Source organism: Roseicella aerolata (genome assembly GCF_020523605.1).
In the GTDB taxonomy this organism is placed as follows: Bacteria; Pseudomonadota; Alphaproteobacteria; order Acetobacterales; family Acetobacteraceae; genus Paracraurococcus; species Paracraurococcus aerolatus.
Genome location: NZ_JAJAQI010000004.1, coordinates 1 through 192,207, shown reverse-complemented (window position 1 = coordinate 192,207; position 192,207 = coordinate 1). Strand labels below are relative to the sequence as shown.

At 72.1% G+C, this 192,207-nt stretch carries 157 protein-coding genes and 1 tRNA gene; 72 read left to right on the top strand and 86 right to left on the bottom strand.

Going from position 1 to position 192,207, the window contains the following annotated elements; translation table 11 throughout:
- Positions 1 to 345 precede the first annotated feature (345 nt).
- Entirely contained in the window at positions 346 to 654 is a 309-nt protein-coding gene (locus LHA35_RS04500) for a hypothetical protein (RefSeq protein ID WP_226605044.1), read from the bottom strand.
- 220 nt (positions 655 to 874) lie between these two features.
- On the opposite strand from LHA35_RS04500, the gene LHA35_RS04495 reads away from it, so the two are divergent.
- Positions 875 to 1,957 (top strand): zinc-binding dehydrogenase, encoded by a 1,083-nt coding sequence (locus LHA35_RS04495; RefSeq protein ID WP_226605042.1) that lies wholly within the window; start codon positions 875 to 877, stop codon positions 1,955 to 1,957.
- Between the two features lie 50 nt (positions 1,958 to 2,007).
- Here LHA35_RS04495 and LHA35_RS04490 read toward each other — a convergent pair whose 3' ends face one another.
- Both LHA35_RS04490 and LHA35_RS04485 read right to left on the bottom strand, forming a co-directional pair.
- A complete protein-coding gene (locus LHA35_RS04490) occupies positions 2,008 to 2,991 on the bottom strand; it encodes a tripartite tricarboxylate transporter substrate-binding protein (protein ID WP_226605040.1) in 984 nt (327 codons plus the stop codon).
- A 110-nt stretch (positions 2,992 to 3,101) separates the two neighbouring features.
- On the bottom strand, positions 3,102 to 4,109 hold the full coding sequence (locus LHA35_RS04485; RefSeq protein ID WP_226605037.1) for an MBL fold metallo-hydrolase: 1,008 nt from the start codon (positions 4,107 to 4,109) through the stop codon (positions 3,102 to 3,104).
- Positions 4,110 to 4,803: 694 nt separating this feature from the next.
- On the opposite strand from LHA35_RS04485, the gene LHA35_RS04480 reads away from it, so the two are divergent.
- The 4 genes from LHA35_RS04480 (at position 4,804) to LHA35_RS04465 (ending at position 8,962) form a co-directional block, all read left to right on the top strand.
- The gene (locus LHA35_RS04480; RefSeq protein ID WP_226605033.1) at positions 4,804 to 6,852 is read left to right on the top strand and encodes an ATP-binding protein; all 2,049 of its coding nucleotides are present in this window, start codon (positions 4,804 to 4,806) and stop codon (positions 6,850 to 6,852) included.
- A gap of 195 nt (positions 6,853 to 7,047) precedes the next feature.
- The gene (locus LHA35_RS04475) at positions 7,048 to 7,287 is read left to right on the top strand and encodes a hypothetical protein (protein WP_226605031.1); all 240 of its coding nucleotides are present in this window, start codon (positions 7,048 to 7,050) and stop codon (positions 7,285 to 7,287) included.
- Entirely contained in the window at positions 7,287 to 7,538 is a 252-nt protein-coding gene (locus LHA35_RS04470; RefSeq protein ID WP_226605028.1) for a hypothetical protein, read from the top strand. The genes LHA35_RS04475 and LHA35_RS04470 overlap by 1 nt, the downstream gene beginning before the upstream one ends.
- Positions 7,535 to 8,962 carry an NAD(P)/FAD-dependent oxidoreductase gene (locus LHA35_RS04465; RefSeq protein WP_226605025.1) on the top strand — a complete coding sequence of 476 codons (1,428 nt, stop codon included), beginning with the start codon at positions 7,535 to 7,537 and terminating at the stop codon, positions 8,960 to 8,962. Before LHA35_RS04470 ends, LHA35_RS04465 begins: the two co-directional genes overlap by 4 nt.
- A 241-nt stretch (positions 8,963 to 9,203) precedes the next feature.
- Here LHA35_RS04465 and LHA35_RS04460 read toward each other — a convergent pair whose 3' ends face one another.
- Entirely contained in the window at positions 9,204 to 10,985 is a 1,782-nt protein-coding gene (locus LHA35_RS04460) for an SLC13 family permease (RefSeq protein WP_226605022.1), read from the bottom strand.
- Positions 10,986 to 11,190: 205 nt separating this feature from the next.
- On the bottom strand, positions 11,191 to 13,395 hold the full coding sequence (gene glgX / locus LHA35_RS04455) for a glycogen debranching protein GlgX (protein WP_226605021.1): 2,205 nt from the start codon (positions 13,393 to 13,395) through the stop codon (positions 11,191 to 11,193).
- Between the two features lie 190 nt (positions 13,396 to 13,585).
- Between glgX and LHA35_RS04450 the strand changes: the two genes are divergently transcribed.
- Positions 13,586 to 13,798: a dodecin gene (locus tag LHA35_RS04450; protein ID WP_226605019.1), complete on the top strand. Its 213-nt coding sequence runs from the start codon at positions 13,586 to 13,588 to the stop codon at positions 13,796 to 13,798.
- A gap of 6 nt (positions 13,799 to 13,804) precedes the next feature.
- A complete protein-coding gene (locus LHA35_RS04445) occupies positions 13,805 to 14,104 on the top strand; it encodes a hypothetical protein (RefSeq protein ID WP_226605017.1) in 300 nt (99 codons plus the stop codon).
- Positions 14,105 to 14,586: 482 nt separating this feature from the next.
- Here the strand turns inward: LHA35_RS04445 and LHA35_RS04440 are convergent, their stop codons facing one another.
- On the bottom strand, positions 14,587 to 16,371 hold the full coding sequence (locus tag LHA35_RS04440) for a DEAD/DEAH box helicase (protein ID WP_226605015.1): 1,785 nt from the start codon (positions 16,369 to 16,371) through the stop codon (positions 14,587 to 14,589).
- Between the two features lie 110 nt (positions 16,372 to 16,481).
- On the opposite strand from LHA35_RS04440, the gene LHA35_RS04435 reads away from it, so the two are divergent.
- From LHA35_RS04435 to LHA35_RS04405, 7 genes are all read left to right on the top strand, one after another.
- Entirely contained in the window at positions 16,482 to 17,534 is a 1,053-nt protein-coding gene (locus LHA35_RS04435) for an NAD(P)-dependent oxidoreductase (protein WP_226605014.1), read from the top strand.
- A 73-nt stretch (positions 17,535 to 17,607) separates the two neighbouring features.
- Positions 17,608 to 19,035 carry an amidohydrolase family protein gene (locus LHA35_RS04430; protein WP_226605011.1) on the top strand — a complete coding sequence of 476 codons (1,428 nt, stop codon included), beginning with the start codon at positions 17,608 to 17,610 and terminating at the stop codon, positions 19,033 to 19,035.
- Positions 19,036 to 19,265: 230 nt separating this feature from the next.
- The gene (locus LHA35_RS04425; protein ID WP_226605008.1) at positions 19,266 to 19,556 is read left to right on the top strand and encodes a hypothetical protein; all 291 of its coding nucleotides are present in this window, start codon (positions 19,266 to 19,268) and stop codon (positions 19,554 to 19,556) included.
- On the top strand, positions 19,553 to 20,509 hold the full coding sequence (locus LHA35_RS04420; protein WP_226605005.1) for a CobW family GTP-binding protein: 957 nt from the start codon (positions 19,553 to 19,555) through the stop codon (positions 20,507 to 20,509). Before LHA35_RS04425 ends, LHA35_RS04420 begins: the two co-directional genes overlap by 4 nt.
- A gap of 97 nt (positions 20,510 to 20,606) precedes the next feature.
- Positions 20,607 to 21,377: an SDR family NAD(P)-dependent oxidoreductase gene (locus LHA35_RS04415; protein ID WP_226605003.1), complete on the top strand. Its 771-nt coding sequence runs from the start codon at positions 20,607 to 20,609 to the stop codon at positions 21,375 to 21,377.
- 10 nt (positions 21,378 to 21,387) lie between these two features.
- Positions 21,388 to 22,593 carry an acyl-CoA dehydrogenase family protein gene (locus tag LHA35_RS04410; protein ID WP_226605002.1) on the top strand — a complete coding sequence of 402 codons (1,206 nt, stop codon included), beginning with the start codon at positions 21,388 to 21,390 and terminating at the stop codon, positions 22,591 to 22,593.
- Positions 22,586 to 24,211, top strand: coding sequence for an acyl-CoA synthetase (locus LHA35_RS04405; protein ID WP_226605000.1), 1,626 nt, complete (start codon positions 22,586 to 22,588; stop codon positions 24,209 to 24,211). Before LHA35_RS04410 ends, LHA35_RS04405 begins: the two co-directional genes overlap by 8 nt.
- Before the next feature lie 45 nt (positions 24,212 to 24,256).
- Here LHA35_RS04405 and LHA35_RS04400 read toward each other — a convergent pair whose 3' ends face one another.
- A complete protein-coding gene (locus LHA35_RS04400; protein WP_226604998.1) occupies positions 24,257 to 25,753 on the bottom strand; it encodes an amidohydrolase family protein in 1,497 nt (498 codons plus the stop codon).
- A 227-nt stretch (positions 25,754 to 25,980) separates the two neighbouring features.
- On the opposite strand from LHA35_RS04400, the gene LHA35_RS04395 reads away from it, so the two are divergent.
- Positions 25,981 to 26,751 carry a DUF169 domain-containing protein gene (locus tag LHA35_RS04395; RefSeq protein WP_226604997.1) on the top strand — a complete coding sequence of 257 codons (771 nt, stop codon included), beginning with the start codon at positions 25,981 to 25,983 and terminating at the stop codon, positions 26,749 to 26,751.
- Here the strand turns inward: LHA35_RS04395 and LHA35_RS04390 are convergent.
- Both LHA35_RS04390 and LHA35_RS04385 read right to left on the bottom strand, forming a co-directional pair.
- Complete coding sequence (locus LHA35_RS04390) at positions 26,748 to 29,885, bottom strand: adenylate/guanylate cyclase domain-containing protein (RefSeq protein ID WP_226604994.1); 3,138 nt, start codon at positions 29,883 to 29,885, stop codon at positions 26,748 to 26,750. The genes LHA35_RS04395 and LHA35_RS04390 overlap by 4 nt on opposite strands.
- Before the next feature lie 392 nt (positions 29,886 to 30,277).
- Positions 30,278 to 33,499, bottom strand: coding sequence for an ATP-binding protein (locus tag LHA35_RS04385; protein ID WP_226604992.1), 3,222 nt, complete (start codon positions 33,497 to 33,499; stop codon positions 30,278 to 30,280).
- Between the two features lie 444 nt (positions 33,500 to 33,943).
- Between LHA35_RS04385 and LHA35_RS04380 the strand changes: the two genes are divergently transcribed.
- From LHA35_RS04380 to LHA35_RS04360, 5 genes are all read left to right on the top strand, one after another.
- Positions 33,944 to 34,372 (top strand): con-10 family general stress protein, encoded by a 429-nt coding sequence (locus LHA35_RS04380; RefSeq protein WP_226604989.1) that lies wholly within the window; start codon positions 33,944 to 33,946, stop codon positions 34,370 to 34,372.
- Between the two features lie 61 nt (positions 34,373 to 34,433).
- Positions 34,434 to 35,561, top strand: a complete 1,128-nt coding sequence (locus LHA35_RS04375; RefSeq protein ID WP_226604986.1) for a CaiB/BaiF CoA transferase family protein — start codon at positions 34,434 to 34,436, stop codon at positions 35,559 to 35,561.
- Positions 35,562 to 35,584: 23 nt separating this feature from the next.
- On the top strand, positions 35,585 to 36,757 hold the full coding sequence (locus LHA35_RS04370; RefSeq protein WP_226604983.1) for an acyl-CoA dehydrogenase family protein: 1,173 nt from the start codon (positions 35,585 to 35,587) through the stop codon (positions 36,755 to 36,757).
- Between the two features lie 37 nt (positions 36,758 to 36,794).
- On the top strand, positions 36,795 to 37,760 hold the full coding sequence (locus tag LHA35_RS04365; protein WP_226604982.1) for a tripartite tricarboxylate transporter substrate binding protein: 966 nt from the start codon (positions 36,795 to 36,797) through the stop codon (positions 37,758 to 37,760).
- Between the two features lie 90 nt (positions 37,761 to 37,850).
- A complete protein-coding gene (locus LHA35_RS04360) occupies positions 37,851 to 37,988 on the top strand; it encodes a hypothetical protein (protein ID WP_226604980.1) in 138 nt (45 codons plus the stop codon).
- A gap of 31 nt (positions 37,989 to 38,019) precedes the next feature.
- Here the strand turns inward: LHA35_RS04360 and LHA35_RS04355 are convergent, their stop codons facing one another.
- A complete protein-coding gene (locus LHA35_RS04355; protein ID WP_226604978.1) occupies positions 38,020 to 39,558 on the bottom strand; it encodes an AMP-binding protein in 1,539 nt (512 codons plus the stop codon).
- A gap of 199 nt (positions 39,559 to 39,757) precedes the next feature.
- Between LHA35_RS04355 and LHA35_RS04350 the strand changes: the two genes are divergently transcribed.
- The 3 genes from LHA35_RS04350 to LHA35_RS04340 all read left to right on the top strand — a co-directional run bounded on the left by LHA35_RS04350 (position 39,758) and on the right by LHA35_RS04340 (position 42,993).
- Complete coding sequence (locus tag LHA35_RS04350) at positions 39,758 to 40,753, top strand: MBL fold metallo-hydrolase (RefSeq protein ID WP_226604976.1); 996 nt, start codon at positions 39,758 to 39,760, stop codon at positions 40,751 to 40,753.
- 37 nt (positions 40,754 to 40,790) lie between these two features.
- Positions 40,791 to 41,618, top strand: a complete 828-nt coding sequence (locus tag LHA35_RS04345; RefSeq protein ID WP_226604973.1) for a hypothetical protein — start codon at positions 40,791 to 40,793, stop codon at positions 41,616 to 41,618.
- 100 nt (positions 41,619 to 41,718) lie between these two features.
- Positions 41,719 to 42,993: a hypothetical protein gene (locus LHA35_RS04340; protein ID WP_226604970.1), complete on the top strand. Its 1,275-nt coding sequence runs from the start codon at positions 41,719 to 41,721 to the stop codon at positions 42,991 to 42,993.
- Positions 42,994 to 43,128: 135 nt separating this feature from the next.
- Here the strand turns inward: LHA35_RS04340 and era are convergent, their stop codons facing one another.
- From era to LHA35_RS04310, 6 genes are all read right to left on the bottom strand, one after another.
- Complete coding sequence (gene era / locus LHA35_RS04335; protein WP_226604968.1) at positions 43,129 to 44,076, bottom strand: GTPase Era; 948 nt, start codon at positions 44,074 to 44,076, stop codon at positions 43,129 to 43,131.
- Positions 44,073 to 44,756 (bottom strand): ribonuclease III, encoded by a 684-nt coding sequence (gene rnc, locus LHA35_RS04330; protein WP_226604965.1) that lies wholly within the window; start codon positions 44,754 to 44,756, stop codon positions 44,073 to 44,075. The genes era and rnc overlap by 4 nt, the downstream gene beginning before the upstream one ends.
- A 10-nt stretch (positions 44,757 to 44,766) precedes the next feature.
- The gene (gene lepB / locus LHA35_RS04325) at positions 44,767 to 45,507 is read right to left on the bottom strand and encodes a signal peptidase I (RefSeq protein WP_226604962.1); all 741 of its coding nucleotides are present in this window, start codon (positions 45,505 to 45,507) and stop codon (positions 44,767 to 44,769) included.
- 241 nt (positions 45,508 to 45,748) lie between these two features.
- A complete protein-coding gene (locus LHA35_RS04320; RefSeq protein ID WP_226604960.1) occupies positions 45,749 to 46,513 on the bottom strand; it encodes an SDR family oxidoreductase in 765 nt (254 codons plus the stop codon).
- Between the two features lie 170 nt (positions 46,514 to 46,683).
- Entirely contained in the window at positions 46,684 to 47,715 is a 1,032-nt protein-coding gene (locus LHA35_RS04315) for a zinc-dependent alcohol dehydrogenase (protein ID WP_226604958.1), read from the bottom strand.
- Positions 47,715 to 49,463, bottom strand: a complete 1,749-nt coding sequence (locus tag LHA35_RS04310) for an acetolactate synthase catalytic subunit (RefSeq protein WP_226604957.1) — start codon at positions 49,461 to 49,463, stop codon at positions 47,715 to 47,717. The genes LHA35_RS04315 and LHA35_RS04310 overlap by 1 nt, the downstream gene beginning before the upstream one ends.
- A 120-nt stretch (positions 49,464 to 49,583) precedes the next feature.
- Between LHA35_RS04310 and LHA35_RS04305 the strand changes: the two genes are divergently transcribed.
- Positions 49,584 to 49,751 carry a hypothetical protein gene (locus LHA35_RS04305; RefSeq protein WP_226604955.1) on the top strand — a complete coding sequence of 56 codons (168 nt, stop codon included), beginning with the start codon at positions 49,584 to 49,586 and terminating at the stop codon, positions 49,749 to 49,751.
- Positions 49,752 to 49,843: 92 nt separating this feature from the next.
- Positions 49,844 to 49,920, top strand: a tRNA-Asp gene (locus LHA35_RS04300).
- Positions 49,921 to 50,000: 80 nt separating this feature from the next.
- Here LHA35_RS04300 and LHA35_RS04295 read toward each other — a convergent pair.
- From LHA35_RS04295 to LHA35_RS04285, 3 genes are all read right to left on the bottom strand, one after another.
- Complete coding sequence (locus LHA35_RS04295) at positions 50,001 to 50,708, bottom strand: 2OG-Fe(II) oxygenase (protein ID WP_226604954.1); 708 nt, start codon at positions 50,706 to 50,708, stop codon at positions 50,001 to 50,003.
- 134 nt (positions 50,709 to 50,842) lie between these two features.
- Positions 50,843 to 52,234 carry an amidase gene (locus LHA35_RS04290; protein ID WP_226604952.1) on the bottom strand — a complete coding sequence of 464 codons (1,392 nt, stop codon included), beginning with the start codon at positions 52,232 to 52,234 and terminating at the stop codon, positions 50,843 to 50,845.
- Complete coding sequence (locus LHA35_RS04285) at positions 52,231 to 52,425, bottom strand: hypothetical protein (protein WP_226604950.1); 195 nt, start codon at positions 52,423 to 52,425, stop codon at positions 52,231 to 52,233. Before LHA35_RS04285 ends, LHA35_RS04290 begins: the two co-directional genes overlap by 4 nt.
- Before the next feature lie 280 nt (positions 52,426 to 52,705).
- On the opposite strand from LHA35_RS04285, the gene LHA35_RS04280 reads away from it, so the two are divergent.
- The 6 genes from LHA35_RS04280 to LHA35_RS04255 all read left to right on the top strand — a co-directional run bounded on the left by LHA35_RS04280 (position 52,706) and on the right by LHA35_RS04255 (position 59,379).
- Positions 52,706 to 54,337 (top strand): thiamine pyrophosphate-requiring protein, encoded by a 1,632-nt coding sequence (locus tag LHA35_RS04280; protein WP_264185354.1) that lies wholly within the window; start codon positions 52,706 to 52,708, stop codon positions 54,335 to 54,337.
- Between the two features lie 68 nt (positions 54,338 to 54,405).
- Positions 54,406 to 55,455, top strand: a complete 1,050-nt coding sequence (locus LHA35_RS04275; protein ID WP_226604946.1) for an ABC transporter ATP-binding protein — start codon at positions 54,406 to 54,408, stop codon at positions 55,453 to 55,455.
- A 36-nt stretch (positions 55,456 to 55,491) separates the two neighbouring features.
- Complete coding sequence (locus tag LHA35_RS04270) at positions 55,492 to 56,814, top strand: ABC transporter substrate-binding protein (protein ID WP_226604943.1); 1,323 nt, start codon at positions 55,492 to 55,494, stop codon at positions 56,812 to 56,814.
- Between the two features lie 57 nt (positions 56,815 to 56,871).
- Positions 56,872 to 57,828, top strand: a complete 957-nt coding sequence (locus LHA35_RS04265; protein ID WP_226604939.1) for a carbohydrate ABC transporter permease — start codon at positions 56,872 to 56,874, stop codon at positions 57,826 to 57,828.
- The gene (locus tag LHA35_RS04260) at positions 57,821 to 58,756 is read left to right on the top strand and encodes a carbohydrate ABC transporter permease (protein ID WP_226604935.1); all 936 of its coding nucleotides are present in this window, start codon (positions 57,821 to 57,823) and stop codon (positions 58,754 to 58,756) included. The genes LHA35_RS04265 and LHA35_RS04260 overlap by 8 nt, the downstream gene beginning before the upstream one ends.
- Before the next feature lie 137 nt (positions 58,757 to 58,893).
- Complete coding sequence (locus LHA35_RS04255) at positions 58,894 to 59,379, top strand: cupredoxin domain-containing protein (protein WP_226604933.1); 486 nt, start codon at positions 58,894 to 58,896, stop codon at positions 59,377 to 59,379.
- 140 nt (positions 59,380 to 59,519) lie between these two features.
- Here LHA35_RS04255 and LHA35_RS04250 read toward each other — a convergent pair whose 3' ends face one another.
- On the bottom strand, positions 59,520 to 60,281 hold the full coding sequence (locus tag LHA35_RS04250; protein WP_226604930.1) for an SDR family oxidoreductase: 762 nt from the start codon (positions 60,279 to 60,281) through the stop codon (positions 59,520 to 59,522).
- A 104-nt stretch (positions 60,282 to 60,385) separates the two neighbouring features.
- Between LHA35_RS04250 and LHA35_RS04245 the strand changes: the two genes are divergently transcribed.
- From LHA35_RS04245 to LHA35_RS04235, 3 genes are all read left to right on the top strand, one after another.
- Positions 60,386 to 61,558 carry a mandelate racemase/muconate lactonizing enzyme family protein gene (locus LHA35_RS04245; protein WP_226604927.1) on the top strand — a complete coding sequence of 391 codons (1,173 nt, stop codon included), beginning with the start codon at positions 60,386 to 60,388 and terminating at the stop codon, positions 61,556 to 61,558.
- A gap of 71 nt (positions 61,559 to 61,629) precedes the next feature.
- Entirely contained in the window at positions 61,630 to 62,673 is a 1,044-nt protein-coding gene (locus LHA35_RS04240; RefSeq protein WP_226604924.1) for a C-terminal binding protein, read from the top strand.
- 11 nt (positions 62,674 to 62,684) lie between these two features.
- Positions 62,685 to 63,437 carry an SDR family oxidoreductase gene (locus LHA35_RS04235; protein WP_226604921.1) on the top strand — a complete coding sequence of 251 codons (753 nt, stop codon included), beginning with the start codon at positions 62,685 to 62,687 and terminating at the stop codon, positions 63,435 to 63,437.
- 46 nt (positions 63,438 to 63,483) lie between these two features.
- Here the strand turns inward: LHA35_RS04235 and LHA35_RS04230 are convergent, their stop codons facing one another.
- From LHA35_RS04230 to LHA35_RS04205, 6 genes are all read right to left on the bottom strand, one after another.
- Positions 63,484 to 63,687, bottom strand: coding sequence for a hypothetical protein (locus LHA35_RS04230; protein WP_226604918.1), 204 nt, complete (start codon positions 63,685 to 63,687; stop codon positions 63,484 to 63,486).
- 125 nt (positions 63,688 to 63,812) lie between these two features.
- Positions 63,813 to 64,217 carry a four-helix bundle copper-binding protein gene (locus LHA35_RS04225; protein WP_226604915.1) on the bottom strand — a complete coding sequence of 135 codons (405 nt, stop codon included), beginning with the start codon at positions 64,215 to 64,217 and terminating at the stop codon, positions 63,813 to 63,815.
- A gap of 205 nt (positions 64,218 to 64,422) precedes the next feature.
- On the bottom strand, positions 64,423 to 65,601 hold the full coding sequence (locus LHA35_RS04220; RefSeq protein WP_226604912.1) for a pyridoxal phosphate-dependent aminotransferase: 1,179 nt from the start codon (positions 65,599 to 65,601) through the stop codon (positions 64,423 to 64,425).
- Positions 65,602 to 66,402 carry a crotonase/enoyl-CoA hydratase family protein gene (locus LHA35_RS04215; protein ID WP_226604910.1) on the bottom strand — a complete coding sequence of 267 codons (801 nt, stop codon included), beginning with the start codon at positions 66,400 to 66,402 and terminating at the stop codon, positions 65,602 to 65,604. It lies immediately after the preceding gene.
- 87 nt (positions 66,403 to 66,489) lie between these two features.
- Positions 66,490 to 67,485, bottom strand: coding sequence for an acyl-CoA dehydrogenase family protein (locus LHA35_RS04210; RefSeq protein WP_226604908.1), 996 nt, complete (start codon positions 67,483 to 67,485; stop codon positions 66,490 to 66,492).
- A 3-nt stretch (positions 67,486 to 67,488) separates the two neighbouring features.
- Complete coding sequence (locus tag LHA35_RS04205) at positions 67,489 to 68,628, bottom strand: acyl-CoA dehydrogenase family protein (RefSeq protein ID WP_226604906.1); 1,140 nt, start codon at positions 68,626 to 68,628, stop codon at positions 67,489 to 67,491.
- A 117-nt stretch (positions 68,629 to 68,745) separates the two neighbouring features.
- Here LHA35_RS04205 and LHA35_RS04200 point away from each other — a divergent pair, with 117 nt between their 5' ends.
- On the top strand, positions 68,746 to 71,067 hold the full coding sequence (locus LHA35_RS04200; RefSeq protein WP_226604904.1) for a xanthine dehydrogenase family protein molybdopterin-binding subunit: 2,322 nt from the start codon (positions 68,746 to 68,748) through the stop codon (positions 71,065 to 71,067).
- Positions 71,068 to 71,115: 48 nt separating this feature from the next.
- Positions 71,116 to 72,252: a 2-methylaconitate cis-trans isomerase PrpF family protein gene (locus tag LHA35_RS04195; RefSeq protein WP_226604902.1), complete on the top strand. Its 1,137-nt coding sequence runs from the start codon at positions 71,116 to 71,118 to the stop codon at positions 72,250 to 72,252.
- Positions 72,253 to 72,265: 13 nt separating this feature from the next.
- Here LHA35_RS04195 and LHA35_RS04190 read toward each other — a convergent pair whose 3' ends face one another.
- From LHA35_RS04190 to LHA35_RS04180, 3 genes are all read right to left on the bottom strand, one after another.
- On the bottom strand, positions 72,266 to 72,841 hold the full coding sequence (locus LHA35_RS04190) for a hypothetical protein (protein WP_226604901.1): 576 nt from the start codon (positions 72,839 to 72,841) through the stop codon (positions 72,266 to 72,268).
- Between the two features lie 237 nt (positions 72,842 to 73,078).
- Entirely contained in the window at positions 73,079 to 76,573 is a 3,495-nt protein-coding gene (gene metH / locus LHA35_RS04185) for a methionine synthase (RefSeq protein WP_226604899.1), read from the bottom strand.
- A 16-nt stretch (positions 76,574 to 76,589) separates the two neighbouring features.
- Positions 76,590 to 77,546: an ArsR/SmtB family transcription factor gene (locus tag LHA35_RS04180; protein ID WP_226604896.1), complete on the bottom strand. Its 957-nt coding sequence runs from the start codon at positions 77,544 to 77,546 to the stop codon at positions 76,590 to 76,592.
- Between the two features lie 60 nt (positions 77,547 to 77,606).
- Here LHA35_RS04180 and LHA35_RS04175 point away from each other — a divergent pair, with 60 nt between their 5' ends.
- Positions 77,607 to 77,987: a hypothetical protein gene (locus tag LHA35_RS04175; RefSeq protein ID WP_226604893.1), complete on the top strand. Its 381-nt coding sequence runs from the start codon at positions 77,607 to 77,609 to the stop codon at positions 77,985 to 77,987.
- Positions 77,988 to 77,990: 3 nt separating this feature from the next.
- On the opposite strand, the gene fghA is transcribed toward LHA35_RS04175, so the two are convergent.
- The 4 genes from fghA to LHA35_RS04155 all read right to left on the bottom strand — a co-directional run bounded on the left by fghA (position 77,991) and on the right by LHA35_RS04155 (position 81,663).
- Positions 77,991 to 78,842 (bottom strand): S-formylglutathione hydrolase, encoded by an 852-nt coding sequence (gene fghA / locus LHA35_RS04170; RefSeq protein WP_226604890.1) that lies wholly within the window; start codon positions 78,840 to 78,842, stop codon positions 77,991 to 77,993.
- A gap of 2 nt (positions 78,843 to 78,844) precedes the next feature.
- Positions 78,845 to 79,972, bottom strand: a complete 1,128-nt coding sequence (locus LHA35_RS04165) for an S-(hydroxymethyl)glutathione dehydrogenase/class III alcohol dehydrogenase (RefSeq protein WP_226604887.1) — start codon at positions 79,970 to 79,972, stop codon at positions 78,845 to 78,847.
- Positions 79,973 to 80,220: 248 nt separating this feature from the next.
- Complete coding sequence (locus LHA35_RS04160) at positions 80,221 to 80,994, bottom strand: SDR family oxidoreductase (RefSeq protein WP_226604884.1); 774 nt, start codon at positions 80,992 to 80,994, stop codon at positions 80,221 to 80,223.
- A 183-nt stretch (positions 80,995 to 81,177) separates the two neighbouring features.
- Complete coding sequence (locus tag LHA35_RS04155) at positions 81,178 to 81,663, bottom strand: flavodoxin family protein (protein ID WP_226604882.1); 486 nt, start codon at positions 81,661 to 81,663, stop codon at positions 81,178 to 81,180.
- A gap of 336 nt (positions 81,664 to 81,999) precedes the next feature.
- Here LHA35_RS04155 and LHA35_RS04150 point away from each other — a divergent pair, with 336 nt between their 5' ends.
- The 5 genes from LHA35_RS04150 (at position 82,000) to LHA35_RS04130 (ending at position 86,177) form a co-directional block, all read left to right on the top strand.
- Entirely contained in the window at positions 82,000 to 82,566 is a 567-nt protein-coding gene (locus tag LHA35_RS04150) for a nucleoside 2-deoxyribosyltransferase (RefSeq protein ID WP_226604881.1), read from the top strand.
- Positions 82,567 to 82,628: 62 nt separating this feature from the next.
- Positions 82,629 to 83,870, top strand: coding sequence for an Hsp70 family protein (locus LHA35_RS04145; RefSeq protein ID WP_226604879.1), 1,242 nt, complete (start codon positions 82,629 to 82,631; stop codon positions 83,868 to 83,870).
- 69 nt (positions 83,871 to 83,939) lie between these two features.
- The gene (locus tag LHA35_RS04140) at positions 83,940 to 84,224 is read left to right on the top strand and encodes a DUF2171 domain-containing protein (RefSeq protein ID WP_226604877.1); all 285 of its coding nucleotides are present in this window, start codon (positions 83,940 to 83,942) and stop codon (positions 84,222 to 84,224) included.
- Between the two features lie 437 nt (positions 84,225 to 84,661).
- Positions 84,662 to 85,300 (top strand): isochorismatase family protein, encoded by a 639-nt coding sequence (locus LHA35_RS04135; protein WP_226604875.1) that lies wholly within the window; start codon positions 84,662 to 84,664, stop codon positions 85,298 to 85,300.
- A 1-nt stretch (position 85,301) separates the two neighbouring features.
- Positions 85,302 to 86,177 (top strand): polysaccharide deacetylase family protein, encoded by an 876-nt coding sequence (locus tag LHA35_RS04130; protein WP_226604872.1) that lies wholly within the window; start codon positions 85,302 to 85,304, stop codon positions 86,175 to 86,177.
- Positions 86,178 to 86,374: 197 nt separating this feature from the next.
- Here LHA35_RS04130 and LHA35_RS04125 read toward each other — a convergent pair whose 3' ends face one another.
- The 7 genes from LHA35_RS04125 to mutM form a co-directional block, all read right to left on the bottom strand.
- Positions 86,375 to 88,678 carry a molybdopterin guanine dinucleotide-containing S/N-oxide reductase gene (locus LHA35_RS04125; RefSeq protein ID WP_226604868.1) on the bottom strand — a complete coding sequence of 768 codons (2,304 nt, stop codon included), beginning with the start codon at positions 88,676 to 88,678 and terminating at the stop codon, positions 86,375 to 86,377.
- A 434-nt stretch (positions 88,679 to 89,112) separates the two neighbouring features.
- On the bottom strand, positions 89,113 to 90,294 hold the full coding sequence (locus LHA35_RS04120) for a M24 family metallopeptidase (RefSeq protein ID WP_226604865.1): 1,182 nt from the start codon (positions 90,292 to 90,294) through the stop codon (positions 89,113 to 89,115).
- Between the two features lie 210 nt (positions 90,295 to 90,504).
- Positions 90,505 to 91,632: a DNA polymerase III subunit beta gene (dnaN, locus tag LHA35_RS04115; protein ID WP_226604862.1), complete on the bottom strand. Its 1,128-nt coding sequence runs from the start codon at positions 91,630 to 91,632 to the stop codon at positions 90,505 to 90,507.
- 308 nt (positions 91,633 to 91,940) lie between these two features.
- Positions 91,941 to 93,341: a chromosomal replication initiator protein DnaA gene (dnaA, locus tag LHA35_RS04110; protein WP_226604859.1), complete on the bottom strand. Its 1,401-nt coding sequence runs from the start codon at positions 93,339 to 93,341 to the stop codon at positions 91,941 to 91,943.
- Between the two features lie 369 nt (positions 93,342 to 93,710).
- Complete coding sequence (gene rpsT, locus LHA35_RS04105; protein ID WP_226604857.1) at positions 93,711 to 93,989, bottom strand: 30S ribosomal protein S20; 279 nt, start codon at positions 93,987 to 93,989, stop codon at positions 93,711 to 93,713.
- Between the two features lie 150 nt (positions 93,990 to 94,139).
- Positions 94,140 to 94,919, bottom strand: coding sequence for an enoyl-CoA hydratase (locus LHA35_RS04100; protein ID WP_226604855.1), 780 nt, complete (start codon positions 94,917 to 94,919; stop codon positions 94,140 to 94,142).
- A 31-nt stretch (positions 94,920 to 94,950) separates the two neighbouring features.
- Positions 94,951 to 95,823 (bottom strand): bifunctional DNA-formamidopyrimidine glycosylase/DNA-(apurinic or apyrimidinic site) lyase, encoded by an 873-nt coding sequence (mutM, locus tag LHA35_RS04095; protein WP_226604853.1) that lies wholly within the window; start codon positions 95,821 to 95,823, stop codon positions 94,951 to 94,953.
- 38 nt (positions 95,824 to 95,861) lie between these two features.
- Between mutM and LHA35_RS04090 the strand changes: the two genes are divergently transcribed.
- The 3 genes from LHA35_RS04090 to LHA35_RS04080 all read left to right on the top strand — a co-directional run bounded on the left by LHA35_RS04090 (position 95,862) and on the right by LHA35_RS04080 (position 99,018).
- Complete coding sequence (locus tag LHA35_RS04090; RefSeq protein WP_226604851.1) at positions 95,862 to 96,635, top strand: class I SAM-dependent methyltransferase; 774 nt, start codon at positions 95,862 to 95,864, stop codon at positions 96,633 to 96,635.
- A gap of 707 nt (positions 96,636 to 97,342) precedes the next feature.
- Positions 97,343 to 98,542: an SH3 domain-containing protein gene (locus LHA35_RS04085; protein WP_226604847.1), complete on the top strand. Its 1,200-nt coding sequence runs from the start codon at positions 97,343 to 97,345 to the stop codon at positions 98,540 to 98,542.
- A gap of 254 nt (positions 98,543 to 98,796) precedes the next feature.
- A complete protein-coding gene (locus LHA35_RS04080) occupies positions 98,797 to 99,018 on the top strand; it encodes a biotin/lipoyl-binding carrier protein (RefSeq protein WP_226604844.1) in 222 nt (73 codons plus the stop codon).
- 390 nt (positions 99,019 to 99,408) lie between these two features.
- Here LHA35_RS04080 and LHA35_RS04075 read toward each other — a convergent pair whose 3' ends face one another.
- Positions 99,409 to 99,633 carry a hypothetical protein gene (locus LHA35_RS04075; RefSeq protein ID WP_226604842.1) on the bottom strand — a complete coding sequence of 75 codons (225 nt, stop codon included), beginning with the start codon at positions 99,631 to 99,633 and terminating at the stop codon, positions 99,409 to 99,411.
- 97 nt (positions 99,634 to 99,730) lie between these two features.
- Between LHA35_RS04075 and LHA35_RS04070 the strand changes: the two genes are divergently transcribed.
- Positions 99,731 to 99,976 (top strand): DUF1272 domain-containing protein, encoded by a 246-nt coding sequence (locus LHA35_RS04070; RefSeq protein ID WP_226604839.1) that lies wholly within the window; start codon positions 99,731 to 99,733, stop codon positions 99,974 to 99,976.
- A gap of 170 nt (positions 99,977 to 100,146) precedes the next feature.
- Here the strand turns inward: LHA35_RS04070 and LHA35_RS04065 are convergent, their stop codons facing one another.
- From LHA35_RS04065 to LHA35_RS03980, 18 genes are all read right to left on the bottom strand, one after another.
- Positions 100,147 to 101,529, bottom strand: coding sequence for an aldehyde dehydrogenase family protein (locus tag LHA35_RS04065; protein ID WP_226604836.1), 1,383 nt, complete (start codon positions 101,527 to 101,529; stop codon positions 100,147 to 100,149).
- Positions 101,530 to 101,875: 346 nt separating this feature from the next.
- Entirely contained in the window at positions 101,876 to 103,090 is a 1,215-nt protein-coding gene (locus tag LHA35_RS04060) for a hydroxysqualene dehydroxylase (protein ID WP_226604834.1), read from the bottom strand.
- 358 nt (positions 103,091 to 103,448) lie between these two features.
- Positions 103,449 to 105,104: a squalene/phytoene synthase family protein gene (locus LHA35_RS04055; RefSeq protein WP_226604832.1), complete on the bottom strand. Its 1,656-nt coding sequence runs from the start codon at positions 105,102 to 105,104 to the stop codon at positions 103,449 to 103,451.
- A gap of 14 nt (positions 105,105 to 105,118) precedes the next feature.
- Positions 105,119 to 106,213 (bottom strand): glycosyltransferase, encoded by a 1,095-nt coding sequence (locus tag LHA35_RS04050; RefSeq protein ID WP_226604830.1) that lies wholly within the window; start codon positions 106,211 to 106,213, stop codon positions 105,119 to 105,121.
- Between the two features lie 73 nt (positions 106,214 to 106,286).
- Positions 106,287 to 107,108, bottom strand: coding sequence for a lysophospholipid acyltransferase family protein (locus LHA35_RS04045; protein WP_226604828.1), 822 nt, complete (start codon positions 107,106 to 107,108; stop codon positions 106,287 to 106,289).
- A 6-nt stretch (positions 107,109 to 107,114) separates the two neighbouring features.
- Positions 107,115 to 108,716: a phytoene desaturase family protein gene (locus LHA35_RS04040; protein WP_226604825.1), complete on the bottom strand. Its 1,602-nt coding sequence runs from the start codon at positions 108,714 to 108,716 to the stop codon at positions 107,115 to 107,117.
- Positions 108,717 to 108,901: 185 nt separating this feature from the next.
- Positions 108,902 to 110,491, bottom strand: coding sequence for a phytoene desaturase family protein (locus LHA35_RS04035; protein ID WP_226604822.1), 1,590 nt, complete (start codon positions 110,489 to 110,491; stop codon positions 108,902 to 108,904).
- A gap of 555 nt (positions 110,492 to 111,046) precedes the next feature.
- Positions 111,047 to 112,696 carry an acyl-CoA dehydrogenase family protein gene (locus LHA35_RS04030; RefSeq protein WP_226604819.1) on the bottom strand — a complete coding sequence of 550 codons (1,650 nt, stop codon included), beginning with the start codon at positions 112,694 to 112,696 and terminating at the stop codon, positions 111,047 to 111,049.
- A 363-nt stretch (positions 112,697 to 113,059) separates the two neighbouring features.
- The gene (locus LHA35_RS04025; RefSeq protein ID WP_226604816.1) at positions 113,060 to 114,973 is read right to left on the bottom strand and encodes a DUF3140 domain-containing protein; all 1,914 of its coding nucleotides are present in this window, start codon (positions 114,971 to 114,973) and stop codon (positions 113,060 to 113,062) included.
- 461 nt (positions 114,974 to 115,434) lie between these two features.
- Positions 115,435 to 116,322, bottom strand: a complete 888-nt coding sequence (locus tag LHA35_RS04020; RefSeq protein ID WP_226604813.1) for an aldose epimerase family protein — start codon at positions 116,320 to 116,322, stop codon at positions 115,435 to 115,437.
- On the bottom strand, positions 116,322 to 117,191 hold the full coding sequence (locus LHA35_RS04015) for an NAD-dependent epimerase/dehydratase family protein (RefSeq protein WP_226604811.1): 870 nt from the start codon (positions 117,189 to 117,191) through the stop codon (positions 116,322 to 116,324). The genes LHA35_RS04020 and LHA35_RS04015 overlap by 1 nt, the downstream gene beginning before the upstream one ends.
- A gap of 487 nt (positions 117,192 to 117,678) precedes the next feature.
- Positions 117,679 to 118,791, bottom strand: a complete 1,113-nt coding sequence (locus LHA35_RS04010) for an endo-1,4-beta-xylanase (protein ID WP_226604808.1) — start codon at positions 118,789 to 118,791, stop codon at positions 117,679 to 117,681.
- Positions 118,792 to 118,905: 114 nt separating this feature from the next.
- Entirely contained in the window at positions 118,906 to 119,760 is an 855-nt protein-coding gene (locus LHA35_RS04005) for a ferritin-like domain-containing protein (protein ID WP_226604805.1), read from the bottom strand.
- 224 nt (positions 119,761 to 119,984) lie between these two features.
- Positions 119,985 to 120,398, bottom strand: coding sequence for an ATP synthase F1 subunit epsilon (atpC, locus tag LHA35_RS04000; protein ID WP_226604803.1), 414 nt, complete (start codon positions 120,396 to 120,398; stop codon positions 119,985 to 119,987).
- A gap of 152 nt (positions 120,399 to 120,550) precedes the next feature.
- Positions 120,551 to 121,978 (bottom strand): F0F1 ATP synthase subunit beta, encoded by a 1,428-nt coding sequence (gene atpD, locus LHA35_RS03995; protein WP_226604800.1) that lies wholly within the window; start codon positions 121,976 to 121,978, stop codon positions 120,551 to 120,553.
- A gap of 13 nt (positions 121,979 to 121,991) precedes the next feature.
- A complete protein-coding gene (locus LHA35_RS03990; RefSeq protein WP_226604798.1) occupies positions 121,992 to 122,876 on the bottom strand; it encodes a F0F1 ATP synthase subunit gamma in 885 nt (294 codons plus the stop codon).
- Positions 122,877 to 122,913: 37 nt separating this feature from the next.
- Positions 122,914 to 124,449, bottom strand: a complete 1,536-nt coding sequence (gene atpA / locus LHA35_RS03985; RefSeq protein ID WP_226604795.1) for a F0F1 ATP synthase subunit alpha — start codon at positions 124,447 to 124,449, stop codon at positions 122,914 to 122,916.
- Positions 124,450 to 124,451: 2 nt separating this feature from the next.
- Positions 124,452 to 125,045: a F0F1 ATP synthase subunit delta gene (locus LHA35_RS03980; protein ID WP_226604792.1), complete on the bottom strand. Its 594-nt coding sequence runs from the start codon at positions 125,043 to 125,045 to the stop codon at positions 124,452 to 124,454.
- Positions 125,046 to 125,253: 208 nt separating this feature from the next.
- Between LHA35_RS03980 and LHA35_RS03975 the strand changes: the two genes are divergently transcribed.
- The gene (locus tag LHA35_RS03975; RefSeq protein ID WP_226604791.1) at positions 125,254 to 126,462 is read left to right on the top strand and encodes an MFS transporter; all 1,209 of its coding nucleotides are present in this window, start codon (positions 125,254 to 125,256) and stop codon (positions 126,460 to 126,462) included.
- Between the two features lie 135 nt (positions 126,463 to 126,597).
- On the opposite strand, the gene LHA35_RS03970 is transcribed toward LHA35_RS03975, so the two are convergent.
- Positions 126,598 to 128,805, bottom strand: coding sequence for a primosomal protein N' (locus tag LHA35_RS03970; protein WP_226604788.1), 2,208 nt, complete (start codon positions 128,803 to 128,805; stop codon positions 126,598 to 126,600).
- A 111-nt stretch (positions 128,806 to 128,916) separates the two neighbouring features.
- On the opposite strand from LHA35_RS03970, the gene fsa reads away from it, so the two are divergent.
- The 3 genes from fsa to LHA35_RS03955 all read left to right on the top strand — a co-directional run bounded on the left by fsa (position 128,917) and on the right by LHA35_RS03955 (position 131,259).
- Positions 128,917 to 129,573, top strand: coding sequence for a fructose-6-phosphate aldolase (gene fsa / locus LHA35_RS03965; RefSeq protein WP_226604786.1), 657 nt, complete (start codon positions 128,917 to 128,919; stop codon positions 129,571 to 129,573).
- A complete protein-coding gene (locus LHA35_RS03960) occupies positions 129,570 to 130,247 on the top strand; it encodes a DUF484 family protein (RefSeq protein WP_226604783.1) in 678 nt (225 codons plus the stop codon). Before fsa ends, LHA35_RS03960 begins: the two co-directional genes overlap by 4 nt.
- 79 nt (positions 130,248 to 130,326) lie before the next feature.
- Positions 130,327 to 131,259, top strand: a complete 933-nt coding sequence (locus tag LHA35_RS03955; RefSeq protein WP_226604780.1) for a tyrosine recombinase XerC — start codon at positions 130,327 to 130,329, stop codon at positions 131,257 to 131,259.
- Positions 131,260 to 131,442: 183 nt separating this feature from the next.
- Here the strand turns inward: LHA35_RS03955 and LHA35_RS03950 are convergent, their stop codons facing one another.
- Together LHA35_RS03950 and LHA35_RS03945 are read right to left on the bottom strand one after the other, a co-directional pair.
- Positions 131,443 to 131,856: a hypothetical protein gene (locus LHA35_RS03950; RefSeq protein ID WP_226604777.1), complete on the bottom strand. Its 414-nt coding sequence runs from the start codon at positions 131,854 to 131,856 to the stop codon at positions 131,443 to 131,445.
- A gap of 169 nt (positions 131,857 to 132,025) precedes the next feature.
- Positions 132,026 to 133,588, bottom strand: coding sequence for a M81 family metallopeptidase (locus tag LHA35_RS03945; RefSeq protein WP_226604775.1), 1,563 nt, complete (start codon positions 133,586 to 133,588; stop codon positions 132,026 to 132,028).
- A 66-nt stretch (positions 133,589 to 133,654) separates the two neighbouring features.
- Here LHA35_RS03945 and argE point away from each other — a divergent pair, with 66 nt between their 5' ends.
- The 3 genes from argE (at position 133,655) to LHA35_RS03930 (ending at position 137,333) form a co-directional block, all read left to right on the top strand.
- Positions 133,655 to 134,812 carry an acetylornithine deacetylase gene (gene argE, locus LHA35_RS03940; protein WP_226604772.1) on the top strand — a complete coding sequence of 386 codons (1,158 nt, stop codon included), beginning with the start codon at positions 133,655 to 133,657 and terminating at the stop codon, positions 134,810 to 134,812.
- The gene (locus LHA35_RS03935) at positions 134,812 to 135,861 is read left to right on the top strand and encodes a M14 family metallopeptidase (protein ID WP_226604770.1); all 1,050 of its coding nucleotides are present in this window, start codon (positions 134,812 to 134,814) and stop codon (positions 135,859 to 135,861) included. Before argE ends, LHA35_RS03935 begins: the two co-directional genes overlap by 1 nt.
- Positions 135,862 to 136,049: 188 nt before the next feature.
- A complete protein-coding gene (locus tag LHA35_RS03930; protein WP_226604769.1) occupies positions 136,050 to 137,333 on the top strand; it encodes an NAD(P)/FAD-dependent oxidoreductase in 1,284 nt (427 codons plus the stop codon).
- 69 nt (positions 137,334 to 137,402) lie between these two features.
- Here the strand turns inward: LHA35_RS03930 and LHA35_RS03925 are convergent, their stop codons facing one another.
- From LHA35_RS03925 to mutT, 5 genes are all read right to left on the bottom strand, one after another.
- The gene (locus LHA35_RS03925; RefSeq protein WP_226604767.1) at positions 137,403 to 138,311 is read right to left on the bottom strand and encodes an ornithine cyclodeaminase family protein; all 909 of its coding nucleotides are present in this window, start codon (positions 138,309 to 138,311) and stop codon (positions 137,403 to 137,405) included.
- A gap of 214 nt (positions 138,312 to 138,525) precedes the next feature.
- Positions 138,526 to 139,296 (bottom strand): competence/damage-inducible protein A, encoded by a 771-nt coding sequence (locus tag LHA35_RS03920; RefSeq protein ID WP_226604765.1) that lies wholly within the window; start codon positions 139,294 to 139,296, stop codon positions 138,526 to 138,528.
- Positions 139,293 to 139,721 carry a type II toxin-antitoxin system VapC family toxin gene (locus LHA35_RS03915; RefSeq protein ID WP_226604763.1) on the bottom strand — a complete coding sequence of 143 codons (429 nt, stop codon included), beginning with the start codon at positions 139,719 to 139,721 and terminating at the stop codon, positions 139,293 to 139,295. Before LHA35_RS03915 ends, LHA35_RS03920 begins: the two co-directional genes overlap by 4 nt.
- Complete coding sequence (locus LHA35_RS03910; RefSeq protein ID WP_226604761.1) at positions 139,718 to 140,011, bottom strand: FitA-like ribbon-helix-helix domain-containing protein; 294 nt, start codon at positions 140,009 to 140,011, stop codon at positions 139,718 to 139,720. Before LHA35_RS03910 ends, LHA35_RS03915 begins: the two co-directional genes overlap by 4 nt.
- Positions 140,012 to 140,059: 48 nt before the next feature.
- Complete coding sequence (mutT, locus tag LHA35_RS03905) at positions 140,060 to 141,067, bottom strand: 8-oxo-dGTP diphosphatase MutT (protein ID WP_226604757.1); 1,008 nt, start codon at positions 141,065 to 141,067, stop codon at positions 140,060 to 140,062.
- Between the two features lie 187 nt (positions 141,068 to 141,254).
- Between mutT and LHA35_RS03900 the strand changes: the two genes are divergently transcribed.
- Positions 141,255 to 142,574 (top strand): sensor histidine kinase, encoded by a 1,320-nt coding sequence (locus LHA35_RS03900; RefSeq protein WP_226604754.1) that lies wholly within the window; start codon positions 141,255 to 141,257, stop codon positions 142,572 to 142,574.
- Here the strand turns inward: LHA35_RS03900 and argJ are convergent.
- Both argJ and LHA35_RS03890 read right to left on the bottom strand, forming a co-directional pair.
- Complete coding sequence (argJ, locus tag LHA35_RS03895; protein ID WP_226604750.1) at positions 142,552 to 143,790, bottom strand: bifunctional glutamate N-acetyltransferase/amino-acid acetyltransferase ArgJ; 1,239 nt, start codon at positions 143,788 to 143,790, stop codon at positions 142,552 to 142,554. The two genes, LHA35_RS03900 and argJ, sit on opposite strands and share 23 nt — an antisense overlap.
- Before the next feature lie 61 nt (positions 143,791 to 143,851).
- Positions 143,852 to 144,802 carry a peptidylprolyl isomerase gene (locus LHA35_RS03890; RefSeq protein ID WP_226604747.1) on the bottom strand — a complete coding sequence of 317 codons (951 nt, stop codon included), beginning with the start codon at positions 144,800 to 144,802 and terminating at the stop codon, positions 143,852 to 143,854.
- A 288-nt stretch (positions 144,803 to 145,090) separates the two neighbouring features.
- Here LHA35_RS03890 and secA point away from each other — a divergent pair, with 288 nt between their 5' ends.
- The 5 genes from secA (at position 145,091) to LHA35_RS03865 (ending at position 150,292) form a co-directional block, all read left to right on the top strand.
- The gene (gene secA / locus LHA35_RS03885; RefSeq protein WP_226604744.1) at positions 145,091 to 147,823 is read left to right on the top strand and encodes a preprotein translocase subunit SecA; all 2,733 of its coding nucleotides are present in this window, start codon (positions 145,091 to 145,093) and stop codon (positions 147,821 to 147,823) included.
- Between the two features lie 85 nt (positions 147,824 to 147,908).
- Positions 147,909 to 148,469, top strand: a complete 561-nt coding sequence (locus tag LHA35_RS03880; RefSeq protein ID WP_226604742.1) for a hypothetical protein — start codon at positions 147,909 to 147,911, stop codon at positions 148,467 to 148,469.
- 179 nt (positions 148,470 to 148,648) lie between these two features.
- Positions 148,649 to 149,356 carry an RluA family pseudouridine synthase gene (locus LHA35_RS03875; protein ID WP_226604739.1) on the top strand — a complete coding sequence of 236 codons (708 nt, stop codon included), beginning with the start codon at positions 148,649 to 148,651 and terminating at the stop codon, positions 149,354 to 149,356.
- A complete protein-coding gene (locus tag LHA35_RS03870) occupies positions 149,353 to 149,721 on the top strand; it encodes a hypothetical protein (RefSeq protein ID WP_226604735.1) in 369 nt (122 codons plus the stop codon). Before LHA35_RS03875 ends, LHA35_RS03870 begins: the two co-directional genes overlap by 4 nt.
- Before the next feature lie 52 nt (positions 149,722 to 149,773).
- On the top strand, positions 149,774 to 150,292 hold the full coding sequence (locus tag LHA35_RS03865; protein ID WP_226604731.1) for a hypothetical protein: 519 nt from the start codon (positions 149,774 to 149,776) through the stop codon (positions 150,290 to 150,292).
- 290 nt (positions 150,293 to 150,582) lie between these two features.
- On the opposite strand, the gene LHA35_RS03860 is transcribed toward LHA35_RS03865, so the two are convergent.
- Both LHA35_RS03860 and LHA35_RS03855 read right to left on the bottom strand, forming a co-directional pair.
- Entirely contained in the window at positions 150,583 to 151,071 is a 489-nt protein-coding gene (locus tag LHA35_RS03860; protein ID WP_226605046.1) for a YaiI/YqxD family protein, read from the bottom strand.
- Positions 151,072 to 151,073: 2 nt separating this feature from the next.
- Positions 151,074 to 151,229, bottom strand: coding sequence for a hypothetical protein (locus LHA35_RS03855; RefSeq protein WP_226604727.1), 156 nt, complete (start codon positions 151,227 to 151,229; stop codon positions 151,074 to 151,076).
- Positions 151,230 to 151,649: 420 nt separating this feature from the next.
- Between LHA35_RS03855 and LHA35_RS03850 the strand changes: the two genes are divergently transcribed.
- The 3 genes from LHA35_RS03850 to LHA35_RS03840 all read left to right on the top strand — a co-directional run bounded on the left by LHA35_RS03850 (position 151,650) and on the right by LHA35_RS03840 (position 156,398).
- On the top strand, positions 151,650 to 152,777 hold the full coding sequence (locus LHA35_RS03850) for an efflux RND transporter periplasmic adaptor subunit (protein ID WP_226604723.1): 1,128 nt from the start codon (positions 151,650 to 151,652) through the stop codon (positions 152,775 to 152,777).
- 18 nt (positions 152,778 to 152,795) lie between these two features.
- Positions 152,796 to 155,903, top strand: coding sequence for an efflux RND transporter permease subunit (locus LHA35_RS03845; protein WP_226604721.1), 3,108 nt, complete (start codon positions 152,796 to 152,798; stop codon positions 155,901 to 155,903).
- 162 nt (positions 155,904 to 156,065) lie between these two features.
- Entirely contained in the window at positions 156,066 to 156,398 is a 333-nt protein-coding gene (locus LHA35_RS03840; protein ID WP_226604718.1) for a DHCW motif cupin fold protein, read from the top strand.
- Between the two features lie 45 nt (positions 156,399 to 156,443).
- Here the strand turns inward: LHA35_RS03840 and LHA35_RS03835 are convergent, their stop codons facing one another.
- From LHA35_RS03835 to LHA35_RS03825, 3 genes are all read right to left on the bottom strand, one after another.
- Entirely contained in the window at positions 156,444 to 157,907 is a 1,464-nt protein-coding gene (locus LHA35_RS03835) for an MDR family MFS transporter (protein WP_226604715.1), read from the bottom strand.
- 9 nt (positions 157,908 to 157,916) lie between these two features.
- The gene (locus tag LHA35_RS03830; protein ID WP_226604712.1) at positions 157,917 to 158,921 is read right to left on the bottom strand and encodes an NADPH:quinone oxidoreductase family protein; all 1,005 of its coding nucleotides are present in this window, start codon (positions 158,919 to 158,921) and stop codon (positions 157,917 to 157,919) included.
- A gap of 176 nt (positions 158,922 to 159,097) precedes the next feature.
- Entirely contained in the window at positions 159,098 to 160,099 is a 1,002-nt protein-coding gene (locus tag LHA35_RS03825; protein ID WP_226604709.1) for a tripartite tricarboxylate transporter substrate binding protein, read from the bottom strand.
- A gap of 59 nt (positions 160,100 to 160,158) precedes the next feature.
- Between LHA35_RS03825 and LHA35_RS03820 the strand changes: the two genes are divergently transcribed.
- The 3 genes from LHA35_RS03820 to LHA35_RS03810 all read left to right on the top strand — a co-directional run bounded on the left by LHA35_RS03820 (position 160,159) and on the right by LHA35_RS03810 (position 164,245).
- On the top strand, positions 160,159 to 161,289 hold the full coding sequence (locus LHA35_RS03820; RefSeq protein WP_226604707.1) for a CaiB/BaiF CoA transferase family protein: 1,131 nt from the start codon (positions 160,159 to 160,161) through the stop codon (positions 161,287 to 161,289).
- Positions 161,290 to 161,515: 226 nt separating this feature from the next.
- Complete coding sequence (locus LHA35_RS03815; RefSeq protein WP_226604704.1) at positions 161,516 to 162,793, top strand: hydantoinase/carbamoylase family amidase; 1,278 nt, start codon at positions 161,516 to 161,518, stop codon at positions 162,791 to 162,793.
- Between the two features lie 99 nt (positions 162,794 to 162,892).
- Positions 162,893 to 164,245 (top strand): tetratricopeptide repeat protein, encoded by a 1,353-nt coding sequence (locus LHA35_RS03810; protein WP_226604700.1) that lies wholly within the window; start codon positions 162,893 to 162,895, stop codon positions 164,243 to 164,245.
- Positions 164,246 to 164,495: 250 nt separating this feature from the next.
- On the opposite strand, the gene LHA35_RS03805 is transcribed toward LHA35_RS03810, so the two are convergent.
- The 3 genes from LHA35_RS03805 to LHA35_RS03795 form a co-directional block, all read right to left on the bottom strand.
- A complete protein-coding gene (locus LHA35_RS03805; protein ID WP_226604697.1) occupies positions 164,496 to 165,266 on the bottom strand; it encodes a fumarylacetoacetate hydrolase family protein in 771 nt (256 codons plus the stop codon).
- Between the two features lie 298 nt (positions 165,267 to 165,564).
- Positions 165,565 to 166,509: an SMP-30/gluconolactonase/LRE family protein gene (locus LHA35_RS03800; protein ID WP_226604694.1), complete on the bottom strand. Its 945-nt coding sequence runs from the start codon at positions 166,507 to 166,509 to the stop codon at positions 165,565 to 165,567.
- A 72-nt stretch (positions 166,510 to 166,581) separates the two neighbouring features.
- Positions 166,582 to 168,168, bottom strand: coding sequence for an ArnT family glycosyltransferase (locus LHA35_RS03795; protein ID WP_226604691.1), 1,587 nt, complete (start codon positions 168,166 to 168,168; stop codon positions 166,582 to 166,584).
- Between the two features lie 134 nt (positions 168,169 to 168,302).
- Between LHA35_RS03795 and LHA35_RS03790 the strand changes: the two genes are divergently transcribed.
- The gene (locus LHA35_RS03790) at positions 168,303 to 170,003 is read left to right on the top strand and encodes a hydantoinase B/oxoprolinase family protein (RefSeq protein WP_226604687.1); all 1,701 of its coding nucleotides are present in this window, start codon (positions 168,303 to 168,305) and stop codon (positions 170,001 to 170,003) included.
- Between the two features lie 127 nt (positions 170,004 to 170,130).
- Entirely contained in the window at positions 170,131 to 172,185 is a 2,055-nt protein-coding gene (locus LHA35_RS03785; RefSeq protein ID WP_226604684.1) for a hydantoinase/oxoprolinase family protein, read from the top strand.
- Positions 172,186 to 172,494: 309 nt separating this feature from the next.
- Here the strand turns inward: LHA35_RS03785 and bcsD are convergent, their stop codons facing one another.
- From bcsD to LHA35_RS03755, 6 genes are all read right to left on the bottom strand, one after another.
- Positions 172,495 to 172,968: a cellulose biosynthesis protein BcsD gene (gene bcsD / locus LHA35_RS03780; protein ID WP_226604682.1), complete on the bottom strand. Its 474-nt coding sequence runs from the start codon at positions 172,966 to 172,968 to the stop codon at positions 172,495 to 172,497.
- 152 nt (positions 172,969 to 173,120) lie between these two features.
- A complete protein-coding gene (locus LHA35_RS03775) occupies positions 173,121 to 176,906 on the bottom strand; it encodes a cellulose synthase subunit BcsC-related outer membrane protein (RefSeq protein ID WP_226604680.1) in 3,786 nt (1,261 codons plus the stop codon).
- 83 nt (positions 176,907 to 176,989) lie between these two features.
- Positions 176,990 to 181,510 (bottom strand): UDP-forming cellulose synthase catalytic subunit, encoded by a 4,521-nt coding sequence (gene bcsA / locus LHA35_RS03770; RefSeq protein WP_226604678.1) that lies wholly within the window; start codon positions 181,508 to 181,510, stop codon positions 176,990 to 176,992.
- The gene (bcsQ, locus tag LHA35_RS03765) at positions 181,507 to 182,313 is read right to left on the bottom strand and encodes a cellulose biosynthesis protein BcsQ (protein WP_226604677.1); all 807 of its coding nucleotides are present in this window, start codon (positions 182,311 to 182,313) and stop codon (positions 181,507 to 181,509) included. The genes bcsA and bcsQ overlap by 4 nt, the downstream gene beginning before the upstream one ends.
- A gap of 16 nt (positions 182,314 to 182,329) precedes the next feature.
- Complete coding sequence (locus LHA35_RS03760) at positions 182,330 to 182,950, bottom strand: hypothetical protein (RefSeq protein WP_226604675.1); 621 nt, start codon at positions 182,948 to 182,950, stop codon at positions 182,330 to 182,332.
- 87 nt (positions 182,951 to 183,037) lie between these two features.
- Entirely contained in the window at positions 183,038 to 184,114 is a 1,077-nt protein-coding gene (locus tag LHA35_RS03755; RefSeq protein WP_226604672.1) for a glycosyl hydrolase family 8, read from the bottom strand.
- Between the two features lie 176 nt (positions 184,115 to 184,290).
- Here LHA35_RS03755 and LHA35_RS03750 point away from each other — a divergent pair, with 176 nt between their 5' ends.
- Together LHA35_RS03750 and LHA35_RS03745 are read left to right on the top strand one after the other, a co-directional pair.
- Positions 184,291 to 185,196: a fumarylacetoacetate hydrolase family protein gene (locus tag LHA35_RS03750; protein ID WP_226604670.1), complete on the top strand. Its 906-nt coding sequence runs from the start codon at positions 184,291 to 184,293 to the stop codon at positions 185,194 to 185,196.
- Positions 185,197 to 185,269: 73 nt separating this feature from the next.
- Positions 185,270 to 186,856 (top strand): ABC transporter substrate-binding protein, encoded by a 1,587-nt coding sequence (locus tag LHA35_RS03745; RefSeq protein ID WP_226604668.1) that lies wholly within the window; start codon positions 185,270 to 185,272, stop codon positions 186,854 to 186,856.
- Positions 186,857 to 186,955: 99 nt separating this feature from the next.
- Here LHA35_RS03745 and LHA35_RS03740 read toward each other — a convergent pair whose 3' ends face one another.
- Positions 186,956 to 187,606 (bottom strand): acetyltransferase, encoded by a 651-nt coding sequence (locus tag LHA35_RS03740; protein ID WP_226604665.1) that lies wholly within the window; start codon positions 187,604 to 187,606, stop codon positions 186,956 to 186,958.
- Positions 187,607 to 187,717: 111 nt separating this feature from the next.
- On the opposite strand from LHA35_RS03740, the gene LHA35_RS03735 reads away from it, so the two are divergent.
- From LHA35_RS03735 to LHA35_RS03725, 3 genes are all read left to right on the top strand, one after another.
- Positions 187,718 to 188,692 (top strand): S1C family serine protease, encoded by a 975-nt coding sequence (locus tag LHA35_RS03735; protein WP_226604662.1) that lies wholly within the window; start codon positions 187,718 to 187,720, stop codon positions 188,690 to 188,692.
- 162 nt (positions 188,693 to 188,854) lie between these two features.
- On the top strand, positions 188,855 to 190,465 hold the full coding sequence (locus LHA35_RS03730; RefSeq protein ID WP_226604659.1) for a serine hydrolase domain-containing protein: 1,611 nt from the start codon (positions 188,855 to 188,857) through the stop codon (positions 190,463 to 190,465).
- Positions 190,466 to 190,580: 115 nt separating this feature from the next.
- Positions 190,581 to 191,297, top strand: coding sequence for a PIG-L deacetylase family protein (locus LHA35_RS03725; RefSeq protein ID WP_226604657.1), 717 nt, complete (start codon positions 190,581 to 190,583; stop codon positions 191,295 to 191,297).
- Between the two features lie 337 nt (positions 191,298 to 191,634).
- Here LHA35_RS03725 and LHA35_RS03720 read toward each other — a convergent pair whose 3' ends face one another.
- The gene (locus LHA35_RS03720) at positions 191,635 to 191,778 is read right to left on the bottom strand and encodes a transposase (RefSeq protein ID WP_338050838.1); all 144 of its coding nucleotides are present in this window, start codon (positions 191,776 to 191,778) and stop codon (positions 191,635 to 191,637) included.
- Positions 191,779 to 191,818: 40 nt separating this feature from the next.
- The coding region (locus LHA35_RS03715; protein ID WP_226604652.1) for an integrase core domain-containing protein at positions 191,819 to 192,207 on the bottom strand (389 nt) is incomplete at its 5' end.

Sequence of the window (192,207 nt, the reverse complement as noted above, 5' to 3'; positions counted from 1 at the left end):
CTCCGCCATCGCCGAGTGCCTGGACGCGGTCTTCCCCGCCATCCCCTATTGCATCGACCTCATCGGCGGGCCGCGGCTGGAGACCGACCCGGCCGCCTGCGCCGCCTTCCGGCCGAAGGTGGCCTGAGCGCCCGGCCGAGCCCCTTCCCTGTCGCAACGGGCGGGTTGCAGTGCCGGTGTGGCCGGCAACCGGAGCGAAGGGATCATCGGCGGGCAGCGAAATGGGTTGCCCGACGCGCTGAACCGCCCGGTCCAGGACACCCGGCCGGTGGCCCGGCCGGGTGTCCAGCAGATGTGATGCGCCAGCCGCCAGGCCCGGTGGCGGCCGTCTCTCCCGGCCGGCGGCTACACGCCACGGAAGGCGATCGCGTTCCGCAAGGCATGGATGATCAGCTCCATCCGCTGCTCGAAACCCGCTGCCGCAGCCTCCCGCCCCACCTGCTCGGCCCCGACCACGCCGCGCAGGACAGTGCCTTCGAGCTGCGCCGCCATCTCCTCCATGGCGCGCAGCGCCGCCGCGGTGCCGCCCCCCGTGACCGCGGCGCGCAGCACGGCGATCTCGCCGAAGGCCGCGGCCAGCGCCGTTTCGAGCGCAATGACCTCGCCGCGCAGCCTCTCCGCTTCCTCCGCGCCCATCGCGCGCTCCTTCCACAAGGGAGGCCGCAAGCTGGGCACGCGCCGGACGCGGCGCAAGCCGCACTCACCGCCCCCTGCCCCGTTGGCGCCCGTGCCGGTCCCGGCCTACAGCGGATTGGGTTCAGAATTGAACGTCAATCCGCTGTAGGCCATTGATTGTAGAGCAGATTCACGCTCCCGGGCGTTCACGCCCGTCCGCGATCTGGTCTAGGCTGCCGCAAAACGGGAGGAGACCAGCATGCGCGCCGCCATCTTCCATCAGGGCGAGTTCACCGTCGCCCCCATCCCCGACCCCGTCCTGGCCGAGGGCCAGGTGCTGGTCCGCACCCGTGCCTGCGGCATCTGCGGCTCCGACCTGCACGCCGCCAAGTACACCGACGCCTTCGTCGATGTGGCGAAGCGCTCGGGCGGCCGCTTCCAGATGGTAAAGGAACGCCCGGTCGTCTTCGGCCATGAATTCGTGGGCGAGGTGATGGAGAACGGCCCGGGGACCGAGGGCCGCTTCCGGCCCGGCACCCTCGTCACCTCCATGCCGCTGACCATCGCGGGCAACCAGGTGCTGGGCGTCGGCTACAACCCGGATGTCCCCGGCGGCTTCGCCGAGTACATGCCGCTCGCCGAGCGCATGCTGCTGCCGCTGCCGGAGGGCATGAACCCGGACCATGCTGCGCTGGTCGAGCCGATCGCGGTCGGCGTTCATGCCGTGGAGTTCGCCCGCACGACGCCGGAGGATGCCGCGCTCGTCATCGGCTGCGGGCCGATCGGCCTCGCGGTGATCGCGGCGCTGAAGCTGAAGGGCATCGCGCCGGTGATCGCCGCGGATTTCTCCCCGGCGCGGCGGGCGCTGGCGCAGCGCATGGGGGCCGATATCGTGCTCGATCCCGCCGCCGGCTCGCCCTATGCGGCGCTGGAACAGGCCATCACCCCCGCCGGCTATGATGGCAGCCGCTATGCCCAGCTCCTCGGCCTCTCGCCGAAGCGGCGCCCGGCGGTGCTGTTCGAATGCGTGGGCATGCCCGGCGTGATGCAGGAGATGTTCGTGGGCGCGCCGCCCGGCGCCCGCATCGTCATCGTCGGCGTCTGCATGGAACCCGACCGCTTCGAGCCCTTCTTCGGCATCGTCAAGCAGCTCAACGTACAGTTCGTCCTGGGCTACACGGCCGAGGAATTCGCCGCAACCCTCGGCCATATCGGCGCTGGCCGGATTGATGTCGCGCCCCTGATCACCGGCCGCGTCGGCCTCGAGGGCGTCGGCCAGGCCTTCACCGACCTGGCGAACCCCGAACAGCATGCGAAGGTGCTGGTCGAGCCCTGGCGGTAGCGTCCTGTACGGGGCCGTCCCGCCACCACACGGGCGGCCCCACAGCTGGCTCAATCCACCTTGAAGCCGCTCTTCTCCACCACCGGCCGCCAGCGCTCGATATCCTGCGCCAGGATCGTCCCGAGGGCCGCCGCGGTCGAGACCTCCGGCTCCAGCCCGATCGCCAGCAGTTGCGCCTTCACCTCTGGCTCCATCGTCGCCGCCGCCAGTTCCGCGTTCAGCGCGGCGATGACCGGCGCCGGCGTGCCGGCGGGCGCGTAGAAGCCGTAGAAGCCGAAGCTCGCCCGGTCCGGATGGCCGAGATCGGCGATGGTCGGCACATCCGGCGTGGTCACGCCGCGCCTCGGGCCCGAGGTGATGACGATGCGCAGCTTGCCGTCCTTGTGGTGGGTCAGGAAATCCGAGACGCCGCCGCAGCCCGCCGGGATATGTCCGGCCGCGAGGTCCGAGATCACCGGCGCCGCGCCCCGGTAGCCCACCGGCTCCAGCTCGATCCCGAAGGCCTCGCCCAGTTGCAGGCCGAAGAAATGCGTGGAGGAGCCGAGCGCGGTGCTGGCGAAGCTGCCGCGCCGCTGGTCCGCCTTCACCCAGGCGACGTAGTCCTGGAAGGTCTTCACCGGCAGGTGCGGCGCCAGCACGAAGCAGGTCTGCACCGTGCCGGTCATGGTGACGGGCGCGAAATCCGTGCGCGGGTCGAAGGGCAGGCGGCGGAAGGTCAGCATCGGCTGCACGGTGGAGGCGCTGGGCGCGAAGAGCAGCGTGGTGCCGTCCGGCACCGCGTATTTCAACGCCTCGCAGGCCAGCGTCCCGCTGGCGCCGGCGCGGTTCTCGATGACGACGTTCTTCAGGTGGCCACGCTTGCGCAGGGTCTCGGCGATGACGCGGCCCATCACATCGGTGCCGCCGCCCGGCGGGAAGCCGACCAGGATGCGGACCAGGCCCTGCGGCAGCGCGGCGCGCGCCTCCGGCGGCAGGGACAGCGCTGCGGCGCCCGCGCCGGCGGCTCGCAGCAGGCTTCGGCGTGGCAGGTGCATGTGGTCCTCCCCCGATGATCCGTTATGCGGCCTGTCCTGCGTGGGACAGCCGGCTTTCCTGGACAGGGGAAGGCTGCTGCGCGCGCGGCGGCGCTGTCAACGCCAGGCGGTCAGGGCGGCGGGCGGCCGGCCGCGGCATGAACCTCGGCCAGCAGCCGCGCCTCGGCATCCTCGTAGCGCGGGGAGAAGTGGAAGGGCTCGATCCGCCGCGCGCCCGCCGCGCGCGCGATCTCGCCCGCCGCCCGCGTCGTCAGGTGCCGCCGGTCGAAGGCATGCGCCGCATCCCCGACGGCGAAGGGCGCCTCGATGAACAGGATGTCGGCCTCGCGGGCGAGCGCAATGGCGGCAGCGCGGTTCGCCGGCGTGTCGGCGAAATCCGTCAGATAGGCCAGGCGCTGGCCCGGCGTGACCTCCACCAGGTCGCGCAGCGCGCCGAGCGGATGGGTCGCCGGCGCGGCACCGCGGATCTCGATCGTGATCGGCGTCTCCTCCGGCGCGCCCGCCGCCACCGCCGCCTTCAGCGCCGCCAGCCAGGGCCCGGTCGGCAGCCCGCGCGCCTCCAGCCGGGTGCGCCAGACATTCACATGCATCGCCTCCTCCACCGCGAAGCCGAGGCAGGGCGTGCCATGGTCCAGCACCGCCGCCCGCAGCCGGAGCGGCCCCTGGCGCAGCACCGTGCCGTCCGGCGCCGCCGGCACGGGCGCCAGTTCCTCCGGCCGGAAGCCGTCCTGCAGACGGAAGCGGGCGCGCGGCCAGGCCGCACCCTCGGTGACCTCCGTCACTTCGAAGGCGAGTTCGGCCGGGATGCGGTCCACCAGGTTCCAGGTATAGGCCTGCAGCCGGTGATACAGCCGTTCGGCGAAGCCCGAGGGCCCCACCACCTGCAGCCGCTTCTCCCGCCCGATCAGCAGGCGGAGCAACCGGTCGAACCCGGCCCAATGGTCCATATGGGCGTGGGAGACCGCGACCACCCCGACCCGCAGCAGGTGCCGCGGCCCGAGCGCCGAGAGGTCCCCGCAATCCAGCAGCAGGGCCTCGGCGTGGTGCAGCGCCTCCAGATAGACGCCCGGATCGCCTTGCCGTCCGTTCAGCAGCCGGGGATGCAGGGTCGCGCGCATCCGGCGGGAGGTGCCATGCCCGCGGCACGCGGTCGAGGCCACTCCCGATTCGCCTCCCTCCCGAGGCTGGTCCGGGACAGGATGCGCCCTGGTCGCAGGCAGCGGCCTCCTCGGCCCGGATGCCGGATGCTGATCCGCCCGCGGCCCCGATATCCGCGCGGCGCGCATTGCGCGGCCTGTCCGGCCGGACAGCATCCGCCGGCTCCGGGCACCACGCCGATGCCGCAGGCCCTCATCGCCACGGCGGCGGCCTGAAGGCCGCGCCGGCGGAGAGGCGGGCCGTTGGCCGGCCCAGTCCTCCTGCACGCCACGCAACCCGATGCAGTGCTGATGGCAACGACTCACAAATATCTGATCATCCGATCGGGCGATGCAGATGCAACCATGTTGGATGCGGCCACCATCCCCGGCATGGTCCGCCGGCAGCGCCTCGGCGCGGGACAGGATGACGGGCCGGGCATTGCGCACGGTCGGCGCGACCGCTGCGTCACCAGCACCGCCACCGCCCGAGGCCCCTGGCACGACGATGTCGCGGCCCGCCTTGCCTCCCCCGCCGCAGCGGTGCCGCGGCGCTGCCCACGGCCTGGGTCGGCGAAGAAGCCGGATGTATCGGAGCCACACCAAACGCGCGCCGGTATTCCCCGTTGACGTGCTGATTTCATGCAAAGCCTGATCAGGCACAGGAACCGGCACCATGCGTGATGAAGGGCCGGCCAGGATGGTGATGCCGGACCACGCACGGATCGAGGACGAATTGGAGCAGTTGCGCGCCGCCATAGAGGATGCGCAGGAAGAAGCGGCCGCCCTCGTCGCCGAGCGCAATGCGCTGCGGGCCGAGCTGGCGCGGCGCACCCTCCAGCTGCGGGAAGCCGAGGACCAGCCCCGGCAGGCCGAGGCCGAGAGGACGGCCGCGCGCGACGCGCCACTGCCCAACCACCACTCCGCCTTGAAGGAGAAGACGCAACACGACGCGACCGGGCAGGAACTGCGCGTCGCCATCGAGGAGCTGCAGGTCCTCGCCCAGGAGCTGGAGGAGAGCAATGCCGCGCTCTCCCATGCCAATGCCGCGCTCGAGGAGCGCGTGGCCGCCCGCACGGCCGAACTGGCCACGCTGAACCAGCGGCTGCGCGACAGCGAGGAGCGGCTGCGCCTTGCCCAGCGCTATGCCGGTGCCGGCACCTGGGACTGGGACATCAAGGGCGGCCATCTCAGCTGGTCGCGGGAGTATTTCGAGCTCTACGGCCTCGATCCCGATCGTGTGGTGCCGAGCTACGGGGCCTGGGTCGCCTCGGTGGCGCCGGAGGACCGGGCCGCGACGGAAGCCGCCCTGCAGGACTGCCTCCGCCGCCGGGACCCGGACTTCCGGGTGGAGTACCGCATCCGCCACCCGCAGCGCGGCGAGCGCTGGCTGGCGGGGCGCGGCCGGCTGTTCTGCGACGAGAGGGGCGACCCGGCGCGGCTGATCGGCCTCAACATCGACATCACCGAACGCAAGCAGGCCGAGCTGGCGATCGCCGAGGTGAATGCCGGCCTGCGACGCGAAGTGGAGCAGGAGGCGAAGGCGCGCGAGGCGGCGCAGGCCCGCCTGTTCCAGACCCTGAAGCTGGAGGCGCTGGGCCAACTCACCGGCGGCGTGGCGCATGACTTCAACAACCTGCTCTCGGTCATCACCAATGGCGTCGGCCTGCTGAGGCGCGGCGCGGATCCGGCGCGGCGCGACCGGCTGCTGGATGCCATGGACCAGGCGGCGCACCGCGGCGCCGACCTGACGCGCCGGCTGCTGAGCTTCGCCCGCCGCCAGGCCCTGCGGCCGGAACCGCTGGACGTGCGGGCCTGGCTGGAGGACATGCGGGAACTGCTCTCCCGCGCGCTGCGTGGCGACATCGCCATCGAGATCTGCGTGCCGGACGATCTCTGGTGGGCCCGGGTGGATCCCGGGGAGCTGGAACTGGCCGTGCTGAATCTCGGCGTGAATGCGCGCGACGCCATGCCGCATGGCGGCCGGCTGCGGCTCTCGGCCGAGAATGTCGAGTTGGACGCGCTGACCGACCCGGACCAGCTCGGCGGCTCCTTCATCCGCCTCTCGGTGCAGGATACCGGCACGGGGATGGGCCCGGAGGTACTGGCGCGGGCCTTCGAACCCTTCTTCTCGACCAAGGATGTCGGCCAGGGTACCGGCCTCGGCCTCGCGCAGGTCTATGGCTTCGCCCGGCAGAGCGGCGGCACCGCGCGGGTCAGCAGCCGGCCGGGCGAAGGCGCCACCGTCACGCTCCTGCTGCCGCGGGCGGCGCCGACGGTGGGGCCCGAGGCCCGGGCGCCCGAGCCGGCCTCCGCCACGCCGGAGAGCGCGCCGCTGCGGCTGCTGCTGGTGGAGGATGACGATGCGGTGGCGGAGCTGACGGCGGAGACGCTCCGCCACCTCGGCCATACCGTATCGCGCGTGGCGAGCGGGCCGGCGGCGCTGCGGGCGCTGGCCGATGGGCTGCGGGTGGACCTCGTGCTGACCGATGTCATCATGACCGGCGGCCAGGACGGGCTGGACCTCGCGCAGCGCCTGGTGGCGGAGCACCCTGCCCTGCCGGTGCTGCTCTACAGCGGCTATGGCGGCGCGCCGGCGCGGGTCGCCGCCGCCGGCCTGCCGCTGCTGCGCAAGCCCTATTCGCTGGAGGAGTTGCGCCGCGCCCTCGCCACGGCATGCGAAGCGGCGGCGCGCCGGAGCGACAGCGCGGCACGGCCGGGCTGAGGCCTGCGCAGGGCCGGGCGAGTACCCGACCCGGTCCCTGTCCCTGCGATGCCGCGTCTGCGCGCGCGAAGGTGCGCGTGGCGCTGCCCGAACGGGGTGGCCATTCCGCCCGCCCTCGCATCCCTGCTGGATCGGGGACGTTCGACGGTGACCGGGCGCATCCGGCGCGGATGCATCGGCATGAGGAGCAGGCCAATGGCTGAGGAGCATGACGACAAGCCGGCCACGCAGAAGGATCCGCCGCCGGAGCAGGTCGGTGCGGGCAGCAAGCCGGCCACCGGGGCGCCCACCGGGGCGCATGGCATCGCCTCCGGCGTGCAGCGCGGCGGCACGCTGCCGGGCGGCGGGCCGGGCGCGGGCCTCGGCAGTATCGGCACCGGCGGCGGCGCGACCGGCGGTGCGCCGACCGGCTCCGTGAAACGGGGCGGCCGATGATGGGCGGCACGCGCAAGGGCGGGCCGACGCAGCAGGGCCCGAATGCCGCCGGCCCCGGCGACCGCCACGCCCTGCCGCCGGAGGATGCGCCGCAGCCCTGGGGCACCGGCGAGAAGCCCTTCCACCCGGAAGGCGGTAAGCCGGCCGCAAACCCCGAGGCGGAGGCAGAGAAGCTGCTGGCCCGTCAGCGCACCGGCCAGGCTGCCGAGGGCGATGCAGGACCCAAGGCCGCGGGCAAGGACCGGGCATGACCACGCCCCAGCCTGCCAGGCCGCGCCCCCGAGTCGTCATCCTCGGCGCCGGCTTCGGCGGGCTGGAAGCCGCGCGGGCCCTGGCCCGCGCGGAGGCCGACATCACCCTGCTGGACCGGCACAACCACCACCTCTTCCAGCCGCTGCTCTATCAGGTGGCGACGGCGGCGCTCTCGCCCGGCGACATCGCCTGGCCGATCCGCAGCATCTTCCGCCGCCAGCGCAACGTGCAGGTGGTGATGGCGGAGGTGACGGGCATCGACACCGCCGCCCGCATCGTCCATGCGGGCGAGCTGGCGCTGCCCTATGACGCGCTGGTGCTCGCCACCGGCGCGACGCATTCCTATTTCGGCCGCGACGACTGGGCGCCGGTCGCGCCCGGCCTCAAGCAGATCGAGGACGCGACCGACATCCGCCGGCGCCTGCTGCTGGCCTTCGAGCGGGCGGAGATCACCGCGGATGAGGCCGAGCGGCGGCGCCTGCTGACCTTCGTCGTGGTCGGCGGCGGCCCGACCGGCGTGGAACTGGCCGGCGCCATGGTGGAGCTGGCGCGCCACGCCCTGGCGCGGGAGTTCCGCCGCATCGATCCCTCCCAGGCGCGCATCGTGCTGATCGAGGCCGGGCCGCGCATCCTGCCGACCTTCCCCGAGGAGCTCGGCCGCGTCGCCCACCGCTCGCTGGAGCGGATGGGCGTGCAGGTGCTGACCGGCACGCGGGTGACGGAGTGCGAGGCGACCGGCGTGCAATGCGGGGAGGAGCGGATCGCCGCCAGTACCATCGTCTGGGCGGCGGGCGTCGTGGCCTCCCCCACCGGCGGCTGGATCGGCGCCGAGCGCGACCGGGCGGGGCGGGTGAAGGTGGCGCCGGACCTCTCCGTGCCCGGACATCCGGAGATCTTCGTGGTCGGTGACCTGGCTGCCGTGACCGATGCCAAGGGGCGGCCGGTGCCGGGCAATGCGCCGGCCGCGAAGCAGATGGGCCGGCATGTCGGGCGGCTGCTGGCCGCGCGCGCGGCCGGCTCGGCCGCCCCCGAGGAGACGGTGCCCTTCACCTACCGCCACCATGGCGACCTGGCGACCATCGGCCGCCGCTCCGCCGTGGTGGCGCTGGACGGCATTCGGCTCACCGGCCTGATCGGCTGGTGGTTCTGGGGCATCGCCCATGTCTGGTACCTCATCGGCTTCCGCAGCCGCGTCGTCGTCTCCTTCGAATGGCTCTGGAGCTATCTGACCTTCCAGCGCGGGGCCCGGCTGATCACGGGACGGGAGCCGGCGGGCGGCAACGCGACCGCCATGCCGGGCGAGAGGGCCGCCGCGGCGGAGGGGATACGGGTCGCAGAGCGGCTGCCTGCCGCGGCGCCGCATGAGGCGAAGGCGCCGCAGCCCGTGGCCGCCGGCGACGAGTGGCGGGGCAGCCCGATCTAGAGCAGATCGCGGAGGGGCGTGAACGCCCTGCAGCGTGAATCTGCTCTACAAACAGCGGTCTACAGCGGATGGGCGTTCAGTCTTGAACGCAATCCGCTGTAGAGCGGATCGCGGACGGGAGTGAACGCCCGGGAGCGCAACGCTGGCCTGCAACCCCTAGCTCCTGGCGGATTGCCGTCCGGTTCCGGCCGCCAATCCGCCAGGAGCGCGTCATTGCGCATGTCCGGGGGTCTGGCGGCGCTCACCCCGCCGCCAGCGGCCAGACCAGGGCGATCATCGGCACGCCGACCAGCAGCACGAGGATGGAAAGCGGCAAGCCGAGCCGCCAGTAGTCGCCGAAGCGGTACCCGCCCGGCCCCATCACCAGCGTGTTGCACTGGTGCCCGATGGGCGTGAGGAAGTCGCAGGCGGCACCGACGGCGACCGCCATCAGAAAGGGATCCGGGCTCAGCCCCAGCCGCTGCGCCAGGCTGGCCGCGATCGGCCCCATCATCAGCACCGTCGCGGCATTGTTCAGGAAGGGCGTGACCGCCATGGCGACGATCATGATCAGCCCGAGCGCGCCGAGCGCCGGCAGCCCCTCCACCGCGCCGGAAAGCCAGCCGGCGATGAGGTCCGTCCCGCCCGTGCTGCGCACCGCCTCCGAGACCGGGATCAGCGCGCCGAGCAGCACGATCACCGGCCAGTCCACCGCCTGGTAGGCCTCCGCCGGCGACAGCGCCCGGACCACCAGCAGAATGACCGAGGCGGCGAAGAAGGCGACCGCGACGGGCACCAGGTTCAGCCCGACAACCGCCATCGCCACGCCGAGCACGAGCACCGGGATGAGGCTCCGCCGGCTCCGGCCGAGCGGCATCTCGCGCTCGGTCAGGGGCAGCACGCGCAGCGTGGCCAGGGCATCGGGCAGCCGATCGGCCTCGCCCTTGAGGATGATGACATCGCCGGCGCGCAGCCGCAGCGTGTTCAGTCGCTCCGCGATCCGCTCGCCGCGGCGGCTGACCGCGAGCAGGCTGACGCCGAAGCGCTCGGCCAGCCGCGCGCTGGCCGGCGTCGCGCGGACCAGGGGCGATTCCCCGGTCACCACGCCCTCGACCACCGCCAGCTCCTGCTCCGGCGTCGGGTCGGGGGCATGTTTCTCGGCGTGCAGGACAAGATTCGCACGGGCCACCACCCCCTCCAGCGCCTCCGGCTCGCCGGCCAGGATCAGCCGGTCCCCGGCGCGCAGCAGGCAGTCGTCGCCCGGTGCATCCCGCCGCTCCCCCTCCCGCAGCAGGGCGGCAACGGTGACCCCACCATCGGAGAGCGCCTGCAGCGCCGCGATGTCCTTCCCGGCCACCGGGCTTTCCGGCGGCACATCCGCCTCCGTCGCATAATCCGCGAGGGCAATGGCGGATTGCAGCGAGGCCTGCGCCCGCCGGCCGCGCGGCAGCAGCCGCCAGCCGAAGGTGAGGAAGACGAGGCCAGCAAGGGAGACCGCGATGCCGACCGGGGCATAGTCGAACATGCCGAAGGGCTGGCCCAGCACCTCCTCCCGCACTCGTGCCACGATGATGTTGGGCGAGGTGCCGATGAGGGTGACGAGGCCGCCGAGCAAGGAGGCGAAGGCCATCGGCATCAGCAGCGCCGAGGGCGGCGTGCCGGTCCGCCGCGCCATCTGCAGCGCGACCGGCATGAAGAGCGCGAGCGCGCCGATATTCTTGGTGAAGACGGAGGCGACCATCACCGCCGCCACCAGCACCGGCACCTGGGTATTGGCGGAGGTCAGGCGCGGCAGCAGCGGCCGCATGGCGCTCTCGACCGCGCCGGAGCGCGCGACCGCGGCGCTGACGACGAGGGCGCCGGCGACGATGACGACGATGTCGTCCCCGAAGCCCGCGAAGGCCTCCTTCGCCGGGACGATTCCGGTGACGAGGCCGGCGAGCAGCGCCAGCATGGCCACGACATCATAGGGAATGCGGCCCCAGACGAAGAGGCCGAGCGTGCCGGCGAGGATGGAGAAGGCGAAGATCTGGTCGAGGGTCACGAGACGACAGCGGCGATTGAGAAGGAACGGGGCACCGTGAACTCCTGCGCGGCCCGGCGGCAACCGCCGGACCGGCTCAGGGTTCCCGCGGACCATCGCCGGGCGGCGCCGTCCCGCGACCGCGGGCTGCGGGGCGACAGGGTCTCCGCCGACGGCGCTCCGCACAGTCGGCGGGGTGCCCGTTCGCGCCCGTCCGCGGTCTGCCCTACCCTTCCCCGCTCGGCAGCGGCGGCGGGGAGGTACCGGCCAGCAGCGCCGCCCGCGCCGCGGCCAAGATGGCGCCGCCGCCCCGCTCCGGCCGCAGGACGAAGAGGAGCAGGGAGCGGCCGGTGACTAGGTAGGGATGGCCGAATTCGAAGGGCTCCGGCTCCTCGATCTCCGGTCGGTTGGTATCCACCAGCAGCAGCCAGCGCTGCCCTGCCGGGGGCTCCGGCAGGGAGAATTCCACCACGTCGTGATGCGCGTTCAGCACCAGCAGCAGCGTGGCGTCCGAAGCGGGACGGCGGATGCCGGTGGCCTGGGCACGGCCATCCAGCAGCAGGCCGAAGCAACGGGTGTTCGTGTCACCCCAGTGCTCGGGGTCCATCTCGGTCGCATCGGGCGTGAGCCAGGTGGCGTCCTTCACCCCCGCTCCCTCGTCATGCGCGCCGGAGAGGAAGCGGGCGCGGCGCAGCACCGCGAAACCCTGCCGCAGGGCGATCAGCTTGCGCGTGAAGGCGGCAAGGTCGCGGCCGGCCTGGTCGATCCCGGCCCAGTCCACCCAGTTCAGCTCGTTGTCCTGGCAGTAGGTGTTGTTGTTGCCCTTCTGCGTGCGGCCGAACTCGTCGCCGGCCAGCACCATCGGCGTGCCCTGGGCCAGCAGCAGCGTCGCCAGCAGGTTGCGCTTCTGGCGCTCCCGCAGCGCGAGGATCTCGGGATCCTCGGTCGGCCCCTCGGCGCCGTGATTCCAGGAGAGGTTGTGGGAATGGCCGTCGCGGTTGTCCTCGCCATTCGCCTCGTTGTGCTTGTCGTTGTAGGAGACGAGGTCGTTGAGCGTGAAGCCGTCATGCGCCGTGACGAAATTCACGCTCGCCCAGGGCTTGCGGCCGCGGCGGTCGAATTTGTCGCCCGAGGCGGTGAGGCGCGCGGCGAGTTCCGCCGCCATCCCCTCGTCGCCTTTCCAGAAGGCGCGGACGGTGTCGCGGAAGCGGTCGTTCCATTCCGCCCAGCCCGGCGGGAAACCACCCACCTGATAGCCGCCCGGGCCACAATCCCAGGGTTCGGCGATCAGCTTCGCGCGGCTCAGCACCGGGTCCTGCCGGCAGGAGTCCAGGAAGCCACCGCCCTCGTCGAAACCGTAATGCTCCCGGCCGAGGATGGTGGCGAGGTCGAAGCGGAAACCATCCACCCGCATCTCGGTCGCCCAGTAGCGCAGGCTATCGGTCACCAGCTGCAGCACCCGCGGATGCGAGAGGTTGAAGGTGTTCCCGGTGCCGGTGTCGTTGATGTAGTAGCGCGGCTCGTGCGGCATCAGCCGGTAATAGCTGGCATTGTCGATGCCCTTGAAGGACAGCGTCGGGCCGCGCTCATTCCCCTCCGCCGTGTGGTTGTAGACCACGTCGAGGATGACCTCGAGCCCGGCATCGTGCAGCCGCGCCACCATCTCCTTGAACTCGGAGAAGGCGAAAGCCGGGTTGCGGGCGTAGCGCCGGGCGGGCGCGAAGAAGCTGATGGTGTTGTAGCCCCAGTAGTTGGTCAGCCCCTTGTCCAGCAGCAGGCTGTCATTGACGAAGGTGTGGATCGGCAGCAGTTCGATCGAGGTGACGCCGAGGCCGCGGAGATAGGCCAGCACCTCGGGCGAGGCGAGGCCGTCATAGGTGCCGCGCATCTCCTCCGGCAGGTCGGGGCGAAGCTTGGTGAAGCCCTTCACATGGGTCTCGTAGAAGATGGTGCGCTCCCAGGGGACGGCCGGGCTGCGCTCCCGCCCCCAGGTGAAGGCCGGGTCGATGACGCGGCATTTCGGCATCAGGGCGGCGCTGTCGCGCTCGTCGAAGGTCAGGTCGTCGCCGCTCTCCAGCACATAGCCGAAGACCTCCGGCCCCCATTGCAGGTCGCCGACGATGGCGCGGGCATAGGGGTCGAGCAGCAACTTGTTGGGATTGAAGCGGTGCCCGGCCTCGGGCTCGTAGGGGCCGTGCACACGGTAGGCATAGATCGTGCCGGGCCGCGCATCCGGCAGGTAGCCGTGCCAGACCTCGTCGGTGAACTCCGGCAGTTCCAGCCTCTCCAGCTCCCGCTCCCCGGCATCGTCGAAGAGGCAGAGCTCGACCTTGGTGGCATGGGCGGAGAACAGGGCGAAGTTGACCCCAAGCCCGTCCCAGGTCGCGCCCAGCGGGAAGGGCAGGCCTTCCCGGATGCGCGAGCGCCGCATGACCTTCGGTTGTGCGATCTCGGTTCGCGCATCCATCGCTTCAGTCCCTTCTGCTCTGCCGCATCACAACAAGGCTCTGGCGCCTTCGTTTCCGCGGTGCAGCAGCAGGGCAGGTTTGATGCCGGGCGGGAAACCAGCCCGCCGCCACGGCGCTTCACCAGCGCTGCCAGGAAATGGGGAGGACATCGCCATGCCGGAGCATGTCTATAAGGTGGTCGAGCTGGTCGGCTCCTCGCCTCAAGGGATCGATGCCGCGATCCAGACCGCCATCTCCCGCGCCGGAGCCTCGCTGCGCCACCTGCGCTGGTTCGAGGTGACGCAGATCCGCGGCGCGGTCGGCCAGGGTGGTAAGGTCGAGCACACGCAGGTCACGCTGAAGGCCGGCTTCACGCTGGAGGAGTGATCCGCCATGTACCTCGCCCGCTTCTCCTATGACGTGCTGCCGATGAACCGGCAGCGCGCGATCGACTTCATCCGGCGCGAGGTGGCGGCGGCGAACGAAGCCGGCCACAAGGCGCGGCTGCTGGTGCCGCTCACCCGCGGCCAGGGCGGCGCCGCCCTGCAATTCGAGGTGGAACTGACCAGCCTCGACCAGCTGGAGGAGTTGCGCCAGCGCGGCGGCGACACGGCCGCGCAGGACTGGATGCACGCCTTCAGCGAGGTGCTGACCGCGCCACCGGGGGTGGAGATCCTGCGGGTCGACGGATAGACCGGATCGCCGCCGGGCGTGAACGTCCCGGAGCGCGAATCTGTCGCAGAGACAATGACAGGCGGCGGATGGCGTTCAGGATCGAAGGGCATCCGCCGCAGCCAGCCGGCTTTCGCCATCGCCGGCCCTGGGCATCGGGCCTGCGCGAAGGCGGGTTGGAGGGAGGCTGCCCCGCGCCGCGGCGACCTGCCCCGTTCCACGCGGAAGCGCGCTTTCTCGAGTGAGGGGTGCGCCTTCCTCCCGCCCTGCCGGATCCCGGGCCGGGGCGACACGCTGCCTGCCCTCCCCTGCCCGAAGTCCAGACCGGCGATCCGCGCCATGACCAGTCGGTGCTTCGGCCCGGCGCTGAGCAAGGCTGAGCGCCTGGCCCACGCTTCAGGCGGTCATGCGGCGCAGGGCTTCGCCGGGCGCCTTGCTGCCCGGCGGGCACCCGCTGGCCACCCGCCTGCGGCATGCCGCAGGGCCGGCTCGGCTTGCGGCCCTTACCGCCCGGGACGGAAGTCGAAGCGCCGCTGCCGGACCGTCCAGCCATAGCGGGCATCCCCCTCCAGCACATGCAGGTGGTCGGCGATGCGGTTGCGCTCCAGCCAGGCGAGGGTCGCCTCCAACTCCTCCAGCGACATCTGCGCCCTGCCCTTGCCCATGATGCGCTTCAGCGCCGCGGCATAGGCGTGATGCGCCCCGGCATGGCGCGGCACCTGCAGCCCCGCCTCGTCCTCCAGCACCTGCGCCGCGACGGCCTGGCTGATGCGGAAGCGCAACTCCCGTTCGCGGACCGAGGGCACCGGGGCGGGCGGCGCCTGTTCCGGCCGGACCGTGGCGAATTCGGGCCCTGGCGCCAGCCGGTGCCAGCGCAGCGCCGTGGCGTTGGAGGCGAGCGGGACGATCGCCGGCTCCCGCCCGGTCTCCGGCCCGATCGGCAGCTCGCCCTGCTTCCGCCGCGCCTTCTCCCGCGCCAGCGTCCCCTGCTCGCGCTCGATCCTCTCGCGGAACTTGCGGAACAGCAGGTCGTCCGGGTGCAGGACCACGGCGCGCTGGCTTTCATAGGGCCCGGCCGCGAAGTCGACGCGGGTGGCGCGGGCGATCATCTGCTCCAGCCAGGCGCGGGAGCGGATATGGGTCAGCGCCGCGCAGACCGAGACCGAAGGCGCGTCCAGCCCCTCATAGGCCATGGCGACGGTGACCAGCACGGAGGGCTCCGGCCGCAGCCGGAAGGCGGCCAGCACCTCCTGCGCATCGCGTTCGTCGGAGGTGGCGATGCGCGCCACCGTCTCCGCCTGGGCGCGCGGCAGCCAGTCCCGCAGCCAGCCGAGATACTGCCGCGCATTCTCCTGGTCCGGCGCCACCACCAGCAGCTTGCCGAGGCCCATGCCGGTCTCGCCTGGCGGCAGGCCGAGGCGGGCACGCCGCTCCGCCCGCAGGTCGCGCGTCTGGGCGAAGGCGCGGCGCAGCAGGTCGCGGGCGAAGCCGGTGCGCAGCGCCGTGAAGAGCGCGGCGCGCCCGACCTCCGGCGGGCCGGAGACGGGGTGCGGGCCGGTGCGGCGGCGATCCTCATCCAGCCATTCCGCCTCCCCGTCCAGCGCGCCGAAATCGACCGGCAGGACTGCCTTCTCGGCCAGGGCCTGGGCGCGGCTGTAGCCGATCACGGCGAGATGCGGCGCGGCCAGGTCCACCTCCCGCGTCCGCGCCCCCTTTCCGGGACGATAGGGCAGCCAGAGGATCGGGCGCCCATCGGCGCGCTCCAGCGTGCCCGAGAGCAGCAGGCGGACCGCGGCATGCTCGAGCAGCGGCAGGATGGCGCGGGACCAGGCGGCTTCCTCCGGCGCCTCGGGGTCCGCCTCGGCCGGCAGGTGATGCACCTCATCCACCACCAGCAGCGTGCGCCGGCGGCGGAACTCCGCCAGGTGCAGTTCGGGCGCGGCCGCGACGCCCTGATAGGTGGTGACCCAGCCCTGCAGACCGCGGCAGGGGTCGGGAGCATTCTCCGCCGCGCGGACCGAGACGGCGTGGCTGAGAGCGGCGCGCCAGGCGGGGTCGGCGAAGGCTTCCTCCGCCTGCAGCCGCAGGCTGTCGCGCGGCACGATCCAGCAGACGCGCTCCACGATGCCGGCCGCCATCAGCCGCGCGGCGGCGATGACGGGCAGCAGGCTCTTCCCCCCGCCCGGCGTCACCGCGGCCAGGATGTCGCGCAGCTCGGTCTGGCGGGTCGCGATCGCCTCCACCACGCCGGCGAGCTGTTGCTGATGGCTGCGGAGGGCGCGTTGCATGCCGGGCGGCAACGCGCCAGGGCGGCAACGGATTCCTGGCCGGCGCGACTTTTCCCTGGCCGTGGCGCGGGATACAAACCGGGGGAAACGTCCAGCCAGGGAAACGCCCCGTGCCCGATCAGCGCCGCTTCCGAGTCGGCTACCTCTCCTACGTCCCGCACCAGTCCTTCCTCGACACCGCGGCGCAGCACCCGGAGCTGGAGATCATCCGCATCCCGCTGGAGCAGCCGGAGGCGGCGGTGCTGGACGCGCTGCGGGGGGTGGACGCCTATTACTGCATGGCCTCGCGCGATGAATTGCCGAAGCCCTTCCATGTACGCGCCGCGCTGCTGGAGCAGTTGCCCGACCTGCTGATGGTCGGCAGCACCGGGGCCGGCTACGACCCTATCGACCCGGAAGCCTGCACCAAGGCCGGCGTGCTGCTGGTCAACCAGGCCGGCGGCAATGCCGAGGGCGTGGCGGAGCATGCCGTCGGCATGATGCTGGCGCTGCTGAAGCGCATGCCGGAGGCGGGGACCGCCATGCGCGCCGGCCGCGCCCAGGACCGCGGCGCCCTGATGGGCCGGGAGCTGCGCGGGCGGACCGTCGGGCTGGTGGGTATCGGCCATGTCGGCACCCGCGTGGCGGAGATCCTGCGGCTCGCCTTCTCCTGCCCGGTGCTGGCCTGCGACCCCTATCTGGATGCGGCGACCATCGCGGCGCGCGGCGCCCGCAAGGTGGAAATGCCGGAACTGCTGGCCGAGAGCGACATCGTCAGCCTGCACCTGCCGCTGACGCCCGAGAGCCGCAACCTGATGAATGCCGAGGCCTTCGCGCGCATGCGGCAGGGCGCGATCTTCGTGACCACGGCGCGCGGCAACATCCATGACGAGCCGGCGCTGCACGCGGCGCTGCGCAGCGGCCACCTGGCCGGCGCCGGGCTCGATGTCTGGGAGCTGGAGCCGCCGCCGCCCGAGCACCCGCTGCTGCACATGGCGAATGTGATCGTCACCCAGCACACGGCCGGCGTCACGCATGAGAGCCGGGCGAACATCACCCGCATCGCCGCGCTGGCCTTCGCCGATGCGGCCAAGGGGAAGCTGCCGCCCCGGATCATCAATCCGGCTGTGATCCCGCGCTTCGCGGAGCGGTATGCCGCGAAGCTGGGGCGCCACATCGGCTAGCCATCCCGGCCAGTCTTGCGCCGCCGACGGGCCGGGCGCAGCATCCCGCGGCGCGAGGCTTGGGGAACGGGCGATGGTGGATCTGGTCATTTCCGGCGATTGCGTGGTCACCCCGCATGCGATCGGCCCGGCCGATGTGGCCATCGCCGGCGGCAAGATCGTCGCGGTCGCGGCGCGCGGCGCCTTCCCGCTGGCGGCCGGCACGCGGCTGGTCGATGCGGTCGGCAAGATCGTCATGCCGGGCGGGATCGATCCGCACACCCATTGCCTCTGGCCCATGCCGGTGCCGGACGGGCCGACCCTCTACACACAGGGCCCCTCCGTCGTCGGCAAGGCGGCGCTGTTCGGCGGCACCACCACCCTCATCGATTTCACCCGCTGGACCCATGGCAAGACCATCCAGGGCGCGATCGAGGAGCGGATGGCCGCCTGGACGGCGGATGGCTGCCCCTGCGACTGGGCGCTGCACACCATGGTGGAGGGCGACCTGCCGCCCGAGATCCCCGCCCAGCTCGGCGAGGCGATCGAGGCCGGGCACAGCACGGTGAAGATCTTCACCACCGACATCACCCCCAGCCGCAAGGGCCGGATGGTGGATTTCGGCGATATCTGGGAGGTGTTCCAGGTGCTGTCGAGGAAGGGCGGCCTCGGCGTCATCCATGCCGAGGACAACGACATCGTCATGCACATGTATGCCAAGCTGTTCCGCGAGAACCGCGCCGGCTTCGAGAACATGGCGGAGGTGCACAACACCCTCTCGGAGGACCTCTCCTTCCGCCGCGTCATCCGCCTCGCGGAGCATGTGCCGGGCACCGCGCTCTACATGATGCATGTCTCCGCCGGGAACGGCGTGCGGGCGATCCGGGAGGCGCGCGGCCGTGGCCTGCCGATCTATGGCGAGAGCCTGCACCAGTACATGCTCTACACGCAGGAGGACTACAGGAAGCCGAACGGGCAGATCTACCACACCTACCCGTCGCTCAAGTCGCAGGAAGACCAGGACGAGCTCTGGCGCGGCGCGAAGGATGGCACCATCGCCTGCATCGCGACGGACGAGCTCTGCTGCTCCCTCTCCGTGAAGACCCAGGGCAGGCGGATCGACGACACCACCGGCGGCAATTCCGGCGTCGAACCGCGCGTCGCGCTGATGTATTCCGAGATGAGGAAGCGCGGCTTCACCCTCCGACAGTTCGTCGACCGCGTTTCGACCAACGCGGCGAGGATCATGGGCCTCTATCCGCGCAAGGGCGCCATCGCGCCGGGATCGGATGCCGATATCTGCATCCTCGACCCGGCGCTGCGCCGCACCGTCCGGGCCGAGGCGATGCATGAGAGCGACTACTCGCCCTGGGAGGGGCGGGAGGTCGAGGCCTGGCCGGCCATGACCATCCTGCGCGGCAAGGTGGTGGTGGAGGGCGACCGCTGGCTCGGCGACGACCGCGGCGGGGAGTGGCTGCCGCGCAAGGTGCCGGACGAGATCCGCAGCGCCGCGACGCTGTGATGCCCTGGTGCTGCCGCCCCGCTGCGCGCAATGAAGCGAGCCGCGCGGCATGGCAGGGCCCGCGCCTGAGGCCGACTGGAGCATAATGCTTTGCGCATGACGTCCCGACCTGTGGCCCGCGGAGCGGGCCGGGCGCGCGAAGACGCGCCGTGGCCCATGCCGCGAAGCCAAGGCCCGGAGGGCCGCCGACGTTTGAGGCAGGACATGCGTCAGCCTGTCCTGGGCCAGGCATGACACCGCCGGAACTGCGTGACCTTCTCGCCGATGCCCTGGCCCTCTGGGGTGTCGAGGCGCGGCCGCGGGTGGCGGAGGACGGCGTCGCGCTGGCGGCGCCGGACGGCACCGCCCTGCGCGTGCTGGCTGCGGCGCCCGGCGACCTGCCGGTCCGCTGGTGGCTGGAAAGGCCCGGCCAGCGCCGCCCCTGCACCTCCGTCCTTGGCCTGCTGCGCGCGCTGCGCAACGCGGTCGGCGCCGGGGAGGGCGAGGCGCGGCGCCTGCGGGTGGCGCGGCCGGACCCATGATCCCGGTTTCGATCGTCACCGGCTTCCTCGGCGCCGGCAAATCCACCCTGCTGCGGCGAATCCTGCGCGACCCCGCCTGGGCCGACAGCGCGCTGATCGTCAACGAATTCGGCGAGATCCCGCTGGACCACGACCTGATCGCCGCGAGCGAGGAGAGCTTCGTCAGCGCCTCCACCGGCTGCCTCTGCTGCGTGGTGCGCGACGATCTCTCGAAGACCCTGCTGGATCTGCTGCGGCGGCGCGAAGCGGGGGAGGTGCCGCGCTATGCCCGCGTGCTGGTCGAGACCTCCGGCCTCGCCGACCCCGCCCCCATCCTGCATGCGCTGATGACGGATGCGGCGCTGGGCGCGACCCATGCGCTGCAGGGCGTGGTGACGCTGGTGGATGCGCTGCATGGCGCCGCGACGCTGGCGCGCCATCCGGAGGCGCAGCGCCAGGTGATGCTGGCAGACCGCATCCTGGTGACGAAGCCGGATCTCGCCCCGGCGCCCGAGGCGGCCATCCGTGCCCTCAATCCTGCCGCGCCGCTGCGGGCGGCGGCCCATGGCGCGGCGGAACCGGGCTGGCTCTTCGCCCCGGCCCCGCGCCCGGCCGAGCTGCCGGACTGGGCGGCGCACCATACCGTGGGCCTCGCCTCCATCGTCATCGAGCGCGAGGCGCCGGTTCCCGCCCTGGCGCTGACCCTCTGGATGCAGGGCCTGGCCGAGCATGCCGGGGCACGGCTGCTGCGCCTGAAGGGCCTGGTCGCGCTGGCGGAGCAGCCGGACCGCCCTGCGGTGCTGCATGCCATACAGCACATGGTGCATCCGCTGGAATGGCTGGAACGCTGGCCCGGCGAGGACCGCCGCAGCCGCATCGTCCTGATCGGCGAGGGCATCCCGCGCCACTTCCCGGCCCGGCTGCTGGCGGCGATCGAGGCGGAGGTGGCGGCGGAGGCCGCGCGCCGCGGCTGACCCGCTTGCCCCCTTCACCGGCCGGTGGTCAATTGCCGCCGGAAACACCCCGAGGGAGGAAAGGGGCGGCGCGGTCCGGCCGCGTGCCCCGGGCAGCATGACCGATCCGGCGCAGATCTTTTCGCTCCAGGGCGCGACCGCGCTCGTCACCGGCGCATCCGGCGCGCTCGGCGCGCATTTCGCCCGGGTCCTGCACGCCGCCGGTGCGCGCGTGGTGCTGGCCGCGCGCCGGGCGCAGGCGCTGGAGGCGCTGGCAACCGAGCTTGGCGCAGGCGCCGCGGCCGTGCCGCTGGACGTGACCGATGCCGCCGCCGTGTCCCGCGCCTATGACGCGGCGGAAGCCGCCTTCGGCGCGCCCTGCGACATCATCGTGAACAACGCCGGCATCGCCGTCACCAAGCCCCTGCTGCAGCAGACGGAGCAGGACTGGGACAGCGTGCTGGACGTGAACCTGCGCGGCTGCTTCCTGGTGGCGACCGAGGGCGCACGCCGCCTGGTCGCGGCGAAGCGTGGCGGCTCCATCATCAACATCGCCTCGATCGGGGGGCTCCGCATCCTGCAGGGCGTCGTGGGCTACACCGCCTCCAAGGCCGGCCTGGTGCAGATGACGAAGCACATGGCGGTGGAGCTGGCGCGCCACGGCATCCGCGTGAACGCCCTCTGCCCCGGCTATGTGCAGACGCCGATCAACACCGAATTCTTCGCCTCCGAGGCCGGGCAGGCCGTGGTCAAGCGCGTGCCGCAGCGCCGGCTCGGCCAGCCGGAGGACCTGACCGGCCCGCTCCTCCTCCTTGCCTCCCCGGCCGGCGCGCACATGACCGGCGCGGCGCTGGTGGTGGATGGCGGCCATTCCGTGAACCCGCTCTAGGACTCCAGACATGGACTTCTCCCTCCCGCCCCAGATCGACGAGATCCGCCAGCGCATCCGTGCCATCGTCGAGGAGCGCATCATCCCGCTGGAATCCGATCCTGCGAGCTTTGACGAGCACGAAAACATCCGGAAGCCCCTGCTGGAGGAGTTGCGCGCCGAGGTGAAGGCGAAGGGCCTCTGGGCGCTGGGCATGCCGCAGGAGCGGGGCGGCGGCGGCCTCAACATGGTCGGGCTCGCCGCCTGCTATGAGGAGATGAACCGCTCCATCTTCGGCCCGGTCGTTTTCCACGGCGCGGCGCCGGATGACGGCAACATGCGCCTGCTGAACATGGTGGGGACGGAGGCGCAGAAGGAGCGCTGGCTGCAGCCCATCATCGACGGCAAGGTGCAGTCGAGCTTCGTGATGACGGAGCCCGACGGCTGCGGCAGCGACCCCTCGATGACCTACACCCGGGCCGAGCGGAAGGGCGACCGCTGGGTGATCCGCGGCCGCAAGCACTACATCACCGGGGCGGCGGAGGCGAAGCACTTCATCCTCATGGCCCGCACCGGCGAGGACGACCGCAACGGCCTGACCGCCTTCCTCTACCACGCCGACCAGCCGGGCTGGCGTATCACCCGCCGCATCCCGATCATGGGGCCGGAGGAGCATGGCGGGCATTGCGAGCTGGAATTCGACGGCCTCGAGATCGAGGACGAGAATGTCCTGATGAAGGTCGGCGACGGGCTGCGCGCCACGCAGATCCGCCTCGGCCCCGCGCGCCTGACGCATTGCATGCGCTGGACCGGCATGGGCCGGCGCGCGCTCGAGATCGCCATGGCGCGGATCGAGGTCCGCAAGGCCTTCGGCCAGACGCTGATCGAGAAGGAGAGCGTGCAGCAGATGATCGGCCAGGCGGCGATGGAACTCGACATCGGCCGGCTGCTGACCATGCGGGCCGCCTGGCTGCTGGACAATGGCAGCCTCGCGCGCAAGGAAATCTCGATGGCCAAGGTCGTGGTCGCCGACGCGCTGCACAAGGCGGTGGACACCTCGCTGCAGCTACTCGGCGCCCGCGGCTATTCCAAGGACACGGTGGTGGAGTGGATGTACCGCTACGCGCGCCAGGCGCGGCTGGTGGACGGTGCCTCCGAGGTACACCGGATGGTGCTGACCAATTTCCTGCGACGGCAGGGCAAGGACTTCTTCGCCTGGGGCGCCGGCCGTGGCTGAGCAGGCCGGGCTGAACGGCCTGCCGCAGCTTGCGGCGAACCATGTGCCGCTCACGCCCATATCCTTCCTGCAGCGGGCCGCGCGGATCTATCCGCAGCGCACCGCCGTCATCCATGGCGCACGGCGCTTCACCTATGCGGAGATGGCGGAGCGCAGCCGGCGCCTCGCCTCCGCGCTCCGCGGCGCCGGCATCGGGCCTGGCGAGGTGGTGGCAGTGCTGGCACCCAATATCCCGGAGATGCTGGAGGCGCATTACGGCGTGCCGATGGCCAGCGCCGTGCTGCTGACCATCAATATCCGCCTGGATGCCACCGCCATCGGCTTCATCCTGCAGCACAGCAAGGCGAAGCTTTTCCTGGTGGACCGGGAATTCGCCGGCGTCGCCCGCGTGGCGCTGGCGGGGCTCGCATCGCCCCCGCCGGTGATCGACATCGCCGATCCGGAGGGGCCGGGTGGCGAGGCGCTGGGATCGGTCGATTACGAGGACTTCCTGGCAGGCGGCGACCCCGCCGCACCGATCCGCATGCCGGAGGATGAGTGGGAGGCGATCTCGCTCTCCTACACCTCCGGCACGACGGGCGACCCGAAGGGCGTGGTCGCGCATCACCGCGGCGCCTACCTCAATGCCTGCGGCAATGCGCTGGCCTTCGGCCTGTCGCCGCGCAGCGTCTATCTCTGGACGCTGCCGATGTTCCATTGCAATGGCTGGACCTATACCTGGGCCGTCACCTTGCAGGGCGGCACCCATGTCTGCCTGCGCCGCGTCGAGCCGGGCGCGATCTTCTCCGCCATCGCCGAGCACCGCGTGACGCATATGTGCGCCGCCCCCGTGGTGCTGACCATGCTGATCCACGCGCCCGAGGACAAGAAGCGCCGCTTCGACCACGAGGTCGCCATTGCCACCGGCGGCGCCGCCCCGCCCTCCCCCGTCATCGCGAAGATGGAGGAGATGGGCTTCGCGGTGACCCACCTCTACGGCCTGACGGAATGCTACGGCCCCGCCACCATCTGCCTCTGGCAGCCGGGGCTCGGGGAGATGCCGCTGGCGGAGAAGGCGGCCTTCATGGCACGGCAGGGCGTGAACCACCCGATGCTGGAAGAGGCGACGGTCCTTGACCCCGCCACCATGGCACCCGTGCCGGCGGACGGCCGGACCCTGGGCGAGGTCATGCTGCGCGGCAATACCGTGATGAAGGGCTATCTCCACAACCCGAAGGCCAACGAAGCCGCCTTCGCCGGCGGCTGGTTCCACACCGGCGATCTCGGCGTGCTGCACCCGGACGGCTATATCGAGGTGAAGGACCGCGCCAAGGACATCGTCATCTCGGGCGGCGAGAACATTTCCACTCTCGAGGTCGAGGAGGTGCTCTACGCCCATCCGGCGATCATGGAAGCGGCGGTCGTCGCCGCACCCGACGAGAAATGGGGCGAGGTGCCGCATGCCTTCGTCACGCCCGCGCCGGACAGGCCGGCGCCGACCGAGGCGGAGGTGATCGCCTGGTGCCGCGAGCGCCTGGCGCATTTCAAATGCCCGAAGCGCGTCACCTTCGGCCCGCTGCCCAAGACCAGCACGGGCAAGATCCAGAAATTCGAGTTGCGCCAGCGGCTGAAGGCGTGACGCTGCACCCTCCCCCGCGCGGCGGGGGAGGGCCATTGCGGGGCGCTACCCCGCCACGACATAGCCATAGGCGAGGTTGCTCCGCTCCCCGCCCGCCGCGGCATAGTCGCGCTTCACGCGCGAGACCGCGTCGCCATCCAGATCGGTGCGCTTCTGCTCGTACCTGTACATCTTCACGGAATTCCCGCCGAAGATGGCGTTCTTCACCGGGCCATCGGCCGGCCCCAGCGGCGCGAAGCCGAAGCGCCGCTGCAGGTCCTCGGGAATCTCCAGCCGCCGCAGCGCCTCGATCTGCCATTGCGGGCTGCCGGTCCAGACCGCATCGGTGCCCCAGACCACATGATCGGCGCCGAGACCCTTGACCAGGATGCCCATCAGCGCGGCGGCAAGGCGCGGCTGCACCACCGTGGTCTGGGCGAAGATCTGGCCGAGGTCGCCATAGACGTTGGAGACGCCGTATTTCTCCGGGATCTCCGCCAAGTCGCTGGTCCATTCCACGCGGCCGGTCTGCTCGAACTGCGCGAGGCCCTGCTCCGCCGTGCCGCCGCCCGCGAAGCGATAGGCGCTGTGATAGATGACGAAATTGATCTGCGGCCAATCCTTCGCCGCCTTTCCCACGTCGTCGACCCTGGCATAGGGCAGCAGGTGCGGGAAGCGCTGCTCGATCTGCGGCGGGAAAAGCCCCTTGTGGACGCAGACGATGTTGTGCCCGGCCTTCAGCAGCTTCTCGTAGAAGGGATAGAGCAGCGCCTCGTCATCCATGCGCCAGGGCCACTGGGCCATGTGCTTGTTGGTGTTGTCGCCTATGGTGTAGCCCTTGAAGCTGTCGGGCTTCAGCTCCTCGATCGCCTTGTCCACCTGCTCCAGCCAGCCGGGCTGGCCGGGGGTGAAGATGGCGTGGCTCATCGCGCGGCGCGTGCCTGCGGCCTCGTTGATGCGGCGCCGGGCGTTGAATTTCATCTCGTTGGTCAGGAACCAGTCCTGCGGCTCGTCGCTCGGCGCGCCGCTGATCAGCGCCACCTTGGTATCGCTGTCGAGGAAGACCTCCTTGAACCAATTGGCGTATTTCAGGCTGTCGATGCTCTGCTCGGCCGGATTCAGCGCCGGGTTCCAGCCCGCCCGGCCGACGGCGCGGCGCATCTCGACGAAACCCATGATGCGCGTGTCGTCGCGCAGGAAATGCGTGTGCACATCCATGATGAACTGGTCGCGCAGGCCGGCAGCGCGCGCCTCCGCCCGATCGCGCTCCTGCGCCTCGGCGCGGGAGACGCCGAAGACCGGGCCATAGACGTCGTTCATGGCGAGGAAGGCGGCCGCCATGCCGGAGGCGGTGGCGAGGAAGCGGCGCCGGTCCAGCCCCTGCTTCGCGCCCAGCGCATCGGCCATGGCCTTGATCCGCGCCTCGACCTGCTTCTGCTGCACGGTCTGCGGAATGGGCGAGAACTCGTCGGAGGAGACCACCTGCGTCGGAATGGGCGAGGGGAACATCGCCTCCTGTGCCGGCCGCAGGGCGGCGATCTCTTCATCCGTCAAGAACCCCATGGCACCCTCCCCTGGGCTTGCGCCCGGAGCTTCGCGCCCCCTGCCCGGTCGTTGCAAGCGCAATCCCCCCATCCCAAGCGCGATCGATCGCACTTCGCGGATTGCGTTGAACACCGAACACCAATCCGCTGTAGACCATTGTCTGTAGAGCAGATTCATGCTGCGGGACGTTCACGCCCCTCCGCGATCTGCTCTAGGCTGGGCGCAATCGTTTCGGGAGGAGCGGCATGACCGACGCAATCGCCAATGGATCGCAGCGCCTGGTCGCGGAGCTGAATGCGCTGCTCCGGCTGAAGACCACGGTCATTGGCATGAAGCTGTTCGAGACGGTGGAGGAGATGCAGGCCATCCCCCGCATCCGCAGGCCGAAGACGAAGCACACCACGGACCAGATCGTCTCCATGGCCTCCCGCCTCGGCTGGACCGTCGGTATCACGGCCGATGACCTGGTCGGCCAGCAATGCCAGGCGGTGGTCGGCCTCGCGCCGCGGGACGAGCGCGGCGAGCGCTATGTCGGCGTCTGGCACGGCGATGCCGAAAGCGCCGCGGCGCGGCAGCAGGCGCTCTCCTGCGTGCCGCATGGCCGTTACCGGGCCATGGCCGTCAGTCCGCTGGAGAGCGGGCGGCTCGACCCGCCGGATATCGTGCTGGTCTATGCGACGCCCGGGCAGATGATCATCCTCATCAACGGGCTGCAGTACCGCAATTACCGGAAATTCGAATGGAGCGTGGTGGGCGAGACCGCCTGCGCGGATAGCTGGGGCCGCGCGCTCGCCACCGGCGAGCCGAGCCTCTCCCTGCCCTGCTTCGCGGAGCGGCGCTATGGCGGCGTGCCGGATGAGGAGATGCTGATGGCGCTGAAGCCGGCTGATCTGCGCGTGGCGGTGCAAGGGATGCAGGCGCTGGCGAAGAACGGCATCCGCTACCCCATCCCGCCCTATGGCATCCAGAACGACCCCTCGGCTGGCATGGGCGTCAGCTACGCCGGCAAGGGCTAGCGATCCGGTGCGAGACCCATGCCTGCGGGCGGTTCCATCCGCGGGGCCGCTCGCGGGGCGAGTTCGGCCAGCACCGCGCGGGCCCGCAGCACCACGGGCTCGCTCTCCGCGCCGAAGGGGGCGAGCGCGGCGCCCAGCCTGTCGCGCGCCTCCTCCTTCCGCCCGGTCTCGGCCAGCAGCCGGGCCAGCGGCATGGCCGCATGCAGCCCGAAAAGCACGGCCTGCTGCGCATCCGCCTCGGCGAGGGCGGCGCGCATATCCGCTTCCGCCGCATCAATGCGGCCGGCCATCCGCTGGACCTCTCCCCGCTGCCGCAGCAGCGTGACCCTTTCCCAGGCAGCGCCGCTCTCGGCCAGCAGGTCGAAAGCCTCCGCCAGGCGCGACAGACCGCCCTCGGCGTCGCCGCCGCGCGCCATTAGCTCCGCTTCCATGCCAAGGAAGCTCGGCACGAAGGTCATCGCCTCGGCCGCCCGGTTCCAGCCGATGCATTCCCGCACCAGCGCCAAGCCGCCGGCGATGTCGCCGCGCCGCCCCGTCAGCAGCCCGACGATCGCCTTGGACGCCATGTCGAGATAGCTGATCTCGTGCTCCTCGCAGAGCGCGATGGTCTCCCGCAGCCGGCGGATGCAGTCCTCCTCGGCGCCGCGGTCGTAGTCGTAGCGCCCCAGCGCATAGCGGGCATAGGCGATGGCGAAGGGAATGCCGGATTTCTGCGCGGCCTCCGCCAGTGCCGCCACGTCGCGCCGCACCTCCTCCAGCCGGCCCATGAAGGCACGTGCCCAGGCCGAGTAGCAGCGCGTGCTGACCACCATCGCCTGCGCCGCCACCGCATAGCGCCGGTCGCGCTCCGTCCGGTCCTCATGCCGCAGGGCAAGGTCCAGGCTCTCCACCGCCTCGCGGAAGCGCCCCTGGATGAATTGCGAATGCCCCAGCGCGCTGTAGGCGATGGTCAGCCCGTTGCCCGAACCCTGCCCGCGGGCGAAGTCCAGCAGCGCCTCGGCCCGCTCCATGGAGAGTCCGATGCGGCCGCGCATCCAGGCATGGCTCCACTGCCCGTGCATGGCGTTGCGCAGCTGCGGCTGGCCGGGCAGCCGCTCGGCCAGCGCCCGGGCGCGGTCATAGGCCTGGCCGGTCTCCAGCGCGCTGTGGCCGCGCAGGCTGAGCAGCGCATTGCCCGCCAGGAGCTGCATGTCCAGCTCGGCCCGCATATGCGCCTCGCTCTCGGGCAAGGCCTGCAGGATGGCAATGCCGCGGCGGAGCTGCACCAGCGCCTCCTCCATCGCCCCGCGCTGCGTCGCCTGCTGCGCGCCGCGCAGCCACCAGCCGACCGCCTGCTCCGGCTGCACGGCCTCGCTGCGGTGATGCGCGATCACCTGCGGCTGGGCCTGCGCCGCCGCCGGGAAGCGGGCCTCCAGGATGTCGGCGACGCGGGCATGCAGGGCACGGTAGCGCTCGCGCGGCAGCAGGCCGAGCGCGGCATCCTGGATCAGCGCATGCCGGAAGCGATAGGTGCCGCCGCCCGCCGGACCATGCCGCTGCAGCAGGCGCGAGTCCACCAGCCGGTCCAGCACAGGCGCCATCGCCTCCGCCTCGCGCTCCAGCACCAGGGCCAGCAGCGCGGCATCGAATTCGCGGCCGATGACGGAGGCGACCTCGGCGATCGGCCGTGCCTCGCCGAGCCGGTCGAGCCTGGCCAGCAGCGAGGCGTGCAACGAGACGGGCACGCTCGCGCGCTCGCTCGGCCGCGGCCGCGCCGGGTCGGCGCCGCCGCCGGCCTGCGCGATCTGCTCGGTCACCGCCCGCGTCAGCTCCTCCAGGAAGAGCGGCACGCCATCGGCGCGGCGCAGGATGTCGCGCGCGGTCTGCGGCGGCAGCGGCACGTCGCGCGCCACGCAGCGCACCAGCTCCGCCGCGGCGGCCTCGCCCAGCGGGGAGAGGTTCAGCCGCTCGACGCCCGGTGCGTCCAGCCAGGGCGGGAGGAATTCCGGCCGGGCCGTCACCACCGCCAGCACCGGCAGGCTCGGCACGCGCTCGATCCAGAGGGCGAGCAGCTCCCGTGTCGTCGGGTCGACCCAGTGCGCATCCTCCAACACCATCAGCACCGGGCGCAGCCGCGTCACCGCGACGAACCCCTCCATCAGCGCCTGCAGTAGGCGTTCGCGCCGGCGCTGCGGCGGCATGGGCGGGATCGGCGCCAGCGCCTCGCCCTTCAGCCCGAGCTGCTCGGCGATCAGCGCGAAATCCACCGGGGGCAGTTCCGGCATCAGGGCGCGCAGCTTGCCGATGCGGATGGAAGGCGAATCGGGCGGCGCGATGCGGCTGTCGCGCAGCATCTGCTGCAGCACGGGCTGCAGCGCCATGCCCTGCTGGTGCGGGGCGGCGAAGTAGCGGATCGCGACCCGGTCCTGCGTCTCCCGCAGCAATTGCGCGACCAGCCGCGACTTGCCGATGCCTGCCTCGCCCGAGAGCAGGACGGTGCGTCCTTCCCCGAGCTGGGCGGACCGCCACAGCGCCTGCAGATGCTCGAAGGCCGCATCGCGGCCGAGCAGCGGCAGGGTCGCGCCCTCCGCCCGCGCCGCGAAGCGGTCGGGGCTCGGCGAGACGGCGAGGGCCTGCCAGACCGGCACCGGCTCCGCCCAGCCCTTCATCGGGTGCAGGCCGAGGCTGCGGAAGGCGAAGAGCGCGCCGACCATCCGCTTGACGCTGTCCGAGACCAGCACCGTCCCCGGCTGCGCCAGTGCCTGCAACCGCGCGGCAAGGTTGGGCGTCTCGCCGAAGACGTCGAGATTGTGCGGATCGCCGGTATCCGCGACATCGGCGACCACGACCAGCCCGGTCGAGATGCCGATGCGCACCGCGAGCCGGTGGCCGGCGCGGCGGGACATGGCGGCCACCGCATCGAGGATCTCCAGCGCGGCGCGCACAGCCCGCTCGGCGTCATCCTCCTGCGCCACGGGATAGCCGAAATAGACGAGCACGCCATCGCCCACCAGGCGGCCGAGATGGCCGCCATGCCGGCCGATCACCTCGGTGGTCAGGCGGTAGAAGCGGGCGATCGCCTCCGCGAATTCCTCGGGATCGGCGCCGGCCGCCAGGGCGGAGGAGCCGACCACGTCGCAGAACAGCACGGTCATCGGCCGCAACTCGCGCGAGCGCGGCGCGCTCGGCCGCCGCAGGGCCGCACCCGGTGCCTGCCGCAGGCCGCACTCGCTGCAGAACCGGGCCGTCGCCGGGAGCGAGGCGCCGCAGCCCGCGCAGGTCACCTGCGCGGCGTCACCACCGGGTGCCAGGCTTCGTTCCGCAATCGGGGCCACTGCGACGGTGCCTCTTCCTCATGCCATGCGGGTTGCGCCAGCGCCGATCCCGCAGGCGGGTCGCCGGCAAGGCCCGGGCGACCGCCTGCTTATCGCATGAAGTTCGTGCCATGCACCATGCCGCGACCAGGTCATGCGGCACGGCACGGCGGGAGATGCGCCGTGCCGGCCGGATCACGCGCGGGCCGCGAATGGCATGCGGCGCGCGCCCCTCATACGGGCGAAGGATCCGGCATGCTGCCCGCGTGTCGCGCCGGCGCCGGGCCCTGCCTGAGCGAATCGAGCAGGGCGCGCGCCCGCTGGACAACCGGCTCCTGCACCATCCCGAACGGCCCGAGCGCCGCGGCCAGCATCCTCCGCGCCTCCGCCACCCGGCCGGTGCGTGCCAGTTGCCCCGCCAGGGCCAGCGCGGCCCGCAAGGTGTAGAGCGCGGCCTCCTGCCGCTCGGCCACCGCCAGCGCGGCGCGCCAGGCCGCCTCCGCGCCCGCCGCCTCGCCCAGCGCCGCCAGAAGCTCGCCGCGGCGGCAGAGCAGCGGCGCCTCCTCCCAGAGCGCGCCGGTCTCGCGCAACCGGGCCTCCGCCTCGGCCAGGCGGGCCAGCCCGGCGGCGGGGTCGCCGGCGCGCGCCAACAGCTCGGCCTCGATGCCAAGGAAATGCGGCAACAGTCCGAACAGGCTGGTCTCCTGGCTGCCGGCCACCACGCCGCGGATCTCCGCCAGGCCGGCGGCCGGGTCGCCGAGCCGCCCGGCCAGCAGCGCGGCCATCGCGCCAGCGGTGAGGGTGAGGAAGCCGATCTCCTGTTCGGCGCAGAGCCGCGCCGTCGCGCGGAACCGCGCCAGCGCGGTCGCCTCCGCGCCATGCTCCGCATCGAACAGGCCGAGCGCATATCCTGCATTGGCGATGGCGAAGGGCACGCCGGCGCGCTCCGCGGCCTGCAGCGTCAGCGCCAGCTCCTCCCGCAGCCCTGCCGTGCGGCCGAGGAACATGCGCGCCCAGGCGCCGTAGCAGCGCGTGCTGATCACCGTCGTCTGCAGCGCCAGGTCGTGCCGCCGCGTGCGGTCCGCCGGGTCGTGCTGCGCCAGGCTGCGCGCCGCGCTCCCGGCCGCCGCGCGGAACCGTCCGAGGAAGAGCTGCGAATGCGCCAGCGCGCTGTGGGCGATAGTAAGGCCCGAGGGGCTGCCGGCCTCCTCCGCCACGCGCAGCAGCGCCTCCGCCCGCTCCAGAGAGAGCGGGATCAGGCCCCGCATCCAGGCATGGCTCCACTGGCCGTGCATGGCGGTCAGCAGGGCCGGGTGGCCCGGCAGCCGCTCGCTCAGCGCCCGGGCACGGTCATAGGCGAGGCCCGTCTCCGCCGCGCCATGGCCGTGCAGGACCAGCAGCGCGTCACCCATGCGCAGTTCCAGATCCAGCTCCGCCTGCAGCCGCGCCTCGCCCTCCGGCTCCTCGTCCAGGCACTCCCTGACGCGGCGGAGCTGCGCCAGCGCCTCGGCCGGGGCGGAGCGGGCGAGGGCCTGGTCGGCGCCGCGCAGCCACCAGGCCAAGGCCTCCCGCCGATGGCCCGCCTCGGTCCAGTGCTGCGCGATGCGCTGTGGCGTGGCGAGGCCGGGTCCGCCCTCCAGCGCCGCCGCCACCTGGGCATGCAGCGACCGGTAGCGATCGCGCGGCATCAGCCCGACGGCAGCCCGCTGCAGCAGCACATGCCGGAAGCGGAAGCGGTCCGCCCCCTGGCGCTGCAGCAGGTCGGCCGCCGCCAGCCGGTCGAGCTGAAGGCCGAGCGCCGGAAGATCCCCGCCGAGGATGGAGGCGAGCAGCGCCGGTTCGAATTCGCGCCCGATGATGGCCGCCACCTCGGCCACCCGGCGCGCGCCGCCGACGCGCTCCAGCCGTGCCAGCAGCGAGGCCTGTAGCGAGGCGGGAACCGGCAGGCTCCCCAGCCGCTCCCCGCCGGCCGGGGCGGCATGTGTCAGCGCCTCGATCACCGCGCGCGTCATCTCCTCGAGGAAGAGCGGCACGCCCTCCGCGCGCTGCAGGATATCGTGCGCCAGCCCGGCCGGCAGGGGGACATCCTGCGCGACCGCGCGCATCAGCGCCTCGGCAGCCTCCCCGTCCAGCGGGTCGAGATGGATCCGCAGGGTGGCCGGCGCCTCCGCCCAGGCCGGCAGCGGGCCGGGCCGCGCGGTGGCAAGCAGCAGGACCGGCAGCCCGGCCACGCGCCCGGCCAGCATGTCCAGGGCTTCCAGCGTAGTCGGGTCGGCCCAGTGCAGATCCTCGAAGGCCAGGAGCACCGGACGGCGGCGCGCCGCCTCGGCGACGATCGAGACGAGGGATTGCAGCAGCCGCCTGCGCCGCCGCTGCGGCGTCTCGGCGGCCGAGTCCTCCGCCGCGCCCATCAGCATGGCGACCGCCGCAAGGCCGGCGGGCGCGGCGCCGGCCAGCAGCCTTTCCAGCTTGCGCCGCCGCTGCGCCAGCGGATCCTCCGGCAGCAGCGCCGCGGCGCGGCCGATCCAGCGCACCACCGGCTGCAGCGGCATACGCTGCTCCTGCGGCGCGGCGAAGAGCCGGAGCTGGTGCTCGCGTGGCACCTCGGTCAGCAATTGCGCCAGCAGGCGCGACTTGCCGATGCCGGCCTCGCCATGGACGAGCACGGTGGCGCCCTGCCCGGCCGCCGCCGCCTGCCAGAGCCGGCGCAGTTCATCGAGCGGTGCGGCCCGCCCGATCAGCGGGATGCGTGCCGCGGCCGCGGCATCGCGCTCGCGCGCACCGGCGGGGCCGAGCAGCTGCCAGACCGGCACGGGCTCCGCCCAGCCCTTGATCGCCTGCGGTCCGCATGGCCGCAGCGCGAACCGCCCTGCCAGCTGGCGCCGCACGCTGTCGGAGACCAGTACCGTGCCGGGCGCCGCCAGGGCCTGCAGCCGGGCGGCGAGGTTCAGGGCCTCGCCGAGGACGCTGAGATGCCGCGGATCGCCCGTACCCGCGGCATCCGCCACCATGACCAGGCCGGCGGCGATGCCGGCGCGGATGCGCACCGGCCCCGCCCCCGCCGGCACCTCGGCCGCGACGGCATCCCGGATGGCGAAGGCGGCCTCGGCGGCGCGGAGCGTGTCGTCCTCCTGTGCCGCCGGCCAGCCGAAATGCACCAGCACGCCATCGCCGAGGAAGCGCACGAGGCGGCCGCCATGCCGCTCGGCCACATGCGTCGCGACATGCAGCACGGCGGCGAGCATCTCGCCATGCGCCTCGGCATCCGTTGCGCCGGCGGCGGGTTCCGGAATGCCGCAGAACAGCACGGTCATCGGCCGGAGTTCGCGCAGCGGCGCGGCGCCGGCGGAATCGCCGCCCAGGCGGTGGCCGCATTCGCTGCAGAAGCGCGCCGTTGGCCCGACCGGCGTGCCGCAGGCCGGGCAGGTGGTGCCCGGCGCTGCCCCTGCTGCCATGTCGTTCCCCTCCGCAGCTTCACATCTGAGCAAGCAAGACTAGGCGGGCCGTCCGTCCGGCGAAAGCCGGCCGGCCCTGCAACACCGGCGGTCACGCGGCGTTGTGCCCGGTTGATCCGGAGAGACATCGCCCATGCCCCCATCCGACCCGATCCCACCGCCTGGCTTCCCGGGCCCCGAGATCCCGCCCATGCCGCCCGGCCCGCCCTCCCCCGGCCCGGGACCGAGCCCGCTGCCGCCGGCACCGACGCCAGGGCCGGAACTGCCGCCGCAGAACCCGCCCGGCCCGCGGGAGATGCCACCACCCCAGCTTGGCTGACCGGCCGCCAGGATTTGTGCCCCGAGGCCCAGCGGGGACGCATCCGGCCGGCGCGAACCGCGTTGGGTACGCACCGGACCATGCGCATGGTCCGGTGGATCGCGAGCAGCAGGAAGGACAGGTTCATGGCGAGTTCCAGCGGCGACATGCCGCCTGGCGGCAGCCGGAACAGCAACCCGGGCAATTTCGCCAACAACCGGGAGAAGGCATCGCGCGCCGGCCAGATCGGCGGTTCGCGTCAGGGAGCGGCGAACAACCCAGGCAATTTCGCCAACAACCGCGACCGCGCACGCGAGGCCGGGCATCTCGGCGGCATGCATCAGGGCAAGCGGAACAACCCGGCGAATTTCGCCAACGACCCCGCGAAGGCGCGGGAGGCGGGCCATATCGGCGGCACCCATCAGGGCCGGCAGAACAACCCCGCCAATTTCGCCAATGACCGGGGCAAGGCGAGCGAGGCCGGGCGGCTCGGCGGCCAGCACCGCGCCGGTTCACGCGGCGGAGCATCGCCGGAGGGCGAGGGGCAGGCGGGTTCGCCGGACGAGCAGGGCTGAACGCCGCGGCGCTGGCATTGCCGGCGGTGCCTGCTAGTCTCCCTCCAAACGGAGGGAACGGATGGGACCGCTACAGGGCCTGCGCATCCTGGAATTCGCCGGCATCGGCCCCGGCCCTTTCTGCGCCATGGTGCTGGCCGATCTCGGCGCCGAGGTGGTGCGGATCGACCGGAAGGATGGCCCGGCTGGCGCGCGCGAGGATTTCACCGGCCGCGGCCGGCGCTCCATCGCCCTCGACCTGAAATCGCCCGCTGCGATCGAGACGGCGCTGCGCCTGGTGGACGGCGCGGATGCGTTGATCGAGGGCTTCCGGCCCGGCGTCATGGAGCGGCTCGGCCTGGGGCCGGATGCGTGCCTCGGGCGCAATCCGCGCCTCGTCTATGGCCGCATGACCGGCTGGGGGCAGGAAGGGCCGCTGGCCCATACCGCCGGCCATGACATGAACTACATCGCGCTGACCGGCGCGCTCTGGGCGATCGGCCGGCCGGAGGAGCGGCCGGTGCCGCCGCTCAACCTCGTCGGCGATTACGGCGGCGGTGGGATGCTGCTGGCGGTCGGACTGCTGGCGGCGCTGCTCTCCGCGAGATCCACCGGCAAGGGCCAGGTGGTGGATGCCGCCATGGTGGACGGCGCGGCGCTGCTGATGGCGCCGATCTATGCCATGAAGGCGCGCGGCCGCTGGCAGAATGCGCGCGGCACCAACATGCTGGACGGCGCGGCCCCCTGGTACGACACCTATGAATGCGCCGATGGGCGCTGGCTCTCGGTCGGGCCGATCGAGCCGCAATTCTTCGCGGTGATGTGCGAGAAGCTCGGGCTGGACGCGAAGGACTTCCCGGACCGCATGGAGCCGGCGGCCTGGCCGGGGCTGAAGGAGAGGCTGGCGGCCATCTTCCGCACCCGCACGCGGGATGACTGGGCGGCGCTGTTCGAGGGCACGGATGCCTGCGTCGCGCCCATCCTCGACATGGAGGAGGCGCCGCGCCACCCGCACAACGCCGCGCGCGGCACCTTCGCGCTGCGGGACGGCGTGGTGCAGCCCGCGCCCGCGCCCCGCTTCAGCGCCACGCCGGCCGAGATCGGCGCGCCGCCGCCGCTGCGCGGCGAGCATACGGATGCGGTGCTGGCGGATTTCGGCGTCCCGGCCGAGGAGATCGCCGCGCTGCGCCAGTCCGGCGCCATCGCCTGAACGAAGGATCCCGGAGGAACGCCATGGACACCAACATCGCCGCCGGCGGCGCCCGCCTGACCGGCCCGCGCACCGTCTTCACCGCCGAGCACGAGGCCTTCCGCGACACGGTCCGCCGCTTCTTCGAGAAGCATGTGGTCCCCCACCACCGGCAGTGGGAGCGGGATGGCATCGTCTCCCGCGAGGTCTGGCGGCAGGCGGGCGAGGCCGGGATCCTCTGCCCCATGATGAGCGAGGAGTATGGCGGCGCCGGCGCCGATTTCGGCTACAGCGCCATCGTCATCGAGGAGATCGCCCGGACCAACTGCACAGGGCCCGGCTTCCCGCTGCATTCCGACATCGTCGTCCCCTATATCGAGGACCTCGCGCGGCCCGAGAGGAAGCGCGAATGGCTCCCGAAGATGGCGCGCGGCGAGATCATCGGCGCGATTGCCATGACCGAGCCGGGCATGGGCAGCGACCTCAAGGCCATGCGCACCACCGCACGGCGGGAGGGCGACCACTACGTCATCAACGGTTCCAAGACCTTCATCAGCAATGGCCAGCTGGCGGATCTCGTGATCGTCTGCGCCAAGACCGATCCCGCGGCGGGCCGGAAGGGCATCAGCCTGATCTGCGTGCCCGCCGGCACCCCGGGCTTCACCAAGGGCCGCAACCTGGAGAAGATCGGGCTGCATGCGCAGGACACCTCGGAGCTCTTCTTCGAGGATGTCCGGGTGCCGGTCGAGAACCTGCTGGGCGAGGAGAACAAGGGCTTCTCCTACCTCATCCGCAACCTGCCGCAGGAGCGGCTGGTGATCGCCGTCCGCGCCGCCATGGGCATGGAGGTGATGCTGGAAAAGACCGTGGCCTACACCAAGGAACGCCAGGCCTTCGGCCAGCCGGTCATCGACTTCCAGCACAACCGCTTCAAACTGGCCGACGCCAAGGCGCAGGCGGCGATGTTCCGGGTCTTCGCCGACCACTGCCTGGCGCTGCACCTGCGCGGGGAGCTGACGGTGGAACTGGCCGCGGTGGCGAAGCTGCTGGGCGCCGAGATGCAGAACAGGCTGTTCGACGACTTCCTGCAGCTCCATGGCGGCTATGGCTACATGGCGGAATACGAGATCGGCCGCGCCTGGGCCGACGCCCGTGTTGGCCGGATCTATGGCGGCAGCAGCGAGATCATGCGGGAGATCATCGGGCGCACGCTGTAGGCGAACCCCAGGAACAGGACGCCGGGAGACTCCAGGAATGAACGCCACGCGACGCGCCCTGCTGGGCGCGGCCGCAGCGCTCGCGGCACCCGCGACGCTGCAGGCCCAGGGCCGCTTCCCCGAACGGCCCATCACCATCCTCGTGCCCTTCCCGCCGGGCGGGGCGACGGATGTGCAGATGCGCGCCCTGGCCGAGGCGGCGACGCGGCATTTCGGCCAGACCGTCCTGGTCGAGAACCGTCCGGGCGCCGGCAGCACGCTGGGCGCCGCCGCCGTCGCGCGGGCCCGGCCCGATGGCTATCAGGTCGCGCAGATGACCCTGCCGGCGCTGCGCCTGCCCTTCATGCAGCGGATGCCCTACGACCCGCGGCGCGACTTCACGCCCATCATCCACCTGACCGGCTATACCTTCGGCGTCATGGTCCGCGCCGACAGCCCCTGGAAGACCTGGCAGGAGCTGGTGGCGGATGCGCGGGCCCGGCCGGGGCGGCATCGCTGGGGCAATACCGGCGCCAACGGCACGCCGCACCTCGCCATGCTCGAACTGGCCGAGCGCGAGGGGCTGCAGGTGGAACACATCCCCTTCCGTGGCGAGGCGGATGCCGTGCCGGCCGTCCTCGGCGGGCATATCGAGGCAACGGCGGGCGGCACCGGCTCCAGCCAGCTGGTGACCGAGGGCAAGCTGCGCTACCTGAATTTCTGGACCCGCCAGCGCGTGCCGCGCTTCCCGGATGTGCCGACGCTGCTGGAGCTGGGCTATCAGGGGATGGTCATCACCTCGCCCTATGGGCTGGTGGCGCCGGCCGGGCTCGATGCCGAGATCCTCGGGGCGCTGCATGAGGGCTTCCGGCGCGCGCTGCACGACCCCACGCATCTCGCGGTGCTGGAGCGGCTGGACCAGCCGGTGGAATACCTCAACAGCGCCGACTACGCCCGCAACATGGCGGAGACGATCGACTTCGAAGAGAAGCGCGTGGAAAGGCTGGGCCTGCGCACCGGCTGAACCCCGGCGCCCTGTGCGCCGGGCCACAGCCCGCCATGGCCCGGCCCGGGCAAATCTCCCGAACAGGATACGGCATTCGGGAGAGAGGCCATGATCCAGGCATTCCGGCGGCACCGGCCCTGGTGCGAGGATTGGGCGGCCATTGCGCTGGCCCTCGGCTATGTCGGCGGCTTCCTGGCGGCGATGGAGCTTGCCCTCGCCCGCCTGCTCTTCCTCGCCGCCTTCTGACGCGGCCGGCCCGGCGTCCGGACCGGAGACCCTACCGCGCCGGCAGGTAGCGTTCCTTCAGCAGGCGGCGCAGCAGCTTGCCCGCCTCGCTCCGCGGCAGTTCCTCGGCCAGTTCCCAGCTTCGCGGCCGCTTCGGCCCGGCCAGCCGCTCGCGGCACCAGGCTTCCAGCTCCGCCCGCAGGGCCGCGTCATCGGCGATGCCCTCCCGCGGCACCACCACCGCATGCACCTGCTCGCCCATCTCCGGATGCGGGATGCCGACCACCGCCACCTCGGAGACCTTCGGGTGCTGCGCCAGCACCGCCTCGATCTCGGCGGGGTAGAGGTTGACCCCGCCCGAGAGGATCAGGTCGGCCCGGCGGTCCGAGAGGAAGAGGTAGCCCTCCTCGTCCAGCCAGCCGAGATCGCCGAGCGTCGCCCAGCCGCGCTCGTCATAGCAGGCCGCCGTCTTCTCCGGCGCATTGTGGTAGGCGAAGCGCGGCCCGCCCTCGAAGCGGATGGTGCCGGTCTCGCCCGGCGGCAATTCGCGGCCATCCTCGCCGGTAATGTGGACTTTCACGCCGTTCACCGGCCGCCCGACGCTGCCCGGCTTGCGCAGCCAGTCGGCCGAGGAGATCACCGTGGTGCCGACTCCCTCGGACCCCGCATAGTATTCCCAGAGGATCGGCCCCCACCATGCGATCATCGCCCGCTTCACCGCCGGCGGGCAGGGCGCCGCCGCATGGATGGCGGAGCGGTGGGAGGAGAGGTCATGCGCGCGGCGGACCGCCTCCGGCAGCGCCAGCATGCGCACGAACATTGTGGGCACCCACTGGCTGTGGGTGACCCGGAAGCGCTCGATCGCCTCCAGGCACTGGGCGGGGTCGAATTTCTTCAGCACCACCACCGTGCCGCCTTCGGTCAGCGTGCGGTAGACATAGCGGTTGGGCGCGGCGTGGTAGAGCGGCGCGGGGGAGAGATAGACCGTGTCCTCCCCGAAGCCGTAGAGCGCCTTCCAGGTCATGTCCCATTCCGGCGCGTCGCGGTTCTCGAAGGGGATCAGCGGCCGGCGGATGCCCTTGGGCAGGCCGGTGGTGCCGGAGGAGTAGAGGAACTCCCGCCCCACCGGCCGCTCGGGCAGCGGCGCGGCCGGATCCTGCGCCGCGACGCCGGCCTCGTAGCTCGCATAGCCCGCGATGCCCTCGGCCAGCGCATAGCGCGGCCGGTCGCCCACCGCGCCTTCCGCCACCAGCGCCGAGGCCAGCGCGGCAAGGGCGGGGCTGGCGATCAGCAGCCTGGCGCCGCTGTCCTGCAGCACATAGGCCACCTCATGCGGGCGGAGATGGATCGAGAGCGGCGTGTAGTACAGGCCCGCCAGCCGCGTCGCCTCCGCGATCTCGAGGAACTCCGGCCGGTTGTCCAGCAGCAGCGCGATACCCTCGCCCGGCTGCAGGCCGAGGGAGATGAGCCACTGCGCCACCCGTCGCGCGCGGGCATGGAGCGCGCCATAGGTCACCGCCTCCCCCGTCTCCGGGAAATGCGCGGCGATCTTGTCCGGTTGGCGTTCCGCCCAATGCGCCAGTTGCGGCATGCGTGTCCTCCTGTCGCGTCCAGGGTGGCGACAGGGGCGGCATGGCGTCAATGCGGCGGGGTCGCACGACGCGGGCTCACGCGATGGCGATGCGCTGGTGCTTAGCTTGCCGAAAATCCACGGGACGCCGCTCCCGGTTGTGGCATGCTGGCGCTCCGCACGAGGTTGCGGACCCGTCCTGTTGGGGAGGAAGACCAAGATGACGCATGTCAGCCGCCGCGGCCTGCTCGGCGCGGCTGCCGCCACCGCAGCCGCATCCCTGCTGCCTGGCCTGCCCGCCATGGCGGCCGCGCCTTTCCGGAACGAGTTGCCGCCCGCCTGGCACCGCTTCCGCTGGGGTGAGTTCGAGGCGACCGTCATCTCCGACGGCAGCCTGCCGCTCGGCAAACCGCAGGAGAGCTTCGTCGGCCCCGGCGCCGACCGAATCCCGGCCATGCTGACCAACGAGTTCCTCGATCCCGCCGCGGCGACGCTCGAGCAGAACGTGCTGGTGCTGAATACCGGCCGCCAGCTCATCCTGTTCGATACGGGCATGGGCGAGAGCATGGGCGCCGATTCGAAGATGTTCGGCCCGACCACCGGGCGGCTGCTGCAGAACATGCGCGCGGCCGGCATCCAGCCCGAGCAGATCGACATGGTCATCGCGACCCATGCGCATTGCGACCATATCTGGGCGCTGGTGGATGCGAACGGCCAGCGTGTCTTCCCCAACGCGCAGGTCGCGATCAACGAAGCCGACGTGAAGTTCTGGACCGATGACGGCAACAAGAAGGGCCCGGCCTTCATGGGGCCCTTCATCGAGGGCGCGAAGAAGAACCTCGCCCCCTACCGCGACCGCATGGTGATGGTGCGCGACGGGCAGGAGGTGGTGCCGGGCGTCACCGCCGTCTTCACCCCGGGCCACACGGTCGGCCATACCGTGTACTTCATCACCTCCCAGGGCCGGACCTTCGTGAACACCGGCGACCTGGCGCACCACCAGGTGCTGCTGCTGCGCCAGCCGATGATGGAGTTCTCCTTCGACACCGATCCGAAGCTCTCGGCACAGACGCGCAGCCGCATGCTCGACCGGCTGGCGACCGACAAGCACCAGGTGCTGTCCTACCACTTCCCCTGGCCTGGGCTCGGCCATGTGCGGCGGGAGGGCGAGGGCTATGCCTGGGTGCCGTCGCCGACCAATGTGACAGTGCTCTGATGCCGCGCCCGATCGCCGCCGCGCCGGGGCTGGCGGCGTGAACCAGGCGGCGCTTCCGGAACTGCGGGAGGCGGAGGCGCCGCCCGACATCGCCGCGATCTACGCGGCGCTGCGCACGGCCAGCGGCGTGCCGCTGGTGAACCTGATCCACCGGCACCTCGCCACCCTGCCCGGCGTGCTGCCCTGGGTCTGGCACGCGATCCGGCCGCCGCTGGAGGATGGCCGGCTGGCCGGCGCGCGGGAGAGGCTGGCGGCCGCCCTGCCCCTGCCGGACCTCGCGCCGCTGCCCGCCGCGGCCTGGGCGGCCGCGGGCCTGCCGCCCGAGGCGCGGGCCGAGGTCGCGGCGCTGGCCGAGACCTACAACCGCGGCAACCTGACCAACCTGATCCTGCTCACCGCGCTACGCCGTGCGCTGGAGGGCGCGCCGGCCGAGCCCGGCCCGCCGCCGCCCGCGCTGGCCAACCCGCCCCTGCTGCCCGCCCCGCCCCCCCTGCCGCGGCTCGCCGATCTGCCGCCCGCGCTCGCCACGGCGGTGCTGGCCCTGGCCGCGCGGCATGGCGGGACGGACGTGGTGCCGAGCCTCTATCTGCACCTCGCGCACTGGCCCGGCATTCCGCCGGCCCTGCCGGAATGGCTCGGCCCGGTGCTCGATCCCGCGGCCCTGGCCGCCGGGCGCGACGCGGCGGTCCGCCTCGCGGAGCGGGAGGGCGACGCATTGCGTCCCGCGCTCGCGGTCGAGGGCGAGGTGCCGGGTGGGCGCCGCGAGGCGGTGCTGGCCGTGATCGGCACCTTCACGCGCCAGGTCATCCCGGGGATGGTCCCGGTCGGCCTCTCCCTGCGCCGGGTGCTCGCCATGGGCGACTGATCGGAGGGCGTATCTCTCCCAGGCGTGAAGCCGCCCGGCGGGGCCGGTTCCCATGCGCTGGCCTATGCTGGCCTCCCGTCGGTCGGGAGGAGGTCTCCCCTTGCCCCACATCACCCCCTGCGCCACCGACGTCGCGCCTGCCGCGGCGCAGGATGCCCTCCTCCCGGGTTTCGACCAGGGCTGGGTCCTGCTGCCGAAGGCCGCCATCGGCGAGCCGGGCGAGCGCCCCGTCGTCTTCGAGATCGTCCTGCTGCACGCCAGGCATGGCGTCGCGCTGCTGGAGGCGCCGCCGCACTGGACGCCGGACGCGCCGCAACGGCTGCGGCGGCGGCTGGAGCGGGCACAGTTCGCGGCGATCTTTCCGGGGCACCTGCCCATCGTGCATGCGCCGTTGCAGCGGGGCCTGCTGCCCGATCTGCCGCGCGTGCTTGCGGAGGCCTTTGCCGCCGAACAGCCGCTGGAACTGCCAGGCGGCGATGCCTGGATGGGGGCGGTGCGCCGGGCGCTGGCGGCCTCGGCGAAGGGGCTGCCGGAGGCGGCGCGCGTCCCCGCCTCGCATCGTGGCCGGAGGCGGAGGAAGGGCATGGCCGGCGCAGCCCTGGTCGCCGGCATCGGCGGTGCCCTGCTGCTCGCCTTCGCCCCGGCGGCGCCGCCCGGCGAGGCCCTGGGCCAGTCCGCGGCCCTCCCCGGCGCGGCCATAGCATCGGGCCTCGTCTCGGCCGATACCGCGTTGCCCGATGAGGCCCGCGGGCGGTCCACGGCCTTCGCCAGCCCGGACGCAGCACCAAGCCTTGTATCGGCCGACATCGCAACGCCGCCGCCAGCCCTGCTGGCGCCCCCGGGCGGGCTGGTCACGCCGAGCCTCCTCAGGCTGACGACCGAGGCGAAGGCGCCGGAGGAGGGCATGGCCCCCATGCCCGGGGCCCTGACACACCCCTTGCCGATGGACGCCCGGCCGGTCCTGCCGTCCGACCTCGGGCGGACCGACGCGCGCCGCCCGGCAACCGGGCCGACGGAGGCTGCCGCCACTGCCACCCAGCCACGACAGCCGAAGAGCCCGGCCGCCGCCGTCCCGCCGCCGGTACCGGCCTTCAGCCTGGCGCCAGGCTTGGCACCGGGCGAACCGGCGCTCATCGCCAGCCTGCTTAGGCGTGGCGATGCCCTGTTCGCGCTCGGCGACATCTCTGGTGCGCGCCGCTTCTATGAGCGGGCGGCGGAGGCCGGCAGCGCGGAAGGGGCGCGCGCCGCCGGGCGGACCCATGATCCCGCCGTGCTCGCCGAGCAGGCCGTGCATGGCATCCGCCCGGACCTCGACCTCGCGGAGGCCTGGTACCGCCGGGCGGATGCCCTCGGCGCCGCAGCCCCCGGCCGGTGAGCCGGCCGCGGGCTGCGGCGGATTGGCGTTCCCATCGGAACGCCGACCCGCCCGGGATTGTTCGGCAGCGGCGCCGAGTTCCGCTTCGGGGCATTCATGCCCCCACGCTCCGCTCCAGGAACGGGACCGCCGTGCTCAGTCCAGGTCTTCCAGCCCGAGCGCCCGGAGGCGCCCCCGCTCCTCGTCCCAGCCCGGGCGGTCCTTGACGTTCAGGAAGAGGTGGACGCGCCGCTCCAGCAGCGCCTCCAGCTCGCGCCGTGCGCTCTGGCCGATCGCCTTGATGCGCGCGCCGCCATCGCCGATCAGGATCGCCTTCTGGGTCGGCCGGGCGACATAGACGGTGCAGTCCACCCGCACGCTGCCATCCTTCCGCTCCTGCCAGTTCTCGGTCTCGACCGTTGCGTGGTGCGGCACCTCCTCATGCGTCTGGCGCAGGATCTGCTCGCGCACGATCTCGGCCACCAGCATGCGGTTCGGCAGGTCGGAGAGCTCATCCTCCGGGAAGAGATAGGGGCCGGGCGGCATGTCGGCCGCCAGCTTGTCCAGCAACCGGTCGAGCCCGCGCTGCTTCTCGGCGGAGATCATGAAGGTCTCCTCCACCGGCAGAAGCTGGTTCAGCTCGGCCGCCAGCGGCAGCAGCCTCGGCGGCTCGACCAGGTCCACCTTGTTCAGCGCCAGCCAGATCGGGCGGCCGGCCTTGGCCAGCTTCTCGGCAATGGCGCGGACGGCATCCGTCAGCCCGGCCCGGGCATCGACAATGAGCAGGGTGCGGTCGGCATCCTGCGCCCCGCCCCAGGCCGCGGCGACCATGGCGCGGTCGAGGCGCCGGCGCGGCGCGAAGATGCCCGGCGTGTCCACCAGGATGATCTGTGCCCGCCCCTGGGCGCCCTGGTGCATCACCACGGCGCGGATGCGGAAGCGCGTGGTCTGCGGCTTGGGGGAGACGATCGTCACCTTGCTGCCGGCCAGCGCGTTGACCAGCGTCGACTTGCCGGCATTCGGGGCGCCCACCACCGCCACCAGGCCGCATCGGGTTTCCCCGGCCGCCTGCGGCGCCCCAGGCGTTTCCATCTCTTCGCTCATGCGCCCTTCAACCCTGCCAGCCAGGCCTCGGCCGCCGCCTGTTCCGCCGCCCGCTTCGTCGCACCCACGCCCTCCGCCTCCCGCCCGGCCGCCGCCACCGTCACCCGGAAGACCGGGCTGTGCGCCGGCCCCTCCGAGGAGGTGAGGGTATAGGTCGGCAGGCCGAGCCCCCGCCCGAGGGTCCATTCCTGCAGCCGGCTCTTCGCCGGCAGGGGCGGCTTGCGGTGTTCCTCGACCAGGCCGGCCCATTCGCGGCGGACGAAGATGCGCGCCGCCTCCAGCCCGGCATCCAGGTAGATGGCGCCCAGCACCGCCTCCAGCGCATCGGAAAGGATGTTCACCCAGGTCCGGAAACCCTGCTGCTGGTAGCGCGGCGGCATCTTCAGCGCGGCCGCCAGGTCCAGCCGCTCGGCGATGCCGGCCAGCGCCTCGGCCGAGATCAGGGCGGAGTGGCGCTTGCCGATATCGCCCTCCCGCTCGGTCGGGAAGCGCTCCACCAGCCATTCGGCGATCAGCAGACCGAGCACCCGGTCGCCGACGAATTCCAGCCGCTCATTCGAGCTGAGCCGGCTGCCCTGGGTGGCGGAGGAATGGGTCAGCGCCTGGCGCAGCAGCTCCGGCCGGGTGAATTCATGGCCGAGCTTCCCGGCGAATTCCGCCAGCGCCGCATCCTCGTTCATGCCCGCGGGCTCATCGGACGGCGGAAAAGAGCCGGCCCCAGCGGACCGCCATCGGCCATGCCCAGATCTCCCACCAGGAGGCACGGTTGCCGTCGATCGAGAAGAAGATGAACACCGCCCGGCCGACCAGGTTCTCCACGGGAATGAACCCCACCGCGTTCTGCACCCGGCTGTCCAGGCTGTTGTCGCGGTTGTCGCCCATGGCGAAGACATGGCCCTCCGGCACCCGGAATTCCTGGGTGTTGTCGAGCGGCATGTCATCCGACTGCTCGACGATGGCATGCGCCCGGCCGCCCGGCAGAATCTCCCGGAACTGGCGGACGGAGATGCGGCTGTCGCGGTCCTCGGCGATCAGGGGCCCCATTGGCTCGCGCCGCACCGCCTGGCCATTCACATGCAGCACGCCGCCGCGGACCTGGATGCGGTCCCCGGGCAGGCCGATGATGCGCTTGATGTAGTCCTGGCTGGGGTCGCGCGGCAGCTTGAAGACGGCGACATCGCCGCGCTCCGGCATCGAGCCCAGGATCCGGCCAGAGAAGAGGTTCGGCCCGAAGGGCATGGAATAGCGCGAGTAGCCGTAGGAGAATTTTGAGACGAAGAGATAGTCGCCCACCAGCAGCGTCGGGATCATGGAGCCCGATGGGATGTTGAAGGGCTCGAAGGCGATGGTGCGGATGCCGATGGCGATGAGGCCGGCATAGAGGATGGTCTTGACGCTCTCCAGCCAGCCGCCGGACTTCTTCTTCGCCATGGATGTGCTCAAGGAAAACCACCGCTGGGTTGGCGCCCGCGGATCGGTCCCCGGGCGGGGTAGGCGCTGAGGCGGAGGCACGCCGGTCACACGGTGCGCCCCCGCCGCAGGGGGTCATGGGCAAAGCGGATTCGCGCCTCCGGACTTCCCGTCCTCCGGCGACCCGCTCCGGGCGGCGGCGATGAAGCCTGCCGGGGGGTGGGGTGTCAAGGAATGGACCGTTTCGGCCCATCCCCGCGCATCACGGCATGAAGCTGCCGCCGCCGATATCGATGGTGGCGCCGGTCAGGTAGCCGGCGGCATCGGAGGCGAGGAAGGCCGCCACCTCCGCGACATCCGCCGGCGTGCCGATCCGGCCCATGGGCACCTGCGTGAGGAAGGCGGCATTCGCCGCATCGGTCGTGCCGCGGGCCATGGGGGTGTCGATGCGGCCGGGGGCGATGCTGTTCACCGTGATGCCGTCCGGGCCGCATTCCACCGCGAGGCTGCGGGCGAAGCCCATCAGCCCGGTCTTGGCCGCGGCGTAATGGGCGCCGGCAATCTGGCTCTTCGCCCGGGCGGCCTGGCTGGTGAGCATGATGATCCGGCCCCAGCGCCGGGCCCTGAGCGGCGGCAGGCAGGCCTGGGAGACGAGGAAGGCGCCGGTCAGGTTCACCGCCAGCACGCGGCGCCACTCCTCGGCCGGCATGTCGCGGATCTTCCGGGCCCGGCCATCCGGCCCTTTCGGCGAGATGCCGGCATTGTTCACCAGGATGCCAAGGCGCGGCCAGTCCTCGCCGAGCGCGATGGGCAGGGCGGCGACGGCGGCCTCATCCGCCACGTCCAGGCGGATGGCGCGGGCCTGATGGCCATCGGCGCGGAGGGCGGCGGCGGTCGCCTCCACCTCATCGATGACATCGGCCAGCACCACGGGGTGGCCGACCGCGGCAAGCCTGGCGGCGATGCCGGCGCCGATGCCGCGGGCGGCACCGGTGACGAGGGCGACGCGGTCCTGGGGTGAGATCATGGACGGGCTCCGTGTCCCCTCCCCCGCTTCCCGCTCCCCATGCGGCGCAGCGCGAGGGGACCGGGAAGCGGGGGAGGATCAGGGTGGGGTGACGGGTCGGGGCGAGGGCCGCGGGCATGAGGAACACCCCCATGCTCGCCCCCTCCCCCGCCGGGCGAGGCGAGCGGGCATCAGGGCGTCAGGATCACCTTGCTGGCGGCGCGCTGGCGGGCCAATTCGAAGCCCTCCAGCCCGCGCTCCAGCGGCATGCGGTGGGTGATCATCGGCCGAAACGCCTCCGGATCGCGGCCGAGATGCGCCAGCACGCGGTCCCAGGTCCGGCGCTCGGCGCCATGGCTGGCGCGGAGCTGGTGGCGCATGCGGACGAAGTCGGTCAGCGGCAGGGTCAGCGGCGCGGCATGGATGCCAGCGGCGACGATGACGCCGCCCTTCTTCAGGACCGCCATGCCCTCGTTCAGGCTCTGCGGCACGCCGGTCGCCTCCAGCACCACATCGACGGCGCGGCCGCCGGTCAGCGCCAGCACCTGGTCCTTGAGCGGCCCCTCCGCGACATCGACCAGATCGGCGAAGCCGAGCGCCCGCAGCACCTCGAAGCGCGGCGCATCGGCCCGGCCGGCGACGATCACCCGCGCCGCGCCGGCGAGCCGGGCGAAGAGGGCGATGGCCTGGCCGATCGTCCCGGGGCCGAGCACCAGGACGGTGTCGCCGAGCCCGACCTCCCCGGTCAGCACCGCCTCCATGCCGACGCCGAGCGGCTCGGTCAGTGCCGCGACCTCGGCATCGAGCTGCTGCGGCAGGGCGACGCAGCAGCGGGAGGGGATGCGCACCTCCCGCTGGAAGCCGCCGTCGCGGGTCAGGCCGATCCCTTCCCGCTGCAGGCAGTTGCGCGTGTCGCCGGCCCGGCAATTGGCGCAGAAGCCGCAGAAGACGAAGGGGATGACGGCGACCCGGTCGCCCTCGGCGAAGCCGGAGCCGGTGCCGTTGCGGATGATGGTGCCGGCGAATTCATGGCCCATGGTGAGCGGCAGGTGCGGGACCATGAATTCGTAGCCCGCGGTCCACTCATAGGCATGGACGTCGGAGCCGCAGATGCCGACGGCATCCACCCGCAGCACCACCTCGGCGGGTCCCGGCGGCGGCGGGTCCGGGATGTCCTGGAAGTCCAGGCCGAAGGCGGCGGCGGTCTTGCGCAGGGCCAGCATCAGAAGGGCTCCGGATAGTGGCCGGCATAGAAGCTGATCGGCGGCTTGGCGTCCGGGTCGGTCAGCATGTCGATCAGCACCGGCTTCCTCGCCTCCAGCGCCGCGGCCAGGGCGCCGCGGATCTCGGCGCTGCGCTCCACCCGCACGCCTTCCACGCCGCAGGCGCGGGCGATGGCGGCGTGATCGACCGCGTTGAAGAAGACCGCCTTGGTGTGCTCGCCGAATTTCACCTCCTCGGCATGCTTCTGGTAGCCGAGGATGCCGTTGTTCAGCACGAGCGTGACGATCGGCAGGTCCAGGCGCCGGAGCGTCTCCAGCTCCGCCCAGCTATGGCCGAAGCCGCCATCGCCGCAGAGGCAGACGACGCGGGCGCCGCTGCCGGCTTCCTCCGCCGCGATCTGCGCCCCGATCGCCATGGGCAGGCCCCAGCCGAGGCCGGCGATGCCGCGCGGGGTCAGGAAGCGCTGCCCGGGCCGCTTCGCGGTCAGGTAGTTGGCGACCCAGATGGAGGAATAGGAGGCATCGGCCACCACGATGTCCTCCGGCCGCAGCAGCGCGTCCAGTTCGGCCATGAGGCGTTCGGGGCGCGGCAGCGGGGCATCGCGGCTGGTGATGCCGGCGATGGTGCGGCGCCAAGCGGCGATGCCCTCGGCGATCTCGGCCTCGATGCCGGGGCGGGCGGCGGCGTGGGCCGAGAGATCGCGCTGCGTCAGCGCCTCGGTCAGCGCGGCGAGGGTCAGCTTGGCGTCGCCGACCAGCCGCATCGCCTCGTAATTCCGCCCCACCTCCATCGGGTCCATGTCGAGATGGATGAAGCGGGTGCCGGGCTGGAAGAGCTTCCAGCTGTCGGTGCCGTTCTGGTTGGTGCGGTTGCCGACCAGCAGCACCAAGTCGGCGCGGTCCACCATGGGCCGCAGCGCCTGGGTGCGGCTTCCCTGCCCCATGACATAGCCGATGACGCCGAGGGTCAGCGGATGCGTCTCATCCACCGCGCCCTTGCCCATGACGGTGGTGCCGACGGGAAGATGCGCCGCCTCCTGCAGCGCGGCGAGTTCCGGCGCGGCGCCGGAGAGGTGGATGCCGCCGCCCGCGACCACCAGCGGGTGTTTGGCAGCGGCCAGCGCATCGGCTGCGGCGACGATGGCGGCCGGGTCGGCCAGTACCCGGTCGAGCGGCACCTGGCCGAGCGAGAGGGCGCGCGGCCGGAGCAGGGAGGAGAGCGGCGCCGCGGGATCGGTCAGCAGGTCGGCCGGCACCAGCAGCACGGCCGGACCAGGCCGGCCGGAGGTGGCGGCGGTGAAGGCCATGTCCACATAGTCGTCCAGCCGGTCGGCGCGCTCGATCCGCCGGACCCATTTCGCGACCGGGGCGAACATGCCGAGATGGTCCAACTCCTGGAAGGCATTGCGGTCGGTCGCGTCGCGCGTGACCTCCTGCACCAGGGCGACGATGGGGATGCTGGCCTTCAGCGCCTCCGCCAGCGGCGGGACCAGCAGGGTCGCGGCCGGGCCGTTCTGGGCGGTGACCACGCCGACCTTGCGGGAGATGCGGGCATAGCCATCCGCCATGGTCCCGCCGGCATTCTCCTGCCGGTAGACCTTCTGGTCGATGCCGACATGCGGGCTGGCCAGGTGGAAGGCGCTCGGCAGGCTCTGGCCGAAGGTCAGCGTCACACCATGGCGGCGGAAGGCCTCGGCGAGGCGAAGGGCGACGGTCGCGTTGGTGCTCTGTCCGGCATGGTCCGGCATGGCGTTTCCTCCTGGGTTGGCGCCAGCCTAGCATCCAGGACGCAGCGGGGAAGCCGAGGCGGCCGGGTTGACCGGCATGGCGGATCGCCCAGGGTGGCGGCACCCCCGTCGGAGCACGACATGCCGGAGCCTGACAAGCAGCCTCGCCGCCGCCCGGACCTGGTCGGGCTTCTCGGCCTCGCCATCATCCTTGCCGTGCTGCTGGCGGGCTATGTCCTCTTCCCCTGGCTGTTGCGGGCGATGAGCTACCAGGATTGCATCGCCTCGGGCCGCATCACCGGCTGCTGACGGGCACCGGCCAGGCGCGGCCGCGCGGAAAAATGGCGGCGGGGCTTTGACAGGCCGGCCATTCGCCTGTACACGCCGCCGCCCTGACGCAAGCGGGTGTAGCTCAGTCGGTTAGAGCGCCGGCCTGTCACGCCGGAGGTCGCGGGTTCGAGCCCCGTCACTCGCGCCATGCGTCGGTCGTACCGGAATGGCCCCTGCCCGGGATCGCCGGGCCTGGCGCCGGGGGCATCAGCCCGGCCGGCCCGCCCCCTACCGCGCATCATGGAAGATGATCCCCAGGGTGAACCGCTCACCCGTGCGGATGCGGCTGACGCCGTGGCGGAGCATGACGCGATAGGTGCCACGCGTGCCCTGCACCGGGCGGTGGTGGACGGCGAAGGCCACCCCTTCCCCCTGGCGCAGCGGCACCACCTCGGCACGGGACTGCATGCGGGGGCGCTGCTCGGTCAGGACGAATTCGCCGCCCTCGAAGTCGCGGCCGGGCTCGGAGAGCAGGATGGCGACCTGCAGGGGGAAGATCGTCTCGCCATAGAGATCCTGGTGCAGGCAGTTGTAGTCGCCGGGACCGTAGCGCAGCAGCAGCGGCGTCGGGCGGGTCTGGCCGGCGGCGTGGCATTCGGCGGTGAAGGCCGCGAGTTCGGCGGGAAAGCGGCGCGGGGTGCCGAGGGCCTCGTTCCAGGCATTGGCGACGGGGACGAGGCGCGGATAGAGCGCGGCGCGCAGCCCGGCGACCAGCGGCGGCAGCGGCTGGGCGAAGTATTTGTACTCGCCGCGGCCGAAGCCGTGCCGGGCCATGACGATGCGGCTGCGGAAGCCGCTCTCGCCCGGATAGAGGGCCGCGAGTTCCGCGCATTCCCCCGGGGTCAGCAGCGGGCCGGTCGTGGCGGCGCCATGGGCGTTGAGTTCCCCGGCGATGCGCGGCCAGTCCAGGGCGGTGATGCGGCGTTCGATCGTCATGACGCGATCCTACGGCATGTGCCGCCCGGTGCGCCCTCCCGCCCGTTGCGCCGGTGCGGACTGAAGCCGGGTCCAGGGGCCGCCTGACCCCTGGCCGGGGGTTCAAGGGGGGGGGCGCCATCCCCCCCTTGGGCTCACGCGACCATGGCCGGGCGCTTTGCGCGCCAGCCATGCGCCGCCTCATAGGCATGGCCGGCGCGGAACAGCATGGGTTCGGAGAATGGCTTGCCGACAAGCTGCATCGCCACTGGCAGCCCGCCCTCCCCGAAGCCGGTGCAGACCGTCAGGCCCGGCCAGCCCGTGACATTGAAGGGGATGGTGAAATTGGGCTTCTCCAGGAAGGCCCATTTCGGCACGGCGTCGATCCGCGCCGCCTCGCCCGGCTGCGCCGCGGTCAGCAGGAGGTCGAGATCCGCGGTCGCCGCCTGAGTTGCCGAGATCAGTTCCCGCCGCTTCTTCTGCGCCGCCAGGTAGTCGCCGGCCGAGAGCAGGCCGCCCAGGACCAGGCGGTCCCGCATCAGCTCGCCATACAGGTTGGGGTCGCGGCGCATCCACTGCTCATGCACCGACCAGGCTTCGGAGAGCAGGATCAGCCAGCCGCAGGCGTTGTAGTCCGCGAGGCTGGGAAGGGTGACGTCGCGGACCTCCGCCCCTTCCTGCCGGAAGAAGTCGGCGGCGGCATTGATGCCGCCGAGGGTCGCGGCGCTGACCGGGTTGTCCTGCTCATGGAAGTGGCGGATGACGCCGATGCGCAGGCCCCTCACGCCCTTCCCGATCTCCGCGCGGAACTCCGGCACCGGGCGGTCGGCGCTGGCCGGGTCGGCGGCATCGTACCCCGCCATGGCCTGCAGCAGGATGGCGCAATCCTCCACCGTCCAGGCCATGGGCCCGGTATGGTCCAGGGACTGCGCCAGCGGCAGCACCCCGGCGCGGGAGCAGAGCCCATAGGTCGGCTTGATGCCGGCGATGCCGCAGAGCGCCGCCGGGCCGCGGATGGAGCCGCCGGTATCCGACCCGGTGCCGCCGAGGATCATGCCCGAAGCGACCGCCGCTCCGGTGCCGGAAGAGGAACCGGCGGTGAAGTGATCGGGGTTCCAGGGATTGCGCGCCGGCGGCCAGGGCAGGTCGAAGCTCGGGCCGCCGAAGGCGAATTCATGCGTCGCCAGCTTGCCCAGCATGACGACACCGGCCTCGGCCAGCTTGCGGACGGTGGTCGCGTCCTCCTTCGGGACATGGCCCTGCAATACCCGGGAATGGCCGGTCGTCGGGATGCCCGCGGTGCAGTAGATATCCTTGTGCGCGAAGGGGATGCCGTCCAGCGGGCCGCGCGGCCCCGCCTTCATGATGCGCGCCTCGGCCGCCCTGGCCTGGGCCCGGGCGCCCTCGGCCTCCAGCCGGATGAAGGCATTCAGCGTGCCGTCCAACTTTTCGGTGCGGGCGAGGCAGGCCTCGGTCAGCTCGACCGGGGAGAGCTGCTTCGCGCCGATCTGCGCCGCGGCCTCGGCGATGGTCGGGATCGCACTCACCGGTTCGCCTCCGCCGAGAAGGTGATGGAGGGCTCGGCCTCGGGCGCGGGCGCGGGGCTGCGGACCAGCCGCTGCCAGCCTTCGACGCCGCCCCAGACGGCGTAGATGCCGGCCTTCTGTTCCGGCGTCAGCGGGATCCCGGCACGCGCGACCAGCGCGTCGAATTCGGTCTCCGTGGTCTCGGGTGGCATCGGCAACTCCCCCAGTGGCGGAAAGGCGCGAGTATGCGGTGATTCGCCTTGGCGGGAAGCGCCGTCGGGCCGGGCGGGAGGCGATCTGTGAGGCTTCGGCGCAGCGCGCTGCACGCCCGGTGGGCAGCGCAGGGCGTCGCTGCCGGATGCCTCGGCAGCCGGCCGGGTTGCGCGCCCCGCGAAGCGGAGGCTAGGCTTCCCATGGAAACGGAAGCGGACCGGCATACCGGCCGCGCAAGGCGACCGGGCGCGCATGGCCTGGCGCGGGAGGGTCAGGTCCATGAAACTGGGCGAAGCCATCGCCGAGATCATGAAGCGCGAGGGGATCGAGATCCTCACGGGCTATCCGGTGAACCACCTCATCGAGTATGCCGCCGCCGCCGATATCCGCCCGATCATGGTGCGGCAGGAGCGGATCGGGCTGCACATGGCGGATGCCATCTCCCGCGTCACCAGCGGGCGCAAGATAGGCGCCTTCTGCATGCAGCACGGGCCGGGCAGCGAGAACGCCTATGGCGGCGTCGCCCAGGCCTATGGCGAGAGCGTGCCGGTGCTGGTCATGCCCATGGGCTATCCGCGCCGGATCGCGCATATCGATCCGAATTACAATTCCACCATCGCCATGCGCGGCATCACCAAGAGCGCCGAGCCGATCAACCTGGCCGCCGAGGTGCCGAACATCCTGCGCCGGGCCTTCACCAGGCTGCGCAACGGCCGCGGCGGGCCGGTGCTGGTCGAAATCCCGACCGATATGTGGAACGAGGAGGTGCCGGAGCCGCTGGACTATGTGCCGGTGATGGCGACGCGCTACGGCCCCGATCCCGCCGACGTGAAGCGCGCGGCGCGGATGCTGGCGGAGGCGAAGCGGCCGGTGATCTATGCCGGCACCGGCATCCACTGGGCCGAGGCCTGGCCGCAGCTGAAGGCGCTGGCCGAGCTTCTGGCGGCCCCCGTCACCACCAGCCTGGGCGGCAAGTCCTCCTTCAACGAGGACCATCCGCTCTCCCTCGGCTCCGGCGGCCTCGCCATCCCGAAGCCGGTGCGGCACTTCCTGGACAAGGCCGATGTCATCTTCGGCATCGGGTGTTCCTTCACCGAGACCAATTTCGGCGTGAAGATGCCGAAAGGGCCGAAGATCATCCACGGCACGCTGGACCCGATGCACCTGAACAAGGATGTGCGGGCGGAGATCGGGCTCATCGGTGATGCCGCGCTGATGCTGGACGCCCTGCTGGCGGAGCTTGCGAGCCTCGTCCCCTCCCCGCGCGATCCGGCGCCGGTCGCGGCCGAGATCCAGCAGGTGCGGGAGCCCTGGCTGGCGGAGTGGATGCCGAAGCTGACCAGCAAGGACGCACCGCTCAACCCCTATCGCGTGCTCTGGGACCTGCAGCACACGGTGGACCGGGACAACACCATCATCACCCATGATGCGGGCAGCCCGCGCGACCAGCTCTCGCCCTTCTGGAAGGCGACCACGCCGCTCTCCTATCTCGGCTGGGGCAAGACGACGCAGCTCGGCTACGGACTCGGGCTGGCGATGGGCGCCAAGCTCGCGGCGCCCGAGAAGCTCTGCATCAATGTCTGGGGCGATGCCGCCATCGGCTTCACGGGCATGGATTTCGAGACGGCGGTGCGAGAGCGCATCCCGATCATGTCCGTTCTGCTGAACAATTTCTCCATGGCGATCGAGCTGAAGGTCATGCCGATCAGCACGGAGAAGTACCGCAGCACCGACATCTCCGGCGACTATGCCGCCATGGCCCGGGCCTTCGGCGGCCATGGCGAGAGGGTGACCGACCCTTCGGAGATCGTGCCGGCGATCCGGCGCGGCATCGAGAAGACGCAGCAGGGCATCCCCGTGCTGCTGGAGTTCATCACCTCCAAGGAAACCGCCGTCTCCCGGCTCGGCTGAGGGCGCGGCGGACACCATATGGGGTGCAACGGGCGGCTCCTGTGGCACGCCCGATCGGGGGGCGCATAATGGCGACGGTTGCGATCCGGAATGTCCGCAAGGCCTTCGGCCCGGTGGAGGTGCTGCACGGCGTCAGCGTCGACATCGACGATGGCGAGTTCGTGGTGCTGGTCGGGCCGTCCGGCTGCGGCAAGTCCACGCTGCTGCGGATGCTGGCTGGCCTCGAGAACATCACCTCCGGCGAGATCGCGATCGGCGGGCGGGTGGTGAACAACGTGCCGCCGAAGGACCGGGACATCGCAATGGTGTTCCAGAACTACGCACTCTACCCGCATATGACGGTGCGGCAGAACATGGCCTTCTCCATGAAGCTGGCCAAGGCTCCGAAGGAGGCGATGGAGGCCGAGGTGCGGCGCGCCGCCGGCATCCTGGGGTTGGAGCCCTTCCTCGATCGCTACCCGCGCCAGCTCTCCGGCGGCCAGCGCCAGCGCGTGGCCATGGGCCGTGCCATCGTCCGCCACCCGCAAGTCTTCCTGTTCGACGAGCCGCTCTCCAACCTCGACGCCAAGCTGCGCGTGCAGATGCGGGCCGAGATCAAGGAACTCCACCAGCGGCTGAGGGTGACGACGGTCTATGTGACGCACGACCAGATCGAGGCCATGACCATGGCCGACAAGATCGTCGTCATGAATGGCGGCAATGTGGAGCAGGCCGGCCCGCCGCTGGAACTGTACGACCGCCCGGCCAATCTCTTCGTTGCCGGCTTCATCGGCAGCCCGGCCATGAACCTGCTGCGCGGCCGGCCCGGCAATGGCGGCTTCGAGGCGGAGGGCGGCGGCGTGTTGCCGCTGCCCACCAGTGCCAACGGCAGGGCCGGTGTCTATGGCATCCGGCCGGAGCATTTCCGGCTGGACCCCAACGGGCTGCCGGCGAAGGTGCAGCTCGTGGAGCCGACCGGTTCCGAGACGCAGGTGCTGCTGCGGCTGGGCGATACGCCGCTGACCTGCGCCTTCCGCGAGCGGATCACGGCCGGGCCGGGCGATACGCTCGGCATCACGCCGGATATGGGCTTGGTGCATCTGTTCGATGGAGGCACCGGCCAACGCATCAGCGCCTGAGCAACAGGCGCGCCATCACCGGGAGGACAAGGCGGAATGCATATCATCACGAGGCGCGACACGCTGAAGCTGGGCGCCGGCGCCATCGCCGCGGCGGCGATGGCGCGGGAGGCGGCGGCACAGATCCCGGCCAGCGACGCCACGCTGAACCTGCCGATTGAGAATGGCGCGTCCCTGCGCATCCTGCGCCCGGCCCGCTTCGTCGAGCCGGACGAGGTGCTGTTCCGCGAGAACACCGCGAAATTCACCCAGCAGACGGGCGTGCAGGTGCGCGTCGATTTTGTCGGATGGGAGGATATCCGCGCCCAGACCGCGGTCACCGCCAATACCGGCACCGGCCCGGATGTCGTGGTCGGCTGGGCCGAGGACCCGCACATCTTCGCGGACAAGCTGATCGAACTGACCGATGTCGCGGAATATCTCGGCAAGCGCTATGGCGGCTGGAAATTCCTTGGCGAGAAGTTCGGCAAGCGGCACGGCACCAACAACTGGATCGGCATCCCCTTCGGCGGCACCTCCGGCCCGGTGGTCTATCGCGAGAGCGCGGTGCGGGAAGTCGGGTACAACGAGATCCCGACCGACCACGAGCGCTATCTCGACCTCTGCCGCAAGCTGAAGGCGGCCAACAAGCCGCCCGGATTCGCGCTGGGCAATGCGGTCGGCGACGGCAACGGCTTCGCCAACTGGCTGATCTGGTCGCATGGCGGCTTCCTGGTGGACGAGGACGGCAAGGTCGCCATCAACCAGCCCCAGACCGTCGAGGCGCTAAAATACTTGCAGGAACTCTACAAGACCTTCGTCTCCGGCACCCTCTCCTGGGGCGACCCCTCCAACAACCGAGCCTATGCGGCGCAGGAATGCTTCCTGACCGCGAACGGCGTCTCGCTCTACTTCGCGCTGAAGAACGACCCGGCGACGGCGGCCATCGCGGCCGATACCAACCACGCGCCGCTGCCCTCCGGCCGCATCGGCTCCCCGCCGCAATCGGCGCTGACCATCAATGCCATGGTGTTCCGCCATACCCGCTTCCCGAATGCCGCCAAGGCTTGGCTGACCTTCATGATGGAGCGGGAGCAGTACGATCCCTGGCTGAGCCGGTGCCTCGGCTACTGGTCGCATCCGCTGAACGCCTATGACAAGAGCGCGGTGTGGGAGTCCGACCCCAAGCTGGCGGTGTTCCGCGACAGCATGAACAACCGTTTCTGGAATGGCTGGAAGGGCCCGATCAACCAGGCGGCAGCCGCGGCCACGGCGGAATATGTCATGGTGCAGATGTGCGCTTCCGTCGCCTCAGGCCAGCAGACGCCTGAAGCAGCGGCACGCGAGGCCGAGCGTCGCGCGCGGCGTTACTACCGCTAAGCAGTCCAGGCGCCGCCGGGTCACCCGGCGGCACCCAAGCAAGGGAGGAAGGCTGCCATGTCCGTGACGGCGACCGCGGCCTGGAAGAATACGCGGCAGGAGCCGGGCTGGCTGGTCCGGCTGTTCGACTCCAAGCCATTCCTGGTCTTCATCTGCATGCTGCCTGCCGTCGGGCTGCTGACGGTCTTCCTCACCTATCCCTTGGGCCTCGGCATCTGGCTCGCCTTCACCGACACCATGATCGGGCGAGGCGGGTCCTGGGTGGGGCTCGAGAATTTCGAGTACCTGGCCGAGGATCCGGTCTTCTGGAGCTCGGTCTTCTACAGCGTCTTCTACACGGCCGTGGCGACCATCGGGAAATTCGCCCTCGGCCTCTGGCTGGCGCTGCTGCTGAACCAGCACCTGCCCTTCAAGAGCTTGCTGCGCGCCATCGTGCTGCTGCCCTGGATCACACCGACGGTGCTCTCGGCCATCGCCTTCTGGTGGATCTACGATCCGCAGTTCAGCATCGTCTCCTATATCGTGGTGGATGTGCTGGGGCTGAGGGACACCTATTTCGACTTCCTCGGCAGCGCCTGGCCGGCGCGCTGGTCTCTGATCGCGGCCAATATCTGGCGCGGCATCCCCTTCGTCGCCATCTGCCTGCTGGCCGGGCTGCAGACCATATCGCCCAGCCTCTATGAGGCCGCGCTGCTGGACGGCGCGACACCCTGGCAGCGCTTCACCCAGATCACGGTGCCCTTGCTCATGCCGATCCTGGCGATCGTCATGACCTTCTCCATCATCTTCACCTTCACCGACTTCCAGCTGGTCTATGCCATCACCCGCGGCGGGCCGGTGAACTCCACCCATCTCATGGCGACGCTGGCCTTCCAGCGCGGCATCCCCGGCGGCCAGCTGGCGGAGGGCGCGGCGATCGCCGTCTCCATGATCCCGTTCCTCGTCTTCGCCACGCTCTTCACCTATTTCGGCATGGCGCGGCGCAAGTGGCAGCAGGGGGAAGGCAATGACTGAGGCCCTCGCGCCAGAGGCGCGCACCGTGAAGAACACGATCACCGCCGATGGTCCGGAGGCCCGTGCCTCCCTTGCCCCGGAGCTGATGACCTGGGACAGCAAGGCGCGCCGAGTGGTGACGCTCTATGTCCCGCTCGCCTGCTTCGTGTTGATCCTGCTTTTCCCCTTCTACTGGATGGCGGTGACCAGCTTCAAACCGAATGCGGAACTCTACGACTACAAGACCTACAACCCCTTCTGGATCAGCAGCCCGACGCTGGACCACATCTACAAGCTGCTGTTCGAGACGGCCTATCCGCGCTGGCTCTGGACCACGATGCTGGTGGCCATCGCCTCCACCTTCCTCAGCCTCTTCGCCAGCGTGCTGGCAGCCTATGCCATCCAGCGGCTGCGTTTCCGGGGCAGCCAGTATGTCGGCTTGGCGATCTACCTGGCCTATCTCGTCCCGCCCTCCATCCTGTTCATCCCGCTGGCGACCATGGTCTTCCAGCTCGGGCTGTTCGACACGCCTTTCGCCCTAATCCTGACCTATCCGACCTTCCTGGTGCCCTTCTGCACCTGGCTGCTGATCGGCTACTTCAAATCGATCCCCTATGAGCTGGAGGAATGCGCGCTGATCGACGGCGCGACGCGGCTGCAGATCCTGACGCAGATCACCCTGCCGCTGGCCGTGCCGGGGCTGATCTCGGCCGGGATTTTCAGCTTCACCCTGTCCTGGAACGAGTTCATCTACGCCCTCGCCTTCATCCAGAGCAGTGAGAGCAAGACGGTGCCAGTCGCCATCCTGACGGAGCTGGTCTCAGGCGATGTGTACCAGTGGGGCGCGCTGATGGCGGGCAGCCTGCTGGGAAGCCTGCCGGTCGCGATCTTCTACTCCTTCTTCGTGGACTACTACGTCTCCTCACTGACCGGCGCGGTGAAGGAGTGATCGCCAGGGCCTTGTGTCACGGAATGGCCCACGGCACGTTTCAAAGCTTTGGATAACCTGGATTTCCCCGGCACAGCTCTTCATTGGAAGAGCTGTGCGGACGTCCGGACGATCCGGTGGGCGAGGAGGAGACGGGCATGCAGGATCCTGGGCGCCGCGGCATTGCGGGGCTGATCGCCGCCATGGCAGTTGCCGGTACGGCATGGGCGGCGGGCGATCTGTCCCGCCAGGCCCCGATCGAGGTTGTGGTGGATCTCGGCACGGCAGAGACACCGTTGGCCTTCTCCCCCGCGACACTGCGCTTCGAGACCGGCAAGCTCTACAAACTGGTGCTGCGCAACCGCAGCACCGAGCCGCACTACTTCACCTCGGATAATTTCGCCGCCAGCGTCTGGACCCGCAAGGTGCAGCTGACGCAACGCAGTGCGGATGGGCGGGAGGCGGTGCTGGCCGAGATCAAGGGCGGTATCCGCGAGATCGAGGTCTATCCCGGCCACAGCGCCGAATGGTGGCTTGTCCCCGTCCAGGCCGGGCGCTTCACCGATCTCCGCTGCGGCATCCGCATGGCGGACGGCAAGACGCATGCCGAGCACGGCATGCGGGGCGAGATCGTCATCGAATAGCGCATGCGGGCGCCGCGAATCCGCGGCGCCCCGTCCGGCTACAGCGGATTGCGTTCAGAACTGAACGCTCATCCGCTGTAGCTCCTTGTTTTCCGAGCAGATTCACGCCTTCGGTCGTTCACGGCCTCCGGCGATCTGCTCTAGAGCTTCTTCTGCAGCCCCGCGACATAGCCGCGGTTCCAGGTCGGCGTCAGCCAGACCTCGTTCATCGTCACACCCGGCGGCAGGGTCGCGACATAGAGGATCAGGTCGGCGCATTGCTCCGGCTGCAGCATCCGGTCCAAATCCTCCTGGCTCAGCGGGTTGGGCCGCTTCTTCAGGATCTCGGTATTCACCTCGCCCGGGCAGAAGGCGGTGCTGCGGATGCCGTTGACGCATTCCTCCATGTTGATCGTGTGGCTCATCGCCACCACGCCATGCTTGGCGGCGTTGTAGCCGGCGCCGCTCATCACCCCCACATTGCGCCCGGCCATGGAGGCCGTGTGGATCATCACCCCGCCCCTCTGGGCCCGCATGATCGGCAGCACCGCCCGCGCCACGTAGAAGGCGGAGGACAGGTTGCCCTGGATCAGCTGATCGATCCCCTCCGGGCTCAGCCGCTTCCAGTCCCGCTCCTGGACATTCAGCCCGGCATTGCTGACCAGCACGTCCAGCCGGCCGAAACTGGCGTTGATCCAGTCCGCCACGCGCTGCACCTCGGCCGCCTTCATCAGGTCCGCCGCCTGCACCTCCGCCTTGCCGCCCTTGGCCTGGATGCGCTCCGCCACCTGCTCCAGCCGGTCCTTCCGGCGCCCGGTCAGCACCACCGTGGCGCCCTCGGCGCCGAAGCGCTCCGCCACCGCCTCGCCGATGCCGCTCCCCGCACCCGTCACCCAGGTGATCTTGCCGTCCAGCCTGCCCATGGGTCCCTCCCCTGTCTGCGGAGCGACGCTACCGCCGCTGCGGCGGCTTGTGGATAGCCAGCCTCCATGGTTCGATTGCGGCAGGGACGGAAACGGAGGCCGCGATGAAGATCGCCCGGGTGGAGACGCTGCGCGCGGATGCGGGCTGGCGGACCTTCTCCTTCCTCAAGGTCACCACCGATGACGGTCTGGTCGGCTGGTCGGAATACAATGAGAGCTTCGGCTCCGCCGGCCTCTCCTCGGTCATCGAGGCGCTGACGCCCCTCATCCTCGGCCGCGACCCCTGCCGGTGGGAGGAGGTGACGGCCTGGCTGCAGGTGATGACCCGCCAGTCCCGCGGCGGGCTGAACCAGCAGGCGATCGCGGCCATCGAGAACGCGCTGCTCGACATCGCCGCGCGCGCGCGGGGGATCCCGGTGGCGGCGCTGTTCGGCGGCCCGATCCGGGAGCGGATCCCGGTCTACTGGTCGCATTTCGCCAGCTACCGCGTGCGTAATGCCGCGCATATGGGCGTGCCCGCCATCCGCCACCGCAGCGACGTCGCCCGCCATGCGGCGGAAGTGAAGGATCGCGGCTTCCGCGCGCTCAAGACCAACATCCTGGTCCCCGGCCCCGACGGCCACCTTTTTCAGTACACGCCGGGCTTCGGCCGCCATGCCGGCTGGCCGGAGCTGAACTGGGACAACCGGCTGCTGGCGGAGCTGAAGGCGCATCTCCGCAGCATCCGCGACGCGGTGGGGCCGGAGATGGGCATCCATCTCGACACCAATTTCCACTTCAGGACGGAAGGCTTCCAGCGCGTGGCGGAGGCGGTGGCCCCCTTCGACCTCACCTGGCTGGAGATCGACACCCACGACCCGGCGGCGCTGGCCACCATCAAGCGCATGGCCCCATGCCCGATCGCCTCCTGCGAGACGCTGCACGGTCGCCGGGAATTCCGGCCCTTCCTCGAACACTACGCCATGGATGTCGGCATCGTCGACGTCATCTGGAACGGGCTCGGCGAGAGCATGAAGATCGCCTCGCTCTGCGACGTCTATGAGGTGAACTGCGCGCCGCATAATTTCTATGGCAACCTCTGCACGATGATCAGCGCGCAGTTCTCCGCCTGCATCCCGAATTTCCGGGTGATGGAGATCGATATCGACAGCGTCGCCTGGCGCGATGAGTTCACGGCCCCGCCGGTGATCGAGGATGGTGAACTGGTGCTGCCGACCGGCCCTGGCTGGGGCGTCGAGGTGAACGAGGCCGCGATCCGCGCGCGGCCACCGAAGTAGCGGCCCGATAGCCGAAGGCGCGCAGCCGCCGCAGGTCTGAATCGGCCCGCCAGGACATGAGGGGAACAGGAATGGCCAAGTACAGGATCGTCACGCCGGCCGGCGCCAGCTTCACCGTGGCCGGCGGCGGCTATGCGCTGGAGAGCGAGGCGCTGGCCGAGCTGGACGCCGAGATCGTCGAGGCGCCGACCGACACCGCCGGCTTCATCGCCGCGGCCCGGACCGCGGACGCGATCTATGCCAAGGGCATCCCGATCACCCGGGAGATCATCGACAACCTGGAGAATTGCCGCCTCATCGCCCTCGGCAGCGTCGGCGTGGACAGCGTGGACGTGAAGGCGGCAACCGAGCGCGGCATCCCCGTCACCAACATCCCCGACACCTTCATCGAGGAGGTGGCGGACCATGCCATGATGCTGCTGCTGGCGGGCTTCCGCCGGCTGATCGAGCAGGACCGCATGGCACGGGACGGCCGCTGGAAGGAGGGCCGGCCGGCGCTGCTGAAGATCCCGCGCCTGATGGGCCAGACCCTCGGCTTCATCTCCTTCGGTCGCGTGGCACGCGCCGTCGCGCGCCGTGCCGCGCCCTTCGGCCTGCGCATGATGGCCTATGACCCCTTCGTCGAGGAATTGCAGATCTCGGAATACGGGGTGCAGCCCGCGACCCTCTCCGAGGTGCTGAGCCAGTCCGACTTCGTCAGCATGCATGCCCCGGCGCGGCCCGAGGTGCACCACATGCTGAAGGAGCAGCATTTCCGCCAGATGAAGCCCTCCGCCATCTTCATCAATACCGGCCGCGGCCCGACGGTGGACGAGGCGGCGCTGATCAAGGCGCTGCAGGAGGGCTGGATCGCCCATGCCGCGCTCGACGTGCTGGAGGTGGAGCCGCCCTCGCCCGACAACCCGATCCTGCGAATGGAGAATGTCACGCTGACGGCGCATGTCGCCAGCGCCTCCGCCCGGTTCGATGAGGCGCGCAAGCGCCGGGTCGGGCATGAGCTGGCGCTGGTGCTCTCCGGCAAATGGCCGATGAGCTGCGTCAATCCGGCCGTTCTGCAGAACACCAGCTTGCGCCGGTGGCAGCCCATTGGCATGGGTCGCGGGCCGAACAGCTAGGAGAGTCCGAGATGTCCTCGAAATATGCCATCGTCACCGGTGCCGGCTCCGGCGTCGGCCGCGCCGCTGCCCTGGCCCTGCTGGGGGGCGGCTGGACCGTCGCGCTTGCCGGTCGCCGCAAGGACGCGCTGGAGGAGACGGTCGGCTTGGCGGGCGATGCCGCCCCCCGCACCCTGGTCGTCCCGACCGATGTGGGCGACCCGAAGGCGGTGAATGCGTTGTTCGACCAGATCAGGTCCGCCTGGCGCCGGCTCGATTTCCTCTTCAACAATGCCGGCGGCAATGTCCCGGCCGGGCCGATCGAGGATCTGGCCTATGAGGACTGGGCCCGGGTCGTGCAGGTGAACCTGACGGGCTCCTTCCTCTGCGCCCAGGCCGCCTTCCGCATCATGAAGAACCAGCAGCCGCAGGGCGGGCGGATCGTCAACAATGGCAGCATCAGCGCGCATGTGCCGCGGCCGGACAGCGTCGCCTATACCTCGACCAAGCATGCCATCACCGGCCTGACCAAGACGCTGGCGCTGGACGGCCGGCCCTTCGACATCGTCTCCGGCCAGATCGATATCGGCAATGCCGCGACGCCCATGACCCAGCGCATGACCAAGGGTGTCAAGCAGGCCAATGGCGAGATCAAGGTGGAGCCGACGATGGATGTCACCCATGTCGGCAACACCATCCTGATGATGGCCAACCTGCCGCTGGATGCGAACATCCAGTTCGTCACCATCGCGGCCTCGAAGATGCCCTGGATCGCCCGGGGATGAGGCTCCGCCCGCCTGGTCGGGTCACGCCCGGCCAGGCGCGGCCCGCTCAATGCCGCCGCAGCGCCTGGGCCAGTTCCTCCTTCGTCATCCGTGACCGGCCGGGGATGCCGCGCCGCTTTGCCTCGGCATAGAGCGCGGCCCGGCTCTCTCCCATCGCCGCCTCCCGTGCCTTGGTGCGCCTGAGGTTCCGCCGGTTCTTCGCCGGCGTCTCGTCACGCGCGGCACCGGCTTCGTGCAGCGCGATCGCCACCGCCTAGCGCTGGGATCTCACCGGCGTGCCCCGGCTGGTCTCCAGCTCCCCTTCCTTCCATTCCCGCATGACGCGCTCGATGGTCTCGCGCTGCGGCCCCGACTGCTTCGCCATCCCGCCCTCCCTCAGGGCATGACATCCAGCAATTCCTGGCAGGCTCTGGCACAGTCCCGGCAGGCCTCGGCGCAGATCCGGCAATGCGCATGCATCCCGGCATGCTTCTCGCACTCCGCGGCGCAGGCCTCGCAGGCCGCGATGCAGGCCTGCAGTGCGCCCGCCATGGTGGCCTTGTTCGGCTTGGTCAGCCGCCCGACGATCCGGCCGGTGGTGGCGCAGAGATCGGCGCAATCCAGATCGAGCCGGATGCAATAGACGAGGTCCGCCACCTTCGGCTCAGACAGGCAGGCATCGGCGCAGCTGGTGCAGGCCGCCGAACAGTCGAGGCAGGCGGCAATGCAGCGCTGGATCACATCCTGCGCGGAAGGGTGGTGCGGCTGGCTGTCCAGCATGGCCTGCAGATGCTTCGTCATGGCTCGCCTCCCTCGGATGCCGTGGCAACGCATCCGGGCGCATCGGGCTCCCGGCCCCGGCTTGGCCCTTCTGTCGCGGCTCTCACCATGCTGCGCGCGAGGGTCGACGGGCGCGGCCGGGCTCACGGGCCGATGAGGTGGCCATGTCCCGCCCAGGCCGGCCCCGTCCTGGCCGGGCCTGTCCCGGCCAGGATAGCAGCCCCCCTCAGCCCCGGCGGCGGAGCCAGCCCGCCACGCGGCCCAGCGCCTTCTCGAGCGTCGCTTCCTGCTGGGCGAAGCAGAGGCGGAAATGCCCCTCCCCGCCCGGACCGAAGGCGGAGCCGGGGGCGAGGCCGACCTTGGCGCCGCGGCTCATCCGCTTCGCCTCGGCCAGGCTGTCCGTCAGCCCCTCCACCCGAAAGAAGCTGTACATGCCGCCCGAGGCGACCGGCGCGGTCACCCCCGGCACCGTGCTCAGCGCCGCCGCCGTCTTGTCCCGCAGCCGGCGGAAGAGCGCGGCATTCGCCGTGATGAAGGCATCGCCCTCATCGAGGGCCGCCACGCCGGCGCGCTGGACAAAGACCGGGGCGCAGGAGGTGTTGTACTCGACCAGCTTCGCCAGACCGTCCATCAGCGCCGGCGGCGCCACCAGCCAGCCGAGCCGCCAGCCGGTCATCGCCCAGGACTTCGAGAAGCTGTTGACGCCGATGACCCGGTCCTCCGGTCCCGCGATGTCGAGGAAGGAGGGCGCGGCCGGGCCTTCGTAGTACAGCCGCTCATAGACCTCGTCGGCCAGGATCCAGGTGCCGGTGCGGCGGCAGTGGTCGAGGATGACCTGCTGCTCCTCCCGCGTGAAGGCGAAGCCGGTCGGGTTGCCCGGGGAGTTCAGCAGGGCGAGCCTGGTCTTCGGCGTGATGGCGGCCAGCAGCCGGTCCAGGTCCACCCGCCAGATCATATGTCCCCTTTGGCCCTGGGCCAGGTGCAGCGGCACGGTCTCGACCGGGGCCGAGAGGATCAGCGGGATGGCGCCGATATTGGGCCAGTGCGGGGCGAGGGTCACCACCTTGTCGCCCGGGTCCAGCACCGCCTGGCAGGCCAGCATGATGGCGTTCACGCCGCTGCTGGTGGCGCAGACGCGGTCCGCCGTGACGGTCCGGCCATTGCGCTGCTGGTAGCGGGCGATCGCCTCCCGCAGCGGCTCGATGCCGAGATTGGGGGAGTAGAAGGTCTCGCCCGCGGCGAGGGAGGCGTTCGCCGCGCGCTTGATGAAGTCCGGCGTCGGGATGTCCGGCTCCCCGACCCAGAGCGGGATCAGGTCGGGGATGCCGGCGCCGTCGTTGTAGACTTCGCGGATCCTGGAGCTCTCGAGCGCGCGAACGGCGGCGCGCGGAATCGGTGCGTGCATTCAGCGCCCTGTAAAGCTCGGCTTCCTTTTTTCCAACATGGCGCTGACGGCTTCCTTGTGGTCCTCGGTGCTGTGGGCCAGGGCCTGGAAGGCGGCGGACATCTCGAGGAGGGTGGAGAGGCGGGTGTGCTGGCCCTCCCGCAGCAGGCGCTTGGTCATGCGGACCATCTGCGGCGGGTTGGCGGCGATCCGCTCCGCCAGCACCCGGGCGGCGGGCATGAGTTCGTCATGGGCGACGACGCGGGAGACCAGCCGGACCTCCTTCGCCGCCTGCGCATCCAGCAGGTCACCGGTGAAGCTCATCTCGCAGGCGACGGACATGCCGACCACGCGGGGCAGCAGCCAGGCGCCGCCGTCGCCGGGAACGATGCCGACCTTGATGAAGCTCTCGGCGAAGCTCGCCTTGTCGGAGGCGATGCGGATGTCGCACATGCAGGCGACGTCGAGCCCGAGCCCGATGGCGGGCCCGTTCACTGCGGCGATGGTGGGGGCGTCGCAGTCGTAGAGGGCGTTGGCCATGGCCTGGACGCCGCGGCGGTAGTTCTCCCGCAGGTCGGCATGGCTGCCTTCGATGATACCCTTGCGGTCGCGCATGGCCTTGAGGTCGCCGCCGGCACAGAAGGCGGTGCCGGCGCCGGTCAGGATGACGGCGCGGACCGAGGGGTCGCGGTTGATTCGCTGGACCGCGGCGACGACGGCGTCGCAATCGGCGAAGGTGGAGATGGCGTTGCGCTTCTCCGGCGCGTTCAGGGTGAGGGTGACGATGCCCCCGTCCTGTTCGTAGGTCACGTAATCGGACATATCGGGTGTTCCCGTGTGTGCAAACTCAGACCGGTCCAGGCCAGGTTCTGGCCTGGTGGGGGAGTGTGAGGGGGCAAAGCCCCCCCACTAGCGTGCCGTCAGATCAGCCCAGAGGCTGTCACCGCCCCGTTTGAGGGCCGCCTCGCCGATCCGCCTGGCCCAGACACGCTCGGCGCCATGCCCGTCCCGCCATTCCCACATGCGGCGGGTGAAGAGGTGCAGGGGGTGGTCGTCGGTGAAGCCGATGGCAGCGTGGACCTGATGGGCGATGGCGGCGCAGGTGCCTGCCGCCTCCCCGGCCACGATCTTGGCCGAGGCGATCTCGAACTCGGCGCTGGCCAGGCCATGGCGGTCCGCGGCGCGGCCGGCATGGGCAACGGCGACGCCAGCGGCCGCGACCTCCCCGGCGCAGCGGGCGAGAAGCTGCTGCACCGCCTGAAAGCCGCCGATGGGCCGGCCGAATTGCTTGCGGGTGTTGGCGTATTCGACCGTCATGTCCAGCACCGCCTCCAGCGCCCCGGCGATGCGGGCGGCATTCAGCAGGGCGCCGGCCAGCAGCGCGGCATCCGGGCCGAAGCCCTCGGGCAGGCTCCCCTCGGCGCCCGGCACGCCGGGGGCAGCGTGGTCGGCGGGCTCCCGGCTGTAGGGGGCCTTGCCCTGGCGGGTAGCGGGCCCGGGCTGCAGCAGCACGGCGCTGCCGGAGACCATCACCACCGCAACGGCGCGGCGGCCCCAGGCGACGGGCTCCCGGCCAACCGCAAGGCCGAGCAGCCCGGCGCGCGGCGCGATGCCGCCGGCCGCCAGCAGCGCGGCCGCGGCCATGCTCTCGCCGAGCGGGATGGGCGAGGCATGCCGGCCGAGGACATGCCAGACGGCGACGGCATCGCCCCAGCCGAGACCGGCCCCGCCCTTGTCCTCGGGCGCCAGGGCGGTCGGCAGGCCGAGCGCCTCGGCCTCGGCCCAGAGGGCTTCGGGCCAGGTGCCGGCCTCATTGGCACGCAGCAGGTCGGGGCCGGCCTGATCGGCCAGCAGGCGCTCCACCTGCTCGAGCAGGATCGTGCGGAGGTCGTCGGTGTCGCTCATGGCTCAGCGCAGCCCCAGCTGGCGGGCGATGATGCCGCGCAGGATCTCGCGGGTGCCGCCGCGCAGGGAATAGCTGCGGGCGACCATGGTCATGATGCGCTGCATCTCCTGCACCTCGGGCGGCGTTCGGCCAGCCTCCATCAGCTCGCGCAGGGTGTCGGGCAGGGCCTGTTCGTAGTCGTTGCCGACATCCTTCACCAGGGCGGCCTCCCGCGCCGGGGTCTTGCCGTCCTGCAACATGCCGGCGACGGCCAGCGACATCTGCCGCAGCGTGCCGGCGCGGGCGAGCAGCCGGCCGACGGTCTCGGGCGCGGCCAGCTCGGCGCGCAGATCGTCCAGCGCCGCCGTCAGCAGCGGCAGGGAGGAGAGGTAGCGCTCCGGCCCCGCGCGCTCGAAGGCGAGTTCCGCCGTCGCCTGCTCCCAGCCATTGCCTTCCCGGCCGACCAGCAGGCTGTCGGGGACGAAGACATCGTCGAAGGTGATCTCGTTGAACCCCTCCTCCCCCACCAGGTCGAGGATGGGGCGGATGGTGATACCGGAGGCGCGGCAATCCACCAGGAACTGGCTGAGGCCCTGGTGCTTCAGCTTGGGGTCCGGCGCCGGGGAGGTGCGCAGCAGCGCGATCATGAAGTCGCAGCGATGCGCGTTGGTGGTCCAGACCTTCCGGCCATTGATCCGCCAGCCGCCCGGCACCTTCTCCGCCCGGGTGCGCAGGCTGGCGAGGTCGGAGCCGCTGTCCGGCTCCGAGAGGCCGATGGCGAAGGCGAGGTCGCCGGAGACGATGCGGGGGAGGAATTCGCGCCGCTGCTCCTCGGTGCCGAGGCGGAGGATAAGGGGGCCGGACTGCCGGTCGCCAATCCAGTGGGCGCCGACCGGGGCGCCGACAGCCAGCATCTCCTCCAGCACCACATAGCGCTCGAGCGCCGTGCGCTCCCCGCCGCCATAGGCCTTGGGCCAGGTCATGCCGATCCAGCCGCGCTTGCCCACTTCGCGGGAGAAGTCGCGGTCGAAGCCCATCCAGGAATAGGCGCGGACCATGGGGGACCAGTGCTTCCCGGCCTCGGCCAGGAAGGCGCGCAGCTCCGCGCGCAACGCCGCCGCCTCCGGCGGGATGTCCCGCAAGTCGAAGCGCAAGCCCGCCATGGCCCGTTCCTCCTGCCCGTTTGTCCCTTTCCTCGCCCATTCCGGGCCGTTGCGCCACCCCCCTCGACAGGGCGGCGCCGGGCAGGTTTCTTCCCGAGGAAGCGAGGGGACGGGCGCATGGACAAGTTCGGGATCGGCCAGCCGGTGCGGCGCAAGGAGGATGTCCGGCTGCTGACGGGCCGTGGCACCTATACCGACGACATCGACCGCCCCGGCCAGGCGCATGCCTTCGTGCTGCGCTCCCCGCACGCCCATGCCCGCATCCTGTCCATGGACACCGCCGCCGCCAGGGCGGCGCCGGGTGTCGTGGCGGTGCTGACCGGGCATGACGCGGCCGCCGACGGGATCGGGCATTTCCCGGTGATGGTCGATGTGCCGGGCAAGGGCGGCACGAAGCTGTTCCCGACGCCGCGGCAGATCCTGCAGACCGAGAAGGTTCGCTTCGTGGGCGACCCGGTGGCGCTGGTGGTGGCCGAGACCCGCGCCCAGGCCCAGGATGCGGCCGAGCTTATCGAGATTGACTACGACATCCTGCCGAGCGTGACGGACACCGCCGGTGCGCTCAACCCCGGCGCGCCGGTGATCTGGCAGGAGAACGGCAGCAATCTATGCGTCCTCTGGGACAGCGGGCGGGAGGCCGAGACGGAGGCGGCCTTCGCCCGGGCCGCCAGGACCGTCTCGGTCGAGCTGGTGAACAACCGCCTGGTCGGCAATCCGATGGAGCCGCGCGTCGCCATCGGCGAATACGACCCGGCGACGGACAGCTACACACTGCATTCCCCGACCCAGGGCGTGATGCGGGTGCGGGACGGGCTGGCCAAGCTGATCCTGAAGGTGCCGGCGGAGAAGCTGCGCGTCATCTCCCCCGATGTCGGCGGCGGCTTCGGGCTGCGCGGCAAGGTGCATCCGGAATCCGGCATGGTGCTCTGGGCGGCGAAGCGCACGGGGCGGCCGGTGAAATGGACCAGCGGCCGCACCGAGACCTTCCTCTGCGACCCGCATGGCCGCGACCATGTGACCAGGGCGGAGATGGCCTTCGACGACACCGGCCGGACGCTTGGCGTGAAGATCCGGACCTTCGCCGCCATGGGCGCCTATCTGCAGGATTTCGGCCCGCGCGTGCCGACCGTGGCGGGCGGGCGCATCCTCGGCACGGTCTATGACATCCAGGCGCTGAACGCGCAGGTGAGCTGCGTCTTCACCAACACCTCCCCGACCGATGCCTATCGCGGCGCCGGCCGGCCGGAGCAGGCCTATGTGCTGGAACGGCTCTATGACCTTGGTGCCGCCGCCTTCGGCATCGGCCGCGACGAGATCCGCCGCCGCAACACCATCCGGCCGGAGCAGATCCCCTATACCAATGTGGTCGGCAACGCGATCGACAGCGGCCGCTTCGCCGAGACGATGGACAAGGCCCTGGCGCTGGCGGATTGGGCAGGCTTCCCGGCCCGCCGGGCGGAGGCGGCGCGGCGCGGCAGGCGGCGCGGCATCGGCCTCGGCTATTTCATCGAGGCCTCGGGCGGGCAGCCGAGCGAGTGGGCGCGGGTGCGGTTCGAGGAGGATGGGACCGTGGCGCTGACCGTCGGCACCTTCAGCCACGGCCAGGGGCATGAGACGGCCTTCGCGCAGATCCTGCACAGCAGGCTCGGCATCCCATTCGAGGCGGTGCGCTTCATCCAGGGCGACAGCGCCGTGCTGGCGGCGGGCAACGGCACCGGCGGCTCCCGCTCCTCCCAGATGGGCGGCGTCGCCATCGCCCGCGCCTCGGAGCTGGTGGTGGCCAAGGGCAAGCGGCTGGCGGCGCATCTGCTGGAAGCGGGCATCGACGACATCGAGTTCGAGGCCGGCACCTTCCGCGTGGCCGGTACCGACCTGACGGCGAACTGGGCGCAGGTGATCGAGCTGGCGAAGGCCCCGCCCGAGGGCGAGACGCCCGGCCTCGACGAGCAGCTGCTCTACACCCGCAGCACGGAATGCAACTTTCCGAATGGCTGCCACGTGGCGGAGGTGGAGATCGAGGAGGAGACCGGCCGGGTCGAGATCGTCCGCTACACCGCCGTGGACGATGTGGGCAATGTCATCAACCCCATGCTGGTGCACGGCCAGAGCCATGGCGGCATCATGGCCGGCATCGGCCAGGCGCTGCTGGAACACGCGGTGTATGATCTGGAGAGCGGCCAGCTCCTCTCCGCCAGCTTCCAGGACTACTGCATGCCGCGCGCTTCCGATGCGCCGGATTTCGACCTGGATTTCAACGTGGTGCCCTGCCCGAACAACGACCTGGGCGTGAAGGGCGCCGGCGAGGGTGGGGCCTGCGGCGCGCCGCCGGCCATCGTTTCGGCCATCTGCGACGCGCTCGGCATCGGGCATATCGATATGCCGGTGACGCCGGAGAAGGTCTGGCGGGTGCTGGCGGCGCAGGCCAGGAAGGCGGCATGACGTCGTGCCGGAGGCGCGCAACATGACGTCGTGCCGGAGGCGCGCAACATGACACAAGGTTTCATCCCCGCCGTCTTCATGCGCGGCGGCTCCTCCAAGGGCGTGTTCTTCCATGCGAAGGACCTGCCGGCGGAGCGGGCTGCCATCGACCCGATCCTGCTCGGCGTGCTCGGCAGCCCGGATCCCTATGGGCGGCAATTGGACGGGATGGGGGGCGGCATCTCCTCCCTCTCCAAGGCCGTGCTCATCGGGCCGCCGAGCCACCCGGAGGCGGATGTGGACTACACCTTCGCCCAGGTCTCGGTGGACCGGCCGGTGGTGGACTGGAAGGGCAATTGCGGCAACCTCTCCGCTGCGGTCGGCCACTTTGCGGTGGACGAAGGCCTGGTGCGGACCGGGGACGGGGAGGCGCTGGTCCGCATCCACCAGGTGAACACCCGGAAGCTCATCCATGCCCGCTTCCCGGTGCGGGAGGGCCGGGCGGAGGTGCGGGGCGATTTCGCCATCGCCGGCGTCGCCGGCACCGGCGCCCGCATCCGGCTGGACTTCCTCTCGCCCGGCGGGTCGCAATGCAAGGCGCTGCTGCCCACGGGTAACCCGGTGGATGTGCTGGAGATCCCGGGTTTCGGCCGGTTGCGCGCCAGCCTGGTGGATGCGGCCAACCCGGCCGTCTTCGTGGCGGCGAGCGATCTCGGCCTGTTGGGCGGCGAACTGCCTGAGGCCATGGAGGCCCGCCCCGACCTCCTGGCGCTGCTTGACCGCATCCGGCGGATCGCCGGCGTCGCCATGGGCCTGGCCGCGACGGAGGAGAGCGTCAGCCTCGCCAATCCGCGCGTCGCCCTGGTGGCCGGGCCGATGGCGGCGCGCACGCTGGACGGCGCAGTGCTGGACCCGGCCGGGCATGACGTGACGATCCGCATGCTGTCCATGGAACGGCCGCACCGTGCCGTGCCCATGACGGGCGCCATGGGCCTGGCCGTTGCCTGCCGGATCGAGGGCAGCATCCCGCACGGGCTGGCGCGCCGGGGCACGAAGCCGGAGGAGATTCGCGTCGCGCATCCCTCCGGCACGCTGACCGTCGGCGCGGAGGTGCGGCGGGACGGCCAGGGCTGGCACGCCGACAGCGCGGTGGTGTTCCGCACGGCGCGCCGGCTGATGCAGGGGCAGGTGGCAGTGCCGGGCTGAGCGGCCGCGGCTCTCAGGCCTGCAGGGCGAGTTCCACCGGCCAGCCGCGTTCCAGCCGCTTGCAGAGCCGGGCATAGGGCACGCCGGCCTTCTCCGCGGCCTCATGCAGCGTCATCTGCCGGCCGCGCCAGGCCACCAGCCGGCGCGGCACGCCGCGGCGTGGGACATCCGCCTGCCAGCAGGCATTGCCGGGCCCGAAGGCGCGTGAGGGATCGGGACGGGTGAGGCGATGGCGCGGCGAGGGCCGCGAGCCGACATCCTCCAGGAAGGCAGTGAAACCCTGCCCCTTGCCCGCCCGCCAGCGCCGGCAGACGCGCACGCCTTCCGACCGGTGGAGCAGGGCCTGCCAGGCCCAGTATTCCGGCGCCACCCGCCCGCCGGACCGCCCGCCATGGCGCAGCAGCCGGTCGCGAGCCACGGCGGTCCGGACACAGCCGCAACTGCGGGTCGTATGGTTCTTCAGGCGATCCTCGCGCACCTCGGTGAGGTTGCCGCAATCGCAGCGGCACACCCAGCGCCGGCGGGAGAAGCGGCCCCGCCACTCATAGGGCTCACCCTCATGCTCGACGCGGAGTTGGCCGACGCGCATGCCCGGCCGGATCGACGAGGCGCGGTCGCTGCCACGTGCCAGGGCGTATATCGCAGCCGCCCGCCCGGCCCCCTTTCGAGTGCGACTTGCCAAATCAGGTCTCCCCCGACGCGCCGGCCGAGGCCCTCATCAGGCCAGCCGGACCCCTCCCTCGGATATGCGATGCAGCAGGGGATAGCCTGACCGATTGTTTCGGTCAGGCCAATCACGCTTTCTGGAGCCCTCGTTTTCGGATGATCAAACCGAGAAATATTTCGCTTTCGGATGATGCAGGACGATGGCGCTGGTCGATTGCTCCGGATGGAGCTGCCATTCGTCGCTGATCGAGACACCGATGCGATCCGCGCCCAGCAGCCGCAGCAGCGGCTCCTGGTCCTCCAGACGCGGGCAGGCGGGGTAGCCGAAGCTGTAGCGGCCGCCGCGGTAGCCCTGGCTCAGCATCTTCTCCATGTCGCGGTCGTCGTGCTGCGCGAAGCCCCATTCGGCGCGGATGCGCTTGTGCACGTATTCCGCCATCGCCTCCGCCATCTCGACCGAAAGGCCGTGCAGGTAGAGGTAATCCTGGTAGCGGTTGTCCTCGAACCACTCCCGCGCCATGTCGCTGGCCTTCTGGCCGACTGTCACCACCTGCAGGCCGATGACGTCGCGCGCGGCCGGCCCGTCCTCGATGTCGCGGACGAAGTCGGCGATGCACTCGCCATCCTGCTTCGGCTGGCGCGGCAGGGTGAAGCGGCAGGCTTCGGTCACGCCATCCTGCTCGAACAGGATCAGGTCATTGCCCTGGCCGGCACATTTCCAGTAGCCGTAGATCGCCTGCGGACGGAGGATCCCCTGCGCCTCGGTCAGTGCCAGCATGCGCTTCAGCACCGGGCGCAGTTCCTGCTTCGCCCAGCCGAGGAAATCCTCCAGGCTGCGGCCCTGCTTCCGGAAGCCCCACTGGAATTGGTAGAGGCTGCGCTCGTTGATGAAGGGCACCACGGCTTTCGGCGCTGCCTCGATCACCCGCGCTCCCCAGAAGGGCGGGTCGGGGATCGGCTCGCCTTCCGTCACGCGCCGCCGCCGGCCTTGGGCGTAGTTCACGTCCACCGGGGCGAAGCCGCGCGGGTCGGCGGTGCCGAGCGTGCGGCTCTCGTTCCGCGCCTTGCCCTTCCGCTTCTGCTGCACGGCGGCGAGGTAGTCGTCGAAGCCGTTGCCCGTCACCTTGTCCATCAGGTGCAGGCCGTCGAAGGCGTCCCGCGCATAGGCGACCCGGCCGGAGGCATAGGCGCGGACGCAGTCGTCCTCCACGTAGTTGCGGGTCAGCGCGGCGCCGCCGAGCAGCACCGGTACGTCGAGGCCGATGCGCGACATCTCCTCGAGGTTCTCGCGCATCACCACGGTGGACTTCACCAGGAGACCGGACATGCCGATGGCATGCGCCCTGTGTTCCTTGACCGCCGCCACCATATCGGCCAGCGGCACCTTGATGCCGAGGTTGACCACCCGGTAGCCGTTGTTGGTCAGGATGATGTCCACCAGGTTCTTGCCGATATCGTGCACATCGCCCTTCACGGTCGCCAGCACGATGGTGCCCTTCTCCTGCCCCTCGATCTTCTCCATGAAGGGCTCGAGATAGGCGACGGCGGCCTTCATCGTCTCCGCGCTCTGCAGCACGAAGGGAAGCTGCATCTTGCCCGCGCCGAAGAGCTCGCCCACCACCTTCATCCCGTCCAGCAGGATGTCGTTGATGATCGAGAGCGGCGCGATGCCCTTGTCGAGCGCGTCCTGCAACTCCTCGTTCAGCCCCTTGCGGTCGCCGTCCACGATCCGGTCCTTGAGGCGCCCCTCGACCGTCTCCGCCTTCTTCTTGGCGGCCGTGTCGGCGGCCTTGCGGCCGGCGAACAGCTCCAGCAGGCGCTGGAGTGGGTCGTAGCCCTCCCGCCGCCGGTCGAAGATCAGGTCCTCGGCGACCTGCACCTCCTCGGCCGGAATCTGGTGCAGCGGCTTGATCTTGGAGACATGGACGATCGCGCCCGTCATGCCGGCCTTCACGGCATGGTCCAGGAAGACACTGTTCAGCACGTGGCGTGCGGCGGGATTAAGGCCGAAGCTGATATTGGACAGGCCGAGGATGATCTGGATGTCCGGGAATTCGTCCCGGATCATCCGGATGCCCTCCAGCGTCCAGAGGCCGAGCTTGCGGTCGTCCTCATTGCCGGTGGCGATGGTGAAGGTCAGCGGGTCGATCAGCAGGTCGGACTGCGGCAGGCCGTGCCTGTTGCAGGCGAAGTCCACCAGCCGGCGGGCGATCCGAAGCTTGTCCTCGGCGGTCTTCGCCATGCCCACCTCGTCGATGGTCAGGGCGATGACGGCGGCTCCGAACTTCTTGGCCAGCACCATGCGGTCATGCGCATGACCCTCGCCATCCTCGAAATTGATCGAGTTGATGATGGGCTTGCCGCCATGCAGCTTGAGGGCGGCCTCGATCACCGGCGTCTCGGTGGAATCGATCACCAGCGGCGCGTTGACCGAGGAAGTGAACCGCTTCACCACCTCGTTCATCTCGGCCATCTCGTCGCGGCCGACGAAAGCGGTGCAGATATCGAGGCTGTTCGACCCCTCCCCCACCTGCTCGCGGCCCATGGCGACGCAGCCATCCCAGTCATGCGCCGCCTGCCGTTCCCGCCAGGCCTTGGAGCCATTGGCGTTGCAGCGCTCGCCGATGGAAAAATAGGCGTTCTCCTGCCGCAGCGATACGGCGCCGTAGAGGGAGGCGACGGAGGGCACCCAGTGGTACTTCCGCGCCACAGGGGCGGGGCGCCATTCGCCGTGCCTCCGCAGCATGGCGTCCAGCGCGGCGATGTGGGGCGTCGAGGTGCCGCAGCAGCCGCCGATCAGGTTCACCCCGTCCTCGCGGACGAAGCGCTCCATCCACACCGCCATCTCCTCGGCGCCGAGGGGGTAGTGGGTCCTGCCGTCCACCAGTTCCGGCAGGCCGGCATTGGGCTGCACGCTGATCAGGCCCGGCCAGTTCTGGCTGAGCCACCTCACATGCTCCGCCATCTCCTGTGGGCCGGTCGCGCAGTTGAGGCCGATCAGCGGCACGTCCAGCGCATGCACCACGGTGGAGGCCGCGGCGATGTCGGGGCCAACCAGCAGCGTGCCGGTGGTCTCCACCGTCACCTGGACGAAGATGGGGATGTCCCTGCCGCTCGCCCTGATCGCCGCCTTGGCGGCATTGACCGCCGCCTTGATGAACAGCGTGTCCTGGTTGGTCTCGGTCAGCAGCGCATCCACGCCGCCGGCGATCAGGCCGCGGCACTGCTCCTCCAGCGCCGCCTGCAGCTCGTCATAGGCGATGTGCCCGAGCGACGGCAGCTTGGTGCCCGGGCCGATATCGCCGATCACCCAGCGGTCGCGGCCATCGGCGAAGCTCTCGGCGGCCTCCCGCGCCAGCTCGCCCGAGAGCCGGTTGATCTCGAAGGCCCGCCCCTCCAGCTCGAACTCGCCCAGCGTGACCGGGCTGCCGCCGAAGCTGTTGGTCAGCACCATGTCGGCGCCGGCCTCGTAGTAGCCGCGGTGGATCTCCCGCACCAGGTCGGGGCGGGAGAGGTTCAGCACCTCGGTGCAGTTCTCCTTCCCCCAGTAGTCCTTGTCGATGTCGAGGGTCAGCGCCTGCACGCGGCTGCCCATGCCGCCATCGCAGAGGAGGACACGGTCGCGGAGGACGTCGAGCAGATGGGGACGGGCCATGGAAAGGGCTTCCGTGTCAGAAGGTCAGGGCGGGGGCGGCAGGCGGGGCGACCAGGCCGGGCAGGCGCCTGGCCGGCCAGAGCCGGACGGCGAGCGGGCCGGGGACGGCCACCGGCGGCAGCGCCGCGCAGCCCGCCGAGCCGAGCCAGCCGGCGATCGCCGCATCGTCGAAGCCTGGCCAGCGATGGGCATGGCGCTCCAGCAGTTCGCCCCGCTCATGCGGCGCGAGGTCGATGACCACCAGCAGCCCCTCCGGCCGCAGCACGCGGGCGGCCTCGGCCAGCGCCGCGGCCGGCTCCTCGGCATAGTGCAGCACCATCTGCAGGGCGGCGACGTCGAAGGCGGCATCCGGCAGCGGCAGGCGGTACATGTCGGCCTGCCGCACCGCGCAGCGGCCGGCGAGGCCCCGCTCCGCCAGCCGGGCGCGGGCCAGTGCCAGCATCTCCCGGCTGGCATCGATGCCCAGGGCCCGCTCGGCCCGCTCCGCCACCACCTCCAGCAGCCGTCCCGTGCCGGTGCCGATATCGAGGAAGCGCTCGATGGCAGGCGGCAGCAGGCCGAGCAGCGCCTGCTCGATCGCCTCGGCGGGCAGCGCCAGGGCGCGGATCTCGTCCCAATCGGCGCCATCGCGGCGAAAGGCGTCGGAGGCCTCGCGCGCCCGCTCGGCGGCCAGCCGCACGGCGGCGCGGCGATCGGCGGCCAGCAGCGGGTCGTCCTCCGGCAGGCGGGCCAGCAGCATGCGTGCCAGTTCTGCCCCGGGCGGCAGCTGGAAATAGGCATTGGCGCCTTCCGGCACCCGCTCCAGCAACCCGGCCTCGACCAGCAGCTTGAGGTGGCGGGATAGCCGCGGCTGGGACTGGCCCAGCACCTCGCAGAGATCGGTCACGCAGAAGGCCCCGCGGGCGCAGAGCGCCAGCAGGCGAAGGCGGGTCGGCTCGGCGGCGGCGCGCAGCTGGGCCAGGAATTTGTCCATGGCACTCGCAATGACATAAAGATATCCTTATGTCCAGCATCCTCAACGGAGACTGAACGCTTGGCCTGGAGCCTGGATGCCCGGATCCCGCTGCTGGTGGCGGATGGGGAGGCGGCGCTGGCCGCGGCGCTGGCCGCGGCGCTGGCCGCGGGCCCCAAGGCCGCGGTGCTGGCCGAGGCGCCGCCCCCGCCCCTGCCCATGGGCGCGGTGGCCCTGGCGAGCTTCGATCCTTATCTGCCGCATGCCGCGGCCTGCACCTGCTGCGGCGGACGATCGCCGGCCGCAGCGGCGTTGGACCGGCTGTTCCAGGCGCGCGTGCGCAACCAGTGCCCCTGGTTCGAGCGGGTGGTGGCCCTGGCGGAAACGGCGGAAGCGCGGGCGGCCATCGCCGCGGCGCTCACGCAAGATGCAGTGACGGCGGCGCGCTTCCGCGCCGCCTGAAGGTCAGGCCAAGCCCAGCCGGGCGGCCTGCCAGCGCAGATGGTCCTCAATGAAGGTGGCGATGAAGAAATAGGAGTGGTCGTAGCCCTCCTGCCGCCGCAGCGTCAGCGGGATGCCGGCCTTGCCGCAGGCCTCCTCCAGCAGCTCGGGCTTGAGCTGGTTCGCCATGAACCCGTCCGCCATCCCCTGGTCCACCAGCAGATCGGGCAGCCGCGCCCCGTCCTCGATCAGCGCCGTCGCGTCATACTCCCGCCAGGCCGCACGGTCCGAGCCAAGATAGCCGCCGAGCGCCTTCTCCCCCCAGGGGCAGCGTATGGGAGAGGCGATCGGCGCGAAGGCCGAGACCGCGGCGAAGCGGCCCGGGTTGCGCAGCGCGATGGTCAGCGCGCCATGACCACCCATGGAATGGCCCATGATACCCTGCCTTCCCATTTCCGCCGGCAGCTCGGACGCCACCAGCGCCGGCAGCTCCCGCTCGATGTAGCTCCGCATGCGGTAGTGCCGCGCCCAAGGGTCCTGCGCCGCGTCCACATAGAAGCCGGCACCCAGGCCGAAATCCCAGGCGCCCTGCGGGTCGTCCGGCACGCCCTCCCCGCGCGGCGAGGTGTCGGGCGCCACCAGCAGTAGGCCGAGTTCGGCCGCGACGCGCTGCGCCCCGGCCTTCACGGTGAAGTTCTCCTCCGTGCAGGTGAGGCCGGAGAGGAACCACACCACCGGCACTCTGCGCCCCGCTATCGCCTGGGGCGGGAGGAAAGCGGCGAAGCGCATCTCCGTCCCCGTCTCCGCCGAGCGGTGGCGCAGCACGCGCTGCTCCCCGCCGAAGCAGCGCACCCTGGAGACGGTCTCGGCCGCCATGCTCAGAACACCACGACGGAGCGGATCGACTTGCCCTCATGCATCAGGTCGAAGGCATCGTTGATCTTCTCGAGCGGCATGGTGTGGGTGATCAGGTCATCGATATTGATCTTCCCCTCCATGTACCAGTCGACGATCTTCGGCACGTCGGTCCGCCCGCGTGCGCCGCCGAAGGCCGAGCCCTTCCAGACCCGCCCCGTGACGAGTTGGAAGGGCCGCGTGGCAATCTCGGCGCCGGCCGGCGCCACGCCGATGATGATGCTCTCGCCCCAGCCGCGATGGCAGCATTCCAGCGCCTGGCGCATGACGTTGACATTGCCGGTGCAGTCGAAGGAGAAATCGGCACCGCCGCCGGTCAGGTCGACCAGCGCCTGCACCACCTTGTCGGTGCCGATCTCGTTCGGGTTGACGAAATGCGTCATGCCGAACTTCTTCGCCATTTCCTGCTTCGCCGGGTTGATATCGACGCCGATGATCCTGTCGGCGCCGACCATGCGGGCGCCCTGGATCACGTTCAGGCCGATGCCGCCGAGGCCGAAGACGACGACATTGGCGCCCGGCCAGACCTTCGCGGTGTAGATCACCGCGCCGATGCCCGTCGTCACACCGCAGCCGATGTAGCAGATCTTGTCGAAGGGCGCGTCCTCCCGCACCTTCGCCACCGCGATCTCCGGCAGCACGGTGAAGTTGGAGAAGGTGCTGCAGCCCATGTAGTGGAAGATCTGGTTGCCCTGGGGCTTGGTGGGCTCGCAGCGGAAGCGGCTGGTGCCGTCCGGCATCACGCCCTTGCCCTGGGTGGCGCGGATCGAGGTGCAGAGATTGCTGCGCTGGCTGAGGCAGGTTTTGCACTGCCGGCATTCCGGCGTGTAGAGCGGGATGACGTGGTCGCCCACCTTCACGCTGGTGACGCCCGCGCCGACCTCCCGCACGATCCCTGCGCCCTCATGGCCCAGGATGGCGGGGAAGAGGCCTTCGGAATCGAGCCCATCCAGGGTGTAGGCATCGGTGTGGCAGACGCCGGTCGCCATGACCTCGACCAGCACCTCGCCGGCCTTCGGGCCTTCGAGATCGACGGTCTCGATGGTCAGCGGCTTCTTCGCTTCCCAGGCGACCGCGGCGCGCGTCTTCATCCCTCTGCTCTCCCCTGCGTGCCTCACGGCGCAATGCTGCCGCGGCGAGCGGACCTGCCCGATGCATGTCCCTGGGCGCTGCATCGCCCGGTTCGCTGCGCAAGGCAACCATTCCACCGCGCCATGGTACCGCATCGCCGCTGCTTCGCCGCAACACCGCCGGGCCGCGGGGGTTCATCATCCGCTGCTGGTCATGGCCGGCAGAGCAGGCCCCTGCGCCGGGGTGTTCACCCCCGTCCGCGACTGCTCTACTCCGGCGCGTCGCCGTCCGATCCGAAGGCCATCCAGCCGCCATCCACCGGGACGGTGATGCCGCTGACATAGCTCGCCGCCGGCGAGGCCAGGAACCACGCCACCTCCGCGATCTCCTCCGGCCGCCCGAGCCGTCCCAGGGGCGCGCGCCGCCCGATCGCATCCGTGTCGATCTTCCCGTCTCGCTCCAGGGCTGCCACCAGATCGGTCCGGACATAGCCGGGCGCGATGGCGTTCACCCGGATGCCCCGCCGCCCCCATTCCGCCGCCAGCGTCCGGGTCAGCGCGATGATGCCGGCCTTGGCGGCGGCATAGCCGTTCCGCCGCGGCAGGCCGGTCAGCGCGGCAATCGAGGCCAGGTTGACGATCGCCCCCTGCCCGGCCGGCAGCATGGCCTTCGCCGCCTCGCGCGAGGCCACGAAGCTGCCTTTCAGGTGGATGTCGAGTTGCCGCATGAAGAGCTCGGCGGTCTGCTCCACCGTCGGCAGGAAGGTGTCGGCGATGCCGGCATTGTTGACGAGCACGTCCAGCCGCCCGCAGCTCTCCAGCACCCGCCCCACCGCAGCGACCACCTGCGGCTCGGCGGCGACGTCGCAGCCGAGGCCGAGATGCCCCTCCCCCAGCTCCCGCGCCCTTGCATCGGCCGCATCCGCCCGCAGGTCGGCGATCGCCACCCGGTGGCCGCCGGCCGCGAAGCGCCGCGCGATCGCCCAGCCGATGCCATCCGCCCCGCCGGTCACCAGCGTGACCGGGCTGCCCTGTGCCGCCATGGCGTTTCCTTCCCTTATGCTTCTGCCAGGCAGCTTCGCCTGGGACCGGGCGGGAGGAAAAGTCTCATGCCGATCGGCAGAGTTCCTGCCTGTCTGCGGGACAGTATCGTTTGCTGTGCGGAATCAGGGACCCGCTGGCGATGAGGACCGGCGCGCCCCTCAACCCGGCGGCGCCGGTTCTGTTCAGAAGATGCCCATGGCGAGGCCGGCCGCGAGCGCCGCGCCCAATTCCTCGCAGCGCCGCAGGTCCTCCGGGGGGATGGTTTTCGGCGCCAGGATCGCCCCCGGCGTCTGGGCATGGGTGCAGAGGATCAGCGGCGCCGCCACCTCCCGCAGCCGCCAGCCGGTGGCGATGCGCGCCATCTGCCGGGCGGCATTGGTCCCGTCGCTGCCGGCGCAGACCAGCAGGGCGTAGGGGCGGCCGTTCAACCGCTCCAGCACCGGGTAGTAGCAGCGATCGAAGAAGTCCTTCATGGGGCCGGAGATGGCCGCCAGGTTCTCCGGCGCGGCGAAGAGATAGCCATCGGCCGAGAGCAGGTCCTCCGGCCCTGCCTCCATGGCCGGCAGCAGCCGCAGCTCCGCCTCCGGCGCGGCGCCGCGTGCGGCGGCCTCCGCCATCTGCCGGGTGCCGCCGGTGCGGGAATGGAAGACGATCAGCAGCCTCTTCATGCGGTCCCGCGCCCGGTCAGGATGGACGGCAGAGATGGGGTGGTCGGGGCCGCGGTGCAGGCGTGATGGCGCCGGACAGCCGGAACCCGACCCTGGCCGGCGCGGTCGTCGGTCCCAGCACCGGCCCAATCGCGCGCCAGGCGGCGGCGCCCCTGCACCAGGATCGTGCCCCGGCCTGCACGCCCCCGGCCCTAGCCTGCCGCGGGGGGCGTGCTCCTCCCCCGCGGGCCGCCCCGCATCCGCCCGCCATGCCGATGAGGGAGGGGGCCCCGGCCGTCGCTTTCCCCCGACCGCTCCAGCCGCCATCCTGGCCGCCCCCAAGCGCGGATCCCGCCCATGCCCCTGCAGGCCTATCTCGCCGGCCCCGATGTCTTCCTGCCCGATGCCGCCGGCCATGCGCGCCGCAAGGTGGCGATCTGCGCCCGCCACGGCATCCTGGGCCGGCCGCCGCTGAACGAGGATGTCGCCTCCCTGGCCGCGATGCCGGAGGCGGAGGCCTGGCAGACCATCTTCCGCAAGGACCTGGCGATGATGGAGGAATGCGATCTCGTCATCGCCAACCTCACTCCCTTCCGCGGCGCCTCGGCCGATGCCGGCACGCTGGTGGAGCTCGGCTGGTTCCTCGGCCGCGGCAGGCCGATCTTCGGCTATTCCAACAGCGCCACGCCCTTCGCCGAGCGCAGCCGGCGCCAGGTCGCGGCGCAGCCGGACCCGATGCCCGGCCTCACGGTCGGCGGCTTCGGCCTGCCGGACAACCTGATGATCCCGGGCGCCGTGCTGGCCGGTGGCGGAGAGCCGATGGTGGTGCCGGAGGACGGGCGGGACCGCCCCTTCGACTCGCTGGAGTTCTTCGAGGCCTGCGTCGCCCGCGCGGCACGGCGGCTGGGGCTGGCGCCGGCCTGAGCGCTGGACAGGGGGCGCCGGGCCTGCTCCAAGCGCGCCCCCTCCCCTGTCCTGCGGTCCTCATGCGCCCTGCCATCGGTATCGATTTCGGCACCACCAACAGCGTGGTCGCCGCGCTCCGCCCCGATGGCGGCGTGATCACGCTCGACCATGCGGCGGGGGCGGTGTTCCGCTCCGTCCTCTGCCTCTGGCTGGAGAAGGGCGCGACGCGTCAGGCCGCCGGGCCGGCGGCGATCGAGGCCTATCTGGAGGACCCGCTGGCCAGCCGGCTTATCATGTCAATGAAGAGCTACCTGGCGCAGCGCAGCTTCCGCGAGACACGCATCCATGGCCGCAGCTGGACGCTGGAAGCGCTGGTGGCGGCCTTCCTGCGGGAGTTGCTGGGGCCCTTCGCCGAGGCGCTGGCCGGCACGCGCATCGTGGTCGGCCGGCCCGTGCGCTTCGCCGGCGAGACGGCGGAGGATGCCCATGGCGAGGAGCGGCTGCGCGCCGCCTTCGCCGCGGCCGGCCTGCCGGAGGTGACGGTGGCGCTGGAACCGGCGGCGGCCGGCCACCGCTTCGCCGCCGGGCTGGACCGGCCAGCGACCGTGCTGGTCGGCGACCTGGGCGGCGGCACCAGCGATTTCTCCGTGCTGCGCTTCGAGCCGGGACCGCCGCGGCGGGTCATCCCGCTCGGCCATGCCGGCCTCGGGATCGCCGGCGATGCGCTGGACTATCGGATCATCGACCAGGTGGTCTCGCCGCGCCTCGGCAAGGGGGACAGCTACCTGGTCTGGGGCAAGCCCATGCCGATCCCGGTCGGCTGGTATCTCTCCTTCGCGCGCTGGCACCAGCTCTCCCTCATGCGGGCGCCGAAGGTGATGGCCGACATCGCCGAGGTGGCGCGCACCGCCGAGCACCCGGAGCGGCTGCGCCATCTGGTCATGCTGGTGGAGGAGGAGGCGGGCTATGCGCTGTATCGCGCCGTCTCCGGCGTAAAGGCGGCGCTGTCGCGGGCCGAAAGCGCGGTGCTGGACTTCCGGCATGAGGAATTCACGGTCCAGGCCGAGATCACCCGCACCGAGTTCGAGAGGTGGATCGCCCCCGACCTCGCCCGCATGGGCGCGGCGGTGGATGCGGCGCTGGCGGATGCCGGGCTGGCGCCGGGCCAGGTGGATCGGGTCTTCCTCACCGGCGGCACCTCCCTGGTGCCAGCGGTGCGGCGGCTGTTCGAGCAGCGCTTCGCCCCCGGGCGCATCGCGGGCGGCGGCGAGTTCGTCTCGGTCGCCGAAGGGCTGGCGCTGATGGGCGCGGAGGCCGGCTGAGCGGGCGGCCCTGCATCCCTTCGCCGCCACGGCCGTTCTGTCCGGGACCAGCCACGGAGGAAATACGCCATGAGCGGCCATGCAGGGCAGGTGAAGGAGCATATGGAGGTCGTCGGCAGCGACGGCCGGCATGTCGGCACGGTGGACAAGCTGGAGGACGACCGGATCAAGCTGACCAAGGCCGACGACCCGGACGGCAGCGGCCAGCACCACCACTATATCCCGGTCAGCAGCATCGCCGCAGTCGAGGGCAACAGGGTGACGCTCTCCATGCCGGCGGACCGGGCGAAGGCGCAGGCGACGATCACGGGCGGTTCGGAGCCCTCCCACAAGCTGGGCGGCATGACGCGCTAGAGCAGATCGCGGAATGGCGTCAATGCCCAGAAGCCTGAATCTGCTTTACAGTCAATGACCTACAGCGGATCGCGTACGGAGTCATGCCGCGAAGCCGGCCCCGCGGCGTTGCGGCAGCCACGGAGGTCCCTCCGGAGCGGATCACCGCGGAGTGGAAGCGCCCGGAGGCGTGACCCTGCTCCCTCTGAGCAATGGCCTGGACCATCCTCAGGCTGCACAGCCGGCGTGAGGATGCTCAGGCGCATCCGGCAGGCACGGCGCGTCTCCCGGGCCCGGAGATGTCCCGGGGCAAGCCCGGAATGCCATGTGCCATGCGCGCCGCTCGGGCGGCACCGTGGCATACCGACGACCGGAGCCATGGCATGCATCGGCATGTCTGCCGGCCTGGGAAAGGCACGAGCCTTGCTCAATCCCGGGCCGACCAGACCGGAGGCGTCATGTCCGACATCTATGCCGAACGCGGCTATGGCAGCCGCCCCCTGGGCTTCGGAGCGAAGCCCGGCCTCGTCGTGGTGGATTTCCAGCGCGGCTTCACCGAGGCCGGCTTCCCCATGGGCGGCGCGCCGATGGTGGATGCCGCCGTCCGCAACACCCTGCCGCTCATCGAGGCCGCGAAGCGCGCCGGCCTGCCGGTGATCGCCTGTGTCAACGGCTATGACAGCCCGCGCGCCGCGCCGCACTGGAAGGTGGCGCCGGTCTTCGACCTGCTGAAGGACACGCCCGCGACCGAACTCGACCCGCGCATCGCCGCGGCAGGTCCGGATGTGGTGCTGATGAAATCCGCCCCTTCCATCTTCTTCGCCACGCCGGCGGCCGCGATCCTGACCAAGGAGCGGGTGGATACGGTGATCGTGACCGGCTGCATCACCTCCGGCTGCGTCCGGGCCAGCGTGATCGACGCCTTCTCCCTTGGGTTCCGCGTCATGGTGCCGCAGGATTGCGTCGGCGACCACGACCAGGCGGCGCACGCGCAGAACCTCAGGGATGTCGAGCGCCGCTATGCCGATGTGATCGACGGCGCCGCCGCCATCGCCGGGATCGAGCGCTGGCGGCGGGCGAACGACCGGGAGGGGTGACATGCCGAAAGAGATCCTCTGCGCCTTCAGCATCCATTGCGACGCCGTGGCCGGCTGGCTCGGCAGCTACATGGGGGAGGACAGCCCGGGCGACATCAGCCGCGGCGTCTTCGCGGCCGAGGTCGGGATGCCGCGAATCCTGCGGCTGTTCGAGCGCTTCGGGCTGAAGCAGTCCTGGTTCATCCCCGGCCACACCATCGAGAGCTTCCCCGAGCAGACCGACCTGGTGGCCAAGGCCGGGCATGAGATCGGCCTGCACGGCTACAGCCATGAGAACCCGCTGGCGCTGAGCCGCGCGCAGGAGGAAGCGATCTTCGACCGGTGCATCGGCCTGATCGAGAAGCACTGGGGTCGTCGGCCGGTGGGCTATGTGGCGCCGTGGTGGGAGGTGAGCGCGACCAGCATCGAGATCCTGGTCGAGCGCGGCATCGCCTATGACCACAGCCTGATGCACCATGACTGCCTGCCCTACTACGTCCGCACCGGCGATGCCTGGACGCCGATCGACTACTCCAAGCCGGCCGAGAGCTGGATGAAGCCCTTCAGCAAGGGCAAGGTGACGGAACTCGTCGAGATCCCGGCCTCCTGGTACCTCGATGACCTGCCGCCGATGATGTTCATCAAGAAATTCCCGAACAGCCACGGCTATGTCTCGCCGCACCAGCTCGAGCAGATCTGGCGCGACCATTTCGATTTCATCTACCGCGAGTACGACTATGCCGTGGTGCCGATGACCATTCACCCCGACGTCTCCGGCCGGCCGCAGGTGCTGCTGATGCTGGAGCGGCTGATCGCCCATATGCTGAAGCATCCGGGCGTGCGTTTCGTGACGCTGGAGGAGATGGCGGCGGATTTCCGCAGGCGGAGCCCGAAGTAGCGGAAGGGCGCATGACCGCCGGGACCATGGGTGGGCCACTCTGCCCGGGCAGCGCTTCCGGCATGCCTCGCGCCTCGGGCGGAGCGGGCCGGGCTGGGGCCCGGCCGTGACGGAAAAAGACCCGGCGGCGGGCGCCCCCAGTCCGTGGTGGCGGCGATCGGAGCGTGCCCCGCCGCCTGCCCCGCGCTGCCGCCGCGCTACTCCGCCGCCACCGCCCCGGGCGGGGTGAAGGCCCTGATCGGCGGCAGGTTGCCGGTGAAGCGCTCCACCTCCACCGTCGTGAGCTGCCCCGTGCAGCCCTGCGCCAGGCGCGAGGTGCCGATATCGCGCGTCAGCACATTCGGGTTGCCGTGCACACAGAGCGGCCGGTCCTCCGCCGGGTCCTCCGGATCGTACCAGGCGCCGGTCGGCAGGTTGACCACGCCGGGCATCACCTCCTCGGAGAGCTCAGCCGCGGCGAGGCAGGCGCCGCGCGCATTGAACAGCCGCACGATGTCGCCATCCGCGATGCCGCGCGCCGCGGCATCCGCGGGGTGGAGCCGCGCAACCTCCCGCCCCCGCCGCTTCATCTCCTGGCTGTGGCCGCCGAAATCGAGCTGGCTGTGCAGCCGCGTCGCCGGCTGGTTCGCCACCAGATGCAGCGGCGCGGCCGCCTCCGGCACGTCGCTCGGCGCCAGCCAGGCGGGATGGCCGGGGCAATCGGCATAGCCGAAGCCGGCGATGGTCGCGGAGAAGACCTCGATCCTGCCGCTCGGCGTCGGCAGGGGCACGCCCTCCGGGTCCTCGCGGAAGGCACGCAGCAGGCCGCCATCATCCGGGCCTTCCGGCAGGGTCAGGTATCCCGCCTTCCAGAAGACTTCGAATTCCGGCGCCTCAAAGCCCTTGGCACGCATATCCGCGGCCGTACGGTCATAGAGGTGGCGCAGCCAGTCCCGCGCGCTGCGGCCTTCGGTGAAGGCCTCCTCCCGGCCCAGCCGCGCCGCCAGCGCGGCGAAGATGGCGTAGTCGTCGCGCGCCTCGCCATAGGGCTCGGCCAGCTTGTGCATGGCGACCATCAACGGGTCGGTCTGGCTGCTGCCGATATCCTCCCGCTCCAGCGTCATCGTCACCGGCAGCACGATATCGGCATGGCGCGCCGTCGCGGTCCAGGCCGGTTCGTGCACCACCAGCGTCTCGACGCGCCGGAAGGCCTCGCGCAGCCGGTTCAGGTCCTGGTGGTGGTGGAAGGGATTGCCGCCGGCCCAGTAGACCAGGCCGATCTCCGGGTAGGTCAGGCGCTGGCCGTTGTACTCATAGGCCTCGCCGGGATGCTGCAGCATGTCGGCGATGCGCGCGACGGGGATGAAGGCGCCGACCCGGTTGCGCCCCTGCGACAGCGCGGCGGTCGAGACCAGGTTGGTCCGCCGCCCGGTATGCCCGAGCGCGCCGAGCGCATAGTGGTAGCCGCCGCCCGGCAGGCCGATCTGCCCCAGCATGGCGGCGAGGACGATGCCGGCCCAGACCGGCTGCTCGCCATGCTCGGCCCGCTGCAGGGAATGCGCGACGGTCACCAGCACGCGCCTGCCGACCAGCCGGTGGGCCAGGGCAGTGATCCGCTCCACCGGAATGCCGGTGATGGGGGCCGCCCAGGCGGCGTCCTTCGGCTGGCCGTCGCTGCGGCCCGTCAGGTAGTCCTCGAAGACCGGCCAGCCGGTGGTGTAGCGGTCGAGGAAGGCGCGATCGTGTTTTCCCGCCGCTGCCAGCGTATGCATCAGCGCCAGCATCAGCGCGGTGTCGGTATTCGGCGTGATGGGCAGCCATTCCGCCCGCGCCTCCTCCGGGCAGTCGTCCCGCAGGGGACCGACCAGGATGAATTCGCAGCCACGCTCCGCTGCCGCGCGCATCGAGTCGCGCTCGACATGGCGGGAGATGCCGCCGCCCGCCACCATGCTGTTCTTCAGCGCCAGGCCGCCGAAGGCCAGCACCAGGTCCGAATGCTGCGCCACCGCGTCCCAGGTCACGTTCCGGCGGCTGATATCCTCCATCGGCCCCAGCACATGCGGCAGCAGCACGCCGGAGGCACCGGCGGAGTAGCTGTTGACGCTGCGCACATAACCGCCGAGCGCGGTGTTCAGGAAGCGGTGCACCTGGCTCTGGGCATGGTGGAAGCGCCCGGCCGAGGACCAGCCATAGGAGCCGCCGAAGATCCGCTCCGCCCCGACGCGGCGCAGTTCCCCTGCCACCAGATCGAGGGCGCGGTCCCAGGAGACCGGCAGATACTCGTCCCGACCACGCCGTGGGTCGGCGCCCGGCCCCTGCTCCAGCCAGCCGCGGCGGATCATGGGGCGGGCGATGCGCGCCTCATGCCGCAGGGCGCGCGGGAAATTCTGCAGGATGCGGTTCGGGTCCGGGTCACCCGGATGCGGGCGCACCACCAGTTCCCCGTCCCGCCAGGCCGCCTCGAACACGCCCCAATGCGCGCTGTGCGGGCGGAATTCCGCCCTGCCGTCCGGACCCGTCATGCCATCGCCTCCCCTCGCCGCGTCGCGCGGAGCCTAGAGCAGATCGCGGGAGGCCGTGAACGACCGGGCGCGTGTATCTGCCCGAAGAACGAGAACCTGCAGCAGATTGGCATTCATTCCTGAACGCAACCCGCTGCAGGGCGGATCGCGGAGGGGCGTGGACGCCCCGGACCGCGCAACCATTCATCCGCAACGCCCCGCAGCGGATGGCCGTTCAGGATCGGGCGCAATCCGTTGCGGAGCACCTCCGCAAAGGAGGGAGCCCATATGGGGGGCGCGCAGCCGGCCTCTCCGGACACCGCGATGGCCTGGCGCAGGTCGCGGGCCGGCGTGAAGGTCGGGCGCCATCGCCCCCGATGCGCCGCGCCCTGCGGCGGGTTGGCACCTGCATCGCCCCTCCGCCGCCTCATCACGGGCCGGTAGTGGGCGCGGCCCTAGCGGAGGGCGGTGCCGCCGCGGTTCCAGCCACGGCCGGCATCGCCCAGGATCTCGTGGCCCTGCGGCCGGACCACCACCGTATCCTCCAGCTTGATGAAGCCGCGGCGGGGGTGCTGCAGCGTCGTCTCGATGGACAGCACCATATTGGCCTGCAACGGGCGCTCGGCATCCTCGGCGGCGTAGGGGATCGGGCCCGTCGCGGTCAGGTGCGGCACCTCATGGCTGACCAGCCCCATGCCATGGGCGAGGAACTCCATATGCCCGCGGTTCGGTGCATCGCGCAGCGCAGCGCCGGCGGCGTCATAGACCGCGCCGCCCGGGGCGCCGGCGCGCACGGCCCGGAAGGCCGCCTGCTGCACGGCATCCACCTCGGCCAGCAGGTCCCGCAGCTCGGCATCCGGCTCGCCCAGGATGCCCATCCGGCAGACATCGCCGATATAGCCCTGGTAATGCCCGCCGCTGTCGAGGGAGAGGATATCCCCCGCTTCCCAGCGCTGGTCGGAGGGGGCGCGGTTCAGGCTGGTACCGGCGGTGATCAGGCAATAGTCGAAGCCGAGGCCCCGCGCCGCCTCCTCCCGCCGCAGCGCCTCGACCAGCTCGCGCTTCGTCGTGCCGGGGCCGTGCCCGGCCATGACGGCCAGCATGGATTCGATGACCCGGTCGGAGGCGAGGCGGAGCTTGTCGATCTCCGCCTCGGTCTTCACCGCCCGCAGCCGCTCCAGCACCGGCAGGGCATCCGGCAGGGTGCTGTTCGGGAAGGCCTCGCGCAGCACCTCCAGCGCATCGGCCGGCAGGAAGGCGCGCTCGATGCCGATGCGGGGCGAGGCGATGCCGAGAGAGCGGAGATAGTCCACTGCATGCCGCATCGCATCGATGGAGGTGCCGGAGAGGTTCCGCACCTCCGGCACCCAGAGCGGCTCCACCGATTGCTGGGCCTTCTCCATCCGGTGGCCGACATAGCCGGCGCGGTCCGGCTGGCCCCGGACATAGGCCAGGACAGGGAGGTAGCGGCTCTGGCCGATGGCATCGGCATGTTCGAAGAAGTGGAAGCGATAGCCGCCGAGCAGGTATTGCACCGCGGGCTTGGAGGTGGCGAGCAGCACCTCCATGCCGGCCTCGTCCATCAGTCGGTCAAGCAGCGCGGCATCGAAGGGGATTGCCTGTGGCTGAGCCTGCATCGCCGTTCCTCCCTTGGGACATGCCCCAAGGGGTAATGCCGGGCCGGCGCGGCTGTGGCGTCATGCGACACGCAACGGGCGCCTGCCCTGACAGGGCAGGGCGCCGTCTGGATGGCCCGGGTGGCGGCAGCCCTCCGGTCCGTGGCCGGGAGCCGCCGTCGTCCCCAGCGCAGTTGCATCGGCGGAAGGCGCGCCCGATGACCGGGGCGGTCAGACCCGCATCGGCATCAGGACGTAGAGCGCCTCGGGCTTCGCCGCATCCCTCACCACCGTCGGTGCCGAGCCATCGGCGAAGCAGAACTCCACCTGATCGGCGATCTGGTCGGTGATGTCGTTGAGGTAGCGCGCCTGGAAGCCGATCTCGAGCGGCGAGCTCTCGTACTTCACGACATCGGCGTCCAGCTCCTCCTGCGCCTGGCCCTGCTCGGCGGAGGTGGCGGAAAGCAGCAGGTGGTTGCGGTCGATGGAGAGCTTCACGGGGCGCGAGCGCTCGGAGCTGATGGCGGCGACGCGGCCCACCGCCTCGGCGAACTCCTTCTTCGTCACCCGCAGGATCTTGTCGTTGCCGCGCGGAATGACGCGCTCGTATTCCGGGAAGGTGCCGTCGATCAGCTTGCTGGTGAGCTGCACGGTGCCGATGTCGAATCGGATCTTGGTGTCGGAGAGGCGGATGGCGATCTCCTCCTGCGTCTCCTCGGCGAGCTTGCGCAGCTCGTTCACCGTCTTCCGCGGGATGATGACGCCCGGCATGTTGCCGGCGCCCTCCGGCAGCGGCTCCTCCACCCGGGCGAGGCGATGGCCGTCCGTCGCCACGGCGCGCAGCACCCGGGTGCCGTCGCTCTCGGTCGCGTGCAGGAAGATGCCGTTGAGGTAGTAGCGCGTCTCCTCCGTGCTGATGGCAAAGCGCGTGCGGTCCACCAGCTCCCGCAGCTGCCCGGCGGGCAGGGAGAAGCCGTGCGGCAGCTTGCCCTCGGTCATGGAAGGGAAATCCTCCACCGGCAGCACGGCGAGGTCGGTATTGAAGCGGCCGGCCCGCAGCTTGAGCGAGGCATCGCCGCCGGCATGGTCCAGCTCGACCTTGGCGCCCTCGGGCAGCTTCCGGACGATCTCGTAGAGAGTCGCGGCCGGCGCGGTGGTGCGCCCGGGGCGGGTCACCTGGACGCCCGGCACCTCCTCCACCACCGCGATCTCCATATCGGTCGCGGTCAGCTTCAGCGTGCCGTCCTGCACGGCGATCAGGACATTGGCCAGGATGGGGATGGTGTTGCGGCGCTCCACCACGCTCTGCACATGGGCCAGCGCCTTGAGCAGGATCGCCCGTTCCACCGTGAACTTCATGCCACCCAGGCTCCCCCGACGATCCGTTCAGTCGCTGCCATTCGCCATCCGGACCCGCCCCGGCGGACGGATGGGCCCGGCAGTTTATCAGCCCCGATTCGAGCCGATAAGGTAGGGTTTTCAGTCGCCAACACCAAGGGTGGCGTTACGGAGCCGGTGAGACAGGGCGTACCGGGCCGCCCACCCGTCCGCCGCCGCCCGGGCCTTGCCCGCCCCCCCCGGCGCGCCGCGGTTTCGCGGCCAGGGCAGGTCGGAACGGAACCGTCATGGGCAGCCGAATGCGGCGCAGTCGGCGCCCGGCCGGGCCGTCAGGTCTCCAGCATCTTCCGCAGCAGCGCCACATCCTCGGCGAAGCTCGCATCCTGCGCGATCAGCTCGGAGACGCGGGAGACGGCATGCATGACCGTGGTGTGGTCGCGGTTGCCGAAGCGGCGGCCGATCTCGGGCAGGCTGCGCTGCGTCAGCTGCTTCGCCAGGTACATCGCCACCTGCCGCGGCCGCGCCACGTTCCGCGCCCGGCGGGCGGAGACCATGTCGGTCAGGCGCAGGTTGTAGTGCTCCGCGACCTTGCGCTGGATCTCCTCGATCGAGACCCGCTTCTCATGCGCCCGCAGGACGTCGTGCAGCACCTCATGCGCGCTGTCGACCGTGATCGGCCGGCCGAAGAGGTTGGCATGCGCGACCAGCCGGTTCAGCGCCCCCTCCAGCTCGCGGACGTTGCTGGTGATCTTGGTCGCCAGCAGCTCCATCACCTTGGGCGGCACCAGCACCTGCGCCGCCGCCGCCTTGGCCTGCAGGATGGAGAGGCGCAGCTCGTAGGTCGTCGCGTGCAGGTCGGCGACCATGCCGCAGCCGAGCCGCGTGCGCAGCCGGTCCTCGATGCCCGCGAGGTCGGAGGGCGGCTTGTCCGAGGAGACGACGATCTGCTTGCCCTGGTCCACCAGGGCGTTGAAGGTGTGGAAGAACTCCTCCTGCGTGTTGTCCTTGCCGATCAGGAATTGCAGGTCGTCGATCATCAGCACGTCGACGGCGCGGAGCGTCTCCTTGAACTCCATCGTGCTCTGGCTGCGCAGCGCGGCGATGAAGCGGTACATGAATTTCTCGGCGCTCATATAGGCGACGGTGCGCGCCGTCTCGCCCTCGCGGATCGCCCAGGCGATGGCATGCATCAGGTGGGTCTTGCCGAGGCCGACGCCGCCATAGAGGAAGAGCGGGTTGAAGCCCGGGCTCGCCGGGCGCTCCGCCACGCGGCGGGCGCAGGCATGGGCGAACTCGTTCGGCTTGCCGACGACAAAGGTGTCGAAGGTGAAGCGCGCCTCGAGCGGGACCACCCAGTCCGAGCGCGGGTCGGAGGTGCGGGGCTCGGCCGGCGGCCGCGGCGCGGGCGCCAGGCTCTCGGCGAGGCCGGAGGGTTCCGGCCGCGAGGATGCCATGCCGGCGCCATCGGCCATCACGGGCTCGGCCGTCGCGGCCTGGGCGACGCGGATCTCGACACGGCGAACATTGGCGTCCTCGGCCTGCCAGAGGGCGCGCAGGCGATCGCCGTAATGGCTGTTGACCCAGTCCCGCAGGAAGCGCGTGGGCAGCAGGATGACCGCTTCGTCGCCATCGATGCCCTGCAGGGTCATCTGGCGCAGCCAGGTGCGGTACTCGACCTCGCCGACCTCGTCACGCAGGCGGGCGCGGATGCGGGCCCAACAGGCGACCATCTGTCCGGACGTCTCGGGGGGCAACCGCCGGCCTCCTTCTGCTCCCAACGCCTGCCGGCGCGCGGACAACGTCGAACCGCCCCACCGGGATTACGGCCCCGCGGCAGGAGTCCAAGATAAGCGGATGCGTGCTGTTCAGAGGGTCACGTTCCGGTCGTCCTGGCAGGAGTGATCTTATCCCGGCTGCCAAGTCGGCGCAAATAGTAACTCGCGAAACCGAGTTGCGATGAAGTAGTGCCCGATCAGGTTCCCTGGAATAGATTAGTAATTCCCAAGAACTCAGGCACTTCACTCGCAGACAAAAAGCACAGGCAGCACCTGCACTTCTTGCAAGAACACGATATCGTCCGCCGGAACGCGAAACCAGGCTCAGGCCTGGGCGGCGGTGTCCAGCGACTTGATGCGGGCGGACAGGCGGGAAAGCTTGCGCGCCACCGTGTTGGCGTGGAAGACGCCCTTGGTGGCCGCCCGCTGCAGTTCCGGCTGCGCCGCCTTCAGGGCATCCTGCGCCTGGGACTTGTCGCCGCCGGCAATCGCCTGCTCGACCTTGCGGAGGAAGCTGCGCACCCGGGACTTCCGCGCGCGGTTGCGGATCGTGCGCTTCTCGGTCTGGCGGATGCGCTTGCGGGCAGAGGCCGTGTTCGCCATGGGGTGTGATTTCGACTCAAAGACAGAGTGACGGGGGGCGTACCAGGGGCACGCGGGAAGGGGGCTTCTACAGGCGCGCGCCGCGCGCCGTCAAGCGAACGGTACCGCACAGCCGCGCCATGCACGCGATACGTGCAGCACCGGCGCGGCTTATCGATTGCGGAACTGCGCCTTCCGCTTCTCCGCGAAGGCGGCCATGCCCTCCTTCTGATCCTCGGTTGCAAACAGCGCCTGGAACACGCGCCGCTCGAATTTCACGCCCTCGGCCAGCGTGGTCTCATAGGCGCGGTTCACCGCCTCCTTCGCCACCGCGACCGCGGGCGCGGAGAGTTCGGCGATCTTCTCGCCAAGCTTCACCGCCTCCGCCACCACCTCGGCCGCCGGGACCACCCGGGCAACGAGATTCGCGCGCTCGGCCTCCGCCGCATCCATCATGCGCGCGGTCAGGATCATCTCCATGGCCTTGGACTTGCCGATGGCGCGCGTCAACCGCTGCGTGCCACCCGCGCCGGGAATGACGCCGAGATTGATCTCCGGCTGGCCGAATTTCGCGTTGTCGCCGGCCAGGATGATGTCGCACATCATCGCCAGTTCGCAGCCGCCGCCCAGCGCATAGCCCGCGACCGCCGCGATCACCGGCTTCTGCACGAAGGTCACCGCCTCCCACCGCTTGCCGATGAAGTCGTCCAGATAGACGGCCGGGTAGCGCCGCGCCTGCATCTCCTTGATGTCGGCGCCGGCGGCGAAGGCCTTCTCATTGCCGGTGATGACGATGGCGGCGATGGCGGGGTCGGCGTCATAGCCGCGCAGCGCCTGGCCGAGTTCGTCCATCAATTGGTCGCAGAGCGCGTTCAGCGCCTTCGGACGGTTGAGGCGAATGATCGCCACCCGCCCCTGCACCTCCGTCAGGATCATCCCGTACTCGGCCATGCGCGCCTCCATTCCTTGGGGCGGCACCATATCAGCGCTGCGTCCTCGGGCAATGGAAGGTGGCCCGCCCCGCCTGGACGATGCGGCGGATCCCCGGGCAGGGCGGCACGTCCCCGGCGGAGCCGGACCAGGACAAATTAGGACATGCCTCGCAGGGCTGCCCCTCCCGGTCATAGACCTTGAACCGCTCCTGGAAAAAGCCGATGCCGCCATCCGCCTGGACATAGTCGCGCAGCGAGGAGCCGCCCGCGGCGATGCTCTCCTCCAGCACCGCCCTGATCGCCGGCACCAGCCGCAGCGCGCGCGCGCCGGCAACGCTCGCTGCCAGGCGCTTCGGCGAGATGCCGGCGCGGAACAGCGCCTCCGAGACATAGATGTTGCCGAGCCCCGCCACGACCTTCTGGTCGAGCAGCGCGGCCTTGATCGGCGTGCGCCGGCCGGCGAGCGCGGCGCTCAGCACCGCTGGGGTGAACGCCTCCTCCAGCGGCTCCGGCCCGAGCCCGGCCAGCAGCCGATGCCCCTCCTCCGCCGCGGTCGGCACCAGGTCGACGCAGCCGAAGCGGCGCGGGTCGACGAAGCCGACGCGGATGCCCTCCTCCGTTTCCAGCGCCAGGTGCTCATGCGCCGCGGGCTGGTTGGGCAGATCCGCCGCCCGCCGCGCCACCATCCGGCCGGACATGCCGAGATGGATCAGCACGCTGTCCCCGCCCGAGAGGCGCATCAGCATGTACTTGCCGCGCCGGCGGAACCCCTCGACCCGCGCGCCGGTCAGCCGCACCGCGAGGCCATCCGGGAAGGGCCAGCGCAGGTCCGGCCGGGCGATGCTGGCGGCGCGGATCACCCGTCCCTCCAGCACCTTGCGCAGGCCGCGCATCACCGTCTCGACTTCCGGCAGTTCCGGCATATGTCCCACCACTCCTGTCGGGGCTATGGTGGAAGCGCATGAGCGAACGCAATACCCCCGACGCCGCCCCCCCCGGCGCCGAGACGATCGATTTCGGCTACCGGGCGGTCCCGAGGACCGAGAAGGCCAGCCTGGTCCGCCAGGTCTTCGACAGCGTGGCGCCGCGCTACGACCTGATGAACGACCTGATGTCGCTCGGCATGCACCGGGCCTGGAAGCATGCCTTCGTCGCGGCCATCGCCGCCTCCCCACGGGAGGCCCTGCTCGACCTCGCGGGCGGCACCGGGGATGTTTCCTTCCGCGCGCTGGAGCGCGGGGCGGGGCGCGTCATCCTCTCCGACATCAACCCCTCCATGCTCCAGGTGGCGCAGGGCCGGGCGCTGGAGCGGGGCCTCGCCGCCAACCTGATGTTCCTCTGCGCCGATGCGGAGCGGCTGCCGCTGCCGGATCGCAGCGTCGAGAAGGTCTCGATGGCCTTTGGCCTGCGCAATTGCACGGACAAGCCGGCGGTGCTGCGGGAGGTCCGGCGGGTGCTGCGCCCGGGCGGGCGCTTCCACTGCCTGGAGTTCAGCCGGGTGGAGGTCGCGGCCCTCGCCCCGATCTACGATGCCTGGTCCTTCAAGGTGCTGCCGGAACTCGGCCGGCGCGTGGCGAATGACGCGGAGAGCTACCAGTACCTGGCCGAGAGCATCCGCATGTTCCCGGACCAGGAGACGCTGGCGCGGATGATGCGGGAGGCGGGGCTGGAGCGGGTGCAGCACCGCAACCTGACCGGCGGCATCGTCGCCATCCATACCGGCTGGCGGTTGTAATCCGTCCTGCCAACGGCTGTCGGTCACGGCGCATCAACGACCCCTTGATCGCCGGGCGGCTTGCTCCGCAGGGCCTGGCCGCGCCGTGGTTGCGGCGCCCGTCCGGGCGCCCGGCATGAATGAGCATCCAGGCCGCTGATCCAAGGACCGGGCGGCGCCGGCAGAGGATCACTCCGCCCCACCCATAGGCGCCGTGCGCGCCGGGTCGTCCCCCCTCTCCGGCCGCAGCCCAGCCACGCGTCCCGCCGGCAGTTCCCCGTCACTGCCGCCCCCGGCATCGTCCCCCGCCGGGACCGCCCCGGTGCCCATCCCTGTCGCGGGCCGCGGCCGGGATGGCCGCGGCGGGTCCGGGCACCAAGCCGACTTCGCCGCCGATACGCGCCCATCTCCCCGGCGGGATGCAGGCCCGCGGGCGGCGGCGCGGCTGCCACGGGGCAACCATCCCTGTCCCGCGCGGTTGGAACCGGCCGATTCGGGCAGGGACCGCAATGCCCAGGCCCGCCTGGGCCGCCGCGGCCGCCTACCGGCACCGCGGCGCCCGGTCGCATCCAAAGCCGCCGAGCTTGCAGGCAGATGCTGCGTTGCCGGGGCCAGGAGCGTATACAAACAGACGCCTCGGGGGAGTCCGGCGCGCGGGGGTGCGCCGGACGGAGGCATCGAGGGGGCTCGTTCCATCCATGATTCAGCAGCGCGAGAGGCTTTACCAATTGGACAGGCCGATCCTCGCCCAGGAGGCTGCCGCGCCGATGCCGGCGCCGCCCAGCATCGTGCCGCCCGGCTGGATCGGGCTCGAACGATGCAACCTCAGCCCGGCCCTCGGCCAAGTGCTGGAGGTGCCGCATGTGCTGCTGCACCCGGAGGTTGGCGTCGCCCTGATCGATATCGCGCCCGGGCAGACGAAGGAGGCCGAGGCGGCCTTCCGGGCCAGGCTGGAGACGGCCCGCTTCGCCGCCATCTTCCCCGGATACCTGCCCGTCATTCACCTCCAGGTGCCGCCGAGCGCGCTCGACCAGCTCGCCCCCCTGCTGACGGCGGCCTTTGCCGACCTGCCGCCGGTCAGCCTGCCGGGTGGCGATGGCTGGGTCAGCGTGGTGCGGCGGGCCCTGGCGCCGCGCATGTCCGGCCGCGCCGCACCATCGCCGGCCGCGCCCACCCCCGACCGGCGGGCGCCGCCCATCATGCTGAACCGCGAGGTGGCGGCGCAGCGCGCGGGGCTGGCGCCCTCGCCCGAGACGGAGGTGCCACCGCTGCCGGACGAGGCACGATCCCGCTTGCGCCCGGTTCCGGTCGTGGTCGGGCTGGCGGCGCTGGCTGCGACCCTGGCTGCCGCCGCGATGTTCTGGAGCGGGCCACGGAGCACGGAGCCCCCTGTGACGGTGGCTGCCATGCCGGAACGGAGCGGGGATGCGCAGCCCACTGCCGCTCCGCTGGCCGGCGGCGGGGCGCCCTCCCCGGCCCCCCTGGTGCCGCGCAACCCGGCGCCAGGCCTCGGCAGCACCGCCGCTCCCGCACCGCTGCGGGCACCGGATGCGAGCCCGCCGCCGGTGGCGGCCACGCCCGCACCGCCGCGGGACCGTGTCGCGACGTCGCCCCGCCTGCCGGAGGCCGCCCCCCCCGCACCGCCACCGCCCCAGGAGCGTGCCGCGCCCCCGCCCCCCACGCCTGCGGTCGCCATCCTGCCGCCTCCCGCACCGCCGCCGGCTGCGGATCGCGTGCCGCGCGTCATGGTGCGGGCAGCGGCCAATCTGCGCGCCGCCCCGGAGAACCGGGCGCCCGTCCTCCGCATCGCGCCGCAGGGCGAGGTGCTGCGTGAGTTCAGCCGCTCCCGCGATGGCTGGGTGGAGGTGGGCGACACCAGGCCGCAGGGCTGGATCTTCTCCAAGCTGCTGGTGCCGGCGAAGCCCTGAGCGGCAGTTCGATTTTGGACCATGGGGTTGCCCGGGCCTGCCCCGGCGCTGACGCCTCGGCTCCGCAGGCAGAGCGGCGAATTCGGCCGATGGCAGGCCGCCACCGGTTCGCGCCGCCAGGCAACGTGCGGCGCGGGCCTGGTCGGTCCTCCCAGGCCATGCGCGCCGGCATCGCGCGCCGCTGCCGGCAAGCCGGCTTGACCCTGCCGGCTGCTCCGCCTGCAATGGCACCAACATCCAAAGGGAAGCGCGCCATGGCGGAAATCCGCGTGAAGTCCGAGATCGCCGGCTCGGTCTGGAAGATCCTGAAGCAGCCGGGCGAGGCGGTGGCAGCGGAGGACAGCCTCATGCTGCTGGAATCCATGAAGATGGAGATCCCGGTGGTCGCGCCGCGCGACGGCACCGTGCTCGAATGGCGGGTGGCGGAAGGCGAGGCGGTGGCCGAGGGTGACGTGGTGGTACTGCTACGGATCTGACGCAAGGCGCCATGGCAACCGGGACGCGGCAGGGTCCGGAAGCGACCTGCGCCCGGAGCCTGCACGCGGAGCCGGAGCCTGGATCCTCCTCAGGCTGGCCGTGCGGCCGGAGGCTAGAGCGGATCGCGGAGGGGCGTGAACGCCCGGGAGCGTGAATCTGCTCGAAAAACAAAGAGCTACAGCGGATGGGCGTTCAGTTCCGAACGCAATCCGCTGTAATGCAGCGCATCATTCCTTTTGTTCCGCATGAATGCCCACACATTCATGCGGCTTCAGCCGCCGATGGCGGCTGCAAGCAAGGACTTGCGCTGGTCGGTAGCAGTTTGCCACCGGCAGAACCGACCCGCCGGGAATGAAAACCAGGCGCGGCCACTGCGCCGCCGGCCGGGATCAGGTGGCGCCCGCGCCGGTCAGGTCAGGGCCAGAATCCTCCGTGTCGCGCGGATGGTCGATGCCGCTGCGGTCGCGGCGGGTCGGGCGCGCATCGGCCGGGTCGGCGGGCGCGGCACCATCGGTGCCGGCCTGGCGCTCCGATGGCTGGTCCGGCGCGGCGCGGCCGGGATCGTCGGGCGCTTCGCCGGACCGGGTCGGCTTCGGGATCGTGCCATTGCTCATCATCGCTGAACGCCGCCCCCTGCCCGGGGGTTCGCGCGAGGCTTGACCCGGCGGCGGGCGGCACCGAGGCTGCGTCGCGCACCCGGGAGGCCACGCCATGCTCGAACTCCGCCCCTGCTGCGAATGCTGCGGTACGGATCTGCCCCCTGCGAGCCAGGAGGCGCGGATCTGCTCCTATGAATGCACCTTCTGCGCAGCCTGCGCCGATGGCGTGCTGCGCGGCCACTGCCCGAATTGCGGCGGTGAGCTGGTGCGCCGCCCCATTCGCCCCGCGGAGCGCCTGCTGAAGCACCCCGCCAGCACGGTCCGGAAGGTGAAGACCATGGGCTGCACGGCAGGCTGAAAGACCCAGGGACATGGGAGGAGGCGTGGCGGGAACCCCCCCCCTCCCGTATCGGCCTATCTCATACCCGACTCATGACATGCTGACGCATGTCCTGCCTCAAACGCCGGCGGCCCTCCGGGCCTTGGCTTCGCGCGCCCGGCCCGCTCCGCGGGCCGCAGGTCGGGACGTCATGAGCCAAGTGTCAGAACCTGCCGGATGAGCTTCCGGCTCCGCTCCGTCCGGGGCGGGTCAAGCAGGCGCGACAGGCTCCAGCGCCCATGCGTCACGCGGGCGCGCAACAGGCTGAATTCCAGGAACCCGGCCTCCCCGTTCCGCCGCCCGAAGCCGGAGGCACCGGTGCCGCCGAAGGGCAGCGCGGGAAAGGCCGCGTATTCCACGCAGCGGCCGGAGACCAGCGCCCCGCTCCGGGTGGCGGCGGCGACCTGAGCCTCCTCCCGCCATGTCGCGCCGAAGAGGTAGATGGCCAGCGGGCGCGGCCGCGCCGCGATCCAGGCGATGGCGGCCGCGAGATCGGGCAGCGGCTGCATGGCCAGCACCGGGCCGAAGATCTCGTCCTGGTGCAGCGGATGGCCGGGCGGCGCCTCGGCCAGCGCCAGGGCACGGTGGCGGCCGGCACCGGGCGCCGCCAGCGGGGTCAGGGCCGCGCCGGCGCAGAGGGCATCCAGCCGCGCCGCCTGCCGGTCATTCACCACCACCGTATCGGGCAGGCCGATGCCGCTGGCGCGGCAGGCCGCCGCGAACTCCGCCGGCGCGTGGCCGACCAGCAGGACGGTGTCGGGGGCGATGCAGGTCTGGCCGGCATTGATCGCCTTCCCCGCGAGGATCGCGCGCGCCGCCTCCGCCAGGTCGGCGCCGGGCAGCACCAGCGCCGGGCATTTCCCGCCGAGTTCCAGCGTCAACGGCACCAGGTTCGCGGCCGCGGCCTGCATGACCTTGCGGCCGGTCTCCGTGCCGCCGGTGAAGACCAGATGGTCCCAGGGCTGCGCGGCGAAGGCGGCGGCGACATCCGGGCCGCCCGGGATCACCCGGGCGATGTCCTGCCCCCAGGCCTCGGCGAGCAGCTCCGCCAGCAGCGCCGCGGTGCGCGGCGTCGCCTCGGCCGGCTTGAGGACGACCCGGTTGCCGGCGGCGACGGCATCCACGGCCGGCAGCAGGGCGAGTTGGAGGGGGTAGTTCCAGGGCGCCATGATGCCGATGACGCCCTTCGGCACCGGCTCGATCGCCGCGCGGGCCGGCCAGAAGGGAAAGGGCACGCCGGCGCGGCGCGGCTTGGCCCAGCGGTGCAGGCGCGCGGCGCTGTGGCGCGCCGCGTCCACCACCAGCTTCACCTCGGCCAGCAGCGTCTCCTCGATGCAGCGGCCGCCGTAATCGGCATCGAGCGCGACGGCGATCGCATCGGCGCGGCGGAGCAGCAGGGCGGCCAGCGCCCGCAGCAGGTCCTGCCGCCGGCCGGGCGGCAGGACCCCTTCCTGCGCGGCAAGGGCCCGCAGCGCGGCCAGGGCGGCAGCGGGGCCTTCGATGGCCTCGGTCGGCAGGGCGGTGTCGGGCACGGGCGCTCCTGAAGCTCGTGGCGGAAGAGGTGCATCCGGGCGTGCCGCCTTTCCAGCCCGGCCGTGGCGGCGGATCGTCCGCAAGGCGACAGGCGAGTCGCGCGATCGGGCCGGATCGATCGCGGCCGGCGCCAGGGACATGGCGTGCAGCCGCCGCAGCGGCGCTGCGCGCATCGTGCCGTGCGATGGGAGCACGAGAGGTTCGCTGCACCCCCTCGCGCGGGAAGGGCGGGAGCCGCGCCTCCACGCACGGCCCAGCCGCCCGACCCCGCCCGCGCGCCAGGGCGGCATGGTCCGCCCCCGCCGGGCGAGAACGGCCGGGCCCGGGTGGCCGCCGCATCCGCCGCTACCGCAGCAGCACCCCGGCCGCCGCCTCCCCGCTGCGGACGGAAGCCTCGATGGTCGCCGGCAGCACCGGGTCGGTCCAGTCGCCGGCGAGCGCCAGATTCGCCAGCGGCAGCCGCGGTGGGCGCAGCGGCGGGCCGGGGCTGTGGCGCGGCGTGGCGCGGCGCTCCTTCACCACCCGGCAGGGCGGCGGCGCCTCCGGCCAGTCGCCGGGAAGGCCGAAGGCGAGCGCCGCCCGGCGCAGTTCCGCCCAGGCGCGCGGGCCGAGCACCGCCTGGTCCTCCCGCGCCGCCGCATCCCCGGCGCTGACCGTGACGCTGACGCCGGTGGGCCGCACCAGCACCCATTGGCAGAGCGCCTCCAGCATGCCGATGAAGCGGACGGGCCCGGCCCCCCGGCGGGCGTAATGGAGATTGACGATCGGGGCGTAGCCGGTAGGCGTCTCGAGATGCGGCAGCAGGCGCTGGCTCTCCCAGGGCGGCGTCGCCAGCACCACGGCATCGCCGGGGCCGAGCGGCACGGCCTCCTCGCCGAAATCGAGCGCGACGACGCGGCCGCCCTGCGTCACCAGCCGGCGCAGCCGGGCGCCGAAGCGGAGGGTGGCGCCGGCGCGCTCCAGCGCCGCGAGCGCCGGCGCCACGAGATCCGGCCCGAGCCCGTCGCGCGCCACCAGCAGCCGCGTCGCGCCGCGCCCGCCGAGCCGCCGCAGCACCGCGCCGAGACGGTTGGCGGAGGCCTCCTCGCTCGGCGTGTTCAGCGCCGCGATGACCAGCGGATCGACGAAGCCGCGATGGAATTCGGGATGCGCCGCCATGGCCGGGCCGACCGCGCGGTCCCGCCCCGGCAGCGCCAGTCTCGCCAGCGCCAGCAGCGCGCCGCCCGAGAGGCCGGGCGGCCGCAGCGCCGGGTCACGCCAGCCGAAAGGGGAGAGCGCGACGCGGAAGGCCCGGCCATCCCGCAGGTCGAGCACCTGCAGGCCGTCCGGCTCCGGCTCCACCCAGCCCTCCAGCGCGCCGATGCGCCGCAGCAGGCCGAGCGCGGCGGTATTGGCCCCGAGCAGCGCATGGGTGCCGTTATCGGTGCCGTCCGGCAGGGCGCGGCAGCGCCCGCCGGCATTCGGGGCCGCCTCATGCAGGACGACCGGGCGGCCGGCCTCGGCGAGCGCCAGCGCCGCGGCGAGGCCCGCGACGCCGGCGCCGATCACATGGATGGTCATGGTGTCATACCTGGCTCATGACATGCGGACGCATGTCGTGCCTCGAATGCCGGCGGCCCACCGGGCCCTGCGCGCCCGGCCCGCTCCGCGGGCCGCAGGTCGGGACGTCATGCGCCAAATGTCAGGCGCGCTCCGGCCATGGCGGCACCGGTCAGGGCCAGGCGGCGGCCAAGGCCAGGCATGATGGCCTGCCGCCCGGCACGGATCCGGACCGGCCCGCACGCCGGGTCCGCGCGCGGCCACCGCCTGGGCGGAGGCAGGTCTTGATGCCGCCGGGCCGCGGGTGCCGAGGCCGGGCGCCTGCCGGCCCGGCACCGCGGCGGGGCCGGTGCGCGGCGGAAGCAGGGGAAATGCCGGCTCACATCGCCCGCCCGAAGCCGAGCGCCATCCAGGCCATGCGCAGCTTCTCGCCGGTGGTCAGCCGCGGCCGCTCGCCACGCGCCTGCCAGCCGCGCGCCAACAGCCGGTCGAGCAGCCGCCGGTAGCCCCACATCATGACGGCTGCCGGCAGCATCGCCCCGGCGTCGAAGGCGCGGATGTCCCGCTCCGCCGCGGCGAAGCCCTCGCGCGCCCGCTCGCCGAGCCGGGCGCAGATGGCGGGGAAGCGGGGATGCGCGACGATCTCTTGCGCCGGCCCGTCCGGGATGCCCTCGGCCGCGAGGAGATCGCGCGGGACATAGACCCGTTCGCGCAGCGCATCCTCGTCCACGTCGCGGAGGATGTTGGTGAGCTGGAAGGTATGGCCGAGCGCCAGGCCGAACCCTTCCGCCTCCGGCGCGCCGAAGATGCGCACGCTCATCGCGCCGACACTGCCGGCGACGCGGCGGCAATAGAGGTCGAGATCGGCCTCCGTCTCCAGCCGCAGCCTGTCGGCGCTGTCCGTCTCCATGCCGGCGATCATCGCCTCGCATTCGGAGAGCGGCACGCCATGCGCCTGCCGCGCCCAGGCCAGTTCCCGCGAGAGGACGCAGTCCGGCGCCGTGAGCTTGCGCCGCCAGTCCGCGAGGAAGCGGCGCTTCTCGCCTTCGGGCATGGCGCCATCGGCGATGTCGTCCACCGCCCGGCAGAAGGCATAGACCGCCCAGAGCGCCCGCCGCCGCCCCCCCTTCAGCGCCGCCATGCCGCGGGCGAAGGAGGAGCCGGCGCGGGAGACGCGGGCGGCGACGATCGGCGCATCCCGCGGCCCGAGGGTGACGGCCCCGGCCAGCGCCGCGGCGAAATCGGCCTTGGTCAGCGCGACGCGTCCCAGCACCGGGTCGCCCTGCCGCAGCCGCGCCAGCAGCCGCCGGCCGCAGCCGATGGTCATGGCGGACTGGATCGCCAGGCGGCGGGACCGCAGCAGCCGCGGCAGGGCGCTGGCGCGGTCGAGCTGCTCCTCGACCCGGTCGAGCGCCGCGTCCAGCACCGCCCGCCGCTGCGCCGTGTTCTTCGGATCGAAGAAGGCCGCCTCGCCGCCGGCGAGGTCCATCCAGGCGACCGGCAGGTAGATCCGGCCGAGCGAGTCCCGGTCCGGCACCAGGTCCTGCAGGTGGTTCAGCACCTGCAAGGCGGTGCAGAGCGCATCCGCCGCGGCATTGGCCGGGGCATTCGCGCTATCCCCATGCAGCCGCAGCAGCATCCGCCCGACCGGGTCGGCGGAGCGGCGGCAGTAGTCCTCCAGCTCCGCCCAATCGGCATAGCGGTGCTTCACCGCGTCCTGGCGGAAGGCGGAGAGCATCAGCCGCGCCTCCTCCACCCCGACGCCGGCCCGGTGCATCGCCGCCGCCTCCGGCACCGCGGTGGCCGGCTCGTCCAGTGCCCGTTCGATGGCGTCCAGCCGGCGGAGCTTCTCCTCGGGCGGCAGGTCCGGGCTGTCCCCGATATCATCCGCGACGCGGACGAAGCGGTAGAAGGCCATGACCCTGGCCCGCAGCGGCCTGGCCAGCAGCAGGGAGGCGGTCGGGAAATTCTCCTCGTCGTGGTCGCGCGTCGGCGTCGCGGAGACGGCGAGGCTGGTGCCCCCGGGGGGGCTCAATTCGACGGGGGCACTCATGCCGCCTTTGTGGCCGGATATGCGCGCCCTTTCCAGCCCGCCGGCCGGCCCATCGCCCAGCGCGCCAGCGCCCACCACTGGATGGCCAGCGCCACCAGCATGGTCAGGGGGTGCAGCGGAATGGTCCACCAGGGCTCCCGCACCCGGATCGTGACGGCCGCGCGCAGCGCCAGCATCAGCGCAATGGCGAGGAAAGCCTGGGGTTCCGGCAGCAGCGCCCAGGGCCAGAGATGCGCGCCGGCCAGCAGCACGGTCCAGATCGGCAGGCCGAGCGGGGTCGCCATCCCTTCCCGAGCGTTCTTCAGGAAGCCGGCCCAGCTCTCCCGGAAGCCGCGATACATGCGGCAGGTCGCCAGCGGGGCGCCGTCCACCACCTCGGTCCGGTGCCCCTCCGCCCGGAAGCGGCGGGCCAGGGCCAGCCCGTCATGCAGCACGCGGCGCACCGCGCCATGGCCGCCGATGGCCTCGTAGGCGCGCCGCTCGCAGAGGACGAGTTGCCCGCAGGCGGCGGCCAGGTCCGGCCGCACCGTCTCCGCCCGCCCGCCGCCGGGCAGGTAGCCGAGCAGGAGGAAATTGATCCCCGGCACCGTCAGCGCCTCGCCCACCGAGCCGATGAGCTGCCGGGGCACCCCGCTGACCATGGCGAGGCCCTTCACCTGCGCATGCGCCGCCATGGCCGCCGCCGCGCCAGGCGCGAGCCGCACATCGGCATCGATGAAGAGCAGCCAGTCGCCCCGTGCCGCCTCGGCCAGCCGGGCGCAGGCATGGACCTTGCCGGTCCAGTCCGGCGGCAGGGGCGGCGCCGCGATCAGCCGCACCCGCGGATCGGCGGAGGCGAGGCGCCGGACGATCCCGGCCGTCCCGTCGGTCGAGCCATCATCGATCACCACCACCTCGACCGCGGCGCCGCGGCTGGCCAGCGCCGCCGCGACGCAGGCCTCGATATTCGCGGCTTCGTTGCGAGCGGGGATGAGGATGGAGACGAGGCCCTCGGCCGGTGCCTCCGGCAGCGTCGGCAGGCGCCGCAGGTTATGGACGCCAAGCGCCGCGGGCAGGGCGGTGAGGCCGAGGCAGAGCCAGGTCCAGTCCATCAGGAAAGAACGGGGGGGAAGTATCCCCCCCGCACCCCCCTTCTATTTCTCTGGGCTTTCTCACCTACCGGCTTCATGCGCTTCCTCCCACCGAAGGATCGTGGCGCGGGTCGAAGGGCTTGCCGCGCGCCACGGCCTGCAGCCGGCGCCAGCGCTCATAGATGCCGCCCATGCCCTCCCGGCCCTGCAGCAGGTCGCGGAACCGGGCCGGGTCGCGCGCCATGGCGTCCGCGGCGAGGCGGTCCATGGTGGCCTCCAAAGCACGGGCCAGGGTCTCGGCGCGCGCCTCGCGCTTGAGCGCGGCCAGCGCGGCGCCCTCGATCGGCGGGCCGAACGCGGCCAGCATCTCCGGGGCGCGCTCTGACCAGAAGGGGTACTCGATCGCCATCGGCAGGAAGCGCGCCTCCGGCGCCAGTTCGGGCAGCCGCACCAGGCCGGGCGCCATCGGCACCGGTCGCTCCCGCACATCCATGAAGCGGCCGGGGGCATTCATCCAGAGCATGCGGGAGGGCTCGGCCAGCACCGCCCTGGCCGTGCGCAGGAAGGCCACCGCCCCGCGGGCCGATTGCTGCTCCACCCCGAAGACGCCGAGCCGCCGCATGAAGCCGTAGCGGGAGAGCGCCTGCGCCTCCATCGGGATGAACATGCGCCGCCCCGGGAAGAGCTGCGTCGAGTAGAGCATGAAGGCGACGCCATCCCACCAGGAGGGGTGGTTGGCATAGACCACCAGCGGCCGGCCGGGATCGTCCGGCGGCGGCAGGCCCCATTCGGCGACCCGCACCGCACGCAGATGCCTGCCGGCGAAACGGGCGAAGATGAGGCGGAAGAAGGCGAAGCGCGCCGGCGAGAAGAGCGCGACCGGCGATGCCCCCTCCCCTGCCCGCGCCTCCGCCATGGCGGGCTACTCGGCCGCCATGCGGGCGCGCACGGCGTCGCGCTGCCCCGCGAAATCCGCCTCCGGCCTCATCCCCCGCCCGCCGAGGTCCCGGTCCAGCGCATCGGCGGCGATCCAGCCGCTCATCATCACCATCGGCATGCCCGGGCCCGGATGCGCGGCGCCGCCGCAGAGATAGAGCCCCTTCACCGCCTTCGACCGGTTGCCCGGCTTGAAGGCGCCGGTGAAGGCGCCGTGGCTGGCCAGCCCGTAGATCGCGCCGTTCAGCACCTTGTAGCGCTCATGGATGTCGGCCGGCGTCAGCGCCTGCTCGACCACGATCCGCTCCTCGATATCCTCCATCCCCGCCGTGCGCTTCAGCTTGTCGAGGATCACCTGGCGGTAGGCCGGAAGCATCCTCGACCAGTCATGGTGCGGGCGGAGATAGGGGGTGTGGACCAGCACATAGAGCGCCTCGCCGCCTTCCGGCGCGACGGTGTCGTCCGAGCAGGAGGGCGCGGCGAGATAGGCGGTCGGGTCCGGCGCCGGCTCGCCCTTGCGGTAGATGCTGTCGAACTCCTCCTCCGCGTCGCGGGAGAAGACGAAGCAGTGATGCGCCAGGTGCTCGTAGCGCCTGCGGAGACCCAGGTAGAGCACGACGCCCGAGCAGGCCGGCTCATAGCCCTTCTTCTCGTAGCGCCGGCCGGTCTCGCCGCCCACCAGCTCCTTGTAGGTGCGGATGGCGTCCATGTTGGAGATGACGGCGTCGCAGGCGATCCGCTCGCCCGAGGCGGTGCGGACGGCCTTCACCGCGCCGTTCTCGACCTCGAAGCCGGTCACCTCGGTGTTCGGGCGGAGATCGGCGCCGAGCTCGGCCGCGAGCTTCGCCAGGCCTTCCGCAACAGCGCGGGTGCCGCCCACCGGATACCAGACCCCCTCCGTCGCCTGCATGTCGCCGATCGAGCAGAGCACCGCCGGCGCCTGGTAGGGGTTCGATCCGACATACTGGCAGAAATGGTCCAGCATCTGGGCCAGCCGCGCATCCGGCACATGGCCGCGGATCACCTTCGCCACCGTCCTGCCCATGCGCAGCGCCAAGACGTCACGCATGGTATCCGGGTTGAAATTGGCCCGCATGTCGATGGTGTCGGTGATGCCCTCGACCGACTTCCAGAAGAAGAACTTCTCGGAGATCTCGTGCAGCGTCTCGGCCACCTGCTGGAAGCGGCGGTAGCCGGCGCCCTGGCCGGTGCCGGGGGCGAACTGGTCCATGGCGCGGGCCATGGCCTCCACATTCTCCAGCAGGTCGATGCGGGTATTGTCGTCGAAGAAGCAGCGCCACTGCGGGTCGAGCCGGATCAGCGGCAGCTCCGCCTGTTGGTCCCGGCCTGCCTCGGCATAGATCCGGCGCAGCACGCGCGGCACGGTCAGGATGGTCGGGCCCATGTCGAAGCGGAAGCCCTGGTTGCTGCCGGGACGCTCCGGGTCCGGCAGGTTCAGCACCGCCGCCTTGCCGCCGAGCCAGGGGTTCTTGTCCAGCACCGTCACGCGATGCCCGCGCGCCGCCGCCGTCGCCGCCGCTGCCAGCCCGCCGAGGCCGGACCCCACCACCACGATATGCGAGGCCATGGCCCTGTCTCCTGTCTCCGTCCCCGGATCCGTGCCGGCCGCATCCCGGCCAGCCCGGCCCCGGACCCATGCCTGATCCTGCCCGCGATCGCCGCCCGGTGCTCCCGCCCCAGGCGATCGCGGCCGCTCATTCCCCTTCGCGCGGAGCCCCGCATGCGGGCATGCGCACCCTCCCGCGATCGGTCCTAACGCGCCGGCTGCAGCGCCGGCGCCATCCCGCCGATCGGCGCCTGCACCCGCCCGGGCTGGAGCCCGAGATCCTTGGCGAGCAGCCCGGTGGTGATCCGCGCACCCTCATAGATCACCGGCAGGCCGCTGCCGGGATGGGTGCCGCCACCGACCAGATAGACCCCGTCCACCCCCTCGAACCGGTTCCCCGGCCGGAAGCAGAGCATCTGCCGCAAGTCATGGCTGAGGTTGAAGGTGGCGCCATGGCCGACCGCATAGCTGTCCCGCCACTCGCGCGGCGTCACCACCCGCTCATGGCGGATGCGGCTCTCCAGGTCGCCCAGGCCGAGCAGCGCCAGCCGCTGCATCACCAGGCTGCGGAAGCGCGGCGTCTCCCGCGCCCAGTCCACGCCGCGGGCCAGGCTGTCGCGCATGTTCGGCACCGGCACCAGCAGGTAGAGCGCCGAATGGCCCGGCGGCGCCATGGTGGGGTCGAGGATGCTCGGGTTGTGCAGATAGAGGCTGGGCTCGTCCGGAACGATCCCGGCCTCCAGCTGGCGGATGTTCCGCTCATAGCCCTTGGAGAGCATCACCGTGTGATGCGCGAGTTCGGGGTAGGAGCCCTCGATGCCCAGATAGAGCATGAAGGTCGAGCAGGAATAACGGGCCGTCTCGATCTTCCGGTCGTCCCAGCGCGGGCGCAGCCCCTCCGGCACCAGCCCCGGCATGGCATGCGCGAAATCCGCGTTCATGACGACCGCATCGGCCGGGACATGCCGGCCGCCGACCTGCAGCCCGGTTGCCTTCCGGCCCGCGAAGGCGATGCGCTCGACCGGCGTCTCCAGCCGGATCTCGGCGCCCAATTGCTGGGCCACCCGCGCCATGGCCTCGGAGATCGTGCCGACGCCGCCCTCGATATGCCAGATCCCGTGCTCGTATTCGAGGAAGCTGAGGATCGTGAAGAGGCTGGGGCAGCGGAAGGGCGACATCCCCAGATACTTGGTCTGGAAGGAGAAGGCGAGGCGCACCAGCGGGTGGCTGAAATGCCGCGCCAGGTCCTTGTCCACCGTGCTGTGCGGCCGCAGCAGCGGCAGGCTGCGCAGCAATTCCGGGTGCAGGAAGCGGAAGACGGACTGGAAGGGCTTCTCCAGCACCGGCCGGAAGGCATCCAGCTTGGCGCGGTTCTCGGCGATGAAGGGGCGGAAGCCCCTGGCATCCTCCGGGCAGAGCTTGGCGATCTCGGCTTCCATCCGCGCCGGGTCGGCGCTCGCATCGATGCTCGAGGCATCCTCGAAGAACAGCCGGTAGAGCGGATCGACCCGCCGCAGCGTCACCTCCTCCTCCAGCCGCGTCCCGACGCTCTCGAAGATCTCGGCGATCACGCGGGGGTAGAGGAAGAAGGTCGGGCCCAGGTCGAAGCGATAGCCTTCGGGCGTCGTCATCGTGCGGGTGCGGCCGCCGACGACCTTGTCCTTCTCATAGACGGTGACCTGCACGCCCCGGGCGGCCAGCAGCATCGCCGTGGCGAGGCCACCGGGGCCGGCACCGATAATGGCAACGCGTGTACGGGGGGCTTTCAGGGCAGGGGCGGCAATCGGGGCGTTCATGCGCGGCGGAGGGTCCTGCACTGTCTCATCGGTGTGTGGCAGATGCCCCCGGGCGCCCCATCCGCAAGTGTGCCGCCCCGCAATAAACCGCGCCGTGGCGAGCCTGATCAGCAGGATTGCGCGGTTTCCGTGACACGCAAATGTCAGGCACGACTGACGCGCCAGCCGGCATGCGCGCGGCCCAAGGCATCACTTTCGGCATGCCGAGCGCAGGGCATGGTGGCGGGCGGCCCCGACCATGGCGGCTCATGCCGACGGCCCGGATGCGTGACCGCATCCGGGCCGGAGCATCGCACCGGCGGCGGGTGGCGGACGCCGCCCCGGCACGGGCTGCCGCCTGCGCGGCAGGGATCGCCCCATCATGGCGACCGGTACCACGCCGCCATGCGAGCCGCTCTGGCGCCCGGCCCGGCGCGCAGCCGCGACACCCGCCTGCCATGGCAGCGCGCCGGAACCAGATGCCGCCTTGCTGCGCGCGACCGGGCAGGGACGGGACGATACCTGCCGCCGGGCACCGGACCGTCCCGCCGCGGCAGCACGGCCCAAAGGGCCGCCTCAGGCGGCCGGCAGCAGGGCCAGCAGGCTGTCCGCCGCCTCGATCTCCGCGACGCGGGCGGCCGCACGCGGCAGGAGGCGCGCGAGGTAGAAGGCGGCGATCGGCGCATAGCGCTCATCGGCCGCCGCGGCGCGGGCCAGCATCCAGCCGCCGAGCGTCCAGCCCGCGGCATCCAGATAGGCCGCCGCCGAGGCCTGGGCGGCATTGGCGTCCTTCAGGCCACGGTCGAGCATCCAGTCGGTCGCGCGGGTCATGGCCGCGACCGCAGGGGCCAGGCGCGGGTCGGCGGCCTGCACCTCCGCCAGCAGGCCGCGCATATGCGCCCCGCCGTCGCGGAACAGCTTGCGGCCGACCAGGTCCATCGCCTGGATGCCGTTGGTCCCCTCATAGATCGGGGCGATGCGGGCGTCCCGCAGCACCTGCGCGGCGCCGGTATCCTCGACGAAGCCCATGCCGCCATGCACCTGGATGCCGAGGCTGGCACAATCGACGCCGCGGTCGGTGCACCAGGCCTTCACGATCGGCGTCAGCAGGGCGACGCGCGCATCGGCCTCCGCATCCTTCAGCAGCCGGGCGCGGTCGAGCGCGGCGCCGGCCTCGAGCGCCAGCAGCCGGCCTGCCAGGGTGATGGCGCGGATTTCGGCCAGCATGCGCACCACGTCGGGGTGCCGGCTGATCGGCTGGCCGCCCTGCACGCGCTGCTCGGCATAGGGCTCGGCCAGCGCGAGGGCACGGGCGCCCTGCGCCACCCCCTCGACGCCGACGCCGAGGCGGGCCGCGTTCATCATGGCGAACATGGCATTCAGGCCGCGATTCGGCTCGCCGACCAGCTGCGCCTCCGCGCCCTCGAACAGCATGACGCAGGTGGGCGAGGCATGGATGCCCATCTTCTTCTCGAGCCCGCCGCAGCGGAGCGCGTTGCGGGTGCCGTCGGGCAGCACCTTGGGCGCGGCGAACAGGCTGATGCCCCGGGTGCCGGGCGGGGCGTCGGGCAGCCGCGCCAGGATCAGGTGCAGCGTGTTCTCCGTAAGGTCGTGCTCGCCCCAGGTGATGTAGATCTTCTGGCCGGTGATCCGGTAGCTGCCCGTCCCGTCCGGCTCCGCCTTGGTGCGGACCTGCGACAGGTCGCTGCCCGCCTGCGGCTCGGTCAAGCACATTGTGCCGGTCCACTCGCCGCTGATCAGCTTCGGCAGCCAGGCCTCCTGCTGGGCGGGCGCGGCGAAGCGGGCGATCGCCTCGATGGCGCCGACGGAGAGCAGCGGGCAGAGGCTGAAGGACATGTCACCCGAGGTGACCAGTTCGCAGACCGCCATCCAGAGCGCCTGGGGCAGTTCCTGCCCGCCCACCTCGATGCCGTTCACCTCGGCCGGGGCGGCCAGGCCCTGCCAGCCGCCCTCGATCCAGGCCCGGTAGGCGGCCTTGTAGCTCTCGGGCGTCCGGACCACGCCGTTCTCCAGGATGGCGCCATGCCGGTCGGCCGCCTGGGCGTTGGGCCAGAGCAGTTCGCGGGCGAAGCGGTCGGCCTCCCCGATGATGGCCGCGATATCCTCCGCCCCGAGCGGCGCGCCGCCGGCGGCGGTCAGTCCGGGCAGGTCGATGACGCGGGTGAGGCCGAAGATCAGGTCGTCGGCGGGGGTGGTGGCGGTCATGGCGGTTCCTGAACCCCTGGAGATGCGGGTGCGGGCAAGCCCGGATCTGGGTTCACCATGGACCGTTGGGGAGGGCAAGCCGGTCAGGCGCGCCGCCCTCCGAGGAGGCAGCCCGGATGGGGCATGGCCGGGGCGCCACCCCGTGCCGCCTGCGGCCGGTGGATGGCGGCATCCATGGCGGTGCCGCCGGGTCATGCCCGGCCCGGCGGGCGGATGCCTGGACCGGCGGCGCGCATTGCCCCCGCATGCTCGGCGGCGCGAGGCAAGCCCGCTCTGCCCCGGGCGCCGCCGCGACGTCCGGGCCCCACCGCAGCAGGCTGGGGTGGGGCCCGTCCGGAACGTCAGGATCTTCCGGCGCGAAGATCAGTCCCGATTGCGACTGCGGGAGGTCGTGCCGCGCCGGCTGCTGCCACCGCTGGCACGGCCGCCCTTGGCCGCCGCCGGGGTGCGGCCGGCCGCACCGGTCGCGCGCTTCGCACCCGTGCCGGTGCCACGCTTCGCGGTGCTGCCGGCGGTCCGCTTCGTCGCCGTGCTGCCGGAGGCGCGCTTGGTACCGGTGCCGGTGCTGCGCTTTGTCGTGCCGCCGGCGGTGCGCTTGGCGGTGCCGCCGGTGGTGCGCTTGGTGGCCGTGCCGCGCGCCGCGGCGGTGCCGGTCGCCCGCTTCGTGCCCGTCGCCGCGCCGCGCTTTGCGGTCGTGCCGGTGCCGCGCTTGGCAGCGGTGCCGCGCGCCGCGGCGGTGCCGGTCGTCCGCTTCGTGCCCGCGGCCGCGCCACGCTTTGCAGTGGTGCCGGTGCCGCGCTTGGCGGCGGTGCCGGTGGTGCGCTTGGTGGCCGTCCCTCGCGTCGCGGCGGTGCCGGTCGCCCGCTTCGTGCCCGTTGCCGCCCCACGCTTCGCGGTTGTGCCAGTGGTGCGCTTCGTGCCGGCGGCAGTGCCGCGCCGTGCGGCCGTGCTGCGGGCGGCGCCGCCCTTCGCGCCGTTGCTGCGCGCCGCGGCAGCCTTGCGCGGGGTGCGGGCGCTGCCGCCCTTGCGGCCGCCCTCGCTCTGCGCCGCGCGGCCAGTGGCGCTGCGCGTGGTCTTGCGCGCCGGACTGGCCGCCTTGCCGCGTGTGGCGGTCGCCGTGCCGCGGCCGCCCTTGGCCGCCGAGGTGCCGCGCGCCGTCGTCCCGCTCGCCCGCTTCGCCGTGCCGGCGCTGGCGCGGCCACCCTTGGCCGCGGCGGTGGTGCGGCCGGCGGCGCCGCGCGTGGCGCCGGTTGTGCTGCGGCGGGTGCGGCGGGCGGGGGCCGCCGCCTCCTCGCCCTCGCCTTCCTCGCTGGTCGCGGCGCTGCGCCGGGTGCGGCGCGGCTTGGCTTCGGCCTCCTCGCCCTCGCCTTCCGTCGCGCTGCGGCGGCTGCGCGTGCCGGTCGCCCGGCGCCGGCGCGGCGCGGGCGCCTCCCCTTCCGCCGCCTGCTCGTCCGTCCGGCCGGTCTCTTCGCTCTCGTCCTGCATGGCGTGCTCCTCGGCCTCCTGCTGATCGGTGTCGCTGTCCTGCATCGGATCATGTCCCCAGTTCATCAGCGAGTAGCGCCAGCGCGTCTCGGCGATGTCGCCCTCCGGCCGCTGCGCCAGGTGGCGGCGAATGTAGCCGACCACCTTCTGCAGGAAGGCCTCGTCCGCCTCGTCCAGGTCGCCACCTTCGAGGATCTCGAGGATCTGCCGGCCGGACTGGTGACCGACCGCCTCCTCCTCGCCCTCATGCACCCAGCCGACGCTCTGGCTTTGCTCCGTCTCCAGCCAGCGGCGCAGCTCCGCCGCATCCATGTTCACCAGTTCGCGGAAGGCCCGCGCCGCCCTGTCCTCCGGCTCCGCCATGGCGTTCCCTCTCCCATGTCCTTGATGGTGGGCCTCCTGCCGCAGCGCCGCGGCCCTGGCGGCGACGTCCGGCGGCTGCGCGGAGAATTGCCGGCCCCGCCGCAGGTCGTGCCGCTTGACGGCACTGCTGCGGTCGTAGTCCGCATCCGGCAGCCGCTCACGCACATTGCGCGGCAGATAGCGTTCGCCGGTCTCCAGCGAGTCCCGGCCGGAGCGCGTGCCCCATTCCTCGGTGGTCCATGCGCTGAGATGGTTGTCGGCAGATTTGCGGCCAACATAGCCGCCGCCGCGGCGCTGGTATTCCGCACTGGCGAGCTGCGCCTTGCGCGCGGACCACTGCCCCGCCTTGCCGCCCTTGTCGCCCGCGGTGATCTCGGACTTCACGCTTTCCCAGAGATCGGGATCGGACTTGCGGGCAACGCCGGCCATGCTGTTTCCCGTGTGGGGCGGTTGCATCAGGCAACGTCACGCCACGGCAAGCGTTCCCGCGCGCCCCTTGGGCGGCGCGATGCGGCGCGACATGCGGCACGCGGGACTCATGCCGGCGCCCCGGATGCGTGATCGCATCCGGGCAGGAGCGCCGCACTTGCGGCGGGCGGCAGGAGCGACCGCCGCGCCGGCTGGCGCCCGCTGCAGGGGCCAATGATCGGGCCGTCGGTATCATGAGACCTGCGCGCGGATCGCCGGAGACGCAGCCTGTGGTGTCTGGACGCCTGTAATGGCCGCTACAGCATGTGGATCATCGGACCCGCGCTCAGGTCTCATCATACGGCCCTGCGGCGATGCGGGCACATCTCCGCGGCCCTCGTCGCCGGCCCCACCACGGGCGGCCTGCCACGCCGCCCGTGGTGGCGTGGCAGGCCGCAGGTCAGGACCGATGCCGGCCGGTGTCAGATGGCGGCGGAGATCACCAGCCGCGCCTGCAGCGCATCGCCGGGCGACAGCATGGTCAGCGAACCATGGCCGGCAAAGCCTGGCCGGTTCGGCGCATCCGGCACATGGCTCACCGGCTCCACGCAGAGGATGGCGCTGCCGGCCGGCGCGAAGACCTGCAGGTTGCCGGCCCAGGCCCCGCTCGCCTGCAGGCGCAGCAGCATGTCCGGGCGCAGGATCTCCGCCGCGCCATCCCAGCCCGCGAAATGCGTGTCGAGCCCCTCATAGGCATGCTCGTCGCCATCGACTCCCGGGCTGGGCTGCGCCGCGATGGGTAGGCAGCGCGCATCGCGGGCGAAGAGCGTGGTCGCGGCGAAGCGCAGCCGCGTGCCGGCCGGGCGCGCGAAGAAAGGATGCCAGCCGCAGCCGAAGGGGAAGGGCAGCGTGCCGGCATTGGTCAGCGTCAGTGCGATGGCGGCGCCGGCCGCGCCGAGCGCCACCTCCAGCCGCGCCTGCCAGTGCCAGGGCACGCCCGCGGCCTCGGCATCGCCCACCTGGGTGAGGACCAGCCGCGCCGCGCCTTCCTCCGCCACCTGCCAGGGCGCGTCGCGCACCAGGCCATGGATGGCGGTGTCATCCGCCGGGTGGTTGACCGGCAGGTGGTAGGGGATGCCGCCGACCGGCAGCCGTCCGTCATCCAGCCGGTTGGCCCAGGGCGCCATCAGGAAGGCGCCCGCGAAGCTTGCATTCGGATCGGCGCCGAGCGGCAGGGGCGCGAGCACCTCGACGCCGCGCCAGGCGAGGCGCGCGAAGGCGGCGCCCTGCCCTGGCAGCAGCACCGCCGCCCAATCGCCGCCCGCGATCGCCACGCCGCCCGGCGGCGCAATGGCCTGCATGCCCTCCATCAGTCGAGCGCGAAGGCGTCGCGCGCGGAGGGCTTGCCGCGTGAATAGCCGATGGCGGTGTAGCTGCCGCCCTGGTAGCGCTCGATCACCGGGTTGCCGGAGGTGATATGGCCGACCCTGGCGCGCCAGGCCTCCGCGCTGTCCTGCGGCTGCCAGCCGATGCGGTCGCGGTGGTCCTGGCCCCAGAAGCTCGCCGGGTTGTCCGAGCAGGCCCAGATCACGCAATGCCCGCTGCGCGGCGCGGTCACCGCGGCGACGCAGAGTCGGGCGAGGTCGGCATAGGACAGCCAGGTCGAGAGCATCCGCGCCTCGGTCGGCTCCGGGAAGCAGGAGCCGATGCGGAGATTCACGTTCTCCACGCCGTGCTTGTCCCAGTAGAGCCGGCCCATCAGCTCGCCATAGGCCTTGGAGAGGCCGTAATAGCCGTCCGGCCGGAAGGCGCAGTCCATGTCGATCTTCTCTGACTCGGCGCCGTGAGGCGAGCCATCCGCCCCCTTCGGCCGCTCATGGAAGCCGATGCTGTGGTTGGAGCTGGCGAAGATGACGCGCGCCGCCTCGCGGCGGGCAGCTTCGTACACATGGTACAGGCCCTGGATGTTGGGGCCGAGCACCGTGCCGAAGGGCTGCTCCACGCTGATGCCGCCGAAATGCAGGATGGCGCCGCACCCCTCCGCGAGGCGCAGCAGCCCGACGCCGTCAGCGAGGTCCATGCGCGTGAAGCCCGCGCGCGGCGGCAGCGGGTCCGGGAAGGGCGCGATATCGGTCAGCCGCAGCGTCCAGCCGAGCGCCGCCAGCTCGCGCGCAAGCATCCGGCCGAGATTGCCGGAGGCACCGGTCAGCAGGACGGGCTTGGTCGGGGTCTCGGGCATGGCATCGGCTCCTCCGCAAGGCGCGCAGAGTGCACTGCCGGCCGGGGGCGGGTGAAGGGCGCGGCCGGCATGGCCCGCAGGTTTCGCGCCGGTGTGGCGGGCCCGTGCCGCCCATGGGCGGCACGCGTTGCCGTCCCGGCACCATGCCCCCTGCCGGCGACAGCGATCTGGGCTGCCTCCGCCCGCCTGCGGACCGTGCGCCCCGGAGCAGGCGGCGGATCTTCTTCGCCCAAGGCAATGGCTGGATCGTCGGGCGCAGGTCACCCGCTGCGCCCGGGGATCGACAGCGGCCTACGCCGCAGCCCGAACGCCAATCCGCCGCTGACCATGTCTCTTGCCGGGCAGTGTCCCGCTTCCGGGCATGCACGCCCTGCCGGGCCCTGCTCCGCAGCGAATTGCGTTCGGAACTGCGCGCCGATCCGCCGCGGGTCGTCGATCGCAGAGCAGCCTCGCGCTCCCGGGCATCCACGCCCGCCCGCGATCCGCGCTAGCCGCGCCCACGTGCCGCAAAGGCGCGGTCGAGCGCCTGCCACATCGGCTTGCGCCGCCCTTCCGCATCCAGCGGCAGGCCGCGATGGATCGTGCCGTCCCGGCGCATCACCGCCGGTTCCTGCGCCAGCCAGCTGTCCCTGTCCGAGAGCCCCCAGGTCAGCACCGTGCGGCAGCCGACCTCCAGCGCCGTGCCCACCACCGCCTGCACCCGCGCCGCCACCAGCGCATCGCGCGCCGCAAGGTCGGGCGGCACCACCGCCGCCTCCCGCACGTCCAGCTCGGTGATCAGGATCGCGAGGCCGAGGCTGCGCACCTCCTGCAGGAAGGCGGCGAAGGGCTCCGGCCGGAAGGGCTCGTCCAGCATCAGATGCGCCTGGATGCCGAGCGCATCTACCGGCACCCGTGCCTCTACCAGCCGCCGCAGCAGCCGCAGCACGCGGCGGCGCTTCTCCTCGGCGAAGGGCGTGTCGCCCTCCACCCCATACTCATTATAGGTCAGCCGCAGGGTGCGGTCGCGCTCGCGCGCCAGGCGGAAGGCCAGGTCGACATAGCCGGGGCCGAGGGCGCGCAGCCAGGGCGTATCCCGCAGGTCGCCGATGGCCGGGGTGTTCTCCGTGAAGGGGCCGCCGGCATTCGCCACCGCCTCATTCACCACGTCCCAGTCGCGGATGGCGCCTGCCATGCGGGGCAGCACCGCATCCAGATGCGCGGCGAGGACGGCGCGGGCCCGGTCGGCCCCCTCCGCCAGCCGCGCCGCCAGCCAGTCCGGCATGGCGCGATGCCAGAGCAACGTGTGGCCGCGCAGCGCCTGGCCGTGGCGGGACGCGAATTCCACCAGGGTCGTGAGCGGCCCGAATTCGAAGCGGCCCTCGGCCGGCTGCAGGGCCGACCACTTGCCCTCCCACTCCGGGACCAGCAGCCGCGCCTCGGCCGCGACCTGCGCGGCGTAGCGCGGATCGGCCAGGCGGTTGCCGTCCACGGCGGTGCCGAAGGCGATGCCCTGCGCCCGCGCCCGCGCGCCGAGGCCCTCGGCCGGCTGGGCGCCCGCACCGCCGGCGAGGACAGGAGAGCCGGCGGCAGCCAGGACGGCGCGGCGGGGAAGCGTCATGGCGCCCGGCATACCGGGCCGTTCGTCACCAGGGGCTGAATCGCAGGCCGCCCCACCGCGTCACCGCGCCGCGGCGGCCAGGGAGGCGCCGCGCGCCGGCGACGGCCGCAGGGCTCAGGCCGCCTGCGCCAGGGGCGGCGGGGCGGCTTCCCGCCGCAGCGCCGCGCGGAACCGGTCGCGCCGCCAGCAGAGCAGCCGCCAGGCACCGCGCGCCGCGAGGTCGGACAGCCGGCCGCGCGGCTCCAGCCCCACCGCCTTGAAGACCATGCCCATGCCGCGCTCGATATGCCGGTAGCGGTAGAAGCCCATGGCCCGGCCCATATAGCCGGCGATGCAGCGGTCATGGCTGTAGGGGATAGACGGGTCCTCGTTCGAGCAGTGATAGGCGAAGGCCAGCTCGTCATCCTCCGACTCGCCGATCCGCCCGGCCGCCACCTTGAGGCGCTGCAGGAAGGAGAGATCCTCCCGCGCCAGGTAGCGCTTCATATGGTCGTAGAAGAGCTTGAAGTGGCGGTACTCATCGGCCGCGATCAGGCGGCAGATCTCCTTCAGCACCGGCTCCTCCGTCGCCTCGCCCAGCGCGGTGTAGTAGCTGCTGGTGCCAGTCTCCACCATGCAGCGGGCGATCAGCTCCCCGGTGCGGGAGCCGCGGATGGAGGCGTTCGCATCCAGGTCGATCCTGTAGCCGGCCCGGTAGCGTTCGAAGGCCGCGCGGTAGTCCCAGCCGGGATCGGCCACCTCGCCCCATCGGCCGAGCGCATCGCCATGCTGGACCTCCTCCACCGCCCAGTTCTCGGCGGCGCGTTGGAAGTCCGGATCATCGCGGAAGACGCGCTTCAGATAGATGGCGTAGTCATCGCCATTGCGTTCGACCATGGCCGCGGCCTTCACCAGCGGCACGATCTCCGGGTCCACTTTCGACGGATCGAAGCGGTCCCAACTCACCTGCTCGACGCGCCAGTGCTTCATGGTGTCCCCGCGGCCCGAGGCGGGCCGAATTTCCCCCGTGGATGCGGCAACGGCGCCGCCCCGCCCATGTTCGGCAGTGCCGGGGGCGATTCAAGGCATGTGGCGTGGTTGCCACAGCGTTGCCGCCGAAAAAGCCGCTGTGTGGCGCAGGCACCATGCCGCGGATGCGAAAAGGGCCGGTGGCGTCGCCGCCCCGGCCCGTTCCTTGATCGCTGTGCCGCGACTCAGGCGGCCTGCGCCGCGTCCAGCATGGCGCGGGCCGACAGCACGCGGTCGAGGGCGAGGTCGCGCTTCGCCTCGGTCTCGTCGTTGCCGATCTCGCGCAGCGCCGCCTCGGCCTCCGCCACCCGGCGTTCGGCATCGGCGCGGGAGAGGCTGGCGAGCGGCGTCGCCTCATCGGCCAGCACCGTCACGCGCTCGGGCGAGACCTCGGCGAAGCCGCCGCCGACGAAGAGGCGCTCGGTCTCCGCCCCGTTCTCCTGCACGCGGATGACGCCGCCGCGCAGGGTCACGATCATCGGCGAGTGGCCGGGCAGGACGCCCATCTCGCCCTCGGCGGCGGGGATGGTCGCCATCTCGACCTGGCGGGAGAGCAGCAGCTTCTCCGGCGAGACGAGTTCGAGCAGGAAGGTAGCCATGTCCGAATCCTTCAGCCCGGAAGGCTAGGCAGCGCGGGCTCCCGCCCGCGCTGAGGCCGCTTCTGCGGCCCGCCGGAAATCCGGCGCAAGCCAAGGCCGCGGATGCGGCCGCCCGGCGTTTGAGGGCACAAGGAAGTCTTCAGGGCTGCCGCTCAGGCGGCAGCCTTGAGGGTCTCGCCCTTCTTCACGGCCTCCTCGATGGTGCCGACCATGTAGAAGGCGGCCTCCGGGAGGTGGTCGTACTCGCCCGAGCAGATCGCGGCGAAGCTGCGGACCGTGTCCTCGAGCTTCACGAAGACGCCCGGCGTGCCGGTGAAGACCTCGGCCACGTGGAAGGGCTGGCTGAGGAAGCGCTGGATCTTGCGCGCGCGCGCCACCACCAGCTTGTCCTCTTCCGAAAGCTCGTCCATGCCGAGAATGGCGATGATGTCCTGCAGCGACTTGTAGGTCTGCAGGATGCGCTGCACCTCGCGGGCGACGCGGTAGTGCTCGTCACCCACGATCCGCGGGTCGAGGGCGCGGGAGGTGGAGTCGAGCGGATCGACCGCCGGGAAGATGCCGAGCTCGGCGATCGAGCGGTTGAGCACCGTCGTCGCGTCGAGGTGGGCGAAGGAGGTGGCCGGGGCCGGGTCGGTCAGGTCGTCGGCGGGCACGTAGATGGCCTGGACCGAGGTGATCGAGCCCTTCTTGGTCGAGGTGATCCGCTCCTGCAGCGCGCCCATGTCGGTGGCGAGCGTCGGCTGGTAGCCCACCGCGGAGGGGATGCGGCCCAGCAGCGCCGACACCTCGGCGCCCGCCTGGGTGAAGCGGAAGATGTTGTCGATGAAGAAGAGCACGTCCTGGCCCTGCTCGTCGCGGAAGTACTCCGCGATGGACAGGCCCGAGAGGGCGACGCGCGCGCGGGCGCCCGGCGGCTCGTTCATCTGGCCATAGACGAGCGCCACCTTGGAGCCCTCGGTCGTGCCCTCGCCGAGCTTGATGACGCCGGCGTCCACCATCTCGTGGTAGAGGTCGTTGCCCTCACGGGTACGCTCGCCCACGCCGGCGAAGACCGACACGCCGCCATGCGCCTTGGCGACGTTGTTGATCAGCTCCTGGATGGTGACGGTCTTGCCCACGCCGGCGCCGCCGAACAGGCCGATCTTGCCGCCCTTCAGGTAGGGGGCGAGCAGGTCGATGACCTTGATGCCGGTGACGAGGATCTCGGCGGCCGTCGCCTGCTCCTCGAAGGCCGGGGCCTCGCGGTGGATGGTGTAGGTCTTCTCGGCGGTGACCGGGCCGCGCTCGTCGATCGGCTCGCCGATCACGTTGAGGATGCGGCCGAGGGTGCCGTTGCCGACCGGAACGGCGATGCCCGCGCCGGTGTCCACCACCTCCTGGCCGCGGACCAGCCCGTCCGTGGTGTCCATGGCGATGCAGCGCACGGTGCGCTCGCCGAGATGCTGCGCGACCTCCAGGACCAGCGTGCTCTCGCCGTTCTTGGTGGTGAGCGCGTTCAGCATGTTCGGCAGTTCGCCCGGGAACTGCACGTCCACGACGGCGCCGAGAACCTGGGCGATCTGCCCGACATTGTTCTTCATCGTGCGATGTCCCTCAGAGAGCCTCGGCCCCGGAGATGATCTCGATCAGCTCCCTGGTGATGTTGGCCTGGCGCGTACGGTTGTAGTTCAGCGTCAGCTTGTTGATCATGTCGCCGGCGTTCCGCGTGGCGTTGTCCATCGCGGTCATCTGGCTGCCGTAGAAGCCGGCCGTGCTTTCCAGCACCGCGCGGTAGATCTGGATGGCCAGGTTGCGCGGCAGCAGGGTCGCGAGGATCGCCTCCTCGCCCGGCTCGTACTCATAGAGCGCCTGCGGCCCGACGGCGGCCGCGGCCTCGCCTTCCGGCAGCGGCGTCGGGATCAGCCGCTGATCGGTCGGGATCTGGGTGATCACGTTGCGGAAGCGGTTGTAGATCAGCGAGCAGACATCGAACTCGCCAGCCTCCAGCATCTCGGTCACGCGGACCGCGACGGCCTCGGCATCGGTGAACTCGACCCGCTTCTTGCCCATGAAGGTGATCTCGCCGACGATGCGGCTGGCGAATTCACGCTTCAAATAGGCGGCGCCCTTGCGGCCCACCGTCAGTACCTTCACCACCTTGCCCTCGGCCTCCAGCGCCCGGATGCGGGCGCGGGCGAGGCGCCCGACATTGGTGTTGAAGGCGCCGGCCAGGCCGCGATCGGCCGTCACCACCACCAGCAGGTGCACGCGATCGGCCCCGGTGCCGACCAGCAACTGCGGCGCGCCGGGGGCGGAGGCCACCGCCGCGCCGAGCGAGGCGAGGATCGCCTCCATCCGCTCGGCATAGGGGCGCGCCGCCTCGGCCTGCGCCTGGGCGCGGCGGAGCTTCGCCGCCGCCACCATCTTCATCGCCTGCGTGATCTTCCGCGTGTTCTTCACGCTGTTGATCCGCCCCCGCAGGTCCTTCAGGCTCGCCATCGGCTGGTCCCCTGTGCGTCCTAGATTCCTCTGGGCCTCAGGCCGCGAAGGACTTGGCGAAGCCGTCGAGGAAGGCGACCAGCTTCTCTTCGGTCGGCTTCTTGATCTCGCGGTCGGTCCGGATCGCCTCCAGGATGTCCGGCTGCGATGCCTTCAGCTCGGACAGCATCTGCCGCTCGAAGGCGCCGACCGAGTTGACGGGGATGCGGTCCAGATAGCCGCGGGTGCCGGCGAAGATCGCCACCACCTGCTCCTCCACCGGCACCGGCTTGAACTGCGGCTGCTTCAGCAGCTCGGTCAGCCGCGCGCCGCGGGCCAGCAGCGCCTGGGTGGAGGCGTCGAGGTCCGAGGAGAACTGCGCGAAGGCCGCCATCTCGCGGTACTGCGCGAGCTCGAGCTTGATGCGGCCGGCGACCTGCTTCATCGCCTTGATCTGCGCGGCGGAACCGACGCGTGAGACCGAGAGGCCGACATTCACCGCGGGGCGGATGCCCTTGAAGAAGAGCTCCGTCTCCAGGAAGATCTGGCCGTCGGTGATCGAGATGACGTTGGTCGGGATGTAGGCCGAGACGTCGCCCGCCTGGGTCTCGATGACCGGGAGCGCGGTCAGCGAGCCGGCGCCGAAATCGTCGTTCATCTTCGCCGCGCGCTCGAGCAGGCGCGAGTGCAGGTAGAAGACGTCGCCCGGATAGGCCTCGCGGCCCGGCGGCCGGCGCAGCAGCAGCGACATCTGGCGATAGGCGACGGCCTGCTTCGAGAGGTCATCATAGAAGATGACCGCATGCATGCCGTTGTCGCGGAAGAACTCGCCCATGGTGCAGCCGGTGTACGGCGCCAGGAACTGCATCGGCGCCGGGTCGGAGGCCGTCGCGGCGACAATGATCGAGTATTCGAGCGCGCCGTTCTCCTCCAGCGTGCGGACCAGCTGGGCGACGGTGGAGCGCTTCTGCCCGATGGCGACATAGATGGTGTAGAGCTTCTTGCTCTCGTCACCCGCCGCGTTGATCGGCTTCTGGTTGATGATCGTGTCGACGATCACCGCCGTCTTGCCGGTCTGGCGGTCGCCGATGATCAGCTCGCGCTGGCCGCGGCCGATCGGGATCAGGGCGTCGATCGCCTTGATGCCGGTCTGCATCGGCTCATGCACGGACTTGCGCGGGATGATGCCCGGCGCCTTCACCTCGACGCGGCGGCGCTCAACATCGACGAGCGGGCCCTTGCCGTCGATCGGGTTGCCGAGCCCGTCGACGACGCGGCCGAGCAGGCCCTTGCCGACCGGCGCGTCGACGATGGTGCCGGTGCGCTGGACGGTGTCACCCTCGCGGACCTGGTCGTCCGCGCCGAAGATGACGATGCCGACATTGTCGGCCTCGAGGTTCAGCGCCATGCCCTTGAGCCCGGCGGAGGGGAACTCCACCAGCTCGCCGGCCATGACGTTCTGCAGGCCGTAGACCCGGGCGATGCCGTCGCCCACGGTCAGCACGGTGCCGACCTCGGCCACGTTCGCCTCGGTGTCGAAGCCAGCGATCTGCTGCTTCAGGATCTCCGAGATCTCGGCGGGACGGATGTCCATGGTCAGGCGGCCCCTTTCATCGCGTACTGCAGGCGCTGCAGCTTGGATTTGATGCTGTTGTCATAGAGCCGGGAGCCGATCCGCAGGATCAGCCCGCCGAGGATCGAAGGATCCACCCGCTCCGAAAGCTTCACGCCGGAGAACCCGGCCTCGGTCAGCCGCGCGCTGATCTGCGCGCGCTGGGTGTCGTTCAGCGGATGCGCGCTGGTGACATGCGCGGTCTGCTGGCCACGGCGCGCCGCGAGCAGCGCGCCGAAGGCCTGCGCCACCTGCGGCAGGGCGTAGAGGCGGCGGTTCGCCACCAGCACGCCCACCAGGTTGCGGACCTCGCCGCCGATGCCGGCGCGGTCCAGGATGGCGAAGGCGCCCTTCCTCTGCGAGCCGCTGTCGAGCCGCGGATCGGCGACGAAGGCGCGGAAGGCCTCGTCGTCGCGCCACAGCGCGAAGAGCCGTTCGAGATCGGTGGCGATGCGGTCCACCGTGCCAGGGTCCGTCTGGCGGCGGTCATCCGCAAGGCCCAGCAAGGCCTGCGCATAGCGCTCGGCAAGGCCGGACGTGGTGGGGGCGGAGGAGGAATTCGTCTCGGCGGAGGCCACGGGCAGTCCCGGTCCTGTTTCCTGATGGCGCGCATGCGCGCGGGATCGCCAGCAGGCGTCCGCCGGCGCGGTGCGGGGGGCCTTTACCATGGGGTTCACGCCCCCGCAATCTGGCCCGGGCCCCGACCTTTCGGCCATGGCCGAACCCGTGCAGGACGCGGTTGCGGCAGGGTTCCGGCGGCGATGCGGGGAAAAAGGGGCCAGCGGCATGGCGCGGCGCGCGGCAATGTTCTTCGGCTGGCAGGTGGTCGCCGCGGCCTTCGTCGTCGCCGTGTTCAGTTGGGGCATCAATTTTTACGGCCCCTCGGTCTATCTGCACGCCCTGCATGCGCGGGAGGGCTGGTCGCTTTCCCTGATCTCGGCCGCGATCACCCTGCATTTCCTGGCGAGCGGCCTGGTGGTCACGCGCCTGCCCGCCCTGCACCGGCGCCACGGCCTGGTCGCGGTGACGCGCGCCGGGCTGCTGGCCTGCGCCGCCGGCGCCATGGCCTGGGGCCATGCCTCGGCGCCCTGGCACCTGATCCTGGCCGCCCTGCTCACCGCGCTCGGCTGGGCGCTGACCAGCGGGGTCGCGATCAATGCCATGGTGGCGCCCTGGTTCGAGAGGCGGCGCGGCGCCGCCCTCTCCATGGCCTTCAACGGCGCCAGCATGGGCGGCGTGCTCTTCGCCCCGCTCTGGGCGGCGCTGATTGGCGCCTTCGGCTTCGCGGGCGCCTCGATCTGGGTCGGGCTGCTGGTGGCCGGCCTCGGCTGGGTGCTGGCCGGGCGCTGGTTCGCGGCCGGCCCGGCGGAGATGGGGCTGTTCCCCGATGGTGCGGCCGGCCCGCCGGCGCCGCGGCCGATGGCCGCACCCGCCGGGCCGCTCTGGCGGCAGGGGCCGTTCCGCAGCCTGTCCCTCGCCTTCGCCCTCGGGCTGCTGGCGCAGATGGGGCTGCTGACCACCTTGTTTTCCATCCTCGCGCCGGCGCTCGGGGGGGCGGGGGCGGGGCTGGCGATGAGCGTGGCGACCGCCTGCGCCGTCATCGGCCGGACCGCGGTCGGGGTGCTGCTGCCGCCCGGGCTGGACCGGCGGCTGGCGGGCTGCGGCAATTTCCTGCTGCAGGCCGCCGGCTGCCTGGTGCTGGCCCTGGCGGGCGGCGGGACGGCGGCGCTGCTGCTCGGCGTGGTGCTGTTCGGCCTCGGGATCGGCAACCTGCTCTCGCTGCCGCCGCTCATCGCCCAGGCGGAATGGCCACCGGAGGAGGTGGCGGCGGTGCTCGCCCTGCTGACCGCGGTGAACCAGGCCTTCTACGCCTTCGGCCCGGCGCTGTTCGGGGCGGCGCTGGAGGGCTGGGGCGCGGCGGCCCCACCGGCCCTGGCGGCGGCGCTGCAGGTGGCCGGCGCAGGGGTGCTGCTGACAGGGCGGCGGCGGGGCTGAGCAGCGGGACAGATCGGCATGCCCTGTGAGCGCCCGCGGCGGATGGCGCTCCAGACCGGATGCCGGTCGGCTGGAGCTCCCTGCCATCCGGGCAGGCTCACGCGGCCGGTCATTCACGGCCTCCCACGGACCGCGTTACAGGAACCCCACCGGGTCCACATCCACCTGCACCCGGACATGGTTCGGCACCGGCACCCGCGCCAGCCATTCCCTGAGGATCGGCTGCACCGCGATGTCCCGCCGGGTCTTCAGCAGCAGCCGCCGGCGGTGCCGGCCGCGCAGCAGGGCCAGCGGCGCCGGGGCCGGGCCCAGCACCTGCACCCCCTCCCCGCCCGGCGCCGCGAGGCCGAGGTCGCGCGCCGTCCGGTCCGCCTCCCGCTCCTCCTCCGAACTCACGATCAGCGCGGCGAGGCGCCCGAAGGGCGGCCAGTGGCCGGGGCGGCGCATCGCCGCCTCCTCCTGCATGAAGGCGTCGAGATCGCCCGAGACCAGCGCCCGCATCACCGGATGGTCGGGCGAGAAGCTCTGCAGCAGCACCCGCCCCGGCGCCTCCGCCCGGCCGGCGCGGCCGGCGACCTGGTGCAGTAACTGCACCGTGCGCTCGGCCGCCCTCAAATCGCCACCCGCCAGGCCAAGATCGGCATCCACAACGCCGACCAGGGTGAGATGCGGGAAATGCCAGCCCTTGGCGACGATCTGCGTGCCGATGATAAGGTCCACCTCGCGGTCCTGGATCGCCCGCGCCGCTTCCGCCGCCGCGGCCGGCCCCGGCAGGGTGTCGGAGGCCATGACCAGGCGGCGCGCGTCGGGCCACAGCGCCGCGGCCTCCTCCAGCACACGCTCCACCCCGGGACCGACGGCCGTCAGGCTGTTCGCGGTTCCGCATTCCGGGCATTCGGCCGGGGGGGCCTCGGCATGGCCGCAATGGTGGCATTGCAGGCGGCGCTGCGCGCGGTGCTCGACCAGCCAGGCCGTGCAGTTCGGGCAGCGCAGCCGGTGGCCGCAATGCCGGCAGAGCGTCAGCGGCGCATAGCCCCGGCGATTCAGGAAGAGCATGGCCTGCTCCCCCCGTTCGATGGTGGCCGTGACGGCCTCCGCCAGCGGCGGCGCAAGGAAGCGCCCGCGCTCCGGCGGGGTGCGCCGCAGGTCGATCACCTCGACCGCCGGCAGGGTCGCGCCGCCATGCCGCTGCGGCAGATGGAGCGCGGCGTAGCGCCCCATCTCCACATTCGTCAGGCTCTCAAGGCTCGGCGTCGCGGAGACCAGGATGCAGGCGGCTCTGGACAGCCTGGCGCGGACCACCGCCATGTCGCGGGCGTGGTAGACCACCCCGTCCTCCTGTTTGAAGGCGGTCTCGTGCTCCTCATCGACCACGATCAGGCCGAGATCGGGAAAGGGCAGGAAGAGCGCGCTGCGGGCGCCGACCACCACGGGCGCATCCCCCTCCGCCACCGCCCGCCAGGTGTCGCGGCGGGTGCGGGAGGTGACCTCGGAATGCCAGAGCGCCGGGGCGACGCCGAAGCGCGCCTTGAACCGCTCCAGCCACTGGGCGGAGAGCGCGATCTCGGGCAGCAGGACCAGCGCCTGCCGCCCCTGCCGCAGGCATTCGGCCACGGCATCCAGATAGACCTCGGTCTTGCCGGAGCCGGTGACGCCCGTGAGCAGGGTGACGCCGAACGCCCGTGCCGTGACCTGGGCGCGCAGCGCCGCCCCGGCCTCCGCCTGGTCCGCGGCCAGCGCCGGGCCGGGATGCTCCGGGTCCGGCCGGCTGAAGCGGCTCCGGTGCGGCAGCAGCGCCGGGCGGATCAGCCCGTTCTCCGCCATGCCCCGCAGCACGCCGAGCGAGACCTTCGCCGCCTCGGCCAGCGGGGCGCCGGCATAGACCTGGCCGGGGCGCATCGCATCCAGCACCCGCTGCCGCTCGGGCGTGATGCGGGGGCGGCTGTTGCCGCCGGGCGGGGCCAGGATCCAGCCGGCCTGGGGGGTCGGCGCCTCCAGCGCCGCCGGCATGCTCATTGCCATGCGCAGCACCGCGCCGGGCGGGCTGAGGGTGTAGGCCGCGACCCAGTCGATGAAGCGCCGGAGGTTCGCCGTCATCGGCGGGGCGGGCAGCACGGCGGAGACGGGGCGCAGCCGGCGATCCGGGACCGGGTTCGGCTCGGGCTCCGCCGGCGGGTCCCAGACCACCCCCACCACTTCTCTTTGGTTGAGCGGAACGGAGACGAATTCTCCTGGACGGAGGGCCATGGAAGCAGGCACTGCGTAGTCATAGGCCCCGGCCAGCGGCAGGGGCAGCAGAACCGGCACCCGTGTCCTGGCCGACACGGTCAGCGTGTCTTTCATATCGCGGTGCTTTCCCGGGCGGGGGAGCATCGGGTATCCTGGTCTAGAACAATTGCGCAACGAGTACCCGAACCCCCCACCGCTGCGCCTGTACTGAAGGATCCCCAGACCATGAAGTTCTTCGTGGACACCGCCGAGGTGTCGGAGATCCGATCCCTTGCCGAGGCGGGACTGGTCGATGGCGTGACCACCAACCCCAGCCTGATCGCCAAGTCCGGCCGCCGGATGGCCGAGGTGATCGCCGAGATCTGCGCCATCACCCCCGGCCCGGTCTCCGCCGAGGTCACCGCCACGGCATACGAGGAGATGCTGGCGGAGGGCCGGTACCTCCGCGAGATCGCGCCCAATGTCGCGGTCAAGGTCCCGCTGACCGAGGCCGGCCTGCGCACCTGCCGCGCCCTCTCGGCCGAGGGCACCCTGGTGAACGTCACCCTCTGCTTCTCCCCCGCGCAGGCGCTGCTCGCCGCCAAGGCCGGCGCTACCTTCATCTCGCCCTTCGTCGGCCGCCTCGACGACATCGCCACCGACGGGATGCAGTTGATCGCGGATATCGTGAAAATATACCGCAACTACCCGCATCTTAAGACAGAAGTCCTTGTCGCGTCCATCCGCCACCCGATCCACCTGGTCGAGGCCGCCAAGCTCGGCGCCGGGGTGGCGACCCTGCCGCCCGCGGTCATCCGCCAGCTCCTCAAGCACCCGCTGACCGACCGTGGGCTGGAGGCCTTCCTGGCGGATTGGCGCAAGACGGGTCAGAGCATCCTGTGAGCGTCACCCAGACCGGCGCCGCTCCCCTGCCGGAGCCCGAGCCGGAGCTCCCCACCGCCGAGGCGGTGGCCGCTTTCCTTCGGGCGCATCCGGACTTCCTGGCGGAGCGGCCGGAGCTGTTCCGCGCCCTGTCCCCGCCGCGCCGCATCCATGGCGAGCGCCTGGCCGACCACATGTCCGCCATGCTCGCCGCCGAGCGGCGCCGGGTCCGCAGCCTGGAGGCGGAGATGGATGCCGCCGTCACCGCCGGCCGCGCCGGCCACGGCCTGACCATCCGCGTCCGCCTTGCGGTGCTGGCGCTGATGCGCAGCACCGACGTGATCGACACGGTCACGCAGGAATTGCCGGCGCTGCTCGGCATCGAGACCTGCACCCTGCTGAGCGAGAAGCCCGACCGCCGCGGCCTCCTCTACCTGCCGCGCGGCACGGTCATGCGGCTCATGGGCCCGGGCAAGGACGCGCTGGTGCGCTCCGCCCCCACCGAGACCGACACGTTGCACGAGGAAGCGGCCTCGCTCGTCTCGCGCGACGCGCTGGTGCGGGTGCCGGTCTGGACCGGGACGCCGACCATCCTGGCCCTCGGGGCGCGCGACCCGCACGCGCTGCCGGCGAAGCAGGCCACCGCGACCCTCGCCTTCCTGGGGCGGGCGGTGGCGGCGGCCCTGGCGCGCTGAGCCGATCAGGACCTGGGGGGCGTCGCCCCCAGCCCCCCACCAGGGGTCAGGCGCCCCCTGGACCAGCCTGGGTCTGCCCATGACCGGCGCCGAGGCTCGCCTGCGGTATCTTGACTGGCTCGCCAGGGAGAGGCGCGCGGCGGGCAATACCGTCGAGGCCTATGGGCGGGATCTCGCCGACTTCCTGCATTTCCTCAACGGGCATCTGGGCGAGGAGCCGGATCTGGGCGCGCTCGCCGGGCTGCGGCCGGCCGATCTGCGCGCCTTCCTCGCCGCCCGCGCCGCGGCCGGCGCCGGCGCCGCGACGCGCGCCCGCCAGCTCGCCGCCATCCGGGGTTTCCTCCGCTATCTCGCGAAGACCCGGGGGCTGGAGCCCCTCGCCCTCTCCACCATCCGCGGCCCCCGCCTGAAGCAGCCCGTGCCGCGCGCCCTGACGCCCGAGCAGGCGCGTGAGGCCGCCAGCGACATCGGCCAGGTGCACGACCCCGCGCGTGCCGAGCGCCCGGCCGAACAGGCCGCGCGCGACGTCGCGCTCATCACCCTGCTCTATGGCTGCGGCCTGCGCATTTCGGAGGCGCTGTCGCTGGATGTCCGTGACGCGCCGCTGCCGGGCGGCGAGGCGGCGCTGCGCATCACCGGCAAGGGCGGCAAGCAGCGCCTGGTGCCGGTGCTGCCGGCGGTGCGCCAGGCGATCGCCGCCTATCTCGCGCTGCGCCCCGGCGCGGCACCCGGCGAGCCGCTCTTCCTCGGCGCCCGCGGCCATCGGCTGGACCCGGCCGTCGCGCAGCGATCCCTGCGGGAGTACCGCCGCCTCGCCGGCCTGCCGGAGCATGCGACGCCGCATGCGCTCCGGCACTCCTTCGCCACCCACCTGCTGGGCGGCGGCGCGGACCTGCGCGCGATCCAGGAATTGCTCGGGCATGCCAGCCTCTCGACCACGCAGCGCTATACCGCGGTGGACGCCGCCGGGCTGCTGGCGACCTGGAGGAAGGCGCATCCTCGGGCGGACTGATACTGTCCCGCAGTCATGCTGATGCCGTTCTGCGGCCTCGGCGCGGGCTGCGCCCTCGCTGCGGGGGTCAAGGATCGGGGCCGTTGGCATGATGCCAGCCGGTACGGTACCCCGTCCCGCCGGACCGGCATGCTCCGCCGCGCCCGGGCCCGCCCCGCCAGATGCGGCCGCGTCAGACCGCGATCACGGAGACCCTGGGCCGGTATCCGGCCCGAGGCGCTCCCCCCAGGCGACGCGGCCATCCCTGACCACGAAGTACAGGAAGTTCGGGTCATCATAGACGGCCTCGGCACCCTCCGGCAGGCCCTTGGGCATCTGGCAGTCGGCGGTGACCACGACGCGGTAGGTTCGGCATCTCTCCCAGACCTCCGCCTCGGTGAAGCGCCGGAAATCCTCCTCCGGGCCGGCGAGCAGGCCGTGCCGGGACTCGCGCGCCACCTCGGCCCGCAGCCCCTCCTCGCCGGCCAGGATCGGGGCGGCGGCAAGCAGGAAGTCGGCTTCGCCGGGGCTGCCGTCGAAGATGGCGATCAGGTGGGTATAGGGGCTGCCGCACATCGCATCGCCCAGGATGCGGAGGGGCCGAAGCGGTGTCCACACGCAAGCCGGTTCCACCGGCTGGGCCGCGCCGCGCGCCCCGGTCGCCACCACCGGCAGCCCTCCCCGGCCGGACGGGCTTACCGCCCCCTCGCCTGGCCGCGCGGCCAGGCAGGATCCTGCCGGCACCATCCCCCGCCTCCGCCACCCGCAGGGCAAGGCCGCGGCGCCGTCAGCCCTCCCACGCCGCCTCCGCATCCAGCGGGAAGACCGGCCGCTTCAGCCGCTTCCAGGCGAAATTCGCCAGCACCGGGCTGGTCAGGCCGGGCGCGTCCACCTCGATGATGCGGTCATCGGGAAAGAACTCGTCGAAGCCGGCGCGGAAATGCCCGCGGCTCTTCACCACCACGCAGCGCGCCTGCCCGATCGCGATGCCATGCATCTCCAGCATCGCCGGCTCATGCAACTGCCGACGCAGCGAGCCGATGACGACGCGCAGCCCGGACCCTGCCAGTTCCAGCAGCGCGGAGGGGCCGAGGCTGAAGCGCCGCCCGGCCATGGTGCCGCGCCGGCCCACCCCCTCCCCGTCGCGCAGCGCCAGCACCCGCGCGGTTGCGGCGAAGCGGCGGGAGAATTCGGATTCGGCCCGGTTGAACACCGCCTCGAACCCCGCGCCCTCGCCCAGCGCATGCGCCTCCTCTGCCAGCGCCGGATCGACGAAGACGCCGAGCACCACGCCGCGCGCCCCGGCCCTGTGCAGCGCCTCGAGCAGCCAGGCCGTGTTGCCGCGCCCGCCGCCGCCCGGATTGTCCGCGACATCGGCGAGCAGCACCGGCGGCGCCTCGCCCCGGCCGGCCGCGACCGCCATCGCCACGGCCTCCGCCAGCGGGGTGAGATGCGGCACATGCCGGTGGCGCTCCGCCCAGGCGTGCCGGGCAAGCCGTGCCGCCGCCTCATCCGCTGCCCGCTGGGCCAGGGCGGCATCACCGCCACGCGCCGTCACCGTCACGGTCATCCCGCATTTCGGCAGGTCGGAGAAGACGAAGCCGCCCGCGACCGAGGCATTGGCGATGCGCGGATCCTCCCGCATCAGCGCCTCCGCCTCGGCGATCCGCTCGGCATAGGGGCCGGAGGCGGTCAGCAGTGTGACGGAAGGCGGCACCAGCGGCAGGCGCAGGAAGGCCCGCGCCATGCGCCCACCGGCCAGCATTTCCCGCAGCAGATCGGCCGATTCGGCGGCGCGCGCCGCCATGTCGACATGCGGGTTGGTGCGGTAGACCACCAGCGCATCCACAGCCTGGACCAGCCGCTCACTCACGTTGCAGTGAAGATCATGGCTGCAGATGATCGGCACGGCCGGCCCGACCACCTGCCGGACCATGGCCACCAGCCTGCCATCGCTGTCCTCCTCCCCGGTGGCCGAGGAGGCGCCATGGCTGGCGATGTAGACGCCATCCAGCGGCAGGGCGGCGGCCAGGCCGCGCCGCATCTCATCCAGGAAGCCGAGGAACACCGCCTGCTCGATCGGCCCGCCGGGCGGCGCGGCGGCGATCAGCACCGGCACCGGCTGCCAGGGGCCGGTCGCATCCATCCGGCGGTAGAAGCCCGGGATCTCCGCCGGCAGATGGCTGGTCGCGCCGCGCGCCAGCGCCGTCATCGCGCCGCCGCGCACCAGGCATTGCCGCTCGAAATCAGTCAGGCGCGTCGGCGGCGCGAAGGCATTGGCCTCCAGATGCAGGCCGAGAATGGCGATCCGCGGCCCTGTCGCCCCGGCGGTTGCCTCGCGCTGCTCCATGCCTTCTCCTCCGGGCCGGATTGCCGGCCCGCGCGCCCCGTATAGACTGGACGCGGGAGACAGGGGATGCATGACGAAGCCGTCACACTGCTGGAGCGGCTCGTGTCCTTCGACACGACGAGCCGCAACAGCAATCTGCCTCTCATCCGCTGGGTCGAGGCCTGGCTCGCGGCGCGCGGCGTCGAGAGCCGGGTGACGCTCGACGAGACGGGTGAGAAGGCGAACCTGCATGCGGTGGTCGGGCCGCGCGCGCCGGGCGGCATCGCGCTGTCCGCGCATGTCGATTGCGTGCCGGTGGAGGGCCAGGACTGGCGGGCCGATCCCTTCACCCTGCGCCGGCAGGATGGGCGGCTGATCGGCCGCGGCACCGCCGACATGAAGGGCTTCGCCGCCTGCGCCATCAGCATGATGCCGCGCTTCGCCGCGATGGACCTGCGCCGCCCGGTGCATCTCTGCCTGACGCATGATGAGGAAACCACCGCCGAGGGCGCGCGCCGGCTGGTGCCGACACTCGGACAGGAAGAGCCGCCGCCTGCCTTCTGCATCGTGGGCGAGCCGACCGGCATGGCGCCGGTGATCGCGCAGAAGGGCTATGCGAGCTGGTTCGTCACCGTCACCGGCCTCGCCGGCCATTCCTCCCGCACCACCGAGACCGCGAATGCCCTGCAGGCCGCTGCCGAGGGCGTCGCCTGGCTCGCCGCGCGGGCGCGCGACTACGCCACCGCCGGCCGCCGGCTGGAAGGCTTCGAGCCGCCCTGGACCACCGTGCATGTTGGCACCTTCCAGGCCGGCTCGGCGCTCAACATCGTGCCGGACCGCGCCGACTTCGCCTTCGAGATCCGCAGCATCCCGGGCGATGATCCCGCCGCGGTGCTGGCCGGGCTCCAGGACTACATGGAGCGCGAGGTGATGCCGCCGCTGCGCGCAATCGCCCCCGATGCACGGGTGGAGGTGCGGCCGCGCTCCTCCCTGCCGGGCTTCGACCTGCCGGAGGACTCGCCCCTCGCCCTGCTGGTGCAGCGGCTGACCGGCCGCAACCGCGTCGCGCGCGTCAGCTACGGGACGGAGGCGGGGTTCTTCCAGGATGCCGGAATCGCCACCATTGTCTGCGGGCCGGGCCATATCGCCCAGGCGCACCAGCCGGAGGAATGGGTGGCGGAGAGCGAGATCGCGGCCTGCATCGACGTCCTGGGACGGCTTGCCGGCACGCTGACGGACGGATGATGGCCGGCACGGACCACCTGCCCCCCGCGCTCGCGGCCTTCCTCGCCGGCGGCCATGGCGGCCCGCCGCGGATGGAGGTGAATGTCGCGCTGCCGGACCTGCGGCCCTGGCAGGGCGGCAATGTGCTGCCCGGCGTCTGGAGCTTCGCGGCCGAGGCGCCGGGGCCGCATGTGGCGGTGATGGCGGCGACGCATGGCAACGAGATCGGCGGCGCGGTGATGCTGGACCGCTGGCTGCGCGCCGGGCTACGGCCGGTGCGCGGGCGGCTCAGCCTGATCTTCGCCAATCTCGATGCGCTCTTCCGCTTCGACCCGTCCGACCCGACGGCGAGCCGCTTCATCGACGAGGACCTGAACCGGCTCTGGGACGAGGAGACGCTCTCCGGTGGCCGCCGCTCCTGCGAGTTGCGGCGCGCGCGGGCGCTGCGGCCGATCCTCGACACGGTCGATGTGCTGCTCGACCTGCATTCGATGCTCTGGCCCTCCGACCCGCTGATGCTGACGGGGCGGCCGGCGCGCGCCGCGCAACTCGCGCTGCGGATCGGCCTGCCTTCCCTGGTGGTGGCGGATGAGGGCCATGCGGCGGGGCTGCGCATGATCGACTACGCACCCTTCGCCGACCCGGCGGGGACGCGCACCGCGCTGCTGCTGGAAGCGGGCGCGCATTGGGAAGCGGCGACGGTCGCCACCATGGAAGTGGTGGCGGCGCGGCTGCTGCGCCTCGCCGGGACGGTGGCGGCGGAGGATCCGGTGCTACCGCCGCTGCCGGGCGGCCTGCCGGTGCCGCGCCTCGCCGAGGTGACGCGCACGGTGACGGCGGAGACCGCCCGCTTCACCTTCCTCCGGCCCTTCCGCGGCGGCCATGTGGTGCACGAGCGCAACACGCTGATCGCCCTGGACGGGGAGGAGGAGATCCGCACCCCGCATGACGACTGCCTGCTGGTGATGCCGAGCCTGCGCACCATGCCGGGCCAGACGGCGGTCCGGCTGGCCCGCTTCGTACCGGGTCAGGGCAAGGGCCGGCCGGGTGGACCCACTCGGGCGGCGTAATCGGACCGCCCGATACGCCTCATCACGCGCGCCGGGCGGTCCGCGGCGGATATCGGCAGGCCGCGACCGAACGGGCGCGTGACCCTGCCCGACAGCAAGGAGTGCCGGCGCATCGGTGCTCAGTCCCGGGTGCAATCCGCGGCCGGACGTCAGAGCCGATCGCCACAGGGAAACAGGAAGACAGCCGCATGCAGGGCGACCCGCGCAGCCACGGCCTCTGGGAGCGTACCGCCCCGCCGCCGCCCGCGACCGTACCGCTGGAGCGTGACATCGAGGCCGAGGTCGCCGTCATCGGCGCCGGCTTCACCGGCCTCTCGGCCGCCCTGCACCTGGCGGAGGGCGGCCTCTCCGCCGTGGTGCTGGAAGGCGCGGAGATCGGCTTCGGCGGCTCCGGCCGCAATGTCGGCCTGGTGAATGCCGGCATGTGGGTGATGCCGGACGACCTCCCGGCGGCGCTCGGCGAGACCTATGGCCGGCGGCTGCTCGACCTGCTGGGCAACGCGCCCGCCGCCGTCTTCGCGCTGATCGAGCGGCACGGGATCGACTGCGAGGTGGAGCGGCAGGGCACCCTGCATTGCGCCGTCGGCCGCAAGGGCCTGCGGGAGCTGGCGGAGCGGGAACGCCAGTGGCAGGCACGCGGCGCGCCGGTGCGCCTGCTCGACGCGGCGGAGGCCGCCGCGAAGCTGGGGACGGAGGCCTATGCGGGCGCCCTGCTGGATGCGCGCGCCGGCACGGTCCAGCCGCTCGCCTATGCCCGTGGCCTCGCCACCGCCGCCATCGGGGCCGGCGCGGTGATCCATGGCGGCAGCCCGGTGCTGGCGGTGGAGGACGAAGGCGCGGCCTGGCGGCTACGCACGCCGCGCGGCTCGGTCCGCTGCCAATGGGTGATCGTGGCGACCAATGCCTATACCAGCGGGGTCTGGCCGGAGATCCGGGCGGAGCTTGTGCACCTGCCCTATTTCAACCTCGCCACCGCGCCGCTCGGGGATAATCTGCGCCGCTCCATCCTGCCGGAGCGGCAGGGGGCCTGGGACACGCGGGAGGTGCTGAGCTCCTTCCGCATGGACCGGCAGGGGCGGCTGGTCTTCGGCAGCGTCGGCGCGCTGCGCGGCCCGGGCCGGGCGATCCACCGCGCCTGGGGCCGCCGCGCCCTGGCGAGGCTCTTCCCGCAGCTCGGCGCGGTGGAGTTCGAGTCGGAGTGGTACGGCATGATCGGGATGACTGGGAACAGCCTGCCGCGCTTCCACCGGCTCGGCCGCAAGGTGGTGTCCTTCAGCGGCTATAATGGCCGCGGCATCGCGCCGGGCACGGTGTTCGGGCGCTGCCTGGCGCAGCTGGTGCTGGGCCAGGTCGCGGAGGCGGAGCTGCCCCTGCCGGTCACCGATCCCGCGCCGGCGCGCTACCGCGCCGCGCGGGAGGCCTGGTACGAGGCCGGCGCGCAATTGGCGCATCTCGCCGGCGCCCGGCTGTAGCGCGGGAGGGCGCGGCCACCCGGCCACGCCATGCTGCCCGAAGGGCGGGAGCCGCCGGTGCGGGGCGGCTCAGCCCCGCGCCCGCAGGCGGTCATGGACCAGCCGCGCCGCGGCGACATCCTCCACCGCCATGCCGACCGATTCGAAGACCGTCCGCATGCCCGGCGGCACCCGCTGCCTGCCCGCCAGAATCTCGCCCAGTTCGGCCTGCACCTCGGCGCCGGAGAGCAGCACATCCCCGGATTCCCGCAGCACGGCCTCCCGCGAATCCGCCACCACGAAGGCGCCACGCATGGCGGCCTCGTCCAGTTCCCGGCCCTTGGGGCCGCGCCAGCCCACGGCGTTCACATGCGCATGCGGCGCCAGCCAGGCGCCCTGCAGCACCGGCTCGAGGGAGGAGGTCGCAGTGACCACCACATCGGCGCCGCGCACCGCATCCTCCGCCAAGGGCATGGCGACGGCGCCGAGTTCATCGGCCAGGCGCGCCGCCTTCGCGGGCGTGCGGCCCCAGATGCGCACCTCCTGGAAGCTCCGGACCAGCCGCAGCGCCTCCACATGCACCCGCGCCTGCACGCCGGTGCCGAGGATGGCGAGCACCCCGGCCTCCGGTGCGGCGAGGGCCCGTGTCGCCACGGCCGAGGCGGCCGCCGTCCGCATCTCGGTGATCAGCCGCCCATCCATCACCGCCAGCGGCTCGCCCGTCTCCGGGTCGAAGAGCAGGATCATGGCCATGTGGGTGTGCAGGCCGCGCCCGGCATTGCCGGGATAGAAGGTGACGAGCTTCACGCCCATGCCGACCTCGCCCGCCGCCGGCATGGCGCCGAAGAAGCCGCCCTGCGGCTCGACCGTCAGCATCTGCCGGACGGGCTGCGCCACCCGGCCGGCGGAGAAGGCGATCAGCGCCTGCTCCACCGCCGGGATCAGGTCCTCCATGCGCAGGACGGCGCGCACCTGCGCCTCGTCGAAGAAGGGCAGCATCACGAATCTCCCGGATCAGTCCGGCGCATCCTCGCGCCCCCGGCCTGTCTCTGCCAATGCGTGGGCGGCGCCCCGGCCCTGCCGCCATGCGGGCCGGGCGGGCTGCCTGCCTGAACCGCCCCCGCGGGGCCGAGGCCCGGGACGGATCGGGCGGGCCGGCTGGCGCCCCTGCCTCCGCCGGGAGAAAGCCTGGCCGGCGCCAACCCTGGTGCGGCTATTCCGGCACCGGCTCGCCCTGCTGCGCCTCGCCGAATTGCGCCAGCAGGGCGAAGCACTCGGCCGCCGCCTGCTCCACTGCGGCGCCATCCGTGCCCTTCGCCACCAGCGCGACGCCGCCGCCCTTGCCGCGGTAATAGGGATAGCTGCCGAGATCGAGCGCCGGATACTTCGCCTGAATGGCGGAGAGCCCGTCCGCGATCTGGCCTTCATAGACATAATGCGCGTGCACGGTGCGGGAGAGGATGGGCCTGCCGCCCTCCAGCCCCGGCGCCAGCGCCTCGAACATGCTCCGCATGATGCGCGGCACGCCGGCCATCACATGCACATTGCCCATGCTGAAGCCGGGCGCCGAGGTCTCCGCGCAGCGGATCGGCACGGCGCCGCGCGGCAGGGTCGCCATGCGCAGCCGGGCGGCGTTGAACTCCACCGGCGGGTCGCGGCGGGCATAGTCGGCCGCCATCAGCGCGCGGGTTTCCTCATGCACCTCCCAGGGCACGCCGAAGGCGCGCGCCACGCATTCGCTGGTGATGTCGTCATGCGTCGGGCCGATGCCGCCGGTGGTGAAGACATGGGTGAACCTCGCCCGGCATTCGTTGACCGTGTCGATGATGGTCTCCGGCACATCCGGGATCACCCGCGCCTCCCGCAGCGGGATGCCGATCTCGCCGAGGCGGGTCGCCAGGTATTGCAGGTTGGCGTCGCGGGTGCGGCCGGAGAGGACCTCGTTGCCGATGATCAGCAGGCAGGCGGTGGGGTTGCTTGTCATGGCGTTTCCTGGACGTCGTCGGGGGACCAGAGGGGAATGGCGAGCGCTTCGGCGAGCGCCGCGAGGCGGCGGTCGAAGGTGGCGAGCATCGCCTCCTCGCGCCGGGCGAGAGCGAGGTAGAGGCAGTCATGGACGGGGTGCAGGTGGCGACGGGCGATGGCCGCAGCACTGTCGATCAACAGCGAGTCGGGTGTCCAGGCGATCCCGCCCGAACGCAATTCGCGCAGGGCGGCCTCCGGATAGTCCAGAGGTATCGGCCTGCGGCGGCGCATATGCATCGCCATCGCATTGGCGACTTCGACCTGCAGGAAGGTCGGGGCCATGAGGGGCACGGAGCCGGACTGCAACTGCGCCGCCCTGGTGGATTCCGGCTCCTCGACATACCAGGCAAGGGCGACGGATGCGTCCGGGACGACCGGCGTCACGGCTCGCCACGCGTCGTGCCGTCCCTCCTCCCATGCGCCATGAGCTGCCGGTCCCGCTCCTCACGCATCTCTCGGATCAGGTCGACGGAGGAGACGTCGCTGGGCAGGCAGCGGGCACGCATCGCCGCGGCGCGTGCGGCCCAGGCCGCCCGGTCGAACCCGGCCGATGCGGCCGCCGCGGTCAGCGCCTCCCGCGCCACCTGCTCAAGCGACGTCCCGCGCTCAAGCGCGAGGCGCTTGAGCCGCTCGATCACCGCATCATCTAGGTTGCGCACCAGCATCTGGCCCATCACGCACCCTCCGCTATCATTCAATGATAGCATCCCGACAGGTCGGGCCTACAGGAAATCCCGCAGCATCGCCACCAGCGGCTTGTCCGCCGGGGGCATGGCATAGGCGCCGAGCTTCTGCGGCTTCACCCAGGCCAGCGCCTGTCCCTCCACCGCCCGCACCTCGCCATGCCAGCGCCGGCAGAGATAGAGCGGCATCAGCAGGTGGAAGTTTTCGTAGGTGTGGGAGGCGAAGGTGAAGGGACCGAGGCAGGCGACCGAGACGTCGATGTCGAGCTCCTCCTTCAGCTCGCGGATCAGCGCCTCCTCCGGCGTCTCGCCCGGATGCACCTTGCCGCCGGGGAATTCCCAGAGGCCAGCCAGCGGCTTGCCCTCCGGCCGGCGGGCCAGCAGCACCCGGCCATCGGCATCGATCAGCGCGACGGCGGCGACCAGCAGCACCGGCTTGCCGGTGGCGGGTGCTGCCACGGCCGGCGCGGGCGGTGGCGGGGCATCGCCGGTGATCTCCTCCCGCCCGCCCTCGAAGAGCAGCACCGGCATCGGCCCGCCGCGCGAGAGGAAGGTCTGCACCCCCTCCCCCGCCGGTCGCAGCCCGATGCGCCGCAGCACCGCCTGGGAGCGCGGGTTGTCGCGCAGCGCACTCGCCCGGATGGTGGCGATGTCGAGATGGGCCAGCGCCCAGCGGCAGAGCCGCGCCGCTGCCTCCGGCGCCACGCCATGGCCCCAGAAGCGCCGCCCGACCCAGTAGCCGAGCTCGGCCGCCTTGCCGTCCCGGCCGCGGGTCAGCCCGACGCAGCCGATCAGGTGCTCGGCGCCGTTCTCCTCGCCGATGATCGCGAGATGCCAGGCCTCCCCGGCCGCGATCTGCGCCCAGGTGGAGGCGATCCAGGTGTCGGCCAGTTCGCGCGGATAGGGGAAGGGCACGCGGGCCAGGGTCTTCGCCACCTCCCAGTCATTGACTAGGCGATGCAGCGCGGCGGCGTCCTCCGCGCGCAGGGGGCGGAGCGTCAGCCGCTCCGTGCGGAGCGGGGCGAAATCGGGGGGAGCCGGGGTCACGGGCGGGAGGAGCTCGCTGCGGGGGGGGGGGGGGAAGAGCAGGAACAGCCAGCCGGGGCGGCTTGTCAACGCAGGCGATCGTATCATGGACAGAATCGTAACTTTTCTGTGATGATACGGTGCGATCGCGGACTGGGCGGCATCCCGCATCAAGCCTTCGCCGCGCCCGATGCAGCAGGAGTGCGGCATGGACAGGCTGACCTTGCTCTGGGCGAATGCCGGCGTGATGCTGGTGATCGCCCCCATGCTGCTGGCGATCTGGGCGGCGGACCGCCGGCTCTCGCCGCTGGGCATCTGGGCGGCCGCCATGGTCCTGCAGGCCGGCTCGGCGGTGCTCTTCGCCCTGCGGGACAGCATGCCGGAGGCCTGGGCCATCCTGGGTGGCAACGGCCTCGCCCTGCTCTGCGCCGGCCTGCAATGCAGCGCGGTGCGCGCGGCGGCGGGCCATCCGCCCTCCCCGCGCCTCGTCCTGCCGGCCGCCCTGTGGCTGCTGGCCTGCAGCCTGCCCGCCTTCTACGCTTCGCTCCCCGCCCGGATCCTGCTGTTCTCCTGCCTCGTCGCCGCCTGCGACGCAGCGACGGTCCGGGCCTTCCTGCGGCTCCCGGCCAGCCTGCGGCCGGTGCCGCAGCTCGGCATCGCGCTGTTCGGCCTGCGGGGGCTGATCCACGCCCTGCGCGCCGCCACCCTGCTGCTGGACCCGCCCGCGGCCATCGGCATCCCGCCCGCGGGCCCACGCTGGCTGACCGAGATGCTGGCCTACCACATGCTGCTGACCTATCCGGCCGCCGGGTCGCTGGTGATCCTCGCCCTGGTGAAGGGCCAGGCGGAACAGGCCCTGGGACGGGCCGAACAGCAGCGCACGCTGCTGATCCAGGAGCTGAACCACCGGGTCAAGAACATCCTGGCCACGGTCCAGGCGATGACGCTGCAGACCGCGCGGCGCTCGGATGGCGACCTGGTGCGCTTCACCCGGGACTACGGCGCGCGCCTGAACGCCCTGGCACGGGCCCATGACCTGCTCAATGCCCGCGCCTGGACCTCCGTGCCGGCCCGGAACGCGGTCGAGGCCGCGCTCGCGCCCTGGCTCGCCTCGGGCCAGATCGACATCCTGGGCCAGCCGGCGGCGACACTGATGCCGGCGGCAGGCCAGACCCTGGTGCTCGCCCTGCATGAACTGGCGACCAACGCCACCAAATACGGCGCGCTGTCACGGCCGGAAGGGCGCGTCATGGTCACGCTCTGGCGGGACGAGCAGGCGGACGGCGCCGCCGAGCTCCGGCTCTCCTGGCAGGAGGCCCATGGCCCGCCGATCCTCGCGGCGCCGACGCGCCAGGGCTTCGGGCGCAGGCTGCTCGAACAGGGGCTCGCGCGGCAATCGGGCGCCAGCGTGGCGCTGGACTTCCGGCCGACGGGGCTGCACGGCGAGATCCGCCTGCCGCTCGACCGGCGGGCCGCCGGGGTGGGCGGCCCGCCGGAGCCTGTGCTCAGCTCCGATACGATCCGTTGATGTCGATATAGCCATGCGTCAGGTCGCAGGTCCAAACCCGCGCCCTGCCCTGGCCGAGGCCGATATCGACCGTGATCGCGACTTCCCGCCCCTTCATATGGGCGACCACCGGCGTCTCGTCATAGCCGGGCACCACGCCGCCCTCCCGCGCCATCCAGGTGCCGCCGACGGCGACCGAGAGCCGGTCGCGGTCCGCCGGCTCGCCGGCCTTGCCCACCGCCATGACGATGCGGCCCCAATTGGCGTCCTCGCCGGCGATCGCGGTCTTCACCAGCGGGGAGTTGGCGATGCTCATGGCGATCCGCTTCGCCGAGGCATCCGAGACCGCGCCGGTCACGGTGATCTCGATCAGCTTCTGCGCGCCCTCGCCGTCGCGGGCGACCATCAGGGCGAGGTCCATCAGCACCTCGTCCAGCGCCCGGGCGAAGTCGGCCAGGATGGCGCCGCCCTCCGCCGGCACCGGCGGGTGCTGCGCCTGGCCGGTGGCAAACAGCAGCAGCGTGTCGCTGGTCGAGGTGTCGGAATCGACGGTGACGCAGTTGAAGGAGGTTTCGGTCCCGGCCGCGAGCAGCGCCTGGAGGGCCGGGGCGGGGATGGCGGCGTCGGTCGCGACGAAGCTCAGCATGGTCGCCATGTCGGGGGCGATCATGCCGCTGCCCTTGGCGATGCCGGCGATGGTCACGCGCGTGCCGCCGATCTCGGCTGTGCGCACCGCCGCCTTCGGGAAGGTGTCGGTGGTCATGATGCCGCGGGCCGCTTCCTGCCAGCGCGCCGGCGCCAGGGCAGCATGCAGGGCCGGCAGGGCGGCGGTGAGCTTCCCATGCGGCAGGGTCTCGCCGATCACGCCCGTGGAGGCCAGGAAGACCTCCTCCGGCCGGCAGCCGACCAGCCGCGCCGCCGCCTCGGCGGTGGCCCGCACCGCCTCGCGCCCCGCCTTTCCGGTGAAGACATTGGCGTTGCCGGCATTCACCACCAGCGCCCGCGCCACCCCGCCCGGCAGCACCTGCCGGCACCACTCCACCGGCGCGCCCGGGCACTGGTTCTTCGTGAAGACGCCCGCGACGGTGGTGCCGGGGGCGAATTCCATCATCGTCAGGTCGGCCCGCCCCTTGTAGCGGATGCCGGCCTCGATGACGCCAAGGCGCAGGCCCGCGACGGGCGGCACCTCCGGCAGGGGCAGGGCGAGCGGGGAGACGGGCAGGTCCTTGCCGGCCATGGGTGGTTTCCTCTCAGGGGGCGCCGGCGCCGGTTCGCCCCGGCGCCCGGCGGAACTCGTGTCAGCGGCGCTGGGGCTGCGGCGCGGGGCCGGGCTGGGCGGGCGGCGCGGCACCGTCGAGCAGCGAGCCGCCGGCCGGCGCCTGGTCCAGCCGCTCGACCTTCGCGCCCGCGCGCGCGCGCTGCACCACCGCGTCCACCTGCTCCTCCAGCATTTTCTGGCGGATCTGCTGGCGGCTTTCCTCGAAGCCCGGCACCGGGGCGGTGCGGCGCTCCTCCAGCTTGATGACGTGCCAGCCGAAGGCGCTCTTCACCGGGGCGGCGCTCACCTCGCCCGGCTTCATGGCGAAGGCGGCCTCGGCGAATTCCGGCACCATGTCGGCGCGCTTGAAGAAGCCGAGATCGCCGCCGTCGCGCGAGCCGGGATCGGTCGAGAGCCGGCGGGCGGCGGCGGCGAAATCCTCGCCCCCCCGGACGGCGGCGATGGCGGCCCGCGCCTCGGTCTCGGAGCGCAGCAGGATATGGCGGGCGCGCACCTCCTCCTCGCCCTGGCGGCGGCTGTTCTCCTGGTCGTAGCGGGCGCGGATCGCGGCATCGGTCACCTGGGCGGCGACCTCGCGTGACAGGAAGGCCTGCTGCAGCTCCTGCTCCTCGGCCCGCCGGATGCGGCGGCGCACCTCCTCATCCCGGTCGAGCCCGGCGGCGCGGGCGGCGCCGGTCAGGATGCGCTCGGTGATGGTGCGCTCGACCAGCTGGCGCCGCACCTCCGGCGGGATGATCTGCAGCAGCAGCGCCGGCGGCATGTCCCGCATCTCGGCGGGCAGCACGTCCTGGGCGGTCGCCATCACGTCGGAGAGGCGGACGGGCTGGCCATCCACGCGCGCGACCAGCGGGTCCTCGGTGGTGGCGGTCGCCGGGGGCTGGCCCTGCGGGGGCTGCGCCTGGGCGAGGGCGCCGAAGGGGGCAAGCGTGGGCAGCAGGGCGGCGGCCAGCGCGATGGAATGGAAACGCATGGGGAACGACACCCTTCGGACGGCGCCGGACAATGGCGGATGCAAGCCGGGGGGGCAACTGGCCCGCACCGCGGAAAGGCGGGTCACCCCGTCCCGGCGTTGACCTCGGCGCCCCGCTTGCCTATCTCTCGGCCTGCGCCGGGGTCGCGCAGCACCCGCCGCCCGGAAGGGGCTGGGGCCCGGCTTGGCCTCCCTCCCCCTCCCGTCATCACCCCGTCTCGCCTGCGGCGCCGGTGCGGCCGCGGCCGCGCGAACCGGCCGGCGCCCTCCCGGAGTAGCAAGGCCCGCATGTTCGGACGCATCGCCCGCGCCTTTTTCGGCACCGCCAACGACCGGGCGCTGAAGCGCCTGCAGGCGCGCGTGCCGGAGATCAACGCGCTGGAGCCGAAGACCGCCGCCCTCTCGGATGCGGCGCTGCAGGCCCGCACCATCGAGTTCAGGGAGCGGCTCGCCCGGGGCGAGAGCCTCGATTCCCTGCTGCCGGAGGCCTTCGCCACGGTGCGAGAGGCGGCGAAGCGCGTCCTCGGCCTCCGCCATTTCGATGTCCAGATGATCGGCGGCATGGTCCTGCATGAGGGCAAGATCGCCGAGATGAAGACCGGCGAGGGCAAGACCCTGGTCGCCACCCTGCCGGTCTACCTCAACGCGCTCACCGGCAAGGGCGTGCATGTCGTCACGGTGAATGACTACCTGGCGAAGCGCGACGCGGAGTGGATGGGGCGGATCTACTACTTCCTCGGCCTGACCACGGGCGTCATCGTGCATGGCCTGACCGATGAGGAACGCCGCGCCGCCTATGCCGCGGACGTCACCTACGGCACCAACAACGAATTCGGCTTCGACTACCTCCGCGACAACATGAAGTACCGGTTGGAGGAGATGGTCCAGCGGGACTTCAACTACGCCATCGTGGACGAGGTGGACTCGATCCTGATCGACGAGGCGCGGACGCCGCTGATCATCAGCGGCCCGTCGGAGGACAGTTCCGACCTCTACCGCCGGGTGGACGAGGTGGTGAAGGTGCTGGTCACCGACAAGGCGACCTACGACAAGGATGAGAAGCAGCGGACGGCCAACCTGACCGAGGAAGGCTCCGAGGCGATCGAGCAGGCGCTGCGCGAGGCCGGGCTGCTCGAGGAAGGCAACCTCTACGATTTCCACAACGTCACGCTGGTCCACCACGTCAACCAGTCGCTGCGCGCGCATGTCCTGTTCGCGCGGGACGTGGACTACATCGTGCGCGACGACAAGGTGGTGATCATCGACGAGTTCACCGGCCGCATGATGGAGGGCCGGCGCTATTCGGACGGGCTGCACCAGGCGCTGGAGGCGAAGGAGCACGTCACCGTCCAGCCGGAGAACCAGACGCTGGCCAGCATCACCTTCCAGAACTACTTCCGGCTCTACCCCAAGCTCGCCGGCATGACCGGCACCGCCTCGACCGAGGCGGACGAGTTCGCCGAGATCTACAAGCTGGAAGTGCTCGAGATCCCGACCAACGTGCCGGTCGCCCGCAAGGACAGCGACGACGAGGTCTACCGCTCCGCCAGCGAGAAGTACGACGCCGTCATCAACCTGATCGAGGAGGCGCGCGGCCGCGGCCAGCCCATCCTGGTCGGCACCACCAGCATCGAGAAGTCGGAGCTGATCTCTGGGCTCATGAAGAAGCGCGGCATCCCGCACAACGTGCTGAACGCCCGCTACCACGAGCAGGAGGCGGAGATCATCGCCCAGGCCGGCCGCCCGGGCGCCGTGACCATCGCGACCAACATGGCCGGCCGCGGCACGGACATCAAGCTGGGCGGCAATGCCGAGGCGCTGGCGCGGCAGGAGACCGGCCAGTCCGAGGGGCCGGACTACGAGGCGGCGCTCGCCCGCCACGCGGCCGAGGTCGCGGAGGCGCAGCGCCGCGCGAAGGAGGCCGGCGGCCTCTTCGTCATCGGCACCGAGCGGCATGAGAGTCGGCGCATCGACAACCAGCTGCGCGGCCGCTCCGGCCGGCAGGGCGACCCCGGCGCCTCGCATTTCTTCCTCTCGCTCGAGGACGACCTGATGCGCATCTTCGGCAGCGACCGCATGGGCGGGATGCTGCAGAAGCTCGGCCTCAAGGAAGGCGAGGCGATCGTCCATCCCTGGATCAACAAGGCGCTGGAGAAGGCGCAGAAGAAGGTCGAGGCGCGGAACTTCGATACCCGCAAGAACCTGCTCAAATACGACGACGTCATGAACGACCAGCGGCGGGAGGTCTATGCCCAGCGCAAGACCTTCATGCAGGCCGCGGACGTCGCCGAGACGGTGGCCGAGATGCGCCGCGAATGCATCGGCGGCCTGGTGGACAAGGCGATCCCGGAGAACGCCTATCCCGAGCAGTGGGATCTCGAGGGCCTCGAGCAGAAGGTGCGCGAGCAGCTCGGCCTCGACCTGCCGGTGCAGGCCTGGGGCAAGGAGGAGGGCATCGACGAGACGGCGGTGCGCGAGCGGATCGAGGCCGCGGCCGAGCAGCACTATGCCGCCAAGGCCGCGAATATCGGCCCCGACCTGATGCGCATGGTCGAGAAGTCGCTGCTGCTGCAGATCTTCGACGCGGTGTGGAAGGAGCACCTGCTGGCGCTCGACCACCTGCGCCAGGGCATCGGCCTGCGTGCCTATGGCCAGCGCGACCCGCTGAACGAGTACAAGTCCGAGGCCTTCCTGCTCTTCAACACCATGCTCGCCGACCTCCGGGAGCGGGTGACGAGCGTGCTGATGCGCATCGAGCTGCGGCCGGAGGCGCCGCTGCCCATGCCGGAGCCGGTGCGGGTGATGGACATGCGCCACCCTGAGCCGGCGATGGCCGAGATGGAGATGGCGGAGGGCGGCGGGCCGGGCTACGCGCCGGTGCCGATGAACGCGCCGGACGCGCCGCGGCGGGCGGAGGCGGTGGATCCGGCCGATCCCGGCACCTGGGCCCGCACCCCGCGCAACGCGCCCTGCCCCTGCGGCAGCGGCCGGAAGTTCAAGCACTGCCACGGCCGGGGCTGACGACCGCCGAATCCGGAATGGCGCGGCTACGGTTTGGTTACGGTTTTGCGTGATTCAGGGGCGATCCGAGAGAGAGGATCATCCCATGCTCCATTGCACCTCCGTCGCCCCGCATGCGGTGCACCACCCCGCCTGCGGCTGCGCCGCACCGGTGGGCCGCCGCGGCCTGCTGGCCGGGCTTGGTGGCGCCATGGCGCTGGCCGGGCTCGCGGGCCGGGCCAGCGCCGCCAGCGGCCATTACGAGGCGATGCTGGTGAACTGCATCGACCCGCGCTTCACGACCGGCAGCTTCGCCTTCATGGATGGGCGCCGGCTGCGCGACCGCTACAGCCAGTTCGTCATCGCCGGCGGGCCGATCGGCGCCGTGCATCCGCGCTTCGCGCCCTGGCACGGGGCCTTCTGGGACAATCTCGACATCACCGTCGCGCTGCACAACATCCAGGGCGTCGTGGCGATGACGCATCGCGACTGCGGCGCGGCGAAGCTCGCTTTGGGTGAGGCGGCGGTGGCGACCCCGGCGGCCGAGACCGCCAGCCATGCCGAGGTGCTGCGCGCCTTCCGCGCCGAGATCTCGAAGCGCAAGCCGGCCCTGAAGGTGGTGACCGGCATCATGGCGCTCGACGGCTCCGTCGAGGAGATCACCTGACCCGGCGGGCGGTCCGGGCCCTTCACCCTCCGGCGGACCGCCCTTGCTGTCCGGTCGTTCACGCAGCCCGGTGATCTGCGCCAGAGAAGATGGCGGATGGGCGTTCAGTTCTGAACGCAATCCGCTGTAGAGAAGCGGCATCACCGGGCCAGGAAGCCAGGATCATCCGCGCCGCAACATTGCCGTCCCCCGACCTGGCCGCCCGCCTGCTCCATCGCGACGACCGCGTCCTGGTCCTCGACAAGCCGGCCGGCCTGCCGGTGCATCGCGGCCCGCGCGGCGGCCCCTCGCTCGAGGACTGGCTGCCGGCACTCGCCTTCGGCAAGAAGCGGCTGCCGCAGCCGGCGCACCGGCTGGACACCGACACGGCGGGCTGCCTGGTGCTGGGGCGGACCAAGCCGGCGCTGGCCGAACTCGGTGCGCTCTTCGCCGGGGGCCTGGCACGGAAGACCTACTGGGCCGTGGTCCGCGGTGCGCCGCCGGCGCCGGAGGGCGTGGTGGACGCGCCCCTCCTCAAGCACAGCACGGCGAAGGCGGGCTGGCGGATGCTGGTGGACCCCGCCGGCCAGCCGGCCCGCACCGAATGGCGGGTGCTGGGTTCGGCCGGCGGGCTGAGCTGGCTGGAGCTGCGCCCGCGGACCGGCCGGACCCACCAGTTGCGGGTGCACTGCGCCCATCTCGGCTGCCCGATCCTGGGCGACCCGCGCTATGGCGCCCCATCCGGCGATGCGGCGTGTCGCGGCGCTCCCGAGTGTGACGCCGGAAGGCTGCACCTGCTGGCCCGCGCCATCGCCCTGCCGCTCGACCCGCCGATCACGGCCATTGCCCCGCCGCCGCCGCATATGCAGGCGGCGCTCGCCGCCTGCGGCTGGCGGGAGGCAGCGTGATCCGCGTCCTCGCGCTGCTGCTGCTCGCGGCGCCGGCCATGGCCCAGGCCCCGCGCTGCGGCTTCGGCCTGGGGCTGGAAGGGCTGCGGGGCGCCGACCGCCACCTCCGGGCCGGCAGCGCGGCGGAGGGGCTGCTCGCCGGCCGCGAGGCCGCCGATGCCGCGGCCGCGGCGCTCACCGAGGCGGCCGCGCGCCTCGCGGGCTGCGGCTGTCCCCTGGCGGCGGAGCAGGTGCGGGAGGCGGCCGGCCTCGCCGAGCAGGCCCGGTCAGAAGCCGGCCCGGACCGCCTCCGCCGCACCCTCGACCGGGCGCGATTCTCGCTCGGGCAGGCGCGGGAGAGGCTGGACCGCCGCGGCTGCTCCTGATCCGCCGGGAGCCTCGGGCGTTGCCAGTGGCAGGATCGAAGGACACCCGCCCATGCCCCGCCCGCACCCCTCCCGCCGCCTCGTCCTGCTCTCCGGCCCCGGCCTGCTGCTCGCCTCCGCCGCCTTCGCCCAAGGGGGTGGAGGTGGGGGTGGAGGTGGCGGCTCTGCCGGCGGTGGCGCCGCGGGCGGCGCGGCCGGTGGTGCCGCTGGCGGCACGGGCGGCGCGGGCGCCGGCGCGACGCCGGGCATGAGCACGCCGCCGATGGGGGGCGGCAGCGCGGGATCCGGCGCCACCGCCGGGACCGGCCCGTCCGGGCAGGGCGGCTCCCCCACCGGTCAGGGGACCCAGGGTCAGCAGGGGGCCCAGGGTCAGCCGGGCCAGCCCGGCCAGCAGGGCAGCGCCCCGCAGACCCGGCGCGAGGCCGTGGAGCAGCAGCAGCGCGCCGCCGGCGTCGCCACCCCGCCCGAGCGCGATGCCCAGCAGCTCCGTGACCTCAACACCATGTCACGGCAGCTCGTACCCGGCGCGCCGGTGCCGGCGCCCGAGGCGGGGACGCTACCCGCGCGGTAGTTCGGCCCCGTCGCGGCAGCGGCCCGGAGCCATGGGCCGCATGGGCCAAGCCCTGGACGGGCTACAGCGGATTGCATTCAGAACTGAACGCTCATCCGCTGTAGCTCCTTGTTTTCCGAGCAGATTCACACCTTCGGTCGTTCACGGCCTCCGGCGATCTGCTCTAGCGGCTCCGGCGATCCAGCCCTTCCGCAGGCAGGGTGCGCCAGGGCCGATGGGCGCCTGGCCCGGACCGCAGGCCCTTGCCGCGGCAGCCGAGGCGGCCGGCCGCGTGGCCAGGTCGCGGCCGCCTATTCGAAGCTCACCCAGGGCCGTGGCGGCGGGGCCGCGGCATCGCGCCTCGCCGCCGCGATCTCGGCATCCAGCGCGGAGAGGAAGCGCGAGCGGTCCGCCTGGGTGAGCGGCGCCGGGCCGCCGGTCTGCAGCCCCCTCTCCCGCATCTCGGCCGACACCGCCCGGCCGGCCAGCGCATTGCCGATATTGTCCAGGGTCCAGGGCCTGCCCTTGAAGCCCAGCGCCCGCGCCCCCCTGGCGAGGCAGCGCGAGGCCAGCGGGATGTCGGCCGTCACGCAGACATCGCCGCGGGTGATGCGCTCGGCGATCCAGTCATCCGCCGCATCGGCGCCCTCGGGCACCAGCACCATCTCGACATTCGGCAGGCCGGGCGGGCGCACCGGCCGGCTGCCATTGCTGACCACGCGCACCGGCAGGGAGAGGCGCGTCGCCACCCGGAACACCTCCTCCCGCACCGGGCAGGCATCGCCGTCCACATAGAGCATCGTCACCGCACCCTGACCTCCGCCCGCGCCGCCACGCCCGCCGCGTCCAGCCCTGCCATCCGATAGAAGCCGGCGCCGGGCGGTGTCCAGGCCGCCTCGCCCCGCGCCGGCTCGCCCGAGGGCAGCCGGGCGGCGGGGCCGGCGCCCTCCGGCGGCAAGGCAGCGGGCGGGGAGGCCGGGCGGAGGCGATCGGCCGCCGCGGCCTTCGGCGCGGCGCCGGCGGCGGCTGCCGGCCATTCGCCGCGCGCCCCGCAACGGGGGCCGTCAGCGGGCCGGGACGCGGGACAAGAAGGCGCATCGGGCGGCCCCGGCCTGGCTGGCCGCCCGGCGGCAGGCCATGGGACCCGGCGCCGCGAGATGCCGGGCTGCGCGGCCTTGCCGGGGTGGAAGGGCGGCGCCATCTGGCACGGAGCTTGCTGATCCTGGCTTGCCGGCCAGGGCCTGCTGCCGGCAGCGCCGTCCGGCCCTTCCTTGGGTTGATCGACCGACCGCGTGGGATTGGCCATAGTCCGCCGTATAGGTGCTTGATCGCCCCCGGAACGGGGGCCGGCCATGGTTTGGCCCGGGAAACGGAACGCATGACGCCACGCCTGCCCTTGCTGCGCCGCAGCCTCTGCGCCGCCCTCATCGCCCTGGCCCCGGCGGCGGCCGCGCAGGCGCAGGGGGCCGGCAGCGTGCCGGTGACCACCGATCCGGTGCAGATCGGCCCGGTGCCGGTCGAGATCCTGGCCAATGGCATCGTCGCCGCGGAATCGGTGGTGACCGTGCGCACCCGCGTCGATGGGCAGATCACCCAGGTGCATGTGACGGAAGGCCAGATGGTGCAGCGCGGCCAGCCGCTCTTCACCCTCGACAGCCGCCAGGGCCTTGCCCTGCTGGCCGAGCGGGAGGCGCAGCTCTCCCGCAACCGCGCCCTGATGGCCCGCTTCCAGGCCGACATGCAGCGCTACCAGTCGCTGCGCGGCGAGGGCTTTGCCGCCCAGCAGCGCTTCGAGCAGGCCCAGGCCGAGGCGCTGGCAGCGGCGGCGAATGTCCGGGCGGATGAGGCGGTGGTCCAGCAGATCAAGCTGAACCTGGAATTCGCCAATATCGTCGCCGAGGCCGATGGCAGGCTCGGCTCCCTGCCGCTGCGGGTCGGCAATTTCGTGCGCCAGGCGGAGAACACGGCCCTCGCCACCATCACCCAGGTGGATCCCATCCTGGTGAATTTCGCCGTGCCGGAGCGCTGGCTGGCCGAGATCAAGGCCGCCATGGCGCGCGGCGCCCCGCGCGTGCGGGCGCTGCCGGACCAGGACAGTGCCCCGCCGGCCGAGGGAGAGCTCGTCTTCGTGGACAGCGCGGTCGATACCCAGACCGGCACCATCCTGCTGAAGGCGCGCTTCCCGAACCGGGATCTCCGTCTCTGGCCCGGCCAGTATGTCGAGGTGAGCATGGCGCCGCGGGTGGATGAGCGGGCGACGACGGTGGCCGCGGCGGCGGTGCAGACCGGCCAGCAGGGCCGCTTCCTCTTCGTCATGACGCAGGACGGGACGGCCAGGCGGCGGCCGGTCGAGCTGGTGCGCAGCGTCGGTCTGCGCGCCGTGGTGCAGGGCGAGCTGGCCGAGGGCGAGAAGGTGATCGTGGACGGCGCGCAGCGCGTCACGGAGGGCACGCGGGTGGTGGAACGCAACCCGCCGCCGGCGCCGCAGCGCGTCTCGGCGCGGTAAGGGGCGGGAACCGGCAGGATGGGCCTCTCCGAACTCTGTATCCGTCGCCCGGTGATGACGCTGCTGCTGACCATCGCCGCGGTGGTCGCGGGCATCATCGCCTATACCCGCCTGCCGGTGGCCGCGGTGCCGCGGGTGGATTTCCCGGTCATCACCGTCTTCGCCAATTTCCCCGGCGCCAGCCCGGAGACCATGGCGACCAGCGTGGCCCTGCCGCTCGAGCGCGAGTTCAGCACCATCGCCGGGCTGGAATCGATGTCCTCGATCAACGGCCAGGACACCACGCAGATCACCCTGCAATTCGTCCTCGGCCGCAACATCGACGCGGCGGCGCAGGACGTGCAGGCGGCGATGACGCGGGCGCAGCGCCGGCTGCCGATCGACATGACCATCCCGCCCAGCTACCGGAAGGTGAACCCGGCCGATGAGGCGGTGATCCTGCTCGCGCTCTCGGGCGGCGACATCCCGCTCTACCGCCTCAACGACGTCGCCAGCACCATCATCGCCCCGGCGCTGTCGCGGGTGCCGGGCGTCGCCCAGGTGCTGACCTATGGCGAGCAGCTCTATGCCGTGCGGGTGCGGCTCGATCCGGACCGCATAGCCGCCATGGGGCTGGCCTTCGACACCATCCAGCAGAGCATCGCCCAGGCGAATTCCAACACCCCGGTCGGCCTGCTGCAGGGGGAGCGGCAGCAGCTCACCCTCCGCGCCAACGACCAGCCGCAGAATGCCGAGGAATTCGGCCGGCTGGTGGTCGCCGGCCGCGCCCAGGCGCCGGTCCGGCTGAACGAGATCGCCGAGGTGGTGGACGGGGTGCAGAACCTGCGTGTCGCCTCCTGGCGCAACGGCCAGCGCTCCCTGGTGCTGGCGGTGCAGCGCCAGCCGGATGCCAACACCGTGGAGGTGGTGGATGGCGTGCGGGCCAGCCTGCCGGCGCTGCAGGCGGCGCTGCCGCCCGGCGCGGCGCTCGACGTGCTGCTGGACCGCTCGGTCTCGATCCGCGACGCGGTGCATGACGTGCAGCACCACCTGCTGATCGCGATCGGCCTGGTGATGCTGGTCTGCTTCCTCTTCCTCCGCCGGCTCAGCGCCACCCTGATCCCGACCGTCGCGGTGCCGATCAGCCTCTGCGTCGCCTTCGGGCTGATGTATGTCCTCGGCTACGGCATCGACAACGTGACCCTGCTCGGCCTGACCATCGCAGTCGGGCTGGTGGTGGACGACGCCATCGTCATGATGGAGGCAATCATCCGCCGGATGGAGGAAGGGATGGCGCCGCTGCAGGCGGCGATCACCGGCGCGCGCGAGATCAGCTTCACCATCCTCTCGATCACCCTCTCGCTGATCGCGGTCTTCCTGCCGATCCTGCTGATGGGCGGCGTGGTCGGGCGGGTCTTCAACGCCTTCGCCGCCACCGTCTCCCTCGCCGTCATCGCCTCCTGCATCGTCTCCCTCACCCTGACGCCGCTGATGACCAGCCGGCTGAAGGGCCATGCCCTCGGCCATGGCCGGCGCGCCCCCTTCTGGGACCGGGCGCTGGAGGCCGGCTTCCGCGGCGTGGAGCGCGGCTATGCCTGGCTGCTCGACCTCTCGCTGCGCTTCCGGCTGGTGGTCTGGATGATGTTCCTCGCCTCGGTGGTCGCGGCCGGCTGGATGGCGGTGCACATCCCGAAGGGCTTCTTCCCCGTCGAGGATACCGGGCAGATCCGGGTCGCCACCGAAGGCCCGCGCGGCGCCTCCATGGAGGCGATGGCGGATGTGCAGAACCGGCTGGCCGATGTCTTCCGCGCCTCGCCGCATGTGCAGAACGTCGTCTCCTCGCTCGGCACCGTCGGCGGCAGCATCTCCATCAACCAGGGCCGGATGTTCCTCGAGCTGAAGCCGCGCGCCGAGCGCCCGCCGGTCGAGGAGGTGATCCAGCAGCTCCGCCGGCAGGCCGCCCAGTTCCCGGGGCTCCGCGTCTTCCTCAGCCCGACGCAGAACATCAATTTCGGCGCCCGCATCACCCGCACCCAGTATCTCTACACCCTGCAGGGCCTCCGGCTGGAGGAGCTGTACGACTGGGCGCAGCGGATGGAGGACCGGCTGCTGCACCTGCCGCAACTCCAGGACGTCAACACCGACATGCAGCTCGACGCGCCGGTGGTGCAGGTGCAGGTGAACCGGGACCGCGCGACCGCCCTCGGCGTCTCGGTCGAGCAGGTGCGCCAGGCGCTCTTCTCCGCCTTCGGCTCCCGCCAGATCAGCACCATCTACGGCCAGGCCAATGCCTATCCGGTGGTGCTGGAGGCGCTGCCGGAGGACCAGCGGGACGAGACGGGGCTGGCCAAGATCTATCTCCGCTCCTCGACCGGGCGGCTGGTGCCGCTCTCGGCCGTCGCCAGCATCGAGCGGCGGGTCGGGCCGCTCAACGTCTCCCACCAGGGGCAGCTCCCGGCTGTCGTCATCGGCTTCAACACCCCGCCGGGCGTGGCGCTGGGGGATGCGGTGAATGCCATCCGCGCGGTGGAGCAGGAGCTCGGCCTGCCGCCCACCGTCGTCACCGCCTTCAGCGGCGCGGCGCAGGTCTTCCAGCAGGCGCTGGCCGGCCAGGGCATGCTGGTGCTGGCCGCGGTGCTGATCATGTATGTGGTGCTGGGCGTGCTCTATGAGAGCCTGATCCACCCGCTGACCATCCTCTCCGGCCTGCCGGCCGCGGCGCTCGGCGCCTTCGCCACCCTCTGGTGGTTCGGGCTCGACCTCTCGGTCATCGCGGTCATCGGCGTGCTGCTGCTGATCGGGCTGGTGAAGAAGAACGCCATCATGATCGTGGACGTCGCGCTGCAACGGCAGCGGGCGGGGGCCCCGGCCTATACCGCGGTGCGGGAGGCCTGCATCATCCGCTTCCGCCCGATCATGATGACGACGCTCGCGGCCGGCGCCGGCGCCATCCCGATCGCGGCCGGCTGGGGCGCGGCGGCGGAGCTGCGGCAGCCGCTCGGCCTCGCGGTCGTCGGCGGCCTTGCGGTCAGCCAGGTGCTGACGCTGTTCGTGACGCCGGTGCTCTATCTCGGCTTCGATGGGCTGGCGCGGCGCTTCACCAGCCGGCGGCGGCAGGCGCCGGCCGCGGCTGCCCCGGCTGAGTGACATCAAGCCGCATAATCGCTGACCTGCAGCCGCCGCAGGCGGCTGAACGCCCGAACGGGCGCCGCGCCTTATGGCGCGCAGCCAAGCCGCCGCAGGCGGCGCCGGCGCCTGAGGCCGCATCAATGTGTCAGCATTCATGCGGAACGGTATGAGGAGGCGCCCATGAAGATCCCGCCCCTGCCCTTCACCGTCACCGACTGGGCCGCCGTGCCGGAAACCCGCCACCCCGGCGAGACCGGGGAGGCGGTGTGGCGGACGATCGAGATCGGCGATCTCCGCATCCGGCAGGTGGCGTATTCGCCGGGCTACCTCGCGGATCATTGGTGCGACCGCGGCCATGTCCTCTATGTGCTGGAGGGCGAGCTGGAGACTGAGCTGCGGGACGGAAGGCGGTTCACCCTCACGCCGGGGATGAGCTACCAGGTCTCCGATTTCGGCGATGCGGCGCACCGGTCCTCCACCCGGACGGGGGCGAGGCTGTTCATCGTGGATTGAGCCTGCCGGGGCCGGACCGCGGCCGGAAGCCGCGGCTCCTCCCCCTCACTCCGCCGGCACCCGCTTCGCCGGGGCGACGCCATGGCCGCTCACCGCCTCCCCCGCCTCCGGCGCCAGCCGGGCGAAGAAGGGGGCGGAGGCGGCGACCACCGCGGCCGCCACCAGGAAGGCCGCCGCGAAATCCGGCACTGCCAGGCCGTGCCGCCCGGCCAGCAGGGCGCTCGCCTCCAGCACCGTCGTCGCCAGGACCACGCCGAGCGCCGGCGCGAGTTGCTGCACCGTGCCGGAGAAGCTGGTCGCGGCCGAGAGCCGGCCGGGCGGCACATCGGCGAAGGCCAGCGTGTTCAGCGCGGTGAATTGCAGGCTGCGGAACAACCCGCCGATCGCCAGCAGCGCGAAGATCAGGGGCAGCGGCCAGGCCGGGGTGAAGGCCGCCGCCGCCGCGACGCCGGCCGCCGCCAGCAGGGCGCCGCCGATCAGCACCCGCCGGAAGCCCCAGCGCCTCAGCACCGGCCGCGCCAGCGGCTTCATCGCCAGCGCGCCGAGCGCCGTGGCGAAGGAGACGAGGCCGGCCTCGGACGCGCTCTTCCCGAACCCCACCTGCAGCAGCATGGGCACCAGGAAGGGCGAGGTGCCGGCGCCGATGCGGAACAGGCTGCCCGCCAGCACCGATTGGTGGAAGGTCGGGATCCGCAGCAGGGCGAGGTCGAGCGCCGGCCGCGCCACCCGCCGGCAGTGGCGCAGCGCCGCCCAGCCGAACATCAGCCCGAGCACGAGACCGGCCTGCGGCAGGCCCGGCGGGACCACGCCGCGGCCGATCGTCTCCAGCCCGAACATGAAGAGGGCGAGCGCCGTCCCCAGCAGGAACAGCCCCACCACATCCGGCGGGCCGGGATTGGTCGGCTCGACGCGCGGGATCTTCCAGGCGACCAGCACCAGGCCGAGCAGGCCGATCGGCAGATTGATCAGGAAGACGGAGCGCCAGCCGAAGGCATCGGTCAGGAAGCCGCCGAGCGGCGGGCCGCTGATGGGCCCGATCATGGCCGGCATGGTCAGCCAGGCCATGGCGGAGAGCATCTCCTCCTTCCGGACCTGGCGCAGCAGCAGCAGCCGGGCCACCGGCACCATCATCGCCCCGCCGATGCCCTGCAGGATGCGCGCCCCGATCAGCTCCGGCAGGCCGGTGGCGCGGCCGCAGAGGAGGGAGGCGAGGGTGAAGACCGCGATCGCCGCCATGAAGACGCGCTTGGCGCCGAACCGGTCCGCCACCCAGCCGGAGACGGGGATGAAGACGGTCAGCGCCACCAGATAGGAGGTGATGGCGGCGCCCAGCCGCGCCGGCTCCACCGCCAGGTCCCGCGCCATGGCCGGCAGGGCGGTAGTGACCGCGCTGCTGTCCAGGTTCTGCATGAAGAGCGCGCTGGCGACGATGGCCGCGACCAGGCGGGGATCGGCCCGTGGGCCGTGAAGGGTCGGTGGGGCGGGGTCCGCCCCGCCGGTCTCGCTCATGCCGGCAGGCTACGCCCCGCCCGGCCGGAGCACCACGCGGCCCACCGCATTGCGGCCCCGCACCTCCGCCATGGCCTCGCGGAAGCGCTCCAGCGGAAAGCTCGCATGCACCTCCGGCCGGAGGGCGCCGGCTGCCCACCAATCGACAAGTTGCTGCCAGAGCGCCTGGGCGCGCGGCGCGTGGAGGTGGCGGTTGTCACCCGGCGACCAGCCGACATAGGTGCCCCAGTTCAGCCCGGCGACCGCGATGTTCTTCAGCAGCAGCAGGTTGATGGGCAGGGTCGGGATGCCGCCGGCGGCGAAGCCGATGGTCACCAGCATCCCGCCATCGCCGAGGCAGCGGAGATTCTCGTCGAAGACCGGCCCGCCCAGCGTATCCAGCACCGCCGAGACGCCCTGCCCGCCCGTCGCCTCCCGCACCGCGTCCTTGAAGGGCTGGGCGCTGTCCAGCACCAGATCGGCCCCGCGCGATTCCGGCACCTGCCGCTTGGCCGCGCCGCAGCGGGCGATGACGCGGGCGCCGAGCGCCTTGGCGATCTCCACCCCGGCCAGCCCGACGCCCGCCGCGGCGCCATGCACCAGCACCCACTGGTCCCGCTCCAGCCGCGCCCGCCACATCAGCGCCGAGCCCGCGGTGGGATAGCTGATCGGCATGGCGACGGCGGGCTCCAGCGGCAGCCCGTCCGGGATGGGCACCACATGGATCGCGTCCGCGACGGCCTCCTCCGCCATCCCGCCCCAGTCGAGCACGGCGAAGACCCGCGTGCCGGGCGGCAGCGGGTCCGGCACGTCCGGCGCGCTCTCGACCACGGTGCCCGCCACCTCCGTCCCTGGCGTGAAGGGCAGCGGCGGCTTGCGCTGGTACTTGCCGGCGACGACGAGTTGCGTCGCGAAGCTGACGCCCGCCGCCTCGACCCGGATGCGCACCCCGCCCGGCCGCAGCGGCGGGGGCGGAACCTCCTTCAGCTCCAGCGCATCGAATTCGCGCCAGCTCTCGCAGACCAGGGCACGCATCGGGGCCTCTCTCTCGGCAGGGGCCGGCGGCAAGCCGGCCGGGACTAAGCTGGGCGGCAGGCTTGAAGCTGGCCGGCCGATTCACGCCGCCGGGCTTTGCCCTCCGACGACCGGGCGGCGTGTCTCTTGCCGGCCGATTCACGGCTCCGGGCTGCGCCCTCCGGCGACCGGACGGCTCAATCCAGCGTCAGGCGCGCATCGCGCACCAGCTTCCCCCAGCGTTCGTATTCGCGGGCGCAGAACAGGGTGAAGTCCTCCGGCGAATCGGCAACCGGATCGGCGCCGAGCGTCGCCAGCCTCTCCCGCACCTCCGGCGCGGCGACGGCGGCCGTCACCGCCTGTTGCAGGCGGTGGACGATCGGCATCGGCGTCCGGGGCGGGGCCCAGATGGCGTACCAGGTGGCGATGTCGAAGCCGGGCACCCCGGCCTCCGCGATGGTGGGCAGGTCCGGATAGGCGCCGACGCGCTGCGCGGTGGTGACGGCCAGCGGCCGCAGCAGCCCGGAGCGGACGGCGGCGGCGCTGCTCGGGATACTGTCGAACATCAGCTGGACATTGCCCGCGATCAGGTCCTGCACCGCCGGGCCGGCGCCGCGATAGGGCACATGCACCATCTCCGTCCCCGTCATCAGCTTGAACATCTCGCCGGCCAAGTGCAGGGCCGAGGCATTGCCGGAGGAGGCATAGGAGACGCGGCCGGGATTCGCCTTCAGATGCGCGATCAGCTCCGGGATGCTGCGCACCGGAAGCTGCGGGTTCACCACCGCCACCAGCGGCACGCGGGCCATGTTCGTCACCGGCGTGAAATCGGCCAGCGCGTCGAAGGGCATGTTCCGGTTGAGGTGCGGGATGATGACATGGATGGAAGCGTTCATCAGGAAGCTCTGCCCATCCGGCGCCGCCCGCGCGATGACCTCGGAGCCGATGACGCCCGAGGCCCCCGGCCGGTTCTCCACCACCATGGGCTGCTTCAGATCCTCCGCCAACCGTGTCGCCACGACGCGGCCGAGGATGTCGGTCGGCCCGCCCGGCGGGTAGGGGACGACGAAGCGCACCGGGCGGTTCGGCCAGTCCGTTCCCTGGTGCGTTCCCTGGTGCGTTCCCTGGGCCCTCGCCAGGGCCGGCGCGGCCAGCAGCCCCCCGAGCGCGAGCCGCCGCGTGATCCCCATGCCGGTCATCTCTTCCCGTTTCCTCCGTTCCGGGCAGGATAGGCGCCGAACGAGGGAAGGGAAACGCCATGGCCGACCGGATGCAGCCCTACACCGGCCTCTTCGTGCTGGATGCCAGCCAGGGCATCGCCGGGCCCTATTGCGCCACCCAGCTCGCCGCCTGCGGCGCGACCGTGGTGAAGATCGAGCCGCCCGCCGGCGACTGGTCCCGCGGCCTCTCGACGCGGGAGGGCACGCAGAGCGTGATGCATGTCTCCTTCAACCGCGGCAAGCGCAGCGCGGTGCTGGACCTGCAATCCGAAGCGGGCCGCGCCGCCATGCTGAAGCTCGCCGCCCGCGCCGACGTGATGCTGGAGGCCTTCCGGCCGGGCGTGGCGAAGCGGCTCGGCCTGGTGCCGGAGGCGGGGAAGCCCGACGTGGTCTTCCTCTCCATCTCCGGCTTCGGCCAGCAGGGCCCGCAATCGGAGCGCCCCTGCACCGACAGCGTGGCGCAGGCCTATTCCGGCATGGTCTCGCTCAATGTCGGGATGGATGGCGTGCCGCACCGCACCGGCCAGATCATGATGGTGGACATGGTCACCGGCCTCTCGGCCTTCATCGCCGTCCAGGCGGCGCTGGCCGAGCAGGCGCGGGACCGCGTGCAGGGCGCGCCGCCGCGGCGGCGGGTGCTGGATGTCTCCCTCATGCAGTCGGCGGCGGCGCTGATGGCCTTCAACATCGCCGAGCAGGGGCTGCTCGGCCGCGTGCCGCCGGCGGCCAACCTGCCCTCGGGCACCTATCAGGGCAGCGACGGCCGCTGGTTCATGGTGGCGATGCTGCGGGAGCCGGAATACGCGCAGCTCTGCGGGATCATCGGCCGGCCGGAGCTGGCGACCGACCCGCGCTTCGCCAGCTTCGCCCTGCGCTCGGAACACCGCGAGGCGCTGCTGCCGGAGGTGCGCGCCGCGATCGCCGCGCGCCCGGCGGCGGAGTGGGTGGAGCGCTTCCAGGCGGCGCGGATGCTGTGCGACCTGGTGAACACGCCGCTCGACTGGCTGGCCGATCCGCATGCGAAGGCGGTGGGCGCGGCGGTGCCGCTGGAGCAGCCCGGCCTCGGCACCCTGCCCTTCCCGCGCCTGCCCGGCCTTGGCCCCTGGAGCGTGCCGGCCCCGGCCCTCGGCGAGCATACCGAGGAGGTGTTATCCGAGCTGGGCCTCTGACGGCAGGGTGAGGGGCATGACAGGGCAGTGTATCTTGGGGCCGCCTCACCCGGAGGCGTGACACCGCCCCTCGGCCAAGCAGATGCGGCGCCTTCATGCTGATGGCCAGCATCAAGATCCCCGGGACAGGCGCCGGAGCGCCCATGCCGGCGGCCTTCCGGAGGCGGTTCACGCCGGCCGCTGATCCGCCATAGCCTGGGACGCGCAGATCGCAGGAGAGCCGCCCTTGACCCTCGCCGAGGCCATTGCCGCGCAGACCCCGCTGGTGCAGCGCCTGCTGGATGGCCTCGCCGCCATCGGCGCCGACCCGCCCGGCATCACGCGGGATGCCTATGGCCGCGGCGAGAATGAGGCGCAGGCGCTGGTCGCCGCGGCGGGGGACGCGCTGGGGCTGGAACGGGCGATCGATGCCGGCGCGAACCTCTCCCTGCGCTGGGCGGGCACCGACCCGTCCGCGCCGCCGATCCTGATCGGCTCGCATCTCGACAGCGTGGTGCAGGGCGGGAATTTCGACGGCGCGGCGGGCGTCGTCGCCGGCCTGGCCGCCGTCGCCGCGCTGCAGGCGGCGGGCATCAGGCCGCGGATGGATATCGAGGTGCTGGCGCTCCGCTGCGAGGAGGCGGTGTGGTTCGGCCTTGGCCTCATCGGCTCCCGCTGCCTGCTGGCCCGCCTGCCGCCCGGCGCGCTCGACCTCCGCCATGCCCGCACCGGCCTGACGCTGGCCGAGAGCATCGCCGCCTGCGGCGGCGACCCGCAGCGCCTCCGCGCCGGCACGCCGCTGCGCGACCCCGCCCGGCTCGGCGCTTATCTCGAGGTCCATATCGAGCAGGCGCCGCAGCTGGTGGAGGCCGGGGCGCCGGCCGCCCTCTGCCTCGCCAATCCCGGCAATCTCCGCCACCCCTATATCCGCATCACCGGGGAGGACGCGCATACCGGCCTGCCGCACCGCTTCCGCCGCGATGCCGCGCTGGCCGGCGCCGACCTCGCCCTGGGCCTGGAGCGGCTGTGGCTGGAGGAGGAAGCCGCCGGCCGCCCCATGGCCGTCACCATCGGCCGCTTCCACACGCCCGTGGATCGGCACAGCCTCACCATGGTCTCCGGCCGGTTCGAGCTGAGCCTCGACCTCCGCGCCTATGCCGCGGACCATCTCGCGGCGCTGGAGGAGAGGCTGGCGCGGATCGTGGCGGAGGTCGCGGCGCGCCGGGGCGTGCGCATCGAGCTGGGCGAGCGGAGCGCCGCCGCGCCCGGCCCCATGGACCCCGGCATCACCGAGTGCTTCGCGGCCGCCGCGGCGCGCGCCGGCCTGCCGGCGCCGCGGCTCAACAGCCCGGGCAGCCATGACGCTAATAATTTCGCCGCCTCGGGCGTGCCGACGGGCATGCTGCTCGTCAGGAACCGCAACGGCAGCCACAACCCGGAGGAGGCCATGGAGACCGGGGACCTGATGGCGGCCGTCGCGATCCTCGTGCACTGGCTGGCGGAGAGGGCCGGCGCGGGCATGTGAGGATCAGGCGGCGCCGGTGCATGCGCCGCGACACGAAGCGCCGGCAAGGCGCCAGGGCAGGCGGAACCGCCGCCCTCCAGGATCGGGGAGGAAAGGCAGATGCAGCAGGACGCCCAGGGCCACGCGATCTCGACCGACAGCGCGGAGGCGGCGCGCGCCTTCGACCACACCGTCGCCGGCTATCTGCGCTATCGCCTGGACACCGCCCAGCGGCTGCAGGCGCTGCTGGCGGCGGACCCGGAATTCGGCATGGCGCAGGCGCTGAAGGCGGCCTTCCTGCTGCTGGGCTACAAGCAGGCCTTCATCCCCATGGCGAAGGAGGCGATCGCCGCGGCGGCGCGCCTGACCGCATGCGCGACGCCGCGCGAGCAGGCGCATGTCGCGGCCCTGGCCGCCTGGGCGGAGGGCGAGATGGACCGCGCCCTCTCGGCCTGGGAGGGCATCCTGGCCGCGCATCCCCGCGACATCCTGGCCTTCCGCCTGCACCATTTCTGCAGCTTCTGGCTCGGCCGGCCGGAGGCGATGCTGGCCTCGGTCGAGGGCGTGCTGCCGCGCTGGGGCCGCGACCTGCCGGGCTATGGCAGCGTGCTGGCCTGCCGCAGCTTCGCCAATGAGGAATGCGGGAACTACACGGTCGCGGAAGCCGCCGGCCGCGCCGCCATCGCGCTCGACCCCGGCGATCTCTGGGCGGCGCATGCCGTTGCGCATGTGCTGGAGATGCAGGGCCGCCGCAGCGAGGGCATCGCCTGGATCGAGGGGCTCGAGGCGCATTGGGATGGCGGCAACAACCTGATGCACCATCTCTGGTGGCACCGCGCCATGTACCACCTGGAGCACCGCGACTTCGACACGGTCCTCGGCCTCTACGACACGCGGTTCCGCAACCTCGGCAGCGCCGTCACGCAGGCGCAGCCGGACCTCTACATCGATGCGCAGAATGCGGCCTCGATGCTCTTCCGGCTCTCGCTGCACGGCGTGCCCGCCGGCGGGCGGTGGGAGGAACTGGCGGACAAGGCGGAGGCGCGGATCGGCGACACGCTCTCCGCCTTCACCCTGCCGCACTGGATGATGGCGCTCTGCGGCGCCGGGCGCTGGGCGGCGGCGGAGCGGATGCTGGCGGCGATGCGCGACGCGGCGCGGAGCAATGCAGGCACGAATGCGCCGCTCATCGCGCGCTATGCCCTGCCGGTGAGCGAGGCGGTGCTGCGGCATGCGCAGGGCGACTTCGCCGGCGCGGTCGCGGTGATGCGGCCGGCGCTCGGCGGGATGTACCGGCTCGGCGGCAGCCATGCGCAGCAGGACGTGCTGGAGCAGCTCTTCCTGCATGCCGCGATGAAGGCGGGGCTGACCGCGGATATGCGGATGCTGCTGGAGCGGGTGGCCGGGCGGCACCCGGTGCCGCCGGAGCGGCGCGTCGGCTATGCCGAGGCGGCGCGCCGCGTCGCGCATTGAAGCCGGGCGGCGCGTTGCGCCGCGCCTCCCTCCCGGCTGGCCTGCGAGGCGGCCGGCCACCTCACCCTGGCCCCCCCTCGCCGATTGCCCGGGCCATGCGCGTGCATGCCAAGCGGGTTCGCGTGCGGGCGGGCCGGCATGGCCGTGCTGTCCGGCGCGCAGCCGCCGCACTCCCGGCGCGCTGCGCCGGCCCCTGCGCAAGACCGGGCGGCAGAGCCCGGTACCGGATGCGGGCCGCGTCCTGCCTGCCCTATGGCGCATAGGGGTTGGACAGCGTCCCGATCCCCTCGATCGTCACCTCCACCGTCATCCCGGGGCGCATCGGCAGCGCGCCGACCGAGGTGCCGCAGGCGATGACATCGCCCGGCTGCAGCGTCATCTCCTGCGAGATCAGGGAGACGATGCGCGCGGGCGGGAGGATCATGTCGTTCAGCGGGTAGTCCTGCCGCACCCGGCCGTTCAGGGCCACCTTCACCCGCAGCGCGGACCAGTCGAGGCCCGTGGCGATCGCCGGCCCCACCGGCCCGAAGCTGTCGCAGCCCTTGGCGCGCGCCCATTGCGGGAAGGAGGCATCGGCGAAGAGCAGGTCGAGCGCCGTCACGTCGTTCACGCAGGTCAGGCCGAAGATCGCCGCCGCGGCCTCCGCCTCATCGGCGTTCGAGACGGTGCGGCCGATCACCAGGCCCAGCTCGCCCTCATACAGCACCTTGCCGGTGTAGCCCGCCGGCGGGCGGATCGCCTCGCCCGGGCCGATGACGCTGCGGCTGTTCTTCAGGAACCAGAGAGGCCCCTCCGGGATGGCATTGCCCTGCTTCTGCGCCGCCTCGTGGAAATTGTTCCACAGCCCGATGAAGGCGCCGGGCCGAACCGGTGCCAGCAGGCGGGCATCGGCGAGGGGCAGGCTCTCCCCGGTCGGGGCCGCGCCCTCGAACATATTGCCGGCATGGACGGCGATGCTCTCGTCCTCCAGCGTTCCGAATCCTTGCCGGTCGCCATGCGCGAACCGCACCCAAAGGGCCATGAGCCTTGCTCCCCGGCGACCTGCCCCCTTGCCTCGCGCCGGAGCAGCGAAACCGACAGGCCGCCTCCAACAGTGACGCCGCGCCGCGTCCAGAGCAGATCGCGGACGGGCATGAACGCCCGGAAGCGTGACTCTGCCCGAAAGACAAAGAGCGACAGCGGATGGGCGTTCAGACATGAACGCCCATCCGCTGTAGAGCAGATTGCGGGAGGCGTGAACGCCCCCGGGCGCTCCCACGACCGACGCCCCGGGGCGGGTTCCCCCTCACCCCGGCGGCACGGCCGGTCCGGCCACGCGCTCAGCCGAAGGGCAGTTCCAGCCCCGGCTCGTCCCATTCCATCGCCGCCAGCTTCCCGGTCAGCGACAGGGTGATGTAGGCCGTGCGCAGGCCCGGCCCGCCGAAGCAGATATTGGTCGGCATCCGCTCCGGCATCTTCACCACCCGCAGGATCTCGCCGCTGGGCGCGACGGTGGTGATCTCGCCGCTCACCAGCGTGGCGACGCAGATATTGCCCGCCGCCGTCGCCGCGATGCTGTCCAGCCGCCGGTAGCCGGGGAACTGGCAGATCACCCGCCCGCCATTGGTGGAGGGCCAGGGATCCTTCCGCAGCACCCCCGGCCCCTCGACATCCCAGGCCCAGAGCCGGCCGGTCTCGGTCTCGGCGGCGTAGAGGGTGCGGCCATCGGGCGAGAGGGCGATGCCATTGGCGCCGCCGAAGACCGGGAAGGCAGCCTCGACGATCTTCGAGCCGTCGGACGCCGCCCAGTACACCCCGCCATGGTCGCGGTCGCGCGCCCGGACCTTGCCCAGGTCGCTGAACCAGAAGCCGCCCTCGCCGGGGGAGCCCTTGGGCGCGAAGACGATGTCATTCGGCCCCTTCAGTATGTGCTCGCCGCAGCGGTCATAGAGCCGCTCGACGCTGCCGGTCGCGGGGTCGATCACCTCGATGCGGCCGCCGGCATAATCGGGCGGCACGCCGGCGGGGCGCAGGATGTCCGGCTCCTCATGCCAGAGGAAGCCGCCATTGTTGCAGCAGTAGATCTTCCCGCCCGGGCCCATGGCGATGCCGTTCGGCCCGCCGCCGGGCGTCGCGACGACCGTCTTCCTCCCGTCCGGCGCGATCTTCGTCAGCCGCCCCGCGGCGATCTCCACCAGGATGACGCTGCCATCCGGCAGGGCCACCGGCCCTTCCGGAAAGCGCAGCCCCTCCGCCAGGATGCGGAGACCGGTCGCGTCGCTCATCTCGTTTCCCCCGTTCTTCTCCGGGGATGATGCGTCAGCGGCGCGGGGATGCAAACCCGTGGCCGATGACGATCACTTCGGCCGCCAGAGCTCGACCGGCCCGCGCTCCTCCGCCACCGTCGCCTCCAGCATGTAGTCGCGCTCCAGCACCTCGGTCAGGATCGCCGCCGCGCTCGGGCGCAGGTGCCACCACCAGCCGCGATCCACCAGCACGAGGCGCGGCCTGGTCGCCAGGATGCGCCGCACCTCCGCATCCGTGTCGATATCGGCCACCTGGGTGAAGCCGCCGGTCAGATGCGCGGGGAAGACGAAGCGCGTCGGCAGCGCGGCATCCGCCATCGCATAGATCACCGGGTGGTAGTTGGCGACGAAGATGGCCTCGCCCGGCCGCAGCCGCGCCTTCACGGCCTTCGCCACCTCCTGCACCGGGTCGGGGGTCCAGATGCCGTGCCCGCGCCCGACCCGCACCGTCGCCTCCTGCCGCCAGAGTTCCACCGCCACCACCGCGACCAGCGCGGCAAAGGCGGCCATGGCCCGCCGCGGCCCGGCCAGCCGGGCCAGCCGCCAGGCCCCCAGCGCCGCCAGCACGGCGAGCGGCGGCATCCAGATCAGGAAGTAGTGCGGGTAGAAGAAGCCCGGCCCGATGATGGCCAGGCTGCCGCAGGCGAACCAGAGCAGCGCGATGCGGGCCAGCCGCCCGCCCCGCCCCCGCCGCAGCCCCCAGCGCGCCAGCGCCAGCCCGGCCAGAACCATGGGCCAGAGCAGCACCATGGCGGCGGTCTGCAGCCGCTGCGCCGCCTCCGGCAGGGTCAGCCGGGCCATGGAATAGCGCAGCGGGGCGAGGAAGGAGCCATCCAGGAATTCGGCGAAGTGCCCGCGCAGCGCATAGGCGATGCCGAACAGCGCGGTCGGCGTCAGGACCAGCGCGGCATAGGCCGCGGCCAGGGCGAGGAACCGCCCCGGGCGCAGCACCCGCCGCCAGAGCGCCGGGAAGGTCAGCAGCGCGAAAGCGAGGCACCCCTCCGGCGTCACCACCGGCTTGATGGAGAAGGCCATGCCCATCATCAGGCCCATGGGCACCAGCTCGCTCCAGCGCGGCCCCTCCCCACCCTCCAGCGCCCGCATGGCGGCCCGCAGGCCAAGGGCCATGGTGGCGACCACGGCCGGGGCGAAGAGCACCTCCGTATTGGTCGCGAGGCCGAAGAGCAGCACGCTCTGCGCCAGGTAGAGCAGCCCGGCGGCCAGCGCGACCGGCCGCGGCCCGCCGGCGACGCGCACCAGCCCGTACAGCGCCCAGCCCGCCAGCGCCGTGCAGAGGATGCCCAGCAGGCGGATGGTGGCGATGCTGTCGCCGAACAGGCCGATGGCCGCGGCATAGACCGCCGGCGCGCCGATCGGGTGCATGTCCCAGACCGCAACCAGCGGCCAGTTGCCGCGCAGCCATTCCCGGGCCTGGACGATGTAGAGCCCCTCATCCGTGTCGATGACGGCGACCGTGAAGCCGATGCCGCGGAACAGCAGTGCCGCGCCCAGCATCAACAGGGGGATGAGGGCCGCCCCGGCCAGCGCGCGTGCCGCGCCCCGCGCCGCGGGTCGCATTCCGGCGCGTGGCCGGGCCAATGGGCCGGCCTCCGGGCCGCGCAGATAGGTTGTGCTCATGCTCTCCGCGCCGGTCGGCCGGCATCCTGGGAAGGGCGCAAGGCCCGGTCCTTATCACGAAAATTGGACGGGAGCGCCGCCCGTTTCACCGGCATGGCTTGACGGCGGCCCGGCCCGCGGCCGACCGTCCCCGCATGGCCACACCCGCTGACGCGACCCCCCGCCGCCCCGCGCCGGATCCGGTCACCCTCGCCGTGCTCGACAACCGCCTCCGCGCCATCGTGGAGGAGATGGGCGAAGCGATGCTGCGAACCTCCTACAGCCAGATCCTCAACTCCTCCCGCGACTTCTCCATCGCGCTCTGTGACGCCGCCTGCCGGCTGGTGGCGCAGGCGGACCATATCCCCGTCCATGTCGGCGCCATGCCCTGGGCCGCGAAGGCAGTGGCCGAGGCCTTCGCGGGCGACATCCGGGAAGGCGACACCTTCCTGCTGAACGACCCCTACCACGGCGGCAGCCACCTGCCCGACCTCACCATCATCATTCCCGTCTTTGCGGAAGGGGCGTTGCGCTTCTGGTCCGTCGTCCGGGCGCACCAGTCCGATATCGGCGGCGCCACCCATGGCGGCTACAACCCCGGCGCGACCGAGATCTGGCAGGAAGGCCTGCGCATCCCCCCCATCCGCCTCGGCGAGGCGGGCGGGCTGCGGGAGGACCTGCTGCGGATGCTCGCCACCAATACCCGCATCCCCCGCGACTTCCGTGGCGACCTGATGGCGATGATCGGCGCCGCGCGGCTTGGTGAGCAGCGGCTGCTGCCCCTGCTGGCGAAATACGGCGCCGGGGCGATGGAGGCGGCGGTCTCGGCCATCCTCGACCTGTCGGAGGCGCATGCGCGGCGCATCCTGGCGGCCTGGCCGGACGGGTGCTGGCTGGGCGAGGCCTTCCTGGACGATGACGGCTTCGGGCGGGAGGAGGTCGCGATCCGCGCCCGCGTCACCAAGCGGGGCGACAGCCTGGTGGTGGACCTCTCGGAGAGCGACCCGCAGACCACCGGCTTCGTCAATTCCAGCTACCCCAACATGCGCAGCGCCGTCGCCATGGCCTTCGCCTTCCTGCTGGACCCGGAGGTGGCGAAGAATGACGGCGCCTTCCGCCCGCTGGAGGTGGTGGCGAAGGAGGGCACCGTGGTCTGGGCGCGGGAGGGCGCGCCGGTGACCATGTGCACCAGCCACTGCTCCAACGAGATCGTCGAGGCGATCATCCGCGCGCTCCAGCACTGCTGCCCGGACCGCGCCATGGGCGGCTGGGGGCGGCGCTTCCGGGTGGCGATCACCGGCCAGGACGCCAGGCGGCGTCTCGCGGATGCGAGCGGGCATGAGGAATCACGGCGCTTCGTCTGGCACATGTTCCATGCCCGTCCGGGCGGCGGCGGCTCCGCCCGCGGCGATGGCTGGTCCACGGCGGGCGAATGGCATTCCGCCGGCGGCCTCAAGTTCGGCAGCGTCGAGATGGCCGAGGCGCGCTTCCCCCTGCTGTTCGAGACGCATGAATTCCTCCCAGGCTCGGCCGGGGATGGCCAGCATCGCGGCGGCCTCGGCGGGCAGCTCTGCCTGAAGATCGAGAGCGACGGCCCCTGCCGGGCCAATACCGCGGGCGATGGCGTGCGGCACGGCGCCGCCGGGATGCTGGGCGGGCAGGACGGCAAGCCGCACCATTACCGCCTGCGCCATACGGATGGCACGGAGCGGGTGCTGAAGACCAAGGAGGTGGGCATTCCCGTCCAGCCCGGCGACCGGCTGCTGGTCGAGGCCGGTGGCGGCGGCGGCTGGGGCCCGCCCGGCAAGCGCTCGCCCGCAGCGCGCGCCCGCGACGCCGCGGAGGGATATGTCTGATGCCCGGCCTGCCCCCCTGCCCCGATAGGCGCCCCGCCACGACCCGGCCGGCCGCCGCGCCGCGGCCCGGCCGCCCCGGGCAAGCCTGCCTGGCCCCGTCCCGCCAGCCCGCCGGGAGCATGCGCTGATGCCCGCCTACACCATCGGCATCGATGTCGGCGGCACCTTCACCGATGTGGTCGGGATCTGCGCCGACGGCACCCAGACCCTTGCCAAGGCCGCCAGCACGCCCGCCGACCAGTCGGAGGGCGTGCTCCAGGGCCTGCGCAACCTCGCCACCGCGCTGCGGCTCACCCTGCCCGAGCTGCTGCAGCAGACCGCCCGCATCGTCCACGGCACCACGGTCGCCACCAACGCCCTGCTGGAGCGGAAGGGCGCCCGGATCGGCCTGCTGACCACCGAGGGCCACCGCGACGTCATCGAGATGCGCGAGGGGCTGAAGCCCGAGCGCTACGACCTCCGCCTGCCGGCGCCCGAGCCGCTGGTGCCGCGCCATCTCCGCCTCGGCGTGAAGGAAAGGCTGCGGCCGGACGGGCGGGTAGAGGTGCCGCTCGATGCGGCCTCGCTGGAGGCCGCCATCGCCCGGCTCAAGGCCGAGGGCGTGGAGGGCGTCGCCATCGGCTTCCTGCACGCCTGGGCGGCGCCGCGGCACGAGCATGCGGCGGCCGATGCGGTGCAGGCCGCCATGCCGGGCGCCTTCGTCACCTGCTCAGCCGATGTCCTGCCGCAGATCAAGGAGTTCGAGCGCTTCTCGACCACCGCGGTGAATGCCTATGTCGGCCCGGTGGTCTCCCGCTATCTCGGCCGCCTCGCGGGGCGGCTGGAGGAGGCGGGCTATCGCGGCCCGCTCTTCGTCATCCTCTCCCATGGCGGCGTCGCGCCGATCGGGGAGGCGGCGCGGCTCGCGGTCGGCACCGCGCTTTCCGGCCCCGCGGGCGGCGTCGCCGCGGCCGTCGCGCTGGCGGCACAGGGGCTGGGCCAGGACCTCGTCACCTTCGACATGGGCGGCACCTCGACCGACATCGCCCTGGTCACCCAGGGCGAGGCGGCGCTCGGCCGCGGCCGGGTGGTGGGGGGCGAGCGCATCGCGCTCGAGAGCCTCGATATTGTCACGCTCGGCGCGGGCGGCGGCTCCGTCGCGCATCTCGGCCCGGGCGGGACCCTGCAGGTCGGGCCGCGCTCGGCCGGCGCGGTGCCCGGGCCGGCCTGCTACGGGCTGAGCGGGACGGAGCCGACCGTCACCGACGCCAATCTGGTGCTCGGCTATCTCGATCCGGACAACTTCCTCGGCGGCGCCCGCAGGCTCGACCTGCCGGCGGCGCGGCGGGCGGTGACGGGGCTGGCGGAGCGGCTGGGCATCACGCCCGAGGCCTGCGCGAGCGGCATCCACGACCTGGTCAATGCGCGCATGGCCGATGGCGTGCGGCTGGCGACGGTCCGCCGCGGCGTCGATCCGCGCGACTTCGCCCTGCTCTCCTTCGGCGGCGCCGCCGGGCTGCATGCGACGGCGGTGGCGCGCGAGCTCGGCCTGCGCCGCGCCGCCGTGCCGCTCTTCGCCGCCGGCCTCTCGGCCTGGGGGATGCTGCACACCGACCTGCGCTACGAACTGGCCCGCAGCGCGGTGACGCCGACCGGGATGCCGGAGGATGCCGCGCTGCGCGCGCTGTTCGACGGGCTGGAGGCGGAGGGCCGCGCCCGCATGGCCGGCTGGCATGGCGGGGAGGTGGCGGCGCGCCGCAGCGCCGACATGCGCTATGGCGAACAGGTCTTCGAGATTGCGGTGCCGCTGGACGGCATCGCCTGGGACGGGCCGGATCTCGGCGGGCAGATCCGCGCCGCCTTCCATGCCCGCCACCGCGCCCTCTTCACCTACGACCTTCCGGAGGAGGAGGTGGTGCTGGTGAATGCCCGCGTCGCGGTGGTGGGCGTGTTGCCGCGCCACGCCGCGGCGCAGGGCGCGGAGGCCGGGGCGGCGCCCGCCGCCGGGGAGCGCCGCATCCTGCTGGGCGGCGCAATGGCGACGGTGCCGGTCTGGCGCTTTGAGGCGCTGGCGCCGGGCCAGGCCATCGCCGGCCCGGCGATCGTCGAGAGCGACACCACCACCGTGCTGCTGCGGCCGGGCGATGCGGCCCGGATGGAGGCGCGGGGGTGGCTGGAGATCGCGGTGCCGCCGGCCGGGTGAGGCGCCCTGCGGCGGGTTGCCTTCGGAACAAGGCCGATCCGCTGCGATTCCTTGCTTTCGCGCGGAGCCACGCTCCCGGGCGTTCACGCCCGCCCGCGATCCGCCCTACAGCGGATTGCGTTCAAAACTGAACGCCAATCCCCTGTAGACCGCTGTTTGTAGAGCAGATTCACGCTGCGGGGCGTTCACGCCCGCCCGCGATCCGCTCTACAGCGGATTGCGTTCAAGACTGAACGCCCATCCGCTGTAGACCGCTGTTTGCAGGGCAGATTCACGCTGCGGGGCGTTCACGCCCCTTCGCGATCCGCTCTAGATGCGCCCGTAGCGCAGCGTCACCGCAGCGGGTGTCACCGAGACCCGGCGCGGCGCCAGGCCCGGATCGGCGCCCGGCTGCGCGCCGAGCCAGGCGCCATACAGCCCCTCCAGCACCGCGGCGATCCAGGCCCCGCCGGACTCGGCCCCGGTCGCCACCGAGGGCGCGGCGCAATGCGTCAGGACCAGCGAGCGGTCCTGCGGGTCGAGCGAGACCTCCACCCAGCCCCAGTCGCAGCTGGCCAGCGCCTCGCTCATCCGGGCCTCCAGCTCCGCCAGGCTGGCGCAGGACGGCAGCGGCAGCAGGCCGCCGAGCCGGGCGCCCACCGCCCGCAGCAGCGCATCGCGCGAGGCGGTGTCGAGATTGGCGTCGAGCGTCTCGACCAGCGCGCGGAGGAAGCCGCGCCACTGGGCGGAGACGCCGCGGCGGGCCAGGTAGGTCAGGGCAGGCGAATCCGCGACGGCGGTCATGGGGCACCTCTGCTTGGCGCAGCGAGGGGGGCGACCCGCGCCGCGGAAATTCCGATCAGGTCGAAGGGCCGTGCCGCGGGGCGGCCAGGCCCCGCAGGCCGCCGGCGCGGGCCGGCCACAGCGGGGTCGGGCTCACCATTCTGCCCCGCCCCTCAGCGGTCGAAGCGGTAGCGCGCGAAGAGCAGGCCGCGCGCCTCGTTCCAATTGGCCGTGCGGTCATATCGCAACAGCGCGCCGATCCGGAGATTCGGCGTGAGCGTGTATTCGATATCGCCCCGCACCCCGCCGACGATGCCGGAGCTCGATTGCGACGGGCTGGTCGCGCGCAAGGTCGAATCCCCGGCCGCCGCGGCCTCGAGCTGCGCCTGCATGGCGGCATCGGTCGGGAAGTATTTCGCCGCATTCTCCCGGTATGACTGGAAGCCGATGGTGCCGCCGAGCCGGTAGGCCAGGTTGCCGCTCTGGCCGCGGTAATCCACCGGGATGGTCGCCGCGACATAGCTCTGCGGGCTGAAATAGCCGCCATTGCCGAAGGTGAAGAGCCGCTGGTTGTTGTCGTAGCCGAAATAGACCAGGTCGAGGCCGGCGATCAGCTCGTCCTCCGGCCGCCGCCAAACCGTCCAGGCGCCGCCCAGCCCGGCCTCGACGCGGCTGTTGCGCGCGACATGGTCGCCGGTGAAGGTGGAGTAGCCACCGGCGAGGTAGAAATTCACCGGCTGCGCCGAGAATTCGAGCTGCGCCCGCCCGCCGGTGCGGACAACGCCGCCCCAGCCCTGGCCGCTCGCCGGGTCGCGCAGGCCGGACCAGGACAGCAGGCTGTCGGTCACCGCCCGCTGCTCGCCGGTCAGCCGCAGCCGCAGCCGGTCCGTCAGCGCCGGCGCGAGCTCGATGCCGCCGATGACGTTCTGCGACCGGAAGCCGAGCGGCGTGGTGCCGATATCGGCGGTGAAGGCGTTGCGCGCATAGGACAGGCCGAGCCCGACGCCGGAGGCGGAATCGTCCCGCGGCACGTAGCGCGCGCGGGTCGCCGGGCCCGGCCCGGTGGCCTGGTCCGGCGGCTGGCGCAGCTCCGGCACCAGGGCATTGGTGCCCACCGTGCGCATCACCGCGAGGTTGTTGGTATCCACCGTGCCGGAGTTGATGGTCACCGGCACCACCGCCGCGGTGACGCGGCCGCCCAGCGGCCCGCCGGAGAAGGAGGCGGAGAGCGGCGCCGAATACTCATCGAGCCGGTCGAGGCCCGGGCTGCCCGAGCGGACCCGGAAGCCGCCGCCGGCCTGCAGCCGGCCCGCCGTCTCCTCCCGCACTGCGGCCAGTTCCCGGGCGATGTCCGCCGCCACCGGATCGCCGGCCGGCGCGGCGCCGGTGGCGCTGGCCACCTGGCCGGCGGGCCGGAAGGGGTTGGCGCCGGCGCCCGGCCCCACCGCCGCGACCGGCAGCACCGCTCCGCGGGCCTGCACCTGTTCCTGTGCCCGTTCCAGCGCTCGCAGGGCGCGGCCGGGATGGCCGGCGGCGCGGGCGATCCGCGCCTCGAGCAGCGGCACGCGCGGGTCGTTCGGGCTGAAGGCGCGCGCCTCGACCAGCAGCGCCTCGGCCCGGCTCCAGTCGCGCCGGGCGATCGCCGCATCTGCCGCGGCAAGCCGGGCCTCCATGCTGCGCGGATCGCCCTGCAGCACCGCCTCGGCCACCTGCGCCGCCTGCTCCGGCTGCCGGGCGCCCTGGTAGAGCCGGGCGAGGGCCAGATTGGCCGCCGCATTGGTCGGGTCCCGCGCCAGGACGGGCGCCAGCGCGTCATAGGCGCCGGCCTGGTTGCCCTGCTCGTTCAGCCGGTCGGCGGTGCGGATGGCGAAGCCCGCCTGCAGGGCGGCCGCCTGCCGCTGATCCTCGGCGGTGAGGCCGGGCAGCCCCTCGACCGAGCGTGCGATCTGCCCCGCCTCCCGCTCCGCCCCCACCCCGAGCAGCGCGCCGGCGATGGTGAGCCGGGCCGCGGGCGGGGCCCCGGGGTTCATGGCGATCGCGGCCCGGCCCGCCTCCGCCGCGCCGGCGGTGTCGCCCAGCAGCCCGAGCGCGCGCACCGCCAGCGCGGCGGCGCCGCCCGTCGGGTCCGGCCGCGCCGCGATGGCGAGGAGCGCCGCCCGCCCCTCCGCCCGCTGGCCCAGGCGCCAGAGGGTGCTGGCCCGCTCGACCTCGCCCGCCACCCGGCTGCGCGCGAGCTGACGGTTCATGTCCGCGCTGCGCAGCCGGGCGGGGATGCGGCTGAGATAGCCGGCGGCATCGCCCGGCCGGCCATCCTCCTCGGCGAAGAGGGCGGCGGCCTGCAATGCCTCGGGCGAGCTGGTGCGGCCGGCGCCTTCCATGAGCTGGCGCGCCTCCGGTGCCTGGCCCTGCCGCGCCAGGGCGCGCGCGAGATCGAGACGGATCCAGGGGCTGCCCGGCTCCAGCGTCAGCGCCTCCCGCAGGCGGAGGATCTGGTCCTCGGGGTCGTTGGCGCGCTGCGCCTCGGCCCGCAACTGCGCGGCGCGGGCGGCATTGCCGCCGCCTTCCGAGAGGGCCCGGCCGGCCTGGCGCTGCAGCGCCTCCGCCTCGGCGAAGCGGCCCTGCTGCTGCAGCACCTCATAGAGGCCGCTATTGGCCGCGCCGAGATTGGGCCGGCGCGCCAGCGCGGCGCGGTAGCGGGCCTCGGCCCCCGGCAGGTCGCCGCGCCGCAGGGCGATGTCGCCCAGCAGCGCCTCGGCATCGGCGCGGTCGGCCGCCTCGCGCGACAGGGCGCGGCGCAGGCTCTGCTCGGCGGCGTCCAGCTCGCCGGCCTGCAACTGGCCGCGCGCGGCGGCGAGGTCGGCGGCATAGGCGGCGCCATCCAGCGCCCGCTGCCACTGCGCGCGCTTTGCGGGATCGAGCCGGATCGCGCGTTCCAGCAAAGTGCGGGCCTCGCCGAAGCGGCCCTCCCGCAGCCGGACGATGCCGAGGCCGCCGATGGCCTCGGCATCCTCGGGGTTCGCGGCGATCGCCGCCTCGAAGTCGCGGCCGGCCTCGCGCGCGCGGCTGGTGTTCAGCAGCGCGAAGCCGCGCAGCCGGGCGGCCGAGGCCTCGTCCGGCGGGCCGGCTGCCTGCGGGTCGCGCGCCGCCTGCAGCTTGCGGGTGATGGCGGGGTCGTTCGGATGGCGCGCGAGAAAGGCTTCCAGCTCGGGGATCACGGCCGGACCGTCCCCTTCCCAGAGCAGGGCCTGGCGCCAGGCGGCGGTCGCCGCGCCGCCGGGATCGGGGCCGGCGGCCAGCCGCCGCAGCCGGGCGATGCCCTCGGCGCGGGTGGCGTCGCGATAGGTCAGCACCTGGGCATGGGCGAGCTGCAGGCGCGCATCGCCCGGCGCCCGCTCGGCGAGCCGGGCGAGGCCCGTCCGCGCCTCCTCGAAGCCGCCCTCGGTCCCGGCGAGGGTCGAGTAGTATTCCTGCGCGAAGGAGTCCGGCGGCGTCGGGCCGCCGAACAGCGCGCGGTAGCGGGCGATCGCCTCGGCCGGGCGGCCGGACTGGGCGAGGCGCCGCGCCTCCGCCACCGCGCCCTGGTCCACCGTCGCGGCCCGCACGGCGACATCGGTCTCCAGCAGCCGGGGATCGGCGGGCGCGATGGCGCGCAGCCGGAAGAGCAGCGCATCGGCGGCCGCCCGGTTGCCGAGTTGCGCCTGGGCCTGGGCGGCGCCGGCCAGCGCCTCGGCATTCCGGGGATCGACCGCCAGCACCCGGTCCAGGGCGCGCGCCGCCTGGTCCGGCCGGTTCTGCAGCCGCCAGAAATTCGCCTGCTCGAGCAGGGTGGCGATCGCCGCCTCGGAGGCGGCGGGACGGGCGGCGAGGGTCTGCGCGGCGGCGGGGCCGGCGGCCAGCGCCGCAACCAGGGCAGCGCCGGCCAGCGCGGAGCGCGGCAGGCCGTGCACGGTCACACGCACACCGTCGCGCGCGGGACCATGGGCTGCGGCGGCCTGGCGTTCGGCGATGAACGCCAGCCGCGGCCGGCGGGGGGCATGGCGGCTCAAATCGTCCTCTCCCGCAGGCGGCGCACGGCCCGGCGCCGCAGGACCCAGTAGACCGGGCCGGCCATCAGCAGGGGCGCCGCGACCAGCAGGACCAGCAGCCCCAGGGGATGATCCCCCAGCAGGTATTGCGGCCAGAGCCAGAAGGGCAGGCTGCCATGGGTATAGCGGTTGCCGAGCGCGAAGCCCTGCACCCGGCCGCCGCTCAGCAGCGCCAGGTCGCCCTGGATGCGCGGCAGCTGCTCGGGGTCGCGCAGCGCCTCCGCCATCGCCGCCACCGCCGCCGGCGTGCTGCCACTGAGCGCGACCACGGAGCGGCCGGCGGTGAGCGGCGATTCGAAGCCGATCAGCACGCCGAGGCCTTCCCCCGGCGAGACCAGCTGCGCCGCCGCCCGCTCCGCCGCGCCGCGGCGGCTGCCGCCGCCGAAGACATGGCGGATATTCGCCAGCGCATCGGGCAGCGCCACGCTGAGGCGGTTCCCCTCGAGCTGAACCGGGCCGTCCTGCAGCAGCTGGCCAAGCGCCGGCTGGCGGCCGAGTGCGCCGATGAGGATCAGGTCCTGCCCCGCCACCTGCGGCAGGCCCTGCGGCCGCACCACCTGCAGGCCGGTCGCCGGGTAGCCGACCGCCGCCGCGAGCCGGCCGATCAGGCCGAGGAAGGCCGAGAGCTCCTGCGGATGCGGCCGGTCGGGCAGCACCGCCGCCGTGCCGGACAGGTCGGCCAGCCGGGTGAAGGGGAAGCCGGAGCCTGCGAAGAAGCCGAGATTCGGCAGGGTGGTGAAGCGGTGGGCATCCGAGAGGTCGATGGTGCTGTCGGGATCGATCGAGGACCGCACATCGCCCGGGATGGCCGCGCAATCGCCGCGCGAGAGCGGCCGGAGGTCGAAGCGCAGTTGCAGCTCGTTCTGGCTGAACACGCTCCAGGGCGGCAGGCCGGCCTCGCCCTGGCGGCGGTCGGACTGGCGGGCGATCAGGGACCAGGGCCAGGAGGGCTCGGCCGGCAGCAGCGGCAGGCTGCGCAGGTAGAGATCGTTGATCGAGACGTCGAGCCGGGAGACCGCGAGATCGACGATCGGGCCGGGCGGGGAGCGGTAGGCGATGTTGGCCCGCACCGGCCGGCCGCGCCAAGTGTAGAGGTCGGGCGCGGTGCGGAAGGGGATGGAGATCGCCCCCGGCGCATAGCCATGGGCCTGCAACTCGGAGGGATCGACCAGGTCGCCGAGGCGGACCGGCCGGTCGCCGCGGATCCAGCGCGGCGCGTCATAGGGCTCGCGCGGCCGCAGGTCCGGCGCCTGCACCAGCGCGACCTCGCCCGAGAGTGCCTCCCGCCCCACCGCCAGCACGGTCGCCGCCGCCGCCGCCTCCGCCGCGGTGCGGCCGCCGATGACCAGCAGGACCGCATGGGGATCGCCCGGATGCGGCAGCAGCGCGAGGGTCGGTCCCTCGAAGCGCGGCAGGGCCAGGCCCGGCACGCTGTCCGGCCCGGCGGCGATCACCACGGCATGGCCGCCTGCCGGCAGGGTGGCGGAGACCGGGAATTGCGCGCCACGGTAATCCGCCTGCACCGCGAACCAGGAGGCGGCGATGGCCGCGGCGCGCAGCACCTCGTTCCCCGCGCCATCCGGCAGCACGACCGGCAGGCTCAGCGCATCGCGCGTCAGCCGCGGATCGAAGAGCGGCTCCGGCAGCCGGGCCAGGTCGCGCAGCGGCGGCAGCTTCTCGAGCCGCAGGTGCAGCGTCGAGCTGTCCGAGATGGTGGACCAGAGCAGGCCCGAGAGCGAGTCGTTGCACTCCACCGCATAGCGGCCGGCGAAGCGGAAATTCAGCCGGTTGGCATCGGCGAAGAAGACCGGGTTCACCGGGAACTCGATCGGGCCGAAGCTCGGCCGCGAGCGGTCGGGCTGGATGGCGCCGATGAACTGCTCGTTCAGCGTGACCGCGATCTGGCTCAGCTCGGGGATCAGCGCCGGGGAGGTCGCGCCCTGCAGCACCAGCCGGGCCTGGGTCACCACCTCATCGCCGCGGATGCCGAACAGCACGCCCTGCAGGTCGGTGGTGCCGCGCAACTGCATCGGCGCGCGCAGGCCGAGCTGGCGCAGGGTGTAGGCGACGCGCCGCGTGCCCTCCCCCTCCGGCGCCGCCGGCACGCCGGAGGCGAGCAGGGCCTGGGGCGGCATGGCGGTGGGGGCCAGAGGGGCGTCCGCCGGCGCGGCCGGCGCCCCCTGGGCGGGCGACTGGCCGCTCCGCGCCTGCGCCAGCGCGGCGCCGGGCAGGGCAAGGCCGAGCGCCAGCAGCACAGCGGCGGCGCGCGAGGCGCGCAGCGGCGGCACCTGCGGGGCGGCCGGCAGGGCGGGCGCGGCCGGTGCCGCCCCTGCGGCGGCCGCCGCGCCGGCGGCACCGCGCCGGTGGTGCGACAGCGAGAACTGCGAGGCGCCCCCGAACAGGCCGGTGACGCTGCGCATCACCTCGAGGAAGGAGCGCAGCGGCCGGTCGCGCCGGATGTCGTCCCAATCCACCCAGGCATCGGCGCGCCCGAACACGGCACGGACCACATTTCCCTCCTCCTGCAGCGTGCGCGGCGCGAAGCGGAGCTGCACGCGATCGTCCGTCCAGCGCAGCACCTCGGCCGGCAGGCTGACCCGGCCGGCGCCGAGATCGAGGGTGAGCGAGACCTGCCCCAGCGCCTCCATCCCCTCCGGCCGCGCGGCGAGGAGCGCGGCGCCACCGAGCGAGAGGTTGCGCGTGCTGCCAAGGATGAGCCGGCCATCCGGCAGGCGGATGGTCGCCCGCACCTCCGCCCCGACCCGCGCGCGCTCACGCACCTGCCGCCTTTCGCGCCCGACCGCGAGGCCGGTGAGCACGGTGATGAGGCAGAGCAGCCCCCAGAAGAGGTTCAGCGCAAAGGCCTGGAATTCGAGGGAGCCGGGCGGGTTGGTGAGGAGGCCGACGATGCCCCAGAGCACGCCGGCCAGCAGGAAGCCGGCCAGCACCATGTTCGGCCCGACCGCCTTCATGTCGAAATAGCCTTCCTCCAGCGTGCCGCCCTTGTCGGTGACGTTGAACTTGCCCTTCCGGGGGTCGAGCAGCGTGGCCAGCGTGACGGGCACCAGATAGACCGCCAGCACCGTCTCATAGACCTCCGACCAGAAGGAGTGCCGGACATGGCCCTGGATCCGGCTGCCGGTCGCGACCGAGTGCAGGATATGCGGCCCGGCATAGGCGAGGATGGCGAGCGGCGAGGCGGCGATGACGTTCTCCCCCAGCAGCAGCCAGGCCAGCGGCGCCGTCAGGAAGACGAAGCGCGGCAGCGGGAAGAGGAAGCTGAACATCGCCATGAAGTAACAGAGGCGCTGCGGCCAGTTCAGGCCGTGCGCCAGCAGCGGGTTCTCCGTCCGCAGGATCTGGATCATGCCGCGGCCCCAGCGCAGGCGCTGGCCGATATGCAGCATCAGCCGTTCGGTCGCGAGGCCGGCTGCCAGCGGAATGCGCAGATAGGCGGTGCGCCAGCCTGCCTTCTGCATGCGCAGGGAGGCGTGGCAGTCCTCGGTCACCGTCGAGTGCGGCACGCCGCCGATCCCCTCCAGCGCGGTGCGGCGGATCACGGCGCAGGAGCCGCAGAAGAAGGTCGCCCCCCAGAAGTCGTTGCCCGCCTGGATGAGGCCGTAGAAGAGCAGGCCTTCATTCGGCACCCGCTCGCCGCTGGCCAGGTTCCGCTCGAAGGGATCGGGCGAGTAGAAGTAGTGCGGCGTCTGCACCATGCAGAGCCCGCGGTCGCGCAGCATCCAGCCCATGGTGAGCTGCAGGAAGGCGCGCGTCGGCACATGGTCGCAGTCAAAGATCGCGACATACTCGCCATCGGTCTTCGTGAGCGCGTGGTTGATGTTGCCGGCCTTGGCGCCCTTGTTGTCCGGGCGGATGATGTAGCCGGCGCCCACGGCGGCGCAGAACTCCCGGAACTCCGCGCGGCGGCCGTCATCCAGCACATAGATGTTCAGCTTGTCCCGCGGCCAGTCGAGCGCGAGCGCGGCGTAGATGGTCGGCTTCACCACATCGAGCGACTCGTTGTAGGTCGGGATGTAGACATCCACCGTCGGCCATTCCGCGGAATCGTCGGGCAGCGGCACCGGCTTGCGCTCCAGCGGCCAGGCGGTCTGCGCATAGGCGATCAGCAGCGCGACGACCGCATAGACCTCCGCCAGCAGCAGCCCGATGCCGAGGAAGCCCTGCACCCAGGTCGTGTAGTCCAGCGTGTCGCTGATGCGCCAATGCAGGTAGCGCAGCGAGACGATGCAGGAGATGCCGGCGAGGAGGAGCGTGACGGTCCGCCCCTTGAACCGGCCGATGACCAGCGCGGCGAGGAAGCCGCAGAGCGCGAACAGCCCCTGCTCCTCCGCCTGCAGCGGCGCGGTGATGACGATCAGCGCGAGGAGCAGGCCGAAGGCCACCAGGGCCGTGCCGCCGATGCGGCTGCGCGCCAGCGGCAGCCTGGCCAGCCGCTCCTGCAGGCGGGGCGCGCTCATCGGGCCCACCAGGCGCCGATGGCGGCCGGCGCCTCGACCGGCAGCGGCAGGGCGGTGGCTACCGCCTGGCCGAGTTCCCGCAGGTCGAGCGCGGCGCGGCAGGCGGGTGCGGTCTCCAGCACCAGGCGCTGGGCGGCCAGCGCCTCGGCCACCGAATCCTCCCGCGCGATGGCGCCAAGCAGGCGGGGGCCGAGATGGCGGGCCAGCGCCTCCGCCACCGCACGGGAGAGGCGGGAGCCGTAATCCACCTGGTTCAGCACCAGCCGCAGCCGCCCGGGCTGCAGGCCATGGAGCCCGCCGAGCCCGAGGAAGCGGCCACTGTCGATCTCCGGCATCAGCGCCGCGCCATGGGCATCCGCGAGCAGCACGATCATCACCATGTCCGAAAGGGGCGCGATCAGGTCCAGCGCGCGGGACGGGCCCGGCGGCAGGTCCGCCACGACGATCAGCGAGGGGTCGGCCAGCAATTCCCGCACCGGCCCGGTCAGGCGCTCCGGCATGCGTTCCAGCGCATTGGCGAGGGTCAGGGCCTCCGCCATGTCCACCGTGCCATGCGGCAGCAGGGCGACGCCGGCGGCGGTCTGGCGGATATGGCCGCGCCAGGAGCCGCCGCGCGCCAGTTCCGGCCCGAAGCCGGCGCGGTCCGCCAGTGGCACGCCGAAATGCAGCCGCAGCGCATTCTGCGGATCGAGATCCATGGCAAGCACGCGCCGCCCCCGCCGCCGCAGGGCATCGGCGAGGTTGGCGGTGAGCGTGGTCTTGCCCACGCCCCCCTTGGGGGATGCGATGCAGAGCAGGGGCATGCCGGGCTTGCCGAGCCTAGCGGGACCCGGGCGTGCCGCCCGGCAGGCGGAGTGCGGCGAAGGGCGAGGGCGCGGCGGGCTGGCCGTGCCCGAGGGTATGGAACAGGTCGGTCAGCGGCACCGTCACCCGCCCGGCAGGGACCAGCGGCGGCGGGGCGGCGGCCGGCAGAAGCGGGGCGGGCGGGACGGGGGCCGCAGCCACGACCCCGGGCAGCCAGCCGGCCCGCGGGGGATCGGCCGGCGGCGCGGCGGTGGGCGCCGCCGCGGTGCCGAACAGCCGGACCAGGGTGCCGCCCGCCATCGCATCCACCGGCGTCCCGGCGGGCTGCCGGACGGCGTCCAGCAACGGCCAGGCCGATGGCCCCCCGGTTGCGGCGGCGCTGGCGGGCGGCGGCACCGGCGGGGCCATGCTGGACAGGGCATCCGCAATCAGGGTCATGGTCGGGCTCGCCTCCTCGGATGCGCGCGGAGCCTCCGGCACATCCATCACAGGCGTCTCTAGCGCCGGAATCGTTACCGCAGCCTTTGCTGCCGGCGGGGAGACGGGGCGCACGGGCTCATTATCGAAGCTGCGGTAGCGCAGCCCGGGCGTCTTCAGCGCCGCTGCGACCCGGGTGATATCCACATCCTGCGACATGCCGCTGGCTTACTCCTGCTTCCGGACCCAACTACAATCCTGGGTTCAAGAAATACCAATGTTTTCGCTCTTTTCGCGCGCGCCCCGTCAATTGCGGCCGGCCCATCCCTCCTCGCCCGCCCAGGCCGCCAACATGGCGAGGATGGCGGCGTAGTAGTCCGGCGCCGAAAGCACCTCGCGCGGCGAGGGATGCCCCGGGCCGCCAGTGCGCGCCACGAGCTGCGCCAGGGCGGCGATTCCGCCCGAGGCCGGGTAGGGCGCGACCGCATCGGTGACGAGATCGGCCCAGGCCGGCACCCAGCGCGGCATGGAGTTCCAGAACCGCCCGGCCTGGCGCAGCGCCGGCTCGTCCCACAACCCGGCCCAGGCCAGCCAGAGCGGCACCCGCAGGGCATCGTAGGAGAAGCGCGGCGGCCGGCCCTGTGCCGGGGCCAGGGCGCCGGCCTCGCGGCCGATCAGCAGCCAGTCGGGCGGCAGTTCCCAGCGGCCGAACCGGGCCTGGCGCAGCAGCATCAGCCCATCCGCCGCCAGCCTGGCCCAGGCAGGGTCCGGCACCGCCCGGGCCAGCACGGCGAAGGCCGGAAAGACGTAGTAGGAGAGGTTCACCACGATGCCGTCCGGCTGCTCGAACCCCTGCAGGCCGGGCAGCAGGACGCTGTAGGACCCGGCGCGGCGGATCAGCAGGCGCAGCACGTCCCGCCCGATGGCGGCGCCAAGCGCCGCATGCTCCGCCGCGCCCCAGCGCTGGCCCGCGTCCAGCAGCGCCCAGGCGATGCAGAGATCCCCGTCCGAGGCATTGTTCGGATCATCCACCGCCATGGCGGCGCCGGGTCGGAAGCGCCAGGCATGCAGCATGTCCCGCGGGCGGCCGAGGGTGCGGCGCGTCCAGTCCAGCAGGCGCTCGAAGCCGGGCCGGTCCTCGGCCCGCAGTGCCAGCAGCAGGCCCCAGCCCTGCCCTTCCGAATGGGAGATGCCGCCATTGCCGGTATCGACCACCCGCCCCTCGGGCGCCACGAAGCGCGCCTGGAAGGCCGCCCAGGCCGCCCGCGCCGTCTCCGCCCGCGCATCGGCCGGCCAGCCGCACGCCCCCGCAGCGAGCGCGCCCAGGGCACGGCGCCGGATCGGGGCAGGGGGCAGCAGGCCGTTCCGCATGGGTGGCACCATGCAAAGGCTCCCAGGCATATTTCACGCTGATGGATCGGTACGCCCATATCCACTTCCAACGGATGAATCCACCGCTGCGCTGACCTGTGGCGCCGGCTCGGCGCTGCCGGGGCTTGCCAGCGGATCGCCTGCGGGGTCCCCTGCGGCACAGCGAATCCCGAATGGGGGGAAGATCCATGACCAGGCTCGCCACCTTCACAGAGGCCCAGGGGGGGACGAAGGGGCCACGCATCGGCTGCGTGCTGGAGGATGGGCGCATGCTCGACCTCTCGGCCGTGCCGGGCGCCCCGGGTGCGGGCGACATGCTGACGCTGATCGAGGGCGGGCCGGCCGCCCTCGCCGCGGTGCGCGCGCTGGCCGCCAACCCGCCCGCCGCCGCGATCCAGCCCGCCGGGTCCTGGCGCCTGCTGGCCCCCATCCCCCGGCCGCGGCGCAATGTCTTCTGCGTCGGCCGCAACTACATGGACCATGTGGCGGAGGGCGACCGGACGCGAGGGATCACCCAATCCGAATTGCCGAAATACCCGCAATTCTTCACCAAGGCGCCCGACTGCGTCATCGCGCCAGAGGACTGGATCCCGGCGCATGCCGGGGTGACCAACTGGCTGGACTACGAGGTGGAGCTGGCCGTCATCATCGGCACCGCGGGGCGCGACATCCCGAAGGAGAAGGCGCTCGACCACGTCTTCGGCTGGACCATCGGCAACGACGTGACGGGGCGCGACCTGCAGCGCCGCTACGGCCAGTGGTTCAAGGGCAAGTCGCTGGACCGGTCCTGCCCGCTCGGCCCCTGGATCGTCCCGGTGGATGAGCTGGACGGGCTGAACACCGGCATCCGGCTGTTCGTGAACGGGGAGAAGCGGCAGGACAGCCACACCTCCAAGATGATCTTCGACGTGAAGGAGATCATCCACCAGCTCTCGATCGGCTTCACCCTGCGCCCGGGCGACGTGATCATCACCGGCACGCCGGAGGGCGTCGGCTACGCCATGCAGCCGCCGAAGACCCTGCAGCCCGGCGACGTCATCGAGTGCGAGATCGACGGCATCGGCCGCCTGCGGAACGTGGTGCAGGCGGAGTAGCGCGCGGCAGGCCTTCCTTCGCGGGACGCAAGGATGGCAGCATGGCGGGCGGAGACGTTCGGGAAGACCCGCCATGCAGAGACGCAGCCTTCTCAAGGCCGCAGCGGCGCTGCCAGCCGCGCCGCTCGCCGCCCCCGCCTACGGCCAGGACATGCGCGCCCGCACCCTGCGCATGGTACCGCAGGCCAACCTCACCTCGCTCGACCCCATCTGGACCACCGCGGGGGTCACCGAGAACCACGGCTGGACCGTCTTCGACACGCTCTACGGCACGACCGACGACCTCAAGGTTCGGCCGCAGATGGCGGAAGGCCACGAGGTCTCGGACGACCGCCGCACCTGGACCATCCGCCTGCGGGACGGGCTCCGCTTCCATGACGGCGAGCCGGTGCTGGCGCGCGACTGCGCCGCGAGCCTGGCGCGCTGGGTGCGGCGCGACACCTTCGGCCAGTCGCTCGGCGCCGTGGTGGATGCGTGGGAAGCGCCGGACGACCGGACGCTGCGCATCCGGCTGAAGTCGCCCTTCCCCCTCCTGGTGGAGGCTCTCGCAAAGCCCTTCGCCAATGCCGCCTTCATCATGCCGGAGCGGATCGCCAGGACCGATCCCTTCCAGCAGGTCACCGAGATCGTCGGCTCGGGCCCCTACCGGTTCCTCGCCAATGAATACATCTCCGGCAGCCGCGTGGTCTATGCGCGGAACGAGCGCTATGTGCCGCGGCAGGAGCCGCCGAGCCGCACCGCCGGCGGCAAGCAGGCGCATTTCGAGCGCGTGGAATGGACCATCATCCCGGACAGCGCGACCGCCGCGGCGGCCCTGCAATCCGGCGAGATCGACTGGTGGGAGCAGGTGAACGCGGACCTGATCCCGGTGCTGCGCCGCACCCGGGGCGTCACCATCGAGATCGCCAACACCCTCGGCTATATCGGCTTCTGCCGCTTCAACCACCTGCATCCGCCCTTCGACAATGCCGGCATCCGCCGCGCGCTGCTGCACGCCATCAACCAGGAGGACTATGTCCAGGCCGTCACGGGCAATGACCCGGAGGCCTGGAAGACCTGCCATTCCATGTGGCCCTGCGGCACCCCCTACGGCACCACGACGGGCGGCGAGGCGCTTGCCGGGCCGCGCGACCCCGCCCGCGTGCGCCGCATGCTGCAGGAAGCGGGATACAAGGGGGAGAAGGTCGTCGTCATCAACCCGACCGACTTCCCCACCATCGGCCCCTTCGGCCAGATCACTGCGGATGTCCTGCGCCGCTGCGGCATGAATGTCGAGTTGCAGGAGATGGACTGGGGCAGCCTGGTGCAGCGCCGCGTCAGTAAGGAACCGGTGGAGAAGGGCGGCTGGAGCATCTTCCACACCTGGTGGCCGGGCATCTCCATCATCAACCCCGCCGTCAACGCGCCGATCCGCGGCCAGGGCGAGCGCGGCTGGTTCGGCTGGTACAGCAACCCGCGCATCGAGGAGCTGACCGCCGCCTGGCTGGTGGCGGAGGGCGAGGCGGAGCAGAAGCGCATCGCCGAGCAGATCCAGCAGGAAAGCTGGCAGCAGGTGCCCTTCCTGCCGCTCGGCCAGTTCTTCATCCGCACCGCGCATCGCGGGGTGACGGGGGTGCTGAAGGGAACCTCGCCCTATCCATGGAACGTGCGGCGGGCGTGAAACCCGCGGGAGGGCCCTGCCCTCCCTCACTCACCCGCCAGGCCGGGTTGAGCCGGCGCGGGGCGGCGTGACCCGCGCCCGGATGCGGCCCGGCCGCCGTCAGACCGCGCCGGGCGCGGGAGCCTGGCCGAGCGGCCGCGCCGGCACGCCGCCCACCACCGCGCCGGGCGGCACATCCTCCGTCACTGCCGCGCCGGTGCCGACCACCGCCCCCGCCCCGATCGTCACATAGGGCCGGCAGGCGGCACCGGCGCCGACCAGCGCCCGGGCGCCCACCCGCACGCCGCCCGGCAGCACGCAGCCGGGGGCGCAATGCGCGCCCTCCTCCACCACCACGTCATGCTCGAGGATCGCGCCGGTATTCACGATGCAGAAGCGCCCGACCCGGGCGGCGGCGCCCAGAACCGCCCGCGGCAGCACCACGCTCCCCTCCCCCACGGTCGCGCTGCGGGCCCGGATGGCGGCAGGGTGCACCAGGGGCGGGAAGCCGAAGCCGAGAGCCGCCAGCCGCTCCGCCGCTGCCAGCCGCGCCGCGGCATCGCCGATCGCGATGCAGGCCAGTCCCACCCCGGCCCGCCGCAGGCCGGGCAGCACCGATTCGTCACCCAGCACCGGCAGGCCCAGCATCTCCGGCAGCGCCGGGGTGGCATCCACCAGCCCGACCGGCTCGATCCCGCCCAGCTCCCGCAGCAGTTCGATCAGCGCCCGACCGTGGCCGCCGGCACCCAGTATCACCAGTTTTTCCGCCACGGCCGTCTCCCCTTTCCATCCATCCGGCATCTCCTGCGTTGGCGAACCCGTCGGATCGGCCGATATTCACACCGAAGATCAACCCCTCGGGGGCGGAGCGGACGCATAGGCATGCCAAGCAGCGAATGGGAAATTCCGTCGGACCTCCAGCCGGACCCCTCCGAGCATGAGTTCGACCTGGACCAGGTGCTGCGCTCCGTGGTCGCGGTGAAGGCGCTGGTCCCGCCGGATGCCTTCACGGCGCAGACGCTCGGGACCGAACGCGCGGGCAGCGGAGTGGTGATCCGGCCGGACGGGCTGATCGCCACCATCGGCTATCTGGTGACGGAAGCCGAGACGATCTGGCTGACCACGCATGACGGCCGGGCGATTCCCGGCCATGCCCTGGCCTATGATTTCGAGACCGGGCTCGGGCTGATCCAGGCGCTCGGCAAGCTCAACCTGCCGGCCCTGCCGCTCGAGACCGGCGACCAGCCCCGGCCGGGCGATACCTGCATCCTCGCCTCCGCGGGCGGCCGCAAGCATGCGCTGCGCTGCACCGTGGCGGCGCGGCAGGAATTCGCGGGCTATTGGGAATACATGCTGGAGGACGCGATCTTCACCGCGCCCGCGCATCCCTCCTGGGGCGGGGCAGGGCTGATCGGCGGCGATGGCAGGCTGATGGGCATCGGCTCCCTCGTCATGCAGCAGCAGGACGGCAAGGGGCGGCGCGTCGACCTCAACATGGTGGTGCCGGCCAGCCTACTGCCGCCCATCCTCGGCGACCTGCTGGCCTTCGGCCGGCCGAACAAGCCGGCCCGCCCCTGGCTCGGCCTCTACGCGACCGAGGATGAGAGCGGCGTCGTCATCAGCTCCATGGCCCGCAAGGGGCCGGCGGAGAAGGCGGGGGTGCAGGAGGGGGACCGGATCCTGGCGGTGGGCAATACTCGCGTCTCGGACCTGTCGGGCCTCTGGCGCGCCGTTTGGGCCACCGGCACGGCCGGGGTGAAGGTGCGCCTCACCATCACCCGGGACTCCGCGCCGCAGGAGCTGGTGCTGGCCTCCATCGACCGGCGCTCCTTCCTCAAGGCGCCCCGCCTGCACTGAAGGGTTCCTTTTCCATGATGCCTGGCTCATGACGTCCCAACCTGCGGCCCGCGCAGCGGGCCGGGCGCGCGGATGCGCGCCGCGGCCAGTGCCGCGAAGCCAAGGCCCGGAGGGCCACCGGCGTCTGAGGCATGGCATGCGTCAGCATGTCATGCGCCGGACATGACCGATCTCGACCTTCTCGCCCTGCGCCGGAAGGCGCGCCGGCTGCTCGCGCCCTGGGACCGGCCGGGCAGCCCCGGCGCGACGCTGGGCCTGGTGCGGGACGGCGCCCTGGTGCTGCAGGAGAGCGCGGGCGCGGCGAGCCTCGAACTCGGCGTGCCGATCGGGCCGGAGACCTGCTTCCGCATCGCCTCGGTCAGCAAGCAGTTCACCTGCGCCGCCATCCTGCTGCTGGCGGCCGAGGGCAGGCTCTCGACCGAGGACGAGATCCATGCCTGGCTGCCGGAACTGCCCGATTTCGGCGCGGCGATTCGCATCGACCAGCTGATGCGCAACTGCTCCGGCCTCCGGGACATGCTGGAGCTGATGCGGCTCTCGGGCACCGACCTGTCGCATCCCGCAACCGCGGAGCATCTGCTGGCCGCCATCGGCCGGCAGCGCGGCCTCAATTTCCCGCCCGGCACGCGCTTCCTCTATTCCAATACCGGCTTCCTGCTGCTCGGGCGGATCGTCGAGGCGGCGGCGGGCGAGCCGCTCGGCGCCGTCCTGGAGCGGCGGATCTTCGCCCCCCTCGGCATGACGCGGACGCGCCACACGCCGAGCGTGACGGAGATCGTCCCGGGCCTCGCCACCAGCTATTTCCCGCAGGATGGCGGCTTCGTCCGCGCCCTGCACGGCTTCCCACTGGGCGGCGAGGGCGGCCTCGTCTCCTGCGTCGAGGACCTGGCGCTCTGGGACCGGAACTTCACCACCGGCCAGGTGGGCGGGGTGGCGCTGGGGCGGGCGCTGGCGGAGCGGGCGCCCTTCAGCAACGGCACGCTCAACCTCTATGCCCGCGGGCTGGAGGTGACGAGGTATCGTGGCCTGCGCACGGAGAATCACGGCGGGCTCTGGCCCGGCTTCAAGACCTGCTTCCTGCGGGCGCCGGAGGCGGGGGTCACGGTGATCGCCATCGCCAATCATGGCGGGATCGATGTGCATCACCTGGGCCACCAGATGCTCGACGCGGCGCTGGAGGGCCGGCCGGGCCTGCATCCGGTCCCTGCCCTGCCGCCCCGCCCGGCGCTGGGGGCGCTGACGGGCCGCTGGCTGGAGCCGGAGAGCGGCACGACGGTGGAGTTCGGGATCGAGGCCGATGGCACGCCGACCGCGACCCAGCACGGCCTGCCCTTCGCCCTGGCCCCGGCCGAGGATGGCCGCCTGGCCGCCCGGCGCGGCATCTATCCCTTCACCGTCACCCTGCCGGAGGGCGGGCGGCTGGCGATCGAGACCGATGCCGGCCATGTCGCGCTCTTCCGCCGCGCCGCCGAGGCCCCCGTGCTGCCGGCGGGGCTGGCCGGGACCTACCGTTGCGAGGAACTGGACACGGTCTGGACCCTGGCAGCGGAGGGGGACGGGCTGGCGGCGCGGGTGCGCGGCCCGCTGACCGCGGCCGGCCCCTGGCCCGTGCAGCCGATCGAGGGCGACTGCATCCGCCTGCTGACGCCCGCGACGCTGTTCCAAGGCTGGGTGGACGCGAAACTGGCGCGTGACGCCGCCGGGCGGATCACCGGGCTGATCGTGAGCGGGGCCCGGGCACGCGGGCTGCGCTTCGCGCGGCAGGAGCGGTGAGAAACGGGGGAACGGTATTCCCCCCCCCGCGCGCCCCATCTCTGTCTGCGAGTCCGCAGGCGGTACCCCGCGGAGGAGGGCTCATCCTCCGTCCTTGTTTTCCCGGAAACCGTCCATGGCCGATACCGCCCTCGTCGTCAGCGCCCATTCCGCCGATTTCGTCTGGCGCGCCGGCGGCGCCATCGCCCTCCATGCCGCCCACGGCTGGCAGGTGACCGTCCTCTGCCTCTCCTATGGCGAGCGGGGCGAAAGCGCGAAGCTCTGGCGCCAGCCCGGCATGACGCTGGAGCGGGTGAAGGCGGAGCGGGAGAGGGAAGCCCGCGCCGCCGCCGCCGTGCTCGGCGTGCACGACATCCAGTTCTGGGATCTCGGCGACTACCCGATCGCGCTGAGCCGGGACTCGCTCTTCCGCCTGGTGGATGTCTTCCGCGCCGTGCAGCCGCGCTTCGTGCTCACGCACAGCAAGGAGGATCCCTACAACCACGACCATCCGGCGGTGACGGACTTCACCCAGAATGCCCGCATCACCGCCCAGGCGCATGGCCACAACCCCGGGCAGACGGTCCTCGGCGCCCCGCCGGTCTACCTGTTCGAGCCGCACCAGCCGGAGCAGTGCAATTGGCGGCCCGACATGCTGCTCGACATCACCCCGGTCTGGGAGAGGAAGCGCGCCGCCATCGAATGCATGGCGGGGCAGGAGCATCTCTGGGAATACTACACCCGCGTCGCGCTGCAGCGCGGCGCCCAGGCCGCGCGGAATTCCGAGAAGCCGGTAAAGTGGGGCGAGGGCTTCCAGAGCGTCTTCCCGCATGTGGTGGAGACGCTGGGCTAGGACACATCCCGACCGGGTGGACCCACCTGAGCGAAGTGATCTGCTCGCCCGGCCGAAGATCCGGAGCGGCTGGCGTGATACCCAGCGCAGGGTTGGTGTGGCGGCTGCGCGCCAAACAAACAGGGATACCGGCCGCACGACCTCTGGTGATCGGTCAGGATTTCGTGCGGCCGGTATGAGGAGAGCTGTGCGCGGATGCGCCAGAACGGGCCCAGCGCACCAGAACGAGCAGATGGCTCGGCAATGCGGAGGTTTGGGCGATATGAGCGCCGGCAGGGGCGCCGATTTTGCCTTCGATTAGGGCGTTTCGGGCCACCCCGGACAGACTCGTCCCGCGTCAGGCTGCGGCGCCCTGCAGCATGGTGATGGTGCGCCGGAGGTTGTAGGCGATGGCGGCGAGCCTGACCTGCAGCCCGGCCTTGGCCAGGCCGAGCCAGCGCATCCGCCGCAGGCCATAGCTGCGCTTCCAGGTGCCGAACACCTGAACCGCACCGGGATGGCCGGAGGCTTTTGTGCTTGGGTCATGCCGCCAGGGCGGTTGTCTCCCGTTGGGCATAGTAGCGCGCCTCGGCCTCGGCGGGAGGGATGTTTCCGATCGGCTCGAGGAGGCGTCCTGTGTTGAACCAGGCGACCCACTCGAGGGTGGCGAACTCCACCGCTTCGAGGGAGCGCCATGGTCCGCGACGACGGATCACCTCCGTCTTGAACAGGCCGATAACGCTCTCGGCGAGCGCGTTGTCGTACGAGTCACCGACGCTGCCGACCGACGGCTCGATCCCGGCCTTGAGCAGCCGCTCCGTGTAGCGAATGCTGACGTACTGCGACCCCTTATCGCTATGACATGTCAGTCGACCCTTCGCCGGACGTCGGTCGTGCAGGGCCTGCTCCAGAGCGTCGAGGACGAAGCCTG

What these genes read in the sequence shown, in the direction of transcription:
- LHA35_RS04160 (WP_226604884.1), bottom strand. Translation starts at nt 80,994, where the DNA reads ATGGCGGCACAGGGCAGCCCGGTCACGCTGGTGACCGGCGGGGCGGAT.
- atpA (WP_226604795.1), bottom strand. Translation starts at nt 124,449, where the DNA reads ATGGACATCCGTCCCGCCGAGATCTCGGAGATCCTGAAGCAGCAGATC.
- LHA35_RS04070 (WP_226604839.1), top strand. Translation starts at nt 99,731, where the DNA reads ATGCTCGAACTCCGCCCCTGCTGCGAATGCTGCGGTACGGATCTGCCC.
- LHA35_RS04080 (WP_226604844.1), top strand. Translation starts at nt 98,797, where the DNA reads ATGGCGGAAATCCGCGTGAAGTCCGAGATCGCCGGCTCGGTCTGGAAG.
- LHA35_RS04480 (WP_226605033.1), top strand. Translation starts at nt 4,804, where the DNA reads ATGCGTGATGAAGGGCCGGCCAGGATGGTGATGCCGGACCACGCACGG.
- LHA35_RS04415 (WP_226605003.1), top strand. Translation starts at nt 20,607, where the DNA reads ATGACCGATCCGGCGCAGATCTTTTCGCTCCAGGGCGCGACCGCGCTC.
- LHA35_RS04050 (WP_226604830.1), bottom strand. Translation starts at nt 106,213, where the DNA reads ATGGACTGGACCTGGCTCTGCCTCGGCCTCACCGCCCTGCCCGCGGCG.
- LHA35_RS04045 (WP_226604828.1), bottom strand. Translation starts at nt 107,108, where the DNA reads ATGGCGGAGGCGCGGGCAGGGGAGGGGGCATCGCCGGTCGCGCTCTTC.
- LHA35_RS04470 (WP_226605028.1), top strand. Translation starts at nt 7,287, where the DNA reads ATGGGCGGCACGCGCAAGGGCGGGCCGACGCAGCAGGGCCCGAATGCC.
- LHA35_RS04425 (WP_226605008.1), top strand. Translation starts at nt 19,266, where the DNA reads ATGACACCGCCGGAACTGCGTGACCTTCTCGCCGATGCCCTGGCCCTC.
- LHA35_RS04275 (WP_226604946.1), top strand. Translation starts at nt 54,406, where the DNA reads ATGGCGACGGTTGCGATCCGGAATGTCCGCAAGGCCTTCGGCCCGGTG.
- LHA35_RS03910 (WP_226604761.1), bottom strand. Translation starts at nt 140,011, where the DNA reads ATGGGCCAGATGCTGGTGCGCAACCTAGATGATGCGGTGATCGAGCGG.
- LHA35_RS04120 (WP_226604865.1), bottom strand. Translation starts at nt 90,294, where the DNA reads ATGCAGGCTCAGCCACAGGCAATCCCCTTCGATGCCGCGCTGCTTGAC.
- LHA35_RS04320 (WP_226604960.1), bottom strand. Translation starts at nt 46,513, where the DNA reads ATGATCTCACCCCAGGACCGCGTCGCCCTCGTCACCGGTGCCGCCCGC.
- dnaN (WP_226604862.1), bottom strand. Translation starts at nt 91,632, where the DNA reads ATGAAGTTCACGGTGGAACGGGCGATCCTGCTCAAGGCGCTGGCCCAT.
- LHA35_RS03785 (WP_226604684.1), top strand. Translation starts at nt 170,131, where the DNA reads ATGCCCGCCTACACCATCGGCATCGATGTCGGCGGCACCTTCACCGAT.
- LHA35_RS04075 (WP_226604842.1), bottom strand. Translation starts at nt 99,633, where the DNA reads ATGAGCAATGGCACGATCCCGAAGCCGACCCGGTCCGGCGAAGCGCCC.
- rpsT (WP_226604857.1), bottom strand. Translation starts at nt 93,989, where the DNA reads ATGGCGAACACGGCCTCTGCCCGCAAGCGCATCCGCCAGACCGAGAAG.
- LHA35_RS04495 (WP_226605042.1), top strand. Translation starts at nt 875, where the DNA reads ATGCGCGCCGCCATCTTCCATCAGGGCGAGTTCACCGTCGCCCCCATC.
- atpC (WP_226604803.1), bottom strand. Translation starts at nt 120,398, where the DNA reads ATGGCTACCTTCCTGCTCGAACTCGTCTCGCCGGAGAAGCTGCTGCTC.
- LHA35_RS04420 (WP_226605005.1), top strand. Translation starts at nt 19,553, where the DNA reads ATGATCCCGGTTTCGATCGTCACCGGCTTCCTCGGCGCCGGCAAATCC.
- LHA35_RS04440 (WP_226605015.1), bottom strand. Translation starts at nt 16,371, where the DNA reads ATGCAACGCGCCCTCCGCAGCCATCAGCAACAGCTCGCCGGCGTGGTG.
- LHA35_RS04370 (WP_226604983.1), top strand. Translation starts at nt 35,585, where the DNA reads ATGGACACCAACATCGCCGCCGGCGGCGCCCGCCTGACCGGCCCGCGC.
- LHA35_RS04255 (WP_226604933.1), top strand. Translation starts at nt 58,894, where the DNA reads ATGCAGGATCCTGGGCGCCGCGGCATTGCGGGGCTGATCGCCGCCATG.
- LHA35_RS04200 (WP_226604904.1), top strand. Translation starts at nt 68,746, where the DNA reads ATGGACAAGTTCGGGATCGGCCAGCCGGTGCGGCGCAAGGAGGATGTC.
- LHA35_RS04140 (WP_226604877.1), top strand. Translation starts at nt 83,940, where the DNA reads ATGAGCGGCCATGCAGGGCAGGTGAAGGAGCATATGGAGGTCGTCGGC.
- LHA35_RS04040 (WP_226604825.1), bottom strand. Translation starts at nt 108,716, where the DNA reads ATGGCCTCGCATATCGTGGTGGTGGGGTCCGGCCTCGGCGGGCTGGCA.
- LHA35_RS03990 (WP_226604798.1), bottom strand. Translation starts at nt 122,876, where the DNA reads ATGGCGAGCCTGAAGGACCTGCGGGGGCGGATCAACAGCGTGAAGAAC.
- LHA35_RS04035 (WP_226604822.1), bottom strand. Translation starts at nt 110,491, where the DNA reads ATGAACGCCCCGATTGCCGCCCCTGCCCTGAAAGCCCCCCGTACACGC.
- LHA35_RS04220 (WP_226604912.1), bottom strand. Translation starts at nt 65,601, where the DNA reads ATGCACGCACCGATTCCGCGCGCCGCCGTTCGCGCGCTCGAGAGCTCC.
- LHA35_RS04355 (WP_226604978.1), bottom strand. Translation starts at nt 39,558, where the DNA reads ATGCCGCAACTGGCGCATTGGGCGGAACGCCAACCGGACAAGATCGCC.
- LHA35_RS04245 (WP_226604927.1), top strand. Translation starts at nt 60,386, where the DNA reads ATGAAGATCGCCCGGGTGGAGACGCTGCGCGCGGATGCGGGCTGGCGG.
- LHA35_RS04195 (WP_226604902.1), top strand. Translation starts at nt 71,116, where the DNA reads ATGACACAAGGTTTCATCCCCGCCGTCTTCATGCGCGGCGGCTCCTCC.
- LHA35_RS03840 (WP_226604718.1), top strand. Translation starts at nt 156,066, where the DNA reads ATGAAGATCCCGCCCCTGCCCTTCACCGTCACCGACTGGGCCGCCGTG.
- dnaA (WP_226604859.1), bottom strand. Translation starts at nt 93,341, where the DNA reads ATGGTCGCCTGTTGGGCCCGCATCCGCGCCCGCCTGCGTGACGAGGTC.
- atpD (WP_226604800.1), bottom strand. Translation starts at nt 121,978, where the DNA reads ATGAAGAACAATGTCGGGCAGATCGCCCAGGTTCTCGGCGCCGTCGTG.
- rnc (WP_226604965.1), bottom strand. Translation starts at nt 44,756, where the DNA reads ATGAACGAGGATGCGGCGCTGGCGGAATTCGCCGGGAAGCTCGGCCAT.
- LHA35_RS04060 (WP_226604834.1), bottom strand. Translation starts at nt 103,090, where the DNA reads ATGACCATCCATGTGATCGGCGCCGGCGTCGCGGGCCTCGCCGCGGCG.
- LHA35_RS04395 (WP_226604997.1), top strand. Translation starts at nt 25,981, where the DNA reads ATGACCGACGCAATCGCCAATGGATCGCAGCGCCTGGTCGCGGAGCTG.
- LHA35_RS03755 (WP_226604672.1), bottom strand. Translation starts at nt 184,114, where the DNA reads ATGGTGCCACCCATGCGGAACGGCCTGCTGCCCCCTGCCCCGATCCGG.
- LHA35_RS04025 (WP_226604816.1), bottom strand. Translation starts at nt 114,973, where the DNA reads ATGGCCGGCGTTGCCCGCAAGTCCGATCCCGATCTCTGGGAAAGCGTG.
- LHA35_RS04265 (WP_226604939.1), top strand. Translation starts at nt 56,872, where the DNA reads ATGTCCGTGACGGCGACCGCGGCCTGGAAGAATACGCGGCAGGAGCCG.
- LHA35_RS04165 (WP_226604887.1), bottom strand. Translation starts at nt 79,972, where the DNA reads ATGAAGACGCGCGCCGCGGTCGCCTGGGAAGCGAAGAAGCCGCTGACC.
- LHA35_RS04310 (WP_226604957.1), bottom strand. Translation starts at nt 49,463, where the DNA reads ATGCCGGACCATGCCGGACAGAGCACCAACGCGACCGTCGCCCTTCGC.
- mutM (WP_226604853.1), bottom strand. Translation starts at nt 95,823, where the DNA reads ATGCCGGAACTGCCGGAAGTCGAGACGGTGATGCGCGGCCTGCGCAAG.
- LHA35_RS03830 (WP_226604712.1), bottom strand. Translation starts at nt 158,921, where the DNA reads ATGCGTGCCCTGGTCTGCGAGAGCTGGCGCGAATTCGATGCGCTGGAG.
- LHA35_RS03820 (WP_226604707.1), top strand. Translation starts at nt 160,159, where the DNA reads ATGGCCGACCGGATGCAGCCCTACACCGGCCTCTTCGTGCTGGATGCC.
- LHA35_RS04205 (WP_226604906.1), bottom strand. Translation starts at nt 68,628, where the DNA reads ATGGCGGGCTTGCGCTTCGACTTGCGGGACATCCCGCCGGAGGCGGCG.
- LHA35_RS04210 (WP_226604908.1), bottom strand. Translation starts at nt 67,485, where the DNA reads ATGAGCGACACCGACGACCTCCGCACGATCCTGCTCGAGCAGGTGGAG.
- LHA35_RS04490 (WP_226605040.1), bottom strand. Translation starts at nt 2,991, where the DNA reads ATGCACCTGCCACGCCGAAGCCTGCTGCGAGCCGCCGGCGCGGGCGCC.
- LHA35_RS04150 (WP_226604881.1), top strand. Translation starts at nt 82,000, where the DNA reads ATGCCCCTGCAGGCCTATCTCGCCGGCCCCGATGTCTTCCTGCCCGAT.
- lepB (WP_226604962.1), bottom strand. Translation starts at nt 45,507, where the DNA reads ATGGCGAAGAAGAAGTCCGGCGGCTGGCTGGAGAGCGTCAAGACCATC.
- LHA35_RS04375 (WP_226604986.1), top strand. Translation starts at nt 34,434, where the DNA reads ATGGGACCGCTACAGGGCCTGCGCATCCTGGAATTCGCCGGCATCGGC.
- LHA35_RS04240 (WP_226604924.1), top strand. Translation starts at nt 61,630, where the DNA reads ATGGCCAAGTACAGGATCGTCACGCCGGCCGGCGCCAGCTTCACCGTG.
- LHA35_RS03930 (WP_226604769.1), top strand. Translation starts at nt 136,050, where the DNA reads ATGCAGGGCGACCCGCGCAGCCACGGCCTCTGGGAGCGTACCGCCCCG.
- LHA35_RS04015 (WP_226604811.1), bottom strand. Translation starts at nt 117,191, where the DNA reads ATGCCCGAGACCCCGACCAAGCCCGTCCTGCTGACCGGTGCCTCCGGC.
- LHA35_RS04305 (WP_226604955.1), top strand. Translation starts at nt 49,584, where the DNA reads ATGCCGGAGCCTGACAAGCAGCCTCGCCGCCGCCCGGACCTGGTCGGG.
- LHA35_RS04190 (WP_226604901.1), bottom strand. Translation starts at nt 72,841, where the DNA reads ATGCGCGTCGGCCAACTCCGCGTCGAGCATGAGGGTGAGCCCTATGAG.
- LHA35_RS03725 (WP_226604657.1), top strand. Translation starts at nt 190,581, where the DNA reads ATGGCCGATACCGCCCTCGTCGTCAGCGCCCATTCCGCCGATTTCGTC.
- LHA35_RS04100 (WP_226604855.1), bottom strand. Translation starts at nt 94,919, where the DNA reads ATGGCCGAGTACGGGATGATCCTGACGGAGGTGCAGGGGCGGGTGGCG.
- LHA35_RS03795 (WP_226604691.1), bottom strand. Translation starts at nt 168,168, where the DNA reads ATGAGCACAACCTATCTGCGCGGCCCGGAGGCCGGCCCATTGGCCCGG.
- fghA (WP_226604890.1), bottom strand. Translation starts at nt 78,842, where the DNA reads ATGGCGGCCGAGACCGTCTCCAGGGTGCGCTGCTTCGGCGGGGAGCAG.
- LHA35_RS03850 (WP_226604723.1), top strand. Translation starts at nt 151,650, where the DNA reads ATGACGCCACGCCTGCCCTTGCTGCGCCGCAGCCTCTGCGCCGCCCTC.
- LHA35_RS04010 (WP_226604808.1), bottom strand. Translation starts at nt 118,791, where the DNA reads ATGACGCTTCCCCGCCGCGCCGTCCTGGCTGCCGCCGGCTCTCCTGTC.
- LHA35_RS04295 (WP_226604954.1), bottom strand. Translation starts at nt 50,708, where the DNA reads ATGACGATCGAACGCCGCATCACCGCCCTGGACTGGCCGCGCATCGCC.
- LHA35_RS04315 (WP_226604958.1), bottom strand. Translation starts at nt 47,715, where the DNA reads ATGCTGGCCCTGCGCAAGACCGCCGCCGCCTTCGGCCTGGACTTCCAG.
- LHA35_RS03805 (WP_226604697.1), bottom strand. Translation starts at nt 165,266, where the DNA reads ATGGCCCTTTGGGTGCGGTTCGCGCATGGCGACCGGCAAGGATTCGGA.
- LHA35_RS04445 (WP_226605017.1), top strand. Translation starts at nt 13,805, where the DNA reads ATGTACCTCGCCCGCTTCTCCTATGACGTGCTGCCGATGAACCGGCAG.
- LHA35_RS03865 (WP_226604731.1), top strand. Translation starts at nt 149,774, where the DNA reads ATGCCCCGCCCGCACCCCTCCCGCCGCCTCGTCCTGCTCTCCGGCCCC.
- LHA35_RS04135 (WP_226604875.1), top strand. Translation starts at nt 84,662, where the DNA reads ATGTCCGACATCTATGCCGAACGCGGCTATGGCAGCCGCCCCCTGGGC.
- LHA35_RS04235 (WP_226604921.1), top strand. Translation starts at nt 62,685, where the DNA reads ATGTCCTCGAAATATGCCATCGTCACCGGTGCCGGCTCCGGCGTCGGC.
- glgX (WP_226605021.1), bottom strand. Translation starts at nt 13,395, where the DNA reads ATGCGGCGCTCGCGCATCCGGGAAGGCCTGCCCTTCCCGCTGGGCGCG.
- LHA35_RS04280 (WP_264185354.1), top strand. Translation starts at nt 52,706, where the DNA reads ATGAAACTGGGCGAAGCCATCGCCGAGATCATGAAGCGCGAGGGGATC.
- LHA35_RS04380 (WP_226604989.1), top strand. Translation starts at nt 33,944, where the DNA reads ATGGCGAGTTCCAGCGGCGACATGCCGCCTGGCGGCAGCCGGAACAGC.
- LHA35_RS04485 (WP_226605037.1), bottom strand. Translation starts at nt 4,109, where the DNA reads ATGCGCGCGACCCTGCATCCCCGGCTGCTGAACGGACGGCAAGGCGAT.
- LHA35_RS04130 (WP_226604872.1), top strand. Translation starts at nt 85,302, where the DNA reads ATGCCGAAAGAGATCCTCTGCGCCTTCAGCATCCATTGCGACGCCGTG.
- LHA35_RS04410 (WP_226605002.1), top strand. Translation starts at nt 21,388, where the DNA reads ATGGACTTCTCCCTCCCGCCCCAGATCGACGAGATCCGCCAGCGCATC.
- LHA35_RS04365 (WP_226604982.1), top strand. Translation starts at nt 36,795, where the DNA reads ATGAACGCCACGCGACGCGCCCTGCTGGGCGCGGCCGCAGCGCTCGCG.
- LHA35_RS04090 (WP_226604851.1), top strand. Translation starts at nt 95,862, where the DNA reads ATGAGCGAACGCAATACCCCCGACGCCGCCCCCCCCGGCGCCGAGACG.
- LHA35_RS04180 (WP_226604896.1), bottom strand. Translation starts at nt 77,546, where the DNA reads ATGGACAAATTCCTGGCCCAGCTGCGCGCCGCCGCCGAGCCGACCCGC.
- era (WP_226604968.1), bottom strand. Translation starts at nt 44,076, where the DNA reads ATGAGCGAAGAGATGGAAACGCCTGGGGCGCCGCAGGCGGCCGGGGAA.
- LHA35_RS04225 (WP_226604915.1), bottom strand. Translation starts at nt 64,217, where the DNA reads ATGACGAAGCATCTGCAGGCCATGCTGGACAGCCAGCCGCACCACCCT.
- LHA35_RS03935 (WP_226604770.1), top strand. Translation starts at nt 134,812, where the DNA reads ATGGCCGGCACGGACCACCTGCCCCCCGCGCTCGCGGCCTTCCTCGCC.
- bcsA (WP_226604678.1), bottom strand. Translation starts at nt 181,510, where the DNA reads ATGAGCGCGCCCCGCCTGCAGGAGCGGCTGGCCAGGCTGCCGCTGGCG.
- LHA35_RS03945 (WP_226604775.1), bottom strand. Translation starts at nt 133,588, where the DNA reads ATGGAGCAGCGCGAGGCAACCGCCGGGGCGACAGGGCCGCGGATCGCC.
- LHA35_RS03975 (WP_226604791.1), top strand. Translation starts at nt 125,254, where the DNA reads ATGGCGCGGCGCGCGGCAATGTTCTTCGGCTGGCAGGTGGTCGCCGCG.
- LHA35_RS03900 (WP_226604754.1), top strand. Translation starts at nt 141,255, where the DNA reads ATGGACAGGCTGACCTTGCTCTGGGCGAATGCCGGCGTGATGCTGGTG.
- LHA35_RS04285 (WP_226604950.1), bottom strand. Translation starts at nt 52,425, where the DNA reads ATGCCACCCGAGACCACGGAGACCGAATTCGACGCGCTGGTCGCGCGT.
- LHA35_RS04260 (WP_226604935.1), top strand. Translation starts at nt 57,821, where the DNA reads ATGACTGAGGCCCTCGCGCCAGAGGCGCGCACCGTGAAGAACACGATC.
- argE (WP_226604772.1), top strand. Translation starts at nt 133,655, where the DNA reads ATGCATGACGAAGCCGTCACACTGCTGGAGCGGCTCGTGTCCTTCGAC.
- LHA35_RS03845 (WP_226604721.1), top strand. Translation starts at nt 152,796, where the DNA reads ATGGGCCTCTCCGAACTCTGTATCCGTCGCCCGGTGATGACGCTGCTG.
- bcsQ (WP_226604677.1), bottom strand. Translation starts at nt 182,313, where the DNA reads ATGCCCCTGCTCTGCATCGCATCCCCCAAGGGGGGCGTGGGCAAGACC.
- LHA35_RS04005 (WP_226604805.1), bottom strand. Translation starts at nt 119,760, where the DNA reads ATGAAGCACTGGCGCGTCGAGCAGGTGAGTTGGGACCGCTTCGATCCG.
- LHA35_RS04390 (WP_226604994.1), bottom strand. Translation starts at nt 29,885, where the DNA reads ATGACCGTGCTGTTCTGCGACGTGGTCGGCTCCTCCGCCCTGGCGGCC.
- LHA35_RS04385 (WP_226604992.1), bottom strand. Translation starts at nt 33,499, where the DNA reads ATGGCAGCAGGGGCAGCGCCGGGCACCACCTGCCCGGCCTGCGGCACG.
- LHA35_RS03970 (WP_226604788.1), bottom strand. Translation starts at nt 128,805, where the DNA reads ATGAAAGACACGCTGACCGTGTCGGCCAGGACACGGGTGCCGGTTCTG.
- LHA35_RS03790 (WP_226604687.1), top strand. Translation starts at nt 168,303, where the DNA reads ATGGCCACACCCGCTGACGCGACCCCCCGCCGCCCCGCGCCGGATCCG.
- LHA35_RS03920 (WP_226604765.1), bottom strand. Translation starts at nt 139,296, where the DNA reads ATGACAAGCAACCCCACCGCCTGCCTGCTGATCATCGGCAACGAGGTC.
- LHA35_RS03825 (WP_226604709.1), bottom strand. Translation starts at nt 160,099, where the DNA reads ATGACCGGCATGGGGATCACGCGGCGGCTCGCGCTCGGGGGGCTGCTG.
- LHA35_RS03730 (WP_226604659.1), top strand. Translation starts at nt 188,855, where the DNA reads ATGACCGATCTCGACCTTCTCGCCCTGCGCCGGAAGGCGCGCCGGCTG.
- LHA35_RS04430 (WP_226605011.1), top strand. Translation starts at nt 17,608, where the DNA reads ATGGTGGATCTGGTCATTTCCGGCGATTGCGTGGTCACCCCGCATGCG.
- LHA35_RS04465 (WP_226605025.1), top strand. Translation starts at nt 7,535, where the DNA reads ATGACCACGCCCCAGCCTGCCAGGCCGCGCCCCCGAGTCGTCATCCTC.
- LHA35_RS04400 (WP_226604998.1), bottom strand. Translation starts at nt 25,753, where the DNA reads ATGGGGTTCTTGACGGATGAAGAGATCGCCGCCCTGCGGCCGGCACAG.
- LHA35_RS03810 (WP_226604700.1), top strand. Translation starts at nt 162,893, where the DNA reads ATGCAGCAGGACGCCCAGGGCCACGCGATCTCGACCGACAGCGCGGAG.
- LHA35_RS04350 (WP_226604976.1), top strand. Translation starts at nt 39,758, where the DNA reads ATGACGCATGTCAGCCGCCGCGGCCTGCTCGGCGCGGCTGCCGCCACC.
- LHA35_RS04155 (WP_226604882.1), bottom strand. Translation starts at nt 81,663, where the DNA reads ATGAAGAGGCTGCTGATCGTCTTCCATTCCCGCACCGGCGGCACCCGG.
- metH (WP_226604899.1), bottom strand. Translation starts at nt 76,573, where the DNA reads ATGGCCCGTCCCCATCTGCTCGACGTCCTCCGCGACCGTGTCCTCCTC.
- LHA35_RS03750 (WP_226604670.1), top strand. Translation starts at nt 184,291, where the DNA reads ATGACCAGGCTCGCCACCTTCACAGAGGCCCAGGGGGGGACGAAGGGG.
- LHA35_RS03925 (WP_226604767.1), bottom strand. Translation starts at nt 138,311, where the DNA reads ATGCTGCCCTTCTTCGACGAGGCGCAGGTGCGCGCCGTCCTGCGCATG.
- LHA35_RS03860 (WP_226605046.1), bottom strand. Translation starts at nt 151,071, where the DNA reads ATGCTCTATGTGGACGGCGATGCCTGCCCGGTGCGGGAGGAGGTGTTC.
- LHA35_RS04475 (WP_226605031.1), top strand. Translation starts at nt 7,048, where the DNA reads ATGGCTGAGGAGCATGACGACAAGCCGGCCACGCAGAAGGATCCGCCG.
- LHA35_RS04125 (WP_226604868.1), bottom strand. Translation starts at nt 88,678, where the DNA reads ATGACGGGTCCGGACGGCAGGGCGGAATTCCGCCCGCACAGCGCGCAT.
- LHA35_RS04020 (WP_226604813.1), bottom strand. Translation starts at nt 116,322, where the DNA reads ATGGAGGGCATGCAGGCCATTGCGCCGCCGGGCGGCGTGGCGATCGCG.
- LHA35_RS04270 (WP_226604943.1), top strand. Translation starts at nt 55,492, where the DNA reads ATGCATATCATCACGAGGCGCGACACGCTGAAGCTGGGCGCCGGCGCC.
- LHA35_RS03800 (WP_226604694.1), bottom strand. Translation starts at nt 166,509, where the DNA reads ATGAGCGACGCGACCGGTCTCCGCATCCTGGCGGAGGGGCTGCGCTTT.
- LHA35_RS03890 (WP_226604747.1), bottom strand. Translation starts at nt 144,802, where the DNA reads ATGCGTTTCCATTCCATCGCGCTGGCCGCCGCCCTGCTGCCCACGCTT.
- LHA35_RS03835 (WP_226604715.1), bottom strand. Translation starts at nt 157,907, where the DNA reads ATGAGCGAGACCGGCGGGGCGGACCCCGCCCCACCGACCCTTCACGGC.
- LHA35_RS04450 (WP_226605019.1), top strand. Translation starts at nt 13,586, where the DNA reads ATGCCGGAGCATGTCTATAAGGTGGTCGAGCTGGTCGGCTCCTCGCCT.
- LHA35_RS04145 (WP_226604879.1), top strand. Translation starts at nt 82,629, where the DNA reads ATGCGCCCTGCCATCGGTATCGATTTCGGCACCACCAACAGCGTGGTC.
- LHA35_RS04250 (WP_226604930.1), bottom strand. Translation starts at nt 60,281, where the DNA reads ATGGGCAGGCTGGACGGCAAGATCACCTGGGTGACGGGTGCGGGGAGC.
- bcsD (WP_226604682.1), bottom strand. Translation starts at nt 172,968, where the DNA reads ATGACCGCCGTCGCGGATTCGCCTGCCCTGACCTACCTGGCCCGCCGC.
- LHA35_RS03955 (WP_226604780.1), top strand. Translation starts at nt 130,327, where the DNA reads ATGACCGGCGCCGAGGCTCGCCTGCGGTATCTTGACTGGCTCGCCAGG.
- LHA35_RS04215 (WP_226604910.1), bottom strand. Translation starts at nt 66,402, where the DNA reads ATGTCCGATTACGTGACCTACGAACAGGACGGGGGCATCGTCACCCTC.
- LHA35_RS03760 (WP_226604675.1), bottom strand. Translation starts at nt 182,950, where the DNA reads ATGTCGCAGGATGTGGATATCACCCGGGTCGCAGCGGCGCTGAAGACG.
- fsa (WP_226604786.1), top strand. Translation starts at nt 128,917, where the DNA reads ATGAAGTTCTTCGTGGACACCGCCGAGGTGTCGGAGATCCGATCCCTT.
- LHA35_RS04030 (WP_226604819.1), bottom strand. Translation starts at nt 112,696, where the DNA reads ATGACCGCCACCACCCCCGCCGACGACCTGATCTTCGGCCTCACCCGC.
- LHA35_RS03735 (WP_226604662.1), top strand. Translation starts at nt 187,718, where the DNA reads ATGCCAAGCAGCGAATGGGAAATTCCGTCGGACCTCCAGCCGGACCCC.
- LHA35_RS03745 (WP_226604668.1), top strand. Translation starts at nt 185,270, where the DNA reads ATGCAGAGACGCAGCCTTCTCAAGGCCGCAGCGGCGCTGCCAGCCGCG.
- LHA35_RS04360 (WP_226604980.1), top strand. Translation starts at nt 37,851, where the DNA reads ATGATCCAGGCATTCCGGCGGCACCGGCCCTGGTGCGAGGATTGGGCG.
- LHA35_RS03880 (WP_226604742.1), top strand. Translation starts at nt 147,909, where the DNA reads ATGCTCCATTGCACCTCCGTCGCCCCGCATGCGGTGCACCACCCCGCC.
- argJ (WP_226604750.1), bottom strand. Translation starts at nt 143,790, where the DNA reads ATGGCCGGCAAGGACCTGCCCGTCTCCCCGCTCGCCCTGCCCCTGCCG.
- secA (WP_226604744.1), top strand. Translation starts at nt 145,091, where the DNA reads ATGTTCGGACGCATCGCCCGCGCCTTTTTCGGCACCGCCAACGACCGG.